214 protein-coding genes and 1 pseudogene (2 of these 215 only partly in view) are annotated in these 230,686 nt (G+C 52.3%); 150 read left to right on the top strand and 65 right to left on the bottom strand.

Going from position 1 to position 230,686, the window contains the following annotated elements; all coding sequences use genetic code 11:
* Together C173_RS23355 and C173_RS23350 are read left to right on the top strand one after the other, a co-directional pair.
* On the top strand, positions 1-295 hold the final stretch of the coding sequence (locus C173_RS23355) for an ABC transporter ATP-binding protein (RefSeq protein ID WP_036729120.1). 776 nt of this gene lie to the left of the window's left edge; 295 of the gene's 1,071 nt are visible here — the last part of the coding sequence; its start codon lies beyond the left edge, outside the window; it ends in the stop codon at positions 293-295.
* 169 nt (positions 296-464) lie between these two features.
* Positions 465-1,898, top strand: a complete 1,434-nt coding sequence (locus C173_RS23350) for a glycoside hydrolase family 43 protein (protein WP_036729118.1) — start codon at positions 465-467, stop codon at positions 1,896-1,898.
* Positions 1,899-2,014: 116 nt separating this feature from the next.
* Here C173_RS23350 and fabF (C173_RS23345) read toward each other — a convergent pair whose 3' ends face one another.
* Complete coding sequence (gene fabF, locus C173_RS23345) at positions 2,015-3,253, bottom strand: beta-ketoacyl-ACP synthase II (protein ID WP_036729115.1); 1,239 nt, start codon at positions 3,251-3,253, stop codon at positions 2,015-2,017.
* A gap of 132 nt (positions 3,254-3,385) precedes the next feature.
* On the opposite strand from fabF (C173_RS23345), the gene C173_RS23340 reads away from it, so the two are divergent.
* Together C173_RS23340 and C173_RS23335 are read left to right on the top strand one after the other, a co-directional pair.
* The gene (locus C173_RS23340) at positions 3,386-4,228 is read left to right on the top strand and encodes a helix-turn-helix transcriptional regulator (RefSeq protein WP_036729112.1); all 843 of its coding nucleotides are present in this window, start codon (positions 3,386-3,388) and stop codon (positions 4,226-4,228) included.
* A gap of 124 nt (positions 4,229-4,352) precedes the next feature.
* Positions 4,353-5,462 carry a citrate synthase/methylcitrate synthase gene (locus C173_RS23335; RefSeq protein WP_036729110.1) on the top strand — a complete coding sequence of 370 codons (1,110 nt, stop codon included), beginning with the start codon at positions 4,353-4,355 and terminating at the stop codon, positions 5,460-5,462.
* Positions 5,463-5,645: 183 nt separating this feature from the next.
* On the opposite strand, the gene C173_RS23330 is transcribed toward C173_RS23335, so the two are convergent.
* Positions 5,646-6,128, bottom strand: coding sequence for a hypothetical protein (locus C173_RS23330; protein WP_036729107.1), 483 nt, complete (start codon positions 6,126-6,128; stop codon positions 5,646-5,648).
* A gap of 232 nt (positions 6,129-6,360) precedes the next feature.
* A complete protein-coding gene (locus C173_RS23325; protein WP_036694360.1) occupies positions 6,361-6,648 on the bottom strand; it encodes a hypothetical protein in 288 nt (95 codons plus the stop codon).
* Positions 6,649-6,831: 183 nt separating this feature from the next.
* Between C173_RS23325 and C173_RS23320 the strand changes: the two genes are divergently transcribed.
* Positions 6,832-7,599, top strand: coding sequence for an exodeoxyribonuclease III (locus tag C173_RS23320; protein ID WP_036729105.1), 768 nt, complete (start codon positions 6,832-6,834; stop codon positions 7,597-7,599).
* A gap of 96 nt (positions 7,600-7,695) precedes the next feature.
* Here the strand turns inward: C173_RS23320 and C173_RS23315 are convergent, their stop codons facing one another.
* The gene (locus C173_RS23315) at positions 7,696-9,201 is read right to left on the bottom strand and encodes an amidase family protein (RefSeq protein WP_051478320.1); all 1,506 of its coding nucleotides are present in this window, start codon (positions 9,199-9,201) and stop codon (positions 7,696-7,698) included.
* Positions 9,202-9,214: 13 nt separating this feature from the next.
* Entirely contained in the window at positions 9,215-10,360 is a 1,146-nt protein-coding gene (locus C173_RS23310) for a VanZ family protein (protein WP_036729102.1), read from the bottom strand.
* A gap of 132 nt (positions 10,361-10,492) precedes the next feature.
* Between C173_RS23310 and C173_RS23305 the strand changes: the two genes are divergently transcribed.
* From C173_RS23305 to C173_RS23290, 4 genes are all read left to right on the top strand, one after another.
* The gene (locus tag C173_RS23305) at positions 10,493-10,840 is read left to right on the top strand and encodes a hypothetical protein (protein ID WP_036729099.1); all 348 of its coding nucleotides are present in this window, start codon (positions 10,493-10,495) and stop codon (positions 10,838-10,840) included.
* A gap of 135 nt (positions 10,841-10,975) precedes the next feature.
* On the top strand, positions 10,976-12,208 hold the full coding sequence (locus C173_RS23300) for an aminopeptidase (RefSeq protein ID WP_036729096.1): 1,233 nt from the start codon (positions 10,976-10,978) through the stop codon (positions 12,206-12,208).
* A 557-nt stretch (positions 12,209-12,765) separates the two neighbouring features.
* Positions 12,766-13,302: a sigma-70 family RNA polymerase sigma factor gene (locus C173_RS23295; RefSeq protein ID WP_051478319.1), complete on the top strand. Its 537-nt coding sequence runs from the start codon at positions 12,766-12,768 to the stop codon at positions 13,300-13,302.
* Positions 13,292-14,425, top strand: coding sequence for a DUF4179 domain-containing protein (locus C173_RS23290; RefSeq protein ID WP_081751303.1), 1,134 nt, complete (start codon positions 13,292-13,294; stop codon positions 14,423-14,425). The genes C173_RS23295 and C173_RS23290 overlap by 11 nt, the downstream gene beginning before the upstream one ends.
* A 65-nt stretch (positions 14,426-14,490) precedes the next feature.
* Here the strand turns inward: C173_RS23290 and C173_RS23285 are convergent, their stop codons facing one another.
* The 3 genes from C173_RS23285 to C173_RS23275 form a co-directional block, all read right to left on the bottom strand.
* A complete protein-coding gene (locus C173_RS23285; protein ID WP_036729091.1) occupies positions 14,491-15,051 on the bottom strand; it encodes a hypothetical protein in 561 nt (186 codons plus the stop codon).
* A 166-nt stretch (positions 15,052-15,217) separates the two neighbouring features.
* The gene (locus C173_RS23280; RefSeq protein WP_036729090.1) at positions 15,218-16,519 is read right to left on the bottom strand and encodes a DUF5050 domain-containing protein; all 1,302 of its coding nucleotides are present in this window, start codon (positions 16,517-16,519) and stop codon (positions 15,218-15,220) included.
* A 160-nt stretch (positions 16,520-16,679) separates the two neighbouring features.
* Complete coding sequence (locus C173_RS23275; protein ID WP_051478317.1) at positions 16,680-17,528, bottom strand: ornithine carbamoyltransferase; 849 nt, start codon at positions 17,526-17,528, stop codon at positions 16,680-16,682.
* A 227-nt stretch (positions 17,529-17,755) separates the two neighbouring features.
* Here C173_RS23275 and C173_RS33040 point away from each other — a divergent pair, with 227 nt between their 5' ends.
* A complete protein-coding gene (locus C173_RS33040; RefSeq protein ID WP_051478316.1) occupies positions 17,756-18,679 on the top strand; it encodes a helix-turn-helix domain-containing protein in 924 nt (307 codons plus the stop codon).
* Between the two features lie 86 nt (positions 18,680-18,765).
* On the opposite strand, the gene C173_RS23265 is transcribed toward C173_RS33040, so the two are convergent.
* From C173_RS23265 to C173_RS23255, 3 genes are read right to left on the bottom strand one after another with little or no spacing between them, the layout of a single operon-like run.
* Complete coding sequence (locus C173_RS23265; RefSeq protein WP_036729087.1) at positions 18,766-19,905, bottom strand: toxic anion resistance protein; 1,140 nt, start codon at positions 19,903-19,905, stop codon at positions 18,766-18,768.
* Positions 19,906-19,931: 26 nt separating this feature from the next.
* Complete coding sequence (locus C173_RS23260; RefSeq protein ID WP_036729085.1) at positions 19,932-21,617, bottom strand: vWA domain-containing protein; 1,686 nt, start codon at positions 21,615-21,617, stop codon at positions 19,932-19,934.
* A gap of 18 nt (positions 21,618-21,635) precedes the next feature.
* Positions 21,636-22,343, bottom strand: coding sequence for a hypothetical protein (locus C173_RS23255; RefSeq protein WP_155991618.1), 708 nt, complete (start codon positions 22,341-22,343; stop codon positions 21,636-21,638).
* Between the two features lie 617 nt (positions 22,344-22,960).
* Between C173_RS23255 and C173_RS23250 the strand changes: the two genes are divergently transcribed.
* Positions 22,961-23,917 carry an EamA family transporter gene (locus C173_RS23250; RefSeq protein ID WP_036730119.1) on the top strand — a complete coding sequence of 319 codons (957 nt, stop codon included), beginning with the start codon at positions 22,961-22,963 and terminating at the stop codon, positions 23,915-23,917.
* An 87-nt stretch (positions 23,918-24,004) separates the two neighbouring features.
* Here the strand turns inward: C173_RS23250 and C173_RS23245 are convergent, their stop codons facing one another.
* On the bottom strand, positions 24,005-24,478 hold the full coding sequence (locus C173_RS23245) for a DUF1572 family protein (RefSeq protein WP_036729079.1): 474 nt from the start codon (positions 24,476-24,478) through the stop codon (positions 24,005-24,007).
* Positions 24,479-24,820: 342 nt separating this feature from the next.
* Between C173_RS23245 and licT the strand changes: the two genes are divergently transcribed.
* The 7 genes from licT (at position 24,821) to C173_RS23210 (ending at position 33,171) form a co-directional block, all read left to right on the top strand.
* Complete coding sequence (licT, locus tag C173_RS23240) at positions 24,821-25,657, top strand: BglG family transcription antiterminator LicT (protein ID WP_036729078.1); 837 nt, start codon at positions 24,821-24,823, stop codon at positions 25,655-25,657.
* A 109-nt stretch (positions 25,658-25,766) separates the two neighbouring features.
* Complete coding sequence (locus C173_RS23235; protein ID WP_036729075.1) at positions 25,767-27,665, top strand: beta-glucoside-specific PTS transporter subunit IIABC; 1,899 nt, start codon at positions 25,767-25,769, stop codon at positions 27,663-27,665.
* A 34-nt stretch (positions 27,666-27,699) separates the two neighbouring features.
* A complete protein-coding gene (locus tag C173_RS23230) occupies positions 27,700-29,175 on the top strand; it encodes a 6-phospho-beta-glucosidase (RefSeq protein WP_051478314.1) in 1,476 nt (491 codons plus the stop codon).
* Between the two features lie 102 nt (positions 29,176-29,277).
* Positions 29,278-29,601: a hypothetical protein gene (locus C173_RS23225; RefSeq protein ID WP_036729073.1), complete on the top strand. Its 324-nt coding sequence runs from the start codon at positions 29,278-29,280 to the stop codon at positions 29,599-29,601.
* Between the two features lie 244 nt (positions 29,602-29,845).
* On the top strand, positions 29,846-30,145 hold the full coding sequence (locus C173_RS23220) for a heme biosynthesis protein HemY (protein WP_036729071.1): 300 nt from the start codon (positions 29,846-29,848) through the stop codon (positions 30,143-30,145).
* Between the two features lie 301 nt (positions 30,146-30,446).
* Positions 30,447-31,391 (top strand): Rpn family recombination-promoting nuclease/putative transposase, encoded by a 945-nt coding sequence (locus C173_RS23215; RefSeq protein ID WP_162174714.1) that lies wholly within the window; start codon positions 30,447-30,449, stop codon positions 31,389-31,391.
* Between the two features lie 193 nt (positions 31,392-31,584).
* On the top strand, positions 31,585-33,171 hold the full coding sequence (locus C173_RS23210) for an ABC transporter substrate-binding protein (protein WP_327196482.1): 1,587 nt from the start codon (positions 31,585-31,587) through the stop codon (positions 33,169-33,171).
* A gap of 70 nt (positions 33,172-33,241) precedes the next feature.
* On the opposite strand, the gene C173_RS23205 is transcribed toward C173_RS23210, so the two are convergent.
* Positions 33,242-34,594, bottom strand: a complete 1,353-nt coding sequence (locus C173_RS23205) for an FAD-binding oxidoreductase (protein ID WP_036729068.1) — start codon at positions 34,592-34,594, stop codon at positions 33,242-33,244.
* A gap of 530 nt (positions 34,595-35,124) precedes the next feature.
* On the opposite strand from C173_RS23205, the gene C173_RS34725 reads away from it, so the two are divergent.
* A complete protein-coding gene (locus tag C173_RS34725) occupies positions 35,125-36,366 on the top strand; it encodes a hypothetical protein (RefSeq protein ID WP_063830942.1) in 1,242 nt (413 codons plus the stop codon).
* Between the two features lie 284 nt (positions 36,367-36,650).
* Entirely contained in the window at positions 36,651-37,634 is a 984-nt protein-coding gene (locus C173_RS23195) for a diaminopimelate dehydrogenase (protein ID WP_036729066.1), read from the top strand.
* Positions 37,635-37,868: 234 nt separating this feature from the next.
* On the opposite strand, the gene gdhA is transcribed toward C173_RS23195, so the two are convergent.
* Positions 37,869-39,245: an NADP-specific glutamate dehydrogenase gene (gdhA, locus tag C173_RS23190; protein WP_155991639.1), complete on the bottom strand. Its 1,377-nt coding sequence runs from the start codon at positions 39,243-39,245 to the stop codon at positions 37,869-37,871.
* 274 nt (positions 39,246-39,519) lie between these two features.
* Between gdhA and C173_RS23185 the strand changes: the two genes are divergently transcribed.
* From C173_RS23185 to mnhG, 8 genes are all read left to right on the top strand, one after another.
* On the top strand, positions 39,520-40,182 hold the full coding sequence (locus C173_RS23185; protein ID WP_036729061.1) for a DUF2625 family protein: 663 nt from the start codon (positions 39,520-39,522) through the stop codon (positions 40,180-40,182).
* A gap of 220 nt (positions 40,183-40,402) precedes the next feature.
* A complete protein-coding gene (locus C173_RS23180; protein WP_051478312.1) occupies positions 40,403-41,011 on the top strand; it encodes a universal stress protein in 609 nt (202 codons plus the stop codon).
* Between the two features lie 66 nt (positions 41,012-41,077).
* A complete protein-coding gene (locus tag C173_RS23175; protein ID WP_036729056.1) occupies positions 41,078-43,942 on the top strand; it encodes a Na+/H+ antiporter subunit A in 2,865 nt (954 codons plus the stop codon).
* Positions 43,942-44,277 (top strand): Na(+)/H(+) antiporter subunit C, encoded by a 336-nt coding sequence (locus C173_RS23170; RefSeq protein ID WP_036729053.1) that lies wholly within the window; start codon positions 43,942-43,944, stop codon positions 44,275-44,277. The genes C173_RS23175 and C173_RS23170 overlap by 1 nt, the downstream gene beginning before the upstream one ends.
* Positions 44,274-45,752, top strand: a complete 1,479-nt coding sequence (locus C173_RS23165) for a Na+/H+ antiporter subunit D (RefSeq protein WP_036729051.1) — start codon at positions 44,274-44,276, stop codon at positions 45,750-45,752. Before C173_RS23170 ends, C173_RS23165 begins: the two co-directional genes overlap by 4 nt.
* Positions 45,753-45,758: 6 nt before the next feature.
* Positions 45,759-46,238, top strand: a complete 480-nt coding sequence (locus C173_RS23160; protein ID WP_036729048.1) for a Na+/H+ antiporter subunit E — start codon at positions 45,759-45,761, stop codon at positions 46,236-46,238.
* Positions 46,235-46,528: a Na(+)/H(+) antiporter subunit F1 gene (locus C173_RS23155; protein ID WP_036729045.1), complete on the top strand. Its 294-nt coding sequence runs from the start codon at positions 46,235-46,237 to the stop codon at positions 46,526-46,528. Before C173_RS23160 ends, C173_RS23155 begins: the two co-directional genes overlap by 4 nt.
* On the top strand, positions 46,503-46,892 hold the full coding sequence (gene mnhG / locus C173_RS23150; RefSeq protein ID WP_036729043.1) for a monovalent cation/H(+) antiporter subunit G: 390 nt from the start codon (positions 46,503-46,505) through the stop codon (positions 46,890-46,892). Before C173_RS23155 ends, mnhG begins: the two co-directional genes overlap by 26 nt.
* A 67-nt stretch (positions 46,893-46,959) precedes the next feature.
* Here mnhG and C173_RS23145 read toward each other — a convergent pair whose 3' ends face one another.
* A complete protein-coding gene (locus tag C173_RS23145) occupies positions 46,960-48,213 on the bottom strand; it encodes an MFS transporter (protein WP_036729040.1) in 1,254 nt (417 codons plus the stop codon).
* Between the two features lie 174 nt (positions 48,214-48,387).
* On the bottom strand, positions 48,388-49,269 hold the full coding sequence (locus tag C173_RS23140; RefSeq protein WP_036729037.1) for a LysR family transcriptional regulator: 882 nt from the start codon (positions 49,267-49,269) through the stop codon (positions 48,388-48,390).
* A 98-nt stretch (positions 49,270-49,367) separates the two neighbouring features.
* On the opposite strand from C173_RS23140, the gene C173_RS23135 reads away from it, so the two are divergent.
* The 5 genes from C173_RS23135 to C173_RS23115 all read left to right on the top strand — a co-directional run bounded on the left by C173_RS23135 (position 49,368) and on the right by C173_RS23115 (position 54,419).
* Positions 49,368-51,227 (top strand): FAD-dependent oxidoreductase, encoded by a 1,860-nt coding sequence (locus tag C173_RS23135; RefSeq protein WP_036729035.1) that lies wholly within the window; start codon positions 49,368-49,370, stop codon positions 51,225-51,227.
* Between the two features lie 78 nt (positions 51,228-51,305).
* A complete protein-coding gene (locus C173_RS23130) occupies positions 51,306-52,418 on the top strand; it encodes a metallophosphoesterase (RefSeq protein ID WP_036729032.1) in 1,113 nt (370 codons plus the stop codon).
* 121 nt (positions 52,419-52,539) lie between these two features.
* Positions 52,540-52,926, top strand: coding sequence for a GntR family transcriptional regulator (locus C173_RS23125; protein ID WP_036729029.1), 387 nt, complete (start codon positions 52,540-52,542; stop codon positions 52,924-52,926).
* The gene (locus C173_RS23120) at positions 52,916-53,779 is read left to right on the top strand and encodes an ABC transporter ATP-binding protein (RefSeq protein WP_036729026.1); all 864 of its coding nucleotides are present in this window, start codon (positions 52,916-52,918) and stop codon (positions 53,777-53,779) included. Before C173_RS23125 ends, C173_RS23120 begins: the two co-directional genes overlap by 11 nt.
* Position 53,780: 1 nt before the next feature.
* A complete protein-coding gene (locus tag C173_RS23115) occupies positions 53,781-54,419 on the top strand; it encodes an ABC-2 transporter permease (protein ID WP_036729023.1) in 639 nt (212 codons plus the stop codon).
* On the opposite strand, the gene C173_RS23110 is transcribed toward C173_RS23115, so the two are convergent.
* Positions 54,345-55,802, bottom strand: coding sequence for a cryptochrome/photolyase family protein (locus C173_RS23110; RefSeq protein WP_063830941.1), 1,458 nt, complete (start codon positions 55,800-55,802; stop codon positions 54,345-54,347). The two genes, C173_RS23115 and C173_RS23110, sit on opposite strands and share 75 nt — an antisense overlap.
* Before the next feature lie 34 nt (positions 55,803-55,836).
* Positions 55,837-56,367, bottom strand: a complete 531-nt coding sequence (locus C173_RS23105) for a MepB family protein (protein WP_036729020.1) — start codon at positions 56,365-56,367, stop codon at positions 55,837-55,839.
* 156 nt (positions 56,368-56,523) lie between these two features.
* Between C173_RS23105 and C173_RS23100 the strand changes: the two genes are divergently transcribed.
* A complete protein-coding gene (locus C173_RS23100) occupies positions 56,524-58,455 on the top strand; it encodes a serine hydrolase domain-containing protein (protein ID WP_162174713.1) in 1,932 nt (643 codons plus the stop codon).
* An 860-nt stretch (positions 58,456-59,315) separates the two neighbouring features.
* Here the strand turns inward: C173_RS23100 and C173_RS23095 are convergent.
* Together C173_RS23095 and C173_RS23090 are read right to left on the bottom strand one after the other, a co-directional pair.
* A complete protein-coding gene (locus C173_RS23095) occupies positions 59,316-61,604 on the bottom strand; it encodes a preprotein translocase subunit SecA (RefSeq protein WP_036729018.1) in 2,289 nt (762 codons plus the stop codon).
* Between the two features lie 160 nt (positions 61,605-61,764).
* Positions 61,765-62,538, bottom strand: coding sequence for an SDR family NAD(P)-dependent oxidoreductase (locus C173_RS23090; RefSeq protein ID WP_036729015.1), 774 nt, complete (start codon positions 62,536-62,538; stop codon positions 61,765-61,767).
* A 127-nt stretch (positions 62,539-62,665) separates the two neighbouring features.
* Between C173_RS23090 and C173_RS23085 the strand changes: the two genes are divergently transcribed.
* Complete coding sequence (locus tag C173_RS23085) at positions 62,666-63,502, top strand: helix-turn-helix transcriptional regulator (RefSeq protein ID WP_036729013.1); 837 nt, start codon at positions 62,666-62,668, stop codon at positions 63,500-63,502.
* Between the two features lie 73 nt (positions 63,503-63,575).
* On the opposite strand, the gene C173_RS23080 is transcribed toward C173_RS23085, so the two are convergent.
* The 6 genes from C173_RS23080 to C173_RS23055 all read right to left on the bottom strand — a co-directional run bounded on the left by C173_RS23080 (position 63,576) and on the right by C173_RS23055 (position 71,819).
* Positions 63,576-64,499, bottom strand: a complete 924-nt coding sequence (locus C173_RS23080) for a carbohydrate ABC transporter permease (RefSeq protein WP_036729010.1) — start codon at positions 64,497-64,499, stop codon at positions 63,576-63,578.
* A 17-nt stretch (positions 64,500-64,516) separates the two neighbouring features.
* Positions 64,517-65,479, bottom strand: a complete 963-nt coding sequence (locus tag C173_RS23075; protein ID WP_051478310.1) for an ABC transporter permease — start codon at positions 65,477-65,479, stop codon at positions 64,517-64,519.
* Positions 65,480-65,602: 123 nt separating this feature from the next.
* The gene (locus tag C173_RS23070) at positions 65,603-67,282 is read right to left on the bottom strand and encodes an ABC transporter substrate-binding protein (RefSeq protein ID WP_036729007.1); all 1,680 of its coding nucleotides are present in this window, start codon (positions 67,280-67,282) and stop codon (positions 65,603-65,605) included.
* A gap of 119 nt (positions 67,283-67,401) precedes the next feature.
* Complete coding sequence (locus tag C173_RS23065) at positions 67,402-69,144, bottom strand: sensor histidine kinase (RefSeq protein WP_051478309.1); 1,743 nt, start codon at positions 69,142-69,144, stop codon at positions 67,402-67,404.
* Positions 69,145-69,162: 18 nt separating this feature from the next.
* Entirely contained in the window at positions 69,163-70,716 is a 1,554-nt protein-coding gene (locus tag C173_RS23060) for a response regulator transcription factor (protein WP_235192015.1), read from the bottom strand.
* A 221-nt stretch (positions 70,717-70,937) separates the two neighbouring features.
* Positions 70,938-71,819, bottom strand: coding sequence for a hypothetical protein (locus C173_RS23055; RefSeq protein WP_036729002.1), 882 nt, complete (start codon positions 71,817-71,819; stop codon positions 70,938-70,940).
* A 184-nt stretch (positions 71,820-72,003) separates the two neighbouring features.
* Between C173_RS23055 and C173_RS23050 the strand changes: the two genes are divergently transcribed.
* From C173_RS23050 to C173_RS23040, 3 genes are all read left to right on the top strand, one after another.
* The gene (locus C173_RS23050) at positions 72,004-72,681 is read left to right on the top strand and encodes a response regulator transcription factor (RefSeq protein WP_036728999.1); all 678 of its coding nucleotides are present in this window, start codon (positions 72,004-72,006) and stop codon (positions 72,679-72,681) included.
* Positions 72,671-74,056: a sensor histidine kinase gene (locus C173_RS23045; protein WP_051478308.1), complete on the top strand. Its 1,386-nt coding sequence runs from the start codon at positions 72,671-72,673 to the stop codon at positions 74,054-74,056. Before C173_RS23050 ends, C173_RS23045 begins: the two co-directional genes overlap by 11 nt.
* Positions 74,057-74,367: 311 nt before the next feature.
* The gene (locus tag C173_RS23040) at positions 74,368-74,610 is read left to right on the top strand and encodes a hypothetical protein (RefSeq protein WP_235191992.1); all 243 of its coding nucleotides are present in this window, start codon (positions 74,368-74,370) and stop codon (positions 74,608-74,610) included.
* A 115-nt stretch (positions 74,611-74,725) separates the two neighbouring features.
* On the opposite strand, the gene C173_RS23035 is transcribed toward C173_RS23040, so the two are convergent.
* The 7 genes from C173_RS23035 to C173_RS23005 form a co-directional block, all read right to left on the bottom strand.
* Positions 74,726-75,625 (bottom strand): SUMF1/EgtB/PvdO family nonheme iron enzyme, encoded by a 900-nt coding sequence (locus C173_RS23035; protein ID WP_051478307.1) that lies wholly within the window; start codon positions 75,623-75,625, stop codon positions 74,726-74,728.
* Between the two features lie 160 nt (positions 75,626-75,785).
* The gene (locus tag C173_RS23030; protein WP_051478305.1) at positions 75,786-77,765 is read right to left on the bottom strand and encodes an AraC family transcriptional regulator; all 1,980 of its coding nucleotides are present in this window, start codon (positions 77,763-77,765) and stop codon (positions 75,786-75,788) included.
* Positions 77,766-77,814: 49 nt separating this feature from the next.
* Entirely contained in the window at positions 77,815-79,875 is a 2,061-nt protein-coding gene (locus C173_RS23025) for a methyl-accepting chemotaxis protein (RefSeq protein ID WP_036728994.1), read from the bottom strand.
* 153 nt (positions 79,876-80,028) lie between these two features.
* A complete protein-coding gene (locus C173_RS23020) occupies positions 80,029-80,775 on the bottom strand; it encodes a (2Fe-2S)-binding protein (RefSeq protein ID WP_036728991.1) in 747 nt (248 codons plus the stop codon).
* 13 nt (positions 80,776-80,788) lie between these two features.
* Positions 80,789-81,751 carry an ABC transporter substrate-binding protein gene (locus C173_RS23015; protein WP_162174712.1) on the bottom strand — a complete coding sequence of 321 codons (963 nt, stop codon included), beginning with the start codon at positions 81,749-81,751 and terminating at the stop codon, positions 80,789-80,791.
* Positions 81,752-81,871: 120 nt separating this feature from the next.
* Positions 81,872-83,518, bottom strand: coding sequence for an AraC family transcriptional regulator (locus C173_RS23010; RefSeq protein WP_036728988.1), 1,647 nt, complete (start codon positions 83,516-83,518; stop codon positions 81,872-81,874).
* Positions 83,519-83,559: 41 nt separating this feature from the next.
* Positions 83,560-84,474 (bottom strand): ABC transporter substrate-binding protein, encoded by a 915-nt coding sequence (locus C173_RS23005; protein WP_235191991.1) that lies wholly within the window; start codon positions 84,472-84,474, stop codon positions 83,560-83,562.
* Positions 84,475-84,720: 246 nt separating this feature from the next.
* Here C173_RS23005 and C173_RS23000 point away from each other — a divergent pair, with 246 nt between their 5' ends.
* Together C173_RS23000 and C173_RS22995 are read left to right on the top strand one after the other, a co-directional pair.
* Complete coding sequence (locus C173_RS23000; protein ID WP_036728981.1) at positions 84,721-86,511, top strand: AraC family transcriptional regulator; 1,791 nt, start codon at positions 84,721-84,723, stop codon at positions 86,509-86,511.
* 51 nt (positions 86,512-86,562) lie between these two features.
* On the top strand, positions 86,563-88,431 hold the full coding sequence (locus tag C173_RS22995; protein ID WP_036728978.1) for an AraC family transcriptional regulator: 1,869 nt from the start codon (positions 86,563-86,565) through the stop codon (positions 88,429-88,431).
* Positions 88,432-88,538: 107 nt separating this feature from the next.
* Here C173_RS22995 and C173_RS22990 read toward each other — a convergent pair whose 3' ends face one another.
* Positions 88,539-90,020, bottom strand: coding sequence for a 4-hydroxyphenylacetate 3-hydroxylase family protein (locus C173_RS22990; RefSeq protein ID WP_036728974.1), 1,482 nt, complete (start codon positions 90,018-90,020; stop codon positions 88,539-88,541).
* Positions 90,021-90,262: 242 nt separating this feature from the next.
* Between C173_RS22990 and C173_RS22985 the strand changes: the two genes are divergently transcribed.
* Positions 90,263-91,165, top strand: a complete 903-nt coding sequence (locus C173_RS22985) for a hypothetical protein (RefSeq protein ID WP_235191990.1) — start codon at positions 90,263-90,265, stop codon at positions 91,163-91,165.
* A gap of 180 nt (positions 91,166-91,345) precedes the next feature.
* Here C173_RS22985 and C173_RS22980 read toward each other — a convergent pair whose 3' ends face one another.
* The 3 genes from C173_RS22980 to C173_RS22970 all read right to left on the bottom strand — a co-directional run bounded on the left by C173_RS22980 (position 91,346) and on the right by C173_RS22970 (position 93,497).
* Positions 91,346-91,792: an OsmC family protein gene (locus C173_RS22980; RefSeq protein WP_036728968.1), complete on the bottom strand. Its 447-nt coding sequence runs from the start codon at positions 91,790-91,792 to the stop codon at positions 91,346-91,348.
* A gap of 219 nt (positions 91,793-92,011) precedes the next feature.
* A complete protein-coding gene (locus tag C173_RS22975) occupies positions 92,012-92,908 on the bottom strand; it encodes a sulfurtransferase (RefSeq protein ID WP_036728965.1) in 897 nt (298 codons plus the stop codon).
* A 193-nt stretch (positions 92,909-93,101) separates the two neighbouring features.
* Entirely contained in the window at positions 93,102-93,497 is a 396-nt protein-coding gene (locus C173_RS22970; RefSeq protein WP_036728963.1) for a hypothetical protein, read from the bottom strand.
* Between the two features lie 205 nt (positions 93,498-93,702).
* On the opposite strand from C173_RS22970, the gene C173_RS22965 reads away from it, so the two are divergent.
* On the top strand, positions 93,703-94,638 hold the full coding sequence (locus tag C173_RS22965) for a phosphotransferase (protein WP_235191989.1): 936 nt from the start codon (positions 93,703-93,705) through the stop codon (positions 94,636-94,638).
* Between the two features lie 40 nt (positions 94,639-94,678).
* Here C173_RS22965 and C173_RS22960 read toward each other — a convergent pair whose 3' ends face one another.
* From C173_RS22960 to C173_RS22950, 3 genes are all read right to left on the bottom strand, one after another.
* Positions 94,679-95,614 carry an aminoglycoside phosphotransferase family protein gene (locus C173_RS22960; RefSeq protein WP_036728960.1) on the bottom strand — a complete coding sequence of 312 codons (936 nt, stop codon included), beginning with the start codon at positions 95,612-95,614 and terminating at the stop codon, positions 94,679-94,681.
* Positions 95,615-95,689: 75 nt separating this feature from the next.
* Positions 95,690-96,076, bottom strand: a complete 387-nt coding sequence (locus tag C173_RS22955) for a hypothetical protein (RefSeq protein ID WP_155991614.1) — start codon at positions 96,074-96,076, stop codon at positions 95,690-95,692.
* Positions 96,077-96,302: 226 nt separating this feature from the next.
* A complete protein-coding gene (locus C173_RS22950; RefSeq protein WP_036728954.1) occupies positions 96,303-96,674 on the bottom strand; it encodes a hypothetical protein in 372 nt (123 codons plus the stop codon).
* A gap of 286 nt (positions 96,675-96,960) precedes the next feature.
* Here C173_RS22950 and C173_RS22945 point away from each other — a divergent pair, with 286 nt between their 5' ends.
* From C173_RS22945 to C173_RS22925, 5 genes are read left to right on the top strand one after another with little or no spacing between them, the layout of a single operon-like run.
* Entirely contained in the window at positions 96,961-97,935 is a 975-nt protein-coding gene (locus C173_RS22945) for an ABC transporter ATP-binding protein (RefSeq protein WP_036728951.1), read from the top strand.
* Positions 97,928-98,674 (top strand): ABC transporter permease, encoded by a 747-nt coding sequence (locus C173_RS22940; RefSeq protein WP_036728948.1) that lies wholly within the window; start codon positions 97,928-97,930, stop codon positions 98,672-98,674. The genes C173_RS22945 and C173_RS22940 overlap by 8 nt, the downstream gene beginning before the upstream one ends.
* Complete coding sequence (locus C173_RS22935; protein ID WP_036728944.1) at positions 98,674-99,057, top strand: GntR family transcriptional regulator; 384 nt, start codon at positions 98,674-98,676, stop codon at positions 99,055-99,057. Before C173_RS22940 ends, C173_RS22935 begins: the two co-directional genes overlap by 1 nt.
* Before the next feature lie 5 nt (positions 99,058-99,062).
* The gene (locus C173_RS22930; protein ID WP_036728940.1) at positions 99,063-99,764 is read left to right on the top strand and encodes an ABC transporter ATP-binding protein; all 702 of its coding nucleotides are present in this window, start codon (positions 99,063-99,065) and stop codon (positions 99,762-99,764) included.
* A complete protein-coding gene (locus C173_RS22925; protein WP_036728937.1) occupies positions 99,758-100,492 on the top strand; it encodes a hypothetical protein in 735 nt (244 codons plus the stop codon). Before C173_RS22930 ends, C173_RS22925 begins: the two co-directional genes overlap by 7 nt.
* A gap of 103 nt (positions 100,493-100,595) precedes the next feature.
* Here the strand turns inward: C173_RS22925 and C173_RS22920 are convergent, their stop codons facing one another.
* On the bottom strand, positions 100,596-100,937 hold the full coding sequence (locus C173_RS22920; RefSeq protein ID WP_235191988.1) for a PilZ domain-containing protein: 342 nt from the start codon (positions 100,935-100,937) through the stop codon (positions 100,596-100,598).
* Positions 100,938-101,119: 182 nt separating this feature from the next.
* On the opposite strand from C173_RS22920, the gene C173_RS22915 reads away from it, so the two are divergent.
* From C173_RS22915 to C173_RS22890, 7 genes are all read left to right on the top strand, one after another.
* The gene (locus C173_RS22915) at positions 101,120-101,725 is read left to right on the top strand and encodes a pentapeptide repeat-containing protein (RefSeq protein ID WP_036728930.1); all 606 of its coding nucleotides are present in this window, start codon (positions 101,120-101,122) and stop codon (positions 101,723-101,725) included.
* 153 nt (positions 101,726-101,878) lie between these two features.
* Positions 101,879-103,510, top strand: coding sequence for a sensor domain-containing diguanylate cyclase (locus C173_RS22910; RefSeq protein WP_036728927.1), 1,632 nt, complete (start codon positions 101,879-101,881; stop codon positions 103,508-103,510).
* 661 nt (positions 103,511-104,171) lie between these two features.
* Positions 104,172-104,975 (top strand): glycoside hydrolase family 73 protein, encoded by an 804-nt coding sequence (locus tag C173_RS22905; RefSeq protein ID WP_036728924.1) that lies wholly within the window; start codon positions 104,172-104,174, stop codon positions 104,973-104,975.
* 5 nt (positions 104,976-104,980) lie between these two features.
* The gene (locus C173_RS22900) at positions 104,981-105,262 is read left to right on the top strand and encodes a holin (protein ID WP_036728921.1); all 282 of its coding nucleotides are present in this window, start codon (positions 104,981-104,983) and stop codon (positions 105,260-105,262) included.
* A 114-nt stretch (positions 105,263-105,376) separates the two neighbouring features.
* Entirely contained in the window at positions 105,377-105,799 is a 423-nt protein-coding gene (locus C173_RS22895; RefSeq protein ID WP_036728918.1) for a hypothetical protein, read from the top strand.
* 152 nt (positions 105,800-105,951) lie between these two features.
* The gene (locus C173_RS35405; RefSeq protein WP_268748465.1) at positions 105,952-106,086 is read left to right on the top strand and encodes a hypothetical protein; all 135 of its coding nucleotides are present in this window, start codon (positions 105,952-105,954) and stop codon (positions 106,084-106,086) included.
* Positions 106,087-106,262: 176 nt separating this feature from the next.
* The gene (locus tag C173_RS22890; protein ID WP_036728915.1) at positions 106,263-106,514 is read left to right on the top strand and encodes a YjcQ family protein; all 252 of its coding nucleotides are present in this window, start codon (positions 106,263-106,265) and stop codon (positions 106,512-106,514) included.
* Between the two features lie 89 nt (positions 106,515-106,603).
* On the opposite strand, the gene C173_RS22885 is transcribed toward C173_RS22890, so the two are convergent.
* On the bottom strand, positions 106,604-107,497 hold the full coding sequence (locus C173_RS22885; protein ID WP_036728912.1) for an S-layer homology domain-containing protein: 894 nt from the start codon (positions 107,495-107,497) through the stop codon (positions 106,604-106,606).
* A gap of 134 nt (positions 107,498-107,631) precedes the next feature.
* Positions 107,632-108,207, bottom strand: a complete 576-nt coding sequence (locus C173_RS22880) for a hypothetical protein (RefSeq protein WP_051478302.1) — start codon at positions 108,205-108,207, stop codon at positions 107,632-107,634.
* Between the two features lie 188 nt (positions 108,208-108,395).
* On the opposite strand from C173_RS22880, the gene C173_RS22875 reads away from it, so the two are divergent.
* The 4 genes from C173_RS22875 (at position 108,396) to coaD (ending at position 110,188) form a co-directional block, all read left to right on the top strand.
* Positions 108,396-108,713 carry a hypothetical protein gene (locus tag C173_RS22875; protein ID WP_036728909.1) on the top strand — a complete coding sequence of 106 codons (318 nt, stop codon included), beginning with the start codon at positions 108,396-108,398 and terminating at the stop codon, positions 108,711-108,713.
* A gap of 93 nt (positions 108,714-108,806) precedes the next feature.
* The gene (locus tag C173_RS34315) at positions 108,807-108,995 is read left to right on the top strand and encodes a single-stranded DNA-binding protein (protein WP_143803648.1); all 189 of its coding nucleotides are present in this window, start codon (positions 108,807-108,809) and stop codon (positions 108,993-108,995) included.
* Between the two features lie 82 nt (positions 108,996-109,077).
* Positions 109,078-109,686: a 16S rRNA (guanine(966)-N(2))-methyltransferase RsmD gene (gene rsmD / locus C173_RS22870; protein WP_036728906.1), complete on the top strand. Its 609-nt coding sequence runs from the start codon at positions 109,078-109,080 to the stop codon at positions 109,684-109,686.
* Positions 109,670-110,188 carry a pantetheine-phosphate adenylyltransferase gene (coaD, locus tag C173_RS22865; RefSeq protein ID WP_036728903.1) on the top strand — a complete coding sequence of 173 codons (519 nt, stop codon included), beginning with the start codon at positions 109,670-109,672 and terminating at the stop codon, positions 110,186-110,188. The genes rsmD and coaD overlap by 17 nt, the downstream gene beginning before the upstream one ends.
* On the opposite strand, the gene C173_RS22860 is transcribed toward coaD, so the two are convergent.
* Positions 110,160-111,434: a nucleoside recognition domain-containing protein gene (locus C173_RS22860; protein ID WP_051478301.1), complete on the bottom strand. Its 1,275-nt coding sequence runs from the start codon at positions 111,432-111,434 to the stop codon at positions 110,160-110,162. The two genes, coaD and C173_RS22860, sit on opposite strands and share 29 nt — an antisense overlap.
* A gap of 159 nt (positions 111,435-111,593) precedes the next feature.
* On the opposite strand from C173_RS22860, the gene C173_RS22855 reads away from it, so the two are divergent.
* Entirely contained in the window at positions 111,594-112,634 is a 1,041-nt protein-coding gene (locus C173_RS22855; RefSeq protein ID WP_036728900.1) for a SepM family pheromone-processing serine protease, read from the top strand.
* Here the strand turns inward: C173_RS22855 and C173_RS22850 are convergent.
* Positions 112,624-113,862, bottom strand: a complete 1,239-nt coding sequence (locus C173_RS22850) for a tRNA(Met) cytidine acetate ligase (protein ID WP_036730074.1) — start codon at positions 113,860-113,862, stop codon at positions 112,624-112,626. The genes C173_RS22855 and C173_RS22850 overlap by 11 nt on opposite strands.
* Positions 113,863-114,001: 139 nt before the next feature.
* On the opposite strand from C173_RS22850, the gene C173_RS22845 reads away from it, so the two are divergent.
* The 23 genes from C173_RS22845 to C173_RS22745 all read left to right on the top strand — a co-directional run bounded on the left by C173_RS22845 (position 114,002) and on the right by C173_RS22745 (position 137,555).
* A complete protein-coding gene (locus tag C173_RS22845) occupies positions 114,002-114,523 on the top strand; it encodes a YceD family protein (RefSeq protein WP_036728896.1) in 522 nt (173 codons plus the stop codon).
* 50 nt (positions 114,524-114,573) lie between these two features.
* On the top strand, positions 114,574-114,747 hold the full coding sequence (gene rpmF / locus C173_RS33825) for a 50S ribosomal protein L32 (protein ID WP_019911234.1): 174 nt from the start codon (positions 114,574-114,576) through the stop codon (positions 114,745-114,747).
* Between the two features lie 274 nt (positions 114,748-115,021).
* Entirely contained in the window at positions 115,022-115,618 is a 597-nt protein-coding gene (gene fapR / locus C173_RS22840) for a transcription factor FapR (RefSeq protein ID WP_036728893.1), read from the top strand.
* On the top strand, positions 115,602-116,591 hold the full coding sequence (plsX, locus tag C173_RS22835; RefSeq protein ID WP_036728890.1) for a phosphate acyltransferase PlsX: 990 nt from the start codon (positions 115,602-115,604) through the stop codon (positions 116,589-116,591). Before fapR ends, plsX begins: the two co-directional genes overlap by 17 nt.
* A gap of 8 nt (positions 116,592-116,599) precedes the next feature.
* Positions 116,600-117,589: a beta-ketoacyl-ACP synthase III gene (locus tag C173_RS22830; protein WP_155991613.1), complete on the top strand. Its 990-nt coding sequence runs from the start codon at positions 116,600-116,602 to the stop codon at positions 117,587-117,589.
* 113 nt (positions 117,590-117,702) lie between these two features.
* Complete coding sequence (fabD, locus tag C173_RS22825) at positions 117,703-118,626, top strand: ACP S-malonyltransferase (protein ID WP_036728885.1); 924 nt, start codon at positions 117,703-117,705, stop codon at positions 118,624-118,626.
* A gap of 51 nt (positions 118,627-118,677) precedes the next feature.
* The gene (fabG, locus tag C173_RS22820; RefSeq protein WP_036728883.1) at positions 118,678-119,427 is read left to right on the top strand and encodes a 3-oxoacyl-[acyl-carrier-protein] reductase; all 750 of its coding nucleotides are present in this window, start codon (positions 118,678-118,680) and stop codon (positions 119,425-119,427) included.
* A 124-nt stretch (positions 119,428-119,551) separates the two neighbouring features.
* Positions 119,552-119,785, top strand: a complete 234-nt coding sequence (gene acpP, locus C173_RS22815; protein ID WP_036694165.1) for an acyl carrier protein — start codon at positions 119,552-119,554, stop codon at positions 119,783-119,785.
* Positions 119,786-119,961: 176 nt separating this feature from the next.
* Positions 119,962-121,200: a beta-ketoacyl-ACP synthase II gene (gene fabF / locus C173_RS22810; RefSeq protein WP_081751295.1), complete on the top strand. Its 1,239-nt coding sequence runs from the start codon at positions 119,962-119,964 to the stop codon at positions 121,198-121,200.
* 14 nt (positions 121,201-121,214) lie between these two features.
* Positions 121,215-121,919 carry a ribonuclease III gene (rnc, locus tag C173_RS22805; protein WP_036728876.1) on the top strand — a complete coding sequence of 235 codons (705 nt, stop codon included), beginning with the start codon at positions 121,215-121,217 and terminating at the stop codon, positions 121,917-121,919.
* 207 nt (positions 121,920-122,126) lie between these two features.
* Positions 122,127-125,696: a chromosome segregation protein SMC gene (gene smc, locus C173_RS22800; protein ID WP_036728873.1), complete on the top strand. Its 3,570-nt coding sequence runs from the start codon at positions 122,127-122,129 to the stop codon at positions 125,694-125,696.
* A 57-nt stretch (positions 125,697-125,753) separates the two neighbouring features.
* Positions 125,754-126,746, top strand: a complete 993-nt coding sequence (gene ftsY / locus C173_RS22795; protein WP_036728871.1) for a signal recognition particle-docking protein FtsY — start codon at positions 125,754-125,756, stop codon at positions 126,744-126,746.
* A 181-nt stretch (positions 126,747-126,927) separates the two neighbouring features.
* Entirely contained in the window at positions 126,928-127,386 is a 459-nt protein-coding gene (locus tag C173_RS35085; protein ID WP_235191987.1) for a hypothetical protein, read from the top strand.
* A gap of 96 nt (positions 127,387-127,482) precedes the next feature.
* Positions 127,483-128,946, top strand: coding sequence for a circularly permuted type 2 ATP-grasp protein (locus C173_RS22790; protein ID WP_036728868.1), 1,464 nt, complete (start codon positions 127,483-127,485; stop codon positions 128,944-128,946).
* A 29-nt stretch (positions 128,947-128,975) separates the two neighbouring features.
* Complete coding sequence (locus C173_RS22785; protein ID WP_036728865.1) at positions 128,976-129,929, top strand: alpha-E domain-containing protein; 954 nt, start codon at positions 128,976-128,978, stop codon at positions 129,927-129,929.
* Entirely contained in the window at positions 129,926-130,792 is an 867-nt protein-coding gene (locus C173_RS22780) for a transglutaminase family protein (RefSeq protein WP_036728862.1), read from the top strand. Before C173_RS22785 ends, C173_RS22780 begins: the two co-directional genes overlap by 4 nt.
* Positions 130,793-130,997: 205 nt before the next feature.
* Positions 130,998-131,807, top strand: coding sequence for an SDR family oxidoreductase (locus C173_RS22775; protein WP_036728859.1), 810 nt, complete (start codon positions 130,998-131,000; stop codon positions 131,805-131,807).
* A 27-nt stretch (positions 131,808-131,834) separates the two neighbouring features.
* Positions 131,835-132,179: a DUF1801 domain-containing protein gene (locus C173_RS22770; RefSeq protein ID WP_036728856.1), complete on the top strand. Its 345-nt coding sequence runs from the start codon at positions 131,835-131,837 to the stop codon at positions 132,177-132,179.
* A gap of 143 nt (positions 132,180-132,322) precedes the next feature.
* Positions 132,323-133,123, top strand: coding sequence for a DUF2087 domain-containing protein (locus C173_RS22765; RefSeq protein ID WP_235191986.1), 801 nt, complete (start codon positions 132,323-132,325; stop codon positions 133,121-133,123).
* Positions 133,124-133,148: 25 nt separating this feature from the next.
* Complete coding sequence (locus tag C173_RS22760; RefSeq protein ID WP_036728853.1) at positions 133,149-133,529, top strand: GIY-YIG nuclease family protein; 381 nt, start codon at positions 133,149-133,151, stop codon at positions 133,527-133,529.
* A gap of 151 nt (positions 133,530-133,680) precedes the next feature.
* Positions 133,681-134,091, top strand: coding sequence for a DnaJ family domain-containing protein (locus tag C173_RS22755; RefSeq protein ID WP_036730069.1), 411 nt, complete (start codon positions 133,681-133,683; stop codon positions 134,089-134,091).
* 218 nt (positions 134,092-134,309) lie between these two features.
* Positions 134,310-136,802 carry an ATP-dependent helicase HrpB gene (gene hrpB / locus C173_RS22750; RefSeq protein WP_036728850.1) on the top strand — a complete coding sequence of 831 codons (2,493 nt, stop codon included), beginning with the start codon at positions 134,310-134,312 and terminating at the stop codon, positions 136,800-136,802.
* A gap of 108 nt (positions 136,803-136,910) precedes the next feature.
* Positions 136,911-137,555 carry a general stress protein gene (locus C173_RS22745; RefSeq protein ID WP_036728847.1) on the top strand — a complete coding sequence of 215 codons (645 nt, stop codon included), beginning with the start codon at positions 136,911-136,913 and terminating at the stop codon, positions 137,553-137,555.
* Positions 137,556-137,759: 204 nt separating this feature from the next.
* On the opposite strand, the gene C173_RS22740 is transcribed toward C173_RS22745, so the two are convergent.
* Positions 137,760-138,278 carry a GNAT family N-acetyltransferase gene (locus C173_RS22740; RefSeq protein ID WP_036728845.1) on the bottom strand — a complete coding sequence of 173 codons (519 nt, stop codon included), beginning with the start codon at positions 138,276-138,278 and terminating at the stop codon, positions 137,760-137,762.
* A 22-nt stretch (positions 138,279-138,300) separates the two neighbouring features.
* On the bottom strand, positions 138,301-138,753 hold the full coding sequence (locus tag C173_RS22735; protein WP_036730066.1) for a MarR family winged helix-turn-helix transcriptional regulator: 453 nt from the start codon (positions 138,751-138,753) through the stop codon (positions 138,301-138,303).
* A 666-nt stretch (positions 138,754-139,419) separates the two neighbouring features.
* On the opposite strand from C173_RS22735, the gene C173_RS22730 reads away from it, so the two are divergent.
* A complete protein-coding gene (locus C173_RS22730) occupies positions 139,420-139,779 on the top strand; it encodes a helix-turn-helix transcriptional regulator (RefSeq protein ID WP_036694148.1) in 360 nt (119 codons plus the stop codon).
* A gap of 107 nt (positions 139,780-139,886) precedes the next feature.
* Here C173_RS22730 and C173_RS22725 read toward each other — a convergent pair whose 3' ends face one another.
* On the bottom strand, positions 139,887-140,450 hold the full coding sequence (locus C173_RS22725) for a TraR/DksA C4-type zinc finger protein (protein WP_036728843.1): 564 nt from the start codon (positions 140,448-140,450) through the stop codon (positions 139,887-139,889).
* Positions 140,451-140,637: 187 nt separating this feature from the next.
* On the opposite strand from C173_RS22725, the gene C173_RS22720 reads away from it, so the two are divergent.
* From C173_RS22720 to C173_RS22690, 7 genes are all read left to right on the top strand, one after another.
* The gene (locus C173_RS22720) at positions 140,638-141,033 is read left to right on the top strand and encodes a DivIVA domain-containing protein (RefSeq protein WP_036728841.1); all 396 of its coding nucleotides are present in this window, start codon (positions 140,638-140,640) and stop codon (positions 141,031-141,033) included.
* Positions 141,034-141,104: 71 nt separating this feature from the next.
* On the top strand, positions 141,105-143,837 hold the full coding sequence (locus tag C173_RS22715) for a CHASE3 domain-containing protein (RefSeq protein WP_036728838.1): 2,733 nt from the start codon (positions 141,105-141,107) through the stop codon (positions 143,835-143,837).
* 186 nt (positions 143,838-144,023) lie between these two features.
* Entirely contained in the window at positions 144,024-144,890 is an 867-nt protein-coding gene (locus C173_RS22710; protein WP_036728836.1) for a PRD domain-containing protein, read from the top strand.
* Positions 144,891-144,911: 21 nt separating this feature from the next.
* Positions 144,912-145,433, top strand: coding sequence for a PTS sugar transporter subunit IIA (locus C173_RS22705; RefSeq protein ID WP_036728834.1), 522 nt, complete (start codon positions 144,912-144,914; stop codon positions 145,431-145,433).
* Positions 145,434-145,476: 43 nt separating this feature from the next.
* Positions 145,477-146,931, top strand: a complete 1,455-nt coding sequence (gene nagE / locus C173_RS22700; RefSeq protein WP_036728831.1) for an N-acetylglucosamine-specific PTS transporter subunit IIBC — start codon at positions 145,477-145,479, stop codon at positions 146,929-146,931.
* A 142-nt stretch (positions 146,932-147,073) separates the two neighbouring features.
* Positions 147,074-147,388 (top strand): hypothetical protein, encoded by a 315-nt coding sequence (locus C173_RS22695; protein WP_036728829.1) that lies wholly within the window; start codon positions 147,074-147,076, stop codon positions 147,386-147,388.
* A gap of 345 nt (positions 147,389-147,733) precedes the next feature.
* Positions 147,734-149,014 (top strand): stalk domain-containing protein, encoded by a 1,281-nt coding sequence (locus C173_RS22690; protein ID WP_155991612.1) that lies wholly within the window; start codon positions 147,734-147,736, stop codon positions 149,012-149,014.
* Positions 149,015-149,139: 125 nt separating this feature from the next.
* On the opposite strand, the gene C173_RS22685 is transcribed toward C173_RS22690, so the two are convergent.
* Complete coding sequence (locus C173_RS22685) at positions 149,140-149,844, bottom strand: NAD(P)-dependent oxidoreductase (protein WP_036728825.1); 705 nt, start codon at positions 149,842-149,844, stop codon at positions 149,140-149,142.
* 165 nt (positions 149,845-150,009) lie between these two features.
* On the opposite strand from C173_RS22685, the gene C173_RS22680 reads away from it, so the two are divergent.
* The 5 genes from C173_RS22680 (at position 150,010) to C173_RS22660 (ending at position 154,168) form a co-directional block, all read left to right on the top strand.
* Positions 150,010-150,573, top strand: a complete 564-nt coding sequence (locus C173_RS22680; RefSeq protein ID WP_036728821.1) for a TetR/AcrR family transcriptional regulator — start codon at positions 150,010-150,012, stop codon at positions 150,571-150,573.
* Between the two features lie 61 nt (positions 150,574-150,634).
* Positions 150,635-151,150 carry a sigma-70 family RNA polymerase sigma factor gene (locus tag C173_RS22675; RefSeq protein ID WP_036728818.1) on the top strand — a complete coding sequence of 172 codons (516 nt, stop codon included), beginning with the start codon at positions 150,635-150,637 and terminating at the stop codon, positions 151,148-151,150.
* A 23-nt stretch (positions 151,151-151,173) separates the two neighbouring features.
* A complete protein-coding gene (locus tag C173_RS22670; RefSeq protein ID WP_036728817.1) occupies positions 151,174-152,301 on the top strand; it encodes a hypothetical protein in 1,128 nt (375 codons plus the stop codon).
* The gene (locus tag C173_RS22665) at positions 152,298-153,290 is read left to right on the top strand and encodes an ABC transporter ATP-binding protein (protein ID WP_036728814.1); all 993 of its coding nucleotides are present in this window, start codon (positions 152,298-152,300) and stop codon (positions 153,288-153,290) included. Before C173_RS22670 ends, C173_RS22665 begins: the two co-directional genes overlap by 4 nt.
* Positions 153,287-154,168 carry an ABC transporter permease subunit gene (locus C173_RS22660; protein ID WP_036728812.1) on the top strand — a complete coding sequence of 294 codons (882 nt, stop codon included), beginning with the start codon at positions 153,287-153,289 and terminating at the stop codon, positions 154,166-154,168. The genes C173_RS22665 and C173_RS22660 overlap by 4 nt, the downstream gene beginning before the upstream one ends.
* 96 nt (positions 154,169-154,264) lie before the next feature.
* On the opposite strand, the gene C173_RS22655 is transcribed toward C173_RS22660, so the two are convergent.
* Positions 154,265-154,591 carry a winged helix-turn-helix transcriptional regulator gene (locus C173_RS22655; RefSeq protein WP_036728810.1) on the bottom strand — a complete coding sequence of 109 codons (327 nt, stop codon included), beginning with the start codon at positions 154,589-154,591 and terminating at the stop codon, positions 154,265-154,267.
* Positions 154,592-154,823: 232 nt separating this feature from the next.
* Here C173_RS22655 and C173_RS22650 point away from each other — a divergent pair, with 232 nt between their 5' ends.
* The 7 genes from C173_RS22650 (at position 154,824) to C173_RS22620 (ending at position 161,506) form a co-directional block, all read left to right on the top strand.
* A complete protein-coding gene (locus C173_RS22650; protein WP_036728807.1) occupies positions 154,824-155,606 on the top strand; it encodes a GTP cyclohydrolase II in 783 nt (260 codons plus the stop codon).
* Between the two features lie 75 nt (positions 155,607-155,681).
* A complete protein-coding gene (locus C173_RS22645; RefSeq protein ID WP_036728804.1) occupies positions 155,682-156,737 on the top strand; it encodes an ABC transporter ATP-binding protein in 1,056 nt (351 codons plus the stop codon).
* Between the two features lie 70 nt (positions 156,738-156,807).
* Complete coding sequence (locus C173_RS22640) at positions 156,808-157,602, top strand: ABC transporter permease (protein WP_036730060.1); 795 nt, start codon at positions 156,808-156,810, stop codon at positions 157,600-157,602.
* Positions 157,603-157,610: 8 nt separating this feature from the next.
* Positions 157,611-158,396 carry an ABC transporter permease gene (locus C173_RS22635; RefSeq protein ID WP_036728802.1) on the top strand — a complete coding sequence of 262 codons (786 nt, stop codon included), beginning with the start codon at positions 157,611-157,613 and terminating at the stop codon, positions 158,394-158,396.
* A 233-nt stretch (positions 158,397-158,629) separates the two neighbouring features.
* The gene (locus tag C173_RS22630; protein WP_036728799.1) at positions 158,630-159,619 is read left to right on the top strand and encodes an ROK family protein; all 990 of its coding nucleotides are present in this window, start codon (positions 158,630-158,632) and stop codon (positions 159,617-159,619) included.
* A 308-nt stretch (positions 159,620-159,927) separates the two neighbouring features.
* On the top strand, positions 159,928-160,860 hold the full coding sequence (locus C173_RS22625) for an NAD-dependent epimerase/dehydratase family protein (RefSeq protein WP_036728796.1): 933 nt from the start codon (positions 159,928-159,930) through the stop codon (positions 160,858-160,860).
* Positions 160,861-160,975: 115 nt separating this feature from the next.
* Positions 160,976-161,506 (top strand): hypothetical protein, encoded by a 531-nt coding sequence (locus C173_RS22620; protein ID WP_036728794.1) that lies wholly within the window; start codon positions 160,976-160,978, stop codon positions 161,504-161,506.
* Positions 161,507-161,673: 167 nt separating this feature from the next.
* Here C173_RS22620 and C173_RS22615 read toward each other — a convergent pair whose 3' ends face one another.
* Positions 161,674-162,474, bottom strand: coding sequence for a lipase family protein (locus C173_RS22615; RefSeq protein WP_051478376.1), 801 nt, complete (start codon positions 162,472-162,474; stop codon positions 161,674-161,676).
* 88 nt (positions 162,475-162,562) lie between these two features.
* Entirely contained in the window at positions 162,563-163,390 is an 828-nt protein-coding gene (locus C173_RS22610; RefSeq protein WP_036728788.1) for a lipase family protein, read from the bottom strand.
* 351 nt (positions 163,391-163,741) lie between these two features.
* Here C173_RS22610 and C173_RS22605 point away from each other — a divergent pair, with 351 nt between their 5' ends.
* From C173_RS22605 to C173_RS22570, 8 genes are all read left to right on the top strand, one after another.
* Positions 163,742-164,311 (top strand): TetR/AcrR family transcriptional regulator, encoded by a 570-nt coding sequence (locus tag C173_RS22605; protein ID WP_036728785.1) that lies wholly within the window; start codon positions 163,742-163,744, stop codon positions 164,309-164,311.
* Positions 164,312-164,377: 66 nt separating this feature from the next.
* Positions 164,378-165,832: a DHA2 family efflux MFS transporter permease subunit gene (locus tag C173_RS22600; protein ID WP_036730057.1), complete on the top strand. Its 1,455-nt coding sequence runs from the start codon at positions 164,378-164,380 to the stop codon at positions 165,830-165,832.
* Positions 165,833-166,015: 183 nt separating this feature from the next.
* The gene (locus C173_RS22595) at positions 166,016-166,348 is read left to right on the top strand and encodes a PadR family transcriptional regulator (RefSeq protein WP_036728783.1); all 333 of its coding nucleotides are present in this window, start codon (positions 166,016-166,018) and stop codon (positions 166,346-166,348) included.
* On the top strand, positions 166,348-167,682 hold the full coding sequence (locus tag C173_RS22590; RefSeq protein ID WP_036728780.1) for an FtsW/RodA/SpoVE family cell cycle protein: 1,335 nt from the start codon (positions 166,348-166,350) through the stop codon (positions 167,680-167,682). Before C173_RS22595 ends, C173_RS22590 begins: the two co-directional genes overlap by 1 nt.
* A 69-nt stretch (positions 167,683-167,751) precedes the next feature.
* Entirely contained in the window at positions 167,752-168,519 is a 768-nt protein-coding gene (locus tag C173_RS22585) for a M15 family metallopeptidase (RefSeq protein ID WP_200869582.1), read from the top strand.
* A gap of 99 nt (positions 168,520-168,618) precedes the next feature.
* The gene (locus tag C173_RS22580; protein WP_036728778.1) at positions 168,619-169,395 is read left to right on the top strand and encodes a stalk domain-containing protein; all 777 of its coding nucleotides are present in this window, start codon (positions 168,619-168,621) and stop codon (positions 169,393-169,395) included.
* A 195-nt stretch (positions 169,396-169,590) separates the two neighbouring features.
* Complete coding sequence (locus tag C173_RS22575; RefSeq protein ID WP_036728776.1) at positions 169,591-170,214, top strand: TetR/AcrR family transcriptional regulator; 624 nt, start codon at positions 169,591-169,593, stop codon at positions 170,212-170,214.
* Between the two features lie 42 nt (positions 170,215-170,256).
* The gene (locus C173_RS22570; RefSeq protein ID WP_036728772.1) at positions 170,257-171,744 is read left to right on the top strand and encodes a DHA2 family efflux MFS transporter permease subunit; all 1,488 of its coding nucleotides are present in this window, start codon (positions 170,257-170,259) and stop codon (positions 171,742-171,744) included.
* 129 nt (positions 171,745-171,873) lie between these two features.
* On the opposite strand, the gene C173_RS22565 is transcribed toward C173_RS22570, so the two are convergent.
* Positions 171,874-172,773 carry a DMT family transporter gene (locus tag C173_RS22565; protein WP_036728770.1) on the bottom strand — a complete coding sequence of 300 codons (900 nt, stop codon included), beginning with the start codon at positions 172,771-172,773 and terminating at the stop codon, positions 171,874-171,876.
* 120 nt (positions 172,774-172,893) lie between these two features.
* Between C173_RS22565 and C173_RS22560 the strand changes: the two genes are divergently transcribed.
* A complete protein-coding gene (locus C173_RS22560) occupies positions 172,894-173,775 on the top strand; it encodes a LysR family transcriptional regulator (protein ID WP_036728767.1) in 882 nt (293 codons plus the stop codon).
* Between the two features lie 74 nt (positions 173,776-173,849).
* Here the strand turns inward: C173_RS22560 and C173_RS22555 are convergent, their stop codons facing one another.
* Positions 173,850-175,163 carry a hypothetical protein gene (locus tag C173_RS22555; RefSeq protein WP_036728764.1) on the bottom strand — a complete coding sequence of 438 codons (1,314 nt, stop codon included), beginning with the start codon at positions 175,161-175,163 and terminating at the stop codon, positions 173,850-173,852.
* A gap of 224 nt (positions 175,164-175,387) precedes the next feature.
* On the opposite strand from C173_RS22555, the gene C173_RS22550 reads away from it, so the two are divergent.
* The 5 genes from C173_RS22550 (at position 175,388) to C173_RS22530 (ending at position 180,881) form a co-directional block, all read left to right on the top strand.
* Positions 175,388-176,614 (top strand): M20 metallopeptidase family protein, encoded by a 1,227-nt coding sequence (locus tag C173_RS22550; RefSeq protein ID WP_036730052.1) that lies wholly within the window; start codon positions 175,388-175,390, stop codon positions 176,612-176,614.
* A gap of 29 nt (positions 176,615-176,643) precedes the next feature.
* Positions 176,644-177,483, top strand: coding sequence for an enoyl-CoA hydratase/isomerase family protein (locus tag C173_RS22545; RefSeq protein ID WP_036728762.1), 840 nt, complete (start codon positions 176,644-176,646; stop codon positions 177,481-177,483).
* On the top strand, positions 177,473-178,309 hold the full coding sequence (locus C173_RS22540; protein ID WP_036728760.1) for an enoyl-CoA hydratase/isomerase family protein: 837 nt from the start codon (positions 177,473-177,475) through the stop codon (positions 178,307-178,309). Before C173_RS22545 ends, C173_RS22540 begins: the two co-directional genes overlap by 11 nt.
* A gap of 17 nt (positions 178,310-178,326) precedes the next feature.
* Positions 178,327-179,535 (top strand): L-serine ammonia-lyase, iron-sulfur-dependent, subunit alpha, encoded by a 1,209-nt coding sequence (locus C173_RS22535; RefSeq protein ID WP_036728757.1) that lies wholly within the window; start codon positions 178,327-178,329, stop codon positions 179,533-179,535.
* A 185-nt stretch (positions 179,536-179,720) separates the two neighbouring features.
* Positions 179,721-180,881 carry a Gfo/Idh/MocA family protein gene (locus C173_RS22530; RefSeq protein ID WP_036728754.1) on the top strand — a complete coding sequence of 387 codons (1,161 nt, stop codon included), beginning with the start codon at positions 179,721-179,723 and terminating at the stop codon, positions 180,879-180,881.
* 211 nt (positions 180,882-181,092) lie between these two features.
* Here C173_RS22530 and C173_RS22525 read toward each other — a convergent pair whose 3' ends face one another.
* Positions 181,093-181,986: a helix-turn-helix transcriptional regulator gene (locus tag C173_RS22525; protein WP_036728750.1), complete on the bottom strand. Its 894-nt coding sequence runs from the start codon at positions 181,984-181,986 to the stop codon at positions 181,093-181,095.
* A gap of 124 nt (positions 181,987-182,110) precedes the next feature.
* Here C173_RS22525 and C173_RS22520 point away from each other — a divergent pair, with 124 nt between their 5' ends.
* Positions 182,111-182,998 (top strand): sugar phosphate isomerase/epimerase family protein, encoded by an 888-nt coding sequence (locus tag C173_RS22520; protein WP_036728747.1) that lies wholly within the window; start codon positions 182,111-182,113, stop codon positions 182,996-182,998.
* Positions 182,999-183,013: 15 nt separating this feature from the next.
* Positions 183,014-184,084 carry a Gfo/Idh/MocA family protein gene (locus C173_RS22515; RefSeq protein ID WP_036728745.1) on the top strand — a complete coding sequence of 357 codons (1,071 nt, stop codon included), beginning with the start codon at positions 183,014-183,016 and terminating at the stop codon, positions 184,082-184,084.
* A gap of 90 nt (positions 184,085-184,174) precedes the next feature.
* On the opposite strand, the gene C173_RS22510 is transcribed toward C173_RS22515, so the two are convergent.
* On the bottom strand, positions 184,175-186,118 hold the full coding sequence (locus tag C173_RS22510; RefSeq protein WP_036728742.1) for an AraC family transcriptional regulator: 1,944 nt from the start codon (positions 186,116-186,118) through the stop codon (positions 184,175-184,177).
* A 197-nt stretch (positions 186,119-186,315) separates the two neighbouring features.
* Between C173_RS22510 and C173_RS22505 the strand changes: the two genes are divergently transcribed.
* Positions 186,316-186,870 carry a class I SAM-dependent methyltransferase gene (locus C173_RS22505; protein WP_036728739.1) on the top strand — a complete coding sequence of 185 codons (555 nt, stop codon included), beginning with the start codon at positions 186,316-186,318 and terminating at the stop codon, positions 186,868-186,870.
* A gap of 95 nt (positions 186,871-186,965) precedes the next feature.
* On the opposite strand, the gene C173_RS22500 is transcribed toward C173_RS22505, so the two are convergent.
* A complete protein-coding gene (locus tag C173_RS22500; protein ID WP_036728736.1) occupies positions 186,966-187,172 on the bottom strand; it encodes a DUF1657 domain-containing protein in 207 nt (68 codons plus the stop codon).
* Between the two features lie 219 nt (positions 187,173-187,391).
* Between C173_RS22500 and C173_RS22495 the strand changes: the two genes are divergently transcribed.
* From C173_RS22495 to C173_RS22455, 9 genes are all read left to right on the top strand, one after another.
* Positions 187,392-188,252, top strand: a complete 861-nt coding sequence (locus C173_RS22495) for a DUF421 domain-containing protein (RefSeq protein WP_036728733.1) — start codon at positions 187,392-187,394, stop codon at positions 188,250-188,252.
* Positions 188,253-188,391: 139 nt separating this feature from the next.
* A complete protein-coding gene (locus C173_RS22490; RefSeq protein ID WP_036730050.1) occupies positions 188,392-189,825 on the top strand; it encodes a spore germination protein in 1,434 nt (477 codons plus the stop codon).
* A complete protein-coding gene (locus tag C173_RS22485) occupies positions 189,822-190,982 on the top strand; it encodes a Ger(x)C family spore germination protein (RefSeq protein WP_036728730.1) in 1,161 nt (386 codons plus the stop codon). Before C173_RS22490 ends, C173_RS22485 begins: the two co-directional genes overlap by 4 nt.
* Before the next feature lie 13 nt (positions 190,983-190,995).
* Entirely contained in the window at positions 190,996-192,084 is a 1,089-nt protein-coding gene (locus C173_RS22480; protein ID WP_036728727.1) for a GerAB/ArcD/ProY family transporter, read from the top strand.
* Between the two features lie 101 nt (positions 192,085-192,185).
* Complete coding sequence (locus C173_RS22475; protein WP_036728725.1) at positions 192,186-193,163, top strand: AAA family ATPase; 978 nt, start codon at positions 192,186-192,188, stop codon at positions 193,161-193,163.
* A 3-nt stretch (positions 193,164-193,166) separates the two neighbouring features.
* A complete protein-coding gene (locus C173_RS22470; protein ID WP_036728723.1) occupies positions 193,167-194,255 on the top strand; it encodes a DUF58 domain-containing protein in 1,089 nt (362 codons plus the stop codon).
* Positions 194,252-195,583 carry a hypothetical protein gene (locus C173_RS22465; protein ID WP_036728721.1) on the top strand — a complete coding sequence of 444 codons (1,332 nt, stop codon included), beginning with the start codon at positions 194,252-194,254 and terminating at the stop codon, positions 195,581-195,583. Before C173_RS22470 ends, C173_RS22465 begins: the two co-directional genes overlap by 4 nt.
* 43 nt (positions 195,584-195,626) lie before the next feature.
* The gene (locus C173_RS22460; protein WP_051478296.1) at positions 195,627-196,034 is read left to right on the top strand and encodes a MerR family transcriptional regulator; all 408 of its coding nucleotides are present in this window, start codon (positions 195,627-195,629) and stop codon (positions 196,032-196,034) included.
* A gap of 102 nt (positions 196,035-196,136) precedes the next feature.
* Complete coding sequence (locus C173_RS22455; protein WP_051478295.1) at positions 196,137-197,102, top strand: alpha/beta hydrolase; 966 nt, start codon at positions 196,137-196,139, stop codon at positions 197,100-197,102.
* 46 nt (positions 197,103-197,148) lie between these two features.
* Here the strand turns inward: C173_RS22455 and C173_RS22450 are convergent, their stop codons facing one another.
* The 3 genes from C173_RS22450 to C173_RS22440 all read right to left on the bottom strand — a co-directional run bounded on the left by C173_RS22450 (position 197,149) and on the right by C173_RS22440 (position 200,678).
* On the bottom strand, positions 197,149-197,475 hold the full coding sequence (locus C173_RS22450; RefSeq protein WP_036728718.1) for an AzlD domain-containing protein: 327 nt from the start codon (positions 197,473-197,475) through the stop codon (positions 197,149-197,151).
* Positions 197,466-198,230, bottom strand: a complete 765-nt coding sequence (locus tag C173_RS22445) for an AzlC family ABC transporter permease (RefSeq protein WP_081751293.1) — start codon at positions 198,228-198,230, stop codon at positions 197,466-197,468. Before C173_RS22445 ends, C173_RS22450 begins: the two co-directional genes overlap by 10 nt.
* Before the next feature lie 384 nt (positions 198,231-198,614).
* Entirely contained in the window at positions 198,615-200,678 is a 2,064-nt protein-coding gene (locus C173_RS22440; protein ID WP_036728716.1) for a beta-galactosidase, read from the bottom strand.
* A 144-nt stretch (positions 200,679-200,822) separates the two neighbouring features.
* Between C173_RS22440 and C173_RS22435 the strand changes: the two genes are divergently transcribed.
* From C173_RS22435 to C173_RS22415, 5 genes and pseudogenes are all read left to right on the top strand, one after another.
* Complete coding sequence (locus C173_RS22435) at positions 200,823-201,656, top strand: helix-turn-helix transcriptional regulator (RefSeq protein WP_036728714.1); 834 nt, start codon at positions 200,823-200,825, stop codon at positions 201,654-201,656.
* Between the two features lie 184 nt (positions 201,657-201,840).
* Complete coding sequence (locus C173_RS22430; protein WP_036730038.1) at positions 201,841-204,450, top strand: hypothetical protein; 2,610 nt, start codon at positions 201,841-201,843, stop codon at positions 204,448-204,450.
* A 54-nt stretch (positions 204,451-204,504) separates the two neighbouring features.
* A pseudogene (locus tag C173_RS22425) lies at positions 204,505-205,170 on the top strand (ABC transporter ATP-binding protein); the annotation flags it as partial.
* A gap of 263 nt (positions 205,171-205,433) precedes the next feature.
* Positions 205,434-206,819, top strand: coding sequence for an ABC transporter permease (locus tag C173_RS22420; RefSeq protein WP_051478294.1), 1,386 nt, complete (start codon positions 205,434-205,436; stop codon positions 206,817-206,819).
* A 27-nt stretch (positions 206,820-206,846) separates the two neighbouring features.
* Positions 206,847-207,947, top strand: coding sequence for an efflux RND transporter periplasmic adaptor subunit (locus C173_RS22415; protein ID WP_036728712.1), 1,101 nt, complete (start codon positions 206,847-206,849; stop codon positions 207,945-207,947).
* Between the two features lie 378 nt (positions 207,948-208,325).
* Here the strand turns inward: C173_RS22415 and nagZ are convergent, their stop codons facing one another.
* Complete coding sequence (nagZ, locus tag C173_RS22410) at positions 208,326-209,672, bottom strand: beta-N-acetylhexosaminidase (RefSeq protein WP_051478292.1); 1,347 nt, start codon at positions 209,670-209,672, stop codon at positions 208,326-208,328.
* 115 nt (positions 209,673-209,787) lie between these two features.
* Here nagZ and C173_RS22405 point away from each other — a divergent pair, with 115 nt between their 5' ends.
* The 12 genes from C173_RS22405 to C173_RS22350 all read left to right on the top strand — a co-directional run bounded on the left by C173_RS22405 (position 209,788) and on the right by C173_RS22350 (position 221,396).
* Positions 209,788-210,291 (top strand): ferritin, encoded by a 504-nt coding sequence (locus tag C173_RS22405; RefSeq protein WP_036728710.1) that lies wholly within the window; start codon positions 209,788-209,790, stop codon positions 210,289-210,291.
* 420 nt (positions 210,292-210,711) lie between these two features.
* Complete coding sequence (locus C173_RS22400) at positions 210,712-211,575, top strand: cation diffusion facilitator family transporter (protein WP_036728707.1); 864 nt, start codon at positions 210,712-210,714, stop codon at positions 211,573-211,575.
* Between the two features lie 407 nt (positions 211,576-211,982).
* Entirely contained in the window at positions 211,983-212,888 is a 906-nt protein-coding gene (locus tag C173_RS22395; protein WP_036728705.1) for an NUDIX hydrolase, read from the top strand.
* A 120-nt stretch (positions 212,889-213,008) separates the two neighbouring features.
* On the top strand, positions 213,009-213,422 hold the full coding sequence (locus C173_RS22390) for a bacteriohemerythrin (protein ID WP_081751292.1): 414 nt from the start codon (positions 213,009-213,011) through the stop codon (positions 213,420-213,422).
* Between the two features lie 66 nt (positions 213,423-213,488).
* On the top strand, positions 213,489-214,154 hold the full coding sequence (locus tag C173_RS35510) for an HIT domain-containing protein (protein WP_081751291.1): 666 nt from the start codon (positions 213,489-213,491) through the stop codon (positions 214,152-214,154).
* A 228-nt stretch (positions 214,155-214,382) separates the two neighbouring features.
* The gene (locus C173_RS22380) at positions 214,383-215,570 is read left to right on the top strand and encodes a metallophosphoesterase (protein ID WP_200869584.1); all 1,188 of its coding nucleotides are present in this window, start codon (positions 214,383-214,385) and stop codon (positions 215,568-215,570) included.
* A gap of 172 nt (positions 215,571-215,742) precedes the next feature.
* Positions 215,743-216,189 (top strand): MarR family winged helix-turn-helix transcriptional regulator, encoded by a 447-nt coding sequence (locus tag C173_RS22375; RefSeq protein ID WP_036728699.1) that lies wholly within the window; start codon positions 215,743-215,745, stop codon positions 216,187-216,189.
* A gap of 123 nt (positions 216,190-216,312) precedes the next feature.
* A complete protein-coding gene (locus tag C173_RS22370; RefSeq protein ID WP_036728697.1) occupies positions 216,313-217,131 on the top strand; it encodes an SDR family oxidoreductase in 819 nt (272 codons plus the stop codon).
* A 109-nt stretch (positions 217,132-217,240) separates the two neighbouring features.
* Positions 217,241-217,918 carry a response regulator transcription factor gene (locus C173_RS22365; RefSeq protein ID WP_036728695.1) on the top strand — a complete coding sequence of 226 codons (678 nt, stop codon included), beginning with the start codon at positions 217,241-217,243 and terminating at the stop codon, positions 217,916-217,918.
* The gene (locus C173_RS22360) at positions 217,915-219,303 is read left to right on the top strand and encodes a sensor histidine kinase (RefSeq protein ID WP_036728692.1); all 1,389 of its coding nucleotides are present in this window, start codon (positions 217,915-217,917) and stop codon (positions 219,301-219,303) included. The genes C173_RS22365 and C173_RS22360 overlap by 4 nt, the downstream gene beginning before the upstream one ends.
* Before the next feature lie 282 nt (positions 219,304-219,585).
* The gene (locus tag C173_RS22355) at positions 219,586-220,710 is read left to right on the top strand and encodes an ABC transporter permease (protein WP_036728689.1); all 1,125 of its coding nucleotides are present in this window, start codon (positions 219,586-219,588) and stop codon (positions 220,708-220,710) included.
* Positions 220,707-221,396, top strand: a complete 690-nt coding sequence (locus C173_RS22350; RefSeq protein ID WP_036728687.1) for an ABC transporter ATP-binding protein — start codon at positions 220,707-220,709, stop codon at positions 221,394-221,396. Before C173_RS22355 ends, C173_RS22350 begins: the two co-directional genes overlap by 4 nt.
* 66 nt (positions 221,397-221,462) lie before the next feature.
* Here the strand turns inward: C173_RS22350 and C173_RS22345 are convergent, their stop codons facing one another.
* Positions 221,463-222,317 (bottom strand): SDR family oxidoreductase, encoded by an 855-nt coding sequence (locus C173_RS22345; RefSeq protein ID WP_036728684.1) that lies wholly within the window; start codon positions 222,315-222,317, stop codon positions 221,463-221,465.
* Between the two features lie 48 nt (positions 222,318-222,365).
* On the bottom strand, positions 222,366-223,058 hold the full coding sequence (locus C173_RS22340) for a GntR family transcriptional regulator (protein WP_036728682.1): 693 nt from the start codon (positions 223,056-223,058) through the stop codon (positions 222,366-222,368).
* A gap of 154 nt (positions 223,059-223,212) precedes the next feature.
* On the opposite strand from C173_RS22340, the gene uxaC reads away from it, so the two are divergent.
* A complete protein-coding gene (gene uxaC, locus C173_RS22335) occupies positions 223,213-224,622 on the top strand; it encodes a glucuronate isomerase (RefSeq protein ID WP_036728679.1) in 1,410 nt (469 codons plus the stop codon).
* A gap of 311 nt (positions 224,623-224,933) precedes the next feature.
* On the opposite strand, the gene C173_RS22330 is transcribed toward uxaC, so the two are convergent.
* Positions 224,934-225,767: an AraC family transcriptional regulator gene (locus tag C173_RS22330; RefSeq protein WP_327196478.1), complete on the bottom strand. Its 834-nt coding sequence runs from the start codon at positions 225,765-225,767 to the stop codon at positions 224,934-224,936.
* A 158-nt stretch (positions 225,768-225,925) separates the two neighbouring features.
* Between C173_RS22330 and C173_RS22325 the strand changes: the two genes are divergently transcribed.
* From C173_RS22325 to C173_RS22310, 4 genes are read left to right on the top strand one after another with little or no spacing between them, the layout of a single operon-like run.
* Positions 225,926-227,089: a Gfo/Idh/MocA family protein gene (locus tag C173_RS22325; protein ID WP_036728677.1), complete on the top strand. Its 1,164-nt coding sequence runs from the start codon at positions 225,926-225,928 to the stop codon at positions 227,087-227,089.
* 53 nt (positions 227,090-227,142) lie between these two features.
* Positions 227,143-227,919 carry a sugar phosphate isomerase/epimerase family protein gene (locus C173_RS22320; RefSeq protein WP_036728674.1) on the top strand — a complete coding sequence of 259 codons (777 nt, stop codon included), beginning with the start codon at positions 227,143-227,145 and terminating at the stop codon, positions 227,917-227,919.
* Positions 227,916-229,004 carry a Gfo/Idh/MocA family protein gene (locus C173_RS22315; RefSeq protein WP_036728672.1) on the top strand — a complete coding sequence of 363 codons (1,089 nt, stop codon included), beginning with the start codon at positions 227,916-227,918 and terminating at the stop codon, positions 229,002-229,004. The genes C173_RS22320 and C173_RS22315 overlap by 4 nt, the downstream gene beginning before the upstream one ends.
* A 38-nt stretch (positions 229,005-229,042) precedes the next feature.
* On the top strand, positions 229,043-230,059 hold the full coding sequence (locus tag C173_RS22310) for a Gfo/Idh/MocA family protein (protein WP_036728670.1): 1,017 nt from the start codon (positions 229,043-229,045) through the stop codon (positions 230,057-230,059).
* 180 nt (positions 230,060-230,239) lie between these two features.
* Here C173_RS22310 and C173_RS22305 read toward each other — a convergent pair whose 3' ends face one another.
* Positions 230,240-230,686, bottom strand: partial view of a TetR/AcrR family transcriptional regulator gene (locus tag C173_RS22305; RefSeq protein ID WP_036728667.1) — the 3' portion only. Its footprint extends 111 nt past the window's final position; only the last 447 of its 558 coding nucleotides appear in the window; its start codon lies off the right edge, out of view; its stop codon occupies positions 230,240-230,242.

Raw genomic sequence — 230,686 nt, 5'->3', positions numbered from 1 at the left:
GCCAAGTCTGGAGAGCAAAGGCTCGATGCTTACAGCGATCCCAGGCACACCTCCCGACTTGATCAAGCCGCCTAAGGGGGATGCTTTCGCCCTGCGCAGCACGTATGCAATGGCGATTGACATGGAGAAGGAACCGCCAATGTACAAGGTATCGGACTCCCATCTTGTGAAGTCCTGGCTGATGCATCCGATGGCACCAGCGGTGGAGCCGCCGGATGTCGTGAAGAAGCAGCGCCGCGTGTTGAGCAATGCCTATCCAGAGCCGGTACTTGTCGGCAACAGCAGCGAATACTAAGTTTGATTAGATCAGCGTCAGGCCATAATCGGCCTGGCGTTTTTTTGTTATATGGGGGATTATACTTCATATAAACCTAAAACAAAACTAACTAATATAAATAAAAGTATTGACTTAATCTCATTTGCCCAGCAAAATGTAAGGGTATACATAGGGAGGTTATGATGAGATGAGAAAAAGATCCTTAACGGCGCTGATATCCTTATCCTTGCTGTCGGCATGCAGTGGAGGGAATCCGGAGGGGCCGCCGGAGTTCGGGAATGTATCTGTACACGATCCCTCTGTGATTAAGGTGGAGGATACGTATTACGTGTTCGGTTCGCATCTGGCCTCGGCCAAATCCAAGGACCTGATGTCGTGGACGCAGATTTCTTCCGGCGTGACGGACGATAATGTGCTGATACCGAATGTAACGGAGGAGCTTAGCGAGACGCTTAGCTGGGCCCAGTCGGATACGCTGTGGGCACCGGATGTCATTCAGTTGGCAGACGGCAAGTTCTACATGTATTACGATGCCTGCAAGGGGGATTCCCCGCTGTCGGCGCTAGGTATTGCCGTAGCCGATGAGATTGAAGGTCCTTACAAGAATAAAGGCATTATTCTGAAGTCGGGAATGTCCGGCATCGGGGATGATGGAGAGGTGTACGATGCCACGGAGAAGCCGAATGTGGTGGACCCTGATGTGTTTTTTGATAAAGACGGCAAGCTGTGGATGGTCTACGGCTCCTACTCGGGCGGCATCTTCATCCTGGAGCTAGACCCGGCTACGGGCTTCCCGCTGGAGGGCCAGGGCTACGGCAAGAAGCTGCTCGGAGGGAATCATGCGCGGATTGAAGGGCCGTATATGCTATACAGCCCGGAGACCGATTATTACTATCTGTTCCTCTCCTACGGAGGGCTTGATGCGAATGGCGGCTATAATATCCGTGTAGCGCGTTCCAAGCATCCGGCTGGCCCGTTCGAGGACTCGGAAGGTAAGGCTATGCTGGATGCGCAGGGGACGCCTGGAGTGCTGTTCGATGATCCGGCCTACGCACCTTACGGCGTGAAGCTGATGGGGAATCATGAATTTGTGAATACAGATGAAGAAGCGGCCGGAGCTGGTACAGGCTATGTCTCCCCGGGACATAATTCGGCTTACTATGATGAGACAAGCGGGCAGTATTATCTGATTTTCCACACGCGGTTCCCGGGTCTTGGGGAGCAGCATGAGGTTCGGGTTCATCAGATGTTCATGAATGAAGCAGGCTGGCCTGTTGTCGCACCCCACCGTTACGGAGGAGAGAAGATCGGCAAGTACACTGCCAAGGATGTGACGGGTGCTTACATGCTGGTGAACCACGGCAAGAAGATTACGGCTGAGCTGGCGGAGTCGCAGTTGGTGGAGCTGAACACAGACGGCACGATAAGCGGAGAAGTAACAGGTACATGGGCCTTGAGCAAGGATCATATGGCGAAGCTGACGATAGAGGGTTCGGAGTACAGCGGGGTGTTCCTGCGGGAATGGAATGAAGCGGCCGCAAGCGAGGTAATGACCTTCACGGCACTTTCAGCAGAAGGCGTTGCAGTCTGGGGCAGCCATGTGTCACCGGAGAAAAAGTAACCTGATCCCGTGAACAGTCAAGTCACAGCCGGCATCATACCCTTAACCATGACAAAGAGCGGATCTCCCTTAGAATGGGCGATCCGCTCTTTGCTGTACATAGGAATTAGCTCCGATTACGCTTCATACTTGCGCAGAACGATTACAGCGTTGTGGCCGCCGAAGCCAAAGGAATTGGAGATCCCGATCTTCAGCTCCGCTTGGCGGGCTACGTTAGGGACATAATCCAGGTCGCAGTACTCATCCGGCTGCTCCAGATTAATCGTCGGCGGGATGAGCCCTTCTTGCAGGCTTTTGAGCAGGGCAATAGCTTCCAGACCGCCGGCTGCGCCGAGGGCATGTCCGGTCATCGATTTGTTCGCCGTGACGGGAATCCGGTAGGCCTGCTCTCCGAACAGCTTCTTGATCGCCAGGGTCTCCGAACGGTCTCCGACGATTGTGCTGGTCGCGTGCGCGCTGATGACATCTACTTCCCCAGGTGTAATTCCGGCCTCGCTGAGTGCCAGCTTCATTGCCTGATAGGCTCCTATCCCCTCAGGGTGGGTGGCTACCATATGATAAGCGTCCGAGCTGGCGCCATATCCGGTGACCTCGCCATAGATGACGGCATCTCTGCGCAGGGCATGGGAGAGGGATTCGAGGATCACAATAGCTCCGCCCTCCGCAATAACAAATCCGTCCCTGTTCCGGTCAAAAGGCCGGCTGGCCCCCTGCGGCTCCCCGTTCCGGGTAGACAAAGCAGTCGCATTCCCGAAGCTGGCCAGGGCAATCTCGGTCACCGCCGCTTCCGCCCCTCCGGCGATGATTACATCGGCCCCGCCGTAACGGATCAGGCGGAAGGCTTCGCCAATGGCCGTATTCCCGATGGAACAGGCAGTCACCGGCGAGAGTGTAGGCCCCTGTGCCCCCAGCTTGATGCTGATCATGGCTGCCGCCATATTGGAGATCAGCATCGGGATCAGGGTAGGGCTTACCCGCTCCGGTCCCCGGGAACGCAGCAGTTCGCCCTGGTCCATCAATGTCTGGATACCGCCTACGCCGGAGCCTACATAGACGCCCAGCCGTTCCCGGTCCAGCTCCTCCAGCCGGAGACCGGAATGCGTCCAGGCTTCCTCTGCGGCAGCAAGCGCGAACTGGCTGAACCGGTCCATCCGCCGGGCCTCCTTGCGGCCGAATCTGGCATCCGGGTCGAAGGCCTGTACCGAGCCGGCAATCTTGGTTTTGAAGTGAGTGGTATCAAAAGAATCAATCGGCGTAATCCCCGATTCTCCTGCCGTAAGGCGGCTCCAGAACTGGTCCACGGTATTGCCAAGCGGGGAGATGACACCCATTCCTGTAATCACGACACGTTCCATCTGCTATTCCTCCTGTTAATCTGAATAAGCTTATTTTTTCATGTTGCTTATCCTATTACAAGTTGTAGTTTATACTAGTATAATTACTACTACACTAACAGACAGACGAACTGTAAGGCAGGAGGAAGCATGATGTCCAATCAGAACAGGCTTCAAGCATTATCAGAATTCCTGAAAGCAAGACGCGCGGCCATCACCCCGGCAGCGGCGGGCCTCCCGGAGGGCACCCGCAGGCGGACGCCCGGGCTCCGGCGTGAGGAAGTGGCGCAGCTCTCGGGAGTAAGCAGCACCTGGTATACCTGGCTGGAGCAAGGGCGGGATATTAAAGTATCTCCATCCGTTCTTGATTGTATTGCCGCAGCATTGCAGCTGACGAAGGATGAGCGGAGTTACTTGTTCGCTCTGGCGCTGGAGAACGGGCCGGGAGTCGCAGACTATACCCAAGAGGAGCCTTCGGTGATTCATCCGTCCCTGCAGAAGATATTGCAGGAGCTGAAGACCTGCCCGACAATCATCTCGGACCGGCACTGCGGTATTGTCGGCTGGAATGAGGCGGCGGCGCATGTGTTTCTTGATTTCGCCAAGCTGGCTCCGCAGCAGCGCAATATGATCTCACTGCTGTTCGAGCGCAAGGAGTTCAGGCGGCTGGCGGTGAACTGGGAGCAGTTCGTGCGGGGATACTTATCGATCTTCCGCGCCTACTATGGGCAATACCTGGAGGACCGCTGGTATGATGAATTCATTGCGGAGATGAAGGAGGGGCATCCGGAATTCAATCATTTATGGGAAGAGAGCCGGGTCAGCTCCGCGCCGGATGTTGTACTGGAATTCCGGCATGCCAAAGCCGGCAAAATGCTGTTCCATCTAACCTCCCTACAAGTACAAGGTGCAGCGGATCTGCGCTGTAGCATCTACACGCCAGCCGGTGACTCTGGCACAGAAGCCAAGCTGAAGCAGCTCATGGAACCTAAATAATACAGGTGATAGAATTTTCTTATTGATTCATAAAAAACTATAAATATGCAATATAGATTTTGCAGTTTATACTCCTAATATGATGAATTTCTTCCTGCGGGACCGGAAAAGGGGTAAAGATATAATGGCTAAAGTAACGGGATTAGAAGGCGTAGTTGCCGGAGAGACAGCAATTGGATTGGTAGATGGGGAGAAAGGGTATCTAATGTACCGCGGGTATTGGGCGAAGGAGCTTGCGGTGAGCAAAAGCTATGAGGAAGTTGCTTATTTGCTCTGGAACGGACATCTGCCTGATGCGGAGGAGCTGGCGCAGCTCAAGGTGCAGATGGCAGCGGAGAGAGCGATTCCTGAATATCTCTGCAAGATGCTTGATCTGTATCCGGCGTCTGTACCGCTGATGCTGGTATTACAAAGTGCAGTGGGTGCGCTTGGGGATGAGGAGAACGCTACCTGGCCGCCCACACTGAAGCAAGCCGTGCGGCTGACGGCAATGCTACCGGCGATCATAGCTTACCGGTACCGCAGCCTTCAGGGCTTGCCGCCGCTGAAATCGCTTCCTGAGCTTGGCCATGCCGCGAATTATCTCTATCTGCTCACAGGCAAGCTGCCTGAAGAGGCTCATGTAAAGGCGCTTAGTGCCTATATGATCCTGTGCATGGAGCATGGCATGAATGCCTCTACCTTCGCCGGGCGGGTGGTGCTGTCCACGGAATCGGATATGTGCGCGGCCGTAGCCGGATCGATCGGGGCCATGAAGGGTCCGCTGCATGGCGGCGCGCCGTATGAAGTGATATCGATGCTGGAGGAGATCGGGACGAAGGAACGCGCGGAGCCTTGGCTGAGAGAGAAGCTTGAGGCCGGGGAGAAGCTGATGGGCTTCGGGCACCGGATCTACAAGACCAAGGACCCGCGGGCGGAAGCCCTGCAGATTGCGACCCTTACGATGGTCGGCAAGGATGCTTCCTTTGATCTTGCGCTTCATGTGGAGGCTACAGCGATAGCGCTTCTGGAGGAATATAAGCCGGGCCGCCGCCTGTTCACCAATGTCGAGTTCTATGCTGCGGCTATTCTGAAGGCGCTGGAGCTGGCGCCTGAGATCTTCACGCCTACATTCACAGCGGGAAGAATTGTGGGCTGGACGGCCCATTTGCTGGAGCAGTCAGCCCATAACCGGATTTTCCGGCCACAATCTACTTATATCGGACCTATGCCTGAATCAGAGACTGCCTTGTAAAAGCACATACCATCCGCCCAAACGGCGCACAAAACATCTTCAGCCGCCTAACAGCCGGGGCCAACCCGCAGCGAGGCGCATGAGAAATGTCCCGGAACGTAAATAATGCCCTTTCCACTTCCTGCTGGGAAGGGAAAGGGCTGAAAAGTTTGCATTCATGTTACTAGGAGGACTTGATGATACTTATTGATCGGCTGTATTTGAAGCCCAGACAGGATACCAGCCTAAACCCACGTTCTTTGTGTTGTAAAGAACTAAATTTCCGTCATCTTGAACGATTAGCAGGTCACCCACGAGGTTGACTGGTACATTCCCTTGTCCGTACCACGCTGTAGCCCATGCATTATTGTCTGACGTCCAAAATGGAGTATTATTCCAATCCATTAACTTAAGTCTGCCATTATATTGATCAATAGCGAGCTGGGATATTCTAAAGTCGCTGGTATTGGTGTGCCATATCATGGTGCGTTTGTGATTATTCCATAACTGTATATCTCCTGAAGGCATAAAATTCAGGATATATTTCATGTTGTTTGATACTAGCGGGCTCGCATTCCCAATAAATCTTTCGCGAACCGTGAGACGTTCTCCAAATGCAAATGTTGCAGAAGCAATAGGGAGCTGGATCATGAGCACCGCAAATAACAGCAGAAAAATCTTTTTCATAATAGCCTCTTTTCTGGTATATTTTATCATTTCCTCATCAACTATATCATAAATTTTATATAAATGAGAGATTAATCTAAAGATTGCAAAATATATTTCTGAATTGAGAGATTCAATCAAATAAGCGGAATGGATCGTATTTGTCCTGAAACGACAAAAAGATGGACTCCCCGGAATAGCGAGAAGTCCAAAAATAGTCAACAGAGCATGAGGGGGATACTCTTACATTAGATTAGAAATCAGAGGTTGCCACTTCGATGGTGCCGAAGACTGCACCGGCAGCTGTGCTGAGAAGTCCGGCGACAAGCAGGGCATGAACAGATAGAGTGAGACTGTTAAATGCAGGGATCAGATAAGTGACCACTGGAGCGTTGACGCGGTAAATAACGAGATCCACGGGGAACCCGGAATTGTTGTTTACCGTCACAGCTGCGTTGATGCCACCTGCCAGATTTTCATAGTAAGATTTACCTACAGAAGCCGGCAGATTGAAGAATTGTTGCGGTAATAGGATAGCCATTGTAATGTCCTCCTTTTCCTTGTGATAGGATAGTATATTCGGCAAAACTATGATTGCTGTAACGTATGCCATGGGAGATTCACACATTTCAATAGGACGCCGGCAGATTCATAGACAAATAGACAACCCGGATCTATGGTACACTGGATGTAATCTAGTGACAGGTAAGGGGAAATGACAACGATGAAGCTGGTGTCCTGGAATGTGAACGGTCTGAGAGCTTGTGTGAATAAAGGGTTTAGCGAGTATTTCCGGGAGGTTGACGCAGATATCTTCTGTGTGCAGGAGACGAAGCTCCAGGAGGGACAGATTGTTCTGGACCACGGGGAAGAATATGCCGAGTACTGGAATTATGCGCTCAAAAAAGGATATTCAGGTACGGCTGTATTCACTAGAATCAAGCCGCTATCCGTACGATATGGACTGGAGCAGGAGACGGAGGATGAGGGGCGGATTATCACCCTGGAATTCCCTGATTTCTATCTGGTGAATGTGTATACGCCGAATGCCAAGCGCGATCTGTCGAGGCTGGATTACCGGATGGAGTGGGAGGACCGGTTCCGCGCCTACTTGCTGAAGCTGGATGAGCATAAGCCGGTTGTCGTATGCGGGGATCTGAATGTGGCGCATCAGGAGATTGACCTGAAGAATGCGAGATCGAACCGGGGGAATTCAGGCTTCACCGACGAAGAACGCGGCAAAATGACCACGCTGCTCGCAGCCGGCTTCGTGGATACCTTCAGATGGTTCTATCCTGAGCTGGAGGGTGCCTACAGCTGGTGGTCCTACATGCCTAAGGTCAGAGAGAAGAATGTGGGCTGGCGGATCGATTATTTTCTCGCTTCAGAGCGCTTGACCCCGCGTCTGCTGGACGCCGGAATTGAATGTAATGTCCTAGGCAGCGATCATTGCCCGGTGGTCCTCCATCTGGCGGATACGGCGGAAGCATAGACAGAGTGTATAGATATGATATACAAAAGGCGGTATCCCGGAGTTCGGGATACCGCCTTTTGTGATTGTGTCAGCGGCTGAGCGGAGGCTAACCAGTTAATCTGACGAGCTGCCTGGCTCCAGCACCGGGGACCGCCGGTGTTTCGTAGCCTGCTCGTAACTATAAGCAATCCCTAGCAGCATAGCTTCACTATGGGCTGAGGCACAGAAGGTGATACCTTGCGGTCCCTTGGTAAGATAGCCGCCTGGTGCAACAATACCCGAGTAGGTATAGCCGGCAGGAACTGTAATCAGCGGATAACCCGCTCTTGCCGCTACTTCACATCCGTGATCTCCGGGGAACAGGAGCGCATCCAGACCGTAATGCTCCAGGGCATAATCGATTCCCTGCTTACCGGCCAGTGAACGGGAATAATGCAGCTGCTTCAGGTATTCCTGCTTTGTAATATCATCCCCGGAGGTGTTCAGCCATTCCAGTGTTCCTTGGCCATATTTCAGCGCCTGTTCGCCATGCTGCTGGTTGAAATCTATCAGCTCCTGCAGAGAATGCACAGGAGCGGATTCCGGCAGGCTTCCCAGATAGCGGTTCAATCCCCGCTTGAATTCATATTGCAGAATCGTAGCCTTCCATTCAGCATCCTGACAGGGAAGCTCCACGAGTTCAATGATTTCTGCCCCCAGCTCTCTCAGGACCGCTATGGCAGATTCCATCATATCCAAGGCTTCATGATCCAGATCCTTATAATAGAATCGCGGAATTCCGATCCGCTTGCCTACCAGTGCATGAAGCTCCAGACCTGCCGAATAATCCAGTACAGCAGAGGAAGAAAAGTCAGCGCTCTCGGCTAATACGTTAAGCAGGAGTGCAGCGTCCTTGACCGTTCTGGCCATCGGACCAGCGCTGTCCTGGCTGGCGATTCCCGGTATAATGCCCTTGTTGCTGACCAGTCCCCAGGTAGGCTTAAGGCCGACCAGGGAGTTATGGGCTGCCGGGCTGATGATGGAGCCAGAGGTCTCCGTGCCCACGGCAACGGTGACAAGGTTAGCGGCAACCGCAGCCGCACTTCCCGAGCTGGAGCCACCAATGAACAGCTCTCCGGGTCCGTAAGGGTTCAGTACAAGTCCACCACGCGAGCTGTATCCGGCCCACATCGCCGGCGACATGAAATTGGCCCATTCGGTCATATTGGCTTTGCCCAGAATCACTGCCCCGGCTGCCCTTAGCCGTGTGATAAGCTCAGCGTCTTCTGCTGCTATGCAATCGGCAAGCGCCAAGGCTCCTGCACTGGTGTGCAGCTGATCTGCTGTGCCGATGTTATCTTTGACCAAGACCGGAATACCGTGCAGCGGTCCCCGGCTGCCCTGATCCCTTCGTTCCTGGTCGAGCCTCGCGGCAATCGCAAGAGCCTCTGAATTCACCTCCAGTACGGAGCGGAGCAGACCGTCCAACCGGTTGATTCTTTCCAAATACCAGCCTACCAGCACTTCGGAGGTTAGGTTACCTTGTGCCATTTGCTCCTGAATGCTGGTGATGTCTGCTTCTATTAACCAATCTAGCCTGTCTAGATCAGTGGATATACGGGTGAAATCGTTATTATTCATAAGTGTTGTACCTCTATTCATTGTTTGTCGTGTTGTCCACGGTCTCGCTTGCCGCTGCCTGATGCCGCTTCGGCCAGCTGATTACATTGCGGGTTCTGCTAAGCTCCTCGTAGAGGAGCGGACGGTCACGCTTAATCAGCCGCAGCACCAGATGGATGAAGAAGGCCAAATCTGCCAAGAGGATGACTATTTTCACAAGAGCAGCCAGCGCTGTGCCGATAGAGACGAAGAAGGAGGAGTCAGGCATCAGGGAATTCATTCCGCCTAAGACGCCATAGAGTAATCCATATCGTGCCCATACCCCCCAGGGTCTGGCCGGGCCGCCGTCTTCACTCCTAAGCCGGATACGCACGACCCATTTGCCGAAGGTGCGCCCGCCTGTGAGCAGAGGAATGCTCAGGAAATAGACCATACTAACTGCCCACAACGAAATACTCAGCGAGAGCAGATTGAGGAGAATGGTCACCGCGAGCAGCAGGATGGAATCCAGCAGGAAAGCAAGGGCGCGGCGGGTGTAGGTCACTCTTTTGGCGGAAAGGTCCTCTTGGCTGTCAAGCTTCTCAATCCTCGGCAGCAGGCCGGAGATCCATAGGGAGAGCTTGAATCCGATCATGCCGCCCAGCGTATTCGTGATCATGTCATCGACATCGAAGATCCGGTAGGGGTGGTCGAAGAACCCGTAAATGCCTGTAATTTGCGTAATTTCGAACAACAGCGACAGCGCAAAGGACAGAATAATGCAGACCACCCAGCGCGTGCGAAAGTAGTAGCCCAGGAACATACCGAAGGGTACGGTCAGCAGTACATTGAAGGCCGCCAGCAGAAAATCCGCTCCGGTCAGCACATTAAGGTAGCTGGAAGGGTCGCTGCGCGTAATTGGCGTATTGTGCAGAATATCCTGGATGAACTGCAGCGGCACGAACTGGAGCATGCTCCCGGCGGGGGCTGCATTATGCCTGGAATCAGGCAAGGGAAGCAGGACCAGGAAGAATGCGTTAAGCAGGTACAGCAGTAGCAAATACAGCACCAAGGCCCGGATTTTATTGATATAGCCGTGCCGGCGGTATTGCACGATCAGCAGCGGTAAGGTGAAGAACAGCGCCGCAACCGGAAAAGCCATGAATGCATAGGAAATCGGAAATAGATAAGTCTGGAACATGGGTTCACCTGCTGTCAGTATTTTGTCACAACGACTTCATTATAGAATTAAACATAAACCGTCTCAACAGAATTAATCATTCTAACCGTTCTTTCCTGCATAGACATGTTAGGAGAGGAGCGTGAGGACTATATGGAAAAGAAGGTTCAACAATATTACAAGCTCAAGGCGAAGCAGAAGGAGCTGGAAAAGGAGCTGGCCGGACTCCGGCAGGAGATTCTTGCCCATATCAATGAAGCGGGGCAGACTGAGGCGGTGTTCGGCAGCTACAAGGTGAAGCTGGTCACTCAGAACCGCAAGGAATATGATGACGACAAGCTCTATCAGACCTTATCCGACCCCGAACTGTGGCGGCTGCTCTCCCGGGCAGATCCGGCCAAGGTGGCCAGCCTGACGAAGCTGAAAGTGATCGCGGAAGAGAAAATCGCCTATACGTATGATGTGAAGACTATTCAATTACTTCAGGTGGATAAGAAGTAGCGGAAGCGCTGCCGGAAGCGGAGGGATTACATTATGCTCAGCTTCCGGTTGTATATAGAGCATAGATAGGTGCCATCTTCCCGGTCTTCCGCTATAATTATACAGAGACAGTGAAGATATGGAGGAAGAGAAGAAATGAAGGATTTTGAGCAGATGCTGGAGAAATACGCAGAGCTGGTAGTCAAGGTCGGTGTGAATGTGCAGCCGGGACAAGTGCTGATGGTTCACGCCCCGCTGGAGACAGCGGAGCTTACCCGGCTGATTGTAGGCAAGGCCTATGACGCCGGAGCGAAATACGTGCTTGTAGACTGGGACGATGAAGCGGTCACACGCATCCGTTACGAGAAGGCTCCTGAGGAATCGTTCGGGTATTATCCGCAGTGGCATGCCGATATGCTGGAGGGATTCGCTGAAGAAGGCGGGGCTATATTACATATAAAGGTGCCGGACCCGGAATTATTCCGCGGGATCGATTCGGCCAAGGTCTCCACTGCCGTTAAGGCGGCTGCGGTTGCGCGCAAGAAGTACCAGGCCTACACCCGCAACAGTAGAATCAGCTGGTCGTTGATCAAAGCGCCGACACGTGCTTGGGCGGACAAGGTGTTCGCTGATCTGCCGGAGGAAGAACGGATCGATGCGATGTGGGAAGCGGTGTTCCAGATGAACCGTGTGAACAGCGAGGACCCGGTTGCGGCGTGGCGCAGCCATATCGGAGAGCTGAAACAGAGCCAGGACCGTATGAACGCCAAACGCTACAAAAGCCTGCATTACCGCGCTCCGGGCACGGATCTGCGTGTCGAGCTGCCGGAAGGCCATTTATGGCGCGGCGGCGGTGGGGAGAATGCGCGCGGCGTCTATTTTGTAGCGAATATGCCTACTGAAGAGATCTATACGATGCCCCATCGCACCGGCGTAAATGGCACGGTCAAGAGTACGCTTCCGCTGAACCTGAACGGGCGGCTCGTCGACGGAATTACTGTTACCTTCACAAACGGCAAGGTTACAGCGTATGACGCTGAATCCGGCCGCGAGCACCTGACTTCCCTGCTGGATACGGATGAGGGAGCCTCATACCTCGGAGAAGTGGCGCTGGTGCCGCATGACTCGCCGATCTCCCGGCTGAACAGAGTATTCTATAACACCGGAATTGACGAGAATGCCTCCTGTCATTTCGCCCTGGGGAGTGCTTATCCGGTGAATATTGAAGGCGGCACTTCTATGACCAGCGAGGAGCTGCTGTCCAGAGGTGCCAATGTCAGCCTCACGCATGTCGATTTCATGGTCGGCTCCGATGCGCTTGATATTGACGGGGAACTGGCCGACGGTACGATCGAGCCGGTGTTCCGCAAGGGGAATTGGGTGCTCTAGGTGTGTCCTATCGAGAAGTGAAGTAATCTACAGAACTAAGTCATCCTAACGGATGAATAGGATTACCTTCGCACCAGTGCAATGTATACTGTTTTCCGCATACATTCTGGCCATACGCCCGCGCGCAGTACAATGTATACTGTTTTCCGCATACATTCGGGCCATATGCCTGCGCGCAGTACAATGTATACTGTTTTCCACATACATTCAGGCCGAGTGCCTGCTTGGGAGCACAACGTATGCTGTTTTTCACATACATTTGGTCCAACACACCTTCTCCACAGCAGCAGGAAACTATAGTTTCCTATATAACAAGAAAGGCCGCAATATTCCCGGCAACGGGGATTGCGGCTTTTCTGTTGAAATATAAGAATTTATAGGTTTTACGCTATAAATTATTCTTCTATTTCTCGCTGAAACGGTACCGTCCTTTAAAAGGACGGCAAAGCCGTTTCCACTTGTTCATGAGGATTATAAAATAATTGCCGCAGACTAAAACTGTTTGCATAACCTCTCCGTCTAATTCATGTAAAAAAAGATGGAGAGGAGAGGGAGAGATGACGATGTCAGGCGCAGAGATGAAACGGGTCACTGCCGCTGTGCCGCTTGAAGAGACAGATTTCGTCAAAGCGGTGATGGAGCACAGCGACCAGTTATATTCTATTGCCTACAGTTATCTGGGCAACCGCAATGACGCGCTGGAAGCGTTGCAGGAGACGACTTGCCGGGCGTGGATGAAGCGAAGGACCCTTAAGGACTCAGGCGCGTTCAAATCCTGGCTGATCAGGATTCTAATCTATGTCTGCATTGACGAACAACGCAGAAGGAAGAAGGCGGTTCCCACAGCGGCAGAACATATGCAGGAGGCCGTCATTCATAACAGTACCGAATCTATGGAAATGCAGTGGGCGCTCTCGCAGGTGAAGGTGAAATACCGCCATGTGCTGCTGCTCAAATATTATAACGACATGACCTTGGCCGAGATCGCGGTGCTGCTTAAGAAGCCGGAGGGGACCGTCAAAACCTGGCAGCACAAAGGGCTGAAGCAGCTTAGGACCATTATGAAGAACCGGGGTGAGTGGGATGGACAGTAGTAGAGAAGAGCAGGCGATGCTGACGGATGCGGCACGTATACACAAGGAAGCCGGAGCGGACGCCGGAGGCAATGAGATTAGGCAGGCTGTTCAGGCGGGAATCGAGCGCGGACGCCAAAAAAGCTGGCAAGGCAGACTCACCAAAGGCTCCTTCCTCGGATTAGCCGCTGCCGCGGTTACCGCAATCATTCTGTTCCTCATTCCGGTCATTCATGATGCAGCACCTCGTGCTGCCGGACCTGCCGGAGAAGTGAACTGGGGCGGGCTGGAAATGTTCAAGCGGCTCTATTCTTCTGATTCAGAGGCACCTACACTGGATACGGCCATCCGGCACGGCTATATCCAGGAAATTAATCAAAGCGTAGCCAGCGGAGATTACCGGATTACCCTGAATGCAGTAACGGCGGATGAGAATAAAATCATCTTTTTGTATACAGCAAATGTCGCGGAAGGACAGGAGATCTATAGTGTTAACAGTGCGAGAATCAAGAATGCGGCAACCGGCTATGATCTTGAGAACGGGGGCGGGATCGGCGCCCATGCTAAAAACGATGGACACGATGATAAGCGTATTTTTTACGGGCGCGGCGCCATCCTTCTGGACCGGAGCAAGCCGTTCCCGGAGCAGCTGGAAGCGGATTTCCAGATTGCCTCAATGGATAAAGGGAAAATGAAAGATCTGGCGAAGGGTGTCAATGTAGCCGATGTGCATTATTCCCCGAGACTCAAGATCAGCTTCAAGCTTGACCCGAAATTCAAAAGGCAGCAGACAGTTATTGTCCGGCCGGGGGAGGATTTCATGCTGGAGGGGATTCAAGTGACGCTCGAGCAGGTTGAGCTCTCTCCCTTGATGATCCGCACTGTAGTCAAAATTAAAAACGAGTCTGAGATTACATGGGAGAACAGGCAAAAGATATCTGGCGCTGTACACAGGAATGAAATTCAGTCGACAGCCAAGTACGGAACCACCGAGATATGGTCACCGACAGGTACTGGAACCGATGAGGGCTTTGAACATTATTTCGGCAGCAATCTGCTCGATCAGCCGGAATCAATGAACATGATTATGAAGACCGGAGAAGGCAAGAATACCAAGGAGATTAACTTGCCAATCCTGCCGTGAATCCTTGCATGTGGAAAAGGCTGACCGCCGGTATGTCCGGCGGATCAGCCTTTTTGGCGGTTGGGTTAGAGTGGTTGTAATACCCGGTTATCAAACCTGAAGGCAAGCTTATTGCCGTCAAAAGTCTCTCCGGTTCTTTCGGTATATTTCCCCTGCGTGTAGCGGGAGACGGTCTTCCGCCAAAATTTCTGTCCGGTTATATTCTTCGCCGCCGGATTCGTGAACAGCTCCCATTCACCCCGGAATTGTTCAAACACCAACACCGCCGCCTGTTCCGCGATTCCTGTCCCTCTGAAGGGCTGCAGCAGAAAATAGTCGCTCACGAAATAATCAACGCCCTGTGCACAGTAGGGAGGGGTGGCGATGCGGGCGAAGCCTGCCGGCATCGCATTAGCTTGAATTAGGAAAGAGTACAGAGTGCCCGGCTTGTCCCACCAAATATTCTGGACCTCGTACTGGTCTGCCAGCGTGCGGTATTCGTCCGTATCCTCAAAGATACCATGCCGGTTAGGAAGATGCCCCTCCACAAGTCCGTAATGTCCCGACAGATCGTGCAGATAGAGCGGGTACATATTTTTGATAATGTGGGCTTCATCCGGTCCGGTTAGCTTGATTGCGATATTCATTTCCAGCCTGCTTTCTGTAATTATCTATAACGTCTACTCCCACTGTATACCGGGAATGAAGTCTTTTCATAGGCAAGTCTCTGTTATAAACTGAACTTTATCTATTCGCATCTTAAAAAAGCCGAAACTTCCGATATCGGAAATTCCGGCTTATTCTCTCTGTATATTACTTCGCGGAGACCAGTGCTAAGTAGCTAACCGGACCAGTGGACAGCTTGATTTTGGTTTTGCCGTCATTGCTGTACCGGTACAGGCAGTCGTTATCCAGACCGTTGATATAATACAAGCCGGGAATATCGTCTGTAATTACAGAGTAATCGGACTCAACGCCCGTCATTTTGGTCAAGGATGAATCGGCATTCAGAACGTAAGCATCGGCTGCGGTGAACAATACGGTGGTGAGCGCCGCTCCGTTCTTAACCGTTCTAATATCTTGAACATTCGTCAGCGGCAGCGCCTTGGAGGCGATGATTTTGCCGTTGGCCAGCGTGCTGATGTAGGCTTTGCCTTTGGAATCTGCATATACCAGCTTATCCGCAGCAATCTCGCTGATGCTGATCACGCTGTTCTGGCTGAGCTGCAGGATCTTTCCGTTCTTATCCATCAGGAAGCCTTTGCCGGTGTTATAGTCCAGCTCATCGCCGGTGGCATCCACTTTAATGCCTTTGTTGAACAGAAAATAATGGTCGGACCAGCTACCGGCAGTGGCGGCATTGGATTCAAGCGGATTTTTGGCATTGGCTGCTTTGGGAGCTCCACCGCTTAGAGGGAGGGTGTAGAGCACCATTGAGTTCAGAGAATACTCGGTTTCGGCAGGTTTGTTGTCAATCATAAGGTTAATACTTGTAGTATAAGGATGATAAAATTTGCTCTTCTGAATCGCTCCGCTGGCAATCCACTGAATGGCTCCACTCCCGTCGCGGGACCTCGAAGCAACCCAGGTAGTGTTGTTCTTCAGCGCATTATAGTAGATCCGCCCGCCTGATACGTCGAAGGCCCGGAAATTCACATCGGCATTGTCTGCGATAAGAGTAAGCTGTGAATCATCGTCAGCGTCGGCCAAGGTGCGGTAGATGTGTCCTGTATCATCCAGGAAGTACAGATAGGGACCCTCGAACAGGTAAAAGAGGATATTCCGGTCCCCGAGGAAGCTCGTAATTAAAGCATCGGGATCACTTAGGGACAGCCGCTGAATTCCCATACCGTCATTATAGTAAAAATACAGATATTTGCCGGTTGAATCTAATCCGTTGCCGTCATAATTCTCAACGATCTTCTGTGTCTCACTTCCATCTGTGGTCACACGGTATAGAACATCGTCAGAGACATAGTACACATATGATTTCGCAGAAGCTGCCGCTGCTGCCGTATGTGACTGTCTGCCGCCCCCAACTGTACCGAGTGCCGCCAGTAGCAGCACGAGCAGAAAGACACCTGTTTTTCTGGATAGTAATTGTAAAGCCTTCATAGTCATTCTCCCCTTCAGCCAATGTGGTAAACATACGAACAAATCCTGTTCTAATAAGATATCGGAGAAACGGGCAGTTTCAAATATACAGCTTAAGCCCTAAAAGGCTTGCATGAAAGAGAAAATGAACCGGTAGGCTGGGACTCATGGTCCGGTAGAATCAATGCGATAAGCAATAGATCAGGATGGCCTGCTGAAGGTAGATCAGGCTTTTCTTGAACCCGAATCCGGCAAAATAAGGCGAAGCAATCACCTCTTCACTGACCTCCTCATTGCGGAAGAAGGGAGGACAGGGGTTCAGCAGTGCCCCGGGTCTTGTCTGCTTCATCCGGTCCAGTGTAATCTGATAGGCGCCGATATACTCCGGGGTCAGGAAATCCTTGGGCAATGAATCGGTAAGAATCACATCGCTCTCCGGCAGCACGCTGTCCAGGCTCGTATGAAAGGTATAGCCCGGGTGATTGCCGCTAGCCATCTCATGACCTGGCGTGCATACATGATGGAAGGATAGATTCAGGGCTTGCGCCGCCTCCAGCCAGGTTCTTGATATATTGCCGGGCGGTCCCACGAAGGTGTAGGTCAGCTCCCGGTAGTTGTCCCGGAGGGTGCGCAGAGCATACAGGTCAGCCATAATCTCGCAGGGATGATTATGTGCGGTCATTGCATTAATAACGGGAACAGAGGCGTGTGCAGACAGCTCCTCCAGTTTGCAGAGATCCGGGATTCTGGCAATGATGCCATCCCCCCAGTTCTCCAGGTAGCGGACGATATCACCCGGCGCTTCTTTCTTGTTGAGCGTCTCCGGCGGAAAGGTAATGCAGGCCCCGCCCAGATCGCTGATGCCTTTCTCGAAGCTGACCCGTGTCCGCAGACTGGTCTCCGGGAAGAAGAGAATCATCGTTTTACCTTCGAGCAGCGGTTCTGATTTTCGGTGACGAAGCCGGTCGGTTAATTCAAAGATATCCAGAATCTGCTCTGAAGTAAGCTGGTTGATATTCAAAAAATGCATAGATCTATCCCCCGGTAGATGAGAAATCAGCAATAATTGCCGGTTGAATAAATATACAATAATCAGGAATAGTATACAACCCATTTAATGTTAAAAGTGCATTCTACCGGCAGTTGAATAAAAGGGATGCAGCCGTTCAACCAGCGATTGATAGGAATGTGTATGCTGAAATGCTATGCTGTTTTCAACAGTGTGCACTGTACATTTTATAAACTCGGAGGGATATCATGCTCGACTTACGTAGAATTGGGGCGTATATATCGCGGCTTCGCAAAGACCAGGACTGGACACAGCTGGAGCTTGCCGATCAACTGAATGTAAGTCATCAGGCGGTCTCGAAATGGGAGCGTGGCGACTCGCTGCCGGATATTGGAACACTTCCGCAGGTTGCGGGGTTATTCGGCCTAACCGTAGACGACATTTTGAATGCAGGAGATCACGCAGAACATCGGGAGCACCTGCATCTGGGTCGGATCGTAGAGGAGATTGCAGAGAACAGGCCGGGCCAGGTTACAGAGCTGGTCAATGCCGGTAAGCTGGAGATGGAAGAGCTTGTAGAGGTAGCGCCTTTTGTAAAAGCTAGTGCCCTGAATAAGGTTACAGAGGGCATAGACAGCAGCGTCCTTACGCTAGAGGTAATTATGCGGCTGGCCCCGTTCCTGGGAAGAGATACATTGGATGAACTGGTTCGTCAGGCTGAACAGAAAGAAATAGCTTGGAATGTCATTTCTGGACTTGCCCCGTTCGTCAGCAGCAGCACCTTACGCCGGCTGGTCGATCAATCAGCAGACGGTTCCAGAGAGGTGAACAATCTTGTCGGCATCGCCCCGTTTCTGGAACGGGAACAGCTGGACCTGTTGGTGCAACAAGCCAGAGGGGAGAGCCCCAGCTGGCATTCCATTCAAGGGCTGGCCCCCTTTATTAGCAGAGAGACGTTAGGCAATCTAGTTGACCGGGTGGCAGACGGTACTGTCGATGGAAATCGGCTCACAGGCCTCGCTCCTTTTCTGGACAGAGGGAAGCTTGAGAAGTTGCTTGGTGAAGTCGAAGCGGATCAGCTCAGCCCGGATTTGTTGGCAAGCCTAGCTCCTTTCCTGGATCAAGGGACGTTAAGCAGAATGGTGACAGGCTTACTGAATAAAGGGAAGTAGACACCAAAAGGAAAAAAGACCGCAAAAACAGAGCACCGGCGTAACCGCCGCCATGCTCTGTTTTGCGTTAAATATGGGCAGTGATACTACAGCCCGAGCGTATTGCCCTTTTCTAGCCGCTGAATCTGCTGTTCCCCGTTATCTGCCAGCTCCCGGAACTGGGTAATGGTCTCCCGCATCTTGGGGAGCGCCTCCTGCTTGTAGGTGCTGATTGAATCCAGGGCAGAGAGAACGTCTGTGAAAGCCTGCTTCAGCGTATCGACCGAAATACTGGTTTCAAGCGATTGCTTATGAATGGCAGCACCCTGCTCCTTAAGCATTCTGGAGGTGCCGCTGATCAGATTGTCGGTGGTCTGGTTCAGCAGCTCGATTTTTTGGAGCACGATCTTCTGGTTGTACAAAGCGCTGGCTACTGTAACCGAAATTTTGAGCGCAGATACCGTGACATTCCGTGCTCTGTCGACTCCACGGATCAGTTCCTTGTTGTTGCGGATAACAACCTCAATGGCCATAATTCCCTGTTGATTAACCACGAGCATCTGCTGCAGATCCATGACCCGCTGGCGCAGCGGGAACAGCACTTCCTCCGTGATGAACCGCACCTTATCCTCATCTTCACCGCGCTGCTTGGCCGCTTCAATCTGCTTCTCGATCTCCTCATCCATCAGGATGCCGAGCTGAATCTCCTTCTTAAGGCGCTTGGTCAGCTCCCGCAGGGTCTGCTGTTCAATCTCCAGTGTTGTATTGTCATTCTTCAGCACGGCTTTGCCTTTATCCAGAGATAGAATAATATCAGAGATGACGACATCGGCCTTTTGATATTTGGCGAAATAATTACGCAGGGGGTGGAAAAACTTGCCGAGGAACCCGCTTTTGGCAAAATCGACTGCGCTGGGGTCCAGATCCTTGAGCTGCTGGTGCAGCTCGGTTAATCCCTTGGCGACCTGGCCGCCTTCATCCCCGGTCTTGGACAGATTGCCCACCGATACCTGAAGCAGGGAGTTCTTCTCCGACGAGGAGCGCATGGTGCCCATCCCGAAGCTGTCAATCGACTTCAGCACGGCTTTGCGTTTCTCCAGAGACTCGAAGTCCAGCTCCAGAATACTGGAGACATTATTGATTGCCTGCTCCTTAAGCTGGGTGACTTCCTCCGGCTCCGGCTGGACCTGCTCCTCGATGACCGATTTCAGCTTCTCGGGGCTGGGAATTTCCATGGTGAATGACATATGAACCCTCCTTCAGAATATAAAGTCTACATTTGCACGTTGAGCAGGTTTCCGATTTTGTATACTACATCCTCTGTGTCAGCGTTGATATTGGCCGCCTCGTTGATGCTGGAGATGCTCTCCAGTGCCTTGATATTGGCGTTATACCCGATGGTGTATACCGGAATCTTATAAGTCTCGATCAGGCCCCGGATATCATCCAGGGAATGGCCTTCGTTGGTCTCCCCGTCGCTAAGCACGAAGATCAGGGGCTTCATATCCGGGTTCACCGCCAGCTCATCCTTCAGCATCTTCATCGCAACCACCAACCCGTCGAAGGTAGCCGTGCCGCCCACAGGCTGAAGGCTGTTAATCGCGCCTACGAACATGGACTGCTGATTGGTGTCATATTTGCCGATGGGCAGATTGATGGTCACATCACTGGAATAGGAGACGAAGCCGATGCTGTTGTCCTTACCGAGGAATTTCTGGCCCTTCAGCAGGGACTCCTTCAGACGGTTCAGCGGCTCACCGGCCATGCTTCCCGAGACATCGGCTACGAATACTGCCGCAATCGGCTTGCTGCCGTTCTTTTTCTCCTTCCAGAGCTTCTGGGCCGAGGAGAGAATGGAGCCGTCAACCGGTGCCAGCTCGGAGACATAGTCCGTCAGGCCGTTGAAGCCCTTGTCCGCAGCCGTCTTCTGGTACTTATCCTGCTGGACGAATTCGCCGAACTTCTTGATGATCGCCAGCTTCTCCGGCGGCAGCTGCCCTAGTGCATACAGCGGGCTGTCATGTCTTACCCCGAACGGGGTGAACACATAGCCGCTGGTCAAATCCTTCGCATTGACGAAGGTCTGATACTCAAGGACGAAGGCATCCAGCATGCCGGATTTGGCCGCTTCCCGCATTTGCAGGGTGGTGGAGGCAATGAAGGGCACGTTGGCCTGGAACTTCTCGAAGCCTTGAACCGCCTTGTCTCCCAGCAGATCCGAACTGTCGAAGGTACTCAGTGCGGTGACCAGGAAGTTCAGACCCGTTGAGCTGGCAAAAGGATCGGTGTACCCCATCGCCAGCTCATTAGCCGCAATGGCATCGGTAATTGTCTTGACGTTGATCGAGCCGTATTTGTCGACCAGCTGATCGTATTTCTGCTTGCTCATTACCACTCCGGCCACGTTGCCGGTCAGACGCTTCGTAACCAGCTCGGCCTGCACGCCGCTGGCCTTGACCATTTCGCCCCATAGCTCATTAGAGGGAGTGAAGGCGTCAGGCACATATTTGCCGGACCGGATATAATCAGCGGCTGTGCCGGAAGCGATGTTGCGGATTTTGACTGAGGCGGGTTTGCCGTCTATTGTAATACCGGCAGCGTTGAAGTCTGCGGCGACCTCATTCAGCCAGCCGTCATTGCCTGTTCCTGACTTCTCCGTGGAGGAGAAAATCTCGACGAAGCTATCCGTGGTGCTCTCAATGGAGATGGGGAACTTGGAGATATCGGGCAACGAATCGCCGATGGATGCCGGATCAAGATCGATCTGCCCTTTTACAGGCTCAGCACTGGTCACGTTGATATCCTTATAGATGCGGTTCAGTCTTTTGTCGGCGTCTTCGGCAGAGATTTCTGTCTTGGATTTGCCCAGATTGGACGTTAAGGTAATTCCGAAATAGACAAGTGCGAAGACGGATGCGGCGATAATGCCGAGTATGAACAGTGTTTTGCCTTTCCTCATAGGTTCATCTCCCTTTCCTTACTGATAGAGTTTCGTCTGCCCGATCAGGGCGGTTAATTCCTGCATGCATGGCATTTCTTCCACATTGCTATAATCTGCGCTGCCCAGCTCGGTAATCTCCAGCAGCAGCTGATCCAGCTTCAACAGAATTTCCTCATTGGCCCCGAGGCAGCCTTTGACATAAGAGAGATATTCATTGTATAGCGCAGTTTTCTTCTGAATCAGGGAACTGGAGAACCGGCTTGATGCGTTATCGGCGCTGAATTTGGCGAACTCCGCGGCATCGAATACACTAAGCTTGTTCAGAAGCCCCCGGATATTCAGGTAGAAGAGCTTCTCAACCTCCATAATGACGGAATGAAACTTGCGGAAGCTGAGCTCAGCCGGATCGAACCTGCGGCCCAGCACCTGGAGCAGTGCGGTCTTCTTCTTCTCAATCCGCTCCATCTGGTCCAGGGCGAGGGAGATATCATCCTTCAGCACCTTCACATTCCGGTGACGGCCGAGGCCGGCAATGTAATCCTCCCGCGTCTCTAATTGCACGCTGACGGGCTTGGCAGCCGGGGGTTTGAAGAGCAAGGTGTAACTGCCGTATAGGACGACCAGCAGACTGATGATTAGCAGGGTTACTGCCGATGCCGTTTCCAGCGGGCTTCCGCCGATCTCGATACCGAGCAGACCGGGAGATAGAACGATGACATTTAAGATTACAACTCCGGCAATCATGCCGAGGAGCTTAACGGGCCCGGATCTGTTCAGGATCTACACCTCCTCCGTAGTAGTATATTTGGGGATAGCAGCTTGAATCACATGAAATGGGATTGGAATGAAGGCTATTACAGACTGCTACGTATCGAAACTTGTCAATGTTTCAAATTTTTACGATCGCGCCGGATTGAGGACGGGTTTTCACCATATGTAAGGCTCCTTTCGAATGAACTGCTGAATTGAGTTACATTTTATCATAATTTGGGAGAGGGGGGGCTGTGTTTGTATTGTTCATTGGCTGGAAAATTGATTAAAAAGAGGTCTACGTACGGTGAATTTCAAATTTAAAAGAATTAAGGCTTGACGTCAGCTCACTTGGCGTGTAACATATGAACAGTCGTCAACCAGGCAATCATTCATAACTCTATATTGTTCTCGTATAACCTCGCAGCCATTCAGATGTCAAAGGGCGAGGGTTTCTACAGGAAGCCTACTCTTCCTAACTACGATGATAAGGACCATGAACCAGCGGTCCCTGTCCCGGAGTTAGGATTTTTTGCGTCTCTGCGGTCCTTGACCTTGACGCAGCATGATTCAGATCAGAAGATTCAGGAGGCATAACAGACATGAAAGATATGAAATATTTAATCTCCGTACTTGTAGGCGCTATGAGCTACGGCATTTTATCAACGATTGTTGTATTGGCCTACGGGCAAGGTTACAAGCTGGGAGAGGTGGTCGGCACTCAGCTCTTAACCGGCTGTATTCTCGCCTGGCTGCTTGCGTTATATACCAAGCTCAGAGCGAACCGCAAACAGCGCAGCACAGCGAACGTTGCGGCGTCCGCTAAGGCGGCTCCCACCCGGCTGACCTGGAAGCATAGACTGCTCTTGATGATGGCGGGTGCGCCAACTGTGGTTACCGGTCTGCTGTATTACCAGTCGCTCCGGTATATTCCGGCTTCGCTGGCGATTATCCTGCTGTTCCAGTTCACCTGGATCAGTGTGCTGATTCAGGCGGTAAGCAAACGTCAACGCCCTGACAAAATCACGGTGCTGACGCTGATCCTGCTGTTCGGCGGAACCCTGCTGGCCGCAGGTATTCTGAATCAGGGAGCTGCCGAGTTTAACCTGCTGGGGCTGCTGCTGGGATTATTATCGGCAGTCAGCTATTCGATGTTCATTATCTTCAGCGGCAAAGCCGTTCCTTCGGCCCATCCTGCCTACCGGAGCGCCTGGATGGTCACTGGCGGCCTGGTGCTGCTGTGTATCCTGTTCCCGCCGACCTTCCTGTTTAACGGTATGCTATGGGGACCGCTGCTGCTGTTCGGCTTCCTGCTGGGCTTGTTCGGCGCCTTTATCCCGCCGCTGCTGTTCGCCATCGGGGTTCCGCATATCGGCGGAGGGATGGCCGGTATTCTGGGCGCCGTCGAACTGCCTGTGGCTGTCTTAATGTCCTCGTTCGTATTGCAAGAGCATGTAAGTCTTCTGCAATGGACCGGAGTGGTGCTGGTGCTGCTGGGTGTGGTATTGCCGGAGCTGTATAAGCTGCGGTGGGGTAATGCACAGAGCGTGAGTTCGTCATCGGTCTGAGCTCTGGAGGATAGAAGAAGAGGAGTGTTCCCAGTGAATAGGGGAGCACTCCTTTTACAGTTAGCATTGTTGTCTTTGTCTGTGGAACTATATGGATGTCGACTTGTAACTTTCTTGTAAAATTTGTTTTGCAATATAAATGATCTGACCCGTATGCTCCGAGTAATGTGCGGCACATTGATGCAACATATCCAGATTTGTTCTTTCACGATTCCTGACCCATTGTGTTTGCTCTAACTCTTCATCGGTAATGTTTTTTACCGTGGCAATGATCAATTCAAACTTAGCTTGGATGATCTGTTCCAGTTCGGACCTGGTAATATACGTTGGTTTGAGCTCCTCATCACGATTTCTATGAACGTCTTGATGTAAAATTCCCTTTAAAATTCTTTCATGAATGTTACCTTCAACATGTTTTATTAATGTCGAGATGCTGTTACTTGTGTTATCAGGTCTCCAATTTACCTGTTCATCATTGAGTTGTTGCAGGGCTTTAATTAGACGTGTACTTATCTCATCAAACTTTTTTGAAAGCCAATCCCTGTTAAAATCATATTTCATTGATATTACCTCCTAAGAATATGATTACCATATTTTACTTGTTCGACTTAATGTTCTTGTAATCCTTCTTACTAACTAAGGGAAATGGTAATGTTTTCTCGTTTGGTGCTTTTCACTATGTCATTTGTAAGCGCAAACATTTTTGTTGCCAAAAGTGAAATTCAGTGCTATTCTGAATTTGGGATTGTTACTGCAAAGGCAAAACCCAAAACATGGTCACGTGTTTTGGGTTTTGCCTTTCTTTATGTTAAGGGCCCTGCGGGACGCTGCAAGGAACCTTGACCCGTCTAACATCCTGTAAGCAGTGCCAAATGAAATTCGGGGTAAAGGAGGGCAGCTTGGTTGATTATCGAGAAGATTTTCAATAACAATGCCATTATTGCCAAGGATTCAGGTAAGGATGAATTGGTTGTTATGGGACGCGGCATCGGCTTCAAGAAGAGTCCGGGTGACCCGGTGGATGTATCCCTGATCGAGAAGACATTTGTACTGAAGCGAAATGACGCGTCCGAGAAATTCAAGGCCTTAATGGCGGATGCCCCCGCCGAATATGTAGCCTTAAGCTATGACATTATCGAGTATGCCAAGCAGACGCTGAAGGCCCGGCTGAGCGATTATATCTATGTGACCTTGACGGATCATTTGACTCATGCGCTGAGGCTTCATGAGCAGGGCATCCATAATGACAATCCGCTTCTCTGGGAGATTCAGCGCTGTTATCCGAGGGAGTATGCCATCGGACATCATGCTATGGGGATGATTGAGCAGGATACCCGTATCCGCCTACCGGAGGATGAGGCCGGGAACATTGCACTCCATCTGATCAACGCGCAAATGAACAGCTCAGGCAACAGGATTGCAGATCTTACCAGGCAGACCCAGCAGATTGATGACATCCTCAATATTGTAAAGTATTCCTATAACAACGAGATTGATGAGAATACCGTCAGCTACGAACGGTTCATCACCCATTTGCGTTATTTCTTCCAGCGTTCACGCAAGCAGGAGCCGGTGGAGTCGGTGGATGATTTTCTGCTCAAGCAGGTGAGGGTGAAATACAGGAAGGCGCATCAATGTGTGCTCAAAATCGAGAAGTATCTGGATCTGAAGCTCCTGGATGAAGAAATCCTGTATCTGACGATTCACATTCAGCGGGTAACGCAAAGACAAACTGAATAAAACCACTTGGATTGTTACTGGTCATGCAGGCGAAACCAAATCAGGCAGGAAGCTGCCGGGATGGTTTCGCCTTTTGCTTATCATTCATCAGGAAACGGGAGGACTTACTATGAAATATGAGGCACTAGCCAAGGATATTATCAAGCAGGTCGGCGGCAAGGAGAATATCAACGGACTCAGCCATTGCATTACCCGCCTGCGCTTCAAGCTGAAGAATGAGGCGGTGGCGAATACAGATGTGCTGAAGAACATGGACGGAATTGTAACGGTGATTCAGAGCGGCGGCCAGTATCAGGTCGTGATCGGCAATCATGTGTCTGAGGTCTATGCCCAGGTGATGACAGCGGGAGGATTGCAGGAAGGCGGATCAGAGACAGCCTCCGGCGAGAAAATGGGTCTGTTCAACAGCTTCATTGACATGATCTCCGGCGTATTCTCGCCGACCCTTGGTGTACTGGCTGCGACCGGGATGATTAAGGGCTTCACCGCCCTGTTTCTAACTGTGGGACTCCTCACCAAGGAGTCGGGGACCTACCAGATTCTGAATGCGCTCGGGGATTGCCTGTTCTACTTCTTCCCGATCTTCCTGGGGTATACCTCGGCTAAGAAATTCGGAGCCAATATCTTTATCGGGATGGCGATAGGCGCTACGCTGGTGTACCCGTCCTTCGGCACGATCACGGCGGCGGGCGAACCACTGTACACGCTTTTTAGCGGAACGATCTTTGAATCGCCTGTGTACATTACCTTCCTGGGGATTCCGGTCATCCTGATGTCCTATACCTCCAGCGTTATTCCGATCATCATCTCGACTTATATTGGCTCCAAGCTGGAAGCCTTCTTCCGAAAAGTGACGCCGAGCGTGGTACGTACCTTCCTCGTCCCGTTCTTCACCCTGCTGGTCACCGTTCCGCTGGCGCTGATTGCAATCGGACCGATCTCCACCTGGGCCGGACAGCTGCTGGGGCAGGGAACCTTGTTCCTCTACAATCTCAGTCCGGTTATTGAGGGGCTGCTGGTAGGCGCGTTCTGGCAGGTCTTCGTCATCTTCGGGCTGCACTGGGGTCTGGTGCCGATTGCCCTCAATAACATGGCTGTTCTGAAATCCGATCCGATTCTGGCGGCTTCCTTCGGCGCTTCGTTTGCCCAGACCGGTGCTGTGCTGGCGATTATGCTGCGCACCAAGAATGCCAAGCTGAAGTCATTGTCGATTCCGGCTATTATCTCAGGGATCTTCGGAGTTACGGAGCCTGCCATTTACGGGATTACGCTGCCGCGCAAGAAGCCGTTCATCTTAAGCTGTGTCGCGGCGGCGGTCGGCGGCGGTATTGTTGGTCTGATGGGCACCAAAGGCTATATTCTCGGCGGTCTGGGGATTTTCGGTATCCCAAGCTACATTAGTCCTGACGGGATGGATACAGGCTTCTACGGCGCGATTGCCGCCATTGTAATCAGCTTCATTCTCGGGTTCATTCTTGTCTTCTTCTCCGGGTTCAAGGATGAGGAAGCGGTGGACAGCAAGAGCGGCGGGACTGCCCGGAGTAATCTGGTGAAGCAGGAGACGGTGGGAAGTCCGCTGAAGGGCCAGATCAGAGCCTTGTCGGAGCTTACGGACGAAGCTTTTTCTACTGGCGCAATGGGCAAAGGTATAGCGATTGAACCGCTGGAAGGCAAGGTGTACTCTCCCGTTGACGGGGTACTGACCACCTTATTCGCCTCCGGCCATGCGATCGGTATTACCAGTGATAACGGGGTCGATATTCTGATTCATGTCGGGAAGGACACGGTCAAATTGAAAGGCAAACACTTCACCCCCCGGGCCAAGCAAGGCGATACCGTCACCAAAGGGCAGTTGCTCATGGAGTTCGACGTTGCCGCGATCAGAGAGGCGGGCTATACGCTGACCACGCCTGTGATCATCTCCAATTCCGGTGAGTATCTCGACGTTATTGAGACGGACCAGAAGAGCGTTGATTACCGGGAGAATCTGCTGACTGTCATGATCTAAACGGTATCCTAATTCAATCTCAGGAGGAACGAATATGAATAAGAACGTGAATGTAAGTGTGAACAACAGAAGTTTTCCGGCAAATTTCCTGTGGGGCGGGGCAACGGCTGCGAATCAGCTCGAAGGCGGGTTCGATGCGGGAGGCAAGGGGTTAAGCACAGCAGATGTCATGACCGCAGGAACGCATACGGTCTCCCGGAGAATTACTCCGGTGCTGGAAGCCGGGGCTAATTATCCGAGTCATGAAGCGGTTGATTTCTATCACCGGTACGAAGAGGATATCGCGCTGTTCGCCGAGATGGGCTTCAAGGTGTTCCGCATGTCCATCGCCTGGTCGCGGATCTTCCCGAACGGGGATGATGCCATGCCAAGTGAAGAAGGGCTGCAGTTCTATGACCGGGTATTTGCCGAGCTGGCCAAGCACGGGATCGAACCGCTGGTGACGATCTCGCACTATGAAGCGCCTTATCATCTGGCTGAAGCTTATAACGGATGGGCGGACCGCAGAACGATCGATTTCTATGTCCGTTACTGTGAGGTGATCTTTAACCGCTACAAGCACAGCGTGAAGTATTGGCTGACCTTCAATGAGATCAACATCCTCACGATGCCGTTCGGGACATTCATGGCCGGGGCGATGAAGCCGGAGGGAAATGCTGAGTTGACTGCGTCTGTGCAAACCGACAATGAGCAGCTAAGATACCAAGCGCTCCATCACCAGTTCATCGCCAGTGCCAGAGCCGTGAAGCTGGGACATGAGATTCATAAGGATTTTCAGATCGGCTGTATGATTGCCTACATGTGCTCTTACCCGCTGACCTGTAATCCCGAGGATGTGCTGCTGGCCCAGCAGAAGGATAATCTGAGTAATTTCCTCTGCTCCGATGTTCAGGTGAGAGGCGCTTATCCGGGCTTCGCGCTGCGATACTTCCAGGAGAAGCAGATTGAGCTGCAGATGGAGGAAGGTGACGGGCAGATTCTTAAGGAGGGCTGTGTGGACTTCTACACCTTCAGTTACTATTCATCCACCTGCGTAAGCGCAGCTCCGGATCAGGAGTCGATTGGCGGCAATATGTCGCTGGGTCTGAAGAACCCGTATTTGCAGGCAAGTGCCTGGGAATGGCAGATTGACCCGCAAGGCCTGCGGTGGTCCCTGAATAATATCTACAACCGTTACGGACTGCCGATGATGGTGGTGGAGAACGGCCTTGGCGCAGTGGATGCCGTAGAAGCAGACGGTTCAATCAAGGATAATTACCGGATCGACTATCTGCGGGAGCATGTCCGGGCGATGGGTGAGGCGCTGGCTGACGGCGTGGATTTGATCGGATACACCTCCTGGGGCTGCATCGATCTGGTCAGTGCAGGCACCGGAGAGATGAAGAAGCGCTACGGCTTCATCTATGTGGATAAGGATAACGAAGGCAAGGGTACTCTGGACCGGTCCCGCAAAGACAGCTTTTTCTGGTATCAAAGGGTAATCGCCAGTAACGGAGCTGAGCTGGAGTAATCCGCGTCTGCCGTCAGCTCACTTTTACAAATATCTGTCTGCTGTTTCAGTCCGCCATCCCTACGGTATATGATTATTAACAACCATTAAAGGGGATTTCCTATGATCATAAAAGGGATCGAGAATATGGACGGCGGCAATATAATGAGCCAGATTCAGCAAGGCGGCAAATTCGTGATCTACACGTATTGCTTCTCTGTTGTCCTGATGACGTTCAGACGCAGCTCGAGCATCTATTTCATCAAGGCGGGCGAGGGCTCCGTCAAAAAAGGCTTGAAGTACACCCTGCTGACGTTCCTAGTGGGCTGGTGGGGGATTCCCTGGGGGCCGATCTATTCCATCGGCGCGTTCATCACCAATTTTAAGGGGGGCAAGGATGTCACGAATGAAGTGTTAGCCGCCCTGTCTAACCAGAACGCTTCATAAATAGAAGTACACATATGAGAAGCTGTCCCGCAAGCCGTGAAATATGGCTGATTGGGGCAGCTTTTTATTTCCCGCTGAAACGCTGCCATACTATAAAAGGACGGCAAAGCCGTTTCCACTTGGCTGAAGTGGTGATCTGTAGTCTGCTCACTGGAGTAACCACTTAATTATCTATAGCACCTTATAATATGTTATAATGAATTTCTGATTTCATATTACTAAGCAGAATAGAGGTCGCCAGAGGATGAAAGTAAAAATTAACCGCAATGCAGCTAAGGTTCTAAAAGATATGCTGAACAGCCCGGAAGCGGAAGGCAAGAAAATCCGCGTGGTCATCACCCAGAATCACGGAGATCACGGACACTATGACGTAGCGCTGGATACACCTACTGAGCACGATGAAGTGGTTGCTACAGATAAGGATATCGAGATTCTGCTGGATACCCGCGAACCGCTGCTCGACGGCGTCTGGATTCAGTATTTCTATGTACCGCAGGAAGGCTTCTTCATCACCAATCCGTCCACCGGATTCCTGGAGAAATAAGCAGCAGATTACTATTATCTGTGTTGCCTTAGGGGCGGCACCATCTGAATCAGCCTCACCCGGCTGGTAAGACGGTGCCGTTTTTTTGTTGTTAGATTTTAGGGAGATCCTGCACGAAGTGCAACCATGCTGCTCCATACAAGCGTGGTTAAAACAAAAAACACTTAGATAGGGATTTTCTTCTATTGAGGTGGAGGTTTGAGAATGAAAGCATGACGCTATGGAGCAGGGTTAGCACATCTAAATGCGAATGTATGTTCCTTTTATTATATACAATCCCATAATGATGGAATATAATTACATGCGAGACGTCCGATACTTGTCCCAGGAGGCGATAGAGATTTCTATACCGCATGATGAGGCTTTTAAAAAGCTGCTGGAAACTTTTTATCAGGAATTCATTGAGCTGTTCTTTCCTGAACTGGGCGCTATGCTCGACTATAGCGAGACCCGGTTTCTGATGCAGGAATTGCTGGTGGACATTGTCGGTGAGGAGGCGCGCGAGCTGGATCTGCTGCTGGAGACCCGCTACAAAGGGCTGGACGGTTATATTCTGATTCACTTGGAGCCGCAATCGTACAAGGATCACGAATTCCGTGAACGAATGTTTATCTATTTCAGCCGCCTGTTCGAGCGCTACCGCAAAGACCATAAGCTGATTATCCCGATTGCGATTTTCACCTCGGATGAGGCAAGGGAGGAACGGGACACGCTGGAGATGTCCATCCCGGAACACGACATTCTGCGCTTCCAGTTTCTTAAGGTAGAGCTGCGCAAGCAGAACTGGCGGCGTTTCATCGATTCGGATAATGCGGTGGCTGCTGCGTTATTGGCGAAGATGGGGTATACTACAAGAGAAGCGAGAGATGTGCGCCGGGAATTCCTGCGGATGTTCATGAAGCTGAGAGCGCGGCTGGATCAGGGCCGATTGGCATTGATTATGTCAGTAGCGGATTTGTACTTCAAGCCGGACCGGGCACAGGATGAGGAAATTCTAAGAGAATTAATCGATGACTACTCGGAGGAGGGAGAAGTAATTATGGAACTCATGCCAGCTTGGAAGCGTTGGGGTTACGAAGAGGGTATTGCGGAAGGTATGGAAAAAGGTATTGAGAAAGGCAAAGCGGAAGGCAAAGAAGAAGGCCAGGCGGAGACGATTCGTAAGCTGCTGCTCCACGGATTTTCTCCCGAGGTAGTATCCAAGGCGGTTGAACTGCCACTGGATGAGGTTAAGAAGCTGATGTGAATACAGACCCGGGCGGATGTTGCCCGGGGTCTTTTTTTACTCTAGGCTCCTTACAGGAATATTATGTTATACCGCTCTAAAAGTCGTTGCAAAAGTATGCAATATCGTTGAATGCCTATATTAGCGGGGCGAGGATTTTTTATTATACTGTTCTTGTAAGCGATTACACACATATAGCTGGGGGGAAATTCTAGTGAATAAGAAAAAAGCAATGACACTGATGTCCAGTATCCTGATGATCTCTCTGCTTAGCGCGTGCGGAGGCGGTAACGGCAATGCCGGAGGGAACGCAGCGGAGCCGAAGGCCTCAGCCGCAGCAACGGAAGCTGCCGGAACCAATCAGCCCGCCGCAGATTCCGGCACTGTGGATACATCCCAGCCTGTTACCCTGAAGATGATCTTCGTAGGTCCGAAGCCGGTTGATTACGATCAGGTATTTGGGGAGATCAATAAGAAGCTCAAGGAGAAAATAAACGCTACACTGGAAGCCGAATTCCTGGACTGGTCCGACTGGGCGCAGAAATATCCGCTTAAGCTGGCGGCTAACGAGGACTTCGATCTGATCTATGCCGCCAACTGGGCAGGCTATAACGACCAGGCACTCAAAGGCGGGTTCCTGGAGCTGACGAACGAGCTGCTGGAGAAATATGCACCGATGACCTGGAAGGCGATGCCTGAGGTAGCTTGGGGCCAGGCGAAGGTGAACGGCAAGCTGTATATGGTGCCTCAGAACCGCGGCGAAACCGTGGAGAAGCTGATTCTGTACCGCGAAGACCTGCGCAAAAAATATAATCTGCCGGAGATCAACAGCCCGGAGGCGTACGCCAACTATCTCAAGACTATATCCGGTAAAGAGAAGGGGGTTACCCCATTCGTACCGGAGACCGGAGACTGGAAGCTGCATAATCTGGACCGGATCCTGCTCAAGCAGCAGAACGAATGGAATCTGTTCGACCTCGATCTGCCGATGGGCTTCAAGCTGGATGATCCGGCCGGCAAGGTATTCAACTTATATGAGACTCCTGAATTCAAGGAGCTTGTCTACTATTATAAAGATCTGGCCGAGAACAACGCCTGGTCGAAGAGCGCACTGAACAGCAAGCTGGATCATCAGCAGGAATTCAAGGCCGGCAAGGCAGCCTCCATCACCCACAATCTGGGTACGCTTGGCGCCTTGATGACCGATATGCGGGAGAAGAACTCCCCGTATGAGCTGGCTCTGGCCGATATTAACCCGGATAAGAAAAAATCCGTTGCCGTCTCTACGCAGAACGGCGTAGCGATTCACTCCACCTCCAAGCAGCCGGAACGTGCACTGATGATGATTGATCTGCTCCAGAACGATAAGGAACTGCATGATCTGATCATGAACGGCATCACGGCGGTTCATTATAATCCGGTCGGCGAAGATAAATTCACGAACGCCGAAAAGAATGCCAACTACACCGGCTTCTCCAACTGGGGCTTCAACTCCCCGCTGAACCGTGATAATGCTTCCTTCCCGGATGAAGCGAACGCCCTGACTGACAAATGGGAAGGTGAAGTGTATCACTATCCGCTGGAGACCTTCGTCTTCGACAACAGCAAGGTGAAGACCGAAGTGGCCAATGTCGGCAATGTCATGCTGCAATACGGCATTCCGCTGGAATACGGAACGGTGAAGGATGTAGACGCGGGTCTGGCCAAGCTCCAGCAGCAGGTTAAGGCAGCCGGTATCGACACCATCATCGCAGAGGTTCAGCGTCAGATTGATGAATTCCTGGCGAACTCAGGCCAGTAAGCCAAGCATAGCATAGCTTCAAAAAAACGAGCAGGGTTGGCAAACGCCTCCTGCTCGTTTTTTTTCGAACTCAGCTCTTGATGCGGGCTGGCGGGATACTCTGCGGATTGTTGAACACATTCCCGGGATCATATTTCGCCTTGACTCTGCGTAATCTGGCATAGTTCGTTCCATAATAGACCGGGCCGGAATGCTTGATGCCCTGGTCAGGCACGTTGATGTAGCTTCCCACGATGAACGGCTGCAGCTTGCGGCGGGTGTTGCGGACGTAGAATATATTTTTGGCGGCATCCGATTTCTTGATCCATGAGCTGTTCCACTCCACGTAGAATTTGGCCTTTCGCCAGTAGAAGGCAGTAGATTTAGGAGATTTACGGCTTACAGCCCCACCCCAATTGAGGAAAAAGAACCCGGCGTCTTTCCCCTCCACCTTCTCCAGGAACTCACGCATCGGCTTAAATGCCTGATCCGGGAACGGTTTCCTGCCGAAGGCGCTGGAGAACTGGTTGCTGAAGCGCTGAGTCTGTACCGGATCGGGAGCTAACAAGAAGCTGACCACTTGCGGATAAGGCAGGGAACGGATCGTTTGGATCGTAGGCGTTCCTACACTTGTAATGGGCTTCAAGAGGCGGACAGCCTCAGCCTTAGATCCGAGGAATAGTCCCAGCATGCTGACATTTCCGCCTTTTTTGGGACCGATGGATAATTCACTGCCCAGTCTGGTATTCACGGCGGGAGCCCAGCGCTGCCAGGTCTTAAGGACCTTCTCGAACTGGCCCCAGGGCCAGGTGATGCGGAATACCGTTGCTGTGGCAGGAGCCGGGCGTACTTTGAATTTGTAACGGGTGCACACGCCGAAGTTGCCTCCGCCGCCGCCACGGGAAGCCCAGAGCAGATCGGCATTACTTTTCTTATTCGCAATAATAATTCTGCCCTTGGCATCGACCATTTCAAGCTCCACCAGATTATCGCTGACGAGCCCAAGGGTACGCTGAAGCGGGCCGATGCCGCCGCCCAGTGTAATGCCGCCGATTCCCACGGTAGGACTGTCCCCGAAAGGCGCCATATACCCCTTCCGGGCAAGCGTATGGGCGATTCTCCCCACTGTATTTCCGGCTCCGACGACGGCTGTCCCCGTTTTTTTGTTTAGCTTGATGCTGTTCATTTCACTGACATCAATGACGATGCCGCCGTTCACCTGGGACAGATTGACCTCCAGCGCATGTCTACCGCCTCTGGGCCGGATGGGAATCCGGTGCTCGTTGGCCCATTTGATAGCATTGGCTACATCCTGAGTCTTCTTGGCGAACACGAATACTTTGGGAAATCGGTCGGTATGCGGATCCCAATTTTTGCGCGCGGCCTCATAACCCGGATCACCTTTGTAGATGACGCGTCCGGTAAGCTTCGTTGCTGAGTTCACTGGTTTCCAGCTCCTTTTGAGCTAATATTGGCATGCATGGATATGACTTTGACTAGGTTAATGTATGCAGGGATTTAGTCTATGGAGTGGGCTATAATGCGGACTATTAATGAGAATGGTTATTAATTGTAATAGGGGTAACCGGCAAAGGATGCAGCGGAATAACAGATAAACGGAGAATGGTGATGAAGCTGAACGAATATATACATTGGTGGAACCATGCGTCGGTCAGGATTATAGATATCCGCAGTGGCAGGCTCGGCGCTTCCGTATTACCAGCTGCCTTCGAGCGCCTTCCTGTATGCTGCCCAGGGGCAGGCGCATGTGCAGCTGTATGAGGTACAGGTAACTGTCTACTTCTTGCTGTAACGGCACAATACTAGTACTAGGACGGTACAGGCGTTTCTATTTGTCTATGCCCGACAGCAGGAGTTAATTATTGCTAGAATGTACAGGTTTGTTGTAAAGCACAGCACATATATTAATCTGAAGGGGTAGATTAAATCTAGCAATTGTGAGGAGGAATAAGTATGGCGATTTTATCGACAGGTCCCATTGAGAATAGTCCTGCCGGCGGGGTCAGACCCACTCAACTGGTAACGATCAAATTCGATAACCGGGACTCGCTAATCTCTTCGGTGATTCTGGTAGAAGGCTATGTCTTGAACGGAACCCGGACGCTGTATGCGCAAGAGGAATTCTCTATCGCTCCGAATGAAGTGATCACGAAGAACTACTTCGCCGATCTGAATGCATTTGAGTTTGTTTTCACGATCGACGATGCCGCTTCAGAAGTGATTCAAATCTCGGCATGGGGCAAAAATTCGGCAGGGCAGCTGGTTACAGCTCACCGCCTGGTATCCTCTGAAGTACTGGATCCCGCAGGATCAGTGGTTTTCGAATGGGGTGAAACGATCTTTTGGGCGGATTCGGCAGCTCCAGGGCCGGGCAGCGGATCTCCGTTTGATCCGTTTAACTCACTGCAGGCGGCCATTGATGCCGCAGCCAACAGTCCTTTAGCAGTGGCTATTGGTATGAGAGCACGCTGTATTGTGCTCATTGCGGCTAATTCAATTTTTGATGAAGATGTCGTCATCCCGCCTGCCCGGCACATTCAATTGCTTGGTCTGGGTCCGTGGGTACTTGGCAATTCGGATCTGGCGAATTTCGGATCATCAACTCCGCGCAATGTAACGATACAGACCGACCCGGCTGCCGAAGACGTATACAGTGATCAAGGACCTGCCTTTGTTGCGCGCCCGGTTACTGTGATAGGCACGTTTGATAACGGCACCTCCGTAAGCACCCATACAAACTATACGGATGGAGCTATTATCAGCGGCGATATTACTTTCCAGAATGTGGCTGTGGGGGATCCCTTTACAACTATAGAATTTCAGCTTCTGAATGCCCGGGTAGTCGGAGGTATCATCCAGGCGGGACACATGGGGAATTTAAATACCTATTTATATCATAGCCGCATCAATACAATGGTTCATACGGGACTTAATATTCAGCGTATGGTTGACAGCCAGTCGGACGGGATCATCAATGTCCGCGGATATTCCCATATCACGAATACAAATATTAATGGTGCAGTCACTGTAACACTTGCCTTGACAGATGTGCCGCCAACCGGGATTTTCAGCAGCCAGTTCGCCACCATTACTTGGACCGGTCCGCTCACACTGGATACATCGTCCAACTATTATTTTGTGAACAGCGGTTCAACGTTAATCGGCACCAAAACCGTTTTATTCAGCTTGGCTTAGGATTTCCTGTGTCATGTGAGTTGCTCCTGTGCCGCCGGGCTGTTCCTTCGTCTGCTTTCAACCACAAACTGTTGAGGCCCGGTACACATGCTCAGCTGCCGGGTTGCCGGGCTTCACCCAGATGGTCTTCACCTTGTGCGCTTTGTGAAGCGTCAGCTGCTGCTTTCCATAAATAACTGTGATTGATAACACTTTAATTATTTACATTTCGTGTAATGTATATATACTTAACATTTGAAGGATTCATATCTCCGGGTTAACCGGCAAGGGAGGATATTACAGACATGACATCAATCATTAGAGTAGGCATCGTCGGATACGGAAATTTGGGTAAAGGGGTACAACAGGCCATTGAGCAGAACTCCGATATGGAGCTGGTAGCCATATTCACCCGCAGAGATCCGCAGCAGCTGGCAGACATCACAGGAACGCGCACCGAGCACATCTCAGCCGCCGAGCAGTACATAGGCAAGATTGATGTAATGATTCTGTGCGGCGGTTCCGCAACAGATCTGCCGGAGCAGACTCCGCAGCTGGCCCGGTTATTTAATACGGTGGACAGCTTTGACACTCATGCCAAAATCCCTGATTTCTTCGCTGCGGTGGACAAGTCTGCCCGCGAAGGCGGCAGCGTAAGTGTGATCTCTACCGGCTGGGACCCGGGAATGTTCTCTATGAACCGGCTGCTGATGCAGTCCATCCTGCCGGTAGGCGAGGATTATACGTTCTGGGGTACAGGAGTCAGCCAGGGGCATTCGGATGCGATCCGCCGGGTTCCCGGTGTCAAGGCAGGCGTGCAATATACCGTGCCGGTCCAGGAGGTTATTGACAGCATTCGCGGAGGCGAGACCCCGCAGCTGTCCACCCGCGAGAAGCACCGCCGGGAATGCTACGTAGTGGCTGAAGCAGGAGCTGACCGCGATGCCATTACCCGGACGATTGTGGAGATGCCGAACTATTTCGCCGATTACGACACAACGGTTCAATTCATTACGGACGAGGAGCTAGCTGCTGAGCATTCAGGGATGCCGCATGGCGGCTTCGTCATCCGCAGCGGAGTGACCGGAGGCGGAAGCAAGCAGATCGCCGAATTCGGGCTGAAGCTGGACAGCAACCCGGAATTCACCGCCAGCGTCCTGGCCGCCTATGCCCGTGCTGCTGTGCGTCTGAAGCAGGAAGGCCAGACAGGAGCTAAGACTGTATTCGACATTCCTCTCGGCCACCTGTCCCCAAGATCGGCAGAAGAACTGCGGCGCGAGCTGCTGTAGGCTACAATGAGAGATGTTGCAGGCCAAATGAGCGAATGAGGAGCGTTAGTGCTCCTTAATCCGTCGTTGGTACCTTAATTCGTCATTCATACGCATAAGACCAGCCAGGTGCGTCCAGCATAACTACTAGCGAGCACAGTATCACTAACCATCCATTTCCTAAACCTAAAAAGAGGTGTCCCCAGCCAAATGGCTTAAGGACACCTCTTCTTGTATCAATTAGTCTGTAACAGGTTACACGATACCCTGCGCCAGCATGGTATCGGCAACCTTCAGGAACCCGGCGATGTTGGCGCCGGCAACCAGGTTACCGGCGACGCCGTAATCCTCTGCTGCCTGAACGGTGCTGCTGTAGATATTTTTCATAATGACTTGCAGCTTCTCGTCCACCTCTTCGAAGGTCCAGGACAGACGCATGCTGTTCTGGCTCATCTCCAGGCCCGAGACCGCTACGCCGCCGGCATTGGCGGCCTTGGCTGGAGCGAACAACACCTGGTTCTCCAGGAACAGCTCCACCGCTTGAAGAGTGGTCGGCATATTGGCACCTTCACCGATGGCCTTAACTCCGTTCAGAATTAGAGTCCGGGCAGATTCCAAATCCAGCTCGTTCTGTGTGGCACACGGCAGCGCGATGTCGCAAGGCAGGCTCCAGATTCCGCTACAGCCCTCAACATACTCGGCATGAGGGTGCTCCTTCACATATTCGCTGATGCGCAGGCGCTCTGTTTCCTTCAGTCTTTTGACCGTAGCCAGATTGATGCCCTGAGGATCATGAATGTAACCGTTCGAATCACTGCAGGCAATCACGTGGGCTCCCAGCTGCTGAGCCTTCTCGATAGCATAGATGGAGACATTCCCGGAACCGGAGATGACCACCTTGCTGTCCTTGAAGCTTGCTCCGCGTGATGATAGCATCTCTTGCACGAAGTATACACAGCCATAGCCGGTAGCTTCCTTGCGCGCCAGACTGCCGCCATAGAGCAGCCCTTTTCCGGTAAGAACACCAGCAGCATGCCCGCCGTGAATCCGTTTGTATTGGCCGAACATATAGCCGATCTCGCGCGCGCCTACACCGATATCCCCTGCGGGAACATCTGTATCCTGTCCAATGTGGCGGTACAATTCCGTCATGAAGCTCTGGGTGAAGCGCATAACCTCTTGATCCGATTTATCCTTGGGATCGAAGTCGCTGCCGCCTTTGCCGCCGCCCATGGGCAGGCCGGTCAGCGAGTTTTTGAAAATCTGCTCGAAGCCCAGGAACTTGATAATCCCGAGGTAGACCGAAGGATGAAAGCGCAGGCCGCCTTTGTAGGGACCGATGGCACTGTTGAATTGAATGCGGAAGCCGCGGTTAACCTGCGTATTACCGGCATCGTCCACCCAAGGGACGCGGAAGGAGATGCTGCGCTCAGGCTCAACCAGCCGCTCGAGAATCCCATGCTTCATATACTGGGGGTGGCGGGTCAGAACGGGGGTGATGCTCTCCAGGAATTCCTGGACAGCCTGGTGAAATTCTGGCTCATGCGGGTCGCGCTTCTGGACCTCTGCATAGATCCGCTGCACGTACTGCACAGCCTCATTGGATACTTCTGACGATAGTGTAGGAACGATGGACACTTTGGCAAGCACTCCCTGTCTGATTGTAATTCGGGCTATCCCGTATTAATTAGAATTTAAAAGAATTCTATAAAACCTGACATCAATTTGCCAATCAATTATTTTTGGCATAGTCATTAAGAAATTCTATGAACCTCACATAATATGCCAGCTATATGCGGCAGAATGTTAATAAACCTCTGGTCAATTCAGGATTGCAGTTCCCCCTGAATAGGGTATATATAAATATTGGAAACAGCATAAAGCATTGAGAGAGAGGCGTAAGCATATGCACTTATTATCTGTTGCAGAATTGGTAGATGTGGAGAACCACGCCTGGGAAGAGATCAGGGAACTGCTGAGTCAGGGATCGCGCACCTACAGGCTGGAGGCGGCAGAAGCGGAACACGCGGTACAGACGCTGGTCCTCTTGCAGGTCAGCACGAAATCCTATCTGGGAGCGATAGCCTACGAGACAGGAGGAATCGTGTTCGAGCATGGCTGGATTACGCTGCTTGGCGCGGGAGCCGAAGGCATCTTCGGAAGCCTGACCTCATGGAATGGCCTGTCTACAGCGGACAATATTCCTCCCCTGCCGGGAATGCTGATTGTGGCCTACGATGCGGCAGGCGGCTTCTTCGGCCTCGATACGGGGCGGTTCGGGCAGTCGGGTCATATCTATTATTATGCCCCGGATGTCCTGAAGTGGGAGACAACGGAGCTAACCTATTCGGGCTTCATCGGCTGGCTGGCAGAAGGGGACCTGGATCTGTTCTACGAAACATTCCGCTGGGAGGGCTGGGAAGAGGAGGTCCAGCAGCTTGAGCCGGACCAGGTCATGGGCTATTACCCGCCGCTGTGGACGAAGGAAGGCAGCGGTCCGCTTAGCAGCAAAGCGCCAGCCTCTATTCTGGAGGCCTGGCATTCAGCGAGAAGTGTGGGCTCGGAATGAAGAAGAGTAAGAGAGCAGACGGAACGAGCAGCCGCCGGGAACAAATGCTTCTGTTTTGTCCAAGTCTTGTCCGTAAACTTTACAAACAGCATCGGAATAGGTATAATTTAAGTATATTTCAGGGTTTGAAACAACAAAGAGGGGCCTAACGCCATTAGGCTCCTTTTGTATTTTCACCCATGTTAACAGGAGGGCGAAAGTCATTCACAAGGAAAAGATTATGGTATGTGTTCATTATGGGCCGCATGGGGAGCGTCTGATCCGGCGTGGTGTCGAGCTATCTGAGATGCTTGGGTCACCGCTCTATGTGCTCAATGTGGAAAGTTCAGACAGTGATGAATATAATCAAAGCAAAGAAATGTATATGGCAGTCTGGAAACGTCTGGCTGAAGAAGCAGGCGCTGAGTTCATGGTCCGCAAACGCCGCGGCCGCAAGACCACGGATGTGATCGTTGAAGCGGCAGAGGAGCATGAAGTCACTCAGATTATTATCGGGCAATCCGCCCAGACCCTGTGGCAGGAGTTGACCAAGCGTAACTTCGTCAATGAGCTGATCAGCAAGATGAAGATGATGGATCTGCATGTGGTTGCAGTTCAGCGTATGCGCGCCGGTCTTGAAGAGACCCACGAAGAAGGGGTAACCGCTTATTTGGTGAAGAACGAAGGAATGTATCAGCTCAGCGATGAGCCGGAAGGTACAGACTTCATTAAAGGGAAATACTTCCACGAATTGCACACCGAGTTTGAGAATGGCTTGTTCAAAATTGAGCAAGATGGTAAAGCAAGATATTTGCATATCTGTGAAGGGAACTTGGCCGATCCGCTATAACCGGTCTTGTTGTAAGGAAGTAAGTACCAATGTTCACAACCTATACCACTGAAGGGAAAAGGAGGCTTGCCTTTGCTGCATATAACCGTTCTTGTTCCGTTTCTTATGGCCCTGATGATAGCGCTTCTACGCGGGAGGGTACGCAAGCTCCATAGAGGATGGCTTGTACTGGCCGCACCGCTGATGTTATTTATCTACTTCTTTACCCGTATTCCGGTCATCAAGGGAGGGGATCTCGGATATGAGACATTGCCATGGATTCCTTCCCTTGGGATTGATCTGGTCTTCCATCTGGATGGATTGAGCCTGCTGTTCGCCTTGTTAATCACGGGAATGGGCACCCTGGTCTTTATCTATTCCATCTTTTATCTGGACAAACGCAAGGAAGAGCTGACTCCATTCTATGTGTATCTGCTGCTGTTCATGGGAGCTATGCTGGGAGTCGTCCTATCCGATAACCTGATGGTGTTATACGGATTCTGGGAGCTTACGAGTGTCTCATCCTTCCTTCTGATTGCCTACTGGCACCGGAGACAGAAATCACGCTACGGCGCGCAAAAGTCGATGCTGATCACTGTCTTCGGCGGTCTGGCGATGTTCGCAGGCTTCCTGATGCTGTATGTGATGACAGGTACCTTCAGCATCCGCGAGATCTGGAGCCAGGTGGGCGACATCAGCGGACAAACGCTGTTCATCCCCGCAATGCTGCTTATTCTGCTGGGTGCCTTCACCAAATCGGCCCAGTTTCCGTTCCACATCTGGCTGCCTGATGCAATGGAAGCGCCGACTCCGGTCAGTGCGTATCTGCATTCAGCAACCATGGTCAAAGCCGGTTTATATCTGGTAGCACGGTTCAGCCCGGTGTTTGCGGGGCAACATGAGTGGTTTTGGATAGTGTCGGGCGTCGGCCTGATCACCTTGATCTATGGATCGATCCAGGCGATGAAGCAGACGGACCTGAAGGCTCTGTTAGCTTATTCTACAATCAGCCAGCTCGGTCTGATTATGGGATTACTCGGCATGGGATCGGCAGCTTCCTTTTATACAGGGGAACAGGCTGTATTCTATACCGCCGCAACAACGGCAGCACTCTTTCATTTAATTAATCATGCCATATTCAAAGGTTCGCTCTTCATGGTGGTCGGAATTGTCGACCATGAGACGAATACCCGTGATCTGCGCAAGCTGGGGGGGCTGGTGTCTCTGATGCCGGTAACCTTCACGTTAGCGCTGATCGGCAGCTTCTCAATGGCGGGTCTTCCGCCGTTTGCCGGATTCCTGAGCAAGGAAATGTTCTTCACGGCTGTGCTGAATATCAGACAGCTGGATATCTTCAGCCCCGGGGCCTTCTTTACCATATTCCCGGTGCTGGCGTGGATTGCAAGCATATTTACCTTTGCATACAGCATGATTATGGTCTTCCATACCTTCTTCGGGAAATATCAGCCGGAGAAGCTGGACAAAAAACCACATGAAGCGCCCTTCGGCCTTCTGCTTCCGCCAGTAATTCTGGCACTGCTGGCTGTGATCACCGGCTTCTTCCCGAACATACTGTCGGGGACACTGATCGTGCCGGGGATGAATGCCATTCATCCGGAGCTTGCAGCCAGCTCGCCTTTTTACGTCAACATCTATTTCTGGCACGGGTTCACCGCCGAGGTCTGGATGACGCTGGGCGTGATCCTTCTCGGGATTATCGTATACCGCGTATATGGCCGGTTCAGCCTTGTGGATAAGGAATGGCGCAGCGGCCTCACGCTGACACAGGTATATGACGGGAGTATCCGGCTCGTGGAGGGACTGTCCCGTGCAGTGACAGGGCTATACATGACCGGTTCGATGCGTCATTATCTGATGTACATTTTCACCCTGATTATCGCCGTAGTAGGCGGTACTATGCTTTATTCGGAGGGCATTACGTTTGGCCAGGGGAGCTACGCTCCGGTCACCTTCTTTGAAGTTGTTGCCGTACTGGTCCTGCTGACCGGTGCGCTCGCCATACCATTCGCGAAGTCCAGAGTCTCGGCGATTCTGCTTACCGGAATGGTCGGGTACATGGTGACGCTATTGTTCATCCTGTTCCGCGCACCCGATCTGGCCCTCACCCAGATGATTGTTGAGGTGGTCTCGGTCACGCTGTTCCTGCTCTGCTTCCGGCATCTGCCGAAGCTGAAGCGGGAGAAGGTCACGCTGCGGGTCAAGGTGCCGAGGCTGATCATCGCCTTAGGCTTCGGGATCACGATGACGCTGGTGGCACTGGCCGCGCTAGGCAGCAGTCCGTTCGAGTCTATCTCAACCTACTATGTGGAGAATAGTTACAAGCTTGGCGGCGGCAAGAACATTGTCAATGTGCTGCTGGTGGACTTCCGCGGCTTCGATACCATGTTCGAAATTACGGTGCTGGGGCTGGCGTCGCTGGCCATCTACTCGATGATCAAGCTGCAGCTGGATCAGGATCATACGCCTGTTCTGACCAGAAACAAACCGGAGGAGAGCACGCGCCGCTATACCCGCAGCAATGATGTATTGCTGCAATCGGTGGCAAAAGTAGCCTTCGTTATCATCGTCACTTTCTCCCTGTATCTGTTCTTCGCGGGTCATAATCAGCCGGGCGGCGGCTTTATCGGAGCCTTGATGGCTGCTGCGGCGCTGGTGCTGATCGCGATTGCCTTCGGTACGGAGTTTGTGGAGAAGGTGCTGCCGGTCGATTACCGCAAGTTAATCGCAGTCGGGATTATGATCGCTTTTCTCACCGGAATCGGTTCCTTTGTCTTCGATGCTCCGTTCCTGACCCAGGCCTTCGGTTACTTTGAACTGCCGGTCATGGGCAAGACGGAGCTAACCACGGCGATGCTGTTCGATCTGGGAGTCTACCTCTCGGTGATCGGTGTCACGATGAATATTATCTTTACGATCGGGAGGGATAACTAATGGAGATCCTTATTGCCCTGGCGATCGGTGTCTTGTTTACCGTAGGTGTCTATCTGGTCCTGTCCAAAAGTCTGCTCCGCATCCTGCTCGGGACGACGCTGCTGACTCACGGCGTTCATCTGCTGCTGCTGACGATGGCGGGCCTGAAGACGGGCGCTTCACCTCTGCTTGGCGAGAAGGCGGACAGTTATGTCGATCCGCTGCCGCAGGCGCTTATCCTGACTTCCATTGTAATCAGCTTTGGGGTATCCGCGTTCTTCATCGTTCTGGCCTACCGGGCTTACCGCTCGGCAGGGACGGATGATGTGGAAGGAAGCAAGGGGGAGAGACCATGAACAACCTGCTCGTACTGCCTTTGCTGATCCCGGCCTTTACGGCGGTCATCCTGATTTTTCTCAAGGAACGAGTTAAGCTGCAGCGTATCCTCAGTGCCATCAGTGTGCTGGTGAACATCGCAGTAGCGCTTATCATTATGTACCAGGTCCATACGGATGGGATTCAGACGCTGTATATGGGAGGCTGGATTCCGCCTTACGGCATCGTCTTCGTAGCTGATATGTTCGCAGCGCTGCTCGTCTTGACGGCTGCGGTGGTAGGGGCAGCTTGCCTGTTCTTCTCTTTCGCAAGCATCGGTGAGGAGCGGGAGCGGTTCTACTACTATACATTCTTCCATTTCCTGCTCACCGGTGTGTTCGGCTCGTTCCTGACGGGTGACCTGTTCAACCTGTTTGTCTGCTTCGAGGTGCTGCTGGTTGCCTCCTACGCCATGATTGTTCTGGGTGGAACCCGGATACAGCTGCGTGAGACGCTCAAGTATATCCTTGTCAACGTAATTTCCTCCACCTTGTTCGTAGCGGCGATTGCTTATCTGTACGCGGCGACAGGCACGCTTAATATGGCTCATCTGGCCATCCGTGTGGGAGAGGCCGGGCAGGGCGGAGTCATGAATGTGATTGCCGTACTCCTGCTGCTGGTGTTCTCGCTCAAAGCAGGCCTGCTGCTATTCTTCTGGCTGCCGGATTCGTACAGTGCTCCTCCGCAGGCGGTAAGGGCATTGTTCGGCGCACTGCTTACTAAGGTGGGGCTGTATGCCATCACCAGAACGTTCTCACTGATTTTTGTCCATGATATGGGCCTGACCCATTCGCTGATCGGCTGGATGGCAGGGGCCACTATGATTCTTGGAGCCATAGGGGCACTCGCCTATAATGATCTAAGCCGGATCTTCAATTATAATATTGTCATCAGTGTCGGCTTCATCGCTTTCGGTATTTCTGTGGCTACCCAGGATTCGCTGAGCGGGGTCGTATTCTATCTGATGCACGATATGGTTGCCAAGGCACTGCTGTTCTTCCTGGGCGGGCTGATTGTCGCAGCTTCGGGGACGGAGCAGCTGAGGCTGATGGGCGGTCTGATCCGCCGGTATCCGTGGACGGGCTGGATGTTCTTCGTTCTGACGCTGGCGCTGGTCGGCGTTCCTCCGCTTAGCGGTTTTGCCGGGAAGGTCATGATGGTCCGCAGCGGCTTCGGGGAGCAGCATACCGCGCTTGCGCTTATCGCTCTGGCTTCCAGCTTCGTCGTCTTGTATTCGCTGATCAAAGTCTTCCAGCAGGTATTCTGGGGAGGCGAGAAGAGCGATGAAGAAATCCGTCCTCTGCGCTACAAAGCTATGATGGTACCGGCTGCGGCGCTGTTTGTACTCGTCATCCTAATGGGTATCGGCGCCGAGTGGGTCAACGGCTATGTGGGGCAGGCCGGCGCAGTCCTCGCTGATCCGGCAGCATACATTAATGCTGTCATGAAGGAGTAGATGAAGATGGCCTTTCAAATATTGTTGAATCTCATGATAGCCTTCCTGTGGATGTTCTTGAATAATGACTGGACAGCCTCTGGCTTCATCGTCGGATACGTGCTGGGGGTTGCTGTGCTTATGGCCATGCAGCGCTTCTTCGACGAACGGTTGTATCTGGGCAAAATATGGGCGATTCTGAAGCTGATGGCATTATTTCTGAGGGAGCTGGTGGTATCCAGTTATGTAGTGGTGAAGGCGGTACTTAGACCGAATCTCAATATCCGCCCGGCTATTCTAATGTATCATACAGAGCTGGAGTCGGACTGGGAGGTGGCTGTGCTCATCACGCTGCTCTGCCTTACGCCGGGTTCCGTTGTGCTGGAGGTGTCCAAAGACAATCGGACCTTATACATTCATGCCATGGATATACAGGATGTGAAGCAGTTCGATGCGAATATCCGCAATACGTTTGAACGAGCGATTCTGGAGGTGACCCGTTCATGATTAACTCTATCCTCATGCTGTCGCTGTCGATTATGGTTATCTCCATCGCCATCTGTGCCTGGAGGCTGGTCAAGGGACCTTCGTTGCCTGACCGAATTGCAGCACTCGATACGATCGGAATCAATCTGCTGGCGATGGTCGCCGTCCTCTCGGTCCTGTTCAAGACGCAAGCCTATATAGAGTATATTCTGTTGATTGGAATCCTCTCTTTTATCGGGACGATGGCCTTGGCCAGATATATCGAAAGGGGGGTGGTGTTTGAACATGGAAGTGATCAAGACGGTCATTGAGTATGTGTTTGTCCTGCTGATTCTGACCGGAGCCTTGCTTAGCGCAGTCAGCTCTGTAGGTCTGATCCGCTTGCCCGATGTATACCTAAGATCACATGCCGCCGCCAAAAGTGCTACGCTCGGTGTGCTCTGTGTACTCAGCGGCGCATTCCTCTATTTCGCCTTCTTCCTCGATTTCATCAGTGCGAAGCTGCTGCTCGGAATCGTGTTCGTATTCATGACTTCTCCGCTCTCCGCTCATCTGACCGGCCGGGCGGCTTACCGCTCCGGTGTTCCGCTCTGGAGCCGCCGCGTCCAGGATGATCTCAAGGAGGCGCTGGAGAAGGAGCAGGAACAGGTGAAGACCGATTCATCCTCATCATAGATTAGTATAAAAGCACAAACAGGGATGCCCAACGGCCGTAATTGGTCCGAGGGGCATCCCTGTTTGTTTACTGCTGAGCTTGCTGAGGAAAAGTATCTTTGTACGCCGTGCGTCTGCGGTACAGGTGCAGCAGCAGATAAGAGGCAACGAACGCTGCGGTTACCAGCCACAGCGGTATTCTCGGGTCGAGCTTGTATGCCCAGCCTCCGATAATGCCCGCAGGTGCGGTGAATACCAGGATCAGGACCGACAGCATGGAGAAGACCTTGGCCCGCTTCTCATCATCAATGGCGTTCTGCACGGCTGCCTCCAGATATGGAGAGCTGATCATCAGGCCTACGGCTGCCAGAATGGTGCTCAGCCCGATCCAGACGAAGCTCGCTGATGGGTATAGAACCAGCATGGCATTCGACAGAGCAGATAAGCCGAAGCCTGCCATCATGGCGCGGCTTGCGCTCTGATCCGGGATTCTGGGCATCAAGAGCCACAGGGTCAGCAGCATGATGACAGAGGACACCGCCGGGAACATAGACAGGATGCCGCTGTCCAGATGGATGTAATCTGCCAGATAGAGGTACAGGTAGGTACTTTTCAGCGTAGCCTGGAAGTTGAACAGAATGTATACGCCGAAGATCAGCAGCAGATTGCGCTCAGCCCCCAAATCACGGAAGGCGCCGCCGTATTCAATCATACTCTCTCTAAGGCCGAGCTCCCGGGTCTCCTGCCTTTTGCGGATGCCTGCCTCGGTCTCCCGGGTAGTCAGATGACGGCCCACGAACTGGAAGGTCATGAAGAGGAAGGCCAGCACGTACATGATCCTCATGCCCGTGACCATTCCATACTGGTGGATAAGCAGACCGCCCAGCGGAGCGAACAGGCCTCCGATTACCCCGATGATCTGCAGCAGTGTGAACACATAGGTCCGGTCAGAGGGTCGGGTATCTTCAACAATCAGGCAGTAAAAGGCGATATGAGGCACTCGCTGGAAGCCGTTAATCACTGCAGCTGCGGCGAAAAACCACAGGTTCTGTGAGAAGGCCCATAACAAGGTGGCGAGGCTCCAGCTAAGCAGGTCAAAGTACAGAATAGCTCTTTTGCGTCCTAGCCGGTCTGTTAAGTATCCGCTGAGCAAAGAGGAGAATACCTGCACTAAGAGTCCGATGGTTGTTATCCAGCCGATGTTCAGCTCGGTCAATCCAAGCTCATACATGTACAGGGTGGCATAGGTAGAGAACATGCTGTAGGGAATCAGGAAAAAAGGCTCAAAGGTCAAGCAGCCCCGGCTGTTTCCCTCCAGCCGCGGAAAGAAAGGTTTTGCCATGATGAAATCCTCCAGGGAACCGTTTCAGGTCAGGTTATTTTCCATAATGGAATAGATGCTTTCTATATTGGAATTGTTTGTATGGCGACGGCGCGTTTAGAATGTAATCATGCCTTGGCGCCTTAGGTACATTTTATTTCCGAAGGAGAATGTGAAATTTGTTACAATAGAAGTTCAGGATGATGATTGTATTACATAGTCCATAAATGCAGTGACGCTCTCTGTGTTCTGTTTATTCTTGGGATTCACCATGGCAAACGAGCTAAGAACCGGATCGGCCAGCGGCACGATGCTAAGCTTGGGATGATCCACATAACGGGCAACCTGATTCATCAGCAGGGTTACACCGAGATTCTCGGCGACGAGCTCCATAATGGTCTCAATCCGGCTGTTGGTGAAGAGTACCTCAGGCGTGAAGCCGGCCTTGCGGCACTCTTCCATACAGGTAGTATAAATACCCGAAACCGAGTTCAGCAGAATGAATTTGTCGGTCTGCAGCCGGGTAAGCCCCACGGAGGCTTGATCAGCTAGGGGATGATCCTTGGAGACTACCAGCACTAAGAAGTCATCCACCAGCGGATGAACCTCGGCGATGCCCTCCGGAATATAGTTAGTGCGCATGAATGCTACATCCACCTCGCCATTGCGGAGCATGGATACAATGATATCATTTTCTTTTTCAATCAGATGCAATTTGATATGCGGATACATTCCTGTAAACCCGGCTATGATTGAAGTCATGCCATATTGTGACATCACGGGAATGGTCGCAATGGATATATGGCCTTTTTCGAGCAGCTCATGCTTCTTCATGTTCGACATCATCTCATTGTAATTGGCCAGAATCTTCTCGGCATATAATACGAACTCATCTCCGGCAGGCGTCAGGCTGATCGTCCGTGTCCTTCGGTCGAACAGCAGGGTGTTCAGCTCGCCTTCCAGGGATTTGATCTGTTTGGATATCGCGGATTGGGTGATGCACAGCTCATCCGCTGCGCTGGAGAAGCTCAGATATTTACGAATTGTCAAAAAATATTGAAGCTGTGCAATAGTCATGGGTGATCATCCTATCTGAAGGTATAGTGGGTTCTGAAGTAGAGTGGCGTATCGCGACCTTTATATATTAACAAAAATGGTTCCAAGAAGGAGTACAAATGAGGAAAAAGAATCTAAAGAAGATGCTGTCGGTTATGCTGTTGGTGTCATTGGTGATCTTATCTGTGGCAGGATGTTCAGGTACAAAAAATGAAGATAGTTCTAAAGATGCCGGGGGCATCACTTATAAGGCCGGAACCTATACAGGATCTGCGGACGGGAAAAACGGTGCGGTGCAGGTGGAAGTTACCTTCTCGGAGCATGCCATCGACGCTGTGAAGGTAGTGAATTTCAAGGAGACCGAAGGGGTCAGTGACGCATCCGTTACCAAGATTCCGAAGGCTATTGTGGATAACCAGTCCTTGAAGATTGATGCCGTCTCCGGGGCAACCGTCACCAGTGATGCGATCCTGGCCGCCGTCGCCGATTGCGTAACCCAAGCCGGTGTAGATCCGCTGGTTCTGAACAATGATGTGAAGAAAGTGGAATCGACCGAGGTAGAGGACTTAACGACAGATGTAGTCGTCATCGGCGGCGGCGCGGCAGGCATGTCCGCTTCCCTTCGTGCAGATGAGCTTGGACTGAAAACCATCCTGCTGGAGAAAATGACTTACATCGGCGGGGCCATCTCGATTAGCGGCGGCAATCAGGTGGTTGGACTCTCCAAGCTTCAGCAAGATGCTGGAGTTACCGACGACAGTGCCGACAGCATCGTGACGGATTTCCTTGCCAACGGGGGCAATAAGAACGTTGCCGAGTTATTGAAGCTGTTCGCAGCCAACGTCGGGCAGACTACAGACTGGCTGAATCAATATGTGGGGATTAAATACGATATGGCAGGCGGACTGCATAAGCTGGCAGAGTACAGTCATGACCGGGAGCTTGCCTACGATCAAGGCGGACCCGGATTCGCCAAGCAGGCCCGCCAGAAGGTCGAAGAGTCGGGTGTGGAACTGTACCTGGAGACCAGAGCAGATAAGCTGGTTACAGATGATAGCGGAGCTGTTACAGGTGTCGTTGCCAAAGACGGCACCGGGAAGACCTACAATATTACAGCTAAGGCAGTGATTATGGCTACCGGAGGTTATGGTAATAATAAAGACCTGCTCTCCGATCAGTTAAAGACCGCTCTATACTATGGTCCGACCTCCTCGACTGGAGATGGAATTGTAATGGCCAAGGGTGAAGGCATCGATGCCGCAACCCGCCTGATGGAGTACGGGAAACGTTACCCCAATGGAGTTGAGGTATCCGAGGGAATTGCGAAATCTACCATTGTCGGCAATATCGCTGCATTCAAAAAGAGCGGAATTCTGGTGAATAGTGCCGGAGATAGAGTAGTGAATGAGAAGTCCAGTAATCGCAGCATTCTGGAAGTGGAACTTACGCAACAGAATCAGATGCTATACTTGCTGATGGATCAGGCAACCTTCGATGTGTTCAAGACCAGTCTGGGCGAAGCAGGAATCTCACAGGGTGATATTGAGACATGGCTGAAGAACAATGGTTCAACTAAGCCATATTTCTTCCATGCCGAGACGGCTGAAGCGCTGGCAACGGCTGCCGGAATGGATGCTGGTGCGCTGCAGAACACCATTAACCGCTATAACGGCTTCGTTAAGGCCCGCAAGGATGAGGACTTCGGGCGTTCAGCGGATTACATGAAGGAATCCATTGGATCAGGCCCTTACTATCTGGTAGAGCAGAAACCGCGTTTCGCTACAACCATGGGGGGACTGGTTGTGAACGCGGACTTTGAAGTCCTGAACACGAGCAGCCAGATTATCTCCGGACTCTATGCTGCAGGCGAGGTTGTTGGCGGTGTCATGGGAGATGACTCCCCCTCTGGCGCCAATAATGCCTGGGCATTGACCTCCGGGAAGCTGTCAGCAGAGGCAGTGGTTGATAAGCTTAAATAAGCCCGGCTATCCTATAGTGGAAAAGACCAAGGTGCCATGAGATAATATGTTATCCGAAAATTAGATAAGGTGGTTAACATGTTTATCATCATTGGGCTAGTATTCATTGCTTTATACGCGTTAATTGTCTTCTATATCGGCTGGAGCGGCTGGGGCTGGATCAAGCCGGTCGTCTCCGGACGGTTCCGGCTGTTCTACATCATTGCGCTGATCTTTCTGGCCAGCTCGCTGATTCTCTCCAGAGTGGTAGCGGGGTCAGCGGTCTTAAGCGTCATTGGCAGTTACTGGCTGGCCGTATTCAGCCTGCTGCTCATGCTGCTGCCGCTAGTGCACCTTATGGTCTGGCTCACGAAGCTAGTCAGGCTGCCACGCCGTGCCGTTCAGAAGTGGTCCGGTATTCTAACGCTGGTGGCGCTGGTGAGCCTGCTCGGGTATGGAAGCTATAATGCATACAGCCCGGTTGTGCGTTCCTACGAGGTACAGATTGACAAGCCGGGTCCGGCCAGCGGTAAGCTTCATATCGTGATGGCTTCGGATATGCACTTCGGTTATTTATCCGGCAAACGCCATGCGGAGCGGATGGTACAGGAGATTAACGCCTTGCACCCCGATCTGATACTGCTCCCGGGCGATATCGTGGATGATGATGTCAGGCCGTATAAGGAGAAAGGACTCGGCGCTGTGCTGGCGAAGCTTGAAGCTCCGCTCGGAGTGTATGCTTCCCTGGGGAATCATGACCGGTTCAAAGGCGGGACGGAGGAGATCATCAGCCTGCTGAAGGAGAGCGGGATGCAGGTGCTCTATGATGAAGACGTCGAGGTGGGCGGCTGGCTGACGCTGATTGGACGGAAGGACTACAGCGATAAGGAGCGGGCCAAGCTGGCTGATCTGACCAAGGACATAGATCATTCCAAGCCGGTGTTCATGCTGGAGCATCAGCCGGTGGAGTTCGGGATTGCGCAGGAGCAGGGCGTGGATCTGATGGTCTCCGGCCATACCCACCGCGGGCAGATCGCGCCAGCCAACCTGATCACTTCCCGGGTGTTCGAGAATGATTGGGGGTACCTGAAGAAGGGGCAGCTTCATACAATCGTGTCTTCAGGCTATGGCTTCTGGGGTCCGCCGATCCGCATCGGGTCGCGCTCAGAAATCGTGTCCATTCAAGTGCAGTTTTCTAACGCAGACCAGTAAGTTGACAGGGCTGACCCGAGATGGGTTAGCTCTTTTTTTTGGATAAAGGTTTACAAATACCTGTAGATCGGCTATATTGTACTGGTACAATAAGTACACTGTTCACGCAAGGAGGCAGCGTGTGGAGATCATCATCAGTAGTAACAGGAACAAGCCCATTTATGAGCAGATCACCTCGCAGATCAAAGGCAAGATTATGAGCGGAGAGCTTCAGGCAGGAGATCCCATACCTTCGATGCGTGCCTTGGCCAAATCCATTCAAGTCAGTGTCATCACCGTACAGAAGGCGTATGAGGATTTACAGCGCGACGGCTTCATTGAGACTACGGTTGGCCGGGGGAGCTTCGTTTCCGCCGTGAGCCAGGCCCTGTTTCAGGAAGAGCAGCAGAAGCAAGTGGAGGAGCATCTGATCACAGCGGCCGAGATCGCCCGCGCAAGCGGAATCAAACTGGAAAAGATGGTGGACATGCTGACTGTCTTTTATAAGGAGGGTAATCATGAATCTTAGTTTGGAAATCACCGGACTGACCAAGTCCTATGCCGACTCCGGCTTTATGCTGGATAATGTATCATTAGCAATTCCCAGCGGAACCATTATGGGGTTCGTGGGTGAGAATGGAGCAGGGAAGACGACAACAATCAAGTCTATTCTGAACACGGTTCAGATCGACAGCGGTACAATCCGGCTGCTGGGCAAGGAGATGAAGGATGAAGACACCGCCTTGCGCGAAGACATCGGCGTTGTTTTGGACTCGGCCAATTTTCCGGCGGTGCTGACTCCGGTGAAGCTGGGGAAGGTCATGCGCGGTATCTATAAGCAGTGGGATCAGGAGGTCTATGTGAAGCTCACGGAGAAGTTCGGCCTGCCTATGGACCGCAGGATCAACGGGTTCTCACGGGGCATGACGATGAAGCTTGCCATAGCCGCCGCCATGTCGCATCATCCCAAGCTGCTGATTCTCGATGAGGCTACCTCGGGACTCGACCCCATTACCAGAGAGGAGATTCTGGAGGTATTCCTGGAGTTCGTTGAGGACGAGCATCACGCCATACTGATGTCTTCTCATATCACAAGCGATCTGGAGAAGATCGCCGATTATATCACCTTTATTCATCAAGGGAAGATCATTCTGACTGCGATGAAAGATGAGCTGATCTATGACTACGGCGTGGCCCGCTGCACCAGCGACCAGTTCCGGCGTATTGCTGAAGGTGACAGGCTGGCTTACCGGGTGAAGGAGCATCAGACCGATGTGCTGGTGAAGGACAGAAGAGGCTTCGGGCAACAATACAGCGGGATTACGGTGGATCAGGTATCCATTGATGAAATTCTGCTGCTTCTGGTAAAGGGGGAGAACTAATATGCGCGGGCTGCTGTTAAATAATTATTACTCACTGCAAAATAACATCAAATCCTCCCTCGGCATTGCGCTGCTGCTGGCCCTGGTCTCATTTGTCGGGGTGGAACACTCGGTATTGAATGCCGTCATCGCCGCGCAGATTATGCTCTTTGTTGTGAGTATCGGGGCCTCCCTGCAGGCGGACGAGGCATCGAAATGGAACCGGTTTGAAATCACACTGCCGGTCAGAAGGAGAACGGTCATCCATGCCAAGTACCTGAGCTTCCTGATGCTGATTCTGATGGGAACGGCTGCAAGCCTGGTTACTATGGCGTTACTCTATGTAAGAGGGGTGGACACCTCGGACTGGAGCATGTCCAGAGGGTACACCTTCGGTTTAGCCTTATCGCTCTCCATTCTGGCGATCTATTATCCGGTCATTCTTAAATTCGGCATTGCCAAAAGCGAGCAGATGCTCATGGTATCGGTAGGGCTATCCATGGGCCTCCGGTTTCTGGTATGGATGCTGCTGAACCTGTATATGGACGATGTGAACTTTAATGGACCAGAGACCGGGTACGGCGCTTTATTGTTGGCGGTTCTTTTGTTCATTGCGTCTTATGTGGCGGCCGTGCGGATTCACCGGAATAAAGAATTCTGATCCTGCTGTAAGCCGGTGGCTTCCTCGGCTCTGCCGGCTCCGCATGATCTCCTTGTAGACTTCGATGGCGTATGCCCGGGACCGCTTCAGATCCACAATGGCATCTTCGGCGGGCAGGTGAATGTCCTTATCAGACCAGTCCTCGCGTTCCGGCAGCCAAGTGCGGATATAGCTTCCGCCGGGATCATTGGTCTGGGATTGGGTGACCGGATTCATTACCCGGAAATAGGGAGAGGCATCGAAGCCGAGCGAAGAGCTCCACAGCCAGCCGCCACGGTTCTGGGCGTTGTCGTAATCGCTTAGCTTCAGCCGGAAATAACGCTCGCCATAGATGAAGGGACAGCCCAGATTCTTCGTCAGGAACATGGCCGTTATCATCCGCAGCCGGTTAGGCATCCAGCCGGTTGCGTTCAACTGGCGCATAGCTGCATCGATGACCGGAATGCCGGTCCTGCCCTGAGCCCAGGCCTCGAAGTGCTGTGTCCCCAGCGCAGAGAGATCATATACATTCTCATAATTGAAGAAATCCCGGTCCAGCCGTGCTTGACCCAGATAGAAATCCCTCCAGGCTAACTGTCTCAGCCAATCTTCGCCAATATCCTCTTCTTCAGTAAGTCTGCTATATAGTGTCCGTGCCGAGATCGCTCCCGTATTCAAATGCCTGCTGATCCGGCTGGTCCGTTCCTGCGCATAATGATCCCGGTTGATCTTGTAATCATTCAGATCCGCATGCAGGAAATTCTCAAACACATGATCCGGGTTCATCTGCTCTGCGGCGGGAGCCAGCGCTGTAAGCTCCCGGGCAATCGCTTCGGGAAGCTGGAAGGCGTCTGCGAGCTGCGGGTGAAGAGCAACGGTTCGCAGACTACTTAGCCCGGCAGCGTACGGCGGCTGGAACCGCTGCGCGAGAAAAGTACGCCAGCGGCGGTAGAAGGGAGTAAACACCTTGAACGGCTCACTCCGGCCGCACCAGTCCATGAATGCTTCCAGATCACAGAGCATGCTGTCATGCCGGGCATGGAACCGGAGGTTCAGCGCATAGGCGGTATCCTGCAGAAGCCGGTCTCTGGTGAGCGCATAAGGGGTATAATCCGCATGGATGCTGACTTCCTGGATAGGATGTATCCCGGCCAGACGCTGTAAGACCGCCTCCGGCTCTCCATATAGGAGATGTAGCAGCTTACCTTGTGTCGCATATTCCTGCTGAAGACGGGCAACATGCTGAAGGAAATTCTGTCCGCTATGCTCCAGATAACGCTTATTCCGGAGCAGGAACGGCTCCAGTATTAATACATGCAGCGAGTCTTCCTGCGCCGAAGCTATGGCATCGAAGGCCGGCAGATCAGAAGTCCGCAGGTCCTTGCGGTGTATGAATAGAATCATAGATGTAGTTCCTTTCCGATGCAGGTGTGATCTGTTAAATTCTAAACGGTATGGCTGGCAGATACAACTGGGTTAACCCCTGCATATGGTGAAGGTTCATCGGATCAACTATTCCAAAATAAGGGAGCTGCCACTTCTGTGTTGCTAAAGCCTGCTTATTGGTTACGGTATCCCAGGCTGGATATACCCGTATCGCCATTTTTCCCGGTGTATGATCGGTTGCCAGCACGCCATGCATTTTCAGCAGGTCCTTCGGAAAGACAAACTGTCCAAGCTCCCCGCTGACAGGATGGAAGGTGTTAATGACCAGCAAATCAGGGGCATCGGCATAGGTGAAGGCCTGGTTTTTACGCCCGGCATTTTTTTCCCACATCGCGACAAATTGACCGGTCTTCGTGGGGGTGATTTTGGCAACCCGAAACCGGACCGAAAGATCACCCAGTTGAAATAGACCGGCTCCATATTCGGCGTTCTGTGTTTCTTCACGTATGGAAGCGACAGTTAAGCGGGCAGGTGCGTACAATGTTTCATTAATATAAGCTAATGTGGTATGAAATTTATTCATAAGCTGGCCCTTCTTCCATGAAAATAATCATGTTGCTTCTCCTAAAGATACTATCAGGGAAATCGGCCTGAAGGAAATTTTCCGGTAGTCGGTCAGGTTTTTTGTTAGAATTAGGAAGGCAACAGGATTTTACTTGACTAAAGGAGAGGTTTTATTTTGAAAAGAGGATTCACACTAGTGCTCTCGGTGCTCTCAGTTCTATTGCTGCTATCGGGCGGTATTACAGCATTTGCCGCAGAGCAAGGCAGCACTGGAGCAGGTGGAGCTACCCCATCCGGCATACCGTTGACCGGTTTGGAAGCTTTTGTAGATGAATATGTAAAAGAGTACATAGGAAAGCAGACCGTAGGTGCGTCCGTTGTCATGGTGAAGGATGGACAGGTCGTGCTGTCCAAGGGGTACGGCTACGCCGACGTAGAACAACAGATCCCCGTCTCTCCGGATACGGTCATGGAATGGGGCTCTATCAGCAAGCTCGCCGTATGGACATCCGTAATGCAACTGGCTGAGCAGGGCAAACTGGATCTGAATGAAGATATCCGTAAGCTTTTGCCGGAGCATTTCCTGACCAAGCTGGAGTATGACGAGCCGATCACCATGCTGCATCTGATGAACCACAATGCCGGATTTGAAGAGTATATGTTCGATATGGCTTACCAGTTGCCTGAGGAAGTGCGGTCACTGGAAGAAGGTCTGAAGCTGGCTCAGCCGGCACAGATCTACAGACCGGGAGAGGTAGTCGCTTATTCGAACTACGGCAACTCACTGGCTGCCTATATTGTGGAGAGAATCAGCGGGCAGCCTTATCATGAATACGTCCAGCAGCATATTTTTGAGCCGCTGGGCATGAAGCATTCCATTGCGTATTCCGTGGTGGAAGACCGTCCGGAACTGCTGAAGCTCAAGGCCAAAGGGTATTTCTTCGCCGGACAAGGCTCCTTCAAACAAGGCTCATGGAATTATATGTCCATGTACCCGAACGGCGGAAATAACGGGACTGCGGAGGATCTGGCCAAGTTCGCCATGGCCTTCATGCCCGCAGCCGGAGAGCAATCCCCGCTGTTCAAGAAGTCCGGTACGCTTGGTACGATGCTGACCCGGAGTCATTCTGCTGCAGAAGGCATGCCGGGCATCGCCCACGGGTTCTGGGAGTATCCCGGGGCACACCGGACGCTGGGACATGGCGGGAACACGATTGCTTTTGCCACCAACCTTATGCTTGTGCCTGAAGACCGGTTTGCAGTTGTGATTATGACGAACCAGGCGGGCGAATCCCACATTGTACATGGTCTGACCAAAGCGGTAGTGGGGCAGAGAGCACAGACGGAGGCAGCGGTTCTGCCGGACGTGTCAGAGGTGGAAGGCCGATTCGTCGCGGCACGCCGTCCCGGCCATGGCTTCATGAAGCTGTTCCCATATCTGACGATGATGAAGCTTGAGCCTCAGGGAGCAGATCAGCTTAAAGTGTCACTTGCCGGGATGAGCGGAAGCTATAAGCAGGTTGAGCCTTACCTCTATGAGAAGACGGGCGGGGATTCAGGACTGGATGCCTGGCCGATGCTGTATGCCACAATGAAGGACGGGAAGGTAGAGGCTGTCTCGGTGTACACCTCCGATTATCTGCCGCTGTCTCCGGGCCGGTCCATGCCGTTACTAATTCTAAGTGCAGCACTTGCGGGACTGGCGATAATCTATTTCGTAATTGCTCCGTTTGTGTGGCTGGTACAGATGCTTCTGCGCAAAAGGAGAGCACAGCGTAACCGTCCTGCATCCCGATCCGCCAACCGGAAGCTGACGGCCGGACTGACCTTAACCGGTACCGGCCTGGTGGTGAACAATCTGGTGCTGGCCTTACGGATGCTTAGCAACAATGAACGTGCCTATGCGGAGGTGTATCCGCAGATTATAGTGAATATTGGGCTAACCGGACTGGCTGCACTGCTTATTGCTGCGCTGTTTCTAACCAGGAAGAGGCACCTGACTCCGTCGCCTGCTTCAACGGCCCGTTATCCTTGGTCTGTCATCGTGCCCATGGTGATGATGGCAATTCTGCTGGCCCAGCTTGTATTCTGGGAGTTCTACAGTTAAGGAGCATTCAAGTAGGTGATTGTATTTCCTGCAATAGAAAATGGATTACTGACCGTAAAATGAGATTCTATTGTATTGTATACAGTAGAATCTTGTGTTTTGGGTGAAAACAGGCCTTTGTTCAACATTCAATTGTACGGAATACATTAGATTCTATTTCGAAGCCTTTTTTACAGCAATCCATTGTACAAAATGCAGTTACTATCGTTCCAGCGACTAAGCATCCGAAGGACTGCTGTGAAAATGAGAAGCTGGCTCGTTAAGGTCCAGTAATGATCATATTCACAATATTAAATCTGATGTTGCACTAGTAGAGCATCAGTCTTTAAATTGTGGTTGGGCATGATGAGGACTGAAGGATTAAATGAGTGAATTCATTGGGACAAATTGTATGCGAAAAACCGAATACAACGTGCTCGAGCGAAGGTGTCTTGGCCGAATGTATGCGAAAAACCGAACTTAATAGTTTAGGTGGTTTCCTCTTACTGATCCAATCCATATATTTAACTCTGACGCTCTACTAGCAGGAAATAGATGGATTTTATCCATTTACTGAAGGAGGCTGGAGCCCTGCGACGACAACAATTGGAAAAAGGGCACTTAATTCGTCTCCAAGAACGTCTAATAGCGAAAATGGATAGTAGCAGCTGCTGTTTATCCACTTATTTTCCTGAATTCAACAAACAAGTGAAAATTAAGATACGTTTTTCCACTTGTTTTAAATCCCACCCACAGGTGCGGCGATTATCTGCTCGTAGGGTATCGACAGAATACCTTTCATTCTCTGTACTAACTTCAAACGGCTAGGCCATCCTCCTAAGGACGGCCTAGCCGTTTCCACTTCTGCAATAAGAGCCATTTTAGTATTTCGGTTGCTTAATGAAGGGGGAAAGTACCTTCTGTGCAAAGGGACGAAGCCAAAAAGCTACAACGGTCGTTCCCGTCCATGAGCTGCGCTTATTCTGTAGATATTGATCATTAATGATATAAGTCCGGGTCGAAGCAGGGCTCCTAAGGCCCAGCCGTTCCCATTCAGCCGGATCATTGGATCCTCCAAGCCTGACCAGCATCGCCTCTTCCGCATGGTTGATCTTGACCGGGATCTGATCGAACGCTCCGGTAATCTGTGTATGAAATTCATCGATCGGGCTGCGGCTGGCGATGCTCTCCAGGTGAATGCCTTCGCGGAGATAGGAGACGAAGGCTAGATGGTCAGCCCAGCATTCATCGATATAGAATAGCCGTACCCGCTGCTCCGCAGGGCTCATCGGCTGCTCGCCCAGCAGAATGCTGAGCCGCTCTGCGTAGAGAATCCGCCGCTGGTCCTCGATCATATCCGAATAACGGTTCAGCTCGTTATGGATATCGAAGTTCTGACTCATTACAATTTGCTGAATACTTGCGATTTTACGGCCAAGCAAAGGCTCTTCAATAGCTTCCTGCTGTCTGACCGCATGGGCTGGGGTAGGGGAACTGAAGCGGCGCATCAGATCGTCTTCCAGACTGACATAGAAGACAGAAGCCCCCGGGTCGCCCTGGCGGCCGGAACGCCCGCGAAGCTGGTTGTCAATCCGTACGCTTTCGTTCACATGGGTGCCAATGACATATAAGCCGCCGAGCCGGGCGACAGCGTTTGCCTGTACCGGATCACCGCCGCCGAGCCGGATATCGACACCGCGTCCCGCCATATTCGTTGAGACCGTTACGGCGCCCAGTTCTCCGGCTCTGGCGATAATATCAGCTTCCTCAGCATCATTCTTCGCATTCAGCACCTGAGCGGGAACACCGGCAGCCGCAAGCTCCGCAGCCAGCATGTCCGATTCCTCAACGCTGGCGGTCCCGATCAGAATGGGACGGCCCTCCCTGTGAATAGAGGAGATGTCCTGCACGAGCGCCTGATATTTGGCTTCCTTGTGCGTGTAGATCCGGTGCGGGTAATCGGTCCGGATGTTCAGCCGGTTCGGCGGAATCTGTACCACCTGCAGAGCATAGATATCCTTGAATTCCATAGCGGAGGCACAGGCTGTAGCCGTCATTCCGCAGATTTCAGGATATAGGCTAATGAAGTGTTGAATAGTGATCGTACCGAGTATTTTCCCGCCTGCGGTCCATTTCAGTCCTTCCTTCGCTGTCAAAGCCGCTTGCAGCCCGTCCGGCAAATAACGGTTCTCTGCCACGCGTCCTGTATACTCTTCGATCAGCTCGATAGCACCGCCACGGACGATATAATCAATATCCTTCGTTAATAAGGTCTCCACATGCAGTGCACAATTCAGTGAGGTTAGCAGCTGACTATTCCGGCTATCATAGAGATTACCGCATCCCAGCAACTCTTCTACTTTGGCAGCACCCGCATCGTTCAGGTATACGTTCCGCTGGAATTCGTCATAATCGTAATGTTCTCCAGCCAGCAGCTGCCGGGCCAGATCCGCGTATCGCATGCCGTCGCTATGACTGACCTCAGATTCTCCGCTGATTACAAGCGGTACCCGCGCTTCATCAAGCAGCAAGGAATCGGCTTCGTCCACGATGACGTAGTGGAAAGGGCGGTGTACCGTAGCGGCTTCCGTGAGCGCAATGGTATCTCGCAAGTAATCGAACCCTGCTTCTTTTGCCGTAACATAGGTGATATCGCTCCTGTAGGCAGCCCGTTTCTCAGTCAGGCTCATGCCCGCTTGAACCGAATCCACCGATAGTCCCAGGAAGCGGTAAATGGGACCCATCCACTGCGCATCCCGCCGGGCCAGATAATCATTGAAGGTCAGCACATGAACGCCTTTGCCGGTCAGCGCATTCAGATAGGCCGGCATTACGGCTGAGAGGGTTTTGCCCTCACCGGTGTGCTGCTCGATCAGCATTCGTTCATGCAGGGCGATCCCGGCCATGATCTGGACATCATAAGGCTGTAAGCCGAGTGTTCTTGAGGCAGCCTCACAGACTAATGAATAGGCATCGACAAGCAGCTCGTCCAGAGCTATGCCGGATTGGGCAGCTTGCTGGAGCCGGAAGGACTCCTCCTGAAGCTTGGTGTCATCCCATGCCTGCAAATTCCGTGTGCGGATTTGCTCCGTTTTGTCACGATAGGCTTTAAGCATATTCCGGTTATCGTATTCTCTGAAACGCTGCACGAATTTAGCGGCTATATTCATAGACATGTTCACTCCCCATTCTCCCAACTACTAATATGAACGTCATCGGGCTACTTTACCTGTATATTATAGTCCATTACTGTTTCGGTTTACCAATGTATGGATTATAAGCTCCTGAGACAAGTATTGGCCGGATAGAAAAGGGGCGGGGAAGCGCCCTTTAGGCACTCAGCCCGCCGTCTACCGGCAGGATGACCCCGGTCACGAAGGAGGCTTGATCACTAAGTAACCAGGCCGCAGCCTGTGCGACTTCTATGGGTTCAGCCGGACGCCGGAGGGGCGTTTTGGCACTGATTTGCTCGATAATCTCAGGATTGATGGAGACCCATTGTTGAATCATATCTGTCATAGTGGTGCCGGGGGCGATGGCATTGACCCGAATGCCCGCTGGTCCGTATTCGATGGCAGCTGTTTGTGTGAGGCTGTTAACTCCGCGTTTGGAGGCGCCGTAGGCACCCAAGCCGGGATTACCCTTTAAGCTGCCGACACTGCTGGTATTGACAATTGCCCCTGATCCGGAAGTCTGCAACATTGCCGTAATCTGGGCTTTCATGCACAGCCAGACTCCTTTATAGTTTACAGACTGAATCAGGTCGAAATCCTCTTCTTTCTCATCGACCAAAGAGGAAATGGTGACTCCGATACCAGCGTTGTTGAAAGCGGCGTTAAGCCGGCCATACCGCCTTACTGTGGCGTTGACCGCTTCCCCAGCGCCACCCGCTTCGGCCAGATCGGCTGTGAAATATTCCGCCTGTCCTCCGGCTGCCGTAATCTCATCTTTGAGTGAACGCAGCTCAGATTCTGTCCGTGAGACGAGCATCACCGAGGCGCCCTGCATGGCAAAACACTTTGCTGCCGCAGCCCCGATCCCCCGTCCGGCACCCGTAATCATTACCACCTTGTCCTTCAATAATTGTCCCGAATAATTTGTCATGTTGATTCTCCTTTTCCCTAGATATATTGATATCCTTGATCACTTTGAGTATACTTTGGCTATTGTTTTGGGAGGAGAGCCTTCTTAATGGTAGGCTTACGAGTGACAGGATAAGGGGGCTGCTTAGTTGAATGATAGTGAACGCCGTTTAGCCTTAGGGAATTTTCTGCGAAAAGCAAGATCCTCAATCTCTCCGCATGATGTCGGACTGTCTGCCGGGGGCCGCCGCCGGACACAAGGTTTACGCCGCGAAGAAGTTGCTCAACTCGCCAGTATAGGTCTTTCATGGTATACGCGGCTTGAGCAGGGACGTGATATCAGTCCTTCAGTGGGTGTGCTGGAGAGTCTGGCTTCGGCCCTTAAGCTAACCCCCAATGAGCGTCGGCATCTTTTTCTACTGTCAGGAGAGTCACTACCGCCTCAAATGACTGTTGCTGAAGAGAAGATCAGCCCGTCTGTCCAGATGATGCTGGACGAATTCAATCCGAATCCTGCTTATGTAATCGGGAGGAGGTATGATTTTCTGGCCTGGAATGCTGCGGCAGAAGCCGTATTTACGATTAGCCGGCCGTCACCTCCGCATGATCACAATCTGATGTGGCGCCAGTTCACCGACCCTGTCTGGAGGGAGGGTTCAGAGGATTGGCATGATGTCTCCCAGAGAATTGTAGCCGAGTTCCAGACATCAAGAGCCCGTTATCTGGAGGATGTTACATTTAGCCATTTAATTAATGATCTTAAGAGTGTGAGCGCTGAGTTCACTAGAATGTGGCAGCATCATGATGCGCCCAGCAGCCTTGACGGTTATAAGAAGCTGTATCACCCTGAGCTTGGAGTATTGGAGTTTGAACATATTACCCTACAGTTCCCTAATGATCCAGATCAGCGGATTATGCTCTATTTGCCGGATACGGCTACGAAATCCCGTTTGGAGCGGGAGTTGATGGCAAGCAAAAGTAATTAAAAAAACAAGCGGTCTTCAGACAAGGCGGATGGCCTTCCGAAGATCGCTTGTTTATGTGCAGAGCTTTTTACAATTAGCCTTTTACCCCGCCGACAACCATCCCTTTAACGAAATACTTCTGCAGGAACGGATAGACGATGATAATCGGTACACTCGCTACAATGGTCATCGTTGCACGGATAGAGGTCGGTGTAACAGTAGCTTTATTGCCCTGCGCGTTCGCAAAGGCATCGGCTGCCGAGGAGCTGGACATCGCGGTGTTGGATGTTGACAGCATCTTCATCAGCTCGTATTGCAGCGTACTCAGGCTTGGCGTGGAGGAGTTGTACAGGAAGACGTCAAACCATGAATTCCACTGATAGACCGCTACGAACAGGGAGACGGTAGCCAGGGCGGGAACGGTCAGCGGAAGCACAATGCGCGAGAAGGTGATGAAGTCGCCTGCGCCGTCGATTTTGGCCGATTCCATCAGTCCCTCAGGCAGTGCCTCAATGAAGGAGCGGATGACGATCATATTAAATACGCCGATGATGCCCGGAATGATATAGACCCAGAAGCTGTTCAGCATGTTCAGCTCTTTGATCAGCAGGTAGCCTGGAATCAGACCGCCGCTGAAGTACATGGTGAAAATAAACGTGACGGACACAAACTTCTTCAGCTTATATTCCGGACGGCTTACCGTATAGGCCAGCATCGCTGTACAGAATACGGAGACCACAGTGCCGATTACCGTCCGTGCTGCAGAGACAAACGTTGAAAAGAAGATGTTGGATTCACTAAATACATACTCGAAGTTGCGCAGCGTCCATTCACGAGGCCAGATATAAATATCCCCGCGGACAGAGTCATTCGCTTCATTGAACGATAGAGCAAACATATTCAGGAACGGATAGAGGGTAACAATGACCAAGAGAATCATGAAGATCGTATTGCATATATCGAAGATTCGGTCACCCAACGAAGAATTCCGGTATGAATTGGTTTTGGATTTAGCCATTACTTGTGTCCTCCTTTCTAGTACAATCTACTTTCGCCCATACGCTTGGCGATATTATTGGCTGCGATCAAGAAGATGAAGCTGACCAGCGTTTTGAACATACCTGCTGCGGTGGCTAGCCCGAAGTTATTCATCTGCATCCCGTACTTCAGTACGAAGATATCCAGATTCTCCGAATAGTCGAGGTTCATCCCGTTACCTAACAGGTACTGCGCCTCGAAGCCGGACTCCAGAATATGGCCCAGATTCATAATCAGAATCAGTACGATAACCGGCTTAATACCCGGCAGGGTAATATAGAACATTCTTTGTAGACGGGATGCCCCGTCAATCTCAGCCGCTTCATATTGAGAAGGGTCGATGGAGGTGATGGCTGCCAGATAGATGATAGTATTCCAGCCGACATTCTTCCAGACTTCCGTAACCCCGAGTATTCCCCAGAAATACTTGCCTTCGCCCAGCCACAGAATTGGATGATCAATAAGCTGCATTTTGACCAGCAGCACATTGATGATCCCTTCCGGTGCCAGTGCCATTTGTACAATATTGGCCGCTACGACCCAGGAAATGAAGTAGGGCAGGTAACTGATCGTCTGCACGGTGCGTTTGAAGAATACATTGCGCAGCTCATTAAGCAGCAGTGCCAGAACAATAGCCGTTACAAAACCCAGTACCAGGTTAATAGAGCTCATAACCAGAGTATTACGAAGTACGCGATAGAACTGCTGTTCCTGGAACAGGAACTTGAAATTGTCCCAGCCGACCCACTTCTGGTCGAACAGATCCTTGGCTGGCTTGAATTTCTGGAAAGCAATCGTCCATCCCCATAGCGGGAGGTATTTGAATACAATCACCCATAACAGAAAGGGCAATGACATCAGCATCAGCATTTTCTGTTTAGATAGCTCTTTAAAAAAGGTTTTGAAGCGCGAAGTGCCGGTATTATTCGATTTTGCCAACTGCACAGCGGTTTTTCCCACCTGTACCGTCCCCTTTCCAAGCTCCATATTCTCTATTTGCTAACAAGTGTAAGTGTAGAAGGGAAAAGTGAAGGCAAGCTTCACTTTTCCCGGTTCATCATGCTGCATCTGGGAAGCGGACGCTTACCATTTGCCGTCGATGCGGTCCTTGATCTTGTTAGTCATGAATTCTTCGTAGCCCTTAGCATCGAGCTTGTTGTATTCGGCCAGGTATTCACTCCAGACCTTTTCAAATTGGCCAGGGGCAGCAAGCACCATACGAGGATAGTACTTCTGCTGCAAATCGCCGGCTCTCTGGCTGAAGAGCTGCTCAGGGGAGCCCGGTTCTTTCTCTATACTCCAGGCAGGGTACCATGGACGCTCTACCGGCTCGGCATAGAAGTCGGAGAAGGTCTTCAGGTTGTATGCCTTCAGCAGTGTTTTGTCGCCTTCTGTGTAGTTGATAGCTGCAACTTCCGGCTGGTTGAACGGAACGTGGGCGTTGCCGTCATCATACACGGAGTTGTCGCCATAACGCGGCCATTCATAATCGAAATAAGCGAAGCCAAATTTACGTTTGAAATCATTGTCGTTGCGGTTTGTCAGCTGTTCTTCGCTCATCACCATACGGCCTTCAGCGTTCTTAGTGTAAGTTTCGCCTTCAATGCCCCACTCTACAAGCTTCTGGTTCTCGTCGGTCAGCAGGTTGTCAAAATACTTGATGATGCGGACCGGATCCTTCGCGCTGACAGAGATGCCCAGCCCGCGGTTGTTCACGAAGGACGGAGGATCAACATAAGCGTCTTTAATGCCTTCGTCAAATACGATAGGAAGGGCAACGTAACGCAGGTCGTCATTACCGGCGGATCTCAGGTTGTTAGTGGCGTCGTTGATCTGCCAGGAATAGTTGACATATCCGAGCACACGGCCGGAGGTCAGCTTCGCCAGATACTGGTCTTTGTTCGCTGTGAACGTCTCTGGGTCAACCAGACCCTTACCGTTCATTTCGTTCAATTTGGCCAGCCAGCGCTTTTCATCTTCGGTTCCCTGATACAGCTTGGCTTCATGAGACTCCATGTCCACCAGGACGCCGCCTTCATTCGGATAACCGGCCAGATGCATTGGCTGGTTGGTGATGGTGAAGAATTCACCGGCTGTACCGGCGAAGGTGGCGAAGCCGATGGTGTCTTTACCATCCACCTTAGGGTACTTGGCCTGGTATTTCTCAATCAGGTCAAAGTACTGGTCAAGCGTTTTCACTTCCGGGTAACCGAATTCCTTAAGGACGCGTCTCTGCATCCAGAAGGTGCTGCTAGGATCCGGGGGCGACAAGTATCCGTTTACATTTGCAGTGAAGGGAAGGATATAGATGTTGCCGTCTTCATTGGTGATCTTGTTCATATAATCGCCGTAGACACGCTTGATATTAGGGCCATACTTCTCAATCAGATCATTGAGCGGAATGTATGCACCGGCATCGAGCAGCTTGGCCAGCTCGCCGACTGGAGAGATGACATCCGGATAGTCCCCTCCGGCAATCATAACACCGGACTTGGTGCTTCCATCGCCAACTACGTATTCCATTTTCCAGTCTACACCTGTCTGTTCCTGAAGCTTCTTACCGATGGTAGTATCACTGGCCATGGTATCCTTGTTGGCACCGAAGCCGAAGTAAGTGAACGTTACCGGCTCAGTGCTTACCTCGCCGTCGTTGCCGCTGGCACTGTTCTTGTTCCCGTTGTTACCGCCCGAGCAGCCGGCAATGAGGAGGGCTGAAGCCATAACAGCAGCCAGTCCGGTTTGCAACCATTTCTTTGTACGCATTTCATATCCCCTTTCTTTACTTTGTGCTATTGAACAACCTCATTATAAAAGAAAGCGTTTAACTTTGTTACAGGGCAAACCTTAGATCAGTCTTTGAATAATTAAGGTATACCCTATATTTATTTGTTCTCCAGAGGCAGACGCAGCAAAATGCGGGTTCCCGCTCCGGGCTCGCTCGTGATGGAGAAGGTGAACGATTCCCCGTAGGTGATCCTCAGCCGGGTGATTACATTCTTCATCCCGATTGAATCACCCATGGCAGACTCATCCTCCAGGTAATGCATAAGCTCACTGATTTTCGCCTGGTCCATGCCCACGCCGTTATCTGCAATGACGAAGACAATCTGCCCGTTCTCCTGGGCGATCTGGATGTTGATATACCCGATGCCCGCTATATTCTCAATCCCGTGAATACTGGCGTTCTCCACATACGGAAGGAAGGCCATCTTCGGAATTTCAATGTTCAGCAGCGACTGGTCCACCTCGATGTGATATTCAAGCTTGTTGTCGAAGCGGTATTTCTGAATCTCCAGGAAGCTCTCGATTAATTCAAGCTCCTCGCGGATCGTAACGAAGCTGCTCTTCCACATGATTGATTTGCGGAAAATCTTCGCCATGTTCTGAATCGTCCGGGCCGTCTGGGTCTCGCCCTTCATCATACTGCGCATCCGGATCGTCTCCAGCGCATTGAACAGGAAGTGAGGGTTGATCTGGCTGTGCAGCGCATGCAGCTGAGCCTGCCGCTGCCGCAGCTCAAGCTCCTTCTTCTGTATTTCTGCAACATATACATCATTGATCAGGTTCTCGATGCGTTTACTCATCCGGTTGAACTCGACGGTAAGCTCACCGATCTCATCCCGCTCCAGGTGGTAGGGGATCAGTCCGAAATTTTTGTCTTTTACAGACTTCATATGCTTCAGAATGTTCTTAATACGAGTGTGGATAGAACGGGACATGATCATAATTACGATGGTGGGAACCAGGAAGTTAATGCCGGCAAACCACAGGATGAATTGGCCCGATTGTCTCACATCCGACAGAATGAGCGCTTCATCCAGCACGCCATAGATGGACCATCCGCTTAAATAACGGTTATTCTGATAGGTTTTGTCGATCACGATGGCCTGCTTCGGCTTGGGAATCTCATTCGGAGTAAGGACCTGTCCTGATGTAACCAGCTTGCTGGGCTGACCGCTGGAGAGACGGCCGAAGCGGGCCTGGCCCGACGGGTCGAGAATATAGAAATCACCGCTGAAGCTGGAAAGATCCAGAATCTGCCGGATATAGTTCATGTTCAGGTCAATTTTCAGGACATGCTCATACGTCTCCAGCCTGCGGTCAGTGAGCCGCTGGATCACGCTGATGCTGTCGGGCGTTACATAGAGATGGGGGTGTGTGTTGCTGAATTGGCTGATCTCTTTATACCAGTCCTGCTGGCGCATACTGTCCTCCAGCTTAATGATATGGGCTGAGGCCAGAACGGTTGGATTGTCGGTCATAATCACCGAGGAGCTCAGCACCTTGTTCTCTTTGTCAGTCCGGTTGAACAGATTCGATATGGCGTTCAGCGACTCCACATAGCGGTCCGTTGAAGCATAGGTGGTATTCAGATGCTGGATCAGCTGCCGGTCAATGGAGTAGAGGTAGGATATGCCTGCTGCATCTTCAATTACGGTCCTCAGCTCAGCCTGCAGCAGATTCATCGCCTGCTCGGCATCTGCGGTCTTCTGATTCTTGATATTGGCGGTGGTCACCTGATAGAACATTACATTGGTCAGGATGATCGGAATGAACACGCATACAATGTAGATGACAATCAGCTTGCTTCTAAGCTTCATATGATTCAGACGGAAGTTGAACACGGCAGGGAGCCTCCTTATTTACTGCCCAATCATCATATTGCGATAATCAGTCGGCGTCATATTCTCAAGCTTTTCAAACTGGGTGGCAAAATAATCCGCATTCTGGAAGCCGACCAGCTCCGCGATTTCGTACATCCGTTTCTTGGTCTGCCGCAGCAGGCGCTTGGCCTCCTCAATCCGCAGGGTCAGCAGGTATTCATTGAAATACACACCGTAGGTTTTGCGGAATAACTGTCCAAGATAGACCGGATTCATATCGAAATCGGCGGCAATACCCTTGAGGTAGATATTTTCACGGTAATGCCCGTCGATGTATTTTTTGATTTTTTCAATATTGCCTTCGCTCTTGCCGCCGCGCTTCTCTGCGATATATTCTGCGGCTTCGGCGATAAACTGCTGGAATACCTGCTTCAGCTGCTTCAAATTACGGTATTTCAGCGGCCAGTTGAGCAGCTCGGTCATCCATTGCAGTTCGTTCTCGTCACCTTCAAGCTGCCGGATAATGTTGATGATGGCAATCATGCTGCGCCGGATCGTGTTCGTCACCGCCCCGGGGGCGAAGTGGCGCTCCTGGAACATGGTGAAAATAGCATCCACAGTTGAGCTGTAACCCTTGTTGTCATTGGCTTCGACCTCGTAAGTCAGCTTGCTGTGCAATCCTTCATCGATATCGAAATAGTATAAGGGCAGCTCCAGCAGCTCGTCCGCCATATAAATGCCCTCGAAGCCGGCGGCAAAACGGTACTGGAGGCATTGCTCCGCACTGGCCCCGGAGGCTACAATCTGATTGAGATGGCTTACCTTCCGGCCAACGAACAAAGCGATGCTTGTTCCAAGCTCCCGCTCCAGTGTATCCAGCATCGTCCGGTAGCCTCCCCACGGGGAAGGATGGGGTTCATCCACCCACTGGCCGGGCAAGATCATCCCGTATTGATTGTTCGTGCGTACATGAAGAAGCAGAGTCTGAGCCTCTTGGCGGAAATAACGCAGCAGAGAGTTCTTCAGGGCAGGCAGATAATCGACTTCTCCGGCAGGAAGCTGATCCTGCATTTCTGCGATGAGATACGTATAGGAAGAGGTGAGAGGCAGCTCCAGCGCATAGGCGATCCGTCCCATGACCTGATCATCGGGCTGCGTCTGCAGCAGGCTTTCGATGACCGTCTCGACCAAGGGCTTCTCCCGGGTGATGGAGAGGAGCTGCTTTTTGTTCAGCATATGGGCGATTTTGCCAAGCGCAACCGTAAGCTCCTGTTCGTCAACCGGCTTGAGGATATAATCCGACACATTGTACCGGAAGGCTTGCTGGGCATAGGAGAAGTCGGCATATCCGCTCAAAATAATAAAAATCGGCTCCTGCACAAGCTCCGTCTTCACTTTCTTGATCAGTCCCAGCCCGTCCAGCACGGGCATACGGATATCGGCAATTACCAGCTCCGGGTTCAATTGTTCAATCAGGGTAAGCGCTTGCTCCCCATTCTCGGCTTCACCGCAAATCTCGAATTGCGGCGAGCATTCGCTCAGAATCCGGATCAAGCCCTTCCGCACAAAAACTTCATCATCTACAATCAGCACCTTATACAATGGACTTCCTCCTTGGGGTTATTCTGGATTGCTTGGTCTTGTTCCATCCTCGGTCAAGTCGCAGTGTGATCATTATAAGCTAATTCCCTGACAGAATTCGAGTGGAAACGACTTTTTATTCTAGCACCTGCTGGAAAATCCTTTCAACACGAAGAGCCTGCATCGTTAGACACAGGCTCTCCGGTATTGTATTTTCCGCTTAATCTCCGGACTTATTTGTCATTCAGCCGGAGATGCGGGGGCAGCGGATGCACATGCTGTACCAGATCAGCAGCCCGGGTCTGTACATTCGCCAGTTCAGCTGAATATTCATCCGTCCACAGGTCTCCTCTGGCCAGGCGTTCTTTCAAATCCTGGGTCAGGGCAGCGGCGACCAGATCCATCAGCTTCTGCGTACTGGTTGCGCTTGTGCCTGCCAGTTCGGCAAGGGATTGTCCGCTGCCGAGACCGGAGGCAAGCTGACTGGTGCTGATTCCCAGCAGTCCGGCGAGTTCCGAGCGGTCAAGACTTTCCAGCCCAGGCCCGAGCGGCAGCAATTCAGCCGTATCTGCCGGTGCTGAACCGGGCACCGGCGGCTTCGGCCGGGTCTGGTTCAGCAGGGACGCCGCACGCTTGGAGACTTCACTGAGGCGGCTCTTATACACGCTCTCGGTGATACGTCCATCCTTATATTCCTGGCTGAGTCTGGCCTCTATTGCATTTGCGGCGAGCTGGAGCAGCTTCTGAGAGTCCACGTTCTTCTGCTTGGCAATTGCGCTAAGCGAGCTTCCCGATTCAAGCGCTGTGCGCAGCCCGCTGGCCGACAGGCCAAGCGTGGCCAGCAGGTCGCTGGTCTCGATGCCGCCGAGACCGGGACCGCCTAAGCCGGGGCCGCCGGGTGGTCCGGCTGGCGGGCTAAGCTGCTCTGTACCGGCAGGCGGAAGGCCAGCTTCAGGAGCCGGAAGCAGCAGGGCTGGACTCGAAACGCTAGTAGCCGATGGGGAAGAGGCGGCGAAGGCGCTCAGCCCGCTAGTACTTAGGATGAGTGCTGCCGTCAAGGTGCCTGCAAGCAGCTTGCTTGCTTTTGGAGTGAATAGATTACGTGGTGAAGTCATCGTAGAATCATCCTTTCCCGCTAGGGGTAATGTATGGCTTGCGACTTACTCTATACTCCCAGTGTGAAAATACGGAGAAAGGGCAACTGCATTGTTTTCACCAGATTTTCACTGGAATGTGGTATCTTGATATATTGACAAATGTACAGGACACAAGCACCTGATGAGAGGAAGGGGAGGCCCCATGAAGATCTTGCTCGCGGAAGACGATACCCGGCTGGGTGAACTGATCGTACATATGATTAAGAAGAAAGCGGCATACACCGTTGAATGGGTCACTTCCGGGGATGAGGCCTATGATCTCGCCAGTGTCTCCGGCTATGATGTGCTGGTGCTGGACTGGATGCTGCCGGAGCGGGATGGCCGGGAGGTGTGCCGTCAGCTGCGTCAGGATGGATATCCCGGGGCTATCCTGATGCTGACGGCCAGGGATTCGCTGGAAGACCGGATTCGCGGACTCGATGCGGGTGCGGATGATTATCTGGTGAAGCCGTTCGAAATTGATGAATTGCTGGCCCGGCTCCGGGCCTTGGGCCGACGGACCTTCCTCCCGCTGGAGAATGACACATGCCGGATCGGAGAGCTGGTGCTGGACCGGAACAGCCACCGGATTGCGGCAGGGATGCAGGAAGTTCAGCTTACGCCCAGAGAGTATCAGCTCCTGGATCTGCTCCTGAAGAACCAGGGCACGGTGCTTGCCCGCGAGGTGATCCTGGACCGGATCTGGGGGATGGAATCTGAGGTTACGCTCAAGACCATCGATGCCACGGTCAAGCTGCTCCGTAAGAAGCTGGCACTCTTGGACGGAGAACAGCAGCACATTCACAGCATCCGGGGAGTGGGGTATAGCTTTGAAATTTAATGTTTTTCGTTCCGGGGCCAGCCGCTCCGGCAATGACTTGTTCGCACGCACCCAAAAGCGCCTTACCTGGCGGTACAGTGCGGTGATGAGCGTATTTCTGCTATTGTCCTTCCTGATCATCTATCTGCTTCTGCATCTTCTGATCTGGAATAACCAGAAGGAGCGGCTTAATTCTCTGCTGGATGCCGAGGTGAAGCAGCTGCAAGGACCTATGTTCGATGAACTGCTGCAAGGGAAGGACCATGGGCCGGGGAATCAGGAATTTACGCTCAGTGCGGATCAGTCATTCTACGTGATCTTGAATACGGAGGGCGGTCTGCTGGGCAGTGGCGAGATTCAGCCGGGACTGAAGGAGCAGGTGCTGAAGCTAGCGGATTCCGGGGCGGCCAAGACAGCGGAGGGACTTGCGGTAGTGGAGCTGGAGCAGGGGCCAGGCCTGCTGCATAAGGGGAATGATCCCAAGGACAGCCCGCAGGCTGCTTATCTGCTTGGCAGCCGGGTCTTCGAGCGTAAGGGGCAGCCTGCGGGCATCCTGTATGCCGGCAAAGATGTTACCTTCCAGCAGCAGTTATTCCGCTGGCTTCTCGGCGTATTGGCTGCCATCGCAGCGGCATTCATCCTGCTGGCCGCCGTCTTCAGCCGGGTGATGTCGCGGCAGGCGATGGTGCCGGTCCGCGAGGCGTATGACCGGCAGAAGCACTTCGCGGCGGACGCCTCGCATGAGCTCCGCACGCCGCTGAGCGTGATGCTGTCCTCCATCGAGACGCTGAAGCTGGAGGACAGCATCAATGAACAGGCGTTCACCCGTCATGTGGTGGACGGGATGTATTCGGAGGTCCAGCGGATGACCGCGCTGACCCGTGACCTGCTCCTGCTGGCCCGCAGTGATGCCGGGCTGCTGGAGCAGGTCCTCCGGCGCTTCGACCTCGCGCCGGTCCTGGCCCTTACGCTCTCCGGCCTGGGCGTGCTGGCCGAAGCGAAGCAGATCCGGCTTACCCTCGAAGCTCCGGCGGAGCTTCCGGTGAAGCAGGATCAGGAGAAGCTGGTGCAGCTCATGGTCATTCTGCTGGAGAATGCCATCAAGTTCACACCCGCAGGCGGCCGCGTCATTCTGCGGGCTGCGCTCATTCAGAAGAACAGCAGCACGTGGCTGGCGCTGGAGGTGCAGGATACAGGCGTGGGTATTCCTGCGGAAGACCTGAGCCGGATCTTTGAGCGCTTCTACCGCCCTGACCAGTCGCGTTCGCGGGAGGCCGGGGGCCACGGGCTGGGGCTTGCCATTGCCAAGGAGCTGGTAGACACGCTTGGCGGCAGCATACGGGCTGAGAACTGCCCTGGCGGGGGCAGCGTGTTCCGTGTGGAGCTGCGGAGCTGAAGCGGTAGTACGGACACGAACAGAATGTATGCGGAAAACCAAACACATATTGACTTGTAGGCGAATTCTGCTTCTATCTTGCCGTATATGGGAGCATCTGTCCGAACATCTGCGAACCTGCCTGCTGAGTCAGCCTCTTCTACGCTGAGCGCAGCTCACCCGATGTAAGTCCGGATGCTCCGCATTGGGTGAGCCGGGTCTTTCCCGTATAATAGTAGACGTTACGCCGGATGTGACATCAGAGCTTCACCCTGGCGTATGAACTCTAGCTTCAGGAAGGGAATGAAGAAACGTTGACTTATACGAAACTGTTGGAACGAAGAGGCGAAATTCTCAAGCGAACCGTGGAAACCTGGATCATGAAAGAGAATCGTGACGGACTGGACCGTCAAGAAGCCCATATCTACAGGAATATGGTCAAAGAGCTTCATCAGAACGAGCAGGAACTGAATGTGGCACGTGTGGAGGAACTGGATAAGAGCCCGGATTCGGACACAGAAGGAGCAGCTTCAACAGCTTCAGTCCAGAGAGAGCTTATATCGCAGGGTGTGTGAAGCCGTTAGCCGATGAAGCTGCCTTACTAAATAACATGACAATGGAATAAGCCGCCCGGCATTCGCGTTAGCGAAGCGGGCGGCTTTTGGCCGTTTTATAATATTATTCGTAATTTTACAGCCTAACAACCCGCCGATATACCAGGCAATCCAGCAGATCCTCCCATTCCAGCTCGCTCTCATAAGGATCGCGGAAAGCGGTGGCAGTTGGGAGATACCCCAGAGCAACACCCTGGCCGCCGTGCAGATTGCAGCCGCCGTCGCCGCCTTTGCCAGTTATGCCGTCCGGCGTGAGGACCAGCTCCTTTTTGTAAGGATCGCCGGGGAAGCATAGGCCGAACGCATTCGGCAGCTCCAGCGGATACGGGTCCTCAGCATTAGCCTCACTTGAATCGGACACATGTCTGAGCCGCATGGTTTCGTCAATCTTGTCGCCCCACGGGAACAGCGTTGGTGCACCTGCGCCGTACAGATACTCCCATTCGTCCTCAGTCGGCAGGGTGAAGCCCTCCGGCAGCTCCGACTCGCACCATTCTTCGAACGTTTCGCTGTCATCGAACAAGTACACAACAACCCGGTCACCGTCCCGTTCCAGCCGGAAATACTGGGAATATTCATAGCTGGTATGCGGCCCCTGGCGGAACTCTTCGATAGCTTCGAGCACATCCTCATCTTCTTCCGGGTCCAGCCGGTCCAGCGGACATTCGTACCAGCCTGCCGAAGCAGGCTGGCGCTGCACGAGCAATGGCCCGATCACAGCCTCGCGGACGGGAGACATCTCTGCATACATATGTACCTCTGAGCGGCCCAGGGTCACCGTGTCGCCCGGCACGTACACATATTCACTGCCCTCGTACAAGAAGACACCTGTTTCCAAGGACTGTCTGTAACGTTCGAATCTCTCTAACCGCAGCCACTTGAAGCCAGCGGGCAGCTGCTTAAGCACTTCCTGCATCGCGTGCCTTTTCTCATCAACCGTTAATTGCCCCCATGCGGCACGTTTCCATGCTTCCATGTCATACTCTCCTCCCGGGAATTGGCATTGTCAGCCTGTTTACTGTCATTGTAATGGACAGCCCGAGTTACTGGCAAACCAGCCGGGAAGGCTGCTGGAGCTTGAGGAGGTGGTCTAAAATCTCCGTGCGGTTTATCATTCGCCCTTGATCCAGCAAAAACTATTTCTTTCCCAACAAACTGTCTACAACAAATTGGAGCTGGGCTTCCAGGGAGATCGGGTCGCTGAACACGAAGCCGCGGCTATTCTCGCGGTAGACATGATTATTCTTAACAGCGGGGAGGCTGTCCCAGATGTTACCCTCGAAGATCCACGCGGCATTCTCTTCGCCTGTCCATCCGCTGATAAAGATATAGTCCCCGGCATATTCCGGCAACAGCTCAAGGGATAGCTTGGCCCAGCCCTGGCCGCTGTCTATAGCTTCCTTCTGGATAATCGGCGGAGCCTTCAGCCCGAACTCGCCGTAGATAATGTCACCGCCCCGGCCAAAGCTGCCGTAAGCATAGAATTCCTTGGCACTTCCTGCGTCAAAAATGGATATCGTGCGCTCACCCACAGCCTGCTTCACAAGCGGTTTGTATTTGGCGATTTGGGCATCCCATGCCTCAATCCAGGCTTTGGCCTGTTCTTCCCGGCCGGTCATTGTCCCGAAGTCCATCAATTGCTCCCGAAAAGGAATTCCGTAATCTACAGCGACGGTAGGCGCAATTTGGGTCAGCTTTTCGATCGCTGCGGGGTCATTCCACACCACAATAAGATCCGGCTGCAGCTCAATAATCTGTTCATAGGGGATGTCATTCCCGAGGTTGACCACGTCGTCCAGCTTACCTTCTGTATAGTTGTTGAAGGACTCATCTCCGGTCGCGACAGGCTTCAGCCCTAGTGCCAGGAGATGTCCGGTGAAGGCTCCGGCTACCATAACGATTCTTTGCGGATTTTTGGGAATCTGTATATCACCGTTAACAGCTTTGAAAGTTATGGTCTCTGAACTGCCGTTTGTATTCTTTGCTGCTGCATTGGCGGTGTTGCTGCTAGTGCTTACCTTCGGGCCTGGCTCTGTAACATTGCTTGCTCCGCCATTCGTATTCGCTGGTCTTGCGCAGGCGCTTAGCAGGAGCGTCAGGCAGAGCAACAAAGTAACTCCTACTGGTAATTTGCTCTTGTACATCGGTAAATCTCCTTTTCCACTGTATTGATAATGATTATCATCTCTGTTACCAATATAGTGACGAAGCCTGCGCGGAGCAATGGACGATTGAAGCCTAATGATAGGACGATAGGAACCGTTCGCCTGGCGCAGTGAAGCATTTCTGAGCTCTCCGGGAGTGACGCCGGCCGTCTTTTTGAATAATCGGATGAAATAGGATACATCGGTGTACCCGATGCTGCGTGCAATTTCCTGCATTGACAGGTCGGTCTTCTGCAGCAAGTCTCCCGCCTGATTCATCCGGATGCGGATCAAGTAATCAATCATGCTTGTCCCGGTCTCGCGCCGGAAATACTTGGACAAGTAAGGTACACTATAGTTGAAAATACGTGCCAGCGAATCCCGCGTGATTGGTTCGGCATAATGCTGCCCTATGTAACGGATGATCTGGGAGATCAGATCCGGCCTTACAGGGCTGACCCGCTGCTCATCCATCTGCTGAAGCAGCTCGTAGACAAACTGGTAGAATAAAGTTTTGGCATGCAGCCGTTCCAGCCGTTCCTCCACAAGCCATTCGTCCAGCATCCGCTCAGCCAACTGATAGAGAATTGCCGGATGGAGCGGAATGAATCCGTACTGCAAAGAGAAGGGGAGATCTATGTCCGTCCTCCCCAGTGAATATCGCCTCCCGGACGGCGGCAAGCTGGCCTTATATAGAATAAGATAGTACTGAAAGGAATGGTCAGTAAGACGGATATCGAGATAAGCGCCCTTGCCCCCATGAAGCAGATAGTAAGGCTTGGCAGTATGCTCAGCGTCGTCCAAGGTTACAGATGCACTGCCATGTGTAACGTAAAGATAGGCGCTGGAAGGAAGCAAGTACGGTCTGACGTCATCTCCGTTCTGTATGTGTATATGCCTGATATCCATAATTTGAAATACTGCCTGATTCCAGATCCGGATGTGCTCATGTATATTTATAGTCTCGTCCAATGAGGATTCCCTCCTTTCCACGGACCGCTGAATTTAGCCTTACAGGTAGTTATTCCAGCTTGAACTGCCGCAGCTCTTCCTCCAGCCTCTGTGAGATTTCGCTCAGCTCTCTGGACAGTTCAGCTACCTGCTCAATACTGCCGAGCTGCTCCTGTGTATTGGCACTTACCTCTTCAGTGGAGGCAGAATTCTCCTCGGTCGTCGAAGAGATGACCTCAATCGCCTGCAGGATCTCATCCTTGTGCTTGTGGACAATCGATGTGTTATTGCTGATTTGCAGCATCCGAACCTTCAGTTCCTCAAGGTCACTGTTCAGGCTGAAGAAGAGCTGCTTCGCATTCTCTACGGAGTTGGCGTTCTCTTCTGCAATCGTAAGGTTAAGAGTAGTGTGTTCTACGGATAGGTTTGTTTTTTCCTCAATGGCGCTGACCTTCTTGTATATTTCCTCGGTAGCCCGGGCCGTCTGCTCGGCAAGCTTACGCACCTCACCCGCTACCACGGCAAAACCTCTGCCATGTTCACCTGCCCGGGCAGCTTCAATGGAAGCATTAAGAGCGAGCAGATTGGTCTGGGTGGCAATTTGGTTCACTGTGCCTACGATACCCGATATCTCATGACGGCTCAGATCAATATCCTCAATAAGTGATGACATCGCCTTTGTGGATCTGTGATTGTCTTCTGCGGCTTTGGAGAGCTGTTCCACCAAGTCAAGGCCTGAACTGCTGAGCTGCGCTGAGGTCTGTACCATGGTTCCTACAGCCTTGGCTTCACTGGTGATTTCGTCAATTTGATCCGATAATGCACCGGTTTTGTGGAGAATGCTCTCGGATTCAGCGGACTGGTAGTTGGTGGCATTCGCAATTTCATTGATGGCCGTAGCCGTTTCGTTCATAGTTATCGCGGTTTTGGTTGAGATGGCTTGCAGGTTGTGGGAGGACTGGGCCAGCACCTGAGTCGTATTATGGATCACCTGAATCATACCTTGAATCTTCTGGACCATGCCCGCAATGCCATGAGCAATCTGTCCGATTTCATTGCGAGAGGCATCATTGAGCTGAACAGTCAGGTCTCCGTCTGCAATCCGTTTGATAGCGGCCAGCAGTTTTGGAATGGAGCGCAACAGGTAGCGAAGTGTGAGATAACAGATGAACACCAGGACAACAGCGGCGACAGCAAAACCGGTGATGGTCGTCCGGGTGAAGGACGTCAGCTCGCTAAGCGCCTCTTGCCGGGTAATGGTTAAGCCTACAGACCATCGGGTATCCTTGCTGGTGGCATAGCCGATATAACGGGGGTCACCATTATCATCAATGAGCGATACGCCGGATTCGCCGTTAATCATTTTTTTACCGATGGCGCCTAGATCGCCCGGACTCTCTGTGATTTTCTCCTTCAGTACCTTGGCTTCATCCGGGTGATAGAGAATATCGCCAGAGCGGGTAGCCAGAATGGAGAACCCGGTGCTTCCCAAGGAGTAGCTCTGCATGATCTGCGGGATGTCATCGAAAGCAATATCTGCGGCAATGAAGCCGATCATTTGGCTGCTCTCATTCAGAATCGGATAGAAAATGCCCATCAGCATTTTGCCGCTAATGACGTCGGCGTAAGGTTCAGAATAGTAGAGACCCTTGGATTCGGATACAGGCTTGAAGTAGGGGCGGGCGCGGATATCAAAGTCCGATTTAGAGGTCAGACCGTCATTTTGGAGGAAATATCCCTTCCCGGATAACCCGGCCACCCAGGCATCGGCGAAGGAGGGCTCAGACTTTACAATGTCCGCCAGTGTGGCGAGTGCTTCTGCGGCGTGGGGGGAAGTGGTGATTTGCTCTGCTGTTGTGCTCTCAATATATTTTTGGAAAATTGAGTTGGTGGACATTTGTTTGACCAGTGAGCCCTTCTCCTTGAACAGAGCATCGAACTGGCTGACAATTCCCTGCGTTTTGGTCATCAGCATCGACTCTTGCTGGCTTACTAGAATGCTTCGGGTGCTGGAATAGAAGAAGGTACCCAGGATCGAGAAGACGACAAGAATAATGACTAGCAGTACAATGGCCAATGTGTTGGCGATGCTGGTTGAACGGACTGGCCGTTTTTGAATTAGCTGTGACATAGGTCATCTCCCGGATATGTATTAGAGCGAAAGCTCTTAAATAATATGTCGGAATATGGCGGATATTCTTGTAGAGTGAAGTATGTTATTTCACAGAAAAAACCGGCTGGGAAAAGGTTCCAAGCCGGTGAGTAGTCTATTAGGCCGTGCCGGTTAAATGATAGGACATCCGCCGCAATAGTCATAATCCGCTCTGAGTTTATAGGCCAGACAGCAGGTAGCCTTCACAGATATCGTATCGTGCGGAGGGTGGGGGTCTCTCCGGAACTTGGGTGTGATACGGAACGGATTGCTGCGAAGTCCGAATGCCTCCGGCGTCAGCTCCCAGAGTACAGCTTGGAATTGCCTGTGGATCTGGCTGCGGCTGCACTCATTGGAGGCGTCAAGAGCATCCTCTTCGATAAAAGTATACAACTGATTATAGACATGCTTCCACAGCATCACCGCTTTGGTCTGTGAAGCCTCGGCAAGCGCCGCAATAATTGGTCTGACCTCGTTCGTGTAGAACAACCCAAGCTCATCTATGATCTCATTTCCATTCCTGTTCCGGTCATTGATACCCTCCCGGTGGTTATGGATAGGGAAGGCGAATTCGGGATACCCCTCCGTGCGGACGAGCTGCACAGACAGGTTATTTAGTCGCAAGGCATGAGCCAGCGGATCTGCGGCTGTGAGCAGTGAGTATTTGGCTCCGCAGATCCCGGCGATCCATGTGCAGAAAATGGCTGCCGCTATACGTTTATCCTCAGTCCCGAGCATCGAAGCATAAGTGGTAAGCAGATGCTCAGCATGTGCGGGCATACATAATTCTGTCAGTCGTAAAGTAACCACTGCGTTCTCAACAGCTTCAGGGGAGATGAAGTAACGTTCAGCCCTCTGGAGCTCGCCAGTGTTGCCCATCTGAAGCCCCCCTTTATTTGGAGTTGCCTTCAAAGGCTTGAAGCACCGCATCCACCGCATAACGGTTAGCCAGAGGAGACATTCCCAGGTTGAACCAATCCTTGCCGGCCATGGTGTAGACCTGGTTCTTTTTGACCGCAGTCATGTTCTTCCATAATGGACTCTTCAGCAGATCTTCATAGGTTTTCTTCACCCCGGCATCGTCCTCGTTATTCAACTGAAGGAAGATGTGATCGGGATTATACTCCGGCAGCTTCTCCAGTGAGATGGATAAGGAAGGATCTTTAGTCGGGAAATTCGGGATCATCTCCAGCCCAAGCGTAGTGTGAAGGAATTTTCCGCGGTCAATCTGATCCCCGTAAAGAACGAAGCTGCCCGGCATCACCATCATGTACATCACCGTTTCATTACCCACCAGATCATCCAGCTTCTGCTTGGCTTCTGCCTCCTGAGCCTCCAGATCCTTAATTACCTTCTCTGCAAGCTCCGTCTTGCCGAGTACCCCGGCGATATCCTTCAGCTCATCCCGCCAGTCATCGCGCTGCGGCAGCAGAATCGTCGGAGCGATCCCCGACAACTGGTCATAATCCTTAGCCGACCACCATGTAGGGGCGAGGATCAGATCAGGATTGGCAGAGAGAATCATTTCAAAATTCGGAGTTTGGGCTATGCCCATCTTCAGCGTATCCTTGAAGGGCTCCTCTAGATAAGTCGGGAACTCCTCCTGGTAGTTCTGTACAGCAATGGGCGTAACGCCTAACGCTTGTAGAAACTCAGGGTAGACTACGGATAGGCCGACGACTCTGGTCGGATGGGCCGGGATCTTAATCTCGCCCTTCTCACTGCCTACTACCCGGAAATCGGCTTCGGCGTCTGCGGCCACCTTGGCCTGTCCACTGTTGTTGGAGCAAGCCGTCATTAACAATGTTAATACTATCGCCATGCAGAACACCATTCTTTGTCTTATCTGTCGCATATCTTCAATAACCTCCTGAGTATGAATACCTGTCATCTCACCTGAGAGTGAGAATCAATATCACTGTTAGGAGTATAAAACAATCTGAAGGATTCGACTATTGACAATCGCGCCAATATTTCATGTCTGATTACGCCAGAGTGCCAGCGCGGAGTCAAGAACCAACTCCTGGGTGAACGAGCTATACTCTGTCCAAGGGTAGGGAGGGAGGTACTCTATTCGTGAAAACCCTGCGGGATCAGGGGGCAGCAAGGACTCTCTGTCCCGGAATGCAGACCATAAGGCTTGCGAAGCTGCATCCTCATCCACTATGAACAGCAGCTTGTCCGCATCTGACGACCACAGCTCCTCCGGGGTTATTGTCTGATTGCTCAGTCTACGATCCACAACGGACGCCGGAATGAAATTCAGATCATCATAGAATACCTCAGCTAAGCTTCGCGTAGATAGCAAGGTGATGGACTGCCCGGATATGCGGGCAAGGAGCAGCTTGCCCATGGCTGAATCTTGACCTAATTGCGCCCGGATGCTCTTGGCCTTACGCTCATAGTTGTTCAGCCAAGCGGCTGCTTCCGGTGCTCTGCCCACGCATTCTCCAATGAAGTGTAATTGCGTGCGCCAATCCGTCTGGAGCTTAGACACAAAGAACGTGGGGGCAATCGCCTGAAGCTGCGGTAACATCCTCCGGCTGACCGATGGTTCCAGCCCCAGAATATAATCAGGGCGGAGGGAAGCAAGCTGCTGGATGCGGATAGCGTCATCTTGGGCAAGCGGCAGAACCGCATCTGTCTCATATTTACGGCGGTAATATTCTGTCCAGGGATGGTCAGCCGGTGCGGCGCAGGGAATAATATTCAGGGTAAGCAGCGCCCCAATCAGGCTGCCGTGGTAGGCAACGATCTTCAGCTTGGCATTCCGCATGAAGGTCGCCGGAGCTACACCGGTAATTTGCTTGAATTTGCGCCGGAAATAAGGAACGTCCTTGTAACCGACATAAGCGGCGATATCCTTCAATTCATAATTCGTATGCGGCAGCATAAGACTTCTTGCTTGTCTGATCCGGTATTCGGTCAGGTATTCAATCGCGCTGAGACCATATTTCTGCTTGAACAACCGGATGAAATGCCTTACGCTAATGCCCGCTTCCCCAGCCAGCAGGGAGATGGACAGCTCTTCACGGTAATGCTGTTCTATATAGGTCTTGGCGCGTTCCATAATCGTATCGGTATCGCTAGGCTGCAGCTGCCTGGCATCGCTGAGCAGACTGAACAGCAGCTCATAGAATCTGCTCTGGGCAAGAAGCTGCTGTAAGGGGTCTGTACTGCCAAGGGAAGCGGTGATAGCCTCACAGTGTTTGCTGTATGTAACTGAAGAAGACATCGTTGTTTCTCCTTCCAGGGAGAAGGGGAGCGGGGGCTCCGTTGAGCTTATTCGGCCCGGTTGTACAGGCGGATTCTGCTGGCTAAATACATCAAACCGCAGAATGTATATATTCGGTTCGCCCGAACTGTCCAGGCAGGCTTCGATTAATTGCCCCGGCAGGCAGACAAAGGCAGCTCCCGCTCTGAGTTCGCCATACTTGCCGTCCACAGTGATCCAGCCCCGGCCCGAAACTGGAATCAGGAGCAGATGCGATTCAAGGAATTGCAGTCGGAGTGAACACCCTCCCGTGAGACTGCTGTTCTGCTCGCTGCTCCGAAGCCTGAACCACATCTGATCAAGCTGTCCGAAGGCTCCCGCAGGCGGGATTCCATCCTTACTGTTCATTCTTTGCACTCCCGTTCGCTATTGTGCGCTTATTTCTTACATTACTTGAGCATCGTCTGCTTACTGGCCAGTCGTTCGGCAATATCCTCCGCTTGCAGGATAGAGGTATACGGGTCTGAGCTTAGGTATTGATGAATATCCAGCTCATACACCTGGCCGTTACGGACTGCATCCAGTTCGCTCCATATCCCGGGAAGGGTCTCGTCAGATGCGCCTACTGTTTTCATCACCAGCAGATAATCACCTACATACTGCCCGAACACCTCGGAACTGATTTCAATGCTCTCCTTATTCTGATCAAAGAGCTCCGTCTTTACTTTCTCAGCAGGAGTCAGTCCAAGCAGCTCGTAGACGGCCTTGCCGCCCCGGTTTGCACTTTTGCCTACAATGCCCACACTTTTTAACCAGTTAAAATCCGTTATCGTGAAGGTTGCGCCAGCCGGCACAGCAGCCTGTGCTTTGGCACGAGCGGCCTGGGTCCGCTCCCCGAAGGACTTGTTCCACTTCTGAGCTTCTTCCTGACGGTTAAGAATTTCTCCCATTGCGCTGACCTCTGCCTGCATGGAGTCATAATCATCGGCTATGAATACGACAGTAGGGGCGATTCTGGAATAAGCTTCATAAGTCTCCTGGTTCCAGGTGATGATCAGGTCCGGATTAAGCTGAATGATCTTCTCCAAGGATACCTCGTTATGGTTGCCGATATCTTCCACGCCTTCAAGCGGCTTGCGCAGGAATTCCCCGTAGTCCAGCAAACTGCCCGGAACGCCTACCGGCGTCAACCCAACAGCCAGCACATCGCCAATGTTCCAGTCCACAACCACCCGGGAAGGGTGTGCAGGGACCTCCACATCTCCTTTTACAGTTGAGAGAATACGCTTATCCTGTGAATGGTCGGCTGTATTCCCTGGACGGCCGGAATTCTGCTTAGAGCATCCTGTGAGCAATATAGCCATTGCCAGCATACACAATAAGGCTATGTAGTACAAATTGAACCTTTTGATAATGTTCGACCCTCTTTCTTATTGAGAACTATTATCACTATAGAAGGTGGTCTCTATTTACACAATGACCAATCAGGAACATTCGGCATACCTGTTTCGGAACATGGGAGGCATTGCACTGAGAATCATTATCATATACTATGGGGACAGATGATAACGAATCTTGAAGTGTTCAAGCATTGAGACTGGAGTTTTCTTATGAATATAGAGGGGTATATTGAGCTTTGGGATAATCAGGCGGTCCGTCTGCTGGATATCCGTCAATCAGGCATGGAACCGGGAAGGGAATACAGAGAGCAGCGGCTGTCCTCCCATACTTTTATTTTGGTGCAGGGACGGGGCCAGCTGTGGTTGGATGAGACGCCTCATGCATTGGATGGCTGGTATGTATTGCACGGAAGTAAAGGCGCCGTTGTGCGTATGAAGGCTGACACGGGGATTGAGCTGTACTCGATCATGTATATGCTGGTTGAGACTGAGGGGGAGGTGCAGGAACCGCTGAATGAGCAGCTTCCCGGCATAACCTTACAGTGTGAATATGGGTTGAAGCCGCATTATCCGCTCCCGCTACTGGAGCTTGCTTCCAGGCTGTATGAGAAGTGGGGAAATATAGCTTTTCTTGAACGGATTCAAGTCACGGCGATATTCTACCAGTGGCTCTACGAGCTGCTGCAGCAGATGCATCATCAGCAGCAGGAGATCAGCCTCTTTGGTCCTGACCGTACCCGTCTGGCTGTTCGATATATGCAGGATCATTACGGTACCCCCCTGACTGTAGCTCATGTTGCTGCTGTGACCCATTGCAGTCCGAGATTATTAACCAGACTGTTCAAGAGCAAGCTGCAGACAAGCCCCGGGCAGGTACTGGCGCGTATTCGTCTGAATAGAGCCTATGAGCTGCTGCATACGGAAGCAACCTTGCAGGAAATCGGAGAGCGGGTAGGTTATGCCAACGCCTATGCCTTTAGCCGTTTTTTCAAGAAGCACGAGGGTGTATCTCCCGATTATTACAGGCGGCAGATCAGCGATTGTGAAAGAGAAGGCATACAGGACAGGATAACCCTGCAACCGCGCACTATACAGATGGCCCATGAGACCCTTATAGAACAGACAAGAGGGCGTACTTCCCCTATGGCGGGTATCGGGCACAAAAGAAGAAATATACAAACGGTGATGGGTGAGATTACTATTCCGGACAAGCCTGAGCGGGTAGTTATAGATTGGAGCCTGGGAGAAGTGCTGGCTTTGGGTCTGACACCTGTGGGAGCTCCACATACCTTGTTGGACAGCAACCGGCTGCTTGGGCAGTATATAGGTTCTGAGGTACAAGATATCGGCAACCACAACCAGGTATCTATAGAGAAGGTGCTTGAACTTGAACCTGATCTGATCATTACCTGGGACAAGACAGCCTTTGCTTCCTTTGCGAGGATAGCTCCTACAGTAGTCTTTCAGAGTGATCATTTCCGTTCAGCCGGGGAAGGGATCGCCGCCATGGGGCATATTCTGAACCGCACTCAGGAAGCGGCGAAGTGGATTATCGAATATGAGACACGGGCAGCTTATGTGCGGAATGCGATATTGCGGCAATGCCCGGAACGGCGGACGTTCACTGTGATTGACCCGAATTGGAGTCAGGAGATTCGGGTTATAGGCAATGCAGCCACCCGGGGCGGGAGAGCTGCCTATGAAGTGCTGGGGCTGCAGCCGCCATGGAAAGTGTGGCAGGAGCTGTTCGAGCAAGGACATGAGTCGATTTGGATTGATCAGCAGGACATTGCCCAATACACGGAGGATTATCTGCTGGTTCTAAGAAGCAAGCAGAGTGGAAGGGAGGGGCACATGCCGGATATGACTGAACTTCACCGGGCAGCCGGCTGCGGGATCATAGAGCTGCAATGGGAGAACTACTTCTTGTCCGATCCGCTCTCGGCTCTGCTGCAGGCAGAGGAAATGACCAAGCTGATTGCTCAAGCGGATCAAGGATAAATGAAGAGAGTTATACAAGTATGTAAGCTTATTAGTTATAGAGGTGCTTCTATGAAGTGGTCAGAAAGATTTCGGATATGGAATCATGTGCCTGTGAAAGTGTTGGATATCCGTCATGTGATCATGCAGCCGGGAGAGAAGCTTCAGAGCTATACTTTGCCTTCAAGTGCGTTTGTGTTCACGAATCAGGGAGAAGCCAAAGTCATGCTGGACGGTTACGGGAGCGCATCACGCAATCACCAGGTCGTACATGGCGGCAAAGGTGCAGTTCTTCATATCTGCTGCTTGAGCAGTACGTTTGATTATTACCTGATCTTATACAAGCCTTGTCCCGGCAGCCCATTCACAGACCTAGCGGGGGGCAATCACAATCCGTTCCAGCAGCCCTATGTCTTCCAAGGGAGCGATCCCTGGATGATCCTCTCCCTGCAAGAGCGCATGCTTCAGCTTTGGACAAGCGGAGGGGAGCTGGAACGGATGCAGGTGACCGGACTGTTCTATCAGTTCGTGTCTGAACAATTCCGTCAGCTCCAGCTGGCGGGAGAGCAGCAGACGGAACCGGATCTGGCTGAACAGATCGCCCGTTATATCCGGGAATATTATCGCCAGCCCCTCTCTATGACAGCTATGGCTGAGCTGTTCCACTACAGCGCCCATCATTTGGTGAGGGTATTCAAGCGCAGGTATGATTGCAGTCCCATGGAGTATGTGAGCCGGACCCGGATGCTGCAAGCCAGAACCCTGCTGGCAGGGACAGATGCTCCTATCCGCCATGTTGCTGAAAGTGTCGGGTATACGGATTTCTATTACTTCAGCAGACTATTCAAAAAGCTGTACGGAGAGACCCCCGCCCAGTTCAAAATGCACGCACCGTTACACAAAGGTTCAATTCCTACCAATGATATGCCGGAATCGTTCATTGCTCCAGCGAAAGAACAACGCTATATTGATATCAGTGATAATCATTATCAATACAGAGCATGGAGTGTGAATGATTTGAAAGTTAGCCATAAACCCACTTTTGCTGTATCCCTCTTGTTCAGTCTGTCTGTGCTGCTTGCAGCTTGTGGAGGCGGTAATACGAAACCCGAAGCAGCAACAAGAATAGTTACCGATGGCTTCGCCAGACAGGTGGAAATTCCAGTCGAGCCTGGCGCGGTAGTGGCGCTCGCTTATGGCGGTTATATGCTTCCTCTCGGCCTGATGCCGGCGGGTGTCAACCAGGAGACGCTGGATCAATACAAGGAAGAGATGAAGACTGTGGAGAATATAGGGGCAGGAACAGGCAGTGTTGAAGCCATTTCTGCATTGGAGCCAGATCTGATTATCATTCCGGACTATCTTGGTGAAGATGTAATTGAGACCTATGAGAAGATTGCTCCAACCGTAGCCGTCGCCTGGGGCGGTGACCCGGATGTGGTGAATACCTTAAGAACCATGGGCGATATTATGGGCAAGCAAGAGGAAGCGGAGCAATGGATTGCTTCCTTCGACGAGAAGCTGCAGGGCATCCGCGATAACATCAATATCAAAATTGATGAAGGAACTACAGCGATCTCATTCATTATCCGCAACGGAGAAGTGCTGCTCGGAGGGGAAGGAGGTACCTTGGGCAAGCTGATCTATCAGGATTTCGGTTTTGCAATGCCCGAGCAATTCAAGCCCTATGCGGATGGGGGAACGGTACTGTCCATGGAGATGCTGGTAGACAAGCCGGCGGATTACTTTTTTACACAAATGACGGATGAAGAGCTGGCTGCCATGATGGAGCTGTTCAAGGAGCCTGTCTATCAGAGCATCCCTGCGGTGAAGAACAACAGGATTATTAATGTATCCCGTGTGAACTGGAACAACGGCCCTTATACCGTAGACAGAGGCGTTGATGCGTTGATTGAGCAGGTAGCGAAGCTGCAGGAATAGACGGCTGGATCTGAAGCTGCCCCGGAAATGGAGACATCAGACTTTGAATTGATGATTTTTTTGACAAAAGACACTCTCCTCAGAACAATGAGAAGAGTGTCTTTGAGTTACCGGCTTCCCCTCATAACGAATCGGGTTTCTTCTGGCGCAATGAACTCGTGAATGATGTGACGGAAGGATTCGTGATTATCATAGCTGTTGTACATACGCCAGGCCAGTGTGTGGGAGCTGCCAAAAAATAACCGCTCAAACTGGATTTGTCGCCCTCCGAATGCACCCGCTCCGAGTTCCCAAGCAAGCCGGAATAAAGCGTTTCGGAACCACGCCTCCGAAGCCGTACCCTTCAAATACTGACTGAGGTATGCACCAGCGCTTGTATCGAAGTCGGACTCCGAGAGGATCATGATGAGACCGCTTGAACTGAGATGTTGAACCATTTCAATCAGTTCCGGATAAAACTCCGAAAAGTGAACGGACGAAGCCAAAAGTGGACCTTTGTCTGGAACGAGATATCCGAATTTGTCCGGGGAAGCTCCTATTTCAGAAGCAAGTCTTAAGGCTTTGAAGGTCTCCAAATAAGTTATCGTTCTGGAAATAGGCTGAATAGTATGGGGCTCAGGGATAACGTTTTGTTCTTCCGCCAAAGATTCCAGCAACCCGAGAAAGAACTCTGTTTTTGCAATATAGCGGGTGATGATTTGATGGGCCATATGCGTATGGAAGTGACTCTCGCCGAACAATCGGGAACAGTACATTTCATCTCCGTAATAAAATACACGGTCATGAGGGATAAGAACGCGGTCAAATATGACTAGGGTATCCATTTCTTCATATCTTGAGCTTAACGGATGGTCGTAGGCAGATGAGGCTGCGTAGCTTTCACGGCAAAAAAAAGTCATCCCTTGCAGATCATTAGGCACGGCGAAGGCAAACGCGAACGGATTATCATCATCCACAAACGAGGGGGAAGGCGTTGGGAATACAAGCATTTCATCGCATGTAGCCCCTTGTGTTGCCATCATAAAAGCACCGGTTACAATCATCCCTTCAGCATTGATTTCAACGACTTTAGCAGCGATAGAATCCTCTGTAGCATCAATCTGGCCGGATATTTTGCTTGCTTGAGGCTGGATGAAGGCATGGGATAAGGTAATGTCATGATCCCGGCAGTAAGCATAGTACTTCCTGAGGTTCTCAGCATATTTCGGATTCAGCTCCTCAAGGACATCGGCAGCTGTAAACAGAGACATGAGGGCTGTATTCATATAGTCCGGAGAACGTCCTAAAAACCCATGATGGCAGTTGGACCAGAGTTCAATCATTTTTCTGCGGCGCTGTAAATCCTCAGCATTCTTGGGTGGAAGAAAAGATAGACCGACAGGCTCTCCTGTATCGGGTGAAGGGTAGGTCATCTGTGCTAAATAACGCTCATCACACTGCATGTTGTACATTTCGGCTTGGGTTTGTATGAGACCTTGAAATGCGGGATGCTTGGATAAAAGGCCTTCGATCCGTGTTCCTTTGTAAAAAATATTGATATTTTGCCGGTCGATACGTTCGATGTATTGGCTACCTGTTTTAATAGGCACACGGTTCACCTCTTTAAAAGACAGCTTTCACTAAAAAGCCGTGATATTGCTTTTAATATACGTAACCATGATCCGCTTTGTACATTGTCCGTAGATCGTGTGAGAGAGCCCTAATCCATCTGCAATTTCAGTGAGCCCGAATATGTTGTAAAGCATTCTTTTACCGCCTGCTCCAAAAAAGTTATAATTTCGTTAATGCTCCATTCTAGATAGAAAAGGTGAATCACGCTATGAATCCATTTATGAGAAAAGTCAATGTTCCTTACGTCAAATTCCGCAAAGCCAACACCCTCCGAAATGACTCGACCCAGCATGATTGGCAGCACTGGGCGGGCTACCGGGCTCAGATTCAGCAAGTTCTGGAGCAAACGCTGGAACATAACCGCTGCGGGCGCGGGCATATTTTACTGCTCGGGGCCGGGAACGGAAACGATGTGCCCATTTCGTATATCGAGTCTATATTTGAACGGATCACGATCGTCGATATTGATGAAAAAGCGCTGGACCGTTTTCTGGCCAAGTCGGCACACCCGGAAAAATACGAACGGGCAATCATTGATCTGACCGGAGTAGGAACGGAAGTGTCTTCACCGGATGACTTGAAAGCAAAGGTTGACGATTTGCTGCCCAACGTGGATTTTTCGCCGTTGAATCCTCCTTTTGACGTGGTCATGAATTTATGCTTCACGACGCAGCTCATTTCCGCCTTTTTTTACCGGAAGAAAAACAAGGTTGCCCATAAACCGGAATTCAGCGCTCAGCTGGATCGGTTGCTTGAACGGATTCATATCAACATCTTTCAATCTTTGCAGGGCCTCCTGGCACCGGACGGGGTGATTGTCCATTTAACCGATACTCTGCTGCTGCAGCGCATATCAGCAACCGGTTATACCAGCCCGGCTACTGTGAAGACTCTGGAGCTGACGGGAGGAAATCTCCGTGAAAACTTGGACCTGATTTACGGGCATCTGCCGGAGATGGCGCAACAAGGCTTGTGCTTGCCGGGGGCATTTGTCCACGTTCATCCGCAAATTATGCGGTTGTATAAAGTTGAATTAAGGTTTTCGTTGCTGTGGGAGTTCGTCCATGATGAATACGAAGACAGGGATTACTTTGTGAGTGCGTATGTGCTGACCAAACTGTAGTAGAAGGTAGCCGGACCGGTCATAGGTAGAACTGACGAAGGGGAGTGGGGCTGCTAACCCGGAACGTTTGCAAGTTGTTGACAGGAAAGCCCAAAGAGGGCTGGGACAGGTCACTGCCTTTTAACCTGTCCCAGCCCCCAAACCTGTGTCCGACGAAGCTTCTCGGTTCTGATCGGTTGCTTAGCTTTCGATGATAATGCTTTCCAGCTTGAGATTAACCGGGTTTGCGAGCGTATCTCCAACGGGGCATTTGCTTTCCAGGAATCGTACAAATTCTTCAACCTGTTCTTTGGGTGAATCTGTTTTAATACGGAAGGTATACCGAATTTCTGAATAGCCCGGGCGCACCTCCGACTTGTTGAAAAAGCCATCCAGATCAAGATCGCCTTCTACATCCACGAAGAAATCCTTGAGGTTCACGCCGAATTTAGGCGCATACACTCTGGCCACGATAGACTGACATGCTCCCAGCGAGGCCAGCAAAGCTTCGACCGGATTCATACCGGTATCAGTTCCACCCAAGCTTTTGGGCTCGTCAATAATAAATTCAAAGTTTCGGGAGGCTACTTTCACTTGGACTCCGTCTTGCAAATGCGCAGATGCTTTAAAGGTTTGGAGAGCGGTCATTTTAAAAATCTCCTTCTATGGTTAGTTTATAATAAATTAAATCATACTTTTCCGCTGTGATTATTTTAAATTTAACTTGTCATATTGTCAATCCTCAAATTACCAGCTTGTCGATCTCTGGAACAGCGCGCGAAAATGCCGAAAAAGGGCCGTGAGCAGCCTGCCTTCCGGCAACCTGTCACAGCCCCAAAACTCAAGTCCGATGCGGTCAATCGGCTCTTACTCGGCTCCTGTAGCCACCGGGTTATCTTCATAGCTGATCCAGTCACTCCAGCTCCCAGCATACAGCCGAACATTCTTGAATCCGGCCTTCTCCAGCGCCAGTACATTCGGGCAGGCTGTTACACCGGAGCCGCAGTAGACGATGATCTCACGGTCTTTGTCCAGTCCGGCAAAATGTTCTTCAAGCTGCTCCGCACTCCTCCAGCTACCGTCGAGATTTTGCGTGTCTTTCCAGAAGTAGTTGACCGCACCAGGGATATGCCCGCCGACCGGGTCCAGGGTCTCATTCTGGCCGTGATAGCGGTCATTGGCCCGGGAATCGATCAGCACGGGAAGAGCAGGCACGGCAGACGCAACGTTGACGTCACTCTCAGACTCAGCGCCAGCATTACTAACTGTCTTCTCCGATACCTCGCGCACCTCCTCAACTCCCGCCAGCATCTGCGGCTGAACATTAGCTGTAAAGGTACTAGGCACCCGCACCGGCTGATGATCCGTCACCGGATATTTACCCTCTTTCCACTGACTGAAGCCGCCCTCCAGAATGAATACCTGCTCATGCCCCAGGTAACGCAGCAGCCACCACAGACGGGCGGCGTTCATGCCGTTCTCATCGTCGTAGGCGACAATACGAGTATCATTACCGATTCCGAGCTTGCTGAGCCGTGCAGCCAGCACTTCAGGGTCAGGCAGGGGATGGCGACCGCCATGCTCGCTCACCGGAGAGGACAGATCCAGTTTCAGATCCAGATAGATCGCGCCCGGAATATGCTCTTGTTCATAGCTGTCTCGGCCGGCCTTAGGCTGGCCTAATGTGAACCGGCAGTCTACGATGGTCTGTTCCGGCTCGTAGAGTCTGGCGAGCAGCCAGCGTTTGCTAACGGTTGCGTCCATATGTATCCCATCCTTTGCTTGTATTGTATGGATTACATTATAGCGGATAATCAGGCATTCCGCATATTATTGAAGTGGTGCAAGCATAGGCTTATCAGGTCAGGAGTGATCGTGATAGTGAGCGGGCTGCTATTCTGTACAGTTTTACCAGAAACAAAAAAAGCTCAGGACTCGCCTGAGCAATGAAATGAAGTTAACTAAGGACGGGACCGATGATGTTCCAGTCTCCGAATGGATATACCTGATCAAACACTATGAATCCGGCTGCATCCCGGGCTACTGCGTATAGCGAGATGTCGTTCACGAATCCGGGAGCACCAGGTGAAGAAACGGTGATACTGTAATTGGCCACTGTCGTTGGTATGATGAGCGTAACCACACCATTTGGAGCGGCAATCCCGAACGTTGTTGTGAAATTCAGAGTTTCAGCTATCCCCTCCGGGCCGGAATCTGCGACACTGTAAGCATTGACTACAATAGGTTCCAGCCTTGCAACGGTTGTGTTGGTGATTCGAAGCTCGACGAATTGCGATATTACTGTTCCGGTAGGCTCAAGGTTGGGCACTGCACCGATAGTATAAATTGGCATTTGGAAGTCCTCCTTTTCTCTTGATACAGTAATATATGTAAATCTGATAGTTTGTTTTGTATAATTGTCTTTTGCAGCTAAAAAAGGCGACTGGATCAGAGGCTAGCGAACCGCCCCAATCCTAGTAGATTTGACATAGCCGTACCCGGATTCTACAATTGCTTCTGAACCTAATAGAAAGGGGCATAAGCCTACGGAAGCTATAGTGAGTCAGGTCTGGCCTGAATGGAAGGGCACGCTGCGCAAGCGGAGCGGAGGATGGAATAATACAACGTATTTCGTGGAGAGCGGGGAACGCCGCGCTGTGCTGCGTATCTATGACACCCATAAGGACAGGAACAAAATAGAATTTGAACATACGGTGCTGCTGAAGCTGGCCGCTGCGGGTCTGCCGTTCAGTACACCTCTTCCGATCCGTACTGCCAGTGGAGAGACCTTGGTTCAACTTGAAGAGAGCGGGAAATTCGCTTGCTTGTTTGCTTATATTGAAGGGGAATCCCCGTCCGGGCAAGCTGCGGATTACTATGAGTCTTTTGGAGAAGCGGCAGGCATCTTGTCCGCTGCACTGGCTGAGATAGATACGGGCATCCCGTCCGTATACCGTCCATACTACGAGCTGCGGACCTCCTATCCGCTATGCACCCGTGAAGCGCTGCATGATCTGGTGACGGACCCGCCCGAGTCTCTGAAGGAGCTGCTGCCGGAGCTGACCCTATTAGTGGATGCCTACGACAATGTGGCTGACTCGCTGGAACAGCTTCAGAGCCTGCCGCATCAGCTGGTGCACGGCGATCTGAATGCTTCCAACCTGCTGGTGGATGGAGCGGATACCGCCCGGGTGACGGCACTGCTGGATTTTGAATTTTGCACAAGGGATGTACGGGTTATGGATGCTGCTGTGATTCTGTCGGCCTTGCTCAGTCATGAGGACTCGGAGCGGATTATCCGTGATTTCTGGCGGGGTTATAACCGCAGGGTTACGCTGACTCCTGAGGAACTGGCGGCGATTCCGGTGCTCATGCTCCTGCGCAAGATAGACGTATTCCTGCATTTCGCCACCCGTTACTGGGAAGGGACCGATGAGGAGAATGTCCTGCAACAGCAGGTCCGTGAGCTGGCGGCAGAGGTAGCTGCGATGTAGGCGGGAAGCTGCATGGAACTTGCACCGCCTTCAAGCTTCCCTACAGGAAAAGCTGCTGATTATGTATTCTTTTCATGAGCTCTCTGCCGGATCGGACGACTTCAGGCTGATGATTGTGAGTACCCCAGCAGATATCGCCGAGGGCCATTTTGATGCAGCATATTTGTATTTCAGCAGACTGGTCCTTAAGCACTTCAAGTCCATACCCTGCAAAATAGGCATCTCTGGCAGATGGATGATCTATGAAATATCTGGCGAACAGAATGGAGAAGTTGTCCACAGCCAGCCCCCACAGCATATTCTCGAAGTCTATCATTCCTGTCAAAAAACCCTGCTCATCCACCAGCCAGTTGCCTGGTGTGGAGTCCCAGCTAATAGGCACAGGTCTGCTATGCCGGAATACATGAACGTTCTGAAGTGCCCAATCGGTTAAAGAGATTTCAGAAGATTGCAGCAGATTTTCCTCCATACATCGCGCTGTAACTTCCCTAATGGAACTAGAAACATAATTTACCGGGTCCTCATTATGGGATAACTCGATTGGATTTCCATTTATATCAGGGCGGCCGAACCAATCGCCAATCTGTGAATCATGCAGTACTTTTGTTAATTCACCTGCCTTACGGTAAGCGGCTTCCACAGCCAGGGGACTTAGTTCAGTATCCCTCATGATTAATCCATCCATGGATGTAATTAATATAGCCTGCCAGCCCTCCCCCTCGTAAGCAGCTATTAACTCAGGTACATACGGTTTCAACTGACCTATCCAGTGACGGTATGCATAAACCTCAGGATGCCATCTCTGTTTGCGGCTGTAGGTTTTTAAGTAATAACATTTAGAGTCCTGATCGGATTGCAGCTTCCAGACCCCGGTTCTCACACTATTCAGTCTGTAGTTTCTCAAGACCTGAAAGCTGCCAATGTCGGACTGAACCTGCTCATACAACGCTGTTGGATGGATATCCAGTGGCTTCATATTCTGTTGGTCCTCCTCGCGGAATGCTAGTTTTCACAGTATATACTGCCGGCCCGGTGATCTGGTCTGAAGATACTATTGAATTTGATTAGCTAAGTCTATAAAGGCGGAGACCTCTAATTTATTAGTGTGGATCGGATCTAGATTTCCGTTGATATAATATACAAATCGCGCCAAAAATCCGTTCTCCCCCTCCCACCAGATGGATTGAGTAGTTTCGTCTTCGTCATAGTATGCTTCTTTTCCATTATCAAGTTCTAAGCGTTGCTTGCCTTGGGTGGAAATTTTCTCTGGTGCACTCATAACCTTGCTCAGGATGTATCTTATTTCTTGCAGGGTCTGCTTGTTTTTATAATGAAAAACATACTGTTGTAGCACATACGGGTTATCAACTGCGATTTCAGTACGAACTTCATTGATCTCAAACGGAAAAAGATGTGGTTCATTGAAGCTGTAATTCATGTTTATGATTCGCTCTCCGGTTGGGTTGCTACATCCACTCATCAGAAAAATAGATACCAGAATGGAAAAGCAAATACTCCGCATGATCTCACCCCCTATAACTTTAACGAAAAAGGAATCATTTAGTTGTGCTAAAAAGTACGTTGATCATGATAATCCAATACTAAACAGGGCACTCTCCGGCTGGGCGATACCAGAGGGTGCCCTGTTTCACGTGCCTATTCTGTTAGATTAAGCGGTAGCCTGGAGGAAGTTCCCCGCTGCTGCGGATACGGCGGATCTGGTCCAGCGTCAGTCTCTGGTTGGTAGAGATGATCGATTCTACGTCATTGCCGGAGATGAAGTCATCCAGATCACGGATACTGTGGTTGCCGCGAAGCACGCGGAAGCTGCCTCTGAACCGGGTTCTGCTGAACAGGACGAGCGTAGCATTGCTACTGGTGGAGAAGAAGCGGAGGCTTTCGATGCCATCCAGAATATTGTCCGTATCGCGGATACCGAGATTGCCTCTGTAGATTCTGCTTCTTCCCCGGAAGTTTTCTTCGCTGTACACCGTTAGTCTTGGATAAGTCTGAGAGATATGAACCTCTTTATTCATGTGTATTCCTCCTTGGAGCGGTTTTTGGCAAAAGCAGCACGTACTGCCAGCTGCAATACTATTCTATGTATGCTGATAGAGATTGGTATGGTTAGAACCCCTGCACGGATAGCCTGTTTACATAGTGCTTCAGGAAATTTTTCACAAACCTGCTTTACAAATCGAAATACCTAGTGTACTATTTAACTAACACACCAATACAACGTTGAAAATACACATGTTCCAGCTCAGCAACAACCCGTGGAATTAATACTCCACCTATACCGATCCGCACAAGGAGGCTGTCATGAATACAACTGCTCATTATGCTCAGGGGCCGTCTGGCCCGGCGCAAGAACAAACCGTATTGGAAATGCAAGGCGTCAGTAAAGTTATAAAAGGGAAGGCCATTGTAGATAATCTAAGCTTCAAGATTCAGAAGGGAGAGATCGTCGGGCTGCTGGGACCGAATGGCGCCGGCAAAACGACCACCATCCGGATGATGACCGGACTGATCCGCATGAGCGGAGGGGATGTTCTGATTCATGGACATAGCATCCGGAAGGAATTCAAGCAGGCGATCTCACAGATCGGGGCGATCATTGAGAATCCTGAGTTCTATCCGCATATGACCGGGTACGACAACCTGCTGCAATATTTACGTATGAGTGATGGAGCCGGGGTATCACGGATCAAGGAGGTCGTGGAGCTTGTGGGGCTGCAGGAGGCGATGAACAAGAAGGTTCGGGCCTACTCCCTCGGTATGCGCCAGCGTCTGGGGATTGCTCAGGCCTTGCTCCACTCGCCGAAGCTGCTCATTCTGGATGAGCCGACTAACGGGCTGGACCCCGCCGGCATCCGGGAGATGCGCGACTATATGCGCAGAATAGCAGAGGTAGAGGGCATTGCCATTCTAATCTCCAGTCATATGCTGGCCGAGATTGAACAGATCTGTCACCGCGCGGTGGTCATTCAGAACGGGAAGCTTGTAACGGTGACACAGCTTACGGAAGTACCGGAGGCACGTAGTGAGGTAGCGCTTGCCATCCGTGTAGACAAGATTGAAGCTGCACGGACTGTGGCCGGAGCCTTGCAGGGTGTCAAGGTCACTGGAGCGGATGAAGCCCATTCCGAGCTGCATGTACAGCTGCCGGATGGAGCCGTACCGGAGCTGGTGGCGGCACTTAGCGAAGCCAAGGTCGGGATATACCGGATTACTGAGAATAGACAAAGTCTGGAAGAGGATTTCCTGAAATGGACAGGGGGCAACCGCATTGCGTAAATTTAATCTGCTTGTGCTGAATGAATGGCTCAAAATATCGAAGAAACGCAGCAATATCATTCCTTATGTCATCCTGCTGATACTGTCGCTGGCTGTGGGCTATATGACTCGTACATTTGCCGCAGATATGTATGCTTCAGCGGCAGATTTTACAGCGGATTCCCTGCAGCCCAGAGGCATTGGCCAGCTTCTGGCCATTCTGGTGATCGTCGGGACGGCGGGGATTGTATCCAGGGAATACAGCCAGGGGACGATCAAATTTCTGCTGATCCGTGCCCGCAGCCGCACGGCGATTCTGGCCTCCAAATATGTAACTGTACTGCTCTATACACTTAGCATGCAGGTAGTTGCGACGGTGGGGCTTTTCCTCTCAGGAGCGGTATTCTTCGGACTCAGCGGAGGGGAAGCGGGAATCGGTGAGATCCTAACCTCGCTGCTGTATTCAACTGTGTACTGCACCGTCTACGCTACGATCGGCTTCATGCTAGGGATTCTAACGAAATCGACTGGCGTAACCATTGGAGCAACCATCTTCGCCACCACCATCGACAAGCTGGTCATTTCCCGTGAGTTCTACAAATATGTACTGTTCCCTAATCTTAATCTCGCAGCCTACAAGGATGGCGGTGCACCGATGCAGGGAATGACACTAACCTTCTCCATTATCCTGCTGTGCATCTACATGACGCTGTTCCTGCTTGCAGGCTTCGCCGTCTTCAGACGCAGGGATGTTGCTTGATGGGGATCGAATTCGATAATAACCAGCCGATTTATCTCCAGATCATGAATTACATCAAGGGAGAGATTATCACCGGTAAACTGAAGCCTGGAGATAAGATCCCCTCTGTCCGTGAATTGGCCGCTGAACTGCAGATTAACCCGAATACCGTGCAAAGAACTTTTCAGGAACTGGAGCGTGAGACCATCGTGGAGACCCGCCGCGGCATGGGCAGATATGTGACCGGAAGCGAAGAGACGATTCTGACCGTCAAGAAGGAGATGGCGCAGGATGTGCTGGACCGTTTTATCCGCGGAATGCAGGAGCTCGGCTTCCAGGGCGAAGATATACTAACTGCAGTAGCAGAGAACATTCACCAGCGGAACCAAGAACAGGGGGAGTAAGAAGAGTGGACGATATACTTAACATTCAGAATGTAAGCAAACAGTTCGGCCCTAGACAGGCGCTGAACCAGGTCTCCTTCAAGCTGGGCAGCGGCACCATCACCGGCCTTCTGGGAAGTAACGGCAGCGGCAAAAGCACGCTCATGAAGCTGATCGCCGGACTCGCCTGGCCCGCCTCGGGCCGGATCTCAGTCCTCGGGATGCCTGTGGGCGTAGAGAGCAAGAAGCTCGTCTCCTTCATGCCGGATGTGCCGGTAACGGAGTCGTGGATGAATATCGGGGATGCGCTGAGATTCCAGCAGGATTTCTACCCGGATTTCGATCAGGCCAAGGCACTGCGGATGCTGGATTTCATGAAGCTGCGTACAGCGGATAAGGTGCGGACGTTATCCAAAGGGATGAACGAACGCCTGCAGCTGACATTAGCGCTCTCCCGCCGGGCCAGATTATACCTGCTCGATGAGCCGATTGGAGGCGTTGATCCGGTGGCACGGACCAAGATTCTGAATGCGCTGATGGAGTTCTATGAGGAGGACAGCAGTATTCTGCTCTCTACTCATCTGGTGACGGATATCGAACGGATCTTTGATGAGGTGATTTTCCTGAAGGAGGGGGAGATTGTGCTGCATCGTCCGGTGGAGGAGCTTAGACAAGAGCATGGGAAGAGTGTAGATGAGCTGTTCAGAGAGGTGTTTGCCGAATGCTGAAGCTATTAAAATATGATCTTAAACGCCGACAAGAACGCATTCTCGTCTTCATCGTCATTGCGTTGCTCGCTCAGGCCGGACTGTGGATCTCCAGTGCAAAGATAGACACGGGCTTGGCTTCCCTGAATCTGGTTATTTACTGCATCCTGGCCATCGCGATGATATTTATAGCGGTCACCGGATATTTCCGTAATCTTAAATCCTATCAGCGGCGGCTTCTGCCGGTTACAGCACTGCAGACGGTCCTGACTCCCATGCTGCTGGCGCTGCTGTTGATTGGGGTGGTCATCCTCCTCGGCCTGGCCCATCTGGGAATCCTCAAGCTGCTGAACACGGTGGATTTACTGCCCGGCAATCTATGGACGGTTGGCTTCCGGGCATTGCTTCAATCGATCTGGTCTACCTTATTTCTAATGGTGATGGTGATGTTCTCCTTTACAGTAGCCTATAGTCTGCGTATGAAGTGGAGAGTATGGCTTGGCATCGGCCTTCTGGTCCTGCTGCAGAACGGAATAGGTTATCTGGAGAAGCTGCTCTTTGACACCTACTTCATTGGTCTGGATATTGCCTTTAACTTCGAGATTTACACTGGAGAGCCCCAATCCGGCAGTGAATTTATTATACCATACCTTCCGGTTGATCTAAGGGCGCTGCTGTTTGAAGTGGCGGTGGTCTGCCTGATGATCTATGGAATGGTGGCGCTGGTGAAGAGAAGAATCGAAGTATAAAGCGAAGTGTAGCAGAGGGATAGCGCATCGTTCATAGTTCACGCAAGCAAGGCTCCTAATCAGCCTTGCTTGCGTTTGTGTGCATTATTGGGGATAGGATGGACTATAAGCCTTGCGCGCTTCTTCCGCTGGTCCAGAGCTCCAGCTCCCGCAGCAGCTGTTCTTCCTCTTCTTCCTGCAGGTCCAGTCTTACCCCGTACTGGTATTGCCCCAGACCGAACATCCAGCCCCAACGGACACTGCCTTCGTACTGCAGCTTCTCTTCCGCCAGCTGAAAATGAATAATCAGCTTCGTATCCCCTGCGGTGAAGCGGAGGTTCAGCGACGTGCGGACCTTGCAGCCGGAGCGGCTAAGGTCAAGCAGAATACCTTCAGTCAATTTTCCCGCTCCCGGTCCCGAATTACTGGCGGGAATCTCAAGCCAGCAATCGATGGGCTGGTTCATTACATATCGGAATGGTTCTTTTCTGCTGGAGTCATCCATCATTTACCTCCGCTATTTTATTTGCTATTATATCGAAACGGCTACACTTGGACAATCTCCTAAAGTAGTATATTTAAAGAATTATATAGTATCTGTTATACCATACCTTTGCTCCAATACCCAGATAAAGAGGTGCTTAAACTATGTATCAATACCATAATGAAACCTTTAATGAGCATAATTTTGATTACGCAGCATTGCAGGATGGAGAAATAAACGGCTGCACCTTTGAGCGCTGCTCCTTTCGGGGAGCTTCTATGGAAGAGATGACCTCCACCGGCTGCCGGTTTGTAGATTGCGATTTCACCGGTGCCCTGCTGAATGCTTCGCTGCACACGGATGGCGCATTCACCAACTGCAAGTTCACCGGAGCGAATCTGTTCGTGGCGAAGTTCGAGAACTGCAAGATGGTCGGATCGGATTTCGCCAATGCCTATATGGACGGAATCACACTTAGCGGAGGGGACTGGGCCTATACGAATCTGCGCCATCTGAATCTCAGCAGGCAGGATCTGCGGGGCATCCGGTTCACCGAGGCAGACATGCAGGGCTGCGATTTGCAAAAGGCGGATTTGCGCGGGGCGGATTTAAGCCGGGTGCAGCTTGCGCAGTGCAAGCTTACAGGGGCCGATCTGCGTGACGCCAAGCTGGAGGGGATTGACCTGAAGAGCCTGGAGCTCAAAGGAGTGCGGCTGGATGTGGAGCAGGCCGTGCTGCTGGCCCGTTCTATGGGAGCGAAGGTAGGGTAACTACTCAAGAAAAAACGGCTGTGTGCCGGAAGCTGTATTATATTTCTGCCGGACTCTTCCGATAAAGAAATATCGACCCTTTTCGACATGTTGCAGCAAGATATCTTCAGTGGTCGGAAGCATGAACAAGGTCATCGGAAGAGGAGAGTGTACATGTCATTAAGTCTTCGCACTTTATTTTCAGCTGCATTTGCGGTTATTATCATTCTGCTCACGGCTATTCTCAGCTATGTGATCGGCAACCGCTCCACCACTTCTGTGGAAGTCAGTATCGGCAGCTCCCTGGCCGCAGAGGCCAATCAAATGTCCGAGAAGCTTGATCAGTTCATGTGGTCACGTTCCGGTGAAATAGAAGTTTTGAGTAAGCTGAATGCTTTTCAGGAGCCCGTTGAACAAGCAGAGGCCGGCAGACTGCTGAATCAGCTGAAGAAGAGTCTGCCGGTATTCACCTGGGTGGGCTTCCTGGATAAGACAGGGAATGTGGTTGCTTCCACGGATCGGATTCTACAAGGAACGAATATCAGCCAGAGGCCTGTCTTTCAGCAGGCGCTTAAGGGAACCTTCGTCGGGGATGTCCACGATGCGGTGCTGCTATCTAAGCTGCTGCAGAGTAAGACGGGGGAAGCCCTGCAGTTTGTTGATGTGAGTGTGCCGGTCATGGACAAGCAAGGACAGACAAGCGGCGTGCTGGCGGCACATCTTAGCTGGGAGTGGTCACGTGAGGTCGAGGCCTCCATTGTGAATCCGCTCAAGGAACGGCTTAAGGGCGTGGAAGTGTTCGTGGTCAGTAAGAAGGACGACACCATTCTATTGGGGCCAGAAGCGCTCACCGGCAAAAGAATGACGGCTGCGGTCCTGCAGCAGGCCCGCAGCGGTAAGAGCTCATACGCGATCGAACAGGATCGGGGCCGTGACTCCTATTTAACGGGATACGCCTATGGTGATGGCTACATGAACTACCCGGGCCTTGGCTGGACGGTCATTATCCGTCAGCCGGCAGACATCGCTTTTGCCTCAGTCCATCAGCTTGAACGCTTCATCCTGATCAGCGGTCTGCTGACCGCTGCGGCCTTCGCACTGATTGGCTGGCTGCTGGCCGGATGGATCAGCCGACCATTGAGGGATATCACCCGTACAGCCGACCTGCTCAGCTCCGGTGCCGATGTGGAGATCCCGGCCTCTAGCCGGTTCAAGGATGTGGCGATTCTGTCAGCCTCCCTGCGGGGCCTGGTGAACAACCTGACCAAGACAGAGACTAAGCTGAGCTATATGTCGGATATGGCGCTGCATGATAAGCTTACCGGCTTGCCCAACCGGGCAGCACTGGATGAGTTTTTGGCCCATGCGGTCAGTAAGGCCAAGCAGAAGCGGACGACACTAAGCTTTTTGTACATGGATCTGGACGGCTTCAAAAAAGTGAATGATAGCTTCGGCCATGCGGTTGGAGATGCCCTGCTACAGGAGGTGGCCTTCCGGCTGATGGATTGTACGCGGGACAATGAGATCGTTGCCCGGCTGGGCGGGGATGAATTCGTGATTATTCTGAATACCTCGGCGGGCAAACCGATGAAGGAAGCGGAGGTGGTGGCTTCGCGGATTATCAGCAAGATCAACCAGCCGATTCTGATTAAAGGCGAGGAGCTTCGTGTAGGCTGCAGCGTAGGTGCTGCTGTATGGACTCCGGACGGCGGAGATACCACCCTGACCCTGCGGCTCGCAGACGAAGCATTGTATATCTCCAAGCGGAGCGGGAAGAACCGGATTACCTTCGAGGCGGCATCTTAGCATCAGCAATCAACAGCAGACAGAAACAACAAACAACCTTTTATCGGCAGGACGGGGATGCATCTCTTGTGCCGGAAAAAAGGCTGTTTGACGTTATATCATTACGTTCAGCGTAACCGCTTACGTGGATTAGACCATCTCTTTATCCACAGAAATCCTTCGTCGTCCCGGAAAAACTTGATGCCTATCCAGCTCAGTGGTGTCCAAATTTCCTTAAAATAATATGAAGGCATAGTAAATTAGTCCCTCCGATATAGTTAATTATTACTAGTTTAAGCCAGGATGGAAGATTTAACAATACTTTTTTTTACATATAAATCCCATATTGTGCGTTCGCCCAGTTTTTTTGGGACTACAGGCATATGATGTAGAGGTATCAAAGCTGGGCATGTGCGTAGGAAAGGGGGGGCTTCGGATGAGTGGAGGTCTGAGAACGTCAACGGCGACCATACTGGTGTTATTTATTTTGCTGATTATTATCCTTAGCGTATTTTAGTGGAAGGGAATATAGTGGGTTATTGAAACAGTGCCGGGGCATCCGCTCCGGCGCTGTTTGCGTGCGTATAAGCCGCAGCTCACTTCCATATACATCATAACAGGGATAAGCACAGGCAGTTTGGCAGGGCGGGGCATTTAATATAGTAGGAAAGGAAGTGAAGCAATGACGAACTCCGAATTTATCACCCGGATCGCTTCTTTCGCAGTAGCGGATATGCAGCGCACCCGTATCGCAGCTTCGCTGACGATTGCCCAGGCAGCGCTGGAATCCGGCTGGGGAACGAGCGGCTTGACGCTGAAGGCAGGCAATCTGTTCGGCATCAAGGGCAGCGGGCCTGCGGGCAGCCTGGCGCTTCCGACAACGGAATACAGGAACGGCCAAGCTGTACAGGTGACTGCCCAGTTCCGTTCCTATCATAACTGGGGAGAATCTATAGCGGATCATTCCGCACTGATTACCGGGGGAGTGTCCTGGAACCCCAAGCTGTACAGCAAGGCTATTGGAGTCGACGGCAAAACAGCCGCCCGCGAGATTGCTGCTGCAGGCTACGCAACGGACCCGGGTTATGCGTCCAAGCTGATTCAGATTATGGATTCATATAACCTGTATCAATATGACGAGCTGAAGGAGGATGAAGAGATGTCAGCTGAAGATAAACAAAAAATTGCGGCGCTGGAAACCGAGCTGCGGGAACTGAAGGAGCTGCTGGCAGGGCTGTCTGTCAGCAGAGATACACTGAAGGCCGGCGTTCAAGAGCAAGGCCAGGCCATTAAAGGTGTCACGGAGCGGCTGGCTGTCATTGAGGGCCGCACAGTAATGAATGTGCCGGCCTGGGCTGAGCCTGCGGTACAGGCCGCGTCTGCAGCCGGTCTGCTGGATACGCCGTCAGGAGGCAGCTTTGATTTCTACCGGATGCTGACAGTATTGAACCGCGCCGGTCTGCTGGTTACAAGCAAGGGGGTGTAGTCGTTATGTACAATGATGCACTTAACAATGTACTAGCTTTTGCATCCGTATTGGCGGTATTCGTTATGGCGCTGGTCCAGTTCGTCAAGAACAGCGTTAATCTTCCGCGCAACGTGGTTCCTGCGGTGGGGCTGGCCATCGGCCTGCTGGTAGGAGCGGCTGCGTACCCTTTTACAGACATGAATCTCATTCTTCGTCTATGGGCCGGAGGCTTGGCCGGATTATCGGCAACAGGACTGTTTGAACTGGCGTTCAATAAGCGGAGCGGGACTACCAAAGAAGATTAGTAGAGCGGCGGCTTCAGGCGGTAAAATAAGATGGGGAATAAGTAATGGTGATATCATCCAAGCGATTTAGAAGGATCGCGAATATATTAATTAAGAAGAAAGGAGGTGCTTGATATGGGAACTTATGTTGATGGTAGAACCTCGCAGAATGCTAGTTTTGCTAACTCTATTGCAATTCCTATCCTGGTAGTTGATACTCCACAACTGTTCGGACAGATAGGGTTAATTACAGATGGAGTAGGTACGAATCCACGTGTAATTTTGAAAGGAACGGTATCGGTTCAGCTACCCCTTGCACTGGTAGGCATCACTGTAACCATTGTTAGAGGAACACTGCCTACTGACCCTGTTGTGTATTCCGCCACTTCCACTTTCAGCCTTAGTGTTCTGGCTCCACAGGTTATCACCTTCTCTGCAGATGATTTCCTGCCGACGATTACTCCGCAGTTAACCTATACTGCATTTATCAGCTCGAATCTTTTGGGTACAATCCGTGTAGGTCCGGAGAGCTTCGATGGAATCCTGGTATCCGATTAAGCAATAGCATGGGACATCCTGGGCTGCCCGCAAGGACGGGCGGGCAGGATGCCCTTGTACATACGCCCCAAATTATGTCCGTTTCGCCCAATCTGATGAGGCAACCGGCTCATATGCTGTTCTGTAGTCAACATTATGAAGGAGGTAATCTCATGGGTGCAGATTGCGGATACGGTGGCAATGTAGGCGGCGTGAATACGTGTGGAGTAGGTCCCTGGACATCTACAGGTGCGATTCTGGTTCTTTATATCCTGCTCGTTATTATTCTGAGTGCCTGCTTCTACTAGGAGATCCAATCAGTAAGAGCAGTCCCGGTAATCCGGGACTGCTCTTGTTGCAGATGCAGGATGGACAAGCTTTAATGCAGGATGGTAAATTTAAATTCGCCTTGCCCCGAATGGATGTGCGATAATAGAAGTCATTGTCTTCAGGACAATTAGTGCTGGCATGAAAGAGGTGTACGATGGAAGAGAAGGAAAAGATATATGCCATCCTCAAGCGGATTGAAGCGGAACAGGCGGTTAATCAGGAGGTAATGGAACTCGAAGCCGAGGCCTTCGCCGATATTATGGAGGAGCTTATCGACAGCCGGATGGTGGAGAATATTAAGATCTCCCGGTCAGGCAGCGGGATCGTGACAGTCAGAACTACTGACATCAAATTGACCCGGCGTGGTCATGATTTTATTTTATTGAAGGAGTCTGGCCGAATTTGATCGGAAAATAGATGTCATTACCCGGCACTGTAAGAGGCCGGGCTATTTTTGTTGACTAGGGTCCCGGCTTGATGAATCAACGCTTAAGGCTATTTATTGCTGTATTTTTGCAGAACCCCTTTCTTCTCAAACAACAGATAGACACGGTCCAGAATCGTTGCCAGTTCTGCCCGGGTAACAGGGGCGAGCGGTCTGTAGTATCCACGGGAATCGGCTGTAATAATCCTTTGGGAATCCATCGCTGCAATGGCGTAAACCGGCAGAAAGGTGAAATCTCCAATTAGCGAGATAGATCCATTTTGGTATGTATAAAAAATCGCTGGGGAGAGCTCATCCCCAGGTATGTATGTATCCCATCTGGTGCCGGCCCTTGCTCTTTCTGTATCCATGTATTGATCCATAGCATTCTGAGTATTGAATTTTCTCAAGGGAATATCCTTGAATTTACTTAACCGCTGGTATAACTCTTTGTCAGGATCACCGGCATTCGCACCCTTGTCGAAATCTTCAGCGAATAATTGGTAGAGCATAGACGTTAGCTTGAGTCGTGTCAGCCGGGCTTCAGGTTGGAAGGTATACTTGCCTGTTGAAGGGTTTTGGGAAATCCCGCCGCCGCTGACCGCAGAGGAATTGTATAGCTCAGATATTTCTTTGTAGGCCCAGTGATCTTTGGGGACATCAAGGTAGCTGGTGACTTTTTGTTCATAAAATAAGGGCTTTACATTGGGTCGGTATTTATCGAATAGCCGGTAGAGCATAACGGAGAACTCGGCCTTGGTAACCGTTGCTTCAGGTTTAAAGGTGCCGTCGGAATACCCTTTTAGCACATCGTTATCCGTCATGAAAAGAATGGATTCCATCGCCCAGGAATATTTCTGCTCGTTGACATCGGAGTACAAGCTTTGCGCACTTGCGGATGAAGACGGGGCAGAGCTGAGAAGCATCATGCTGATGACGGGGAAAAGGATTGTTTTTTTGAACATGGGACCTCCTGATCAATTGAATTCTTATGATGAATGCGGGAGCCCTAAGCTCCCTTACCCTAATGAACGGTATCACCATCATTCCTGAATTGTCAATAAATACGGGAGGTCCCATGCCGGAGACATAAGGAGGTTTACTTGGTTGTAATCTCCGACAACGCCTTGTCCATCTGCGTTTCATTCGATTGTACGGCTTCGCTGTCCACAGCATCAATTCCGCGGAAGACATTCTTAGTGTTCTGATAAAAGTCAAAGGCAAACTTCTTAATAGCCTCACCGTCAGGGTGATTGCGCTCAACAACGGTAGCCTTGAACAGGTTCGTCAGCATGTATCCGGCATCCTCGCTATGCGCGAGATAATTCCCGGCGGTGTACTCCTCCACGATCTGGGATTCAAAATCCTTAAGCTCCACAGCCGACGGAGTGTACGATTTCGCCAAAACTTCCGCGGCATCTGCTTTTTGCGTGACCTCCGTGTCCGTAGTCGCGATTTGCTGGATCGCAGATTCCCAGTTCACGGATGCCTTCCCGGTGGAGGGTTCAGTGGCTGGTGCTGACGTGGGTTGAGCTGCTGTCGGCTGTGCTGTCCCGGCGGGAGTTGGGGTGGCCTGATTAGCCGAAGTGTTGCAGCCTGCGGTCATTCCAATGGCACCGCTGAATAGGATGACTAGGGCGAGGGACGACATCTTTTTATACAAGGGCTTCTTCATAGCGGTTCCTCCTGAATCTATCTGATATTCATATACTATATATGTAACCTTGTCCGGGCGGATTGAATTTATTCGCTAATGTGACTAATAGATATGTATATTTGTCAAGATCGACAAGGTCAAATGATGTAGAATAATAAATTGGATTCTGGTACAATCTATATATTAAGTTTGAAGGAGCGGAGCACATGGATAATGATTTGGTGCAGGTATTAAGATCCGTTTTTCGCGAAGAATTGGAGCCCGTTAAGGCGGAATTAGGAACCGTCAACGAGCGTTTGGATCGAATAGAGACAGAGCAGCAGAACATGAAACAAGATCAGCAAACAATGAAACAAGATCTGCAAACAATGATGCAAGATCAGGAACAGATTAAACGTGCTGTGCTGGAAACAAACGAGCGGCTCATCAACGTCGAGTCTTTATTGGAGAATCAGCACAGAATTATCGAACTGCTCTCAGCGCGCTCCATTGAGCAGGAAGCCAAACTGAAGCGGATTATATAACTATATACACAGCAAGCCCACGTATCTTGATTTCAAGGCGGGGGCTTTTTTTGCGTAAAAAAAAATCGAGGCTCCCTTTCGGGAGCCTCTTTCATGGGAGAGGAGAAACCGGACGAAGAGCTTATGGGGAAACGTAAGCCTGCTCCGCGGTTGTCTACGACATTTTGTGATGTCGATAATTACAGGATGACCCGGATGCGGGAGTTTTATACATTTGCTTGCGAATATTCTTCTGCTCCGCATTGTGACAAAGTCGGACAATCTTTTTATTTCATGGAATAATTGTGGTACTATAGGCTTGGACTTATGCCCTGTAACGGCATAGTAATGTAGAGACAAAAGCTAAAAAGCAGGTGGATGATCGGTGAGAGTCATATCGGGAAGTGCAAAAGGCAGGCCGCTTAAAAGTGTTCCAGGCAATGGCACACGGCCTACTACCGATAAAGTAAAGGAAGCGTTATTCAGTATGATCGGGCCTTATTTTGAAGGAGGTACAGTGCTTGATCTGTATGCCGGTACCGGAGGCCTGGGAATTGAAGCCCTAAGCAGAGGGATGGAAGCTGCGGTGTTTGTGGACATGGAACAGAAGGCGATTGACACGGTGCGTGCCAACCTGAAGGCGGCCCGGCTGGAAGCGCAGGCTGAGGTCTACCGCAATGATGCGGGAAGAGCGCTTGGTGCACTCGGGAAGCGGGGGAGAGCATTTGATCTTGTTTTTCTGGATCCGCCTTACCGTATGAAGCATGGAGACGAGCTGATGGTTACGCTGGCGGACAAGCTGCTGCTGAACCCTGATGCAGTGATCGTGCTGGAGCATGAATCGGGGTATACCTATCCCGAGGATATACCGGGGTTCGTTAGAACGAAGCAATCTGTCTATGGAGAGGTTACGATCTCTATCTACCGGTATGAAGCTGCTGTTCCAGAGGCTGCCGCAAGCGGCAAGGAGGTTAATAATGAGTCTGCAAATTAGAAAAGAACGTGTCGCTATCTATCCGGGAACCTTCGATCCGGTTACGCTGGGCCATATGGATATTATTCACCGGGCCGCCAAGCAGTTCGACAGGCTGATTGTGACGGTGCTGAATAACCTGAGCAAGAATCCGTTGTTCTCGGTCGAGGAACGGACAGAGCTTCTGCGCCAGGCGACAGCGGATATACCGAATGTTGAAGTGGACAGCTTCCGTGATCTCCTGGTTAACTATCTGAGGCAAAAGGATGCGCAGGTTATTGTCCGGGGAATCCGGACCGTTACGGATTTTGAATATGAGCTGCAGAATGCTTCCATTAATCATAACCTTGACCCTGAAGCGGAAACTATATTTATGATGACTAATCCGAGATACTCCTACCTTAGCTCCAGTGTGGTGAAGGAGATTGCCCACTTCGGCGGGAAGGTCTCGGATTTTGTAACCCCTGAGGTGGAGCAGGCCATGAAGCTGAAGTTCAGCCGGATGGACGGCGGTTCGAAGTAAACAGCTTCACGGCAGCTGACAGCAACAGCAGCAGCGTAACAAGCAGGGCCATAAGTCCCAGGATCTGTGGGGCCAGAGTCCATATTCTCAGCGAAGTGCCTATGTCTTGCAGCTGTACGGCCGGGGGTGAGCCGGCTAGAACCGGCAGCACCGCAGACTGAATATGGAGCAGCGGTGTCCACAGCAGGAGCGTGAACGCAAAGGCAAATAGTCCATGCAGCAGCCTGACTACGGTGAACGGAAGGAAGCGGACATTCGCTGCCTTCAGCACAGTCAGTGCCTGGAGCTGGGCGCAAATACCGCTCCAGGCCAGTCCGGCGGACAGCAGTGCCGGGCCAAGAAGACCGCCGATAACGAAGCCTTCGAGCCCTGCTGTGGCTGAAGTCATTGACCGGGCTCCGAGATGAATCTCAAGCATGCTTGCTGTAACCAGAGCAGGCAGCTGGGGGAACAGCCGGGTAACAATACTTACAACAACCGCGAACATAATCATGTAGCCGCCTACAATCATCAGGCTCTGTACGGCGGAGGATACGGATTCACCGAGCACCTTGCCGAAGCCCCGCCCATCCCTTGAACGGGCATCCGCTGCTGCCTGATGGATACGCCGGGGCAAGGATGCTTTTTTGCTGCGGGGGCGGCTGCCCGTCAGGCTGGAATCTCTTTCTTGCGGAACTTGCGGAAGCGGAATAGGTGAGGTTATCTTACGGGAGCCATTGAAGCAGGCGGATAGAATACCTGCGGCTATCCCTGACAGCCAGTGGATGGCCAGCAGGGCATACCCGGCGGCTGGACTGTGCAGGAAGGCTGTCCCGACTACAATAAGCAGTGTGACCGGACTGGCATAATGCACGATAGCCGCCAGCCGTCCGGCCTCCTTGTCCGTAATGTCCCCCTGCTTGTGCAGCTGCATCACTCCTCCGGCTCCTGCCGGGAAGCCGGCGGTAAGGCCGAGCACCAGCGTCCAGCCGCCCGCCCCGGGAAGCCGGAAGCAACGCTTCATCAGCGGCTCCAGCAGGACGCCGATGCCATGCACGAAGCCGGATGCGCTCAGCATCTCTGAGAGGATCAGGAAGGGCAGCAGCGCCGGAAAGACCAGGGTCCACCAGAGCGTAAGGCCCGTAAGTGAAGCCTTGAATGAGGCTTCAGGTGCTATGATTATTGCTATAGCTAGCAGAATGGCTGCAGCCCCGGGTATAAATGGAGCTGAACCCGACAGGAAGCGTCTGGATCTAAAGTTTATCATTAGAGTTATCCCCTCTTCATAGCTTAGGACATGGGCAGATCTTGTTATCAATTTATGCAGGGGAGACAACCATCATGCCACAGCCGGAGTGAAGCTCCAGGCTAAGGTACCACATTCTAAGTGCCGGGGCATCATCCGCAGGAAAGAAGGGGAAGAGACTTGAGGCAGTACAAACGCCGGGTAGGCATCCGCGCTTCAGCCTATTTATTTTCATTCGTGGTCATTCTCTATGTTGTCGTCTTTATGAACACGCCTTACATTGTATATCAGCCGGGAAGCGCCTCCGAGGTGGCACCGATGATCAAGGTTGAGAATGCCGATCCGCAGGAGCAAGGAACCTTCATGATGACCACGGTCTCTGCAAGCTATGCGAATGTGGCTCTTCTAATCGCCTCTGTGTTCAACTCGAATGCCGAGGTAGTATTGAAAGAAACCCGCCTGCAGGATAAGACGGAGCAGGAGTATGCGGCGGAGCAGGTGTTCTATATGAATAGTTCGCAGTCCTATGCCGTGCAGGCGGCCTATCATGCGGCAGGTGTACCTTATGAGGATGTCGTGGATTATCTGTATGTGTTCTCGGTACCAGAGACTGCTAATCAGGACCGGTTCAAGCCGGGGGACAAAATCATCAGTGTAGGCGGACAAAAGGCAGCCGATCCGGCCGCGCTGTCCAAATTGCTGTCGGTTCATCAGATTGGAGATAGCGTGGAGGTATCGCTCCAGCGTGACGGCAAAGAGATCAAGGAGCAGGTCAAGCTGGTGGGGGTCAAGGATAAAGAAGCTGCGGTTGCCCGGCCGGGCTTTGGAGTCGTTATTGGTGCGGTTCAAAAAGTGGAGCCTAAGCAGGAAGGCAAAGCCGTCAGCTTCGTGGATACTAACGTGGGCGGACCCTCTGCCGGTCTGATGTTCACCATGGAAATCTACAACCGGCTTACGCCGGGGGATCTCACCAAAGGCCGGAAGGTAGCAGGCACGGGTACGATCGATCCCGAGGGGAATGTGGGGCCAATCGGCGGTGTGAAGCATAAGATTGTAGCGGCCGACCGTAAGGGGGCGGAGATCTTCTTCGTTCCGCTTAAGAACTACGACGAGGCCAAGGCAAAAGCGGATCAGATCGGCACGAATATGAAGCTGGTTCCTGTCTCAACCCTACCCGATGCCCTGAAATACATGGAGGAGCTGCCGGTCATCAAATCCTGACCGGGGGCTCAAGATAATCACTGTACAGATCGCTGCGCAGCGGGTCGGCATAAGCCCCGGCGAACACGGCAGCCGCCTGGAGGTCCCGCTCCAGCATGGGATGGATATAGCGGGCCGGGCTTGTAATCACCGGAAGCGCCGCTGTCTGCTTCATCTGCTTCAGCAGCTCCCGGCCGCTCTCGCGGAAGCCAAGAACTCTTATGTAGCCGGGACCCCGGGAGAGAACGGAGGGGGACATCTCTGTTTTGCTGTGGTTCAGCAGGGTGTGAAGCAGCAGACGCTGGAGCCGGGTAAGGGTATACCGTCTGCTCTTAAGCTCCTGCAGCAGACCGCCGACTGTGAACTTATCCAGCTGGCGCATGCTTCGGAGCAGCAGGTTCTCCAAGCCCTCGTTCATATCCTGCACTGTGTGCAGCTCCGCAGCGGAGCGCGTATAGAGCACATGGCGCAGCGGCCCGGCGAAGTCTTCTAGCCCTACCGGGCCCCGGCCTGCGTCACGCTCCCGCTCCAGGATGGACAGGGCGTACTCCGGCATGTAAGCCGCCGGTGATCCGCCCTCCTGCAGCAGCCTGCGGATGGCTGTTGCACTGGCAATGGCCGACCCGCCCTCCAGCGGGTCGTGGAAGCCCGCGCCGGTACGCGGCACGGTCAAGGGCCTGATCACGCTGCCCAGCCGCCGCAGCGCGATCAGGTAGTGCAGTCCGAGGCTGTTGTTGGGCTGCCGCAATATACTTTCGGCATCTTCCGGTTTCTCCTCTCCCAGGAAAGAGGCCTTCCAGGCCGCCGCCGCCGCTGCGCTGTAGGCGGCGGGGAATCCCGCGCCCTCAGAGAGGCGCGCGCGGATCTCCTCCTTAAGCGCACTGCTCTCTTCGGCCAGGAAGCCGGCCAGAGGGAGCAGTGCGCCCAAAGTGCCTGCTTCGGAGCCGAAGCACAGGCTGTCGACGACGCCGGTCGCCTCCAGCAGGGACACCGCTCCGAAGGCGAACCATTCCGCCGGCTGGACGGCGTACGCCACCGGCAGCTCAATGACCAGATCGGCGCCCATGTGCAGCGCCATCTCGGTACGGGCGCGCTTGCTGACCGCCGCCGGCTCGCCGCGCTGGGTGAACGGTCCGCTCATAATGACAACGGAGCGGTCCGCTCCCGATATTCTTTTGGCCTCGGTGAAATGATGGACATGCCCGTTATGTAAAGGGTTATATTCGGCTATAATACCTACAGTTGCCACAGTTGCTTCACACCCCATTCTGGAAGATATATTGTATATCATAAATTGTCACGCTCCCTGAAACAATATAAAGGGAAAATGGTTGACAAACTCAGGGAATAATAGGTATAATAAATTTTGTTTGTTTGGAGTGATAACGATGAACATTCACTTTCGCAAATTAGCGAATGCCGACGAGCCTCTGGTCCTCCACGAAGTTGTGGATGTCAGCGGGGTTGTCACAGGGCGCAAGGATATACTTGCTGTTGCACCACTCTCAGTAGACCTTAAAGCGCTGCCCGCGGGAACCGATAGTGTGAACGTGGTGGGAACACTGAACGGAGAAGTGGACATGTTATGTTCACGTTGTCTCGGTGAGGTCAAGAGTAAGCTGAACATTCCTTTCGCTGAGACCTTCAAGTGGCTTAAGCAGCCAATTCTTCCGGAAGATGAAGATGAGGAACTCATTTACATCAAAGATGAGATTGTGGATCTTATCCCGTATGTGGAAGAAAATTTCGTACTGCACTTACCGGATTCGGTATTGTGCAAGGCAGACTGTCTTGGTCTTTGTCAGAAATGCGGACAGAACTTGAACGAAGGCACCTGCAGTTGCGACAACACAGTGATCGATCCAAGACTCGCTGCGTTGAAAGGATTCTTTACCAAGCAAGATGACTAAGAACAAATCCCAAGGAATTGGGTTACAACAAAATCAGGAGGTGTCTAACAATGGCAGTACCACAACGCAGAACGTCCAAGACTCGCCGTGACAAGCGTCGTACTCACTTTAAACTGGTTGTTCCAGGTATGGTGAAATGCGAACAATGCGGAGAGCTGAAGCTTGCTCACCACGTATGTAAAGTTTGCGGAACATACAAAGCAAGAGAAATCATCAAACAATAGTTTGCACATAAGAGTAGCACTTCATCTGCCGGTGGAGTGCTATTTTTATGTGAAAATAAAGCTGGGGCAGAGCTTATATGCCTTGCGCTGCGCGGGTTTTCAGGCGCTTTTCAAGCCAAAGCTTTATTTTTGCGCCGGCATGCTTTATACTACATATTAGTACCTGGTTCTAATTGATAAGGTAGAACAGAGAGATATGATTACAGCGGCCACTCTTACGGGCCGGAAAGCTGCACATCAGGCCTGTGCCGGGAGGTGAGCCGCTATCGAGCGGATGTCCAAGAAGGAACGTCAGCAGCAGCTGCTGGCTATAATAGAAGGGAACCCGTTTGTAACGGACCGGGAATTGACCCGCCAGCTGAAGGTGAGTATCCAGACGATCCGGCTGGACCGGCTGGAGCTGGGGATTCCCGAGCTGCGTGAGCGGATGAAGCAGATGGCGGAGCATTCCTATGATCAGGTGCGTTCCCTGCCAGCCGATGAAGTGGTCGGTGATATTGTGGATCTGCAGCTGGACAAGAGCGGGATTTCGATCTTCGAGATCCGCGATGAGCATGTGTTCTCCCGCAACGGGATTGCCCGTGGCCACTACGTCTTCGGCCAGGCGAATTCGCTGGCAGTAGCCATAATTAATGATGAGATTGCCTTAACGGCTTCGGCCGACATCCGGTTTGTGCGCATGGTCCGGCTGGGTGAGAAATGCATTGCCAAGGCGCAGGTGCGCTCACTTGCGGGCCGGAACGGCAAGGCTGAAGTGGATGTATTTACATATGTCGGAGAAGAGCTGGTATTTCAAGGCCATTTTATAGTGTATCGTTCAGCAACTGAAGAGTACAGCGAAGGGGGAAACCGGAGTGCGGATCGCCATTGATGCCATGGGCGGGGATAATGCTCCTGAATGTAATGTGGAAGGCGCGCTGGCAGCGGCTGCGGAGTGGAATGACATAGAGATCATACTGGTCGGTGATGAAGCGCGGCTTGAGCCGCTGCTGAAGACTAAGCCTTCTAACGTTACCGTACGTCATGCCGGGGATGTGATCGGTTCGGATGAAGAGCCTGTGAAGGCAGTCCGCCGCAAAAAGGACTCATCCATGGTCGTGGCCGGACGGATGGTCCGCGAGGGTGAGGCCGATGCCATGATCTCCTCAGGGAATACCGGAGCATTAATGACTACAGGACTTCTGGTAGTCGGAAGAATGGAAGGGATCGAACGGCCGGCGCTGGCTCCGATGATTCCGACGCTGGATGATGTCGGTGTGCTGGCCCTGGATCTTGGCGCCAATATGGATGCCAAGCCGCAGCATCTGGCACAGTATGCCCTGATTGGCAGCATATACCGCAACAAAGTGCACGGCATTGCGAAGCCCCGGGTAGGCCTGCTGAACGTCGGGACGGAGCCGGGCAAGGGGAATGAATTGACCAAGGAAGCCTATCCGCTCCTGGAGGCGCTGCAGGGCATTCATTTTGTCGGCAATGTAGAAGCGCGGGATGTGCTCACCGGAAGCTGCGATGTGCTGGTCTGTGACGGCTTCGCCGGTAATATACTTCTGAAGACGCTGGAAGGAACAGCCGGCGCGATGTTCTCTCTGCTGAAGGAGCAGTTCAGCAAATCCCTTAAGACGAAGCTGGGGGCGGCGATCCTGATGCCGGAGCTTAGAAGCCTGAAGGGCAAGATGGATTATAAGGAACATGGCGGAGCGCCGCTGCTTGGTCTTAGCGGCCTGGTAGTCAAGGGGCATGGTTCGTCCGACGGCAATGCGGTGAAGAATGCGGTAAGACAGGCACGGATTGCCCTGAAGGCGGATCTGGTGCCTAGTATATCGAAGGAAATTAGCGGGAAGTGAGTGAAGACATGAGACAATTACGTCCGGTAGGAATTATTGGGACTGGGAAATATGTGCCTGAGAGAATATTAACCAACAGCGATCTGGAGAAGATCGTCGAAACGAATGATGAATGGATTGTCAGCCGCACAGGAATCAGGGAACGGCATATTGCGGCCCCGGAGCAGGCTACCTCTGATCTGGCCTATGAAGCGGCCCTGAAGGCACTGGAATCCGCAGGCATGAAGGCCGAGGAGCTCGATCTGATTATTGTCGCTACAGTTACACCTGACAGTGCTTTCCCATCCACTGCCTGCATTCTTCAGGACAAGCTGGGGGCCAAGAACGCAGCCGCCTTTGACCTGTCGGCAGCCTGCTCCGGATTCGTCTACAGTCTGGCTACAGCCACGGGCTTTATCCAGAATGGAATGTATAACAATGCGCTGGTGATCGGTGCAGATACGTTGTCGCGCATTACAGATTATACAGACCGCAATACCTGCGTGCTGTTCGGTGACGGTGCCGGTGCGGTAATCGTCGGCGAGGTTCCGGAAGGACGCGGCTTCCAGTCCTTCGATCTTGGAGCGGAAGGCTCTGGCGGCAGCCTGCTTAATCTGGAAGCGGGCGGCTCACGTCTCCCGGCTTCCCAGCAGACCGTAGAAGACAAGAAGCACTTCATCTATATGAATGGCCGCGAGGTCTTCAAGTTCGCAGTACGCGTCATGGGATCGGCTACGGAGCGTGTGCTTACCAAGGCGGGATTGTCTAAGGAGAATATTGACTTGTTCGTGCCGCATCAGGCCAACATCCGGATTATTCAATCCGCTATGCAGCGCTTGGATCTGCCGCCGGAGAAGGTTGTAGTCAACGTTGATAAATACGCGAATACCTCCGCTGCCTCCATTCCGCTGGCTCTTGTAGAAGCAGCCGAGGAAGGCCGGATGAAGGCAGGCGATGCAGTGCTTATGGTCGGCTTCGGCGGCGGACTTACCTGGGGCGCTTCTGTGCTGATCTGGTAAGAATCGGGGCATTACTAGTGAATAATCGGAATTAATAATAGCAACGATGCAGCTCTTCTCAGGCGTTATGTGCCCGGCGGAGCTGCAGCTAACGGGAAGGAGCTTTAACCCTCATGAGCAAAATCGCATTTGTCTTTCCCGGTCAGGGTGCACAGGCAATCGGTATGGGTAAGGATGTATATGAAGCATTGCCTCAGAGCCGTGCAATCTTTGAAAAGGGTGACGAGGTGCTTGGGTTTCCGCTGAGCGGGCTTGTATTTGAAGGGCCGGACAGCGAGCTTAAGCAGACGGTGAACACGCAGCCGGCACTGGTTACAGCCAGTGTGGCTTATCTGGAAGCGCTAAGCGGCCTCCAGGTTACGCCGGATTATGTGGCAGGCCACAGTCTTGGCGAATATAGCGCTCTTGTGGCAGCCGGCGTGCTGTCCTATGAAGATGCTGTAAGGCTGGTCCGCCTGCGCGGACAATTCATGGAAGAAGCAGTTCCCGGAGGACAGGGGGCTATGGCAGCGGTGCTTGGAGCAGACCGTGAGGCGCTTACGGAATTATGCCGCAGTATTACAGCAGCGGGTACTCCCGTTGAACTGGCGAATGTCAATTGTCCGGGACAGATTGTGGTGTCCGGTTCCGTAGCCGGTGTAGATGAGGTGGTCAAGCGTGTGAAGGAAGCCGGGGGCAAACGGGCGATTCCGTTGGAGGTTAGCGGCCCGTTCCACTCCTCATTAATGAAGGGTGCGGCTGAGCGGCTGGCTGCTGAGCTCGAGAAGGTAACCTTCAATGCTCCTGCTATGCCGGTAGTGGTCAATGTCACCGCTGCTCCGGTGACAGACCCTGAAGAAATCCGCAAGCTGCTGGTAGAACAGGTATATTCTCCGGTACTCTGGCAGGATAGCGTGGAATGGCTCATAGGTGCAGGTGTAGATACTTTTGTAGAGATTGGCTCCGGCAGTGTGCTGGCTGGCCTGATCCGCAAGATTGACAGGAAGGTCAAGGTTGTGAATATCAACAGTCTGGAGAGCGTGCAGGCTGGCTGGTAAGCAGCTTGGCCTAACCGCAGCCGCATGATTATCGAAGGGGGACAACATAGCATGTTTGCAGCACTAAAAGGTCAGACCGCCCTTGTAACCGGAGGGTCCCGGGGGATCGGCCGCAGCATTGCCTTGGCACTCGCTGCTCATGGCGTGAAGGTCGCGGTGAACTATTCCGGCAGCCTTCAGGCGGCTGAAGAGACCGTGGCCCGGATTCACGAGCTGGGCTCGGAAGGAATCGCTCTGCAGGGGAATGTCGGCCGCAGCAGTGACGCCGAGAACCTGGTCAAGGAGGTTATCCAGACCTGGGGGAAAATCGATATCCTGGTGAACAATGCGGGCATTACCCGGGACAATCTGATCATGCGTATGAAAGAGGAAGAATTCGATCAGGTCATCGAGACGAATCTGAAGGGCGTCTTCAACTGCCTGAAGGCAGTAACCCGCCCGATGATGAAGCAGCGTTATGGCCGGATCATCAATATTTCCTCGGTTGTGGGCGTGACGGGGAATCCCGGACAGGTGAATTATACCGCTGCCAAGGCAGGGGTAATCGGCATGACGAAGTCTGCGGCCCGCGAGCTGTCTTCACGTGGAATCACAGTGAACTGCATCGCGCCAGGCTTCATTGATACCGACATGACCCGCGAGTTGTCCGATGAGGTTCGCAGCGAGCTAATCAAGGGGATTCCCTTGGGAGAGCTTGGGCGGGCGGAGGACATTGCGAATGCGGCGGTATTCCTGGCTTCGGAAGGGGCAGCTTACATGACAGGCCAGACGCTTCATGTGGATGGCGGAATGTACATGTAAGGCTTCGCAGGGCGTTAGATCGTTACGGGTGAAGATGGACAGAGGCGGCCAGGGCAGCGTTTTTTATGCTCTATGGTATTTTGACTTCATATCTCGTATAATACCAAAAGAGGAGGTGAACCGGATGTCCGATGTATTGGAGCGTGTAACACGCATTGTCATCGACCGCTTAGGTGCCGATGAAGCAGAGGTAACATTAGAAGCGTCTTTCAAAGATGATTTAGGTGCTGATTCTCTTGATGTTGTAGAATTGGTAATGGAATTGGAAGATGAATTCGACATGGAAATCTCTGATGAAGATGCAGAGAGAATTACGACCGTGGGTGAAGTTGTGAAGTACATACAATCTCATACCTAGAGTCATATGATTGAGGGTCCCGTTCCTGCCAGGGCGGGACTTCTCCTCATTTTACAGTGATAATAACAGAACCGCAGATTAACTAATCCTGCGGCGACTGCAGTTTATATAGACATCTGGTATGTTTGCGTTTACACATTGTAGAGGTACACAGCCTATAGACGGGGTGATTATGTTTGAATCATAGAGTAGTTGTAACTGGTATGGGTGTAATGACTTCGCTGGGTAAGGATCTTGAGACGTTCTGGGATAGCCTCATGAGCGGCAAGTCCGGAGTATCCCTGGTTGAAGCTTTTGATGTCAGTGAATATCCAACAAGAATTGCTTCCTCGGTCAAGGATTTCGATGCGGAAGCACGCTTCGGCCGCAAGGAAGCTCGCAAGATGGACCGGTTCGTACAATTCGCAGTTGCTGCCGGTGAAGATGCGCTGAAGGACAGCGGACTTACGATCGGTGAAGATATCGATGCAGAGCGGATCGGGGTATCTGTCGGCTCTGGAATCGGCGGCCTCGGCACATGGGAAGATAACCACAACCTGCTGCTCGAAAAAGGCCCGAAGCGGGTCAGCCCGTTCTTCATTCCGATGATGATTGCCAACATGGGCTCCGGCCAGCTGTCGATCAATCTCGGGGCCAAGGGACCGAATACAACGACAGTGACCGCTTGTGCAACAGGCAGCCACTCCATCGGAGAATCCTTCCGTCTGATCCAGCGCGGTGATGCGGATGCGATGATCTGCGGCGGTGCGGAAGCCACCATTCGTCCTACAGGAATGGCAGGCTTTTGTGCAATGAGAGCCATGTCTACCCGCAATGACGAGCCGGAGAAGGCCAGCCGCCCTTTTGATGTGGACCGTGACGGCTTTGTCATGGGCGAGGGTGCGGGAATCCTGATTCTCGAGTCCCTGGAACACGCCGAGAAGCGCGGAGCCAAGATCTATGCCGAAGTTATCGGATACGGTCTCAGCGCCGATGCCCACCACATGACGGAGCCTGATCCTGACGGTGCAGCACGCTGCATGAAGATGGCGATCCGTGATGCCGGTATTAATCCTGAGGATATCGACTACATCAATGCGCATGGTACATCTACACCGGTAGGCGATAAATCTGAGACAGCCGCTGTGAAGAAGGCGCTCGGAGAGCATGCGTACAAGGTTGCGATCAGCTCAACCAAATCGATGACAGGCCACTTGCTTGGCGCTGCCGGCGGGGTGGAAGCGATTATCTGCGGGCTGTCCCTGCAGAAGGGTATGATTGCCCCTACCATCAATTTGGACAACCCTGACCCGGATTGCGATTTGGACTATGTTCCGAATGTGCCACGTCAGGCGGAGCTGAATATCGCGATGTCGAATTCCTTCGGATTCGGGGGACATAACGCGACCGTTATTCTCAAAAAATATAATAAGTAAGGGGAGACAGTGCAGTGAAAGGAGACCTGAAGCAGTTACAAAGCCAACTTCAAATCCAATTTCACGATCCTGTACTTCTGAAGCAGGCTTTCACCCATGCATCTTATGTGAACGAACACCGGTTCAATCAGCATCAGGACAACGAGCGCCTGGAGTTCCTGGGTGATGCGGTGCTTGAGCTGACGGTGTCCGAATATCTGTATAATCTGCTCCCGGACAGGCCCGAGGGAGAATTGACCAAGCTGCGTGCTGCGATTGTCTGTGAGCCGTCGCTGGTCCGGTTCGCCGAGACCTTGGGCTTCGGGCGGTATGTACTGCTGGGAAAAGGGGAAGAGCTTACGGGCGGGCGTACCCGCCCGGCTCTGCTGGCTGATGTGTTCGAAGCCTTCGTGGGAGCGCTCTATCTCGATCAGGGACTGGAGACGGCCCGGAGATTCCTGGATAATCACGTATTTCCGCTGGTGGAAACCGACGGTAAGCTGCAAATGCAGATGAGCGACTTCAAGACAGAGCTTCAGGAACTGATACAGCATCATGGGATGGGTACGCTGGAATATCGGATTATTGAAGAACGCGGACCGGCGCATGAGCGTGAGTTCGTCTCAGAAGTATATATGGCCAGCCGTTCACTCGGCAGCGGCAGCGGCCGCTCCAAGAAGGAAGCGGAGCAGCAGGCAGCGGCAGCGGCATTATTGCTTCTGAAGGAAGATGGTGCCTGAAGGCACAGATGAACATCTGAAATGCGGAGTAGAGCAGCAATGGTCTGAATGCCGGCGGTTCGGCGGAAGTCAGACTTTTGCTGCTCTTTTTCGAAAGATCAGAAATGATATGTTTTGGGGTAAACATCGAAGCAGGTGCACCACTTTATGGGGTTGTTTTGGCAAGGAAACACTATGGTATAATGGGTCAGAGGTGAGTAGCGAGTTATGTTTCTGAAACGGATTGAATTAGCAGGCTTCAAATCATTTGCCGACAAAACAGAGATGGAATTTGTGCGCGGAATAACGGCTGTAGTCGGCCCAAACGGCAGCGGCAAAAGTAACATATCCGACGGCATCCGCTGGGTGCTTGGGGAGCAGAGTGCCAAATCCCTGCGCGGCGGCAAGATGGAGGATATTATATTTGCCGGAAGTGATGCCCGCAAGGCGGTCAACTACGGTGAGGTCTCGCTGACGCTGGATAATGAGGATCATGTGCTGCCGCTGGATTTTAGCGAGGTGACCGTGACCCGGCGTGTCCACCGCAGCGGCGACAGTGAATATCTGATCAATAAGCAGGCCTGCAGGCTGAAGGATATTACGGAGCTGTTCATGGATACCGGTATCGGCCGTGAAGCTTATTCGATTATCGGACAAGGCCGGATTGAAGAGATTCTCAGTACCCGTTCGGAAGACCGGAGGGGGATCTTTGAAGAGGCTTCAGGTATTGTTAAATATAAGTCACGTAAAAAGGATGCCGGCCGCAAGCTCGATGAGACCGAGCAGAATTTGCTGCGGATTCATGACCTGATCAGCGAGCTGGAGGATCAGGTGGGACCGCTGAAGGACCAGTCCGAGAAGGCGATAAGATACAAGGAGCTGCGGGAGCAGCTAAAGCATCTGGAGATTTCGGTATATGTGCATCAGATCGAAGGCATACATACATCCTGGCAGGAGGGCAACGCCCGCCTGGAGGTGCTTAAGACGGAGCAGCTGGAGCTGTCCACTATAGTCTCTGCCCATGATGCCAAGCTGGAGAGCGGCCGGGCGGAGCTGCGTAATTTGGAGCAGGAAGTGGAGAAGCTGCAAGAACAGCTGCTGCGCAGCAGCGAAGCCAACGAGAAGAGCGAAGGCTACGGAGAGCTGCTGAAGGAGCGCCGCAGGAATCTGGAGCAGAACCGGGAACAGCTCATGCAGACTCTGGGTTCTGTAGGCGAACGCTCTGAGGGGCGGCAGCGTGAGCTGGCGGAGCTTGAGCATAAGCTGAAGCAGACCAGGCAGACGCTTGCGGAGCTGCGGGCACAGCTGGCGGATGAGGAATCGAAGCTGCAGGGTGTGGCCGGAGGCATCAGCCAGAGCAAGGAAGAGAAGCTGAAGAGCGCTCTGCTTGAGCTGATGAACCTGATGGCCCAGGCGCGCAACGAGATCCGCTATGCGGATCAGCAGAAGGAGAGCCTGGAGCGGCGGATGAGCCGCAGCCAGGAGGAGAGCGGCAAGTGGACAGCGCGGCTGGAGGAGCTGGTCTCTGCACAGAGCGGGCTGAAGGATAAGATTGCCGCTCTAGGCAAGGAAATCGGGCTGCTGCGCGGCGCATACATTACGGAGAGCGAGCAGACCGGCAAACGGCAGAAGCTGCTCGAAGAGACGCAGAGCGGCCTGCGCAAATGGGAGCAGAAGCGCGAAGCCCAGGTGTCCCGGCATGAGACGATGAAGGAAATGCAGGATGATTTTGACGGCTTCATGCTTGGGGTCAAAGAGGTGCTGAAGGGCGCGCGCAAAGGACAGCTAAGCGGTGTACACGGGGCAGTTGCCGAATTGATCTCTGTTCCCGAGAAGCTGGAAATGGCGATTGAGACCGCCATGGGCGCTTCCTTGCAGCATGTGGTTATGGAGAATGAAGCGGTGTCCCGGCAGGCGATTGCTTTCCTGAAGCAGCGTCAGCTCGGACGGGCGACCTTCCTCCCGCTTGATGTGATCCGGCCCCGGCAGATTACTGGCAGTGACCGCAGCATGGTTCAAGGTGCTGAAGGGTTTGTCGGTATCGCCTCGGAGCTGGTCGGCTATGAAGACAAGTATGGAAGCATTATCGGAAGCCTGCTCGGCAATGTCGTAATCGCTGAGAGTCTGGAGCAGGCGAACCGCATTGCGGCCAAATGCCAATACCGCTACAGAGTGGTTACGCTGGAAGGCGATGTGGTGAATGCAGGCGGCTCAATGACGGGCGGCAGCCAGCATAAGAAGAACAACAGCCTGCTTAGCCGCAAGCGTCAGCTTGACCAGCTCTCCGGCGAGATTGAAGAGAGCGAGCAGCAGATTGCCAAGCTGAAGCAGGGGATCAGCCGCTTGCGCGCTGAACAGGACAAGGGCTCCCAGAAGCTGGAGCAGCTGCGGCATGACGGTGATGAGAAGCGGCTGGAGGAACAGCGCGTATCCGGCGATCTGAAGCAGCTGGAGCAGGAGCTGCGGCATGTGCAGGAGCAGGTCGAGGGCGCGGGCGCGGAGCGCAGCGGCTTCGAGCAGGAGGTACGCGGGCTGGATGAGGCCCGCAAGCAGGCGGAAGCAGAGCTGTCCCGGCTGGAGAAGGAAGAGCAGGAGGCGCACGCAGCAATCCGCAGTGCCGAGTCGGACCGCAAGGCGAATGAATCGGCCAAGGAAGAGCTGCAGGGCAAGCTGACCGGGATGAAGGTCACGGAGGGCAAGCTGGATCAGGAGATCTTCTCGCTGGAGGAGCAGCTGCGCCGGATGAGGCAGGACGCCGGCTCCCAGGAGAAGGAGCTGCGCCAGAGCCGCAGCCTGCTTATGACCATCGAGCAGGATCTGGAAGAGAATGCACGGGAGACCGTGAAGCAGAAGGAAGAGGTCAACAGTCTGCGGCTGAGCAAGGAAGATACGTCTGCTAGGCTTGACCTGGCCCGTGCCGACCGCGCGGCGATCTCGCGCAAGCTGGAGCTGGCCGAAGGCGAGACCAAAGACCAGCGTCAGGCGCTCCGGGCGGTCGAAGACAAGCTCCGGTCCACGGAGGTTGCCGTTGGCCGGCTCGATGTGGAGCTGGATAATATCCTCCGCAAGCTGAGCGATGACTACGAGCTGAGCTACGAGCTGGCGAAGCAGCGTTATCCGGTGCCGGAGGATGTGCCTGCGGCACAGCTGGAGGTGCAGCGTCTGAAGCGCAGCATCTCCGGTCTGGGCGAGGTCAACCTGGGTGCGATTGAAGAGTATCAGCGGGTGCATGAGCGGTATACTTTTCTCAGCGGGCAAAAGGATGATCTGGTGGAAGCCAAAACAACGCTGTATCATGTCATCCATGAGATGGAAGAGGAGATGTCGAAGCGCTTCAAGCAGACCTTCGATGCCATCCGCCGCGAGTTCGGCACGGTGTTCACGAAGCTGTTCGGCGGCGGGCGGGCAGATCTGCAGCTGCTGGACCCTGAGCATATGCTCGATACAGGGATTGATATCGTTGCCCAGCCGCCGGGCAAGAAGCTGCAGAATCTCCAGCTTCTCTCCGGCGGAGAACGCGCCTTAACCGCGATGGCTCTGCTGTTCGCCATTCTGCAAGTCAAGCCGGTGCCGTTCTGCGTGCTGGATGAAGTGGAAGCGGCGCTGGATGAAGCCAATGTGGTGCGCTTCGCCCAGTACCTGCGCGAGTTCTCGGAGCAGACGCAGTTCATCGTAGTGACCCACCGCAAGGGAACGATGGAGGAAGCAGACGTACTCTACGGCGTGACGATGGAGGAAGGCGGCGTGTCCAAGCTCGTATCCGTGCGGCTGGAGGATGAAGAGGCAGAGATAGCTTAATTAGACGCAGGATTCATGAAGTGATCCCTATAACCCTTTAGGAGGAAGCATAAGCATATGAGTTTTTTCAAAAAACTGAAAGACAGCATTTCCGGTAAAACGGAAAGCGTAACGAAACAGTTCCGCGACGGTCTGGAGAAAACACGCAAGGGCTTCGTTGAGAAGGTCTCGGATCTGATTATCCGCCGCAAAAAGATAGATGAAGAATTCTATGAGGAGCTGGAAGAGATTCTGATCGGTGCTGATGTCGGCGTGAATACGGTCATGAATCTGGTAGAGGAGCTGCGTGCCGAAGTGAAGCAGAAGCGGATCGAGGACGCGGCAGAGCTTCAGCCGATCCTCTCCCGCAAGCTGATGGAGCTGCTGCGCGGAGATGATGACAACAGTCTGAACGAGAATCCGGATGGCATTACCGTGATCCTGTTCGTCGGCGTGAACGGAGTCGGGAAGACGACGACCATCGGCAAGCTGGCGCACCGCTACAAGCAGGAAGGCAAGAAGGTTCTGCTGGCGGCAGGCGACACCTTCCGTGCCGGAGCCATTGAGCAGCTTGAGGTGTGGGGCAAGCGTGCCGGAGTGGATGTGATCAAGCAGCAGTCGGGATCGGACCCGGCAGCGGTGATGTTCGATGCGGTTCAGGCTGCCAAGCAGCGCAGTGTGGATGTGCTGATCTGCGATACAGCAGGCCGGCTGCAGAACAAGAGCAATCTGATGGAAGAGCTGAACAAGATCTTCCGTGTCATTCAGCGCGAGATTCCAAGCGCGCCGCATGAGGTGCTTATGGTGCTGGATGCCACCACCGGGCAGAATGCGCTCACCCAGGCCAAGCTGTTCGGCGAGAAGAGCGGCGTGACCGGCCTGGTACTGACGAAGCTGGACGGTACGGCGAAGGGCGGAATCGTGGTAGCGATTCGCCAGGAAATGAACCTGCCGGTGAAGCTGGTTGGTCTGGGCGAGAAAATGGAAGATCTCCAGCCGTTCGATTCCGACCAGTTCGTGCATGCCCTGTTCGCAGGCATGATCTCGGAAGAAGCAGATTCGGAAGAATAACCACAACAATAGATAGCTGCGAAGCAACCTCCCTTTGGAATGAAATATTCCCGGGGAGGTTTTTTGTTGAACGGATTGGACCCGCTGAGAGGGGAGGGGAAGAGGAAAAAGTTGGACTTTCTCCACTTGCTGATGAAAGAAAGGTCTCTGTTAGGGCAGGAGTTGGAAAAACAACACTTAATTGAGTGCATTTCAGCCAATGTGGCTGATACTAACACTAGCAGTTGTAGTTTTTCCGCTTGCTTTCCCCTATCCCTCAGAAATCGAAGAATTAAGATACGTTTGTCCACCTGTTGTTGCGGGGCTGCCGCTTCTTGGCTTCCCGCGCAGAATCCCCCGCCACGGACATATCCTCCTCTGCCGAAAGGAGCCTCCACCAGTACATACCATCCTTCGGCTTACTCCCCTTTTGGCATTTCAAAGAACACGAAGAAATTATATTAAAAATACATCATATGAAAAATTCATAATAGTACTGCTTGTCAGCATCCCCGCATACAATTGGATGTGGAATCATCATGCAGCACCCCGAAAAGCAAGTTTAAGAGAAAGGAAGCGATTCCAAAGCGGCAGGATAGTTCAAAAACTCCATTTTGCTGTTATATATATTGACATGGATAATATCATTTACGTATTATGAAGGTAGTAAATCATATTTTCGTGGTGAACTTCTAAATTTTGAACTTATTTGTCAAGAAACATAACACATTATACTGATCCGAGAGGAGTCGGGCTCATGTCCAAACTAGATCCTTTGCCCGGTCTGTCTCCGTATCCGCTGCAGCATTTCTATGATGAGATGTATGCGGATGAACGGAACGTCCGGCCTCATTACAAGCATGTGAACCGCATGTTTTCCGGGATGAGCCCCGAAGAGCTGCAAGAGAAGCAGAAGCTGATGCAGCGTCGGATGATGGAAGAAGGCATTACCTTTACACTGTACAACCCGGCACAGGATCAGCCTATGGAGCGGACGATTCCCTTCGATATGATTCCGCGCATTATCCCCAAGGGGGAATGGGGACGGCTGGAGGCGGGCATCGTGCAGCGGATTACCGCACTGAATCTGTTCATTCATGATATTTACCATGAGCAATACATCGTGAAGGACGGTATAGTGCCGAGGCGGATGATTATTTCGAACTGTTATTTCCGGCCGGAAATGACCGGACTCCGTGTACCCGGCGGTGCGTATATCACCACTTCAGGGATCGATCTGATCCGCCATCATGACGGCGAGTATTATGTGCTTGAGGATAATCTGCGTACACCCTCTGGCTTCTCGTATCTGTTCAAAGGCAGATCGCTCATGAATCAGCTTTTTCCTGAGTTGTCGTTTGCCAGCTCGATCCGCGATGTGGATCACAGTCTGAACCGTTTTCTCTCCGTGCTGCGCAGCCTGTCCCCGTCCCGGACTAAAGACCCGGTCATTGCCCTGCTGACACCGGGGGAATACAATTCGGCTTATTATGAGCATGCTTTTCTGGCGCAGCAGATGGGCATTCATCTGGTTGAGGGCCGCGACCTGGTTGCGCAGGACCACAAAATCTACCTGAAGGTGATGAACGGTCTGCGCAAGGTCGATGTGCTGTACCGCCGCCTGGATGATGATTTCATTGATCCGCTTGCTTTTCAGCCCAGCTCGCTGCTGGGGGTTGCAGGTCTGATGAATGCCTACCGGGCGGGGAATATCGCGATTGCCAATGCGCCCGGAACCGGGGTAGCCGATGACAAGGCCATGTATGTGTATGTGCCGGATATGATCCGCTATTACCTTAATGAAGAGCCGATTCTGGGCAATGTGCCGACCTATCTGCTGTCACGGCCGCAAGAGCGCCAGTATGTGCTGGACCATCTGTCTGAAATGGTGGTGAAGGAGACGTCTCTCTCCGGGGGCTACGGCATGCTGATCGGGAGTGAGGCGACGAAGGAGGAACTCATAGACTTCCGGCTCAAAATACTGGCCGAACCCGAGCGTTATATCGCCCAGCCGATTATGTCGCTGTCCCGTGCACCGGTCTTGTCAGAAGGCAGTATGGCTCCGCGGCATATCGATCTGAGGGCATTTGTGCTGATGGGGGCTGACCGCAAGCCGCATGTCATTCCAGGGGGCTTGACCCGGGTAGCGATGCGCGAAGGCTCGCTGGTCGTGAACTCCTCCCAAGGCGGCGGAGTGAAGGATACCTGGGTAATGGCCTAGAGACTATCTACGTTAAAGGGGTGGCTAGAATGCTGAATCGCAATGCGGAGGCTCTATTCTGGATCGGCCGTTATATTGAACGGGCTGAGAATCACGCCCGGCTGATCGACGTACATTACCATATCCAGCAGGAAGAGGATTTCAAGGAAGAGGGCCACAAGTGGTCGCGCCTGATTGACGCGCTTGGGGTACGGAGTGAATATCTGCGGCAGTTCGAAAGCTTCAGCGAGCAGGATGTATTATCCTTCATTACGCTGGATCTGGGGAATACCAATTCTCTATTCTCCTGTGTGCATCAGGCCAGGAATAATCTGCGCACCCTGCGCCAGCATCTGCCGAGTGAGCTGTGGGATATTGTCAACGGCTTCAACCTGTGGCTGGGGGAGCAGTCGGTAGCGGATATCATGCGCGGTCCCCATCAATTCTATCAGCAGGTTAAGGAACGGGCGGCGATGTTCCTTGGCGCGGAGCAATCGGTAATGCTCCGGGGCAATGAATGGCATTTCATCGAGAGCGGCCGGTTTCTGGAGCGGGCAGAGAATACGACGCGTATCCTGCAGACCGTCACGGTATCCTGCAAGTCGAAGGATATCAATTCTATCTATACCCAGCTTCAGGCCGTGCTGAAATCGGTGAGCGGATACCAGTCCTTCCGCCGGTATTATGCTGATGATATGTCGCCGGAGTGCATCCTGGAATTCCTGATCGTGAACCCGCTGTTCCCCCGTTCGATCCGCTTCTCGTTCCACAAGCTGGAGGAGCATCTGGCCAAGCTGGAGCTGGACACTACAGAGAAGGGCTCGGGGCATGAGAAGGTGATCCGGCAGGCGGGCAAGATCAAGGCGGAGCTGGATTATATGGAGAAGGATGAGATGTCCGGGGACCTGGCCCTGGATGTGCTGGAGTCACTGATGATATCCTGTCAGAGGCTCGGCAGAACGATGGACGGTGCTTTTTTTCGCCGTGAAGGAGTCTCGGTATGAAAATACAAATCAACCACACAACCACCTACAGCTACCCCGAGCCGGTGACGGACAGTGTCAATGAGATCCGGCTGACGCCGCGCACGAACTACCGGCAATCCTGTTATCATCATGAAGTAGAGGTGCATCCGGCGGCCAATCTGCTGACCTATGAGGATTTCTTCGGCAACCGGGTCCATGCCTATTCGGTGAATAAGCCGCACACGGAAATGGTGATTCACACCAAAGCGACCGTGGTCACGCTCGACAAGGCGCAGGGCACGGATCTCCCGCATATTCCGCTGGAGGAGCAGGTGAAGCTGCTGAATGACGAGAAATTTCAGAACCGGTATATAGAGTTTATTCTGCCTACCCGGTACACCGAGGTGACGCCGGAGCTGGTGGAATTTGCATCGCAGCATCCTTTTGAGGATGCAGAGGATATGTATGAATGGACCCGGAAGCTGTCGTCCACCATCTATGAGCAGTTTACGTACGATCCTGAGGCGACAAGCGTCAATACTACGGTAAAAAGAGCACTGATGCTCAAGCGCGGAGTCTGCCAGGACTATGCGCATCTGATGATTGCGGTCTGCCGCAGTGTCGGCTTGCCATCGCGGTATGTGAGCGGGTACCATTTTGTCGGGGATCTGCAGGGGGGCAATGCGAACTTCGAACAGGCCTCCCATGCCTGGGTGGAGACACATATTCCGGGTACGGGCTGGCTGGGCTTCGATCCGACCAATAATGTTGAAGTGAACTGGCGGTATATCAAGCTTGGACATGGACGGGATTATAAGGATATCGTTCCGGTCAAAGGCGTATACCGCGGAGCAGCGGGCACGCTTACGGTTAAGGTGGATGTACGGCAGCTGGAAAATTAAATGAGTCAGAGCAGGCCCCCGCAGATGTGGGGTTTTTGCTGTTGCAGACAAGATATGCAGGAGCTTATCCAGCGGATAGGCTGTGCATGTTGCACTGGGCTTGTGCAATTTTTTGCATAACATGATTATAATCAAGCATCATTTGGGTAATCTTGAAACAGAGCCATTACATGCAGAATGGTATTCACGGAAGGAGAGTGTACATATGAGCCCCAATATAGCAAAAAAGCAGCGTTTTCAAGGGAAAACAGCCATAATCACAGGTGCGGGCTCGGGAATCGGCAGAGCGGCAGCAATTCAGCTGGCACGTGAAGGTGCGAATGTCGCCTTGTTCGATCTGGTGAACGAACGTACTTCGATCCTTGAACAGAAATTGAATAAGCTGCGCAGGGATTGCGCGTTAGCTATTGATGTGGATACTTCGGATGCCGGCCGGATGGAGGAAGCGGTGCGCAGAACCGTGGAGCATTTCGGAGGTCTGGATATTGTGTTCGCCAATGCTGGCATTAACGGAGTGGTCGGGCCGATAGAGGAGCTGAGCGTGGATGATTGGGAGAAGACCCTCTCTGTCAACCTGACAGGCACCTTTCTGACGCTGAAATACACCATTCCCCATCTGAAGGAGAAGGGCAAAGGCAGTATTATTATTACCAGCTCGATCAACGGCAACAGCAGATTTACCAGCTTCGGCTGGTCACCATATAGTACTACTAAGGCCGGTCAGGTCGCTTTTGCCAAGATGGCTGCACTGGAGCTGGCCAAGTTCAAAATCCGCGTCAATGTCATTTGCCCGGGAGCGATTGCCACGAATATCGACGAGAGCACGGAGTGGAACGATGATGTGGAGTCCATTGTCATTCCAATTGAATTCCCTGAAGGAGCACAGCCGCTGGCAGACGGACCGGGCAAGCCGGAGAATGTCGCCGATCTGGTCGCGTTCCTGGCCTCGGATGAATCCATTCATATTACCGGCTCACAGATTGTGATTGACGGTGCGGAGTCGCTGCTGTCTTAAGTTCATTCTCCAGGAAAAGGTGATTCCATGAACCAAGAAGTGACGGATTACATTGCTCAGATCAAGCTGCCCTGGCAGTCGGAGATAGGCTCCAAGCTGCGTGAGGTCATTCACGAGGCTATACCGGAGGTAGCGGAACGGATTCAGTATGGCAAACCGCATTTTCTCAAAAACGGGAAATATGCCGCTGTCCTCTCTACCGCCAAAGGCTGGGTGAGCTTCTCCATCTTCAACGCAGCAGCGCTGGAAGTGCCTGAAGGCCAATTCGAGGCGGGGAGTGGGGATCGTCTCACAACCAAGCTGACGGAGGGCAAGGCTGTTGATTATGAACTGCTGTCTACCTTGCTGAAGCAGGCTTCTGCTGCATTGTAAGAACTGACAAATAGCGATCCTCCGGGATATAGAGACACTGCCATGATTGGCGGTGTTTTTCTTTTGCTATAAACAATCTAATTAGATGGTTGTGAAATAACAAACAAAATGATAATATGTCTATATAAAAGTAAACAAAGGGTGTGGTGGTCCAGTTGGCAGAAGAGAATGAAGCAGTGCGGATATCGGAGAAATTCTGGAATGCGTCCATTGCAGAATTGAAGCAGGGCTATAATGTGGAGACGGAAGAGCGGACGGAAAAGTATCATTGTCTAGTCTGCGGAGCTGCCTTCGAGAAGGGCTTGATCTATAAGGATGAAGGGCAGTATTACGAAGCGGAGAAGTTCGCAGCTCTGCATGTGGACAGGGTTCATGGCGGGATGTTCCATTGGCTGCTGACGCTGGACAAGAAGCTGAGCGGGTTAACCGAATTGCAGAAGGGGCTGCTGCAGGCCTTCCGCCAAAGTCTTAGCGATGCAGAAGCAGCCAAGGAGCTGGGGATCGGCAGCACCTCCACGGTGCGTAACCACAGGTTCACGCTTCGCGAGAAGGTGAAGCAGGCCAAGCTGTTTTTGGCGGTTATGGAGCTGGCGGAGGAGAAGCCGGGAGCTTCATCGCCTTTTGTGAGTATTCCGCGTACGGCTGTGATGGTTGATGAACGGTTCGCGATTACCGAGCAGGAGAACGCCGAGATTCTGGGCACCTATTTCAAACAGGGGCCGGACGGCCCGTTGTCAGAGTTCCCTAAGCGGCAGAAGCGGAAGGCGGCTATCCTGCGCCATTTGCTGCAGCGTTTTGAGACCAGGCGCAAGTATAGTGAGAAGGAAATCAATGCGGTGCTCGAAGCCGCTTACCCCGATTACGTGACGCTCCGGCGGTATCTGATCGATTACGGGCTGCTGGACCGTGAAGAAGACGGAAGCAGCTACTGGGTGAAATTATAATGGAGAGAAGAAGGGGAGAGAAATAATGACGGATAAAACCAGACGCAAGGAATTGGGATATAATTACGCACACTCGCACAGGCCGATGGGGGTATACCGGATTGTGAACACCGGCAATGACAAAATGTATGTGGGAAGCAGCCTGAATCTGGACGGGGTCTGGAATAAGCATAAGTTCATGCTGGATATCAAAGGCCATGACAACAAGGCGCTGCAGGAAGACTGGAATGAACGGGGTGAAGCCGGCTTCCGCTTCGAGGTGCTGGAGCAGATTAAACCGGAAGAGGATTTCGTGGCCGATGTACAGGAGCTGAAGAAGTACCGCAAGATGCTGCCGGACATGGAGAGTAAGTGGCTGGAGCAGCTGTCTCCTTACGGGGAGCGCGGATATCATAAGCAGAAATAGCTTTCTGCCTGGTGATAAGAAGCGAAAACTTACAGGCAAACCGAGAATGAATTTCAGCAGCACCCGTGCTAAAATAAGGATAAAGCTGTAGCAGAATGTGCCGTTTGCAATATAAAAGGGCACCGGGGCGCTGATGAAAGGAACGGTGTGGATGGCTATATTATCTTGGCTTGCAGAACAGAGAATTCAGGAAGCTATGCGCAGCGGAGAGTTCTCCAATCTGCCGGGGCACGGCAAGCCGCTGGAGCTGGAGGATCTCTCGGGCGTACCCGAGGAGCTGCGGATGTCCTACAAGATTATGAAGAACGCCGGATTGCTGCCCGAGGAAGTCACGCTGCGCGCAGAGTGTGTGACGCTCGAAGAGCTGCTGATGGCTTGTCACACCAGCGGCAACAGCACTGCCGGGGAACGCAAGGAGCTGGAGGGCAAGCTCTCCCTGAAGCGGCTGCGTCTTCAGATGCTTTTGCAGGAACGGGGTCTGGAAAGCAATGCTGCATATGCAGATTACGGGGACGCGATCGGGCAGCGGCTGACCGGGGTGGAACGGGATGGTAGGGAGTAGTGGGTGAGGAAACGGGTGAGTAGACGAGTATTGAAGTAAGTATGAGACCTCCGGTTCATGGAACCGGGGGTTTTTGTGCAGAGATTAGGTGGGAGTGTATTGTTGAACGGGGCATCTATCTTGCAGAAGCAATGAACTGCTTGATATCTGGAATGAATTCGCCGATGATAGGGAGATGGAGATTTAACTTAACTTTTAGCAGATGATGGAGAGATGAAATGAAGCAGCTTCCGATTATGCAGGTGCTCCCTGACCTGAAGAGAATTCTGACAGACCGTGCAGCGGCCGTTCTGATTGCCGAACCTGGAGCGGGGAAGACAACGGCGGTGCCGCCTGCTTTTTTGGAGGAGCCTTGGCTGACCGGTAAAACCATTCTGATGCTGGAGCCCAGACGCCTGGCAGCGCGTTCGGCCGCAGCTTATATGGCGTCCTGTCTGGGGGAGAGTGTGGGTCAGACCGTAGGCTATCGCATGCGGATGGATACCAAGGTGGGGCGGAATACACGCATTGTTGTTGTGACGGAAGGCGTGCTGACGCGAATGCTCCAGAGCGATCCTTCGCTGGGGGATGTGGGTCTTGTGATCTTCGATGAGTTCCATGAGCGAAGTCTGCATGCGGATCTTGGACTGGCACTGGCGCTTGAAGCGCAGAGTGTGCTGCGCGAGGATCTGCGCATTCTGGTGATGTCGGCGACCCTGGACGGAGAACGCGTAGCTTCTCTGCTGGGCGAAGCGCCGGTCGTCCGTTGTCCGGGCCGGACGTATCCGGTGGAGACGGTCTATGTGCTGGAGGCAGGCAATGCTACCCCTGAGAAATCCGCAGCCGCCGCTGTCCGGCGCGCGCTTGCTGAGCAGCCGGGGGATGTGCTAGTCTTTCTGCCCGGCGAGCGGGAGATCCGCCGGACGGAGCAGGAGCTGGCATCAGGAAGTCTGCCGCCGGGAACGGTGCTGCGGCCGCTCTATGGCCAACTGCCGCAGCCGCAGCAGGATGCGGCGGTGGCTCCTGCAGTGGAAGGCGAACGGAAGGTCGTACTGGCAACCTCCATTGCCGAGACGAGTCTGACAATCGAAGGGGTACGCTCGGTGATTGACACGGGGCTTCGCCGGACGCAGGTATTCTCTGCGCGTACCGGCATGCCGCGCTTAACGACGGTGCCGGTCTCGAAGGCCTCGGCCGATCAGCGGCGCGGCCGGGCAGGCCGCACAGCACCAGGCGTCTGCTACAGGCTATGGAGCCGAGAGGCGCATGATCATCTGCCGGACGACAACGTGCCGGAGATCATGGAGACCGACCTGGCGCAGCTCGCCCTGGAGCTGGCGCTGTGGGGCGTGCGCGATCCGGGAGCGCTCGCCTGGCTGGATGCGCCGCCTGCCGCGCCTTACGCGCAGGCCTCGGCGCTGCTGCGCCAGCTCGGTGCGCTGGACGCCGGCGGCGCCATTACGCCGCACGGCCGCAGCATGGCCGTGCTTGGCGCGCACCCGCGCATCGCGCATATGCTGCTGCGCGCGGCAGACCTTGCAGCTGCGCCGCTCGCCGCCAGGCTCGCTGCGCTGCTGCAGGAGCGGGACCTCTTCCGGGGTCCCGCGGCTCTAGATAGCGACCTCACGCTTCGCGTGGAGGCGCTGCTCGGGTTCGAGCGCTCCGCCAGTAGCGGCGGAGCGGACCCGGCGGCCTTGCGCGCGGTGCAGCGCGAGAGCCGCAGCTTCCTGGCGCAGCTGCAGGCATCGCCGGGAGAAGGGCCCGGCGACATCAGCCGCAGCGGCCTGCTGCTGTCGTTCGCCTATCCCGACCGGATCGGGCAGGAGCGCGGCAATGGCGCGTTCCTGCTCTCCGGCGGCCGGGGGGCGGCGATGCGCGAGGGGCAGCCGCTGGCGCGCTCGCCCTACATCGTGGCACCCGGCGTGGATGACCGTGCCGGGCAGAGCCGGATTATGCTTGCCGCAGCGCTCTCCGAGCAGGACCTGCTGAAGCATCATGCGGACAGCCTTCTGGAGGAGCGCGAAGTCTACTGGGACAGTGAGAGCGGAAGCGTGAAGGCGCGAAGAGTGACCCGGCTGGGGGCGCTCATTCTGAAGCAGACGACCCATGAGCGGGCTACTCCCGAGGAGACGGAGAGCGTACTGCTGAAGGTGATCGCGGCGGAAGGGCTACAGCTGCTGCCATGGGAGAAGGGAACCCTCCAGCTGCGGCAGCGTATGGAATTCATGCACTCGCAGCGGGCCGACTGGCCCGATATGTCGGATGAGGCGTTGACGGATACATTGGAGGAATGGCTGACACCCTTTATACAAGGGATGCGGAATCTCCGTGATTTACAGCGGGTGAAGCTGGCGCAGGCGCTGGAGGGTATGCTGGACTGGAACAGCCGCCAGCAGCTGAACAAGGAGGCGCCGACGCATATTACGGTACCGAGCGGTTCGCGGGTTCCCTTGGATTACAGTAATCCCGGGGCGCCGGTACTGGCAGTTAGGCTGCAGGAGATGTTCGGGCAGACGGATACTCCGCGGATCGGCGGAGGGAAGGTCCCGGTGTTGCTGCACCTGCTATCTCCGGCGAGGAGGCCGATGCAGATTACCTCAGATCTGGCCAGCTTCTGGCAGAACACCTATTTCGAGGTGAAAAAAGATCTGAAAGGCCGTTATCCCAAGCACTACTGGCCGGATAATCCGCTGGAGGCAGTACCGACTAACCGTACCCGTCCTACCAAATAGAATGAGAGGGGTATCAGGTATTAATTCATCCGGTGATGCTTTTCCTGTTTGGGCACCGCGTGAACGGGTAATAGAGTAGCGAACAACAATTACGAAGGAGGGCTTCAAGTGACAGAGAAAATTATTGGCGTATTCGATACGGAACAAGAAGCAACCAGAGCGATTGAAAGTTTGCAGAGTCAAGGGTTCACGAACGATGAGATTTCAGTAATTACGAAGGATCGAGATGACCTGAAACACATCTCCGAGGATACAGGAACGATGGCGCCGGAAGGCGTTGCTACAGGTGCGGCCACCGGCGGCGTAGTGGGCGGAATTACCGGACTGCTGGCCGGGATCGGTGCGCTGGCCATTCCGGGAATTGGTCCAATCCTTGCTGCAGGCCCAATCGCAGCTACACTAACAGGGGCGGCCATCGGAGTAGGAGCAGGCGGACTGGTAGGCGGATTAATCGGACTCGGCATTCCCGAGGATGAGGCCAGAGACTACGAAGGCTACATCGACAGCGGCAAAATCCTCGTCCTGGTCGATGACAACGGCCGTGGAAGAGATATCCATACGGTATTCCGGGGTAACCGTTCACTCAATTCCGGCCGGTACGACAGCCTGTATCCGGAGGATACGCTGGCTGACCGCGGAGCAACTAACCCTGATCTGGTCCCTAGGGACACGACGGTTGGCAATACCTTGGGCAACAGAGGCTCGATGAATGCAGACCGTGACCCGGACCTCTACAACCGCGACAAAATCTAAAAATTAGAGCAGGCTTAAGCCCGCTCCTATAGCATACTTAAGAACTGCCTGCGGCGAACATGCCCAGGCAGTTCTTTGTGCTTGTTTAGGAAGGAGGAATCCTGCAAAAAGTGCAACATTACAGCTCCTTTAAAGCGGCCGGTGAGAGAGGCATGAGCATCATTCACCCGGCAGAGTGATTTTGTGCTGATTAACCTAATTGTGCTAGAGGATGATTCTGGTCATGATCAGATCTGTTTGCTCCTCGTCACCCATATAGAAAGAGTGAGTACCTGTCTGGACGAAATTCAATTTTGTATAAAAGGCAACTGCGTTTCCGTTTTGTTCCCAAACCCCCAGCCAGAGCTTCCTCTTATTCTTTTCGGCCGCGATTTCCACCGCTTTCTCAATCAGCTGTTTCCCTAGCCCCAGCCTATGAAAGGGCCTTCTAATATAGATCCGTTCCACTTCAAGCGAGTCCTTGTCCATATGTTCAGTTTGGGCATCATCGGCGTTAACCTTCAGGTACCCGGCAATTTCTTCATTATAATAGATGAAATAAAATTCAGAATGGCGGTTGGCGCATTCTTTTTTTAATTGCTTTGTACGAAATGCTCTTTTCAAATAAGCTTCCATAGCTTCTGGTGAATTTTGATTTTTGAAGGTGTCCGTAAACGTTTCGATACTGATTTTTTGCAAGGTCTCCAGATCATCGGAAGAGCATCTCTTTATCAAAATTGTCATCTATAATTCTCCTTTTATATAATCAATAGTCCCGTTTGTTTCCCTTTTTTACATATTCCCAGTCTTTTTCCACATTGGACCTGACTCTTTGCAGGAGTTTTACCAGGGTTTCTGCCTCACTTCCGGAGAAGCCGGACAGCGCTACGCTATTAGAATAATCGTTCTCCCTTTTGAGCAGAGGGTAGACGGCCTGCCCTTTGTCTGTAGGAATCAGCCTCTTGATTTTTTTGTTATGCCGATCTTCATTTTTTTCAATAAAACCGTTAATCTCAAGCTTCTGTATAGCACGGGCAGCCGTTGTCCGGTCCACCTTAATCATTTCAGCCAGCTTCTCCTGGATCATCCCCGGATGCTCACAGATCCGCATCAGATACAAATATTGCCCCCTGGTAAGGTCGTATTGCTTAAATTCGATATTGCTGATAGAGTCCAGTGACCGGGCAATCATTCCAACCTCGCGTAGAATCTCCTTCATAATCACAGCCCCATTGAGCATGTATTTTCCAAGCCTATAGTTTTAAAATAATACATGATTTTTGTTGCAATTACAACAAAATAAATCTACAACACCAAGCAATCAAACTACATGCGTACCTACCCCCTCAAGATCAATGTATTGCCGCACTCAGAACGGCCCTTCTATACACAAAAGTGATAGTCTGTGGGGAGGCCAAGGAGTGAAGTTATTTATGTCATTTCATCATATGAAAAATTCATAATAATGACCCCAAATATTAATAAAAGACTTATTGCGTCCACAATAACCTTTATTTTGCAGAGGTAATAAGCAACGGGTGTCAGGCGCCGAAAGTTAAAGTCGCACTCTATTAATATAATTTCATTACATGAAAAATTCACAATAGAGTACATAGAAACACCAGTCGTATCTACTAATACCATCTAACCGTCTCACCATATGCGTACCTATCTTCTTCAAAATGGAAAAAGTAAACCTAAACTCCTCGCCGGAAAAATGAAACTATAAAATATAACTTGTTGTGAAAACTGGGAAATAGAGTTTATACTAGAGTTGTAGCTGGAAATGCTACCCACATCATTTGACTGCCGGAATTAAGTGACAAGGGGCTATGGCTGTTCTTCTCTAAGGATTCTAACAAAAAAACACCCCGGGAGGTGTCTTATGGCGTTTATGATTGCTCAGCGGGCGTTTATAAAGGTATATCTGATTACGATGGTGGAGCAACACAAGGGGTATGGTTATCAGATGCTGGAGGATCTGCGCAGAGATTTCAAAGCTCATGGCTATTCGCCTCCCCAAAGTGAAATTTACCGCGCCCTGCATGAGTTGGTGCAGCAAGGGATACTTTACCGTACCAAGCAGCTTAAGGGGAGCGATCCGAAGGTCGATTTTCAGGAGATTGTCCTGTATCACTTCACTTCGGACGGGGAGGAGAAGGCCAAACTATATAAGAAGCAGGTGAAGGCCGATCTGGACCGTTGTCTTGGTATTCTTAATAAGGCAGTAGCAGACAACTTCTGATGGGAGATCCACGAGCTGGCGGGCTCATGCATATCGATCTGGCCACGTTCCGGCGGACTCATCTATATCAGTCTATCCAGAAGCCTCACAAGTCGTGAACAGCCGGCTCAGGAATCCTCATCTTCAGAATCCTGGCCCGGCGGGGTTACCGGCGAGCTTGCGCTGCCATAATCCTCGACGGCTTCCCAGGCACCGGCGTCATCGAATCTTCCGCTATTCTGCTGACGTCCTTCGCCTGCACCGGCTGGCGGCGGGGTCATGACCTCTTCTTCCACAGGACGTGCGTCAATGTCATTGCTGGTTGGGGCATGTTCCACGGTATAGCGGGTGTAGGGGATGGCCTCAAGCCGCTCATAAGGAATCTCTTGCTTGCTGGCTTCGCAGATGCCGTACGTTCCGTTATCCATCCGCGCAAGAGCAGCTTCGATCTCCGTTAATTCTTCGGATAGCGAGGTGTTGATGGACAGGTCGCGGCTGCGTTCAAACGTCTCTGTTCCTGTATCGGCGGGATGGTTATCGACCGAAGAGAGCTCGCCCGTTGAGAGGATAAGGGAATCGCCAAGCAGGCTGTCTTCTGCTCCATTGCCGGAGAAATGCTGTTCCAGTTCTGCCTTGCGTTCTTCAAGCGAGGCTCTAAGCTTAGTCAATTGGTCTTTGGTTAAGTGGCTCATCTGTCATCTTCCTTTCAGCTTGATTAGTAGTTATACTGTCGTAATCTTTCCTTACCCTAATGTGTTATAGGGCAATCAGCAGGCATCCCTATGCTGAATTGTAACTTTAGTGATATTTTCATGCTGCTTTCACCCTGTTATAATAATACCTGCCGGATGAATGCAACATACACTTGGAGGTTATGAAATGGACGAACATATGAAACGGCGGCTGGATAAGCAGAGAAAGCTGTTCAGCCAGCTTGGTATTACACTTGATGCACTTACCATTCATGAAAAGGAATTCAGTATGAAGCTTCGCGGCTATGATGCCGAAGAGGTGGATACGTTCCTGGACAGCGTCATTAAGGATTATGAACGGTTCTATGCTACCATAGCGGATCTGATGGATAAATGGCAGGAGCAGCAGATTGAGATGAAAGAGCTGAAGGCAGAGGTGAAGACCGCAGCCACTCCGGCCCCTGTGCCGATTATTAAGGGCATTGATCCGCAGGATCTCGAAGATATTATCATCAAGCTCGAAGCCAATGTGCGTCAGCTCAAGGACAGATTGCCCATTCCCCGCACGGAGGGGTATTTGTAAGCCCTGTGCAGCCACAGCGTGAGAGACAACAATATGCAGCATAAGTATAACTCTGGACGGGGGTAGGACCATTGCCGGAGAAGCATGCTTGGAGCTTGAAGATCCGCGGCAAAATCGCACTTGGATATGTCATCATATTATTAATGCTGGGGCTATTTCTGATTATAGTCTCTGGCCGGATTAACAGCCTGGAGAAAGAAACCGTGTTCTTGAGCGATCATGATATAGAAGTTCATGAACTTACATATCAAATTGAGAAAAATGTACTCGATATGGAGACTGGACAGCGGGGGTATGTCCTTACCGATGATGAGTCCTATCTGGCACCGTATAATGACGGGCTGGTGCAGTGGAGGATTAATGCAGCGAAGCTGAATAATCTTATCGCCGACAACCCGAATCAGGTGCGGAATCTGGACACGATTACGGATAATATTGAGAAGTGGGTCGATATCGCCGGACAGCATGTGGTTGAGCTGAAGAAGAATGGCCATACGGAGGCGGTCAACGCTTTTTTTCGCAACGATACGGGAAAAAGTCTGGTCGACACGATCCGTTCCCAGTCCGATTACTTCCGTGACATCGAACGTACGCTCACGAACGACCGGATCAGCAACCTGAAGGACAGCAATCATAAGCTGCTGATTACCATGTACATATTGTGGGGATTGGTGGTCGTACTTGCGCTGCTCATCACTTATCTGCTCTCGGCCAGCATTGTGAATCCGTTGCACAGCGTCATACAGGCCATCAACAGTATTGCCTCCGGCGGTAACCGCTCGGAGCGCATTAAGGTGAAGACGCTGGATGAAATCTATGACCTGGGCGAAGCGACGAACGGGCTGCTGGATAACGTGCAGCGGGAGCAGTGGACGAGCGAACAGCTCACCTCAATGTCGATTGCCCTGCAAGAGACCATTGATATGCCTTCGCTGTGCAGAATTTTTGTCAGCCGGTTGTCGGTTATGCTGGAAATGCAGTATGCCACTATATACGTCGTGAATAACGAGGAACTGTTCGAGCGCATCTATTCCTATGCAGGCGCAGAGAATAAGGAAGAACGCATCGGGCCCGAGGTTATTCAGCCGGGAGTAGGCCTGGCAGGTCAATGTGCGCTGGATCAGCGGATGAATGTGATTGAGCAACTGCCTGACGACTATATCTCCATCAGCTCCGCTCTGGGCAGAACGCCGCCGAGGTTCGCTGTGATTGCTCCGATTATTTTTGAGAACAAGACTGTTGCTGTACTGGAGATTGCTGCGCTGACCCGTTGGGCGCCTTACCATTTCGAGCTGCTGAAGGAATTGCTGGACATGATGGGGGTTACCGTGAATTCGGTGAAGACCCGCATGGAGATCCAGAGGCTTCTGCATGAATCACAAGTGATGAACGAAGAGCTTCAGGTTCAATCCGAAGAGCTGCAGACCCAGTCCGAGGAGATGCAGATGCAGACGGAGGAGCTTCAGAGTCAGACCAGCGAGCTGCTAACCGTGAACAAGGAGCTTGAGAATCAGAAATATGTAGCCGAGAATGCAGCGATCGAGCTGGAGCGGTACAATGAACAGCTGGAACAGAGCTCGCGCTACAAGTCTGAATTCCTGGCCAATATGTCGCATGAGCTGCGGACACCGCTGAACAGTATGCTGATTCTCTCACAGCTGCTGACGGAGAACCGCAATCATACGTTAACCGAGGAAGAACTGGGCTATGCCTCTGTCATTTACAATTCCGGCAGTGATCTGCTTAGTATGATTAACGATATTCTGGATCTTTCCAAGGTGGAAGCGGGCAAAATGCTGGTGGAAATGGATGCCGTCAATCTCACCGAGCTGCCCTCGCTGCTGCAGGGTTATTTCGGCAAGCTTGCAGAAGCGCAGAATGTGGAGTTTAACGTGACCCTGAACCCCGAGGTTCCGGATCTGTTCTTCACCGATGAGATGCGCCTGCACCAGATTCTGCGGAATCTGCTGTCCAATGCCTTCAAATTCACGGAGCAGGGCTCTGTTACCATGGAGATTACCAAGCTGGCGGCATATTCAGATCAGAGTTACATAGCAGAGGGGCCGGTACTGGCCTTTGCTGTCCAGGATACCGGAATCGGCATCTCTGAAGAGAACCGTGAGCTGATCTTCGAGGCCTTCCGCCAGGTGGACGGAACGACTGCCCGCAAATTCGGGGGAACCGGTCTGGGCTTGTCCATCTCCCAGCAATTGGCTCAGCTATTGGGCGGGCATATCAGCCTGGAGAGCGAAGAGGGCAAGGGCAGTACATTCACCTTGTATCTCCCTTGCCGTGAACTGGACAGTGAAGAAGAACCGTTCCATCCGGCGGAGCTGGCTCAGACTGCAGCCGGGTCGGAGCACTCCAGAACCGTTCATGATACAGGGCAGGCGGGTAATAGCGGGGACTCCCTTTTCGAGAAAGAATACGCCATGCTGCAAGGCAGAACTGTCCTGATTGTGGATGATGATATGCGCAATATTTATGCCTTGCAGAAGGGTCTGGAGCCTTACGGAATGATCATTATTACCGCTCAGACAGGGTATGAATGTCTTCAAGTGGTTAGAGAGCAGCCGGAGGTGGATATCGTACTCCTGGATATTATGATGCCGGTTCTGGATGGATATGACACGCTGTCTATTGTCCGTGAGGAGATGCATCTCACCGACCTCCCGATCATTGCGGTCTCTGCCAAGACGATGAAGGAAGACCGTGAGCGTTGCCTGGCCGCCGGAGCCACTGATTTCATCAGCAAGCCGGTATTGATACAGGACGTCATTACACGAATGTGCCGGTACATTTGACTTTTCCAAAAACCCATTGACGGGAATACAAGGTATGCTTTATGATGGGTTCATAAATGATCATTTATATGCAGTGGCGTGTTACCTTAACAGGGCATGAGCCAAGATTCGTACTCAATACTTTGAGTCCAGTCTTGGCTCTTTTTTGTGCAAAAAATCAGGATATGGGCGGAAAGGAGGGGGAACTTGGCGAGGGACACTGAACAATTTCAGGTGCTGCGGGTGATTGGGAATAATGTCGTAATGGTAGAGGGCGGCAAGAAGAGCAAGGAATATGTAATTATCGGCAAGGGCATCGGGTTTGCGCTTAAGGATACGGGTGTTATTGATTCGGATGATCCCCGGATTGAAAAGCTGTTTCGGCTGGAGGACCGGGAGGAATGGAGTCAGTATCAGATTCTGCTGGAGGACATTGATCCCAAGGTCATGAGGATTACGGATGAGATTATCTCTGATATCGCCCGTGAGTTTCCCGGCAAGTTAAACGACAAGATCTATTTGGCGCTCCCCAGCCATATCCAATTCACCATTTTCCGCTTGCGCAGCGGGATGGACATTGTGAATCCATTCCTGGAGGAGACCCGGATGACGTTCCCCAAGGAATTTGAGATCGCTTCCAAGGCGGCGGGGAAGATCAGCGAAGGCTTTGAAGTGCAGATTCCTGAGGACGAGGTCGGTTTCCTTACTTACCACGTCTATTCTGCGGTCAGCAATGTGCCGGTGGGCCAGCTTGTGAAGGCCTCCAACATTGTCAGTGAGCTGATGGAGATGATCCGCAGTGAACGCAAGATCCGCTTTGAGCAGGGCAGTATGAATCATGTCCGGCTGATGGTTCACTTGAGATTCTCGATTGAACGGATTCTGCAGGGTTCGCTCATCGACAATCCTTTTGTGAAGCATATCAAGAAGGAATACAAGGATGAATACAAGCTCGCTCAGAGAATGGGCAAAGTCATGCAGGGCAAGCTCAGTGTAGACGTACCCGAAGAAGAAATCTGCTTCCTGGCTATGCATCTGCACCGGCTGTTCCAGACCATAGAGAAGAATAAATAGCAGCAGCAAGGAGTGACTTTTATGTTTTCGAGATGGAAAGCTAAAAAAGAAGAGAAACCTACTGAGGCGGTAACCCGCCTGGAGATATACGCTCCGGTCAGCGGACAGTCCGTACCGTTAACGGAAGTGCCGGATGAGACCTTTGCCGGTGGGCATATGGGCCAAGGCATCGCCATAGAACCTATAGAGGGACGTTTAACGGCCCCTTTTGACGGAAAAATTGCGCATGTGGTCAAAACCAATCACGCTCTAATCCTGGAGCATGCCTCTGGTCTGCAACTGCTGATGCACATCGGAATTGATACGGTCAGCTTGCGGGGCGAAGGCTTCATCAGCCATATTGTCACCGGAGATGAAGTGCAGGCAGGGCAGACGCTGATTGAATTTGATCTGGAGGCAATCCGCGCTGCGGGTTATCGTACGATCACTCCGGTAATTGTAACGGGCAACGGGGAGGACACCCCGGAAGTGGATTGCCATTACGGCCAGGTTACGGCAGGAACAAGCAGTATTCTTACAACAGCAGTAGCTTCACAGCCTTAGAACATACATGTACTTAATATGAAACCAGGGGGATGATTTCATTATGTTGGCTTTTCTACAGAAGTTAGGGAAATCTCTGATGCTTCCAGTCGCAACTTTACCGGCGGCAGCGATACTGCAAGGGTTCGGACTGATTAATTATGAGAAGGACTTCCATTTGGGCAGTACCGTAGGGGGATTTCTCAACCAGTATGTGGCTCCTTTCTTGAATGCAGGTGCGGGTGCAATCTTCGGTAATCTGGCGCTGATTTTTGCAATTGGGGTAGCGATCGGGTTCGCAGGGGATGCGGTTGCCGCGCTGTCCGCCCTCATTGCTTATCAGGTGCTGGACAGTATTCTTAAGGTGCTTCCAGCCCAAATGCCGTTCATCGCCGATGATGTGAAGCTGAATATGGGCGTGCTGGGCGGGATTTTTGCCGGAGCCTGGGCTGCTTACCTGTACAAGAAATATCATAATATCAAAATGCCAGACTGGCTTGGCTTCTTCGCAGGTAAGCGGTTCGTACCTATCATTACGGCCATAACCACCATGATTCTCGCAGTGCTGTTTGGGATGATCTGGAGCCCGATTCAGGATGTGATCAGTGACTTCGGCACTTGGGTTGTCGGTCTTGGCGGTGCAGGGGCATTTGTATTCGGGACAGCTAACCGTCTGCTGCTTCCGTTCGGCCTGCATCATGTAATCAACGCTATCGCCTGGTTCCAGTTGGGTGATTTCACGAACGCTGCAGGGGATATTGTTCACGGAGATCTGACGCGCTTCTTCGCCGGAGATAAGACTGCGGGAATGTTCATGACAGGCTTCTTCCCGATTATGATGTTCGCTATGCCGGGTGCAGCCCTGGCTTTCATTCATACAGCCAAACCGGAGAAACGCAAAATGGTTGCGTCCATCTTCATCGGATCAGCGATTGCTTCCTTCCTGACAGGGATCACGGAGCCGCTGGAATTCTCCTTCATGTTCCTCGCACCGCTGCTGTATCTGGTTCACGCTTTGCTGACCGGTTTTGCCGGATTCCTGATGTATGTGCTGGATGTGAAGCTGGGGTTCGGATTCTCCGCCGGGCTCATTGACTACCTGCTTAACATGAAGCTCTCCACCAATGCGTGGGTGCTGATTCCGGTTGGGCTTGGCTTCTTCGTCCTCTATTATGTGCTGTTCCGGTTCATTATCGTCAAGTTCAACCTCAAAACTCCTGGACGCGAGGATGAGACGGAGGATGAGGTCATTGAACTGTCCAACGGCGGGGCGACCGTGTCTGCTTCTTCCAGAGCCGCCAAGATTCTGGAGAACATCGGCGGTCCTGCGAACATCCGTAGCATTGACGCTTGTATCACCCGCTTGCGCCTTAACGTGAATGATGACAAGGCGGTTAAGGATTCCGCGCTCAAGCAGCTTGGTGCATCGGGAGTCATGCGGCTTGGTCAGGGGGCTGTACAGATTGTATTTGGACCACAGTCCGAGCAACTCAAGGATGATATTAAGAAGCTGATGTAGCTTGAAGCTGGTTAGCACAGCAGAATAGGGAATTCCATGCAGGCATCCTTCACATGATGTCTGTTTTTTTGTGCGCAGGCTATTGCAATATCTATAATACCGAGTATAATACTTGGCATAAAGAAAAAAGGAGTCGGTCCCTTTGTCAATAGATGATTATCTGGATTTGCTGAATTATGCCAAGGCAATTAACGATGAACAGTGGCAGGCTGATCTCCTGGAGCAATTGAAGAACTATGAGGCGCTTGTCGAAGAAAAGAAACAAGTGGATAGCGTGAGAGCGCTATGGACGCGGTTCGATGATATTAACGGACTTCTGATGCAATTATTCGATAAGCTGAGAGAGCATGAGGATACACCGGATAGCGCTCTGTGGAAAGAGCGGATTTGGGAGCTGAAGATGGAGCGGATTCACGTGGCCAAGCAGCTTCAAGCGCGGTATATCAAGATTAGATAGAGAAATAATAATCGGAGATATGAAGAGGTAGATATAGAGATAATATAGTTTAATTAAAAAATGGCATGCAGTTGGTCTGCTCAGCCATGACATGCACAGTAAAGGTGAATTTCGCAGATTCACTCTCAAAGGCTGGCCGTCGTGTACTTGGATTTACTTGGACATTTCCATTCCATTACGCATCATGGTCATACACATGGATATACACTAGAAATCAGTCCTACCGCGTGCGGGAGGGCTTTTTCTGTGCGTCAAGAAATCATTTTTTGACTAGTTCTGTTTAAACGCGGGACTGACGGGTTATAAAACTAAAAATCCATTTGTTTTGGGAAAGGATGGGTATAGGTGAGAAAAAGGCAAATGTCCGGGCCTGTAATCCGGCGGATATGGATGGCTGTCATCTGGCTAGGGGTAGCCGTAGCGCTGAGTGTATCAGCGGGCCAAGCGGAAGCTTCACCGGCAGCGGGCAAAACGATCCAGGTCAATCTGGATGATAAACCGTTATCTTTTGATAAAGCTCCCTTGCTGGATAAAGGGACAACAATGGTTCCATTCCGTCCGTTGTTCGAAGCGATGGGCCTCAAGGTAGGCTGGAATCCCGCACAGCAGACAGTAACCGGTACGAAGGAAGGCCTAACCATCGTCATGAAGATAGGCAGCAAGACGGCTACTGTCAATGGCACCAATGTTCAACTTCTGCAAGCGCCAACAATTATAGACAGCTACACCATGGTCCCGCTCCGCTTCGTCGGGGAGTCCACTCAAGCGCTGGTGGCCTGGAACCCGTATAAGCCGCAAATTCTCGTCTATACCGATCCTTACTTAGCGGCGAACGGCCTGACCAAAGCAACAGCGAAGGCGGCGGTTGACAAGCAAATTGCCGAATTCAAAAAAGTATATGACGAGCAGATCGCCAGCCAGCCGCAACAGCCCAAGCCGCCAGCTCCAGGGACTGTGCCGAATGCTCCTGCCGGAGATGGTTCGTATAAGCCAGCCGCTTCAGACCAAGTGAACCTGAGCAACCTGCAGGGAATGTATTACGGCTTCAGCCCGGACTACGACGGGTATGAATGCGGCGGGATGTGCTGGAATATCATCACTTTCCTGCCGGGTAATAAAGTAGTTGTTGATGCTCCGAAGCAAGGCGGACCGGAGACGATCAACTGCTCGCGTGACGGCTGCCAGACCTATACGGTACAGAACGGGAAGATCAAGTTAAGTAATGGAAAGACTTATGACCTTGCAGTCAAATCCGGCAAGCTGCATATTGATGATGTTGAGCTCAGACGGGTTAAGACGGTCAAGAACGGACTGACACTAGGCGGCACTTATGTCCACCGCGGCTTCCAGGGGCTGGCTGGGATATCTGCCGGATCAACTTCTTGGACACGGACGCTGGTGCTGAACAGCAATGGAACCTTCACCAGCGACAATCTGATGGTGGGTACCGTCCAGGGCGGAGCACCCACAACAGGCGGGGCCGGCGGTTCAGACACCGGTTCATATAAGATAAGCGGGAATACCATTGTATTCGCTTTTGGTAACGGTAAGGTATCCAGTTCCCTATTCTTCCAGCATGATGACGGCAGCATCCAGGTTGGGGACGAGAATTACAGCAAGCAATAGTCACGAATGGAATGGCAAAACATAGTAAGACGGAAACGGTCCACGGGATACACCCAGAGGACCGTTTTTTTGGCACGGATAGTGTATAGGCTCTTCTGTGCTTTGCTCCTTCGTCCGCTTGCTCCTTATCGTCCGACGTTGATCACCTTGCGGGTCCAGGACGGTTCGCTGCCTGCCGCACGCAGCAGGCAATCGGCACAGGCAGCATAAGGCAGCGCCTGGAGCGGATGGATGCGGGCCGATGGGCCTGCCGTATAATTAGAAGAACTCTCTGCGTATTTAAGCACGGATGCCCGTACGATTACCCAGTCTAATCCGCTGCGCATTACTGCTTGTTCAGCGGCTGCCTTATCCTCAATCGCTTTGCGGAAAATGCGGCGCATCAAGCGGACAGCCCAGCGGTTGACGAGTGACAACTCCCTCCCGTCACTCAGATTAATCCCGCTCTGCATCACCAGCCGCTGAACTCCATGATGCCGACAGGCTGCAAGGATATTTGGAATTCCTTCTGACATGACGGTACCCGGCGAGAAGTTCGCTGCCATGACATTTTTGCCTGCCTTAAGATTTACAAGGCCCTTCTTGCCGGCAGCATCCGGGGAGAAGTTGCTTGGAGGACCAATACAGCTGATGACCGCTTCGCTTCCGGCGAGGGCCAGGATCATGCTGGATCTGTCGAATACATCCCCTTGCCGGATAGTGAGCCCCGCTGCAGGGGAGAGCGCCTCCGGTCTGCGTACCACAGCTATCACCTCATGTCCCGTTGCAAGTGCCAGCTCCATTACTTTTCTTCCGGTTCCTCCAGTGGCTCCGATAATTGCAATTTTCATTATAATATTCTCCTTTAAATGCACAGTCGTGAATTAATATGCATGTATGTATAATAATAAGCAGAACAAGAATCGATACAAGTCTTAAAAAGCCTGATTCTGTGCATTAATTCACGACTTCAACGGAATTGTGCAGTAATCTGCAGGAAAGCTGGTGAGGATAGAGTGTTAAAGATCGACCGGAGAATACGCAAGTCCCAGGAAGCCCTAAAAAAGGCTGTTATTGAGCTGATGCTGGAAAAGGATTTTGATCAAATTACAATACAGGACATTGCTGATAGAGCGGATGTCAGCCGTAGAACCCTTTATCTTCACTACACAGATAAATTTGATCTTCTGGACAAGCTCATAGAAGAGCATATCAGCAATATACGCGAAATCTGCGAAAGTTCAGACGATGCCGCCGGATATACCGAAATGGGATTGGTGTGGTTTGAATATTTTGAGAAGCATTCGATGTTCTTCTCTGTTTTGCTGGGGAGTAAAGGCAGCGTGTTTTTCCGCAAGCGGTTTCTTGAATTCTTCCTCGGCGAGCTGGAGAAGGATAACAGCCTGTCTGGAGGGAGCGATAAGGATTCAGCCAACATCAGAAACGTGGACATCCAGTTTCTGGGATCGGCGATCGTTGGGGTAGTGGAATGGTGGTTCAAGAATGGACAGCCGCTCCCTCCAGACGTAATGGCGCAGCGGATCGGGAACTTGCTGGAGAGAAATCTTGAGGCAAGGTGATACAAATCCGCCTTAGCCTTCGTCTTACTTATAGCTGCAGCGGATAAGGAGGATTTACCTAATGAATATTCCGGAATCAGACCCATACAAATTAATCTTTTATGAGCATTACCCGAGTGTGCGGCGCAAGCTGGCGGCACTTGTGAGGGACGAGAGTGCTGCCGATGATCTGGCGCAGGAGGTTTTTATCAGACTCTACAGAAATCCGCCGGATGATCCCGCGGCTCTGGGGGCGTGGCTGCATAGAGTGCTAACACGGATCGGATATGATTATCTGAACCAGCGGGTGAGAGAGCGGCGTCTGATCAACAAACAGGAGCTGTTATATGATGCGGGGGCTTCTGCTCCTACAGGGGAAGAAGTAGTCCTCAGCAAGCTGGATCAGGAAGATGTGCGGAGCTGGCTGGAGGATCTTCCCGAACGGGACCGGCAGGCCCTGCTGCTTAAGTATTCGGGCTACAGCTATGCAGAGATCGCCGGGGAGCTGGGAGTGAAGCCGCCAGTAGTCGGAACCCTGTTAAGCCGGGCGACAGCCAAACTGAAACACCATGCGGTGAAATCCATTCCGCAAGAATAATGAGATCCGGGAGGAAAGAAACCATGAATAGAGCAAACGGGCAGATACAGCCCCAGAACACAGATGAAGCCTGGGCTAAATTACAGGAGAAGCTGGAAGACGAGCCGGTCAATCCGGTGTGGGCTACATGGGGCAAGCAAGAGACTCCTATAGAGGAACAGACTGTCGAGGCTGATAGATCAGATAGAACAGAACCGGAAGCAGATGTTGTGCTTCAGGCAGCTAAGGCGGATAACCTTGCAGCAGCGGAGCCAGTGCATAATACAGGGCGGAAGTCACGCCGGCCTATGATGAGCCGCAGCCGCAAGTGGGCCGCTGCGGCAGCAGGCGTAGCGATTTTCGCAGCAATTCTGGCTACTCCGGTAGGGAATACAGCCATGGCAGCCTTGCTGAACCAGTTCAAGATGCAGGAGGCTACTGTTGTTGAAGAAGGCGATCTGCGGGATATGTTCTATCAGATAATTCAGAATGGCAATGGCAATATTGAGCAATCCCTTGAGGCCTTCGGTGACGTCTCCATCGCCAATGGTGAGATGAAGGAGAATGTTCCGCTCAAGGACATCCAAGGCTTGCTGGGCTACGAGCCGCTGAAGGGGTCCGTTATGGATTCAGTCAAGTTTGTTCAGGTCAGCGGGTCCCATGATATCACACTGAACCTGAAGGTGGATGAAGTGAACAAGGCACTGAAACGCCTGGGCTCGGACAATCTGCTGCCTGCATCTGTAGATGGCAAGCCGATTACGCTTCATATCCCCGAGCAGGTGAACTACGATCTGGGCAGCGATCAGCACTGGGGAGCCTTGTCACAGATGAACACACCTGTCGTTACCGTAGATCCTTCTGTGGATCTGGACGAAGCGATTGATGCCGTTGTGAACTTCCCGCTGATTCCCGACAATCTGCGAAGCAGTCTGCAGAAGAGCCGGATTTTGTCCGGCGATCTGCCGATGCCGCTGATTAAGGGCAATCATGATGAACAGATTACGGTGGCTGGTACGCCGGTCATTCTTACTGAAATGAAGTTCAGTAACGGCAACAGCTATACGGCTGTCTGGGTGCAGAAGGGGCAGCTTCTGCAGCTTAGCGGCGGAGATATCTATCCTGAGCGCGAGCAGTTCATTCAGAAGGTACAGGAGTTGATCACACAATGAGCAGTATCCCTGCGATTGATGCGAACGCCTTGACCAAAGCTTATCCGAACGGGCGCGGTTGCCGGGATGTTACCTTGACTGTGGGGAAAGGGGAAGCCTTCGGCTTCCTCGGCCCCAATGGTGCCGGCAAGAGTACTTTTGTCAAAATGCTGGTTGGACTCATCTCACCCACAGGCGGCCATGCTTCCATACTGGGCCATCCGCTGGGCTCTATGGAAGCCAAAATGAAAATTGGCTATCTGCCGGAGCTGTACCGCTACCAGGATTGGCTGACCGGTGAAGAGGTGGTCAGGCTTCATGCCAAGCTGTGCCGGATTCCGAAATCCGTCATGGATCAGAGAATCCCTCAGCTCCTGCAGGAGGTAGGTATCGGGCTGCGCGGAAGGGACCGGGTTAAGCATTATTCCAAGGGAATGCAGCAGCGGCTGGGTCTTGCGTGTGCGCTGGTGAATGACCCGGAGATTCTGTTCCTGGATGAACCCTCTTCAGCCCTTGATCCCATCGGGAGAATGGAAGTGCGGAAGATTCTGCAGCGGCTGAAGGACCGGGGAATTACTATTTTTCTCAACTCTCATTTACTTGAGGATGTTGAAGTGCTGTGCGACCGGATGGCTCTGCTGAGTAACGGAGCGGTCCTGCGGCACGGCAAAGTAGCGGAGATGCTGAACAAACGGACAAGCTGGCATTTCAAAGTGGGCGGATACACGCCTTTTTTGCTGTCCTGGCTTAATGAGCATACAGGGCTATCCATCCGGGAATCCGTGCCTGCGGCGGGTAAATCGGGCTATGATCCGGCACAGGAGGAGTCAGATTCAAGCGTCGTGTGGCTGGAGGCGGAGCTGGATCATGAGGAGCAGGCAGGCTGGCTGAACGGGCTGATGGTGGAGCAAGGGATGACGCTGTACCAGGTAAGCCGCCAGACTGAACGGCTGGAGGACTGGTTCATGGATGCGGTAGCCGGGCTCAGTCATAGGGGGGAGAAGGAATGAGAACCATATTAGCAATGACCTGGAAAGAAATGCTGCGCAAAAAAGTGATGCTGCTAACCCTCCTGCTTACCCTGGTGTTCCTGATTGCCTTCTGGTTTGTGGCCGATACCGTAGGAACGAACGATCAAGGGGCCGGAACGCTGGGAAATGGCAGCGGGTTGTTCATGCAGTACATGAACGGCGCTTTTATTCTGAGTCTGGGCTTCTTCTTCGGCGCGTTCGTTATTGCCTTTCTGGCGATCTTCAGCTCTTTCTCGGTGATTGCTGGTGAAGCGGAGCAGGGGGTCATGCAGGCTCTGTTACCCCGGCCGCTGCCGCGCTGGAAATGGTATCTTGGCCGCTGGCTGGGCTTTGTCACGCTGGGAACGATCTATGCCCTCATTCTGTTCACTGCAATTCTGCTGATTACAAGTGCCCACGCGAATGTTCCCAGAGATGCAGTCGTGCTTGCGAAGTCATTCCTGCTGTTCGCCTCTGTAGTTCCCTTGTTAATCTCCGTATCCATGCTGGGTTCAGGACTATTCTCGGCGCTTGGCAACGGTGTGTTCATGACAATGCTCTACGGGGCGGGATTTCTCGGAGGGATGGTAGATAAGCTTAGCGGTTCGCTGAGACTGGAGGAGGACGGACTCAAGGTGCTGAATAATCTGACCGGAATGATCTCGATGATTATGCCCGCAGATACCTTGCAGCGCCGGATGACTGTCGAGCTGTTCAGCTTACAGGATATGAATGGTATGTTATCGATGGATAACGGGGCACTTAGTCTGATGAATTTCAATTCATTTCCGTCTAATACCTTTGTCGTATACGCTGCGATCTACACTGTGGTTATCTTTGGGCTGGGGCTTCTGCGCTTTCAGCGTAAGGATCTGTAGGAATCGACCATGCTTATTATAAAATCAAACAAAGCAGCGCCCCGAAGGTTCCTGTTCAGGAGCTTCAAGGGCGCTGCTTCGCGTGCCGTGCGGAAATCATTTGGTCACGCCGATCTCGATCCAATCCGTAGACCAGTTACCGATTTCTCCAAGAATGGGAGCCAGGGCCGTACCTTTATCGGTTAACGAATATTCAATTCGTACGGGCATCTCAGGATATACAGTGCGCTGTATGATCCCCTCAGTCTCCATTTCCTTTAATCGGTCTGACAAGACCTTGCCGCTAAGGTTGGACAAGCAATGCTCAATTTCACCGAACCGCCGCGGACCATCCATCAGGACGAACACGATCAGGGCGACCCAACGCTTACTCAGCACATCCACAGCTTTCTCAAACCGGGGGCACATCTCAAAATCATTCATAAGGATCACCTCAGCATTCATTATATCATAAACTTACAATAAGTAATTATAAATATTTAAATATATATTATAACTTGACGAAGTTATATTACAATGATAAACTAACTTACAAATAGTTACTATGTAGAAAATAAAATATCAAAATTTAAAGCGAAGTGGATTCTTTTCACAGCAAGTTTGCATAATGGAATCGAAGAAGCTTATGCTATCAAACTTTTAGGACGGTGCTCTTATGATCAACCCAGATATCCTATCTATACTACAGAACAAAATCAGCCGGATTCCTATGGAAAACTCCACGAATATATTGGTCGGACCTATTACCCTGCCTGTCAATCTGGACGGGGAGACGATCACCTTCAAATGGTACAGCTGGCTGAATGTGACGGACGAAGAGCTTCAGCGCGCTGAAGGCAAGGAGGCTACCGAGCTGCTCATCAGCCGGTTGTCATCGATGAAGCTTGCGGATGGACAGCAGTCCAGTGTCCTGGTCTACGGAGATTTCGAGCATTCGGAGGAAGCGCTGATCCGGATGCACAGCATTTGCCATACCGGGGATATCTTCGGCAGCAAGCGCTGCGATTGCGGCTTCCAGCTGCACCAGTCGATGAAGATGATTGCCCAGCATGGCGCCGGGGCCCTCTTTTATCTGGCGAATCATGAAGGAAGAGGCATTGGCTTGTTCAGCAAAGCAATGGCATATCTTCTTCAGGAAGAAGGGTATGATACGGTAGAGGCCAATCTGGAGCTTGGGTTCGCCGATGATTCCAGAGATTACACAGATGCGATCAGCGTGCTTCAGCATTTGCGCAGCCATCCTGTGACTCTGATCACCAACAATCCGAAGAAGCTGGAAGCACTACGGGCTGCCGGAATGAATACAGTGAAGCGGGTGCCGCTATGGGGCGACGTATCGGCCTTCAATGAGAAGTACCTGCGGACCAAGGTGGCCCGTTCCGGACATCTGGAGGCTGTGCCGGGTGCAGAGTTTTTTGAGGGAAGAGTGGCTAAATAAGCAGGCTGGACGGATATGCATCCGTTCCATTATAATGGGGTACTGAACCCAATACTTAGCTTAGTGAGGTAACCTATGAATGCTATACAAGTGCAGGACTTGCGCAAGACCTTCAAAGTCCAAAAAAACCGCGAGGGCCTCAAAGGGGCCTTCGCTGATTTGTTTAAGCGGCAATATTCCGAAGTAACAGCAGTGAAGGACATCTCGTTCAGCATTCCCGAAGGTGAAATCTGCGGATATATTGGGGAGAACGGGGCAGGGAAGTCTACTACGATCAAAATGCTTACCGGAATTCTTGTCCCTACCGCCGGCAGTCTGACTGTCGGCGGTTTCGTGCCGTACGAGGAGCGCGAGAAGTTCGTGCAGAACATTGGCGTTGTCTTCGGTCAGCGGAGCCAGCTCTGGTGGGATATCGGTGTGATTGAGTCGTTCCAGCTACTGCGCAAGGTATACCGCGTGTCCGAGCAGGACTTCAAAAAACGGCTGGATGAGCTGGTGGAACGCCTGGAGCTTCAGGATCTGCTGAACCGTCCGGTCCGGAAGCTGAGTCTGGGGCAGCGGATGCGCTGCGAGCTGGTGGCGGCACTGCTGCACAATCCGTCCATTCTGTTCCTGGATGAGCCGACGATTGGGCTGGATATTGTCGTGAAGTCGGAGATCCGCGAATTCCTGAAGGATATGAACCGGGAGCATGGCACAACCATCCTGCTGACGACTCATGATCTGCAGGATATCGAAGCGCTCTGTTCCCGGGTCATCATGCTGGATGACGGGCGGATTATCTATGACGGAGGTCTGGATGACCTGAAGCAGCGCTGGGGAACCGGGCGTGAGGTGCAGTTCCAGTTCGGAACAGCCACGAAGCTGCAGCAGCTGATCGGCTGGACGGAAGGCATGCCGGTGACCTGGACCGCAGAGAATGAGCTGGCGGCCAAGGTCTGGATTCCACTGGAGCTGAATGTATCGGATGTGCTGGGCCGGGTCGTCGGACAGGCCGATATTACAGACATCAAAATCATCGAAACAAATACGGATGACATCGTCCGCAGTATTTATCAGTCAGGCTCGGCAGAGAAGCCGGAGGAGCGGATCGCCGCTCTCAGCGATGAGAAAGAGGTTATCCATGTCTGAGAAGCTGGCAACGGCAGTTCCCTCCTCCGGAGGTTCTCGGGGCGGTTCCGGGGAGAATGGGCGGAGGCTGCTGCTTGGCGCTTATTTTGATTTTATCCGTATCCGGTTCCTGACGATGCTTGCTTACCGGGTGAATTACTATTCGGGGATTCTGATCTACACGCTCAATATCGGGGTGAACTATTTCACCTGGAGAGCGATCTATGGCGATGGTGAATCGCTCGGCGGCTTTACCGGGGCGCAGATGACCACGTATGTGGCGGTGTCCTGGATGGCGCGTGCCTTCTACTTCAATAATCTGGACCGGGAGATCTCCACGGATATCCGTGACGGAAGCATCGCGATCCAGTTCATCCGGCCTTATAATTATGTTCTGGTCAAAATGATGCAGGGCCTCGGCGAAGGCCTGTTCCGCTTCATGATGCTGATGATCCCGGGCATGGTGATTGCCATTCTGCTGTTTCCGGTACAGCTTCCTACGGAGCCTTCGGCTTGGGCCGGGTTCCTGGTCATGCTGTTCTTCAGCTTCCTGATCAGCTCGCAGATTAATATTATCACAGGCCTGTCTGCCTTCTTCGTGGAGAACAATGAGGGGATGATGCGCATGAAGCGTGTGGTCGTCGATCTGTTCTCGGGGCTGATTGTGCCGATTACCTTATTCCCGGACTGGTTGTCCTCCGTGCTTAAGGTACTTCCCTTCCAAGCGATTACCTATCTGCCGGGCTCAGTATTTACAGGCCGGGTGCAGGGGGTAGGCATCTGGAATGTGCTGGGTATCCAGGTCATCTGGTTCCTGATTCTGCTCATTCCGATTGTCTGGCTAAATCACGCAGCGCGTCAGCGGCTGTTCGTGCAGGGGGGTTAAGCTGAGCTATGTACTACCTGGACTTATTGATTGAATACCTGAAGAATTATATGAAAACACGGTTAACCTACCGCGCGGATTTCTGGGTGGAGGTCATCTCCGACCTGCTGTTCCAGGCGACGAACTTTATCTTCATCCTGGTCATCTTCATGCATACTGACAGCCTGGGCGGCTGGAATCAGAACGAAGTGGTGTTCGTCTACGGCTTCTTCATGGTTCCGTTCGGCGTGTTCAGCTGCTTCGTCAATATGTGGGGCTTCAGTGAGCGGTATATTGTCAAAGGCGAAATGGACCGCATCCTGACCCGTCCGGCGCATAACCTGTTCCAGATCTTCCTGGAGAATGTGGACCCGCCATCCCTGTTCGGCTCCTTCATCGGGCTGATTGTGATGGCGATCAGCGGCAGCAATCTGGGCCTGCCGTTTGAATGGTGGACCCTGCCGATGCTGATTCTTCTGACGCTCAGCGCTGTAGCCATTTATACAGGGATCTATACGACACTGACCTCGTTGTCGTTCTATTCGGATGCGCCTACAGGCATTCTGCCGCTGATGTATAACATCCAGACGTACGGACGTTATCCGGTAACGATCTACAACCGGGCGATTCAGGTGCTGCTTACCTGGATCATCCCGTTTGCTTTTGTCGGGATATATCCGGCAGCCTTGTTCCTGCACCGCGATGAGATGCGGACGATGGCGCTGCTGACCCCGCTGGTCGGCGTGGTCTTCCTCAGCATCGGCCTGATGGCCTGGAGCTTCGGCGTCAAGCGGTACAAGGGTGCCGGTTCTTAAGAGAATGGAATGAAATAGATATACAGTGAGGGTTGTCCCGCAGCTTCTGAATTGGCTGCCGGGGCAGCCCTCTTTGTCAATAAAATAACAGCAATCGCTATCCGCAGGATGTTCGCTTTCAAGTGAAACGTACTATCCAGATGCTCGGAAAATGCTACTTATCTAAATGCTGAAAGCGCATAATAAGAGAAGAGAGGTACAGCATTCTAATAGGGAAAGAAGGATGGGACAGAATGGATAAATACATAGTCGGCATTGACCTGGGCGGAACCAATATCAAGGCAGGCCTTTTTGATAAGCATTTCACAGCCCTGGAGGAGTTGTCGATACCCACAGAAGCGCAGAAGGGTCCGGCACATGTGCTGGAGCGGATCAGGCTTGCTGTTACACAGCTATGTGCAGGAAGCGGAATTTACGAGTCGCAGATTGCCTGTATGGGAATGGGAATCCCTGGTCTGCTCGACCCGGAGGAGGGCCTGTCGGTCTTCTCACCGAATTTTCCCGGCTGGGAGCAGGTCCATGTGGTCAACGAAATGAAGCCTTACTACGACTTCGAGGTCTACATAGATAATGATGTGCGGGTTAATCTCTACGGAGAATGGCACCATGGTGCCGGACAAGGGCATAAGCATCTGATACTACTCACACTCGGGACCGGTCTCGGCTCCGGGATGGTTCATGACGGCAAGGTGCTGTATGGGACAACCTTCAGCGCTGGTGAAATCGGACATATGAATATGTTCCGGCAGGGACGGCCCTGCCGCTGCGGAAGCTCTGGATGCCTGGGGCGGTATGTATCTGCGGTGGGGATGGTGAATACCTTCAAGGAGAAGCTGGAGGCTGGGAGGGTTAGCCTGATTCAGACCTGGACCGGGCAGATCCAGAAGCAGATCACGGCGCAGATGATCTCAGAGGCTTATGATGTTGGAGACCCCTTGGCCATTGAGGTTATGCATGAGACGGGGGAGCTGTTGGGATACGGGCTGGCGAATGTGATCAATCTGCTGAACCCGGAGCTGATTATTATCGGGGGCGGCATGGCCGCAGCAGGAGACCGTCTCCTGAACAGTGTCCGCGATACTGTAAATGCCCATGCGCTGAAGCTGTCCGCAAGCCGGTGCCGGATTGTTCAGGCTGAACTGGGCAGCCGTGCAGGTACGCTGGGTGCGGCTGTATATGCTTATCAGAAACAGAAGCATGTACAACTAGACCATTCTAATTGAGCAGAAATTTGAGTGCGGCTGGCCGCACCCGCCTGATGCAAAACTATTGATTTTCAATAATTCACCATATGTCCATATAAAAGCCCGGAATCGACATTAATCGTCAAATTAACCCAATGAATATAGTAACATACAGGCGATATACTGATAACAGTGCAGATAACTGGAATATATATCCTCCTCTTCTAAGGAAGCTGCTTGGATGATCCGGTTCTTCCACACTGCGAATTATAATCACGGGCAGATTGAATGAACTGTTAGCAGGTTGCTAAAGGTATTCATGCGTTCGATAAGGAGCCGTTCATGTTATGAATCTCGTAATTGGGGGCAATGGCGGTCTGGGCCATTCTATCACACAAGAATTACTGTCGCGGGGCAAGCTAGTGACGGCTACATACCACCATTCTAGTCAGGCTCTGCGCAGGCTGAAGGGGCCGCTGCTAACCCTGACGGAAGTAGATGTAAGGAATGAGAAGGTTCTGGCTGAAGCGCTGAATGGTGTGACAACCGTCTATTTCTGTCTTAATGTACCGTATCAGGATTGGTACTCTGTCATGCCAGAGGCGCTGCAGCGGGTAACCCGCCAGCTTAAGTCTGGCCAGACGCTGGTATTTCCGGGCAATATCTACGGTTACGGCAAGCTCCAATATCTTCCGGCGGATGAACGCCATCCGAAGGAGGCACGAACCCGCAAGGGGAAGCTGCGGAATCAACTGGAGGAGCTGCTGAAGACGGAGGCTGAACGGCGGGGATTCCGTTACGTGATTCCGCGATATCCGAATTACTACGGTCCCAATGTCACGAACCGCTTATTCGGACCGATCTTCAGCGGAGCCCTCCAGGCGAAGACGATTAAGTGGCCGGTGAAGCTGGACGTTCCGCATGATCTGGTCTATATCCGGGATGCGGCCAGAGCAGCTGTATTGCTGGCGGAGAGCGGTGAGCAGGGGGAGTGGCATGTGTCCGGCTCCGGAGCTATTGAGGGGCGGCAATTTCTGATGAATATCCACCATGCGGCTGGCAGTCCGGGAAAGTGCTGTGCGGTGCCGAGCTGGGCAGTCGGATTAGCCGGTGTGTTCAATAAGGAAATAAGCGAATTCCATGAGCTTCTATACGAATTCGAGTATCCGCTTCTGCTGAATGATAATAAATTCATGATGCGGTTCCCCGAATACAATCCGACATCGTATAAGAGGGCCATTAGGGAAACCATAGAATGGTTCCGTGAAGAGCTGGGTTAGCGGATGAAGCCAAGGGAAATGAGCAGCAGTGCTTTTTCATGACAAGCTTGCAGAATTGTACGCCGTCCCGGGTAGCATGATATGCTATAGGCAGTAATACACGGGAGGTAATATGATGACACGTGACATACAACATATGCCTTATGGCTATGAACCGCCAGCCAGTGAGCGCAAGGGAACGCTGATCTTCTATGATTCGTTCGAGCATATATCGGATATGGAGCTGCTTAAGGCGGCGGAGACGGCAGTGGAACGCAAGTTCACGAAGCTGGTGCTCTACCCGCTGCATGAAGAAACCGTCCGGCGGATGACGAAGGAGCCGGTGAAGGCCTGGTATAAGCGGGATGACCGCCTGCATGCGTGGAAAAAAGAGCAGGGACAGTCCTTCATCACCGTAGAGAGCCTCGAAGGTAAGCGTAAGAAGTATACCCCGCTGGATTCGGCACTGCGTCATATCAGCGACATTTACCCCGCGCCGTATTTTCTCTATCTGACTCCAGATATGGCGAATCTGTTCGCCTCCTTCTCCTCCTTCGAGGAGTGGATCGTCAAGCTGCGTCTGCTGCTCTCCGAAGCGCCGGCTGAGGTCAATCCGCGCCTCGAGAAGTTCCGTCACCGCTGGGATGTGGCAGGCAGGGAACGCTGAACGGGCTACACCTTAGTCCGTCTCATTCCGGCAGGCGCTTCCCAGGGCCTGATTCTTAATATGGATGGGGGCGCAGGCCAGCCAAGCCTTGACAGTAGTGTTCTACTGCTGCAAGGACTGGCTGGCCTGTTCTGTGAAATGGACTAGAGATACTCGAAAATCCTCGATTATGTACGGTTTGGTCTTTCTTCCTCCGCACTGCATATTCCTATAAACGGAACACATAATCCCGTATCGGGACAAAACCCCGGGCTATCAGCGCATAAAGCTTTGGCAAAATCAGGATTCCGTCGGCTTAGGAATTTGAAATAGCAGACAATCTCATGATTGCGGACAGGCAAACTGTTCAGCTGGAAAGAGATCGGAACCTTCGTGTTTACATGCCGATAAAACAAACCGTTCTTGGTAAACGGCGGCGGATACGCATTAGCCGGCAAAGTCGGAATAATGTCATGGACGTTGACAATACGAAAACTGTTTTTTACCGTTTGGTTGAAAAAGGAAGAAAATTTCGGGTCTGCGACACGCGGACTGCCGTATGAATACACGACAGGATGTTTAAATCCGGTGTTCACCGCAATATCCAAAGCAGTCAATACGGTTAAAGCCCCTCCCAGACTGTGGCCTGCAATCAACAGTCTTTTATTCTTAGAAAGTTTGTTCAATTCCTCGATCAATTCGTCTCTTGCCGATTGATAAATACATGTAAAACCGCGATGGGTTTTTCCGGCATTTCTGACAAATGGAAAGGGAACTTGATACAAGTCCTGGTCTGACTCATTGTCCTTAAATGTTCGTGTTCCTCTGAAAATTATTATGACATTATCTTTCGACTCCGCGAGAAATCCGAATACTTCTTCCTCCGGCTGTTCGACACCTGCAAGCGCTAGAATGTTGAATCGAAGGGTATAACCTTGCGGCAGAACTACCTTTTCCTTCTCAAAAAGCCGGTAAGCCTGATTGATCATGGCCGCAAGCAATATCGCGTCTTCGTTGCTGTACAAGCCTGGAATTTTCAAAACTGCAACTCCTCCTTAATATTCAAGGATTCGAACTCTAGCATCCTTGAAACGGAAAGCACATGCCGGTATCAGGACAGAACCCCGGATTTTCGTCGCATAACGCTTTGGCGAATTTGGGATTCTTTTGACTGAGCTTGTTAAAATAGCAGGCAATCGAGTCGTTGCGCGGCACATTGTTCAGTTGAAAAGAGATGGGTACCTTCGTTTTTACATGCCTATAAGTAATTCCTCTCTTTGTAAAAGGAGGCGGATACCTTCGGGCCGGGAAAGTCGGGAAAGAGTCATGAATGTTGACGATTCGCACACTGTTTTTAATCGTACTGTTAAAGCGGGAAACGAAGTTGGGGTCTCCGATGCGAGGACTGCCGTACGTATAGACGAACGGATGCTTGAACCTGGTGTTTACTGCAATATCCAAAGCGGCCAGCGTGGCCAAAGCCCCACCGTAGTTGTGGCCGGTAATATACAGCCTTTTAGCTGTCGAAAGCTTGTTTAATTCACGGATTAAGTTGTTTCGGGTTGATCGATACAAACATGTAAAGCCACGAGAGGTTTTCCCCCCGCTTCGGACGAAAGGATATGGGGTCAGAAAGATGTCATATGAGGCAAGAAGGTCTGCCGGATACGAAGCGTATCCTCTAAATGCAACAACGATTTGATCCCGCGACACGGCGATAAAGCCGAATACGAGCTCCGTAGGGTTCTCAACGTCGGCAAAAGCGCGGATCGTAAATCGAAGCTTAAAGCCTTCCGGCAAGACAAGCTTTCCCTCAAAAAAGAACGGGTAGGTCTGATAGCTCATCGCAGAGAGAAATATGGCTGTTTTGCTATCAAAAACAGGCGGTTTGTGAGCGAAAACCATCTGTATACCTCCTTTCCGCATGAGAGATTATTCTTCGTCTTCTTCCTAAGCTTGAACAATCCGTGAGGTTGACTTGGCCAGATTGTTAAGGGTTCTTGATTATTAATATGAAACCTATCTCTAAATGATGATGTCACCGACTGGCGAAATGCGAAAATACCATACAGAAACTGCGCGATTCGCTTTTGAATTTGTTTTCTGGAGGTTCGCCGACAGTTTACCGTAAATATACGCTAAGCTCCTACCAAAATTTAAAATTATTATCCATTGACAGGAGGAGTTTTTTTGTGGTTTTATTATGTAGACCAATTGTTATAATGGTTGGATCGTCAAGATAAGGAAGTGTAGAGCTTGTCGAACAAGCCTAATGCACGCGAAGCCATTGTGGATACGGCTTCCAGGTTGTTTTTTACACAGGGGTACCATGCTACCGGACTGAATCAGATCATTAAAGACAGCGAATCGCCCAAGGGTTCCTTGTATTATTATTTTCCCCACGGCAAAGAGGAGCTGGCCCTGACCTGCATTAACCGGACTAGTGAAGAGGTAGCCCGTTTATTGCGCCATTATATGGAGAGTGAAGCGGTGCCGGCTCAGGCTGTGCAGAATTTCATCATGTCTATGGCAAATGAGGCGGAGAAATCCTCTTTTGAAGGACTGGTTCCGTTCAGCTTCTGGGTAGCCGTGGAGACCTCCTGTGTCAGCCATGAGCTGCGCACTGCTTGCCAGTGTGTCTTCAGGGATTGGCAGGATATTATTGCGAAGCGTCTGATCCGGGAGGGGGTACAGGAGGAAACGGCAGAGTGCAAAGCTTCGGTGGTGGTCTCCTTGTTCGAGGGGGCGCTGCTGCAGGCGTTGACCTGCAGAAATATTCAACCGCTGGAAGCAGCAGCAGAGTGCATTCCGGCAATACTGGCTTAACCGAATTACGCAAGACCATAGAGAGATATACACATATACCAGGAGGATACGAGAGTGAATGCAACTATGACTGACAAGGGTTCAAGTAAGCCCCGGCAATTCAAGACTTTACCCATTCTGATCTCCCTGCTGATTGCCGGCTTCATCGGCATGTTCAGTGAGACCGCCCTAAATGTAGCTTTAAGTGATCTTATGAATGTCCTGCAAATTACACCATCGACGGCGCAGTGGCTGACTACTGCCTATCTGCTGACGCTGGGCATTCTGGTTCCGATCTCAGGGATGCTGCTGCAGTGGTTCACCACAAGACAGTTGTTCGTCGCTGCCCTATGCTTCTCTATTCTGGGCACGTTCCTTGCGGCGATGTCGCCGAATTTCGAGTTTCTGCTCACTGCGAGAGTGGTGCAGGCGATGGGAACCGCGCTGCTTCTGCCGTTGATGTTCAATACGATTCTAATCATCATTCCCGCTGAGAAAAGAGGGGCGGCGATGGGACTTATCGGCTTGGTAATCATGGTAGCTCCAGCGATTGGACCTACGATTGCCGGTCTGCTGATTGAGAGCCTGAGCTGGCACTGGATCTTCTGGCTGTCCCTGCCGTTCCTGGTAATGGCTCTAATTAGCGGAATTCTCTTCATGCAGAACGTCACGGAAGTGACGAAGCCTAAGATTGATGTCCTGTCCATTATTCTGTCCTCCTTCGGCTTCGGCGGTATTGTCTACGGCTTCAGCAGTGCCGGTGAAGCGGAAGGCTGGGGAAGTCCGAAGGTTATTATCGCCATCGTGATCGGTGCGATTGCCCTTATTCTGTTCTGTATCCGCCAGTTGACGATGAAGCAGCCTATGATTGATCTGCGCGCCTTCAAGTTCCCGATGTTCGTGGTTGGGGTACTGATGGTCTTCATCTGTATGATGGTTATTCTCTCCTCGATGCTGATTCTTCCTATGTATCTGCAGCAGGGACAAGGGTATTCAGCCTTCAAGGCAGGATTACTGCTGCTGCCGGGCGGAATCATCAACGGGCTGATGTCGCCGGTCATGGGACGTCTGTTCGACAAATACGGTCCGAAATGGCTGGTTATCCCAGGGCTGGCGCTCGTCGCCGTATCCTTGTGGTTCTTCTCGGGAATTACAGCTACTTCGACCGTTGTCTTCGTGATCGTGCTTCACAGTGTGCTGATGATCGGAATCTCCATGATTATGATGCCTGCACAGACGAATGGTATCAATCAGCTTCCGCTGGAATACTATCCGCATGGTACAGCCATTATGAATACACTTCAGCAGGTAGCGGGTGCGATTGGTACAGCGCTGGCGGTAAGCATCATGACCTCCGGCTCCAAAAGCTACATGCAGACCGTCACTAACCCGGCTGATCCGCTGAACATCGGCGCTGCCTTCACTCATGGAGTGCAGAATGCCTTCATCTTCGGGATGGTCATGGCTATTATAGGTCTGGTGATTGCGTTCTTCCTTAAGCGTGTCATCGTATCGCACAAGACTCAGGCTTCGATGCATTAATTATCATGGAATTGAATAAGAACCTCTCCTTGCTAAAATGGGCAACCATTTGGCGGGAGAGGTTTTTTTGTGCGTGTTAATGTATGGAGGCGGATGTCGGAAAGGCTGGACTTCATTTGGTTAATACTGTATATTAAGCATAGATTAACGATGTATAGGCAAAACAAACAGGAGGAAATGCCGATGAAGGTCAGCAAAGAAATGCTGAAGGGGAGCACGGGGACGATGATCCTCACTCTGCTGCTGGACAGGCCGCTGTATGGGTACGAGCTGATTAAGGAGCTGGAGCAGCGCTCGCAGGGAGTTTTTGCCCTGAAGGAGGGTACGCTCTACCCGATTCTCCATGCGATGGAGAGTGAACGCTGGGTGGAAGCGTATTGGATGGAGGTAGACGGACGCAGACGCAAGTATTACCGGCTACTGGATGAGGGCAGGCACAAGCTGCAGGAGAAGAAGGCGGAATGGGCACTGTTCAAGGGTGCCATGGATACCGTTCTGGGGGAGGGCAGCGGCTGATGGAACCAAATCAGAAGGTGTTAAACCGCTATTTGAATAAGGTGTGCGCCGAAGTAAAGGCTAAAGGAATGCACGATGAGATCCGGGAGGAGCTGAGCGGACATTTCGCCGACCTGATGACGGAGAGGCAGCAGCAGGGGGCATCCGAAGAAGAGGCGCAGCAGTATGCAATTGCACAATTGGGTGATCCGCAGGCCATCGGCCGGGATCTGCACCAGATTCACAAGCCCAGGATTCCCTGGGGGCTGCTGGCCGGTGTAATAATGTTGTCGGTGGTAAGTCTGCTGGGAATGGCAGCTGTGGAAGCGGGGTTTGGGGATTATTATAAGTTTCCTGATGCCCTTATGCTGCGGCAGGGTATGTTCATTGTTCTTGGGATCGCGGTAATGGCTATCATGTATTTTATCAATTTCAAGCAATTGCAGCGGGCTTCGGGGTGGATCTATGGCGGAGCGCTGCTGTTGATTGCCGTCGGTATGTGGTTTAATCCGAATATGGTAAACGGCACGAGGCGTTATGCTTTCATTCTGGGCTTCCCGTTCGATCTCATTGGATATAGTCCTTATCTCTTTATAGTCGGACTGGCAGGGCTCTTGAAAAGACCCGGGGTGCAGAATGCTTCAGGCAGCCGGATTAGAAACTGGAAGGAGGTAGGCTTGCTGCTGCTGCCTGCGGCCATCTATCTTGTCATACCTTCTTTTGCCGAACTGGTTGTATATCTGGCGGTTGCTTTACCATTATATGTGTGGATTACCCAGAGATGGGGCAGAGCGGTGGTTGTTGCCGCAAGCTGTGTATCTGGCCTTGCCCTCTATGTTTGGAGTGAAACGTATTTGCGCGACCGGTTCAACAGATACTTATTTATCAATGATGCGGAGAATGGCGTAGGTTTTCTTAACCGGATGATTCACAGCACCCTGACCTCCGCAGGCTGGGGAGGACAAGGTATTGTCGAGTTAGCAGAAGATAAGCGTTTGCCCTATCCGTATACAGATTTTTTCCCTGTGTACCTGGTTCAGAGCTTCGGCTGGGCTGGCGGCCTGCTGCTGCTTGTGCTGGTCTGCTGGTTTGTGCTCAGAATGTTATACTCTGCACGCACCGTAAGCGATACCTATGGACGGGCACTGATTCTGGCACTGGCTCTGATGCTCTCCATTCGTCTAATCTATGGCCTGACTATTCTCACCGGCAGAATGCCGCTGATCTCCATACCGTTCCCGTTTTTGAGTTACGGCCAGCATGTGTTCATTGAATTCGCGGCTCTCGGGCTGCTGATGGGGGTCTACAGGCGCAAAGATATGCTCCCAGCGGGTCAAGCTCCATCTTCGCTATAGACGCTCCCTGGGGCTGCACCGTATACTGGAAGGGTAAATATGGGATGAGGCCGGTGAGGGGTAAACATTGTGAATAAGCTGAGATATAGAGGCACAAGACTGGGATTACTGTTAGGCGCAATGATTGTAAGCGGGGCTGCACTTCTGGGCGTCATGGCAACGGCTGCAGCGGCACCCGTGACTCCTGAGACACCGTTTACACCAAGTACAGTTGTGAAGAAAAACAATCTCCCCGGCGGTTTTGTCTATCTGGATGAGGTTATTCCCTCGGCGCAATATGAGATCCGTTACTATAGTGAGAATAATTTTACCGGCACCAGAGTGGACGGATATAAGGCCCCGCTCGCGATCTTCTCGAAGACAGCCGCTGCTGCGCTGAAGAAGGTTAGCGAAGATCTGGAACAGAAAGGCTATATTCTGAGAGTCTATGACGCTTACCGTCCGCAGCAAGCCGTTAATCACTTCGTGCGCTGGTCACAAGACGCCGGTGATCTGAAGATGAAGGCGCAGTATTATCCGAAGCTGGACAAGCGGAATCTGTTCAAGCTGGGCTTCATCGCCAAGAAATCCGGGCATTCCCGGGGCAGCACGATCGACCTGACACTGGCTCAGAAGAGTACAGGCAAGCTGGTGGATATGGGCAGTCCTTATGATTTTTTTGGCGAAATCTCTTACTATAATACGAATCTCATCAGCAGCACCCAACATGCGAACCGGAAGCTGCTGAAGGATGCGATGGTGAAGCAGGGCTTCAAGCCGTACGCCAAGGAATGGTGGCATTTCACACTGATCAAGGAGCCTTACCCGAAGCAATATTTCAACTTCAAAGTGGAGTAGGGCTGTTCCAAAGCAGTATAGAACGGTTAATGGATAATGCAAGGTTAATCTCTGAAGCATGCGTGCATAATATTCGAATATAGGAAAGGTGGGATCGATTTGTTCAAAAGAATCGTAGCCGTATTCCTTAGTGTAATGTTATTTGCAGCAGGAGCAGGTGTATTGACCAGTAATAACGTTAGTGCTGCCGGAAGCTTGAGGATTATCGTGAACGGTCAGGAATTGCAGACGGGTGAGACATCGGCCTATACCAACGGACCGGACGTCATGCTCCCGCTGCGGGAGACGGTAGAGGCCCTCAAATATAAGGTCACCTTCAGTGGAGCTACCGGGACGTTCCTGCTGGAACGGTTCCAGGAGAGTGTTCAGTTCAGATTATCCGGTAAGGAGCTTGTGCTGGACGGCAAGAACAAAGTGCCGTTTACAGGCGGCTTTGAGTTAAAACAAAAAAAAGCGTACGCGCCGCTGTCTTTTTTTGCAGCGATCGGGTTGGTTACTTCTTATAATCCGGAAACCGCTCAGGTTGAAGTATACACACGGGAGGTAATGGCAAGTGCCGTAGCAGGTCTGCTGGCAGCTGGTAACTATCCGGCACTGAAGGAGCGGTATTACGCCAAGGACGCAGAACCCGCTGCTCTTCCGGCTCTCCAGCAGAGCTGGGAAGGGATTAACATGCTGGCGGGCAGTTACCGCGGAGTGAAATCGACCACCAGCACACAGCAGGATGGAGTAATCACGATTGTGAGTGTATTGTCCTTCACCAAAGCGGAGGCTGTACTGACTCTGGAACTGGGCGCTTCAGGCAAGCTCACCAAGCTAACCCTAACGCCGGTCCAGGCAGCCAGTGAAGTATTAGCCGGCCCGGCCCCATCCTAGATTCGCATATGACATAACTCTGCTCCCAAGGGAGAATTCCACGGCTTAAGTATAGCTGCAGGAATTCTCCCTTTAACTTTCTGTTGACAGAATGCCGGAAAGAGAGTAATTTTAAATTCGAATTAAACAATGTTTAAATCGTTGATTAGATCAATGATTAAGATTCTGTGACAGAGGAGGGCGACAAGCTGCATTATGGTTAAATTGGGCAACAAAGCTGATTCTTCAGATAAAGATACGAAGCAACTTATCCTCGATGCCACGGTTGCGCTGATCCGTGAGGACGGATTCCAATGCATTACCCTGCGCAGTATCGCGGCAAGAGCTGAGACCAATCTGGCCCTGGTGAACTACCACTATGGCTCCAAGGAGAAGCTGTTCGGCGATGCTGTGAAGCAGCTCGTGGCGACCTTTGACGATGCTTTTAAGGCACTGGAGGACACTTCGTTGCCGCCGAAGGAGCGCATGAAGCTGTTTTTTACCCGTTACATTATGAATCTTAGCCGTTATCCCGGGATGGCCCGGCAGATGCTGGACCAGAGACACCATATTATGGGCTCACACGATGAATATGCGAAATATTCCAAGCTGATGAGAATTGAACGGATTCTTGATGCACTTGCCGAGATTACCGGAGAGCAGGACCGTGACAAGCTGATGACGATGACGATGCAGATCTACGGGGCCATTGTATTTCCGGTGATTATGGTGAGCAGTCTCCCCAAGGAGCGTGAGGATCTTCAGCAGATCTTCAAGCTGGCCCCGCTGGAGGAGCAGATTGACGGGTTGTTTGAGCTGTATTTTCACAAGTATAACTAATCATGAATAGAGAAAAGAGTGGACAAGAGAATGTCAAAACCTATGAATCCAAGTAACACCGCCGCCGCAGAGGCGCCGTTCTCGCTGAGAGCTATAATTCCATCATTGCTGGCGATTATTGTCGGCATGATCATGGTTATTCTGGACAGCACCGCAGTCAATGTGGCCGTTCCGAATCTGGTGCAGTATTTCGATACGGACCTGAAGACTGTTCAATGGGCGATTACCGGCTACACGCTTGCGCTCGCTGCTGTAATTCCGCTGGCCGGCTATATGACCGACCGCTTCGGGTCCAAGCAGGTATTCCTAACGACCATTGCCATGTTCGTGCTTGGCTCTGTGTTATGCTCGGTAGCTCAGACTTCGGGGCAGCTTGTCTTGTTCCGAGTCATTCAAGGTCTTGGCGGCGGCATGGTCGCTCCGATCGGGATGGCGATGGTCTTCAGACTCGCTCCGGCAGAACGCAGAGGCTCGATCATGGGGATGCTCGGTATTCCAATGCTGCTGGCTCCGGCCCTTGGCCCGATCCTCGCAGGTTATCTGGTGGAGTATGTGAGCTGGCACTGGATTTTCCTGATTAACCTGCCTATCGGTATTGTAGGTATTATTCTTGGCCTTAAGTATTTGCCGGTGACCGAGAAAAAGGGAAGAGCCCACCTCGATATCCTCGGAATCATTCTGGCTCCGCTCGCGTTCTCGATGCTGGCTTATGGCGTCAATCAGGGCGGCGGCGAGAGCTGGACTTCAACCGGGGCTATCCTAGGCTTGTCGGTTGGCGGAGCCGCGTTGATCGTCTTTGTCATTGTTGAACTGCTGCAAAAGCATCCGCTGCTGGAGCTGCGCGTCTTCCGTTCCTCGGACTTTACGCGCGGGATTATTCTGTCCTGGGTCACACAGGCGGCATTGTTCGGCTCCATGCTGTTCGTTCCGCTATACCTCCAGCAGATCCGCAATTACACACCGCTGGAGACCGGGCTGATCCTGCTTCCGCAGGCGCTGGCTTCCGGAGTAGGGATGCCGCTGGGCGGCCGATTGTTCGACCGGATCGGAGCGCGTCCGCTAGTGTTCGTAGGTCTCAGTATTATATCGACGGCGCTGTTCCTGCTCTCAGGAGTTACAGTAGATACCAGTCTTCCTGTTATTATACTGTCTCTGGTCATGATGGGCCTGGGAATGGGTCTGTCGATGATGCCGGTCAACACCCATGTTCTGAACTCTGCGCCGCGTGAATGGGTGAACCGGGTTACCCCGCTTACCGCCGCTGCCCAGCAGGTTGTGGTATCGTTCGCTGTTGCCGGCATGACCGGGTACCTGACCAGCCAGATTGCGGTGCATATGGGTAAAATGACGGCAGGAAGCAATCCGCTTGCCGCTGCCGTACAGGGCTTCGGGGATGTCTTCTTCCTCTCGGGCTGCATCGCCGTGGCCGGAGTGGTCCTCAGTCTGATTCTGCGCCGTCCGAAGACAGCAGGCGCTGCACCTTCTCCTGAAGAACAGCAGACAGATGCCGCTATGATGATGGGGCATTAATCGGCCACAGCTGTTATAGGCGACACATGTTATAGACTAACAAAGAACGTCCCTGACTGCCGGTTGGCAGGGGGACGTTTTTTTGTGCTTTTTGAACGCTCAGGTGGCTGACTGCACACATTTGCTAAGCTATAAGTGCGCCCGCCGCTTCTTCAGCATCCTTGCCGGAGGAACCATATGCAGCTTGCCCAGCAGCTCAGAGGCCAGAATGCCCAGCAGCACAAGGGCGGCACCGGTGTAGCCCTGGAGCGAAAGCTGTTCGTGTACGAACAAGTAGCCGAAGAAGGCAGCGAATACCGGCTCAAGGGCGAAGATCAGACCGGTGCGGGTCGGTGTAGTATACTTCTGGGCAACCGGCTGCAGGATGAACCCGCAGGCGCTGCACAAGATCCCCAGAGCCAGAATCGCGATCCAGCCCGGGAGGGTGGACGGTAGCGAAGGCGTCTCGAAGATAGCAGATAGAATCAGGGCATAGCCCCCGGCGAAGCCGAGCTGCAGAATGCCGATATTCAGTGAGTCGCAGGTCTTAACCGCCCGGCTCGTCACGAGAATCTGCACCGCATAGAATACTGCTGACAGAATGCAGAGGAGATCACCGGGACGGATTTGCAGCGAGCCATTAAGCGTAAGCAACCCGATGCCGCTGATGGCGAGCACAGTGCCGAAGATTTGCGGGGGCGCGACTTTTTTTCTAAACACCAGAACCTCAAGCATAGGAACAAAGACAACGGTCAACGCAACCAGGAATCCGGCATTAGAGGTCGTGGTCGTCTTCAGCCCGAAGGTGATGCAGGTGAATACGCCAAGCAGCAGGAAGCCGAGCAAGGCTCCGTATTTCAAGGTTCTGGCATCCACACTGCGCAGCCGTTTGCGGAACAGCAGCCCCGCCAGGATGAACGCAAGCCCGAAGCGCAGTGCGATCAGATTGAATTCTCCCAGTGTACCCAGTCCCAGCTTCATGAACAGGTAGGAGGAGCCCCAGAACAGTGTTACTACAATGAGCATTAGCTCGGCCTTAAGCGGCTTCATTCAGTCATCATCCTTCTTTATTTCAAGTGAGTATAGTATAATACGCTCGAATACATAAGGTAACTGAATGTTTATCATAGGATACATGAGAAATTGTCATGCTAAGTGAGGGGGCTGGACATGAGTCTGATTAAGTACGAGGTGTTCTTGAAAGTGGTGGAGCTGGGCAGTCTTACGAAGGCAGCGGAGGCGCTGGGCTTTACCCAATCCGGCATCAGCCATACGATCAGCAGTCTGGAGCAGGAGTTCGGCTTCCCGCTGCTCGTGCGCAGCCGATCAGGCGTGAAGCTGACGGTGAACGGGGAGCAGGTGCTTCAGCCGATCCGGGAGATTCTGAACTGGAATGAGCAGCTTAAGCAGCAGGTAACGGATATTCACGGCCTGGAGACGGGGACGATCACGATCGGCACCTTCACCAGTGTCTCTGTGCATTGGCTGCCGGATATCATCAAGCAGTTCCGTGAGGAATATCCGTACATTGAGTTCAAGCTGATGGAGGGTGGTTATCTGGAGATTGAGCAGTGGATCGAGGCTGGGGTGGTTGATTGCGGCTTCCTCTCATTGCCTACAAGGGAGCGGTTCGAGGTCATTCCGCTGAAGCAGGACCGGATGCTGGCGATCCTTCCGCTCGGCCATCCGCTGAGTAAGGCCCCTTATATGCCGCTGGCCCAGATCGCCTACGAGGACTTCATCATTCCGAAGCCCGGCTCGGATTATGATGTGCAGCGTGTGCTGGAGAAGGCCGGAATTAAGCCGAACATCAAGTTCTCGGCGGGGGACGATTACGCCATTATTGCCATGGTGGAAAAAGGCCTGGGCATCAGCATCCTTCCAGAGCTGGTCACCCGGTTCCAGTATGAGCGTGTAGCCATGCTTGAGCTGGAGGAGCGGAGCTTCCGTTCCCTGGGCATCGCAGTCAACTCGATGAAATATGCTTCACCTGCCACGCGGCGATTCTTACAGCATGTGCAGCACTGGTCTTCCAGCCAAGGAACCATTTGACTTGCTGAAAAAGCGAAAAAAAGGCATGTTTTCAAAATAGAAAACATGCCTTTTTGCCAATACGTATCCGCGTATCATTCGCTTAATTTGCGCCCTTCATGGTCGAGAAACAACAGCTCGTAGTATTTTTTGGGACGCCCCTTACTGTTGTCCCTTTTTTCAAATACCGTTTGTACTTGTTTACTTTCCTCAATTTTGTTAAGAATTCGGTTTGCACCTTTAACGGTCATGGACAGGCACTGTGCAACATCCTCAGAGGATAGCTTATTGGTTCGCATGATTTCTGCATAAGATATGATTTTTTGCAAATTGATGTTGTTGATTCCGATGGTTTTGGCTAACGCAAGGATTTCCGGGTCCCCCTGCTCGGAGAACTGGATGACATTCATGCTCCGCATGGGGCCGGCAACCTTCTGATTCTCGTCTATAAAAAAGCTGCTGCTGCCCGTATAGGCTTCCGCCTGTCTGTGAGCCTTGGTGGCGTTGACGTTCGCTTGAAAATATTCATGCCCTGAGCCCCAGCCGATCTTTACCTTGCCCTGTATACGCTCCTCCAGATACTCCAGCAGGGAACAGTTATGAGCGTTAGAGGTGATCCTCATGAAATGGCCGAAGGTGGTGTACAGTCTGACATAGCCTTCTGAGATTTGGGCCGTGTCTGCCAGATTCACGCTGCGCAGAAAATTGCCGGTAAGGACTTTCAGCTCATGAAGCTCCTCTTCGGAGAAGTGCTGCTCATTTTGGACCGATAAGCACGCAACCACTGCCCTCTGGTTCTTAAGCTTAAGGATGGTAATTTCGTTGATGATCTCGCTGATGGTCTCTTTAACGCTCTCCAAAGTGGGCCGGATTAAGATATATTTGACGCCGTGCTTTTGGAGTTCCGGAACAAAGTGACCGAAAGCAGTAATGGACAGGTCTATTTTCTTATCTTCCCATAGCGTGATATGGTTCTCCAGCATGGTCTCCACCCGCTCCAGCAGATTTCCGCTGTTCACGGGCTTTCCTTCATGAGTCAGGTATTGCTGGAATTCGCTGAAAGATTCGATGATGTACGCATAATCCACATAGATCCGGGAGATATCAAGTCCAGGTTCTGTAACCAGCAACCGGAAAAGCTCCCTGTACAGCAGGTTCTCATCATCATGCAAAATGTGAACAGGTACCTTGTCATCCAGGCATTCCTTGTCAATGGCCTCGTAAAGCATCCTCCCGCTGATCACAAATCCATCCACTGAATCCAGGTTTTTGAGATAGATGTCCGTTGTTTCCCGGAAATTGCTGATGGTAAGGAAGCGGAACTGGCATAGGGGCCGCATTTCTTCTTCAATGGCGCGGAAATAATCCATATGGGACTCTGGCGTGATAATACCCAGCTTAATTTTCATAATAGATTCCTTTCATGAACAGTTCAATCAAAAGAGTTATATCACAATAAATGTGATATTACAATGTTCCGGCAGCCTCTGAAATAATGTTCTTAAAATGTCTTAATATCTCTTGACAGGGTATGAAAATGCCAGTACGATAAAAGTGTTCTTAAAAAGTCTTGAAATGATAAAGGGGGAATGGTCACTCTAATCTAACGTTCATTTAATTTATGTTTTGGGAGATGTTCATTGTGAGTGAAGAAGCTGAAGAATTAATGAGTATGGCTCATCAGCTGCAGGACAAAATGGTCATGTACAGGCATCACCTTCATGCGGTTCCAGAGCTTGATCTAAGTCTGCCCAAGACAACAGCCTACGTGAAAGAGGCGCTGGAATCGATGGGGCTTAAGCCCACTCTCGTCGGGGAATCTGGGCTAACAGTTACCATTGGCGGACAGCATGAAGGGAAGGTGGTTCTGATCCGTGCGGATATGGACGGGCTGCCGATTCAAGAAGAAACGGATTTGTCTTACGCATCGTTGAGCGGAAACATGCATGCTTGCGGTCATGACATGCACACTTCCATGCTGCTGGGAGCGGCGGAGATTCTGAAGGCGAGCGAACAGCAGCTTCGCGGGACAGTTAAGCTGATGTTCCAGCCGGGTGAAGAGACGCTGCACGGGGCACAGATGATGCTGGAAAATGGGATTCTCGACAATCCCAAGGTGGATGCAGCCATGATGCTTCACGTGTTGACCGGAATGCCGCTGCCTCTGGGACAATTTGTAGTACCTGAGGAAGGTGGAGCGATTTCAGCTTCGTCGGATTGGTTCGAAATCATCATCCGGGGGAGGGGCTCACATGGCGCTATGCCCGAGGCCGCAGTGGACCCTTTGAATGTGGCTGCTCATCTTCATCTGGCACTGCAGGGTATCCTTAGCCGGGAAATCTCGCCGATTGAACATGCAGTCCTTACCATTGGCGTGATGGAAGGCGGAACTACGAACAACGTGATTCCCGATACGGCCAGATTGAAGGGCAGTGTACGCACCTTTAACGCCGCTTTGCGGGATAAAGTGGAAGCCCGTATCCGCGCAATTACCGCAGGGATCGGAGAAACTTTTCAGGCCAAGGTGGAAGTGATCTATACGCGGGGTTGTCCTGAGGTGAAGACGGATGGCGGACTTAATGAGCAAATGAGGGCTTCAATTGAAAATACCTTTGGCGCCGGCTCCTATATTGGTATCACTGAGCTGGTACCCGGCGGCAAATTAATGGGCTCGGAAGACTTCGCATTTGTCTCACAGGCGGTGCCAAGTACCACGGTGTTTCTTAACGCAGGCAATGCCGAAGAAGGGTATATTTACCCTGTACACCATCCTAAGACGATGTTCTCGGATGAGGTGCTTCATAGAGGGGCTGCGGCTTATGCAGCTTTTGCCAGAGACTGGCTTGAAAGCAACAGTTAAGCTCTAAACCAAACTTAGGAGGAATTACAATGACAGAGAGACGTATGATTGGACCCACCAAATTCGAAGAGTACTCGGAGAAATACAAGGAATTCCTGTTAATGACCCGCCGTGACGGAATCCTTGAAGTGCGTCTTCACACGGGTGGAGATTCGTACACGCACAATTGGGAAGCTCATACCGCCTGGTCTCATGCCTGGTCAGATATTGGCCGTGACCCTGAGAACGAAGTCATGATTATTACGGGAACCGGGGATAAATGGCTGATTGGCGACCCTGAGGTCTGGAATACGAAATTCATGGACTGGCCGAAGCAAAAGAAGCTCGAACAGTATCATGAATCGCTGAGACTGCTTGAAAATCTGATCTTCTGCATTGACATTCCGACCATCGGGGCGGTAAACGGTCCGGGAACGCACTGTGAGCTTGCAACGCTCTGCGATATTACCATTTGTACGGAAGACGCGGACTTTTTCGATCCGCATTATCTGGGAGGCACGCCTCCGGGAGATGGAATGCTGCTCACACTGCAGAGCATGATCGGGTTCAAGAAAGCAGCCTATTACGCCTACACCGGCAAGAATATCAATGGTCAGACCGCACTGGATCTGGGTATCGTTAGTGAAGTCCTGCCCCGCGAAAAGCTTCTTCCGCGCGCTTGGGAGCTGGCGGAGATGATCATGCAGGCACCGCGTTCAACAAGACATCTGTCTCACTCCATTATCTCCCGGCCATGGAAGCAGGCTCTGGTCGCCGATCAGGGATTCCAGCTTGCCCACCAGATGTACGATATGGCCATTGATGAAGAAGGAGCGCTGGAGCGGCTGAAGAAAATGCAAGGACGCCTGATGGGCAACGATGTTCAATAGAAAGATGACGGGACCTACCTGGCTCGAAGAGTACTCGGAGAAGTACAAGGACTTATTCCTCATGACCCGCCGCGGCGGTATCCTCGAAGTGCGCATGCACACTGACGGGGGACCGTTACAATTCGACTGGCCGGTCCAAGCCGCATATGGTCATGTATGGTCAGATATTGGCCGTGATCCTGAGAATGAGGTCATGATTCTTACAGGGACAGGAGAGCTGTGGCAGACCGGCACTCCTGAAGTCTGGAATACGAAATTCATGGATTGGCCGAATCGCCGGAAGCTGGAAATGTACCATGAATCACTCCGGATGATTGAAAATATGGTTCATTGCATCGACATCCCCACGATTGGGGCGATCAATGGCACAGGCGCACACTGGCAGCTGGGAACACTTTGTGATATTACCATATGTACGGAAGACACGGCCGTTTTCGATGCCCATTATCTGGGCGGTGTTCCGCCCGGAGATGGAATCGTCCTGGCACTTCAAAGGATACTTGGAACCAAGAAAGCGGCATACTATGCATACACGGGGATGAACATTACTGCAGAGGAGGCACTAGACCTCGGTCTGGTCAGTGAGGTATTGCCTCGTGAACAGCTTCTTCCACGGGCATGGGAGCTGGCAGAGCTGATCATGCAGGCCCCCCGCTCTACAAGGCATCTTACGCATTCGATTGTGGCGCACCCGTGGAAACAAGCTTTGGCAGAGAATCAAGGTCTTCAGCTTACTCACCAATTGGTTGACATGGCGATTGATGAAGAGGGGATTCATGAGCGGCTGATGAAGCTTAAGGAACGTTTTCAGAGGAATGACAACTGAGAAGGGATAAGGGTGCTATGAGATCGTTGACTGAGCTATTTAAGATTGGCAGCGGACCGTCCAGCTCCCATACCATGGGACCGGAGAAAGCGGCCGGAATCTTCAAAGCAGAAAATGAAGACGCAGACCAGTTCAAGGCACGGATCTATGGTTCCCTTGCCAAAACAGGCAAAGGCCATATGACGGACAAGGCTATTATTCGGGCACTCTATCCCGTCCGGACGGAGGTTCAATTTGTTACGCAGCCTGACTTTGATTTGCCTCATCCCAATACAATGGATTTGTTCGCTTACAAAGACGGTCAGCAAACAGCCACCATGCGTGTTGCCAGTATCGGCGGCGGGGAGATCGTGATTGATGGGCGGGAGGAGACGCGGGGACCTGATGTCTACCCGGAGAACAGCTTTGCCGAGATCAGTGTCTATTGTAAAGCGAAGCATATCCGCCTAAGCGATTATGTCGAGCAGCGTGAAGGCCTACAGATCTGGGAGTTCCTCCAAGGCATCTGGGAAGCGATGAAGCGGTCGATCGACGAAGGACTGTCTGTCACAGGTATTCTGGAGGGCGGCCTGAATGTCGAGCGCAAGGCGAAATATCTGTATCATCAGGGGACTGTGGATGAGAGCCCGGAGACGCGGGAGAACCGGATCGTCAGCGCGTACGCTTTTGCCGTCAATGAACAGAATGCGGCTGCCGGTACAGTCGTAACGGCTCCAACCTGCGGGGCCTGCGGTGTTGTACCCGCCTCGCTCCGTTATATGCAGGAGAAGCTGCTGGTCCCGGACGAACGGATTCTCCGGGCGCTGGCCGTCGGCGGGCTCATTGGCAATCTGGTCAAGCAGAACGCCTCGATCAGCGGCGCTCAGTGCGGCTGCCAGGCGGAGGTGGGCACGGCTTGCTCTATGGCAGCGGCTGCACTGGCTGAACTGTCCGGGATGGAGATCGACCAGATTGAGTATGCGGCGGAGGTGGCCATGGAGCACCACTTGGGGTTAACCTGTGATCCGATTAACGGACTGGTTCAGATCCCTTGCATTGAGCGGAATGCGGTCGGTGCGATGCGGGCGATCAATGCGTTGAGCCTGGCCAAGTTCTTGTCCGGTACCCGTAAAATATCTTTTGATCTGGTTGTACAGACCATGTACGAAACTGGCCTGGATATGAACAGCAGGTACCGTGAAACTTCGGAAGGCGGGCTTGCTAAGTTCTACAACATGGGCAGTTAACTGATAATGATATCGCTATATATGAGGAACGTCCCTTGCTGCCGGTTGGCAATAGGGGCGTTTTTAATTGTGGTTATGTAAGCCAGATCTAAACGTCCGGGAAGAAGGGATTTGACTTAAGCGCGGCCTGAATGAGAAAATGTATGCGTGTACATCGAGTAGTCTATTCAGTGAGGAGGCACCAAATGAAACAGCTACGCATTGGAATGATAGGTTATAAATTCATGGGCAAGGCCCACAGCAACGCTTACCGCAGTCTGCCGATGTTCTTCCCCAAGGCAGTTAAGCCGCATATGTCGGTCATCTGCGGACGTAATGAGGAAGCGGTTACAGAGGCTGCAGCACAGCTTGGCTGGTCGGAGAGTGTGACTGACTGGAAAGAGCTGATCGCACGCAGCGATATTGATCTGGTCGATATTAATGCGCCAAGCAATGCCCATAAAGAGATTGCCCTGGCGGCTGCGGCAGCAGGCAAGCATATCTTCTGCGAGAAGCCGCTGGCGCTGAATCTGGAGGATTCCCGCGAGATGCTGGAGGCTGCTGAAAAGGCCGGAATTGCGCATATGATTGGCTTCAACTACCGTTTCTCCCCGGCGGTGCGGCTGGCGAAGCGTCTGATCGAGAGCGGCCGGCTGGGCACAATCTATCACTTCCGCGCGTGGTTCCTGCAGGACTGGATTCTGGACCCTGAGTTCCCGCTGGTCTGGAGGTTGCAGAAGGAGATTGCAGGCTCGGGATCGCATGGTGATCTGGGGGCGCATCTGATTGACCTGGCCCATTTCCTTGTAGGGGATGTGGAGGAGGTTATCGGGATGAGCGAGACTTTCGTGAAGGAGCGGCCGCTGGCAACGGAGATGACGGGGCTGAGTGCCAAGGCTGGCAAGGATGCCCCCCGTGGCCCGGTAACCGTGGACGATGCAACGCTGTTCCTGGCCCGCTTCAGCAGCGGCGCGCTGGGCAGCTTCGAGGCGACACGCTTCGCGGCAGGACACCGGTCGACCAATTCCTTCGAGATCAACGGCAGCTTGGGCAGTGTGAAGTTCGACTTCGAGCGGATGAATGAGCTGGAGGTCTACCTGACCTCGGACGACGAGGATGTGCAGGGATTCCGCCGGGTACTAGCCACCGATCCGTCCCATGACTATGCGGAGGCCTGGTGGCCGCCGGGCCACACCATCGGATTCGAGCATACCTTCATCCATGAGATGCTGGAGCTGTCGAATGCCATTGAGGAAGGCCGTCAGCCGGAGCCGAACTTCAATGATGGCGTGAAATGCCAGGCAGTGCTTGAAGCGGTTGAGCGTTCGATTGAGCAGCGGCGCTGGGTTCCGATATCAGAAATGTAAGGGAAGACAGGGAAACACCGCCGGCCGCTTGATGGCCTGCGGTGTTTTTTTGAATGTCAGGGGGCGAGGGGGCGTTAGCCGGATGTGTGTGAAAAACCGAACACAATTGGACTGTGAGTGGCGTGCGGGCCAAATGTAGCCGGAAAACCGACCACAATTGGACTGTGCGCGCCACGTAAGCCAGATGGTTGGCCGGAGCACCCACTTGGATTTACTCTTGTTTCCGTGCCTGGGAAGGGGTTAGACCCTTGTACTGCTTGTACAGCTTGGTGAAGTAATTCGGATTGTCGCAGCCGACCCGGCCTGAGATCTCGGTAATCGTCAGATTGGTCTCCAGCAACAGCCGCTGCGCCTCATCCATTCTGCAGAAATTCACATAGTCGATGAACGTCCGCCCGGTGAGCTTTTTGAAGGTTTTGCAGAAATGAAAAGGGTTCAGATTCACGAACCTGGCAGCAGCCTCAATCGACATCTTCTGATCTGTGTGGTTCTCCAGGTGTTCCAGCAGCGGCTTGAAGCGCTCCCGGTGGATTGAATGGCGTTCGCTGTGCTCCCGCTCGCTGCGCTGCCGGGCCGGGAAGGCCCGGGACATCAGGGTGAAGAACAGGTGCAGCTGATTCTTTACCACAAGCTGAAAAGCCGGCTGCTTCGCCTCCACTTCGGCAATCACCCGCTCCAGCAAATGATAATACGCGGCGCATTCAGGCTGCTGGGCGGCAGGCATAACCGGGAACTGATTCAGATTATTGAGGTACGGAGCTACAAATTGCTCATGCTGGGAATCCTGGTTCCGGTCCTTGAACAGCGAGGCATGGAATACAATCGAGACATACGACAGGTCACCGCTGCACTGGCTATAGCCGACATGAAGCCCGCCAGACGGCACCATCAGGACATCCCCCGGACCGGCCTCATATGGCTTGCTGTCCACATGAAAAATGGCCTGACCTTCGCGCATAATAATGATCTCGAAATGCTCATGCCAATGCAGAAACAGGATGTTCTGTTCAGGCGATACCTCCCGGCAGGTGTTGAAGAATAGACGGAACGGATACGTTTTCTCTTCCAGCCTTGGATATTCCTTAAGTTCCTTCGGATAGGTCATGCTTGTTTCAACTCCCGCAAGATTCAGCTAGTTTAGCACAAGATAAGTAGAGATTTTGCCCAATATGAGCGATATACTAGGAATGTTGCATTAACTATAAACCAATATTGGAGTGGCATACAAGATGCAAGATACATTAAGAATCGGAACACTGGTTGGAGGCGGGGATGCGCTCAGAGTCATTCCGCAGATTATAGGGCATGGATTCGAATCCTTCAGCTTAACTTTCTGGCAGACTACAGGGACTACTGATTTGGCAGAAACAGCGGCACGGGTGCGTGAACTGGCTGCAGAGCATGATTTCACAATTTCTTCAGTCGGCATATTTGGGAATCCGCTTACAGGGACAGGCGATAATTCAGATACGCTAGCCAGCTGGGAACGGCTGATCGACCATGCCCATTTGTTCGGGACGGACCTGGTCTCCGGCTTCACCGGACGTCTGCCCGGCGTATCTATAGATGAGTCGATTCCGAAGTTCGCTGAGGTGTTCGGTGAGCTGTCGAAGCGGGCGGCGGAGCGCGGAGTCAAGATCGCGTTTGAGAATTGCTCGATGGATGGGAACTGGCAGGCAGGGGACTGGAATATTGCGCATAACCCTACAGCCTGGGAGAAAATGTTCAACGCGGTCAATGCCGATAATCTCGGCCTGGAATGGGAGCCCTGCCACCAGATGGTGCAGCTGATTGACCCGATCCCGCAGCTGCGCAAATGGACGGACAAGATCTTCCATGTCCACGGCAAAGACGCAACTATCGCTTGGGATATTATTAAGGAATACGGAATCCACGGGCCTAAGCCGTATGTATGGCACCGGACGCCGGGCTTCGGGGATACGAACTGGACAGATGTGATCTCGATTCTCCGTCAAGCTGGATACAAGGGCACGATTGATATTGAAGGCTGGCATGACCCTGTCTATCGTGACGATCTGGAGATGACCGGTCAGGTTCATGCACTGAATTATCTCAAAACCTGCCGGGGCGGCAGCTTCATCCCGAACCCGGTGTAACTGGAGGAAAGAGTGATGACAGCAGGACATCGTGTGGTTGTGGCGGGCTGCGGGGCAATGGCTAATGAGTGGATCACCTATGCACTGAAGCATACTGATGAAATAGAGATTGTAGCGCTCGTGGATATCCGGCGGGAGTCCGCTCAGGCCATGGCAGAGAAGCACGGGCTTACTTGTCCGGTATTTACTGATGTGGAACAGGCGATTGCCGATAAAGCGGCTAATCTGGTATTTGATGTGACGGTGCCGGCCAGCCATTACAATATTGCCAGCAGTGCGCTTGAGGCTGGTTGCCATGTGTTCGCGGAAAAGCCGCTGGCGGAGATGATGGAGCAGTGCAATTCGATCGTTAGCATCGCTGAACGTACCGGCAGGAGCCATGCGGTGATGCAGAACCGCCGGTATGATCCGCGAATCCGCTCTTTGCGGGAGCTGATCGCTTCAGGGGCTATAGGGCGGACAGGCTCAATCAGCGCGAATTTCTTTCTGGCTCCGCATTTCGGCGGCTTCCGGGATGCGATGGACAGCCCTTTGCTGCTGGATATGGCGATCCACACCTTCGATCAGGCCCGCTATATCAGCGGCGCTAATCCGGTAAGTGTGTATTGCCAGGAGTTCAATCCGCCGGGATCGTGGTATGCAGGGAATGCGGCGGCGGTCTGTATTTTTGAAATGTCGGACGGCTCCGTGTTCTGCTATCAAGGCTCCTGGTGTGCGGAAGGCGCGCCTACGTCCTGGGAAGCTTCTTGGCGGGTTCAAGGTGAAAAGGGCGCTGCGATCTGGGATGGCCGGGATCAGCCTTATGCCGAGGTGATTAGTGCCGGGAGTGAACACTCCGGCCAGTTCCTCCATGAATTCGAGCGGGTGGAAGCGCCGGAGGTACAGATGGAGGAGACCTTCCATCAGGGCTGTCTCGATGAAATGTTCCGTTCGCTGGCCGAGGGCCGTCCGGCCGAGACGGATTGCCGCGATAACCGCTACAGCATGGCCATGGTGCTGGGCGCTCTGGAGAGTGCGCGGACTGGCCGCAAGCTTAGTATTGCCGAATTCATAGAGGGCGCTGAGCTGGCGGGGAGTAAGGGGTAGGGGATTTTAGCAGAAGAAGCAAAATGGAATGCAAAAAGGCATGGGGAAAGCCCCATGCCTTTTCTTTTACCGCCGTCTTCTCAATTCTGGTTATTTATCCGTCCCCAGTAACAAGTTCACAACCGTATCCAGCTGCTGCTCCAAAGAATAGGGGTCCTCCATGACGAATTCATCATGATAATTATCCCCGTATAAAAATACTTTGCCATTCTTCACGGCAGGGACACTTTTCCATATATCACTTTCCATTGCTTGGTTTGTAATCTCAGCATCACCATTATAGACAAAGATATAATCACCTAAATATTCAGGAAGCACCTCAAGCGAGATCGATTCGAACCCCTCTTTCATATGTAAGGCACTTTCTGTTGGAGGCAGCTGCAGCATTTCGTAGATAGTGGAGGAACCATAATTTCCGCCCGTTGCTGCTAACACATATACTGTTTTTTCGGCAAACTGAACGATGGATACCGTCTCCCCTTCCTTGATGACGTTAGATACCTTTGACCTTGCTTCAACAACCTTCTGTTCGTATTCCGCAATCCAATCCTCAGCCTGCTGTTCTTTTCCGAATATCGAGGCTACTCGTCTGAATTTATCAAGTGGCCCGGCTGTTGACAACTCTTCCCAGTATGGCAGAAAAACAGTGGTGCCGATCTTCTCATATTGGTCAACGTAATCTTCGATGGAACCGATAATGAGGTCTGGCTCCAGCATGGTCAATTTCTCCAGATTCATCGGAAATTCCCCTAAATCTTCGATCGTATCGAGTGTTTCTTGTGGAATCTCCGCCTTGTCCATCCAGCCTTCGTCGAGCATGAATGTTCTTGCCCCGATAGGGACAATGCCCAGCTTCAATAAATGACCCATATATTGGTCTGCCGCGACTTTTACCGGCTCTGCGGGTACTTCAATGTCTCCTCTTGGCGTGGATACGATCCGCGTCTTCGGACTTTCTTCTGAGGCAATCGGAGTTGCCTGATTAACTTTATTGTTTGCGTTGCTTGAATTCTTCGCCGCTGTGTTCGTGCCGTTGGAGCAAGCGCTGAGCAGCAGGGAGCCGCACAGCAGGATTGCAGCTATGGCTACAGATCTGGTTGGTTTTGATGTAAACATATGTATTTCCCCTTTGTCCCTATTATGATAATGATTATCATTATTAATATACAGATCAGTAACATTATCAGAAATAGAGGATGTGGGGAAGTTTAATGGACTTTCAGCAACTTTGTGCTGCAGCAGCTCGCTATTTCTATGATAAGCAGGGGCTACACCCTTACGCTTTTTATAAATCCTGCTGAAATAATACACGTCTTTATACCCGACACTCGCCGCAATCTCCCCGACTGAAGCATTAGTTGTCATTAGAAGCTCTGATGCAAGGTCAAGCCGGTAGCGGATTAAGTAATCAATCGGACTGACGCCTGTATGCTCTTTAAATAAGGATGACAAGTGATAAGCGCTGAAATTGAACACTTCCGCAAGTGAGTCTAAGGTAACGGGTTCCGCATAATACTCCCGGATATAAGTGATTACCTGCACTGCAACAGAAGTTGTTCTGACCTCGGTCTCATGCTCTTGCAGGCGCAATTCCTTTAACGTCAGATGAACGAATTGGTAAAAAAGTGCTTTTACATGAAGACGCTCTTCCGGCTGATCCCATTTCTGATGCATCTGCTGAATTTTGTTATAGAGTAAAAGCGGAGCCTCAGGGCTAAAGCAATACTGCTCTTGAAAAGGATTCGCTTCATGGAGCAAGGCTTTGTAGTAAATGATATAGTAGATAAATTTATCTTTTATGGGAACGATGCTTAGGATGGCCCCTTTGCCGCTATGTAAAAGTTGAAATCCTGTCCAAGCAAATTCAGCCTGGTCTGACTGAACTTGTGCGCTTCCTTGTACCGATAGCAAAAATATATTGGCAGGTATTATAAATGGAGGAAGAACTTCGCCTTGCGCTAACTCCTTCTGCCGGATATCCACCAGTGTAATTGCAGCCTGATCCCAAAGTAATAATTGATTGCTGATGTGCATGATGCGATATTCCCCTCCGTTATCTGTCTACTCCTCATTTTAAATGATAACCATTATCAATGACAGTCTGAATAATACTTGTTATATTAAAAGTCACATAACTCCATATCTTTCTATCATCGCTGTATTCCAGATCCTTGCAATGAAGATTAGAATAAATAGCAGATAGTGGATGTGACTAACAAGGGGTGATCTCGATGGATGAGCGGTTAAGAGTTGTGATTGGGAGCGGCGGAAGTTCGCATAACCAGGGGTGGCTTCATACGGCGGAGGAGTCGGAGCTTAATCTTTTGCAAGAAGAACAGTGGGCTGTCAGGTTCAAGAAAAACTCCATACAAGCAATCCTTGCGGAGCATGTCTGGGAGCATCTGACGTATGAGGAGGGGATACAGGCGGCAAGAATCTGTTATCCTTATCTGGCATCTGGCGGGTATATCCGCTGTGCTGTGCCGGATGGGTATTTTCCGGATGAAGCTTATCAGAAAATTGTACAGGTCGGAGGACCGGGTCCCCTGGATCATCCCGCGGCGTCTCACCGCATCGTACATAATTACAATACCCTGCGAGGCATGTTCACGGCTGGCGGCTTCGAGGTCAAACTGCTGGAGTATTGCGATGAATCCGGGAAGTTTCATTATAACTACTGGGATGAAGGCGGAGGGTTTATCTACCGTTCCAGGCGCTTCGACCACCGCAATACAGAGGGAAGATTAGGCTTTGTCTCGCTGATTGTGGATGCCGTTAAGAGATGACACATATTGTCCGTACCTTGAAAAAAGGCTGATCCCCGCAGCACGACTCGCTACGCAGAGATCAGCCTGTCCTTCTTTCAATCAACCCGCCCGGGCTAGAAACCCCGGTATTGCGGTTCTTCCTTTTCCAGCTCAGTTACGCGTCCTTCTACCTGCTGAACAATCTGCTGAGTCTGCTCGGCGGCATTGGTAAACAGGGTCTTGGCTTCTTCATTTTGCGTTTCCATGGCGAATTGCTCCAGGCTGGCCTGGGCGCTTTTTAGCGAAGCTACGCACGTCTTGACTTGTGAGGCGACAGTCATCGGTATACCCTCCTCCATATCATAGAAATGGATCATCATCCACGGACTCTAGTATCTGCATTCCTGCAGCTCATATTCTGGAAAATCACTCCAGCCTCACGAGAGCATAATCAACCCGCACGAAATCTTTTGGTTAATTCACCCCTGGTTTGACAAATACTGAAGCAGAATGCCTGAGCACACAGAGCATGAAATATCACAATACAGGGGGTTATTCGAATGCCTGAAGCGCTGGAGGTTGTCTTGCGGACCTTGTTTGCTGTGGTCGTAATGTTTTTTCTAACCAAGATACTCGGCAAACGGCAGGTTTCGCAGCTGTCTTTTTTTGAATATATTACGGGAATTACAGTGGGGAGCTTGGCTGCTTATATCTCGCTGGACACGGATAAGACCTGGCATCTGGGCCTGATTGCCTTAGGCGTCTGGGTTGCCTGTTCACTGGGAATTGAATATCTGCAAATCAAGAGCAAAAAGGCCAGGGATTTCATTGACTTCAAATCGACGGTGCTGATTAAGGACGGCAAGATTCTCGAGAATAATATGAAAAAAGAGCGTCTGAGCGTCGACGAGCTGCTGGAGGAGCTGCGTAAAAAGGATGTCTTCAAGGTGGCCGATGTGGAATTTGCGATTATGGAATCGGATGGTGCGATTAACGTGCTGTTGACCAAGGAGAATCAGCCCTTTACCCCTAAGGATCTGGGAATCAAGGTTGCACCGGAGAAGGAGACGCTCGCTGTAATTATGGATGGTGAGATTCTGGACGAGCCTCTGGATACGCTGAATCTGTCCCGGAAGTGGCTGCAGACCGAGCTGGAAAAGCTGAATCTGACCGTGAAGGATGTTTTCCTCGGGCAGGTAGACTCTTATGGTGAGCTTACCGTGGATCTCTATGCTGACAAAGTCAAGGTGCCGCAGCCGCAGGATAAGCCTCAGCTGTATGCGCTGCTGAAGAAATGTGAAGCCGATCTGGAGCTGTTCGGTCTGTCCACCAAGAACAAAGCGGCGAAGCAAATGTACGGAAATTGTTCAGAGCAATTGCAGGAGCTGCTGCAGAAGCTGAAGCCTTTTATCCAGAACTGACAGCATGAGCAGTTTCACAAGCAGGAGCCGGTGATCCGGCTTCTTTGGGCATGTCCGGGCATAAATCCAGGAACGAGCTGGAATACTAAGGCAGAATCCCCACTACCGGAAGGAGGCTGCCAGATTGCCTGATCAGGATATGCTGGAGTTAATCAAGGAGCAGCTGACAGATTGCAGCGATGCGGTCTACCAGTCTATTAATGTCTACGGGCATTCCTGTATGCTGATCTATATTCCTTCCATCGTGGATACCCTTAGCCTGCAGGAATTTGTCGCCACGCCCCTGAGGGCAGAAGCCAATGCGGAGCCGCACTGGGCGGATTTCATGGAGCGTCTGGATCACGGATCTGCATTCGCGATTCCTTATATCAAGGCCTATCATCCCGGCCGGGTGGTGGAGCTGATCGTCAGCGGGAATCCTGTACTCAGCATCGCAGGTTTGCCGTATGTGTATTATTTTGAGATTGCCCACTATCAGAAAAGGGCGGTGTCCGAATCACAGAACGAGCTGGTGGTGATCGGGCCGCAGGAAGCTTTTATCGAGGATATTCAGACGAATCTCTCGCTGCTGCGCCACAAGATCAAGCATGCGGATCTGAAGACCAAGCATTTCGCTATCGGCAAATACACCAAGACCGATGTATATCTGGTCTATCTCGAAGGGCTCTGCAAGCCGGAAATTCTGGCGGAAATGGAACAGAAGCTGGGCAGTCTCGATGTGGACGGAATTCTGGGCATCAGCTATCTGGCGGAGCATATGTCCCGGGAGCAATTCTCCCCTTTTCCGATCTATCAATATACGGAACGCCCTGACTCTGTCGCCGCCTCGCTCATGGAAGGCAGAGTCGGCATTCTGCAGGACGGCACACCGTCCGCTTTGCTGGCGCCGGTAACCTTTTTTGCGCTGCTGCAGTCCTCAGAGGATTATTACCAGAGCTTCTATGCCGGCAGCTGGATCCGGCTGGTCCGCCTTTTTTTCTCGCTGATCTCGATGATACTGCCGGCCTTATACGTCGCTATTACAACCTTCCATTCTCAGATTATTCCCTCTGATCTGCTGATCACGATCGCTGCGGCCCGCGAGAATATTCCCTTCTCTGCCCTAACGGAGGCGCTGATTATGGAGCTGACGTTTGAAGCGCTGCGTGAAGCCGGCACCCGCATTCCGAAGCCCGTGGGGCAGACCGTCTCCATTATTGGCGGTATTGTTATCGGCCAGGCAGCGGTCCAGGCGGGAATTGTCTCGGCACCGATGGTCATTGTAGTGTCTATTACAGGAATTGCTTCTTATATCATTCCGCATCTGGAGCTTGGCCTGACCTTCAGGCTGCTGCGCTTCGTGCTGCTTGTTCTGGGCGGAACCATGGGACTGATCGGCGTCTTTATTGCTGTGTTTGTCATCTATGGCCATTTGGCGCATCTCCGGTCCTTTGGTTCACCTTATCTGCAGCCGCTGGCCCCGCTTGTGTTTGAAGACTGGAGGGATACCCTGTTTCGTGTGCCCACCCAGTATATGAATAAGCGGAGCAGCTCTTTTACCAACAGGAAGAATAGAAGGAGACAGAAGCCATGAGAGTCATCAGGCTGGGCATGGCACTGCTGCTGCTCTTGAATCTGACCGGCTGCTGGTCCAAAGTAGAGCTCGACGAATTGACCTTTATCTATGGGATGTTCATTGACAAGGGGGAGGAGCGGGGTACCGTTGAAGTGTCGATCAGCTCACCGCTGCCGAACCGGCTGATGTCAGGAACCCAAGGCGGGAGCGGTGCGGCAGACGGAAGGGCGTATTCGATGATCACCAAGACAGCCGCCACTATACCGGAAGCAGTGATCCTGATTCAGAAGGACCTGTCCCGCAGGCTGGAGATCTCCCATATCAAGATAGTTGTCGTGGGTAAGGAGTATGCCAGTCAAGGTATTGGGGAAATGCTTGAATGGTTCAAAAGACAGCCGGAGGTCCCTTTAGGAACCTATATCATGGCTGCCCCCGGCAGAGCCAGCGATATTCCCAAATTGTCTCCGATCTTCGAACAGCTGCCGGATCAGGTCCTCAGCAGCATCTCCAAGGAAAACCTTCTGTTCGGCACCACGATAAGAGATTGTATGCTCTCGGAAGCCTCGCATATGGGATATGCCATGAATTATTTATCCTTTGGCCAGAAGACAGACAGCACCGAGAAGAAGGATGAATACTGGGTTGGCGTCGGCGGCGTGATGCTGTTTCAGGATATGAAGATGAGAGGCCTGATGAATGTCAATGAAGGAAGAGCCTTGGCATGGGCTGCGGGGAAAATCGCCGGACATATCACCTTACCGGTATATCCGATAGTCTGGGATGATGACGGCAAAGGAGCTGCAAGCGCGATCTTCGTCAGGAATTCAGCTGCTTCCTCAGTGAGAATGACCCCCGAGGGTCCGCTGTTTCAAGTGAAAATAAAAGGGAATGCGAGCATCACTTACTTCAAGGATTCCGGGCAGCGTGATGCGGACAAGCTCAGTGCCCTCCTGGTGAGCAAGCTCGAACAGAAGGTGGCCGGAGAAGTCTCGGCTGCACTTGATCATACCCGGCAGGAGGGTGTGGATGTGCTGCATTTGGGTATGCTGGTGGAATGGAATTATCCGGCGGAATGGAAGAAGCTGCGTGAGCGCTGGAAAGACTACTATACCTCGGAAGCCAGAATTAAAGTGACAGTGAAATTCGACATTGAGGATTTCGGTTCAGAAAAATAAGGGGAAGAACATTATGCAGACATCGAAATGGCAAATCACCAGGTTCTCAATCGTATATCTGGGCTCCCAGAGTACCATGTTTCTAGTTCCCGGCCTCATTGAATCCTCCGGCTATCAGGGGTGGATCGGGATTGTGGCCGGCTGTGCCCTGGCGCTGATTCCGCTGTTCTTCACCGTTCAGCTCGGGAAGCTGAAGCCCGGGACGGGCTGGGTGGATTTCGGAGCAGAGATTACGGGGAAGTGGATGCACCGGGTTATAGTCCTTCTGCTGCTATGCTGGTGTGTTTACTATGCTTCGTATGATATAGAGAACTTCGTCCTCTTCTTCGGGTCCAATTATCTTCGCGGAACACCGCCGCTCTTCATCCAGATTCTTATTGGTCTGGTTATTATGTATACTGCCCATCTCGGAGTAACATCTATAGTGTATATGGCTGACGGCATATCGCTGGTGTTCATTGTTTCAACTGCACTGAGTATCTATCTGTTCATCCAGCATGCCAATTATGCGATCCTTCCGGCGTTTATCCATTACCATGATCCGCATATCGCCATCTTGGATTCGGTAACCGTCATGTCTTGGCTGGGGGAGTGGGTGGTGTTCCTGTTTGTTGCCCCTGAGCTCAGAATCAGCAAGGGCACCATGAAACGGCTGGCCATCGGAGGCATCTGTGTTATGCTGACGATTCTGCTGGGCTGGGTGATGACCCTGCTGAATTTCGGAGCGTATCTGGCCAAAGAGCTGACGTTCCCCTATCTTCAGCTCGTCCGCAGCTCTTCCGGCGATGAGCTGCTGGGCAATTCCGACCCGCTGCTGATCGGGATCTGGTCCGCTTCCATGTTCATTCACAGTTCTTTTCTAATCTATATAGCCGGCAAATGTGCTGCATATCTTACCGGGCAGAGAGCGAAGAAGCTGCTGGTTCCAGGTCTGACAGTCTGCTCTGTAACGATTGCCTTTCTCTACTCCAGAAATCTGGCCCGGTATGATCATGACTATTACTCCTTCAATATGGCTCTTGTGTGGCTGATTGTAGAGTTTATTCCGATGTACTATTTCTTTGCGTTAATGCTCCGGAAGAAGCGGCAGCCACAGGCATAAGCCAGGGCTGCAATTTCCGCTATTATATAATGTAGGCGCTTTCTGGTATGATTAGTTTATATGTACATACCTTTTTTTGGAATAGGATGGTGTTATTATTCATGAATCTTCAAGAAGCAACCGCTCTAATTGAATCGATCCGAAGCAATCTGGCAAAAGTTATCGTGGGCAAAGAGAGCGGTGTGAACCTGCTGCTGACCGCTTTGCTGGCCAATGGTCATGTGCTGCTGGAGGATGTGCCGGGTACCGGAAAGACCCTGCTCGCCAAAACATTGGCCCGCTCCCTGGACTGCACGTTCAAGCGGATTCAGTTCACGCCTGACCTGCTGCCGTCTGACTTAAGCGGCATCAATTACTATAACCAGAAGAGCGGCGAATTTCAATTCCGTCCCGGTCCGGTATTTGCCAGCATTCTGCTTGCGGATGAGATCAACCGGGCCACGCCGCGCACCCAGTCCAGCCTGCTGGAGTGTATGGAGGAGCGGCAGATTACAATTGACGGCGTGACGCATGAGCTGGAGCGGCCGTTCCTGGTCATTGCTACCCAGAATCCGGTGGACAGCCAGGGGACCTTTCCGCTGCCGGAAGCGCAGCTGGACCGGTTCCTGATGCGGATTACCAGCGGGTATCCGACATTTGAGGAAGGGGTACATATCCTCCAGAGATTCCGCCAGAATAACCCGCTGGAGGATACCGCTGCGGTGGCCACAGCCCGGCAGATTCAGGACATTCAACGTCTTGCTGCGGAGGTTACTGTCAGTGACGAGCTGCTCGCTTATATGATGCGCGTGGTTGAGGCTACCCGTACCTCCCCGGCGGTCCGGCTGGGAGCAAGCCCCAGGGCAGCTTTTGCCTTGCTGCGCGCTTCGCAGGGATACGCACTGATCCAGGGCAGAAGCTATTGTATCCCGGATGATATCAAAGAGGTTGCGGTCCCTGTGCTGGCGCACCGGCTGATTCTTCAGCGCGGTCCCGGAGTCCGTGAAGGCCAGTCGGCAGAGGTAGTGCTTCAGGTGCTGCGTGAAATTGAGGTGCCGGCTGAACCTGCTGTCCTGTCCAGAGGCGGAAGGGTGGAGTGATCCATGTCGCTGCCGTGGTTCATTGCAAGCACGTTCATCCTGCTGGTCCTAATCTCGCTCGTCTATGACCGGCATGCGCTGAAGAAGGTCAGCTATACCCGTTACTTTTCTGCTAAAGCGGTGTACGCCGGTGAACAGGTAGAGATGGTTGAGGAGATTATGAACAAGAAGCTGCTGCCGCTGCCGTGGCTGCGGCTGGAATCCAGCATAGCTAAGGGGCTTGAATTCGGTAACCAGGAGAATCTGGGCATCAGCAGCGGAGAGATTTCCCAGAATCATGTCAGCCTGTTCTTCCTGAGGTCTTTTCGCCATATCAAACGGCGGCATAATATCACTTGCAGGGAGCGGGGGCTGTTCGTCCTGGAGACGGCAACCATGACTACCGGCGATCTGTTCGGACTGAGCCGCAGCGCCAAGACCTTCCCGCTTCATTTGGAGCTGCTGGTCTACCCCGGATTGCTGCGTTTCCATGACCTTCCGTTGCCGGTTCACAGCTGGCTTGGAGAGCTGCCGGTCAAGCGCTGGATTGTCGAAGATCCGTTCCTGACCGCCGGTACAAGAGAATACAGCGCCGGGGATTCTCTGGCGAGCATTAACTGGAAAGCGACAGCCCGTACGGGAAGTATGCAGGTGCATCAAAAGGATTACACCGCCGATTCCCGGCTGGTCATCTGCCTGAACGTGGAGACGAGTGAGTCCATGTGGAGAACGGTTACCGATGTGCAGCGTATAGAGCTGGGAATCCGCTATGCGGCGACTGTAGCCGAGTATGCGATCAGCCACGGGATTGAGGTCCGGCTGCTCAGCAATGGAAGACTGGAGGGGAGCGGGGCGAGAGATTCGGTGGACACCTGGTCCATTGTTCATACCGAGGAGTTCCTTGGCCTGCTGGCCAGACTGAATCTGGACCGGACCGTGCCGATGAGCAGGCTGATGGAGATTGAAGCGGACAAGGGGGAGGCAGATAAGGATTATCTGATCATTACCTGTCACCGGGGGGCAGAGCTTCAGCTGGCAGCCTCAGGCTTAAGCTTCCTCGGAAACGGTGTAGAGTGGCTGGATATTCCTTCTGAAGGGGGCGGTGAGCTATGACTTCCCGAATCCCGGATGCCTTCAAAGAAAATTACGCCATATGGATGGCAGCCTTCATCGAATGGCTGCTGCTGCTCCCGGTATGGCTGGTGCTCCAGACTTATTTCCAGCCGGAGGCCGAGGCGCTGCGCTGGATCTATCTGCTGCCGGTACTGGCCGCAGCTGGTGTGCTGCTGCGAGAGATATGCAACCGCCGCTGGAAGCAGCTGCTCGCGGCGCTAATTCTCGGAGCTATATCTGCGGCGTTAACCGGTACGCTGACACTTATAGGTCTTCCGCTGGCAGCCGGAGCGGCTGTGTCTGCCTTCCTTGGCATGACAGCGGCCACACGGGTGAACCGGCTGTGGCTGTATATCAGCGGGATCATGCTGTATTTTGTCGCTTCGATTGCCTTCTCGCGCATCCCCGGTCTCCAGCCGAGTGCGCCGGTGCTCACCTGGAGCGGCAGCTTGTGCCTGATCCTGGCACTGCTGGCTACGAACAGCACCCACCTGCGTTATAGCTCCTTGAACGGAGGTGCAGGAAATCTGCCCCAAGGACTGCGGCGGCATAATCGGATGTTTGTGGTCGGCTTCATTATCCTGGCAGCATTGCTTGCAGCGGGGGGCGGTAGGGCGGTTGGGATGCTGCTGTGGAATATGGTGCGGGCATTCTTCGTCTGGCTCAGCCGGTTATCCTCCGGTTCCGAGGAGGCACCGCCAGCAGAAGCTCTGCCTGAGGCCATCCCTGCCATGCCGGCTGCGGAGCCGGGTGAACCGGGATTGCTGTCGATGATTCTGAATATAGGCTTCTATATTCTAGGAGCGGCAGCCATTCTTGCGGTACTGTATTTTATCCTGCGTTGGTTGTACAGAAATACAGGAGGCATCCTGCGCAGAGCGATGGACAGGCTGCTGTCCCTGCTGCGCAGAGAGACTCCTGCGGCTGCCGGGTATCAGGATGAGGAGACTAGCCTGTTCAACTGGGAGCAGACCGTTCAGGACTTCCGCCAATACGTGCGTTCCAAGCTGACACCTGCCAGCCGCCGGGACCGCTGGGAGGGGATGGACGGAAGCCGTGAGCGCATCCGCTGGCTGTACCGGCACTGGCTGCGGGCCAGACATGCGGAAGGGTATGAGGTGAAGCCCTACCTGACCCCGCAGGAGACAGCAGCTGATGTAGCCGCCTGGTCGCAAGCCCAGAAGCGCTCAAGCAAACACTCTGGCGGAGATGTCTCTGTCAATGAACGTCTGCTGGGCCTATACCACAGGGCCCGCTATACCGAGGAGGAGCTGCCTGAACTTACTGCCACTGAGGCGGCGGCGCTTAAGGAGCAGCTGAAGCTGTAGCTGAATCATCACGTTCAGCGAACACTGGAAAGGAGCGGCAGGCATGACCCCTTATCTGCGAGGTGAGCTGGCTAAAGAGGCTCAGATTAATATGGAGACGCTCAGATTCTATGAGAAAAACGGGCTGATTCCGCTGCCGCAGCGTTCAGCAGGCGGGTATCGGCTGTATCCGGAGGAGACGCTCCTCCGGATCGCTTTTATCCGTAATGCCAAGAGCTGCGGGTTCACACTCCAGGAGATCAAGAAGGCACTCGTTAAATCTGCAGACCGCAGCATAGGAATCAGTGATTTCATCGAAGTCATTGAGCGGAAGATCGCCGCTGTCGATCTGGAGATTGCCCGGCGGAACGAGACACGCAGACAGCTTGAAGCACTGAAGTCCGGCCTTCTGGTTCAGGACAGGCACCCGGGCGTGCAGGATACGCTTAATATGTTGAACATGAATGATTAATCTGTTGCCACCTGTAATTCTGCAGGGATTGCCACTTGACTCTGTACATTGCTACAGGGTTTATAGTATGGGCATCCCAGGATAACAGGAGGAATTACACGTATGTTGTATCCGAGCAGTACCCCGATTGAACAGTTGCAGGCCATTACAGCTTATCTGAAAAGCAATAATAGTTACTCCAGAAAACCAGTTCAGGAGATCCGTGCGGCGGCTCTCGAAGCGTCCAGGCATTTACCCTTTCTTGAAGGCGTGAAGGTTGAACCGGTTGAGGTGGAGACCTTCAGCGGAGAGTGGGTCAGAGCGGAGGAGAAAAGTCTACAAGGTGAAGGACAATCGCAACCCGCAGAGAACAAGGTAATTCTTTATTATCACGGCGGAGGGTTTGTGTCTGGCAGCTGCGAGATCTATAGGGATCTGGCAGCCCGTCTATCTGAAGCAGCTGGGGGAATTGCCGTCTTCACTGTGGAGTACCGGCTTGCACCGGAGTTCTGCTTCCCTGCAGCCAATGAGGATTGCCTTGCAGCTTACCACTGGCTACTGGAACGGGGTGTTCTTGCCGGGAATATTATAGTCTGCGGAGAGTCCGTCGGAGCCACGCTTGCGCTGATGACATTAATTACGCTGCGGGACCAGGGGGATAAGCTCCCTGCCGGTGCATGCCTGCTATCTCCCCATGCCGACCTTATTCATTTGGACGGGGAGTCTTATGACAGCCGTGCGGGAACGGACCCGACAGGAAGCCGGGAAGCGAATCAGAGAATGATTGAGGAATTTATGGGGGACTATGGCGGTGCGTGGCCTGCAATATTATCACCCTTAAGAATGGATCTCCGGGGCTTGCCGCCCCTGCTCATACAGGCGGGAGATCATGAGGTGCTGCTGAGTGATGCAGAACGCTTGGCTGAACAGGCAAAGGCGGCGGGCATCACTGTAGAACTTCAAATCTGGAAGAACATGTGGTGCGCCTTTCAGCTGATGGCTGCCATGCTTCCTGAAGCGCAGCAGGCCATCGGGAACATAGGCAGCTTCATTAAGAGAGTATTGCAGCTGGAGGGCAGGCAAGATTAGCACCCGTAGCCTGAAAGCAATCGTACAACGTATCCAGCGGACAGGGTCAGAACAGCAGACGCAGCAGCATCAGCGTCACAATACCGGTCAATACGGTAGCCAGCAGGCTGCGGGTCTTGACGGCTACCCAGAAAGTGGGGAGGGCGGCGATTAGCTCCACATTAGTGGACAGGACTGTGAACCTGCCACCGGTTACGAGCAGCTCTTGGGCAACCAGTGCAGCCATGACAGCAATCGGCACGTAGCTTAGCCAGCGCATGCCCCATTCCGGGATCGTGATCCGGCTCAGCAGCATCAGCGGAAGGACACGCGGAATGAAGGTGACGAGCGCGGCTCCGAGAATGATTATGGCAATATCCAGTCTTATTTCCATTGTTCCATCACCACTCCAATCGTTGAGGCTACCAGCGCCGCAGCTATAACGCCCATGCTGGGTGACCACAGCACAGAGACGAGCACGGCGACCACAGCGGCCGCTAGGCCGACAGTGATATCCAGTCTATACTTGCGCCGTCCCATAATGGTCAGGACCAGCAGTCCGATGAACATAGCCGGCAGGGCGAAATCCAGTCCCCACTTCTCGGGGCTGGATATCCATTGACCGAGAACAGCGCCGGCGATATTGGCCAGTAACCAGTTCAGATAAGCGGTAATATTCAGGCCGTGCATCCATCTCTCGCTGATCTGCTTCCTTGCGGCGCTCTTCTGAATGGCTACCCCGAAGGTCTCATCTGTGAGCAGCGAGCCGATCAGCAGGTTGCGCAGCGGGGTCAGGTGGCGGAAGTACGGCGACAATGCTGCGCTTAACAGCAGATGCCGCAGGTTAACCAGCAGAATCGTAATGACAATACCGGAGGCGCTGCTCCCGGCGGCAATCATGCCAGCGGCAATAAACTGGGCCGAACCGGCGTACAGGATGATGGAGATCATGGCGATTTCGGCAAGGGTCAGCCCCGCTGTTTTCTCCACAACACCTGCGGCGAACCCGATGCTTAAGTAGCCGAGCAGCGTGGGTAGGCAGTCCTTGACCCCTTGCCAGAACGTATCGCTGCTCTCCGGCACACTTGGGCTATCTGTAACCAGGCTGCCGCCGGACAGCGGCTCCTGATGAATGGATTCTGGCTTCATGGGCATGCTCCTTCTGTTTCATGGAATAATGACTAGTATAGTGTCCGATTTAAACTAGTAGATGGGGCGCTATCATACCTGAATGAGTACAAGAGTGGAGCCACACCTACATGTGTCAAAGTGGCGTTTGACTGGGGATAGGGTATCTCAGGTCCGTTAGGAACACACTCTTCTGGCCGGTGTATTTTCGTTTTACGGAACCTCCGGGATTCGACCCTATTCACAGAATTACATCGGATACTCTACTATCGCCGATAATAAATACATTGTATTAATATCTAATAATTCATAGCGAATTGCAAGGGAATATTAGCTGTAACTGTAAAAAGGGTTCCGCCGTCCACAGAGCGATCTGCGGCAGCGGAACCCTTTTGGAGTTCATGGTTATTTCAAGATGAGTACGCCGAACCCTTCCATCGTATAGCTCCCTGACAGGGTCTGGCCGCTTAAGAGGTCCGTCTTGGCTGTCTTAAGCACAATCTGTGCCGGTTCTTCGCTGTAGTTGAGCAGGAAGGCGACACCGGAAGAGGCGTCTCCCCCCGTAGCACGAATCTGCAATTCAACCTCTGGCGGCAGCTCCGCCCAATCGGCGGCTGGCGAGACCAGCCCCAGGCTGCCAAGCATCTGCAGCACAGCAGGCTCATTGAACACGGCGCCGTAATACCATACCTCGCCTTTGCCCCTGGTGTTGCGGGTTACCGCCGGTTTGCCGGCATAGTAGTCGGTCGCATAGGTTGCCATAACCTCGACGCTGTCCTCTTCCACCTGCAGAATGTCATTGAAGGCATCTGCACCGGTCAGTGCTTCAGGATCATGATTCCAGCGGATGGAGGTAGGCTTGCGCGTTCCTTTGACCAGCGTGAATTCTTCCACGGTTACCCCGCACATCTCCTGCGTCGCTCCGGGAAAAGGCCGCATGTAGCATTGTCCGGTAATATCCTTGTAGCCTGTGCGGCAGCCGAAGACCAGCTTCCCGCCTTGCTGTACATACTGGTCGAGCAGAGCCGCCGTATCATCGGTCATAATCGCCGGATGCGGGTAGACCAGCACTTCATAACGGGCAAGCTCTGCAAGGGTGGTATGGCTGCGCAGGTACAGAACGTCATTCGGAATATGCTTCCGCTGCAGAGCCTTGAACCATTCCTTGTTGCTCTGCCACATGAACGGGCCGTGCCAGACATCATATTCCCCGTCCCACTCATTGTCATAATCACGCACGATAGCAACGTTCGCCTGAGTCCGGCTGCCGATGAACTGCTGCCCGATGCTTGCCAGCTCGCGGCCGATCTGCTCCGCTTCTCTTACCCGCCGATTAGGCTGGTTATGGTAGTCGTTCAAGCCGTGCCAATAGATCTCATTGCCCATGGTGGCGGTCCGCCAGCGGAAATAGAGCAGCATGTCAGCGCCGTGGGCGACGGACTGGTAGGTCCACAGCCGCATCTGTCCCGGCTTCGGTGAAGGCATGTCCAGCCGGTTGACCCAGCCCCCCGGACCGGATTGCTGCTCCATGACACAGAAGTTGCTGCTGACCGAACGTACGGCCGACAGGGACAGTCCCCAGCCGCGGTCAAGCATCGGGTTCACCTCGGCCGGATCGAAGCCGATGGTGGAGAACTGCGGATACGAGTCATAGCTGAAGAAATCCAGCAGCTCGTCATTCAGCTCATGGCTGTCCAGATGTCCGAACAGCCCGTTTGTGGTAACCCACTGATTAGGAGCCAATTCCCGGAGGATATCTGCCTGGATTTTGGCAAAATGGATGGTGTTATCAGAGATGAAGCGCTTCTCATCCAGAGCCTGGTGCGGATTCGGCTGATTCGGTGAAGGAGTAGGCCGGGTGAGGCAGACCTGTGACCAGCTCGTATAGGTCTGATTCCAGAACACCGTGCCCCAAGCCTGATTGAGCTTGTCCAAGGTGACATACTTCTCCTGCAGCCAGAGGCGGAAGGCCTGATGATCACTCTCCGAGTAGAATACATTGATCTCACAGTTCAGCTCGTTGTCAATCTGCCAGCCGACGACGCCCGGATGATTGCCGTAATGTTCAGCAAGCTTGGTTACGATACGCGCACAAAGCTCACGGTATTTGGGACTGCTGTAATTGTAATGGCGGCGCATGCCGTGCTGTAGCGTCACACCTTCATAAGTAACATTCAAGGCCTCAGGATACTTCTCTGTAAGCCAGGCAGGCGGGGTAGCCGTAGGCGTTCCAAGAATGACCTTCAGCCCGTAGCTGTGTGCCATGTCGACCGCACGGTCAAACAGATCGTATTGAAACACGCCTTCTTCCGGTTCAAAAATGGACCAGGCGAACTCAGCCAGACGTACAATGGTGAATCCGGTTTCAACCATACGCCGGTAATCGTCAGCCCACATGGATTCAGGCCAGTGCTCAGGATAATAGCAGACGCCCAGTTCAAATCGTTCTGCTGCAACAGGTTTCTTCATCTTAACCTCCAAGTGTAAAAATATGCTTTCATTAAGCTACCAATCTATTGTATTATCAGCAGTGTATCCACTTATATAACAGAATATTGCTATTATATCATTATATTGCGTGCTTGATTCAGCGCAGGGCAGGAGGAGATTTACATGAGAAAACACTGGGTTCTGCCGCAGCCTGCTTATGCCCACTATGTATGTTATCCGGAGATGCTGGGGCATTACAGCGACTTCCCGGAGCATGCAGAGCGCAGAAGTGAGGGGTTCCTGAACAGTTATAATCTCCACATGGTTTTCGGGGGAGAAGGGTATGTATTTCAGGGAGGGGAGCGGATATCCATGAGGCGGGGCAGCGGGTTTCTTTTTCCCAGAGGGGCTTATCAGCAGTACGGTTCTGATCCCGGAGCTGCCTGGGATGTGCGCTGGATGCACTTCGCCACGGCAATGCCTCTGCCTATGCTGGAGGAGGCGGATCAGTCACGCGGCTACTTCTTCACCTTCGATCCCGGCACCGGTTATGAAGCGCTCTTCGAGGAAATGTACCGGCTCAGTGCAGGCTATGAGACCCGGAGTGAACCGCGCCTCTCCACACTGCTCTATGAGATTCTGGTTACGCTGATGCAGAACACCGAGCCGCTCCACGGCTCCGTTCCGCTGGAGATCCGGCATTCCATCCGGCTTACCGCCGACAGGATCTATAGTGAGTGTGAGCGGCCCTGGACGCTGGAGTCTATGGCCAGACTTGCCGGTTATAGCAGCTACCATTTTCTCCGCCTGTTCCGCAGCATTATGGGCAAGACGCCGAACCGGTATTTGAGCGATTGCCGGATGGCCCGGGCCAAGCTGCTGCTGGCCTCCACCAAATTGTCAGTTGCGCAAATTGCACTGCAAAGCGGCTTTCAACAATCCAGTTATTTCATCAAGGTGTTCAGACAGCTCGAAGGGATGCCGCCGAACCAATACAGACGTTCCTTCAACTCATAGAATCAAGCCTTTTTAGGACCAAGTATTAAGAAAGTTTGTTACATTTATGGCAGAGTTCACGCCGCGATAGCCTTGGTTATGTGACAGAAAGTTACAAATGGAAACAAAGGGTTACAAAGTGGATACAAATTCCACGCGCCAAGCAACTATACTATTGCTAGTAAATACATCTGGAGGGAAATAAATGAGAAAGTATAGAGTTACATATGCTGCATTGCTGGTGAGTTCACTCGTTGCCGGCCAGGTGTCTGGCAGTATCACTGCGCCTGCTGTACATGCAGCCCCGGCGGCGAAGGCCCCCGCAGTATCCGCTCCGGCGGCATTCAAGTTCAATTCCGTTCCCATGGGTGCCGGAGTGACCGCAGTACTAGAGAATATCAACATATGGAGCCAGTCCAGCGGAAACATCTTGTCATACACACTTAAATATACGAATTTCGGCAATTCAAGCGCAAGCCTGATGCATTATTTCTCACGCGTTGTCACTCCGGGAGGATCAGTACTTCCAGGTAATCCCTTAGGTGCGGATGCCCTGAAGAAGAAAGTCGGCGCCAAAGAAACCCTTAGCGTGACCTATTATGTAAATGTGGGACAAACCTCCTCTTTGCAGGGGATCAAAATCTCGATGCTGGTCTGGGATGCCAAGACGAAGGGGTATCTGAAGCAGACGGGATCTTTTGGAGTGCCCGCTAATTATTCAACTACGGCTGCAGTTGGAACAAGCCTGAGTACAGTCATGAACGACATTCCCGTCGCGGCCAGTGCAGACTCCCTCCAGCTCTATAAATACAGCGGCAAGGTCTATGCCAAAGTAGGGGTCAGTCTGACCAACAAGGGCAATAAAGTCCTCAGTGATCCGGGCTATTCGGCTTATCTGGTATCTGCGAGCGGCACCTCCTTCGAGCTGGCGCTGAGCGGTACACAGGCGGATTACAAGATTCAACCGCAGGAGAAACGGAGCATTTATTATATTACGGAAATCCCGGCCTATCTCAAAACAGATAATATGAAGCTGCAATTCACGCAGAGAGACGAGACCACGAAGCTGGAGCTGGCTAAATCTTCTTATAAGCTGCCCGCAGCAAGCTCGCCTAATCTGGTAGTGGGCAGCGGGGTAGTCAAAAAGATTGTAGTCAATAACAACACGGTAGACACGCTGCTCCGCAATGCCAATGTGTACGCACAGGATGCAGATGCGGTATGGACGTTCCAGATGCAGCTTAAGAATACCGGCAACAAGGCGGTAACCCTGCCAAGCTACGACCTGGCAGTCAAATCGGTGAAGGGCAAGGTTTTTCCGGTGAACTCCAAAGGCGTAAGCGGAGTCACCCTCAAGCCGCTAGAGACCAAAATTGTACCGCTTACGGTTCGCGTACCGCTTGAAGTCGATCAATCCGGATTGCAGCTTATGATGATCGAATCAGTAGGCGCAGAGAGCTCAAGTATGCCTGAACCGAGCGTAACCGGCGAGACAACCGGAAATACCGGGAATACCGGAACGCCGTCCACTTCGCCTCCTGCAACACCGACTGCCAAAATGGTTTTCCCGGTAGCCTATTTCGTCATTCCTTATGCCCTGCGTACGGAGGTAACGACCGGCCAGGAGTATATGACCACGAATTCATACGGATCCTTCTCGTACAGTATTCAATCTCTGCAGCGTTATCCTTGGAGAGATGATGATATCGTAGCTGCCAGACTGAGAATCACCAATACCCAGAACGTGTCTCTTACGCTGCCTGAGCTGAAGGGAACCATTAAGCTGGATAAAGAGAATCTGCCCGTGACTACAGAGCTGTATATGGACAATAAGGATGCTTCTGTCCTTGCGCCAGGGAAGTCGGCGGATCTGTATGTACTCGGCAAAATTGCCTATACCTCAGAGTTTCAGAATATGCGGATTGCCCTGAACGGCACACAGAATTCAGAGACCGTTCCGTTCCTGGATGTCAGCGTCAACAACTCGATTAACAGTATTCCGACCATCGAGAAGGGCAAGAGCTACACCATTAGCGGCAAAGGCAAAACGGCCAGTGTACAGGAGAACCGGACAACGATCTATCAAGGGGAGAGCCACAATCTAGTGTACACAGAGCTCTATCTGAGCAGTGAGGAGAAAAGACAGAGCAAAATGGCCCGTCTCCAGGCTTACTATAAGACCAAGGACGGCCAGTATTTCGAAGCGGGCACCAGCCAGTCGGAGAACAGCGCGTCTCCGGGTGCCAAGCAGCTCGTGGTCCTGTGGGCCAAGGTGCCTAAGGCTACGGACCTCGCGGATGTCTCACTCTACCTCGGTTCCGGTATCAAAGAGGGTAAGCTGATCGAGGCCAAGGAGGAAGCGACCGGATTCGTCAATGTGGCAGCACTTCAGCTGAATCCGCAGGCTAACGTACCGAAGAATACGCTGGAATCAACGGCATTATATCCTTATACGATTTCTGTTCTGACCTCTGAAGGCAAGCGGATGAAGTCATCGGATACCCTGGATATTACTATGAATTACAGCCTGAGGAAGGATAACCTCTACGATGCAGGCGTGCTGGAGCATAAGCTGATTCTGCAGATTACCGATCCGTTCGGCATCGCGACCGAGAAGGTTCTTACACTGGGCACAGACCTGATTGAAGGGACGAACAACCAGTATTCCTTCTCCCTCAGCAGACCCGTGTACAAGACGATGGACGGCGGCGCTTATAAGTTAGCCTTCTATGATGAATTCCAGGGTGAACGTCTGATGCTGGGCAGCCAGGCCTTTGGAGTCACCAACGTGGTTCCGAACAAGACACAGGAATAATCGTCATTCGCTTAACTAAAACATTCTTGTATTTTTAAAAAAGGAGCAGCTTCCATGTTGCGTGTTGAAGATATTACGCATTCGTACAAAAGCGGTAATGAATGGACCTCCGTTCTTCATAAAATCAATTTTTCCGTCAAAAAAGGAGAGATGGTTGCCCTGCTGGGCAGTTCAGGTTCCGGGAAGTCAACGCTTCTCAACCTGATGGCCGGCTTGATGAAGCCCACGGAAGGTCATATCTACATTGCTGATCAGGACATTGTGAAAATGGGCGAGAATAAGCTGGCCGAGTTCCGCCGCAAGAATATCGGATTTATCTTTCAGGCCTATGAGCTGATTACCAGCCTGACGGTCCGCGAGAACGTGGAGCTGCCGCTGGTCTTCCAGTCAGTCTCTCCCAGGGCACGCAAGGCCAAGGCGCTGGCGCTGCTGGAGCAGGTGGGAATTCCCGACAAGGCGGATCTCTTCCCCTCGCAGCTCTCCGGAGGACAGCAGCAGCGGGTCAGTATCGCCCGGTCGCTGATCACAGAGCCGTCGGTCATCTTCGCCGATGAACCGACGGGGAATCTGGATTCCAAGACTGAAGAAGAAATTATCGGTATTCTGCTGAACCTGAACCGGACGATGAAGACGACTTTTATCGTCGTTACTCATGAATACAAGGTGGCTGAACAAATGCAGCGGATTTTCACGCTGAAAGACGGCTTCCTGGTCACTGAATCGCAGGCAAAACCGCAAGCAGATATAAAACTGCAAAAAGAACAGCAGCTTGAGACGCAGACAGAAGTACAGGTTGAAGAGCAAATCACTGAGGAAGCTGAACCGCAGACCATGGTAGAGGTTGAAGAACAATTAGCTGCAGGAGCTGAACAGGAAGCTGTAGAGCCAGTACCGCAGACAGCAGGAGCGGATGAAGATCTGCCGGCTGAGGAACCTGAACACCAGACCGCTGAGGAAGCTGATCCTGCAGAGGGAGGGAAGCCGTGAAGATCAGAGACATTTCACGGATGGCCTGGGAACAGGTCAAACGGCGCAAGGTGGTTACAGGTCTATGTATGACCGGGATATCCATCGGCTGCGCAGCAATTATCGTGGCTTTGAGTGTAGGCCAATCTGCACAGGTCTATGTAACGGAACAAGTTAATGCCAACTTCAAAATGGATGAGATTACAGTCTCGCCCGGCGGAGGACTTCCAACGAACGGGAAGAGTGGAGGCGGCGGATCGGGTGAGGTAAATGAGAACCTCGACCCCGGCAAGCTGACCGATCAGAAGCTGAAGATCATCCAGGGGCTGAATCATGTGAAGGCGGCTTCGCCTTTTCATCAAGCAGGATATCTGCAGATGGTAACCATAGACAACAAGATCTCCGATGTTCAGGTCGTTGTCGCCGATTTACAGAAGCTGACGGCGTACGACCACAAGTTCAAGCAGGGAGGGGCGAATGGCCAGCTCGGATCCATTGTGCTCAATCACGGGGCTACACTGGGCCTGATTGACCTGGAGACCCGGCAGAAGCTGTTCGATCAGATGAGTGCGGATCCGTTCAACCAGGAGCTGTACCAGCAATATGACAAAATGGCCACTGTGCCTACTGAATTGTACCGCAAGCAGGTTCAGATTCAGGCGCAGGACTATAGCTCTACATCCCCGGTGTTCAAGCTTAGCTCGCCCCTGCAGATCTCCGGAATTCTGGCGCTTCCCAAGGGGATGGATGAACTGCGGTCATCCTATGAGAAGATTATGTATGTGTCTCCCGAGACCGCACAGCAGCTCTCCAAGGAGCTTGCGTTCGATAATTCCACCACCAGTGTGCTTACGCTCCCGCCGGAGGGCAGCTATAACTCGATTACGGTCAAGGTGGACGATGTGGCGAACATCAAGCCGGTGGAGCAGATGATTCAGAAGCTGTCACTGAGTGCTCAAGACAATCTGTTCCAGCAGGAGATGCTGAAGGAGCAATTTGATATGATCAAAATGGCGGCTCTCGGCATCGGGGTATTCATCCTGATCATCGCTTCCATCTCCATCATAGTGGCCATGACCATGTCCACCCATCAGCGGCGGCGCCAGATTGGGATTATGAAGGTCCTCGGGGCCAACATGGGACAGATCCGTAACATGTTCATTACCGAAGCTGCGCTTCTGGGGCTGCTCGGGGGCATGCTGGGTGTTGCATTCTCCTATCTCATTGTGATGGCGCTCAACAAGCTGGTAGGCAGTGCAGGGGACGGGATGAATTTCTTCATTCCTACGACGAATCTGCCGATCGGGATATCTTTTGCCATTATGACCGGCGTGCTGTCGGGGATCTATCCGGCGATCAGCGCCTCCAGAACCGATGCATTAACTGCTATTAAACGAGACTAACCCTAAGCTAGAAAGGAAGCCGAAACAATGAAGAGGACTCTAAAGAAGAGCCTGAAATGGATCATAATCTTAGGTATCATCGGAACTGCCGGTTATTTCGGATATACCAAATTCTTCAAGGCTGATGATACCGCAGAACTCCCGCCTGAACCGATGCAGGTAATCAGCTTCCCGGTAACGGAAGAGACGTTAACCAGCTCCGTGCAGATCAAAGGCAGATCGCAATACCAGAAGGAGACGCTGGTGTATGCCCCCTTTGCTTCCAAGGTGACTGCCTGGAAGGTGGAGAACGGGGCACAGGTGAAGAAGGGCCAGGTGCTCTTCACCCTGGATCAGAGCACACTCCGTAATGAGATTGCCACGGCGGAGGCAGCCGCCCGCAAGGCGAAGCTGGAGGGGGAACTGAATGCTTTTGTCGCGCAGCAGGAGGATGATTCTCCGGCCCCGGCCGGTACGGAAGCGGAACGGCTGAAGGCCCTGGCTGCCCAGGAAACCGCCCGTCTGAGCGATGAGCTGAACCAGGTGAATGCCGAGATTCAAGCCAAAGAGCTTACGGAGAAGAAGGCGAAGCTGAACACTGCGGTATTCCATGCACCGGAGAACGGCATCTTCCTCTTCGACAGCAGCACAGAACGGCCGCAGACTGTCACCGACAATCAGTACATCGGCAAGATTGTGGACACCAACAAGGTAGAGTTCATAGCACAGGTCGGGGAGCAGGATATCTTCCGCATCAAAAAGGGCATGAAGGTGAAGGTGAAGATGACGGCCGTAAAAGATCTGGTCCTGGACGGGGAGGTAACCGATGTGGCCAAGTTCGCCACGACGACCACCGGACAGAACACAGCCGGCCAGCTTCCGCAATTCGAGGTGGTCATCTCCATGCAGCCGGACGAGCATTTGATGGGCGGCCTCAGCCTGAGCGGAGACGTCGAGACCTCACGCAAAGAGAAGGCGGTGGTTGTATCCAATATCGCCGTCATCCGTGAAGGGGATCTGGCCTTCGTTATGGTGGACAAAGGAAACGGCCAATACGAACGCAAAGAGATCAAGACTGGAATGGAAACAACCGATAAAACAGAGGTGCTGTCGGGACTGAAGGCAGGAGACACCGTGGTTCTGCAGTAGTTGACAGCAGTGGATGGGCCCAAACCGTATATAGCCCCAAACCTGGTTGATTGCCGGGTTTGGGGCTTTTTGAATAGAAAGTATAGGCGTGAGTGGCGCGCGGCGGATCATCTAAGTGGAAATAGTACATCTAATTTATGGTCGCAGGAACAATTACTTATAGCAGTTGGATAAATAACATTTAATCAGACCAAATCCTGCTGAGATCAAGGGGCTTGGTGGATTAAATGTACTTTTTCCAACTGCTTCCCCAAAGCGCATGGTTTCGGCTTAATTAAGTGCCTTTTTTCCAACTCTGACGGTTCATCCCACGGGTTAGTGGAGTAAACTCCCCCTAAGTATATAAATGGTTGAGAGTGTACCGATTCCGCTTGTTAACTACTTGTTCTGCTGATACGGCTTACGCCAAGCCTGGATGTCACTGTTCAGTTCGGCGAGATCCGGCAAGGGCACCGCTTCGTCCGTTAACTGATATTTGGCCTTCAGCGCCAGAATACGGTAGACACTCTCGTCGATCCGCGCTTCGGAGATGCTGCCTTTCTTGACGCTGTCGAGCAGTGCGGCACGAACAGCTTGTTCATTCTTGTATTCATGGGCGACCAGAAGGATATCGCTTCCAGCCAATACGGATTCTACAGCTGCAGCTGGGAGGCTGTAATTCTTAATGATTGCGCCCATGGTCATGTCATCCGTAATGACTACCCCTTCGTATCCCATCAGCCCGCGGAGCTGCTGGCCGATAATCACTTGGGACAGGGAGGCGGGCTTGTCCGGGTCGAGCTTCGGATATAGAATATGGGCCACCATTACAGCATCGGCCTTCTCCCGGATCGCTGCCTGGAATGGGAGCCATTCCAGTTCTGCCAGTTGGGTCTCCGTCTTGTTGATGACTGGCAGCTCCAGATGAGAGTCTACTGCGGTATCGCCATGGCCTGGATAATGCTTGACCACGGGAATGACGCCTTCACGCTCGAGCCCCTGCATCTCGGCAATGCCGAGCCGGGTGACCAGCTCTGCGTTGCTGCCGAAGGAACGGTCACCAATTACCGGATTATCCGGGTTGCTGTTGATGTCGAGCACCGGCGCGAAGTCCATATTGAAGCCAGAGGATTTCACCGCCCGGGCAAGCAGTTCGCCCATCGCTCCGGCAGCGGCGGTATCATCTCCGCTGCCGACAGCAGCGTTTGATGGGAAGGTGGCATAGTCATCGGGGAGACGGCTGACCTTGCCGCCTTCCTGATCGACACTCATGAACAGCGGTGAGGGATTCCCCGCATTGCTCTGCTTCAGAGCGTTGGTCAGCTGCACCAGCTCCTTCAGGCTGCCGACATTATTAGAATACAGAATGATTCCGCCGACCTTATCTTCGGCAATCATCTTCAGGGCTTCTGCTCCTGCCGCTTTGCCTTGGATGCCGACCAGCAGCATCTGCCCGATCTTCTCTTCCAGAGTCATTCCGGCGAGCTTCCGGGAGACCGGGTCAGGAGTGGCCGAAGCCTCAGGTGAGGGGGTCACTGGGGCATCGGTTGCCGCAGGCACAGGCGTCTGTGCGGCAGCCGGAGAGGCTGGCACCGCTGCCTGGGAGGAGCCTGCGTTTGTCTGTTGTGCTGAATTTCCATTCCCCTCACAGCCGCTTGCCAGCAGCAGGCAGGCGGAGGCGGCAAGCAGTAGGAGAGCGCGGCGGGGGGAAGTATTGTTTATTTTTTGACGGCTGAACCATTTCATAGGGGGAATCTTCCTTTCGATTGCGGTTTGGCGGATAAGGATGATAGAATGAATAAGACATTACATATGATCTGCTTCAAGCATAATCAATACTATAGGATGAGGTGACCTGTCAATGAAAGAGCAATTAATGAACACGCTTAATGAACAAATGAATTTCGAATTCTATTCTGCTCATGTCTATCTTGCGATGGCAGCGTATTGTTCCGGTGAGAGCCTGGACGGTTTCGCCAATTTCTTTCTGGTGCAGGCTGAAGAGGAACGGTTCCATGCCATGAAGATCTACAAATTCCTGAATGACCGCGATTACCGGGCCACCCTTGCGGCGATGCCTGAACCGAACAATGAGTATAGCTCCATGCTGGATGCGTTCGAGCATGCCTTCGCCCATGAGCAGCAGAATACGAAGAAATTCTATCATCTGGCGGATCTGGCCCTGGATGAACGGGAGCATGCGACGATCTATTTCCTGAAATGGTTCATCGATGAGCAGGTGGAAGAAGAGGCGCTCTTCAGCAACATTATCGCCAAGCTCAAACGGATCGAAACCGACAGCAATGCCTTCTATATGCTGGATGCAGAATTTGCAGGACGTTCATTTACACCGCCAGCGGAGTAGAGAACAGCTAGGGTAACCATTCATACGCAAGCTTAGCGGCATTCTCCTGAAGAGGGGGAAGCCGCTTTTTTGTGTGCAAATATAAGAAATTATATGTTTCACACGATAACTTATCCTTCTATTTATCGCTGAAACGGTACCGTCCTTGAGAGGACGGGAACGCCGTTTCTGCTTGGCCGACCTAAGGTCCCCATATACTTAGACTACGTTTTGCGAGAAAAGTTACACGGCCTGTCAGCAGCAGATAGGCTGCAAAGTTGAACAAGGGCAAAGAATGTAGGGAGCCGCAACTTACTTCCGGGTTGCCAACTCTATTTAGCGGGGTTAACTCTTGCGCTGTCCGGCAACACTGTTTCTCTAGACCCACCCGTAAGTCAGCGTGTAGTATGGAACAATACTAATCTTTGGAGGTCCTTTTTCTTGGAAAATTACAGCGATATCAAACAAAGTGAAAAAGGAGCATGGCTAAGTCTTTTAGCATACATACTCTTATCTGCAGTCAAATTATTCATAGGAACGGTGTCAGGCTCTCAGGCCCTCCTGGCTGACGGGCTGAATAACAGCACCGACATTATTGCTTCACTGGCCATTCTGACCGGACTCAGGATTTCCCGCAGACCCCCGGATTCGAACCATGGCTATGGTCATTTCAGAGCAGAGACAGTTGCCGCACTGGTCGCCTCTTTTATCATGATTGCTGTAGGCTTCCAGGTGCTCTATCAGGGTGTGAACAAATTCATTCAGCCTGTGCTGGAGACCCCTGATCTGATTGCAGCGTGGACGGCAGCTGCCTGTGCTGTGGTTATGATCGCCGTATACCGGTACAACATCAGGCTTGCCCGCAAGCTGAACAGCAATGCCATGCATGCAGTGGCGCAGGATAACCGATCGGATGCGCTGGTCAGCATGGGAGCCTTCGTCGGTATTATCGGCTCACAGTTCGGCATTCCCTGGTTAGATCCGCTCACAGCTACGATTGTCGGATTGCTGATCTGCAAGACGGCCTGGGATATTTTCCGCAAAGCTACACATGACCTCACCGACGGCTTCGATGCCGGTAAGCTGGAACTGATGAAGCAGACAGTAGCTGAGATTGAAGGTGTGGAGTCGATTAAGGATATCAAAGCCCGTATTCACGGTAATAATGTGCTGGTCGATACTACAGTACTGGTGGATTCCAGTCTGAATGTGGTGCAGAGTCACGATATTACGGAGGAGATCGAAGATCAGCTTAAGGACCGTCATCAGGTCGCTACCGTACTTGTCCATATCGAACCGTTGTGATCATCAGGTGTATAACAAGAATAGGTTACATGAATTGCCTTGCCTTCGGGTGGGGCATTTTTTTGTGCTAGATAAGGCGCACTAAAGAAATTAACGAAAAGCAAAAAGAAGCGGAGGGGAAATTTGGAACTGTAGGAGCGATAGCGATCGCCTTTGTCACCGGATTTCTACCACGAATAGTGGTTTAAATCAAGAAATCTGGGGGCGGGCAGCGGCCGGAAGTCCAAATGTTCACCGCAGCGACGACCAAGCTTCAAGTTCAAACCTTGAGTACGTCTTATATAGATTGGGAAAAAACGTTCTTCGCCCTGGCCCGGACTTGCCCGCATTCCATTACCATGTATATAATATCAATATGTTATTAACAACCGAATCCTATTAATCGATTCAAGACAAGGAGAATATCCATGCCAAATCAACCCGTAACCGACTCTAACGGCTTGAACGAGGAGCAATTCCTGCAGAATTATAATGCGGGCAACTACGAACGTCCGTCTGTCACCGTCGATATGCTGATTTTCACCGTGATGGAGCGGGAGCAGAATAACTACCGCAAGCTGGCGGATAAGTCCTTACAGCTCTTGCTGATTCAGCGCGGGGAGCATCCTTTTCTGGGACAGTGGGCCTTGCCGGGAGGATTCGTAGGGATCAGTGAGAGCGTAGAGGAAGCAGCCCGCCGGGAGCTGTACAGCGAGACTAATATCGATAATATCTACATGGAGCAGCTGTATACCTGGGGCGAGGTAGACCGTGATCCGCGGATGAGGGTGATCAGCTGCTCCTACATGGCGCTCGTGGACCGCAAGGCTCTGGACGTACAGGCAGGGGATGATGCAGCCGCAGCTGCCTGGTTCGATGTCTCGTACCACATTCTGGAGACCCGCCGCGAGGTGCTGGAGCAGGACGTCCGTCAGGAGACACTGGTGGAGATTATACTGGAGAGTGAGCAGGAGAAGCTAAGCGGGGTGGTCAAGCTTACCGAGACTATTCAAGGGCATGTCCGACAGGTCAGCCGTGAGATCGTGCGCAGCGCGGGGTTTTCTTTTGACCATCTGCTCATGGTGCAGTATGCCATCGAACGTCTGCGCGGCAAGGCGGAATATACCGATATTATCTTCAATCTCATGCCGCCGTTGTTCACCTTGTCCGAGCTGCAGCGTGTGTATGAGATTATCCTCGGCAAAGAGCTGCTCGCCGCCGCCTTCCGCCGCAAAATCGCCGAGCGGGTCATCGAGACGGATCAGAGCACCCGGGATGCCGGACACCGTCCCTCGAAGCTGTACCGGTATAACCGGGAATGGAATTTATTTTGAGAATGCCCTTCTGTCCGGCAACGCTGCCTTGTGATGTTCTTAATAGAACTTTCATAGGGAAAAGCAGACAATTAGTTATATTTTGACTATTGTGTTTATGGCAAAGGACAGGGTGAGCCCATGATTAGCTGGAAGGATTCGTATGATATCGGAGTAGAAAAGATTGATTGTCAGCACAGGCAGCTGCTGGTGAAGCTGAACGACTTTTTTGACGCTTGCAGCAACCAGCAGGGCAAAGAAAAGATCGAAGAGACGCTGAGGTTCCTCAAGGATTACACCGTGGAGCATTTCGGCAGTGAAGAGCAGCTGATGAAGGATATCGACTTCCCGGAGTTGACGGAGCATCAGAAGACACACGCTGAATTCGTGCAGACGGTGTTGGAACTGGAGGAGACGATTAAGACCAAAGGGGTATCCGTATTATCCACGATCAAGCTGAACCGGACGCTGACGGATTGGCTGATCAATCACATTCACAAATGCGACAAGCTAATCGGTGAATGCATCGCTGCCAAAGGAAACCGGGCGGGCTAACTGAACAAAGAAAATTGGAGATGCCGCGAGGCATTTTCTTTTTTTAAAAGGGAGGGGAATATCATCATGGAATGCCTCGGCTGCAGAATCGCGAACGGGATAGAGCCTGACCTGAATATCGTCTATGAGAATGAATATATCACCTGTGTACTCGATATCGAGCCCTTCAATGAAGGGCATACCCTGATTCTGCCGAAAAAGCACTATTGGGACGTCGATGAGATGGATGCGAAGACTGCACGTACTGTTATGGAGGCTTCACAAAAGCTCTCCGCCCTGCTCAAACGTCTGTATCAGCCAGACGGGATCAGAATTATTGCTGACGGCGGTAAATTCAACGATCTGACCCACTATCACATGCATGTGCTTCCCCGGTACGAGGGGGACGGGGTATTGTGGGGAGAACCGCTGCACCCGGACGGAGCCGGGGAACGGCTGGGCGAGACGAGACGGAGAATGGTGGAAGGGTTGGCTGAGAAAGAACCGATGCTGAAAAAAGCGATGGACACGCTAGAGTTTCTAAGTCAGGACGCGGCAGCGCGAATGGCTTATGATGCCCGGATGAAGGCGCTGAGCGATGAACATTCCCGTATTGAAAGTGCCGAAGAAAAGGGTAGATCGGAGACGAGTAAAGAAATTGCCATTAAACTTCTGGAGCGCGGCATAGACCTGCAAACCATTTCCGAAGCCACAGGCTTATCGGTTGAAGAAATTAAGGGACTGAGACAATAAGCGAAAACGGAGGGTCTAATTCAACTGACTGCACATTACTAATTATGCATTCCTAATGTACGCATTCCATTAACGGCAGCCGCAGGGCTGTCTTTCTTTTTTGTCCAAGGGGAACTCAGGTTTATCACAGGTTGACGGCACAGTTTATACCTGGTGAATACTTTGTGTTATGATTTGAAGTAGATCGTATAGAAACTTACTTTAAGGGAGTGGAATTAAGTGAAAAACATGCGGATGCTGGCCGGGGCTGCGGTCATGGTGCTGGTGCTTGGACTGGTGAATGTCTACATTGGATGGCATCTGTCCGTATTGCTCCAGGCATGGCTGCCGGGGATGAATACTGCTGCGTACTGGACTGTCTTTCTTGTCATTTCCTTCTCTTATATGATTGGCCGGGTGCGTCTGCCGCAAGCGCTGAGACAGGTGGGCAGGTTGTTCAAGGTGATTGGCTCTTATTATCTGGCTTGTATGGAATTCGCCGTGATCATGCTGCCGCTGACCGATCTGCTCTATGGTGTGCTGGCGCTTGCAGGCGTAGGACTCTCCGCATTCGTAACGGAAGCCGGGACTACAGTGCTGGTATTGCTCGCTGTCTTCCTGGTCTGGGGATCGCGCAATGCCTGGAGTACTGTGGTGCGGACCCACCGGCTTAAGGTGGAAAAATCCATCGGAACCAGCGTTCCGCTGACGGTAGCAGTAGCCTCCGACCTCCATCTGGGCAACATTGTCGGCAACCGCCATCTACGAAGAATGGTCATGGAGATGAACGCGATGAACCCGGATATCATTCTGCTGGCCGGGGATGTGCTGGATGACAGCATTGAGCCTTTTCTCCGCAACGGGATGGAGCAGCAGCTGAAGCAGCTGAAGGCACGTTATGGAGTCTACGCCGTGCTGGAGAATCACGAATACTACGGCGGCTCGATTGCGCAGTATACGGAGGTTATGCGGAGTGTCGGCATTCAGGTGTTACAGGATGAAGTGGTGGAGACGTCGGGAGTCTACGTGGTCGGGCGCAAAGACAAGACTGCCGAGCACATGGAGGGTGGACGGCTCAGCGTGGAGACTCTTCTACAGGGAGTGGACCGCAGCAAGCCGATCCTGATGATGGATCATCAGCCGACTGGCTTCGGGATCGCTTCGGAGGCTGGAGTGGATGTGCTGCTGTCTGGACATACCCACCGGGGGCAGATTGCACCGAATCACTGGATTACCCGGCGGCTGTTCGAACTGGATTGGGGCTACCTGCTCAAAAACAAGCTGCATGTCATTGTCTCCTCCGGCTACGGAACCTGGGGACCGCCGATCCGGCTGGCCAGCCGCTCGGAGCTGATTAAGCTGGAACTTGTGCTGGATGGCAGCATGAGCTTTGGTGCAGACAAGGTGTCACCTGCGGCTAAGCCTGTTTTGATCTAACGGAAACCTGCATGTGGCAGGATTGAACCCTCTACCTTCCTTAGGGAAGATAGGGGGTTTTTTTTCGGGTTATGGAGGAGTTATTCATTTTCTTTTGACATTCCTGCCGGAATCCGCTAATCTATCTGTAGAAATAGTTAAGCTATTAACTAAATGGAGTTGACGACTGCTAATGGATGATTTGCAAAAGATTGTGCTTGAGCTGCCGCTTGAAAATGAGGTTTTTTTCGCCTTGGTGGGAGCGACAGCGGGCACTGTGGCCGTCTCCGAGAAATACTGGCAGGCGCAGGGGCTGAACGGGGCAAGAATCCGCGTACTGGTTGAGATTGCGAAGCACGGGGGATCGATTCTGCCCTCACTGCTTGCTGAGCGAATCGCGGTAACCAAAGCCAACATCAGCCTGCTGCTGACTCCGCTGGAGAAGGATGGCTATATTACACGGGCGGCTCACGCACAGGATGGCCGTAAGACAGTCATTTCGCTGACCGGAGCAGGTAAACGACTCCTGATGGAACAGCTGCCGGGGAACCGGGAAGCAGTTGCGGCGGTAATGAACCGGCTGGATGAGCCGGAGCTGCAGCAGCTGCTGGAGCTGCTGAATAAGCTGAGCAGAGGATAGAAGGTGTGGAATGTTCCGCATGCCGGGAGGCTGCCCGCAGACAGAGATTATATATAGCAGCTGGAATATGCCGGTGGATATTTGAAGAAATCTGATTCCAATAAGGAAAGGGTGTTATCGCCTATGACGACAATATTGATTACGGGAGCAAATGGGCAACTGGGAAGTCTGATTCTGGAGAATCTGCGTAGCCGCATCCCTGTAGGGCAAATCATTGCCGGAGTAAGAAGTGCGGAGCAAGCTCCTTTTATCCGGGAGCAGGGAATTGAAGTCCGCAAGGTGGATTATGATCTGCCGGAAACACTGAATGAAGCTTTTCGCGGGATTTCCCGGCTCCTGCTGATCTCCAGCTCGCATACGGATGATAATGTTCGTCTGTCCCAGCATAAGCGGGTGATTGATGCGGCCAAACGAAGCGGTGTGAGGCATATCCTATATACTGGTTTTGCATTCTCAGGGCGGAGAACAGATCAGAGCAAGCCGGATAATGTGCATACATTGACGGAACAGGCGATTATAGAGTCCGGGCTGGAATATACCTTTTTGCGCAATGCTCTTTATATTGATTTCGTAGGGGTGCTGGGGCTGAAGGAAGCCCTCTCCAGCGGAGAGCTGGTGACGGCACCGGGAGAATGGAAGTTTAACTCGGTAGGCCGACGGGATCTTGCATTGGCTGCTGCTGCTGTGCTGGCCGAAGAGGGAGCAGGCAACCGGATCTATGAATTGACCGCTCCGCAGACCTGGGATTTTGGCGATCTGGCCGAAGTTCTGACAGAGGTTGCCGGCAAGCCGGTGGTGCACCGTCAGGATGACGGAATTCAGCACTGGATCTATGCTTTTATGAGCAAGCTGGATACGGCTTCCACCTCCGGGGATTTGGAGCGGCTTATGGGCAGACCGGTCACCCCCTTGCGGGACAGCATTCTGCCTTTTATAGTGTAGGACGTACTGACCTAAGTGAGCTTGTTGGTTTGGAGTCCTATTGTTTTGAGCAGGGTTTGTTGCTAGTATGATGACATTGATCAGGCAAGCCGGAGGGAGCGTATGTAAGTTGAAAAAGATACTGGTAGCCGACGATGATGTTCATATCCGCACGCTGCTGCGGCATGTTCTTACCAGAGAAGGATATCAAGCGATAGAAGCCGGAGACGGGCTGGAAGCGGCGGCACGCATGAAGGAGCAGACGGTCGATCTGGCGGTGGTGGATGTGATGATGCCGCATATGGACGGATTGGAGCTGTGTGCATACATAAGGGAGAACTATGACATTCCCGTCATTCTGCTGACGGCCCGTCAGCAGCTCAGTGATAAGGAGCAGGGTTATCTGCACGGGACGGATGATTATGTGACCAAGCCTTTTGAACCGGAGGAGCTGATCTTTCGCATCAAGGCCTTGTTCCGCCGTTATTCCATCGCTTCAGATGACCGGATTCGCCTGAATTCGCTGGTGATCGACCGTAAGAATTACGAGATCAGTGACGGGACAGAGGTGCTGCTGCTGCCGGTGAAGGAATTCGAACTGCTGGCCCAGCTGGCCCAATATCCGGGACGCCTGTTCACGCGTGGTGAGCTGATTGAGCTGGTCTGGGGAGCGGACTACGAAGGGGACGAGCGGACGGTGGATGTGCATATCAAGCGCCTGCGTCAGCGGTTCAGTGAATACCAGAATGATTTTATCATCCGCACGGTCCGGGGAATTGGCTACAAAGTGGACATGGTGAACTCATGAGATCGCTCTATGTACGGATGAGTATCATCTTCTGCTCGGTGATTATGATCAGCAGTGTGCTGGGATTTCTGGTCTCCAACCTGTATTACCAGTCCCAGGTCAAGCCGAAGAATGATGCTAAGCTGACCCGGATGGCCATAGGTTTGCAGCAGTTCATTGAGGATCACCCGGATGCTGTGGAAGAATATCTCCTGAGTACGGCTTCCCTGGGGTACAAAATGTATCTGGTCAATGCCGATGGAGAGGAACGCTTCTACGGCCTGCCATTCCGCAAAAATGACCTCAAGGAGGAAGCGCTGCGCAGTGTGCTGGCCGGGGAGATTTACCATGGGGTGGGTAATTTCCCCGGCCAGCTGTTCGTGACAGGGTTCTTCGATAACCAGCTCAGCAATTCCATTGGGGTGCCGGTCCATATTAACGGGGAGACCTATGCCTTGTTCATGCGTCCGGATGCCCAGGTGCAGTTCGGGGAGCTGCGGATCTTTTTTGTCGTGATTATCGGGGTCATTATTCTGCTAAGCCTGTGGTTCATGCTGATTACTGTATTTCATGTGGTGCGACCGATCACCCGGTTAACCGAGGCCACGCTCCTAATCTCCAAAGGGCGCTACGACATTAAGCTCTACACCGCACGCCGCGACGAGATCGGCCAACTGGCTTCCCACTTCATGACGATGAGCCGTGAGCTGGAACGCACAAACCGGGCAAGACAGGAGTTTGTCGCCAATGTCTCGCATGAGATTGAGTCGCCGCTAACCTCTATTCAGGGCTTCGCCCATGCGCTCCAGGACGGTACTCTGCCAGAAGCCCAGCGTCTGGAGTATCTGTCCATTATCGGGGATGAGAGCCGGCGGTTGTCCATGCTCAGTACACAACTGCTCACCTTGTCTTCGCTGGATTATGACGAGCATGCTCTGCAAAAAAGAAGCTTCGATCTGCGCGCCCAGCTGCGGCAGGTGATTCAGATTATGGAGTGGCATCTTACGGAGAAGGAGCTGGCGGTACGGCTGCATGCCGGAGAAATCCGGCTTACGGGCGATTCCAATCTGCTCTATCAGGTGTGGATGAATCTGGTGACGAATGCGATCAAATACACCCCGGCGGGCGGGACCCTCAGTATCGCAGCCCATGTGGAGGGCCAGCAATGTATTGTAACAGTGACCGACAACGGGGCGGGTATTCTGGCGGAGCAGCTGCCGATGATCTTCGACCGGTTCTACAAGGTGGATCAGTCGCGATCCCGTGAGCCGGGCAGCAGCGGTCTGGGGCTGGCCATTGCCCAAAAGATCGTCCAGGCGCATGGCGGAACCATCGAGGTGACGAGCACAGTAGGAGAAGGAACTACGTTCACTGTCACTCTGCCCTGCCACCCTGACACTATATAGGTTGAACTAATAATTTATAGTTAAGGGAAAAGTGGCGGAGGGGAATTTTGGAACTGGAGGAGCGGTAGCGACCGCCTTTGTATTTGGATTTCTACCGCGAAGAGCGGTTCAATCAGGAAATTCAAATTGGGCAGCGGCCGGAAGTCCAAAACTTCTCTGGAGTCACGGCATTCCCAAAACATAAAACCCTTTAGTTCAATCTATATAGTGTAATTCTCTATTCATACTCCGTTCATCTTCACTCTCTAAACTGTGGATATACAGATTAGAAGGAGTGGTTATATGTTCTTGGCAATACGGGAGATGAGGCACTCCAAAGCACGCTACAGTCTCATTATGGTGATTATGCTGCTGGTCTCGTTCCTGGTGCTGTTCGTCACCGGCCTGGCTAGAGGTCTTGCTTATGCCAACATTTCGGCGCTGAAAAATATGCCCGCCAATTACTTTGCCGTGCAGAGCGATGCGGATCATACCTTCAGGCGTTCACAGTTAACGGATACGGAGCTTGCGGCTGCCCGGTCAGTAGCCGGAGAGGCGAACGCGACTCCGCTGGGGGTACAGACCAGTACAATTACAGCTGCCGGTGCGGATGTTAAGGCGGATATTACTTTTTTTGCCGTAGATATGACGGGCATGCTGGCTCCTGAAGTAACGGAAGGCGCCGGATTCACCAATGAGGTTCAAGGCAGCGCGATTGCAGACTCCAAGCTGGAACAGTCTGGCGTTACCATTGGCAGTACGATCCGTGATCAGGCTTCCGGCATGAGCTGGACGGTTACCGGCTTCGTGAAGGACAGCTCCTACAGCCATACTCCGGTGGTCTATATCAATCAGCTGGACTGGCAGGCGATGAAGCAAGGAACGGTTCAGGGAGGCGGAGGTTCAGGCAAGGCCAATGCCCCGTACAATGTAATCGCGCTGGATGTAACGGCGGCTCAAGCTGGGCAGATTGCAGATCAGCTACAGTCCGTAGAGGTAATTACGCAAAAACAGGCGATCGCCAGTGTTCCCGGTTACTCCGCCGAGCAGAATTCGCTGCTGATGATGATTGTGTTCCTGTTCGTGATTGCCGCAGTAGTTCTTGCTGTATTCTTCTATGTCATTACGATCCAGAAGACCAGCCAATTCGGTATCCTGAAGGCGATGGGGACCAAGATGTCCTATCTGGCCTGGAGTGTAATCGGTCAAGTGATGCTGCTGTCTGTCGCCAGTCTGGTGCTGGGCATATTGCTTACGCTTGGGATGAATATGGGCCTGCCCGACACGATGCCGTTTGAGCTGGACGGACAGACGATGGCGATGACCAGTCTGCTGTTCATAGGGATGTCCCTGCTGGGCTCGTTAATTTCGGTAGCAAGAGTAGCTAAGGTGGATGCCTTGGAAGCGATAGGGAGGACTGGAGCATGAGTGCGAAATTAGTGATGAAGCAGGTAACCAAGACTTACGGGGATGGGGACGGGGCGATGACAGTTTTGAACCATCTGGACCTTACGGTGAACGAAGGCGAATTCATAGCAGTACTGGGGCCATCTGGCTCCGGGAAAAGCACATTTCTCTCCGCAGCCGGTGCGCTGCTTACGCCCACCAGCGGAGAGATCCTGCTCGACGGTGAATCGCTGCGTGACAAGGACAAGGGGGAATTGACGGAGCTGCGGCTGAAAAAAATCGGCTTCATGTTCCAAAGTGCGCAGCTGCTGCCGTTCCTGAAGGTAGAGGAGCAGCTGCTTTATGTAGCGAAGCTGGCTAAGCTCAGCCCGAAGGAAGCGAAGGTGCGTGCCGCCTATCTGCTGAAGCGTCTGGAGATCTGGGAACGCCGCAACCATTACCCCGAACAGCTGTCCGGGGGCGAGAAGCAGCGGGTGGCGATTGCCCGGGCGTGGATGAACAAGCCGGCCATTCTGTTCGCAGACGAGCCTACAGCCAGCCTGGATTACAGCCGTGGCCGGGAAGTGGTACGGATGATAGCCGACGAGGTGCGGAGCGAAGGCAAGGCTGCTGTAATGGTTACTCATGACGAACGAATGCTGGACTGGTGCGACCGGGTGCTGCATCTGGAGGATGGCGTGCTGGTTGAAGCGCATAGCCTTAATTAATTGGAACTGAACCCTGGGGACGGGGTTCAGTTTTTTTGAATGCCGGTTTCCCGCTGCAGAATGCCTTCACACGCCCGAGTAGGCCATAAACCCGCCGTCTACGGGGATGGTTACCCCGGTTACGAACCCGGACATGCGCTCATCGGCCAGCCAGAGCAAGGTGCCGAGCAGATCCTCTGGTGTGCCGAAGCGGCGCATCGGGGTCTGGGAGATGATTTTGAGTGAACGTTCGGTCAGTTCACCGTTCGGGTTCTTCAGCAGCTGTTCATTCTGTGCAGTGACGAAGAAGCCGGGGGCGATGGCATTCACCCGTATGCCGGACTCTGCCAGATGAACCGCAAGCCACTGTGTGAAGTTGTTGATGCCTGCCTTGGCCGCACTGTAAGCCGGAACCTTGGTGAGTGGCGATGCGGCGCTCATGGAGGAGATGTTGATCACCGCTGCTCCGGGGCGTCCGAGCATCTGCTTGGCGAAGATTTGAGTTGGAATTAATGTTCCGGTCAGATTGAGGTCAAGAACCGTTCGAAACCCGCTCACGGACAGATCGAAGAAGGAGACGACATCGGGGTTTTCAAGGTCTCCCGGCTCTAAGGTCTCCTTGGTGGTAATCGCCGAAGGCTGATTGCCCCCGGCTCCATTGATCAACAAGTCGCAGGGACCCCACTGCTTGTGGATCTCTTCCGCAGCCTGCCGGACACTCCCGGCATCCATAACATCGCAGGCCAAAGCCAGGGACTGGCCGCCGCCGGAAGTGATCTGTGCAGCCAGAGCTGCCCCTTTGGCCTCCGTACGGTTCAGGATGGCGACCTTCATGCCTTGACGGGCCAATTCCAGCGCCATAGCGCTGCAGAGGGCTCCGGCTCCTCCGGTAATTAAAGCGGTCTTGCCTGCCAATGCAGGCTGTAATGCCAACTCGGACATAGTGATCCAACCCTTCTTGGTGAAAGTATGATCTTGCGTCAGGTTATATCAGTCTGCGGATCTTTGTTTATAATATTGCGGATATTTCTCCATCAGCATCTCCTGGTCGGCGATCGTCAGGGCCATATGCTCCTGCATAATCTGATCCCCTTGCTGAATATTATGCTGCTCAATGGCTTCATATAGACCATAATGCTGCCGGTACAGATGCTCCCAGTTGTGATCTGCCGTGAGCTTGAGCATCCGGCTGCGGTTCAGATGAACCTTGATCTGCTGGATGACCTCCCAGGTATTCTTTTTATTGCAGCCCATAAAAATCACATGATGGAACTCTTCGTCCAGCATGAACATTTCCTTATAGTCCTGATCCTCGATGCAGAGCTTCTGCTTGTCCAGATTAGCCTTCAGATCGATAAGATTCCTGGCCTGGAAGGCGCTGCACGATTCCCGGATGACTGCCCGCTCCAGATGCTCGCGCATGAAGCGGGCTTCTTCCACGAGCTCGGAATCAATCAGGGAGACCACCGTTCCCCGCTGGGGGTATACGGCAAGCAGGCCCTCCTGGGCCAGACGTACAAAAGCCTCACGGACCGGAGTGCGGCTGACACTGAACTTCAGCGAAATCTCCTTCTCCGAAATCCCGGTTCCGGGCGGCAGCTCCAGCAGCAGAATCTGATTCTTCAGTGAACGATACACGATGTCCCTTGTGGAGAGTGCTTGTGTACCGATAGTATATTCCATCGTGTAACCCTCCTGTTATTGATTGTGTAAGCACTACCATACTACCATACTTGTATGGTAGTATGGTAGTGCTTACGGGCAGAAGCGTCTGCCGTCTGCTTCAGGACGGTATCCGTGGCCCGTCAATATCATACACGAGAGGCTGGAGAACAATATGAGTACCTCATCTTTTATTCATGACGACTGGCTGCTGTTAAGTCCAAGTGCACAGAGACTGTATCACGATTATGCCGCTGCAATGCCGATTTACGATTTCCACAGTCATCTGAACCCGCAGGAGATCAGCAGTAACCGCAGGTTCCGCAATATCGCTGATCTCGCCTTATCTGGGGACCATTACAAGTGGCGGGCGCTCCGCTGGCTGGGCGTTGACGAACAGCTCATTACCGGGAATGCGCCGGACAAGGACAAGTTCATGGTCTGGGCGCGTTCCCTGCCTGAGATGGTGGGCAATCCGCTCTACCACTGGACTCATCTGGAGTTGAAGCGCTACTTCGGGATCGACGAGCTGCTCTCCGGGGAGACTGCGGACAGTGTGTGGGAACGCTGCAATGAGCAGCTCCAGGGAGATGAACTGACTACGCAGGGGATTCTCAAAAAACTCAATGTCGATGTGGTCTGCACAACGGATGATCCCATTGATTCACTGGAGCATCACATTCAGATTAAGAAGGACAAAGTGCTTCAGACGGTGGTTGCCCCAACCTTCAGACCGGACCGGGTGCTGAATATCCGTGATGAAGGATTCACCGGATACGTGGGCCTGCTTGGTGAGGCGAGCGGTATTGAGATCCACGATTACTCGGGATTCCTCCAGGCTGTGACCGCGCGGATCGATTATTTCCATCAGCATGCCTGCCGGCTGTCGGATCAGGCCTTCGGTGAGCTGCCGCATGCCCAGTCTACAGAGCATGAAGCGGCTTACATATTCGCCCGGGCCTTCAAAGGGGAAGAGATCAGCCCGCAGGAGGAGCAGAAGTTCCAGAGCCATACGCTGATCAAATTAGGCCGGCTCTATCATGAGCGGGGCTGGAGCATGCAGCTGCATATCGGAGCGCTGCGCAACAACAACGCACGGATGTTCAGTGCCATCGGCAAGGACAGCGGCTTCGATTCGATTCTGGATTTCAATATGGCCCGCAGTCTCAACGCGCTGCTGAATGAGCTGGATGCCAGCGGACAGCTGCCGAAGACCATCGTCTATACGCTGAACCCTTCGCAATACGAGATGATCGCCACCGCAATCGGTAACTTCCAGGGCGATGGCATCAAGGGCAAGGTGCAGATGGGTTCCGGCTGGTGGTTCCATGATCAGAAGGAGGGTATGCTGCAGCAATTGAAGGCGCTCTCCAGCATCGGCCTGATCAGCCCTTTTGTCGGCATGCTGACTGACTCCAGAAGCTTCCTCTCCTTCACGCGTCATGAATACTTCCGGCGCATTCTCTGCAACCTGTTCGGCACGTGGATGGAAGAGGGGGACCTGCCGCGAGACTATGCCTTGATCGGCCGGACCATTGAGAATATATGCTACAACAATGCGGATGCGTATTTCGGGATCAAGTAGAGAGCAGGAGCGCAGCATACCATTCATGGGTTGGAAAAGCACAAGTGGAAACGGCTTTGCCGTCCTTTTAAAGGACGGTACCGTTTCGGCAAGAAATAGAAGGATAATTCATAGCGTGAAACCTATAAATTCTTATATTTTCAAAAAATCAGCAGGCTTCTTAAAGAGGCATGCTGATTTTTTGTTTCTTGAGGAAACTATGATTTTCCTCTGTTGTGGATAAGTGGTACGCAGGCGCGTGGCCCGAATGTATGCGGAAAACAGCATACATTGTGCTGGTGCGTATTTGTTCTGGCACCTTCCGGTGCATTCTACCGCGTACTGCTCCGGTAAGCAGACGGGGATACGCCGGTCGACTTCTTGAACACCTTAGAGAAGTGGGCCAGCTCCATGCCGACCTGCTCGGCGATACTGGAGATGCTGAAATCGGTGTAGGAGAGCTGCCTCTTGGCGAGCTCCATCCGTTTCAGCTGGACGTACTGCATCGGCGGAACGCCGATGAACTTCTTGAAATAGGGAATGAAATAGTTCGGGTGCAGATGGACCCGCTCTGCCAGCTCCTCGACCGTCAGCGGCCGCATTAACCGTTGATCGATGTAGCCCAGCACATTCGCCAGCTTGCCCTGGTCGCTCGTATGTGTCAGATCGTCAAGGAAATTGCTATAGCCCCCCGATTCCAGACAGAGGGACAGCAGCGTAAGCAGCGCGGCCTGCGTCCGCAGGGTAGCGAGGAAGCCGGTATCCTGGAACCATTCAATCATCTCCGCGAACATCGTCCGGGTAGCCTCCGGATCAGGCACATCACAGATGTAGAGCTTATTCGCCGAATGAAACAGCGGCCATTCCCCAATCTGCGCATCGAAGTGGCAATAGTAGCGTGTATAAGGATCATCACGTGAAGTATCCGTGGTCTGGGTGGAACCTGCGGGCATAATCATCAGCTGTCCGGGTCTCGGATAGTACGCTACTCCGTTGATAATCACCTTGCCTTCGCCGGAATCAATATAATACAGCCGGTTGAAGGCAGGGGTCTCATTCGTCCGGTTCCATCCCGGATATCTGCTGGTTAACTGGGCATGGGTAACGGTAACCGTCAGGTTGTGCAGCAGGCGTCCGGTCAAATTTCCGTTCGCAATCATATTCATGTCAGGGCTCCTCCATTAAGGATATAAATCTATTATAACGCTTCCATTTATCCAATACATCTTATTATTATACAAATATACCTTAATTACAGTCATGTTCACCACCGGCAAATAGGGTTATCCTCATAACATAAACTGTTTCAGGAAGGGAATGGGAGATGGATAAGGTACGTTATGGAATTATTGGCGTTGGGGGTATGGGTCGGACCCATGCACAGAGTCTGCTGAGTGATATTAAGGGGGCCGAGCTAACGGCCGTCTGCGACATCAGCCCTGAGCGGCTGGAATGGGCAGAGGAGCATTTGCCGGATCATGTGCAGCGCTTTCTGTCGCCGGAGGAGCTGTTCAAGTCCGGGATCATTGATGCGGTGATGATTGCCACCCCGCATTATGATCATCCGCCACTGGCGATTGAAGCGCTGGGCTATGGACTGCATGTTCTGATCGAGAAGCCTGCCGGTGTCTATACGAAGGCAGTACAGGAAATGAATGACGCCGCAGCGAAGTCTGACCGCAAATTCGGCATTATGTATAACCAGCGGACGAATCCGCTCTATCAGAAGCTGAGAGAATTGATTCAGTCCGGGGAGCTGGGAGAGATCCGGCGCACGAACTGGATTATCACCAATTGGTACCGCTCTCAGAGCTACTATGATTCCGGCGGCTGGCGGGCGACCTGGGGCGGGGAAGGCGGCGGAGTGCTGCTGAACCAGGACCCGCACCAGCTTGATCTCTGGCAGTGGACTACCGGAATGATGCCTAAGCGGGTACGCGCTTTTTGCCAGTTCGGGAAGTACCGGAATATTGAGGTTGAGGATGATGTGACCGCTTATGTGGAGTATGAGAATGGCGCAACCGGGCTGTTCATCACGACTACAGGGGAAGCACCGGGGACGAACCGGTTCGAGATTACAGGCGACAACGGTAAAATCGTCATCGAAGACGGCACGCTGACCTTCTTCCGCCTTCGCACCCCTGAGCCGAAGTTCAATGCGGAATATACCGGGGGCTTCGGAGCGCCGGAATGCTGGAAATGCGAGATTCCCGTGGAAGCCGGGAATGGAGAGCAGCATAAGGGGATTCTGCGCAACTTCACCAATGCGATTCTGCATGATGAGCCGCTGCTGGCTCCGGGGGAAGAGGGCATTCACGGGCTGACCCTGTCCAATGCCATGTATCTGTCTGCGTGGACCGACAACTGGGTGGACCTGCCGATCGACAGCGAGCTGTTCTATGAGAAGCTGATGGAGCAGGTGGAGAATTCGACTTTTCAGAAAGCTCCGGTCAGCCAGAAAGCCCTTGATGTATCGGGTACCCACTAGATTAACTTTACTCTCTTACGCCAATTAAACTTATCTAGGAGTGGATGAATACAATGAACCGTTCAACGATTGCCGCCCAAATGTATACCCTGCGTGAATATACCCAGACGCCGGAAGCCTTGCGGGAGAGCATGCGGAAGGTGAGCAGCATCGGGTACCAGGCTATCCAGATCTCCGGGATCGGTCCCATGGACCCTAGGCTGGTGAAGGAATATGCCGATGAATTTAATCTGAAAATATGTGCGACACACGTTCCCTGGGACCGGCTGGTGAATGATTTGGATGCACTCGCCGCCGAACATAAGCTGTGGGACTGCAAATACATCGGTCTTGGCTCGCTGCCTGCGGAATATCAGACCAGCCAGGAGGGCTACCGCACCTTCGCCAAGCTGGCTTCCGGCATTGCACGTACACTTAAGGAAGAGTATGGCCTGCAATTCGTTTATCATAATCATGATTTTGAATTTGAACGTTTTGACGGTCTGACCGGTATGGATGTGCTGCTGCAGGACAGTGATCCGGAGGTCTTCGGGTTCGAGCTGGATCTGTACTGGGTTCAGGCGGGGGGCGGAGATCCTGTAGAGTGGATTCACAAGGTGGAAGGCAGAATGCAGGCCGTGCATTTCAAGGATATGACTATTCTGAACCGTAAGGCAGTGTTTGCCGAGATCGGCGAAGGCAATATGAACTATGGAGCGATTATTGATGCCTGCCGCAAGACGGGGGTGGAATGGCATATCGTGGAGCAGGATGTGTGCCAGCGTGATCTGTTCGAGAGCCTGGAGATCAGCCTCCGGCATCTGCACTCCAGATTGGAGGTGCAAGCATGAGCCGCAAGGATGGAATGATGTATGCTCCGGTACATGAGGCGAAGCCTGTCGTGGGACCGGGTGAATTCGTAATTGCTGCGCTGGCACTGGATCATGGGCATATCTACGGGATGTGCAACGGGCTGGTGGAGGCGGGAGCCGAGCTGAAGTGGGTATACGATCCTGACCCCGAGAAGGTAAAAGTATTCCTGAACAAGTATCCCGGCGTCAAAGCCGCACGCTCTGCTGAAGAGATTCTTGAAGATCCTGAGGTCCGGCTCGTAGCAGCAGCGGCCGTTCCTTCGGAGCGCGGTCCGCTCGGTCTGCGGGTGATGGCACACGGGAAGGATTATTTCACGGACAAATCTCCGTTTACTTCTCTGGACCAGCTCGCGGCAGCACGCCTTCAAGTGGAACAGACGGGGCGGAAATACATGACATACTACAGTGAAAGACTGCATGTAGAGAGCGCTGTCTATGCCGGTCAGCTGGTGCAGCAGGGGGCGATTGGCCGTGTGCTTCAGGTGATGGGACTGGGGCCGCACCGGTTAAATGCACCCAGCCGGCCGGAATGGTTCTTCCAGCGTGACAAATACGGCGGCATTCTCTGTGACATCGGCAGCCATCAGATTGAACAGTTCCTCTTCTACGCGGGCTGCCGTGATGCCAAGGTACTGCACAGTAAGGTCGCCAACTACAACAATCCGGCTTACCCGGAGCTGGAGGATTACGGGGATGCTACGCTGGTTGGGGATAACGGGGCTACGCAGTATTTTCGCGTGGACTGGTTCACTCCGTCAGGACTCGGAACCTGGGGCGATGGCCGGACGATCATTCTCGGCACGGAAGGCTATATTGAACTGCGCAAATACAGCGATATCGGCCGCTCCAGCACACCGGACCATGTCTACTGGGTAGACGGCGAGGGAGAGCATTATGAGCATGTGGCCGGGAAGATCGGGTTCCCGTTCTTCGGTGAGCTGATTCTGGACTGCCTGGAACGGACGGAGAAGGCGATGACGCAGGAGCATGCGTTCAAGGCTGCTGAGCTGTGTCTGGAGGCGCAGCGTCAAGCGGTGAATCTGACCCCGGATACGCTCAAATAGTTGCATTACAGCTATCAGAAGATCGGAAGGTGGTTAAGATGAATACCAATGGAGCAGCGATTATCGGCTGCGGGGCGATTGCCCCGCTGCATGCCAGAGCCATTGCTTCCATCCAGAATGCGCGGCTGGTAGCCGTGGTGGACAGTGATCCTGTTCAGGCAGCACAGTCTGCTCAGGATTACGAATGTGAAGGCCTGACGGATTACAGGGAGCTGCTGGAGCGTGCAGATATCGGCATTGTCCATCTCTGCACGCCGCATCATCTGCATGCCGGAATGGCGGTAGAGCTGCTGAAGGCCGGCAAGCATGTGTTAACCGAGAAGCCCATGGCGCTGGATGTACCTTCGGCCCTCTTGATGCAGGAGGCGGCGGAGCATGCAGCGGGTCAGCTGGGTGTAGTGTTCCAGAACCGTTATAATGAACCTTCAGTGCGGATCAGACAAGTAATCAATTCCGGCAGCCTGGGCAATCTCCTCTGTATGAAGGGTCTGGTAACCTGGACCCGGACTGAGGAGTACTACACGAACAGTCCCTGGAGAGGCCGCTGGGCTACGGAAGGTGGAGGGGTATTGATCAATCAGGCTATCCATACCCTGGATCTGCTGCAATGGTTCGGCGGTGACATCGCTGCCGTGAAAGGCAGTGTCAGCACCGATGTGTTGAACGATGTCATTGAGGTCGAGGACAGCGCACATGCGTGTATCGACTTCAAAAACAAGGCGCGCGGGCTCTTCTATGGAACCAATGCGTATCAGGCCAATTCGCCGGTGGAGCTGGAGCTGGTCTTCGAGCAAGGGACCCTGCAGCAGCGCCGGGACAGCCTGTATCTGTGGAAGGATGGTCAGGAGACGATGCTCTGCGAGCCGCAGAGCATCAGCAGCGGCGGAAAATCGTACTGGGGCACCGGGCACTCACGGTTAATTCATGATTTCTACGCCCACATCCGTGAAGGCCGCAGGTTCTGGATTGACGGTGCTGAGGGCATCAAAGCGCTCACGCTGATTGCAGAGATCTACAAGTCCTCGGGCAGCCGGAATCTGGTCCCTCAGGTCTAGCATTCATCAACCGGCTGATGCCGGAATAGGCTGTCTCTTAGGCAGAGTTCTGCTTCAGGGACGGCCTTATTTGAAATATAGAAGTTATATGTTTCACACGATAACTTATCCTTCTATTTCTCGCTGAAACGGTACCGTCCTTTAAAAGGACGGCAAAGCCGTTTCCACTTGTGTTAGCTGCTACAGCTTAATCGCAAGCCAGCAGGCTTCAATGGTCTGCTGAATCTGCTGCTCGTTAAGCGGATATTTTCCGTCCAGGTATCCTTTGATGACAGCAATTAATATCCCGTAGATCAGCTGATAGCACAGACAGACATTCATTTCCCGGATGATTCCCTGCCGCTGGCCTTCTTCAATGATGGAGAATATCTCTAAGGTTGAGGGGGCCAGCGTGTTCCGCAAGTCCTCGGAAATATAGGGCGAGGAGCAATAGTTCTCTGTGAAATCAACCTCTTTGGGGTATTGAAGCGAATAGTTGGCCGTATTCTTCAGAAGGCTCTTCACACGCTCATAGATGGTTAAGCCGGGATCATAGCCGTTCATGACGAACTCATTTTTATGTATGCGGACTTTATGGTACAACTCATTGACCAGCTGCTCCTTGTTCTCGAAATAATGATAGAATGT

It is taken from the genome of Paenibacillus sp. FSL R7-277 (genome assembly GCF_000517965.1).
Lineage (GTDB): Bacteria > Bacillota > Bacilli > Paenibacillales > Paenibacillaceae > Paenibacillus_AQ > Paenibacillus_AQ silagei.
This window is presented reverse-complemented; position numbering and strand designations above follow the sequence as displayed.

What these genes read in the sequence shown, in the direction of transcription:
- C173_RS23350 (WP_036729118.1), top strand. Translation starts at nt 465, where the DNA reads ATGAGAAAAAGATCCTTAACGGCGCTGATATCCTTATCCTTGCTGTCG.
- fabF (WP_036729115.1), bottom strand. Translation starts at nt 3,253, where the DNA reads ATGGAACGTGTCGTGATTACAGGAATGGGTGTCATCTCCCCGCTTGGC.
- C173_RS23340 (WP_036729112.1), top strand. Translation starts at nt 3,386, where the DNA reads ATGTCCAATCAGAACAGGCTTCAAGCATTATCAGAATTCCTGAAAGCA.
- C173_RS23335 (WP_036729110.1), top strand. Translation starts at nt 4,353, where the DNA reads ATGGCTAAAGTAACGGGATTAGAAGGCGTAGTTGCCGGAGAGACAGCA.
- C173_RS23330 (WP_036729107.1), bottom strand. Translation starts at nt 6,128, where the DNA reads ATGAAAAAGATTTTTCTGCTGTTATTTGCGGTGCTCATGATCCAGCTC.
- C173_RS23325 (WP_036694360.1), bottom strand. Translation starts at nt 6,648, where the DNA reads ATGGCTATCCTATTACCGCAACAATTCTTCAATCTGCCGGCTTCTGTA.
- C173_RS23320 (WP_036729105.1), top strand. Translation starts at nt 6,832, where the DNA reads ATGAAGCTGGTGTCCTGGAATGTGAACGGTCTGAGAGCTTGTGTGAAT.
- C173_RS23315 (WP_051478320.1), bottom strand. Translation starts at nt 9,201, where the DNA reads ATGAATAATAACGATTTCACCCGTATATCCACTGATCTAGACAGGCTA.
- C173_RS23310 (WP_036729102.1), bottom strand. Translation starts at nt 10,360, where the DNA reads ATGTTCCAGACTTATCTATTTCCGATTTCCTATGCATTCATGGCTTTT.
- C173_RS23305 (WP_036729099.1), top strand. Translation starts at nt 10,493, where the DNA reads ATGGAAAAGAAGGTTCAACAATATTACAAGCTCAAGGCGAAGCAGAAG.
- C173_RS23300 (WP_036729096.1), top strand. Translation starts at nt 10,976, where the DNA reads ATGAAGGATTTTGAGCAGATGCTGGAGAAATACGCAGAGCTGGTAGTC.
- C173_RS23295 (WP_051478319.1), top strand. Translation starts at nt 12,766, where the DNA reads ATGACGATGTCAGGCGCAGAGATGAAACGGGTCACTGCCGCTGTGCCG.
- C173_RS23290 (WP_081751303.1), top strand. Translation starts at nt 13,292, where the DNA reads ATGGACAGTAGTAGAGAAGAGCAGGCGATGCTGACGGATGCGGCACGT.
- C173_RS23285 (WP_036729091.1), bottom strand. Translation starts at nt 15,051, where the DNA reads ATGAATATCGCAATCAAGCTAACCGGACCGGATGAAGCCCACATTATC.
- C173_RS23280 (WP_036729090.1), bottom strand. Translation starts at nt 16,519, where the DNA reads ATGAAGGCTTTACAATTACTATCCAGAAAAACAGGTGTCTTTCTGCTC.
- C173_RS23275 (WP_051478317.1), bottom strand. Translation starts at nt 17,528, where the DNA reads ATGCATTTTTTGAATATCAACCAGCTTACTTCAGAGCAGATTCTGGAT.
- C173_RS33040 (WP_051478316.1), top strand. Translation starts at nt 17,756, where the DNA reads ATGCTCGACTTACGTAGAATTGGGGCGTATATATCGCGGCTTCGCAAA.
- C173_RS23265 (WP_036729087.1), bottom strand. Translation starts at nt 19,905, where the DNA reads ATGTCATTCACCATGGAAATTCCCAGCCCCGAGAAGCTGAAATCGGTC.
- C173_RS23260 (WP_036729085.1), bottom strand. Translation starts at nt 21,617, where the DNA reads ATGAGGAAAGGCAAAACACTGTTCATACTCGGCATTATCGCCGCATCC.
- C173_RS23255 (WP_155991618.1), bottom strand. Translation starts at nt 22,343, where the DNA reads ATGATTGCCGGAGTTGTAATCTTAAATGTCATCGTTCTATCTCCCGGT.
- C173_RS23250 (WP_036730119.1), top strand. Translation starts at nt 22,961, where the DNA reads ATGAAATATTTAATCTCCGTACTTGTAGGCGCTATGAGCTACGGCATT.
- C173_RS23245 (WP_036729079.1), bottom strand. Translation starts at nt 24,478, where the DNA reads ATGAAATATGATTTTAACAGGGATTGGCTTTCAAAAAAGTTTGATGAG.
- C173_RS23235 (WP_036729075.1), top strand. Translation starts at nt 25,767, where the DNA reads ATGAAATATGAGGCACTAGCCAAGGATATTATCAAGCAGGTCGGCGGC.
- C173_RS23230 (WP_051478314.1), top strand. Translation starts at nt 27,700, where the DNA reads ATGAATAAGAACGTGAATGTAAGTGTGAACAACAGAAGTTTTCCGGCA.
- C173_RS23225 (WP_036729073.1), top strand. Translation starts at nt 29,278, where the DNA reads ATGATCATAAAAGGGATCGAGAATATGGACGGCGGCAATATAATGAGC.
- C173_RS23220 (WP_036729071.1), top strand. Translation starts at nt 29,846, where the DNA reads ATGAAAGTAAAAATTAACCGCAATGCAGCTAAGGTTCTAAAAGATATG.
- C173_RS23215 (WP_162174714.1), top strand. Translation starts at nt 30,447, where the DNA reads ATGCGAGACGTCCGATACTTGTCCCAGGAGGCGATAGAGATTTCTATA.
- C173_RS34725 (WP_063830942.1), top strand. Translation starts at nt 35,125, where the DNA reads ATGGCGATTTTATCGACAGGTCCCATTGAGAATAGTCCTGCCGGCGGG.
- C173_RS23195 (WP_036729066.1), top strand. Translation starts at nt 36,651, where the DNA reads ATGACATCAATCATTAGAGTAGGCATCGTCGGATACGGAAATTTGGGT.
- C173_RS23185 (WP_036729061.1), top strand. Translation starts at nt 39,520, where the DNA reads ATGCACTTATTATCTGTTGCAGAATTGGTAGATGTGGAGAACCACGCC.
- C173_RS23180 (WP_051478312.1), top strand. Translation starts at nt 40,403, where the DNA reads ATGGTATGTGTTCATTATGGGCCGCATGGGGAGCGTCTGATCCGGCGT.
- C173_RS23170 (WP_036729053.1), top strand. Translation starts at nt 43,942, where the DNA reads ATGGAGATCCTTATTGCCCTGGCGATCGGTGTCTTGTTTACCGTAGGT.
- C173_RS23165 (WP_036729051.1), top strand. Translation starts at nt 44,274, where the DNA reads ATGAACAACCTGCTCGTACTGCCTTTGCTGATCCCGGCCTTTACGGCG.
- C173_RS23160 (WP_036729048.1), top strand. Translation starts at nt 45,759, where the DNA reads ATGGCCTTTCAAATATTGTTGAATCTCATGATAGCCTTCCTGTGGATG.
- C173_RS23155 (WP_036729045.1), top strand. Translation starts at nt 46,235, where the DNA reads ATGATTAACTCTATCCTCATGCTGTCGCTGTCGATTATGGTTATCTCC.
- mnhG (WP_036729043.1), top strand. Translation starts at nt 46,503, where the DNA reads ATGGAAGTGATCAAGACGGTCATTGAGTATGTGTTTGTCCTGCTGATT.
- C173_RS23145 (WP_036729040.1), bottom strand. Translation starts at nt 48,213, where the DNA reads ATGGCAAAACCTTTCTTTCCGCGGCTGGAGGGAAACAGCCGGGGCTGC.
- C173_RS23140 (WP_036729037.1), bottom strand. Translation starts at nt 49,269, where the DNA reads ATGACTATTGCACAGCTTCAATATTTTTTGACAATTCGTAAATATCTG.
- C173_RS23135 (WP_036729035.1), top strand. Translation starts at nt 49,368, where the DNA reads ATGAGGAAAAAGAATCTAAAGAAGATGCTGTCGGTTATGCTGTTGGTG.
- C173_RS23130 (WP_036729032.1), top strand. Translation starts at nt 51,306, where the DNA reads ATGTTTATCATCATTGGGCTAGTATTCATTGCTTTATACGCGTTAATT.
- C173_RS23120 (WP_036729026.1), top strand. Translation starts at nt 52,916, where the DNA reads ATGAATCTTAGTTTGGAAATCACCGGACTGACCAAGTCCTATGCCGAC.
- C173_RS23115 (WP_036729023.1), top strand. Translation starts at nt 53,781, where the DNA reads ATGCGCGGGCTGCTGTTAAATAATTATTACTCACTGCAAAATAACATC.
- C173_RS23110 (WP_063830941.1), bottom strand. Translation starts at nt 55,802, where the DNA reads ATGATTCTATTCATACACCGCAAGGACCTGCGGACTTCTGATCTGCCG.
- C173_RS23105 (WP_036729020.1), bottom strand. Translation starts at nt 56,367, where the DNA reads ATGAATAAATTTCATACCACATTAGCTTATATTAATGAAACATTGTAC.
- C173_RS23095 (WP_036729018.1), bottom strand. Translation starts at nt 61,604, where the DNA reads ATGAATATAGCCGCTAAATTCGTGCAGCGTTTCAGAGAATACGATAAC.
- C173_RS23090 (WP_036729015.1), bottom strand. Translation starts at nt 62,538, where the DNA reads ATGACAAATTATTCGGGACAATTATTGAAGGACAAGGTGGTAATGATT.
- C173_RS23080 (WP_036729010.1), bottom strand. Translation starts at nt 64,499, where the DNA reads ATGGCTAAATCCAAAACCAATTCATACCGGAATTCTTCGTTGGGTGAC.
- C173_RS23070 (WP_036729007.1), bottom strand. Translation starts at nt 67,282, where the DNA reads ATGCGTACAAAGAAATGGTTGCAAACCGGACTGGCTGCTGTTATGGCT.
- C173_RS23055 (WP_036729002.1), bottom strand. Translation starts at nt 71,819, where the DNA reads ATGACTTCACCACGTAATCTATTCACTCCAAAAGCAAGCAAGCTGCTT.
- C173_RS23050 (WP_036728999.1), top strand. Translation starts at nt 72,004, where the DNA reads ATGAAGATCTTGCTCGCGGAAGACGATACCCGGCTGGGTGAACTGATC.
- C173_RS23035 (WP_051478307.1), bottom strand. Translation starts at nt 75,625, where the DNA reads ATGGAAGCATGGAAACGTGCCGCATGGGGGCAATTAACGGTTGATGAG.
- C173_RS23025 (WP_036728994.1), bottom strand. Translation starts at nt 79,875, where the DNA reads ATGTCACAGCTAATTCAAAAACGGCCAGTCCGTTCAACCAGCATCGCC.
- C173_RS23020 (WP_036728991.1), bottom strand. Translation starts at nt 80,775, where the DNA reads ATGGGCAACACTGGCGAGCTCCAGAGGGCTGAACGTTACTTCATCTCC.
- C173_RS23015 (WP_162174712.1), bottom strand. Translation starts at nt 81,751, where the DNA reads ATGCGACAGATAAGACAAAGAATGGTGTTCTGCATGGCGATAGTATTA.
- C173_RS23010 (WP_036728988.1), bottom strand. Translation starts at nt 83,518, where the DNA reads ATGAACAGTAAGGATGGAATCCCGCCTGCGGGAGCCTTCGGACAGCTT.
- C173_RS23005 (WP_235191991.1), bottom strand. Translation starts at nt 84,474, where the DNA reads ATGGCTATATTGCTCACAGGATGCTCTAAGCAGAATTCCGGCCGTCCA.
- C173_RS23000 (WP_036728981.1), top strand. Translation starts at nt 84,721, where the DNA reads ATGAATATAGAGGGGTATATTGAGCTTTGGGATAATCAGGCGGTCCGT.
- C173_RS22995 (WP_036728978.1), top strand. Translation starts at nt 86,563, where the DNA reads ATGAAGTGGTCAGAAAGATTTCGGATATGGAATCATGTGCCTGTGAAA.
- C173_RS22985 (WP_235191990.1), top strand. Translation starts at nt 90,263, where the DNA reads ATGAGAAAAGTCAATGTTCCTTACGTCAAATTCCGCAAAGCCAACACC.
- C173_RS22980 (WP_036728968.1), bottom strand. Translation starts at nt 91,792, where the DNA reads ATGACCGCTCTCCAAACCTTTAAAGCATCTGCGCATTTGCAAGACGGA.
- C173_RS22975 (WP_036728965.1), bottom strand. Translation starts at nt 92,908, where the DNA reads ATGGACGCAACCGTTAGCAAACGCTGGCTGCTCGCCAGACTCTACGAG.
- C173_RS22970 (WP_036728963.1), bottom strand. Translation starts at nt 93,497, where the DNA reads ATGCCAATTTATACTATCGGTGCAGTGCCCAACCTTGAGCCTACCGGA.
- C173_RS22960 (WP_036728960.1), bottom strand. Translation starts at nt 95,614, where the DNA reads ATGAAGCCACTGGATATCCATCCAACAGCGTTGTATGAGCAGGTTCAG.
- C173_RS22955 (WP_155991614.1), bottom strand. Translation starts at nt 96,076, where the DNA reads ATGAATTACAGCTTCAATGAACCACATCTTTTTCCGTTTGAGATCAAT.
- C173_RS22950 (WP_036728954.1), bottom strand. Translation starts at nt 96,674, where the DNA reads ATGAATAAAGAGGTTCATATCTCTCAGACTTATCCAAGACTAACGGTG.
- C173_RS22945 (WP_036728951.1), top strand. Translation starts at nt 96,961, where the DNA reads ATGAATACAACTGCTCATTATGCTCAGGGGCCGTCTGGCCCGGCGCAA.
- C173_RS22935 (WP_036728944.1), top strand. Translation starts at nt 98,674, where the DNA reads ATGGGGATCGAATTCGATAATAACCAGCCGATTTATCTCCAGATCATG.
- C173_RS22925 (WP_036728937.1), top strand. Translation starts at nt 99,758, where the DNA reads ATGCTGAAGCTATTAAAATATGATCTTAAACGCCGACAAGAACGCATT.
- C173_RS22920 (WP_235191988.1), bottom strand. Translation starts at nt 100,937, where the DNA reads ATGAACCAGCCCATCGATTGCTGGCTTGAGATTCCCGCCAGTAATTCG.
- C173_RS22915 (WP_036728930.1), top strand. Translation starts at nt 101,120, where the DNA reads ATGTATCAATACCATAATGAAACCTTTAATGAGCATAATTTTGATTAC.
- C173_RS22910 (WP_036728927.1), top strand. Translation starts at nt 101,879, where the DNA reads ATGTCATTAAGTCTTCGCACTTTATTTTCAGCTGCATTTGCGGTTATT.
- C173_RS22905 (WP_036728924.1), top strand. Translation starts at nt 104,172, where the DNA reads ATGACGAACTCCGAATTTATCACCCGGATCGCTTCTTTCGCAGTAGCG.
- C173_RS22900 (WP_036728921.1), top strand. Translation starts at nt 104,981, where the DNA reads ATGTACAATGATGCACTTAACAATGTACTAGCTTTTGCATCCGTATTG.
- C173_RS22895 (WP_036728918.1), top strand. Translation starts at nt 105,377, where the DNA reads ATGGGAACTTATGTTGATGGTAGAACCTCGCAGAATGCTAGTTTTGCT.
- C173_RS35405 (WP_268748465.1), top strand. Translation starts at nt 105,952, where the DNA reads ATGGGTGCAGATTGCGGATACGGTGGCAATGTAGGCGGCGTGAATACG.
- C173_RS22890 (WP_036728915.1), top strand. Translation starts at nt 106,263, where the DNA reads ATGGAAGAGAAGGAAAAGATATATGCCATCCTCAAGCGGATTGAAGCG.
- C173_RS22885 (WP_036728912.1), bottom strand. Translation starts at nt 107,497, where the DNA reads ATGTTCAAAAAAACAATCCTTTTCCCCGTCATCAGCATGATGCTTCTC.
- C173_RS22880 (WP_051478302.1), bottom strand. Translation starts at nt 108,207, where the DNA reads ATGAAGAAGCCCTTGTATAAAAAGATGTCGTCCCTCGCCCTAGTCATC.
- C173_RS22875 (WP_036728909.1), top strand. Translation starts at nt 108,396, where the DNA reads ATGGATAATGATTTGGTGCAGGTATTAAGATCCGTTTTTCGCGAAGAA.
- C173_RS34315 (WP_143803648.1), top strand. Translation starts at nt 108,807, where the DNA reads ATGGGAGAGGAGAAACCGGACGAAGAGCTTATGGGGAAACGTAAGCCT.
- coaD (WP_036728903.1), top strand. Translation starts at nt 109,670, where the DNA reads ATGAGTCTGCAAATTAGAAAAGAACGTGTCGCTATCTATCCGGGAACC.
- C173_RS22860 (WP_051478301.1), bottom strand. Translation starts at nt 111,434, where the DNA reads ATGATAAACTTTAGATCCAGACGCTTCCTGTCGGGTTCAGCTCCATTT.
- C173_RS22845 (WP_036728896.1), top strand. Translation starts at nt 114,002, where the DNA reads ATGAACATTCACTTTCGCAAATTAGCGAATGCCGACGAGCCTCTGGTC.
- rpmF (WP_019911234.1), top strand. Translation starts at nt 114,574, where the DNA reads ATGGCAGTACCACAACGCAGAACGTCCAAGACTCGCCGTGACAAGCGT.
- fapR (WP_036728893.1), top strand. Translation starts at nt 115,022, where the DNA reads ATGTCCAAGAAGGAACGTCAGCAGCAGCTGCTGGCTATAATAGAAGGG.
- C173_RS22830 (WP_155991613.1), top strand. Translation starts at nt 116,600, where the DNA reads ATGAGACAATTACGTCCGGTAGGAATTATTGGGACTGGGAAATATGTG.
- fabD (WP_036728885.1), top strand. Translation starts at nt 117,703, where the DNA reads ATGAGCAAAATCGCATTTGTCTTTCCCGGTCAGGGTGCACAGGCAATC.
- fabG (WP_036728883.1), top strand. Translation starts at nt 118,678, where the DNA reads ATGTTTGCAGCACTAAAAGGTCAGACCGCCCTTGTAACCGGAGGGTCC.
- acpP (WP_036694165.1), top strand. Translation starts at nt 119,552, where the DNA reads ATGTCCGATGTATTGGAGCGTGTAACACGCATTGTCATCGACCGCTTA.
- smc (WP_036728873.1), top strand. Translation starts at nt 122,127, where the DNA reads ATGTTTCTGAAACGGATTGAATTAGCAGGCTTCAAATCATTTGCCGAC.
- ftsY (WP_036728871.1), top strand. Translation starts at nt 125,754, where the DNA reads ATGAGTTTTTTCAAAAAACTGAAAGACAGCATTTCCGGTAAAACGGAA.
- C173_RS22790 (WP_036728868.1), top strand. Translation starts at nt 127,483, where the DNA reads ATGTCCAAACTAGATCCTTTGCCCGGTCTGTCTCCGTATCCGCTGCAG.
- C173_RS22785 (WP_036728865.1), top strand. Translation starts at nt 128,976, where the DNA reads ATGCTGAATCGCAATGCGGAGGCTCTATTCTGGATCGGCCGTTATATT.
- C173_RS22780 (WP_036728862.1), top strand. Translation starts at nt 129,926, where the DNA reads ATGAAAATACAAATCAACCACACAACCACCTACAGCTACCCCGAGCCG.
- C173_RS22775 (WP_036728859.1), top strand. Translation starts at nt 130,998, where the DNA reads ATGAGCCCCAATATAGCAAAAAAGCAGCGTTTTCAAGGGAAAACAGCC.
- C173_RS22770 (WP_036728856.1), top strand. Translation starts at nt 131,835, where the DNA reads ATGAACCAAGAAGTGACGGATTACATTGCTCAGATCAAGCTGCCCTGG.
- C173_RS22760 (WP_036728853.1), top strand. Translation starts at nt 133,149, where the DNA reads ATGACGGATAAAACCAGACGCAAGGAATTGGGATATAATTACGCACAC.
- C173_RS22755 (WP_036730069.1), top strand. Translation starts at nt 133,681, where the DNA reads ATGGCTATATTATCTTGGCTTGCAGAACAGAGAATTCAGGAAGCTATG.
- hrpB (WP_036728850.1), top strand. Translation starts at nt 134,310, where the DNA reads ATGAAGCAGCTTCCGATTATGCAGGTGCTCCCTGACCTGAAGAGAATT.
- C173_RS22740 (WP_036728845.1), bottom strand. Translation starts at nt 138,278, where the DNA reads ATGACAATTTTGATAAAGAGATGCTCTTCCGATGATCTGGAGACCTTG.
- C173_RS22735 (WP_036730066.1), bottom strand. Translation starts at nt 138,753, where the DNA reads ATGAAGGAGATTCTACGCGAGGTTGGAATGATTGCCCGGTCACTGGAC.
- C173_RS22730 (WP_036694148.1), top strand. Translation starts at nt 139,420, where the DNA reads ATGGCGTTTATGATTGCTCAGCGGGCGTTTATAAAGGTATATCTGATT.
- C173_RS22725 (WP_036728843.1), bottom strand. Translation starts at nt 140,450, where the DNA reads ATGAGCCACTTAACCAAAGACCAATTGACTAAGCTTAGAGCCTCGCTT.
- C173_RS22720 (WP_036728841.1), top strand. Translation starts at nt 140,638, where the DNA reads ATGGACGAACATATGAAACGGCGGCTGGATAAGCAGAGAAAGCTGTTC.
- C173_RS22705 (WP_036728834.1), top strand. Translation starts at nt 144,912, where the DNA reads ATGTTTTCGAGATGGAAAGCTAAAAAAGAAGAGAAACCTACTGAGGCG.
- nagE (WP_036728831.1), top strand. Translation starts at nt 145,477, where the DNA reads ATGTTGGCTTTTCTACAGAAGTTAGGGAAATCTCTGATGCTTCCAGTC.
- C173_RS22685 (WP_036728825.1), bottom strand. Translation starts at nt 149,844, where the DNA reads ATGAAAATTGCAATTATCGGAGCCACTGGAGGAACCGGAAGAAAAGTA.
- C173_RS22675 (WP_036728818.1), top strand. Translation starts at nt 150,635, where the DNA reads ATGAATATTCCGGAATCAGACCCATACAAATTAATCTTTTATGAGCAT.
- C173_RS22670 (WP_036728817.1), top strand. Translation starts at nt 151,174, where the DNA reads ATGAATAGAGCAAACGGGCAGATACAGCCCCAGAACACAGATGAAGCC.
- C173_RS22665 (WP_036728814.1), top strand. Translation starts at nt 152,298, where the DNA reads ATGAGCAGTATCCCTGCGATTGATGCGAACGCCTTGACCAAAGCTTAT.
- C173_RS22660 (WP_036728812.1), top strand. Translation starts at nt 153,287, where the DNA reads ATGAGAACCATATTAGCAATGACCTGGAAAGAAATGCTGCGCAAAAAA.
- C173_RS22655 (WP_036728810.1), bottom strand. Translation starts at nt 154,591, where the DNA reads ATGAATGATTTTGAGATGTGCCCCCGGTTTGAGAAAGCTGTGGATGTG.
- C173_RS22650 (WP_036728807.1), top strand. Translation starts at nt 154,824, where the DNA reads ATGATCAACCCAGATATCCTATCTATACTACAGAACAAAATCAGCCGG.
- C173_RS22645 (WP_036728804.1), top strand. Translation starts at nt 155,682, where the DNA reads ATGAATGCTATACAAGTGCAGGACTTGCGCAAGACCTTCAAAGTCCAA.
- C173_RS22635 (WP_036728802.1), top strand. Translation starts at nt 157,611, where the DNA reads ATGTACTACCTGGACTTATTGATTGAATACCTGAAGAATTATATGAAA.
- C173_RS22630 (WP_036728799.1), top strand. Translation starts at nt 158,630, where the DNA reads ATGGATAAATACATAGTCGGCATTGACCTGGGCGGAACCAATATCAAG.
- C173_RS22625 (WP_036728796.1), top strand. Translation starts at nt 159,928, where the DNA reads ATGAATCTCGTAATTGGGGGCAATGGCGGTCTGGGCCATTCTATCACA.
- C173_RS22620 (WP_036728794.1), top strand. Translation starts at nt 160,976, where the DNA reads ATGACACGTGACATACAACATATGCCTTATGGCTATGAACCGCCAGCC.
- C173_RS22615 (WP_051478376.1), bottom strand. Translation starts at nt 162,474, where the DNA reads ATGATCAATCAGGCTTACCGGCTTTTTGAGAAGGAAAAGGTAGTTCTG.
- C173_RS22610 (WP_036728788.1), bottom strand. Translation starts at nt 163,390, where the DNA reads ATGGTTTTCGCTCACAAACCGCCTGTTTTTGATAGCAAAACAGCCATA.
- C173_RS22600 (WP_036730057.1), top strand. Translation starts at nt 164,378, where the DNA reads ATGACTGACAAGGGTTCAAGTAAGCCCCGGCAATTCAAGACTTTACCC.
- C173_RS22595 (WP_036728783.1), top strand. Translation starts at nt 166,016, where the DNA reads ATGAAGGTCAGCAAAGAAATGCTGAAGGGGAGCACGGGGACGATGATC.
- C173_RS22590 (WP_036728780.1), top strand. Translation starts at nt 166,348, where the DNA reads ATGGAACCAAATCAGAAGGTGTTAAACCGCTATTTGAATAAGGTGTGC.
- C173_RS22575 (WP_036728776.1), top strand. Translation starts at nt 169,591, where the DNA reads ATGGTTAAATTGGGCAACAAAGCTGATTCTTCAGATAAAGATACGAAG.
- C173_RS22570 (WP_036728772.1), top strand. Translation starts at nt 170,257, where the DNA reads ATGAATCCAAGTAACACCGCCGCCGCAGAGGCGCCGTTCTCGCTGAGA.
- C173_RS22565 (WP_036728770.1), bottom strand. Translation starts at nt 172,773, where the DNA reads ATGAAGCCGCTTAAGGCCGAGCTAATGCTCATTGTAGTAACACTGTTC.
- C173_RS22560 (WP_036728767.1), top strand. Translation starts at nt 172,894, where the DNA reads ATGAGTCTGATTAAGTACGAGGTGTTCTTGAAAGTGGTGGAGCTGGGC.
- C173_RS22555 (WP_036728764.1), bottom strand. Translation starts at nt 175,163, where the DNA reads ATGAAAATTAAGCTGGGTATTATCACGCCAGAGTCCCATATGGATTAT.
- C173_RS22550 (WP_036730052.1), top strand. Translation starts at nt 175,388, where the DNA reads ATGTTCATTGTGAGTGAAGAAGCTGAAGAATTAATGAGTATGGCTCAT.
- C173_RS22545 (WP_036728762.1), top strand. Translation starts at nt 176,644, where the DNA reads ATGACAGAGAGACGTATGATTGGACCCACCAAATTCGAAGAGTACTCG.
- C173_RS22540 (WP_036728760.1), top strand. Translation starts at nt 177,473, where the DNA reads ATGTTCAATAGAAAGATGACGGGACCTACCTGGCTCGAAGAGTACTCG.
- C173_RS22535 (WP_036728757.1), top strand. Translation starts at nt 178,327, where the DNA reads ATGAGATCGTTGACTGAGCTATTTAAGATTGGCAGCGGACCGTCCAGC.
- C173_RS22530 (WP_036728754.1), top strand. Translation starts at nt 179,721, where the DNA reads ATGAAACAGCTACGCATTGGAATGATAGGTTATAAATTCATGGGCAAG.
- C173_RS22525 (WP_036728750.1), bottom strand. Translation starts at nt 181,986, where the DNA reads ATGACCTATCCGAAGGAACTTAAGGAATATCCAAGGCTGGAAGAGAAA.
- C173_RS22520 (WP_036728747.1), top strand. Translation starts at nt 182,111, where the DNA reads ATGCAAGATACATTAAGAATCGGAACACTGGTTGGAGGCGGGGATGCG.
- C173_RS22515 (WP_036728745.1), top strand. Translation starts at nt 183,014, where the DNA reads ATGACAGCAGGACATCGTGTGGTTGTGGCGGGCTGCGGGGCAATGGCT.
- C173_RS22510 (WP_036728742.1), bottom strand. Translation starts at nt 186,118, where the DNA reads ATGCACATCAGCAATCAATTATTACTTTGGGATCAGGCTGCAATTACA.
- C173_RS22505 (WP_036728739.1), top strand. Translation starts at nt 186,316, where the DNA reads ATGGATGAGCGGTTAAGAGTTGTGATTGGGAGCGGCGGAAGTTCGCAT.
- C173_RS22500 (WP_036728736.1), bottom strand. Translation starts at nt 187,172, where the DNA reads ATGACTGTCGCCTCACAAGTCAAGACGTGCGTAGCTTCGCTAAAAAGC.
- C173_RS22495 (WP_036728733.1), top strand. Translation starts at nt 187,392, where the DNA reads ATGCCTGAAGCGCTGGAGGTTGTCTTGCGGACCTTGTTTGCTGTGGTC.
- C173_RS22490 (WP_036730050.1), top strand. Translation starts at nt 188,392, where the DNA reads ATGCTGGAGTTAATCAAGGAGCAGCTGACAGATTGCAGCGATGCGGTC.
- C173_RS22485 (WP_036728730.1), top strand. Translation starts at nt 189,822, where the DNA reads ATGAGAGTCATCAGGCTGGGCATGGCACTGCTGCTGCTCTTGAATCTG.
- C173_RS22480 (WP_036728727.1), top strand. Translation starts at nt 190,996, where the DNA reads ATGCAGACATCGAAATGGCAAATCACCAGGTTCTCAATCGTATATCTG.
- C173_RS22475 (WP_036728725.1), top strand. Translation starts at nt 192,186, where the DNA reads ATGAATCTTCAAGAAGCAACCGCTCTAATTGAATCGATCCGAAGCAAT.
- C173_RS22470 (WP_036728723.1), top strand. Translation starts at nt 193,167, where the DNA reads ATGTCGCTGCCGTGGTTCATTGCAAGCACGTTCATCCTGCTGGTCCTA.
- C173_RS22465 (WP_036728721.1), top strand. Translation starts at nt 194,252, where the DNA reads ATGACTTCCCGAATCCCGGATGCCTTCAAAGAAAATTACGCCATATGG.
- C173_RS22460 (WP_051478296.1), top strand. Translation starts at nt 195,627, where the DNA reads ATGACCCCTTATCTGCGAGGTGAGCTGGCTAAAGAGGCTCAGATTAAT.
- C173_RS22455 (WP_051478295.1), top strand. Translation starts at nt 196,137, where the DNA reads ATGTTGTATCCGAGCAGTACCCCGATTGAACAGTTGCAGGCCATTACA.
- C173_RS22450 (WP_036728718.1), bottom strand. Translation starts at nt 197,475, where the DNA reads ATGGAAATAAGACTGGATATTGCCATAATCATTCTCGGAGCCGCGCTC.
- C173_RS22445 (WP_081751293.1), bottom strand. Translation starts at nt 198,230, where the DNA reads ATGAAGCCAGAATCCATTCATCAGGAGCCGCTGTCCGGCGGCAGCCTG.
- C173_RS22440 (WP_036728716.1), bottom strand. Translation starts at nt 200,678, where the DNA reads ATGAAGAAACCTGTTGCAGCAGAACGATTTGAACTGGGCGTCTGCTAT.
- C173_RS22435 (WP_036728714.1), top strand. Translation starts at nt 200,823, where the DNA reads ATGAGAAAACACTGGGTTCTGCCGCAGCCTGCTTATGCCCACTATGTA.
- C173_RS22430 (WP_036730038.1), top strand. Translation starts at nt 201,841, where the DNA reads ATGAGAAAGTATAGAGTTACATATGCTGCATTGCTGGTGAGTTCACTC.
- C173_RS22415 (WP_036728712.1), top strand. Translation starts at nt 206,847, where the DNA reads ATGAAGAGGACTCTAAAGAAGAGCCTGAAATGGATCATAATCTTAGGT.
- nagZ (WP_051478292.1), bottom strand. Translation starts at nt 209,672, where the DNA reads ATGAAATGGTTCAGCCGTCAAAAAATAAACAATACTTCCCCCCGCCGC.
- C173_RS22405 (WP_036728710.1), top strand. Translation starts at nt 209,788, where the DNA reads ATGAAAGAGCAATTAATGAACACGCTTAATGAACAAATGAATTTCGAA.
- C173_RS22395 (WP_036728705.1), top strand. Translation starts at nt 211,983, where the DNA reads ATGCCAAATCAACCCGTAACCGACTCTAACGGCTTGAACGAGGAGCAA.
- C173_RS22390 (WP_081751292.1), top strand. Translation starts at nt 213,009, where the DNA reads ATGATTAGCTGGAAGGATTCGTATGATATCGGAGTAGAAAAGATTGAT.
- C173_RS35510 (WP_081751291.1), top strand. Translation starts at nt 213,489, where the DNA reads ATGGAATGCCTCGGCTGCAGAATCGCGAACGGGATAGAGCCTGACCTG.
- C173_RS22380 (WP_200869584.1), top strand. Translation starts at nt 214,383, where the DNA reads ATGCGGATGCTGGCCGGGGCTGCGGTCATGGTGCTGGTGCTTGGACTG.
- C173_RS22375 (WP_036728699.1), top strand. Translation starts at nt 215,743, where the DNA reads ATGGATGATTTGCAAAAGATTGTGCTTGAGCTGCCGCTTGAAAATGAG.
- C173_RS22370 (WP_036728697.1), top strand. Translation starts at nt 216,313, where the DNA reads ATGACGACAATATTGATTACGGGAGCAAATGGGCAACTGGGAAGTCTG.
- C173_RS22360 (WP_036728692.1), top strand. Translation starts at nt 217,915, where the DNA reads ATGAGATCGCTCTATGTACGGATGAGTATCATCTTCTGCTCGGTGATT.
- C173_RS22355 (WP_036728689.1), top strand. Translation starts at nt 219,586, where the DNA reads ATGTTCTTGGCAATACGGGAGATGAGGCACTCCAAAGCACGCTACAGT.
- C173_RS22350 (WP_036728687.1), top strand. Translation starts at nt 220,707, where the DNA reads ATGAGTGCGAAATTAGTGATGAAGCAGGTAACCAAGACTTACGGGGAT.
- C173_RS22345 (WP_036728684.1), bottom strand. Translation starts at nt 222,317, where the DNA reads ATGTCCGAGTTGGCATTACAGCCTGCATTGGCAGGCAAGACCGCTTTA.
- C173_RS22340 (WP_036728682.1), bottom strand. Translation starts at nt 223,058, where the DNA reads ATGGAATATACTATCGGTACACAAGCACTCTCCACAAGGGACATCGTG.
- uxaC (WP_036728679.1), top strand. Translation starts at nt 223,213, where the DNA reads ATGAGTACCTCATCTTTTATTCATGACGACTGGCTGCTGTTAAGTCCA.
- C173_RS22330 (WP_327196478.1), bottom strand. Translation starts at nt 225,767, where the DNA reads ATGAATATGATTGCGAACGGAAATTTGACCGGACGCCTGCTGCACAAC.
- C173_RS22325 (WP_036728677.1), top strand. Translation starts at nt 225,926, where the DNA reads ATGGATAAGGTACGTTATGGAATTATTGGCGTTGGGGGTATGGGTCGG.
- C173_RS22320 (WP_036728674.1), top strand. Translation starts at nt 227,143, where the DNA reads ATGAACCGTTCAACGATTGCCGCCCAAATGTATACCCTGCGTGAATAT.
- C173_RS22315 (WP_036728672.1), top strand. Translation starts at nt 227,916, where the DNA reads ATGAGCCGCAAGGATGGAATGATGTATGCTCCGGTACATGAGGCGAAG.
- C173_RS22310 (WP_036728670.1), top strand. Translation starts at nt 229,043, where the DNA reads ATGAATACCAATGGAGCAGCGATTATCGGCTGCGGGGCGATTGCCCCG.